This window comes from Streptomyces cellostaticus, from assembly GCF_001513965.1.
Lineage (GTDB): Bacteria > Actinomycetota > Actinomycetes > Streptomycetales > Streptomycetaceae > Streptomyces > Streptomyces cellostaticus.
The window spans coordinates 196,444-364,997 of record NZ_KQ948015.1; the positions used below are offsets into that span (position 1 = coordinate 196,444).

General features: G+C 71.8%; 149 protein-coding genes, 3 tRNA genes, 5 pseudogenes and 2 riboswitches (1 of these 159 running past the window's edge). Of the genes and pseudogenes, 55 read left to right on the forward strand and 102 right to left on the reverse strand.

Annotation, left to right across the window (positions count from 1 at the left end; genetic code table 11):
- The 4 genes in view from AQI88_RS00865 to AQI88_RS00880 are tightly spaced (at most 39 nt apart) and all read right to left on the reverse strand, a layout consistent with a single transcriptional unit that may run on beyond the window.
- Positions 1-928, reverse strand: partial view of an L-fuconate dehydratase gene (locus AQI88_RS00865; RefSeq protein WP_066990111.1) — the 5' portion only. It extends 413 nt beyond the left edge of the window; the window shows 928 of its 1,341 coding nt (coding positions 1-928); the start codon lies at positions 926-928; its stop codon lies off the left edge, out of view.
- A 39-nt stretch (positions 929-967) separates the two neighbouring features.
- Positions 968-1,993, reverse strand: coding sequence for an ABC transporter permease (locus AQI88_RS00870; RefSeq protein ID WP_066990114.1), 1,026 nt, complete (start codon positions 1,991-1,993; stop codon positions 968-970).
- 11 nt (positions 1,994-2,004) lie between these two features.
- Positions 2,005-3,498, reverse strand: a complete 1,494-nt coding sequence (locus tag AQI88_RS00875; protein ID WP_066990117.1) for a sugar ABC transporter ATP-binding protein — start codon at positions 3,496-3,498, stop codon at positions 2,005-2,007.
- Positions 3,495-4,568: a sugar ABC transporter substrate-binding protein gene (locus AQI88_RS00880; RefSeq protein WP_066990120.1), complete on the reverse strand. Its 1,074-nt coding sequence runs from the start codon at positions 4,566-4,568 to the stop codon at positions 3,495-3,497. Before AQI88_RS00880 ends, AQI88_RS00875 begins: the two co-directional genes overlap by 4 nt.
- Before the next feature lie 165 nt (positions 4,569-4,733).
- Here AQI88_RS00880 and AQI88_RS00885 point away from each other — a divergent pair, with 165 nt between their 5' ends.
- Positions 4,734-5,435 (forward strand): FadR/GntR family transcriptional regulator, encoded by a 702-nt coding sequence (locus tag AQI88_RS00885; RefSeq protein ID WP_066990122.1) that lies wholly within the window; start codon positions 4,734-4,736, stop codon positions 5,433-5,435.
- Between the two features lie 15 nt (positions 5,436-5,450).
- Here the strand turns inward: AQI88_RS00885 and AQI88_RS00890 are convergent, their stop codons facing one another.
- The 7 genes from AQI88_RS00890 to AQI88_RS00920 all read right to left on the reverse strand — a co-directional run bounded on the left by AQI88_RS00890 (position 5,451) and on the right by AQI88_RS00920 (position 15,477).
- Positions 5,451-5,918 carry a DUF4231 domain-containing protein gene (locus tag AQI88_RS00890; protein WP_066990125.1) on the reverse strand — a complete coding sequence of 156 codons (468 nt, stop codon included), beginning with the start codon at positions 5,916-5,918 and terminating at the stop codon, positions 5,451-5,453.
- 89 nt (positions 5,919-6,007) lie between these two features.
- Positions 6,008-9,028 carry an alpha-mannosidase gene (locus AQI88_RS00895; RefSeq protein ID WP_066990128.1) on the reverse strand — a complete coding sequence of 1,007 codons (3,021 nt, stop codon included), beginning with the start codon at positions 9,026-9,028 and terminating at the stop codon, positions 6,008-6,010.
- A 30-nt stretch (positions 9,029-9,058) separates the two neighbouring features.
- Complete coding sequence (locus tag AQI88_RS00900; RefSeq protein ID WP_066990131.1) at positions 9,059-11,098, reverse strand: endo-beta-N-acetylglucosaminidase; 2,040 nt, start codon at positions 11,096-11,098, stop codon at positions 9,059-9,061.
- Positions 11,095-12,351, reverse strand: a complete 1,257-nt coding sequence (locus tag AQI88_RS00905) for a glycoside hydrolase 5 family protein (protein ID WP_107118422.1) — start codon at positions 12,349-12,351, stop codon at positions 11,095-11,097. The genes AQI88_RS00900 and AQI88_RS00905 overlap by 4 nt, the downstream gene beginning before the upstream one ends.
- Positions 12,352-12,383: 32 nt before the next feature.
- Complete coding sequence (locus AQI88_RS00910) at positions 12,384-13,286, reverse strand: carbohydrate ABC transporter permease (protein WP_066990134.1); 903 nt, start codon at positions 13,284-13,286, stop codon at positions 12,384-12,386.
- Positions 13,283-14,179: a carbohydrate ABC transporter permease gene (locus tag AQI88_RS00915; protein WP_066990137.1), complete on the reverse strand. Its 897-nt coding sequence runs from the start codon at positions 14,177-14,179 to the stop codon at positions 13,283-13,285. The genes AQI88_RS00910 and AQI88_RS00915 overlap by 4 nt, the downstream gene beginning before the upstream one ends.
- An 8-nt stretch (positions 14,180-14,187) precedes the next feature.
- Positions 14,188-15,477 carry an ABC transporter substrate-binding protein gene (locus tag AQI88_RS00920; RefSeq protein WP_066990139.1) on the reverse strand — a complete coding sequence of 430 codons (1,290 nt, stop codon included), beginning with the start codon at positions 15,475-15,477 and terminating at the stop codon, positions 14,188-14,190.
- A 236-nt stretch (positions 15,478-15,713) separates the two neighbouring features.
- Here AQI88_RS00920 and AQI88_RS00925 point away from each other — a divergent pair, with 236 nt between their 5' ends.
- Positions 15,714-16,760 (forward strand): LacI family DNA-binding transcriptional regulator, encoded by a 1,047-nt coding sequence (locus AQI88_RS00925; protein WP_066990142.1) that lies wholly within the window; start codon positions 15,714-15,716, stop codon positions 16,758-16,760.
- A gap of 40 nt (positions 16,761-16,800) precedes the next feature.
- Here AQI88_RS00925 and AQI88_RS42525 read toward each other — a convergent pair whose 3' ends face one another.
- Entirely contained in the window at positions 16,801-16,980 is a 180-nt protein-coding gene (locus AQI88_RS42525) for an alpha-L-fucosidase C-terminal domain-containing protein (protein ID WP_079057331.1), read from the reverse strand.
- Between the two features lie 198 nt (positions 16,981-17,178).
- Between AQI88_RS42525 and AQI88_RS00930 the strand changes: the two genes are divergently transcribed.
- Entirely contained in the window at positions 17,179-18,531 is a 1,353-nt protein-coding gene (locus AQI88_RS00930) for an amidase (RefSeq protein WP_066990145.1), read from the forward strand.
- 22 nt (positions 18,532-18,553) lie between these two features.
- Here AQI88_RS00930 and AQI88_RS00935 read toward each other — a convergent pair whose 3' ends face one another.
- Both AQI88_RS00935 and AQI88_RS44695 read right to left on the reverse strand, forming a co-directional pair.
- Complete coding sequence (locus tag AQI88_RS00935; RefSeq protein WP_066990148.1) at positions 18,554-19,039, reverse strand: GNAT family N-acetyltransferase; 486 nt, start codon at positions 19,037-19,039, stop codon at positions 18,554-18,556.
- Between the two features lie 57 nt (positions 19,040-19,096).
- Positions 19,097-19,270: a hypothetical protein gene (locus tag AQI88_RS44695; protein ID WP_107118423.1), complete on the reverse strand. Its 174-nt coding sequence runs from the start codon at positions 19,268-19,270 to the stop codon at positions 19,097-19,099.
- Between the two features lie 408 nt (positions 19,271-19,678).
- Between AQI88_RS44695 and AQI88_RS00940 the strand changes: the two genes are divergently transcribed.
- Both AQI88_RS00940 and AQI88_RS00945 read left to right on the forward strand, forming a co-directional pair.
- The gene (locus tag AQI88_RS00940; RefSeq protein ID WP_066990151.1) at positions 19,679-20,074 is read left to right on the forward strand and encodes a hypothetical protein; all 396 of its coding nucleotides are present in this window, start codon (positions 19,679-19,681) and stop codon (positions 20,072-20,074) included.
- Positions 20,075-20,125: 51 nt separating this feature from the next.
- Positions 20,126-20,926 (forward strand): SDR family oxidoreductase, encoded by an 801-nt coding sequence (locus AQI88_RS00945; RefSeq protein WP_066990154.1) that lies wholly within the window; start codon positions 20,126-20,128, stop codon positions 20,924-20,926.
- Positions 20,927-21,089: 163 nt separating this feature from the next.
- Here the strand turns inward: AQI88_RS00945 and AQI88_RS00950 are convergent, their stop codons facing one another.
- The 6 genes from AQI88_RS00950 to AQI88_RS00975 form a co-directional block, all read right to left on the reverse strand.
- The gene (locus AQI88_RS00950; RefSeq protein ID WP_066990157.1) at positions 21,090-22,583 is read right to left on the reverse strand and encodes an SDR family NAD(P)-dependent oxidoreductase; all 1,494 of its coding nucleotides are present in this window, start codon (positions 22,581-22,583) and stop codon (positions 21,090-21,092) included.
- 103 nt (positions 22,584-22,686) lie between these two features.
- Positions 22,687-24,018: a wax ester/triacylglycerol synthase family O-acyltransferase gene (locus AQI88_RS00955; protein WP_066990160.1), complete on the reverse strand. Its 1,332-nt coding sequence runs from the start codon at positions 24,016-24,018 to the stop codon at positions 22,687-22,689.
- Between the two features lie 144 nt (positions 24,019-24,162).
- On the reverse strand, positions 24,163-26,484 hold the full coding sequence (locus AQI88_RS00960) for a GH92 family glycosyl hydrolase (protein WP_066990163.1): 2,322 nt from the start codon (positions 26,482-26,484) through the stop codon (positions 24,163-24,165).
- 134 nt (positions 26,485-26,618) lie between these two features.
- Entirely contained in the window at positions 26,619-27,839 is a 1,221-nt protein-coding gene (glgC, locus tag AQI88_RS00965; protein WP_066990166.1) for a glucose-1-phosphate adenylyltransferase, read from the reverse strand.
- A 50-nt stretch (positions 27,840-27,889) separates the two neighbouring features.
- The gene (gene glgA / locus AQI88_RS00970) at positions 27,890-29,041 is read right to left on the reverse strand and encodes a glycogen synthase (RefSeq protein WP_066990169.1); all 1,152 of its coding nucleotides are present in this window, start codon (positions 29,039-29,041) and stop codon (positions 27,890-27,892) included.
- A gap of 40 nt (positions 29,042-29,081) precedes the next feature.
- Positions 29,082-29,831 carry a (2Fe-2S)-binding protein gene (locus AQI88_RS00975; RefSeq protein ID WP_066991533.1) on the reverse strand — a complete coding sequence of 250 codons (750 nt, stop codon included), beginning with the start codon at positions 29,829-29,831 and terminating at the stop codon, positions 29,082-29,084.
- Positions 29,832-30,058: 227 nt separating this feature from the next.
- Between AQI88_RS00975 and AQI88_RS00980 the strand changes: the two genes are divergently transcribed.
- Positions 30,059-31,330: a DMT family transporter gene (locus AQI88_RS00980; protein ID WP_079057332.1), complete on the forward strand. Its 1,272-nt coding sequence runs from the start codon at positions 30,059-30,061 to the stop codon at positions 31,328-31,330.
- Here the strand turns inward: AQI88_RS00980 and AQI88_RS00985 are convergent.
- Positions 31,320-32,504, reverse strand: a complete 1,185-nt coding sequence (locus AQI88_RS00985) for a transglycosylase family protein (RefSeq protein WP_066990172.1) — start codon at positions 32,502-32,504, stop codon at positions 31,320-31,322. The genes AQI88_RS00980 and AQI88_RS00985 overlap by 11 nt on opposite strands.
- A 283-nt stretch (positions 32,505-32,787) precedes the next feature.
- Between AQI88_RS00985 and gndA the strand changes: the two genes are divergently transcribed.
- The gene (gndA, locus tag AQI88_RS00990; protein ID WP_066990175.1) at positions 32,788-34,227 is read left to right on the forward strand and encodes an NADP-dependent phosphogluconate dehydrogenase; all 1,440 of its coding nucleotides are present in this window, start codon (positions 32,788-32,790) and stop codon (positions 34,225-34,227) included.
- A gap of 870 nt (positions 34,228-35,097) precedes the next feature.
- Here the strand turns inward: gndA and AQI88_RS00995 are convergent.
- From AQI88_RS00995 to AQI88_RS01055, 13 genes are all read right to left on the reverse strand, one after another.
- Positions 35,098-35,442: a GNAT family N-acetyltransferase gene (locus tag AQI88_RS00995; RefSeq protein WP_066990178.1), complete on the reverse strand. Its 345-nt coding sequence runs from the start codon at positions 35,440-35,442 to the stop codon at positions 35,098-35,100.
- 32 nt (positions 35,443-35,474) lie between these two features.
- Positions 35,475-35,894 (reverse strand): aspartate 1-decarboxylase, encoded by a 420-nt coding sequence (gene panD, locus AQI88_RS01000; protein WP_066990181.1) that lies wholly within the window; start codon positions 35,892-35,894, stop codon positions 35,475-35,477.
- A 355-nt stretch (positions 35,895-36,249) separates the two neighbouring features.
- Positions 36,250-37,461 carry a sensor histidine kinase gene (locus AQI88_RS01005; protein ID WP_066990184.1) on the reverse strand — a complete coding sequence of 404 codons (1,212 nt, stop codon included), beginning with the start codon at positions 37,459-37,461 and terminating at the stop codon, positions 36,250-36,252.
- A 45-nt stretch (positions 37,462-37,506) separates the two neighbouring features.
- On the reverse strand, positions 37,507-39,240 hold the full coding sequence (locus tag AQI88_RS01010; RefSeq protein WP_066990186.1) for a sodium/solute symporter: 1,734 nt from the start codon (positions 39,238-39,240) through the stop codon (positions 37,507-37,509).
- Complete coding sequence (locus AQI88_RS01015) at positions 39,237-39,608, reverse strand: hypothetical protein (protein WP_066990191.1); 372 nt, start codon at positions 39,606-39,608, stop codon at positions 39,237-39,239. Before AQI88_RS01015 ends, AQI88_RS01010 begins: the two co-directional genes overlap by 4 nt.
- A 135-nt stretch (positions 39,609-39,743) precedes the next feature.
- Positions 39,744-40,502 carry a LytR/AlgR family response regulator transcription factor gene (locus AQI88_RS01020; protein ID WP_066991536.1) on the reverse strand — a complete coding sequence of 253 codons (759 nt, stop codon included), beginning with the start codon at positions 40,500-40,502 and terminating at the stop codon, positions 39,744-39,746.
- 92 nt (positions 40,503-40,594) lie between these two features.
- A complete protein-coding gene (locus AQI88_RS01025) occupies positions 40,595-42,967 on the reverse strand; it encodes a glycoside hydrolase family 65 protein (RefSeq protein ID WP_066990194.1) in 2,373 nt (790 codons plus the stop codon).
- Between the two features lie 45 nt (positions 42,968-43,012).
- Positions 43,013-45,418, reverse strand: a complete 2,406-nt coding sequence (locus AQI88_RS01030) for a xanthine dehydrogenase family protein molybdopterin-binding subunit (RefSeq protein ID WP_244184003.1) — start codon at positions 45,416-45,418, stop codon at positions 43,013-43,015.
- 334 nt (positions 45,419-45,752) lie between these two features.
- Positions 45,753-46,748 (reverse strand): FAD binding domain-containing protein, encoded by a 996-nt coding sequence (locus AQI88_RS01035; protein ID WP_066990197.1) that lies wholly within the window; start codon positions 46,746-46,748, stop codon positions 45,753-45,755.
- A complete protein-coding gene (locus AQI88_RS01040; protein WP_066990201.1) occupies positions 46,745-47,284 on the reverse strand; it encodes a 2Fe-2S iron-sulfur cluster-binding protein in 540 nt (179 codons plus the stop codon). Before AQI88_RS01040 ends, AQI88_RS01035 begins: the two co-directional genes overlap by 4 nt.
- Positions 47,285-47,397: 113 nt before the next feature.
- Positions 47,398-49,530, reverse strand: a complete 2,133-nt coding sequence (locus AQI88_RS01045) for an RICIN domain-containing protein (RefSeq protein ID WP_066991541.1) — start codon at positions 49,528-49,530, stop codon at positions 47,398-47,400.
- Positions 49,531-49,603: 73 nt separating this feature from the next.
- Entirely contained in the window at positions 49,604-49,819 is a 216-nt protein-coding gene (locus AQI88_RS46480; protein WP_066990203.1) for a hypothetical protein, read from the reverse strand.
- Between the two features lie 178 nt (positions 49,820-49,997).
- Entirely contained in the window at positions 49,998-51,875 is a 1,878-nt protein-coding gene (locus AQI88_RS01055; protein ID WP_066990207.1) for an ABC transporter ATP-binding protein, read from the reverse strand.
- 195 nt (positions 51,876-52,070) lie between these two features.
- Here AQI88_RS01055 and AQI88_RS01060 point away from each other — a divergent pair, with 195 nt between their 5' ends.
- The gene (locus AQI88_RS01060) at positions 52,071-53,054 is read left to right on the forward strand and encodes a lysylphosphatidylglycerol synthase transmembrane domain-containing protein (protein WP_244184004.1); all 984 of its coding nucleotides are present in this window, start codon (positions 52,071-52,073) and stop codon (positions 53,052-53,054) included.
- A 45-nt stretch (positions 53,055-53,099) separates the two neighbouring features.
- Positions 53,100-53,864, forward strand: coding sequence for a crotonase/enoyl-CoA hydratase family protein (locus AQI88_RS01065; protein ID WP_066990211.1), 765 nt, complete (start codon positions 53,100-53,102; stop codon positions 53,862-53,864).
- A gap of 43 nt (positions 53,865-53,907) precedes the next feature.
- Here the strand turns inward: AQI88_RS01065 and AQI88_RS01070 are convergent.
- The 4 genes and pseudogenes from AQI88_RS01070 to AQI88_RS01085 all read right to left on the reverse strand — a co-directional run.
- Positions 53,908-54,840: pseudogene (locus AQI88_RS01070) on the reverse strand (FAD-dependent oxidoreductase); the annotation flags it as partial.
- Positions 54,837-56,240, reverse strand: coding sequence for an FAD-dependent oxidoreductase (locus AQI88_RS01075; protein WP_066990217.1), 1,404 nt, complete (start codon positions 56,238-56,240; stop codon positions 54,837-54,839). The gene AQI88_RS01075 and the pseudogene AQI88_RS01070, both read right to left, overlap by 4 nt.
- The gene (locus tag AQI88_RS01080) at positions 56,237-56,464 is read right to left on the reverse strand and encodes an FAD-dependent oxidoreductase (RefSeq protein WP_066990220.1); all 228 of its coding nucleotides are present in this window, start codon (positions 56,462-56,464) and stop codon (positions 56,237-56,239) included. Before AQI88_RS01080 ends, AQI88_RS01075 begins: the two co-directional genes overlap by 4 nt.
- Positions 56,461-57,891, reverse strand: coding sequence for an FGGY family carbohydrate kinase (locus AQI88_RS01085; RefSeq protein WP_066990223.1), 1,431 nt, complete (start codon positions 57,889-57,891; stop codon positions 56,461-56,463). Before AQI88_RS01085 ends, AQI88_RS01080 begins: the two co-directional genes overlap by 4 nt.
- Positions 57,892-58,145: 254 nt before the next feature.
- On the opposite strand from AQI88_RS01085, the gene AQI88_RS01090 reads away from it, so the two are divergent.
- From AQI88_RS01090 to AQI88_RS01100, 3 genes are all read left to right on the forward strand, one after another.
- Positions 58,146-59,138, forward strand: a complete 993-nt coding sequence (locus tag AQI88_RS01090) for a hypothetical protein (protein WP_066990226.1) — start codon at positions 58,146-58,148, stop codon at positions 59,136-59,138.
- 28 nt (positions 59,139-59,166) lie between these two features.
- Positions 59,167-60,693: an amino acid permease gene (locus AQI88_RS01095; RefSeq protein WP_066990229.1), complete on the forward strand. Its 1,527-nt coding sequence runs from the start codon at positions 59,167-59,169 to the stop codon at positions 60,691-60,693.
- Between the two features lie 186 nt (positions 60,694-60,879).
- The gene (locus AQI88_RS01100; protein WP_066990232.1) at positions 60,880-61,971 is read left to right on the forward strand and encodes a mechanosensitive ion channel family protein; all 1,092 of its coding nucleotides are present in this window, start codon (positions 60,880-60,882) and stop codon (positions 61,969-61,971) included.
- Between the two features lie 18 nt (positions 61,972-61,989).
- On the opposite strand, the gene AQI88_RS01105 is transcribed toward AQI88_RS01100, so the two are convergent.
- Together AQI88_RS01105 and AQI88_RS01110 are read right to left on the reverse strand one after the other, a co-directional pair.
- Positions 61,990-65,139 (reverse strand): amidohydrolase family protein, encoded by a 3,150-nt coding sequence (locus tag AQI88_RS01105; RefSeq protein ID WP_066990235.1) that lies wholly within the window; start codon positions 65,137-65,139, stop codon positions 61,990-61,992.
- 215 nt (positions 65,140-65,354) lie between these two features.
- Positions 65,355-66,929: a M1 family metallopeptidase gene (locus tag AQI88_RS01110; RefSeq protein WP_066990238.1), complete on the reverse strand. Its 1,575-nt coding sequence runs from the start codon at positions 66,927-66,929 to the stop codon at positions 65,355-65,357.
- A 217-nt stretch (positions 66,930-67,146) separates the two neighbouring features.
- On the opposite strand from AQI88_RS01110, the gene AQI88_RS01115 reads away from it, so the two are divergent.
- The 4 genes and pseudogenes from AQI88_RS01115 to AQI88_RS49275 all read left to right on the forward strand — a co-directional run.
- Positions 67,147-69,366, forward strand: coding sequence for an NADP-dependent isocitrate dehydrogenase (locus AQI88_RS01115; protein WP_066990241.1), 2,220 nt, complete (start codon positions 67,147-67,149; stop codon positions 69,364-69,366).
- A gap of 285 nt (positions 69,367-69,651) precedes the next feature.
- Positions 69,652-70,443 (forward strand): N-formylglutamate amidohydrolase, encoded by a 792-nt coding sequence (locus AQI88_RS01120; RefSeq protein ID WP_066990244.1) that lies wholly within the window; start codon positions 69,652-69,654, stop codon positions 70,441-70,443.
- 77 nt (positions 70,444-70,520) lie between these two features.
- A pseudogene (locus AQI88_RS48960) lies at positions 70,521-70,652 on the forward strand (cytochrome P450); the annotation flags it as partial.
- 24 nt (positions 70,653-70,676) lie between these two features.
- Positions 70,677-70,817 (forward strand): annotated as a pseudogene (locus tag AQI88_RS49275) (cytochrome P450); the annotation flags it as partial.
- A 42-nt stretch (positions 70,818-70,859) separates the two neighbouring features.
- Here AQI88_RS49275 and AQI88_RS01130 read toward each other — a convergent pair.
- From AQI88_RS01130 to AQI88_RS01140, 3 genes are read right to left on the reverse strand one after another with little or no spacing between them, the layout of a single operon-like run.
- The gene (locus AQI88_RS01130; RefSeq protein ID WP_066990250.1) at positions 70,860-71,336 is read right to left on the reverse strand and encodes a hypothetical protein; all 477 of its coding nucleotides are present in this window, start codon (positions 71,334-71,336) and stop codon (positions 70,860-70,862) included.
- 5 nt (positions 71,337-71,341) lie between these two features.
- Complete coding sequence (locus AQI88_RS01135) at positions 71,342-71,980, reverse strand: RNA polymerase sigma factor (protein ID WP_208615689.1); 639 nt, start codon at positions 71,978-71,980, stop codon at positions 71,342-71,344.
- Positions 71,977-73,401, reverse strand: a complete 1,425-nt coding sequence (locus AQI88_RS01140) for a S8/S53 family peptidase (protein ID WP_066990256.1) — start codon at positions 73,399-73,401, stop codon at positions 71,977-71,979. Before AQI88_RS01140 ends, AQI88_RS01135 begins: the two co-directional genes overlap by 4 nt.
- Before the next feature lie 136 nt (positions 73,402-73,537).
- On the opposite strand from AQI88_RS01140, the gene AQI88_RS01145 reads away from it, so the two are divergent.
- On the forward strand, positions 73,538-76,150 hold the full coding sequence (locus AQI88_RS01145) for a CHAT domain-containing protein (RefSeq protein WP_107118424.1): 2,613 nt from the start codon (positions 73,538-73,540) through the stop codon (positions 76,148-76,150).
- A 133-nt stretch (positions 76,151-76,283) separates the two neighbouring features.
- Here AQI88_RS01145 and AQI88_RS01150 read toward each other — a convergent pair whose 3' ends face one another.
- The 13 genes from AQI88_RS01150 to AQI88_RS01200 form a co-directional block, all read right to left on the reverse strand.
- A complete protein-coding gene (locus tag AQI88_RS01150; RefSeq protein ID WP_066990262.1) occupies positions 76,284-78,068 on the reverse strand; it encodes a LuxR family transcriptional regulator AbsR2 in 1,785 nt (594 codons plus the stop codon).
- Between the two features lie 180 nt (positions 78,069-78,248).
- Entirely contained in the window at positions 78,249-79,625 is a 1,377-nt protein-coding gene (locus AQI88_RS01155) for an NtaA/DmoA family FMN-dependent monooxygenase (RefSeq protein ID WP_066990265.1), read from the reverse strand.
- Between the two features lie 19 nt (positions 79,626-79,644).
- A complete protein-coding gene (locus AQI88_RS01160; protein ID WP_066990267.1) occupies positions 79,645-80,853 on the reverse strand; it encodes an LLM class flavin-dependent oxidoreductase in 1,209 nt (402 codons plus the stop codon).
- Positions 80,854-80,979: 126 nt separating this feature from the next.
- Entirely contained in the window at positions 80,980-81,162 is a 183-nt protein-coding gene (locus tag AQI88_RS48965) for a putative leader peptide (RefSeq protein ID WP_107118425.1), read from the reverse strand.
- Positions 81,159-81,929 (reverse strand): GNAT family N-acetyltransferase, encoded by a 771-nt coding sequence (locus tag AQI88_RS01165; protein WP_066991546.1) that lies wholly within the window; start codon positions 81,927-81,929, stop codon positions 81,159-81,161. The genes AQI88_RS48965 and AQI88_RS01165 overlap by 4 nt, the downstream gene beginning before the upstream one ends.
- Before the next feature lie 52 nt (positions 81,930-81,981).
- Entirely contained in the window at positions 81,982-83,001 is a 1,020-nt protein-coding gene (locus AQI88_RS01170; RefSeq protein WP_066990270.1) for a transporter substrate-binding domain-containing protein, read from the reverse strand.
- 62 nt (positions 83,002-83,063) lie between these two features.
- On the reverse strand, positions 83,064-83,855 hold the full coding sequence (locus AQI88_RS01175) for an amino acid ABC transporter ATP-binding protein (protein ID WP_066990274.1): 792 nt from the start codon (positions 83,853-83,855) through the stop codon (positions 83,064-83,066).
- A complete protein-coding gene (locus AQI88_RS01180) occupies positions 83,852-84,832 on the reverse strand; it encodes an amino acid ABC transporter permease (protein ID WP_066990277.1) in 981 nt (326 codons plus the stop codon). Before AQI88_RS01180 ends, AQI88_RS01175 begins: the two co-directional genes overlap by 4 nt.
- 352 nt (positions 84,833-85,184) lie before the next feature.
- Positions 85,185-85,308: riboswitch (SAM riboswitch) on the reverse strand.
- Positions 85,309-85,387: 79 nt separating this feature from the next.
- A complete protein-coding gene (locus AQI88_RS01185) occupies positions 85,388-86,275 on the reverse strand; it encodes a glutathione S-transferase C-terminal domain-containing protein (protein WP_066990281.1) in 888 nt (295 codons plus the stop codon).
- 126 nt (positions 86,276-86,401) lie between these two features.
- Positions 86,402-86,524, reverse strand: a complete 123-nt coding sequence (locus AQI88_RS48415) for a putative leader peptide (RefSeq protein WP_279616517.1) — start codon at positions 86,522-86,524, stop codon at positions 86,402-86,404.
- Between the two features lie 561 nt (positions 86,525-87,085).
- Positions 87,086-87,337: a hypothetical protein gene (locus AQI88_RS46970; protein ID WP_066990284.1), complete on the reverse strand. Its 252-nt coding sequence runs from the start codon at positions 87,335-87,337 to the stop codon at positions 87,086-87,088.
- Positions 87,338-87,529: 192 nt separating this feature from the next.
- Positions 87,530-87,603, reverse strand: a tRNA-Pro gene (locus AQI88_RS01195).
- 45 nt (positions 87,604-87,648) lie between these two features.
- On the reverse strand, positions 87,649-89,076 hold the full coding sequence (locus tag AQI88_RS01200) for an MFS transporter (RefSeq protein ID WP_066990287.1): 1,428 nt from the start codon (positions 89,074-89,076) through the stop codon (positions 87,649-87,651).
- A 221-nt stretch (positions 89,077-89,297) separates the two neighbouring features.
- Here AQI88_RS01200 and AQI88_RS01205 point away from each other — a divergent pair, with 221 nt between their 5' ends.
- The gene (locus tag AQI88_RS01205) at positions 89,298-89,876 is read left to right on the forward strand and encodes a TetR/AcrR family transcriptional regulator (protein WP_066990291.1); all 579 of its coding nucleotides are present in this window, start codon (positions 89,298-89,300) and stop codon (positions 89,874-89,876) included.
- 31 nt (positions 89,877-89,907) lie between these two features.
- Here AQI88_RS01205 and AQI88_RS01210 read toward each other — a convergent pair whose 3' ends face one another.
- Both AQI88_RS01210 and AQI88_RS01215 read right to left on the reverse strand, forming a co-directional pair.
- Complete coding sequence (locus AQI88_RS01210; RefSeq protein WP_066990294.1) at positions 89,908-90,801, reverse strand: dioxygenase family protein; 894 nt, start codon at positions 90,799-90,801, stop codon at positions 89,908-89,910.
- A gap of 31 nt (positions 90,802-90,832) precedes the next feature.
- Positions 90,833-91,351: a hypothetical protein gene (locus AQI88_RS01215; RefSeq protein WP_066991549.1), complete on the reverse strand. Its 519-nt coding sequence runs from the start codon at positions 91,349-91,351 to the stop codon at positions 90,833-90,835.
- A gap of 143 nt (positions 91,352-91,494) precedes the next feature.
- Between AQI88_RS01215 and AQI88_RS01220 the strand changes: the two genes are divergently transcribed.
- Positions 91,495-91,839 carry a cupin domain-containing protein gene (locus AQI88_RS01220; RefSeq protein ID WP_066990297.1) on the forward strand — a complete coding sequence of 115 codons (345 nt, stop codon included), beginning with the start codon at positions 91,495-91,497 and terminating at the stop codon, positions 91,837-91,839.
- Here the strand turns inward: AQI88_RS01220 and AQI88_RS01225 are convergent.
- Positions 91,829-92,833 carry a LacI family DNA-binding transcriptional regulator gene (locus AQI88_RS01225; protein ID WP_066990300.1) on the reverse strand — a complete coding sequence of 335 codons (1,005 nt, stop codon included), beginning with the start codon at positions 92,831-92,833 and terminating at the stop codon, positions 91,829-91,831. The two genes, AQI88_RS01220 and AQI88_RS01225, sit on opposite strands and share 11 nt — an antisense overlap.
- 111 nt (positions 92,834-92,944) lie before the next feature.
- Between AQI88_RS01225 and AQI88_RS01230 the strand changes: the two genes are divergently transcribed.
- Entirely contained in the window at positions 92,945-94,105 is a 1,161-nt protein-coding gene (locus tag AQI88_RS01230) for a Gfo/Idh/MocA family protein (protein ID WP_066990303.1), read from the forward strand.
- Here AQI88_RS01230 and AQI88_RS01235 read toward each other — a convergent pair.
- Positions 94,086-95,117 (reverse strand): LacI family DNA-binding transcriptional regulator, encoded by a 1,032-nt coding sequence (locus tag AQI88_RS01235; protein ID WP_066990306.1) that lies wholly within the window; start codon positions 95,115-95,117, stop codon positions 94,086-94,088. The genes AQI88_RS01230 and AQI88_RS01235 overlap by 20 nt on opposite strands.
- A gap of 110 nt (positions 95,118-95,227) precedes the next feature.
- Between AQI88_RS01235 and AQI88_RS01240 the strand changes: the two genes are divergently transcribed.
- The 5 genes from AQI88_RS01240 to AQI88_RS01260 all read left to right on the forward strand — a co-directional run bounded on the left by AQI88_RS01240 (position 95,228) and on the right by AQI88_RS01260 (position 101,450).
- Positions 95,228-96,391, forward strand: a complete 1,164-nt coding sequence (locus tag AQI88_RS01240; protein WP_066990309.1) for a phytanoyl-CoA dioxygenase family protein — start codon at positions 95,228-95,230, stop codon at positions 96,389-96,391.
- 15 nt (positions 96,392-96,406) lie between these two features.
- Positions 96,407-97,183, forward strand: a complete 777-nt coding sequence (locus AQI88_RS01245) for an SDR family oxidoreductase (RefSeq protein WP_066990312.1) — start codon at positions 96,407-96,409, stop codon at positions 97,181-97,183.
- A gap of 68 nt (positions 97,184-97,251) precedes the next feature.
- Positions 97,252-98,256 (forward strand): Gfo/Idh/MocA family protein, encoded by a 1,005-nt coding sequence (locus tag AQI88_RS01250; protein ID WP_066990315.1) that lies wholly within the window; start codon positions 97,252-97,254, stop codon positions 98,254-98,256.
- 160 nt (positions 98,257-98,416) lie between these two features.
- Complete coding sequence (sigJ, locus tag AQI88_RS01255; protein WP_244184006.1) at positions 98,417-99,322, forward strand: RNA polymerase sigma factor SigJ; 906 nt, start codon at positions 98,417-98,419, stop codon at positions 99,320-99,322.
- A gap of 28 nt (positions 99,323-99,350) precedes the next feature.
- Complete coding sequence (locus AQI88_RS01260; RefSeq protein ID WP_066991552.1) at positions 99,351-101,450, forward strand: MMPL family transporter; 2,100 nt, start codon at positions 99,351-99,353, stop codon at positions 101,448-101,450.
- 80 nt (positions 101,451-101,530) lie between these two features.
- Here the strand turns inward: AQI88_RS01260 and AQI88_RS01265 are convergent, their stop codons facing one another.
- The 5 genes from AQI88_RS01265 to AQI88_RS01285 form a co-directional block, all read right to left on the reverse strand.
- Positions 101,531-101,728 (reverse strand): hypothetical protein, encoded by a 198-nt coding sequence (locus AQI88_RS01265; RefSeq protein ID WP_066990321.1) that lies wholly within the window; start codon positions 101,726-101,728, stop codon positions 101,531-101,533.
- A gap of 91 nt (positions 101,729-101,819) precedes the next feature.
- Positions 101,820-102,728: a sugar phosphate isomerase/epimerase family protein gene (locus AQI88_RS01270; protein ID WP_066990324.1), complete on the reverse strand. Its 909-nt coding sequence runs from the start codon at positions 102,726-102,728 to the stop codon at positions 101,820-101,822.
- Between the two features lies 1 nt (position 102,729).
- A complete protein-coding gene (locus AQI88_RS01275) occupies positions 102,730-103,641 on the reverse strand; it encodes an ATP-binding cassette domain-containing protein (protein WP_066990327.1) in 912 nt (303 codons plus the stop codon).
- 6 nt (positions 103,642-103,647) lie between these two features.
- Entirely contained in the window at positions 103,648-104,724 is a 1,077-nt protein-coding gene (locus AQI88_RS01280; protein ID WP_066990330.1) for an ABC transporter permease, read from the reverse strand.
- The gene (locus AQI88_RS01285; protein WP_066990332.1) at positions 104,724-105,743 is read right to left on the reverse strand and encodes a sugar ABC transporter substrate-binding protein; all 1,020 of its coding nucleotides are present in this window, start codon (positions 105,741-105,743) and stop codon (positions 104,724-104,726) included. Before AQI88_RS01285 ends, AQI88_RS01280 begins: the two co-directional genes overlap by 1 nt.
- A 174-nt stretch (positions 105,744-105,917) precedes the next feature.
- Between AQI88_RS01285 and iolD the strand changes: the two genes are divergently transcribed.
- The 6 genes from iolD to AQI88_RS01315 all read left to right on the forward strand — a co-directional run bounded on the left by iolD (position 105,918) and on the right by AQI88_RS01315 (position 114,197).
- On the forward strand, positions 105,918-107,810 hold the full coding sequence (iolD, locus tag AQI88_RS01290; protein WP_066990336.1) for a 3D-(3,5/4)-trihydroxycyclohexane-1,2-dione acylhydrolase (decyclizing): 1,893 nt from the start codon (positions 105,918-105,920) through the stop codon (positions 107,808-107,810).
- 39 nt (positions 107,811-107,849) lie between these two features.
- Positions 107,850-108,635 carry a GntR family transcriptional regulator gene (locus AQI88_RS01295; protein ID WP_066990339.1) on the forward strand — a complete coding sequence of 262 codons (786 nt, stop codon included), beginning with the start codon at positions 107,850-107,852 and terminating at the stop codon, positions 108,633-108,635.
- A 290-nt stretch (positions 108,636-108,925) separates the two neighbouring features.
- On the forward strand, positions 108,926-110,239 hold the full coding sequence (locus AQI88_RS01300) for an ABC transporter substrate-binding protein (RefSeq protein WP_066990343.1): 1,314 nt from the start codon (positions 108,926-108,928) through the stop codon (positions 110,237-110,239).
- Positions 110,240-110,247: 8 nt separating this feature from the next.
- The gene (locus tag AQI88_RS01305) at positions 110,248-111,228 is read left to right on the forward strand and encodes a carbohydrate ABC transporter permease (protein WP_066990346.1); all 981 of its coding nucleotides are present in this window, start codon (positions 110,248-110,250) and stop codon (positions 111,226-111,228) included.
- Entirely contained in the window at positions 111,225-112,118 is an 894-nt protein-coding gene (locus AQI88_RS01310) for a carbohydrate ABC transporter permease (protein ID WP_066990349.1), read from the forward strand. Before AQI88_RS01305 ends, AQI88_RS01310 begins: the two co-directional genes overlap by 4 nt.
- Before the next feature lie 51 nt (positions 112,119-112,169).
- A complete protein-coding gene (locus AQI88_RS01315; RefSeq protein WP_066991555.1) occupies positions 112,170-114,197 on the forward strand; it encodes a beta-galactosidase in 2,028 nt (675 codons plus the stop codon).
- A gap of 21 nt (positions 114,198-114,218) precedes the next feature.
- Here the strand turns inward: AQI88_RS01315 and AQI88_RS01320 are convergent, their stop codons facing one another.
- Complete coding sequence (locus tag AQI88_RS01320) at positions 114,219-114,401, reverse strand: CU044_2847 family protein (protein WP_066990352.1); 183 nt, start codon at positions 114,399-114,401, stop codon at positions 114,219-114,221.
- A 157-nt stretch (positions 114,402-114,558) separates the two neighbouring features.
- Between AQI88_RS01320 and AQI88_RS01325 the strand changes: the two genes are divergently transcribed.
- Complete coding sequence (locus tag AQI88_RS01325; protein WP_066990355.1) at positions 114,559-115,128, forward strand: WD40 repeat domain-containing protein; 570 nt, start codon at positions 114,559-114,561, stop codon at positions 115,126-115,128.
- A 61-nt stretch (positions 115,129-115,189) separates the two neighbouring features.
- On the opposite strand, the gene cynR is transcribed toward AQI88_RS01325, so the two are convergent.
- The gene (gene cynR, locus AQI88_RS01330; protein ID WP_066990357.1) at positions 115,190-116,095 is read right to left on the reverse strand and encodes a transcriptional regulator CynR; all 906 of its coding nucleotides are present in this window, start codon (positions 116,093-116,095) and stop codon (positions 115,190-115,192) included.
- A 125-nt stretch (positions 116,096-116,220) separates the two neighbouring features.
- Between cynR and AQI88_RS01335 the strand changes: the two genes are divergently transcribed.
- The 3 genes from AQI88_RS01335 (at position 116,221) to AQI88_RS42530 (ending at position 117,885) form a co-directional block, all read left to right on the forward strand.
- Positions 116,221-116,802, forward strand: a complete 582-nt coding sequence (locus AQI88_RS01335) for a carbonic anhydrase (RefSeq protein ID WP_066990360.1) — start codon at positions 116,221-116,223, stop codon at positions 116,800-116,802.
- A 124-nt stretch (positions 116,803-116,926) separates the two neighbouring features.
- Positions 116,927-117,397 carry a cyanase gene (cynS, locus tag AQI88_RS01340; RefSeq protein ID WP_066990363.1) on the forward strand — a complete coding sequence of 157 codons (471 nt, stop codon included), beginning with the start codon at positions 116,927-116,929 and terminating at the stop codon, positions 117,395-117,397.
- Between the two features lie 71 nt (positions 117,398-117,468).
- On the forward strand, positions 117,469-117,885 hold the full coding sequence (locus AQI88_RS42530; protein WP_279616520.1) for an alpha/beta fold hydrolase: 417 nt from the start codon (positions 117,469-117,471) through the stop codon (positions 117,883-117,885).
- A gap of 208 nt (positions 117,886-118,093) precedes the next feature.
- Here AQI88_RS42530 and AQI88_RS45715 read toward each other — a convergent pair whose 3' ends face one another.
- Positions 118,094-118,561, reverse strand: a complete 468-nt coding sequence (locus tag AQI88_RS45715) for a hypothetical protein (protein ID WP_159050279.1) — start codon at positions 118,559-118,561, stop codon at positions 118,094-118,096.
- On the opposite strand from AQI88_RS45715, the gene AQI88_RS48970 reads away from it, so the two are divergent.
- A complete protein-coding gene (locus AQI88_RS48970; protein WP_425264545.1) occupies positions 118,529-119,047 on the forward strand; it encodes a DUF6197 family protein in 519 nt (172 codons plus the stop codon). The genes AQI88_RS45715 and AQI88_RS48970 overlap by 33 nt on opposite strands.
- A 110-nt stretch (positions 119,048-119,157) precedes the next feature.
- On the opposite strand, the gene AQI88_RS01345 is transcribed toward AQI88_RS48970, so the two are convergent.
- Positions 119,158-119,700, reverse strand: coding sequence for a HEAT repeat domain-containing protein (locus AQI88_RS01345; RefSeq protein WP_066990366.1), 543 nt, complete (start codon positions 119,698-119,700; stop codon positions 119,158-119,160).
- A 123-nt stretch (positions 119,701-119,823) separates the two neighbouring features.
- Between AQI88_RS01345 and AQI88_RS01350 the strand changes: the two are divergent.
- Positions 119,824-120,592 (forward strand): annotated as a pseudogene (locus AQI88_RS01350) (transposase).
- Between the two features lie 310 nt (positions 120,593-120,902).
- On the forward strand, positions 120,903-121,034 hold the full coding sequence (locus AQI88_RS48420) for a hypothetical protein (RefSeq protein ID WP_279616518.1): 132 nt from the start codon (positions 120,903-120,905) through the stop codon (positions 121,032-121,034).
- Positions 121,035-121,157: 123 nt separating this feature from the next.
- On the opposite strand, the gene AQI88_RS01360 is transcribed toward AQI88_RS48420, so the two are convergent.
- A tRNA-Pro gene (locus tag AQI88_RS01360) sits at positions 121,158-121,231 on the reverse strand.
- 105 nt (positions 121,232-121,336) lie between these two features.
- On the opposite strand from AQI88_RS01360, the gene AQI88_RS01365 reads away from it, so the two are divergent.
- The gene (locus AQI88_RS01365) at positions 121,337-121,846 is read left to right on the forward strand and encodes a DUF309 domain-containing protein (protein WP_066990372.1); all 510 of its coding nucleotides are present in this window, start codon (positions 121,337-121,339) and stop codon (positions 121,844-121,846) included.
- A 67-nt stretch (positions 121,847-121,913) separates the two neighbouring features.
- Positions 121,914-122,678: a precorrin-6A synthase (deacetylating) gene (gene cobF, locus AQI88_RS01370; RefSeq protein WP_208615691.1), complete on the forward strand. Its 765-nt coding sequence runs from the start codon at positions 121,914-121,916 to the stop codon at positions 122,676-122,678.
- Between the two features lie 12 nt (positions 122,679-122,690).
- Here the strand turns inward: cobF and AQI88_RS01375 are convergent, their stop codons facing one another.
- Entirely contained in the window at positions 122,691-123,437 is a 747-nt protein-coding gene (locus AQI88_RS01375) for a cobalt-precorrin-6A reductase (protein WP_066990378.1), read from the reverse strand.
- A gap of 79 nt (positions 123,438-123,516) precedes the next feature.
- Here AQI88_RS01375 and AQI88_RS01380 point away from each other — a divergent pair, with 79 nt between their 5' ends.
- Positions 123,517-124,299: a TIGR01458 family HAD-type hydrolase gene (locus AQI88_RS01380; RefSeq protein WP_208615703.1), complete on the forward strand. Its 783-nt coding sequence runs from the start codon at positions 123,517-123,519 to the stop codon at positions 124,297-124,299.
- Here AQI88_RS01380 and AQI88_RS01385 read toward each other — a convergent pair.
- The 3 genes from AQI88_RS01385 to AQI88_RS01395 all read right to left on the reverse strand — a co-directional run bounded on the left by AQI88_RS01385 (position 124,288) and on the right by AQI88_RS01395 (position 127,921).
- A complete protein-coding gene (locus tag AQI88_RS01385) occupies positions 124,288-125,061 on the reverse strand; it encodes a sulfite exporter TauE/SafE family protein (protein WP_066990380.1) in 774 nt (257 codons plus the stop codon). The two genes, AQI88_RS01380 and AQI88_RS01385, sit on opposite strands and share 12 nt — an antisense overlap.
- An 86-nt stretch (positions 125,062-125,147) precedes the next feature.
- On the reverse strand, positions 125,148-126,659 hold the full coding sequence (locus AQI88_RS01390) for a long-chain-fatty-acid--CoA ligase (RefSeq protein WP_066990383.1): 1,512 nt from the start codon (positions 126,657-126,659) through the stop codon (positions 125,148-125,150).
- A gap of 74 nt (positions 126,660-126,733) precedes the next feature.
- Entirely contained in the window at positions 126,734-127,921 is a 1,188-nt protein-coding gene (locus AQI88_RS01395; protein WP_066990386.1) for a thiolase family protein, read from the reverse strand.
- Positions 127,922-128,077: 156 nt separating this feature from the next.
- Between AQI88_RS01395 and AQI88_RS01400 the strand changes: the two genes are divergently transcribed.
- Together AQI88_RS01400 and AQI88_RS01405 are read left to right on the forward strand one after the other, a co-directional pair.
- Complete coding sequence (locus AQI88_RS01400) at positions 128,078-128,881, forward strand: alpha/beta hydrolase (protein ID WP_066990389.1); 804 nt, start codon at positions 128,078-128,080, stop codon at positions 128,879-128,881.
- A 105-nt stretch (positions 128,882-128,986) separates the two neighbouring features.
- A complete protein-coding gene (locus AQI88_RS01405; protein WP_066990392.1) occupies positions 128,987-129,784 on the forward strand; it encodes an SAM-dependent methyltransferase in 798 nt (265 codons plus the stop codon).
- Here AQI88_RS01405 and AQI88_RS42540 read toward each other — a convergent pair.
- Positions 129,777-130,448 (reverse strand): annotated as a pseudogene (locus AQI88_RS42540) (HAD hydrolase family protein). The gene AQI88_RS01405 and the pseudogene AQI88_RS42540 overlap by 8 nt on opposite strands.
- A gap of 15 nt (positions 130,449-130,463) precedes the next feature.
- Between AQI88_RS42540 and AQI88_RS01420 the strand changes: the two are divergent.
- The 7 genes from AQI88_RS01420 to AQI88_RS01450 all read left to right on the forward strand — a co-directional run bounded on the left by AQI88_RS01420 (position 130,464) and on the right by AQI88_RS01450 (position 138,080).
- Positions 130,464-131,270 carry an SAM-dependent methyltransferase gene (locus AQI88_RS01420; RefSeq protein WP_066990400.1) on the forward strand — a complete coding sequence of 269 codons (807 nt, stop codon included), beginning with the start codon at positions 130,464-130,466 and terminating at the stop codon, positions 131,268-131,270.
- Positions 131,271-131,301: 31 nt separating this feature from the next.
- Positions 131,302-132,705, forward strand: a complete 1,404-nt coding sequence (locus tag AQI88_RS01425; RefSeq protein ID WP_066990404.1) for a type I glutamate--ammonia ligase — start codon at positions 131,302-131,304, stop codon at positions 132,703-132,705.
- A gap of 2 nt (positions 132,706-132,707) precedes the next feature.
- Positions 132,708-133,856 (forward strand): amidohydrolase family protein, encoded by a 1,149-nt coding sequence (locus AQI88_RS01430; RefSeq protein ID WP_066990406.1) that lies wholly within the window; start codon positions 132,708-132,710, stop codon positions 133,854-133,856.
- Positions 133,857-133,898: 42 nt separating this feature from the next.
- Positions 133,899-134,426 carry an NUDIX hydrolase family protein gene (locus AQI88_RS01435; protein WP_066990409.1) on the forward strand — a complete coding sequence of 176 codons (528 nt, stop codon included), beginning with the start codon at positions 133,899-133,901 and terminating at the stop codon, positions 134,424-134,426.
- Between the two features lie 183 nt (positions 134,427-134,609).
- Complete coding sequence (locus tag AQI88_RS01440; protein WP_066990412.1) at positions 134,610-135,398, forward strand: COG4705 family protein; 789 nt, start codon at positions 134,610-134,612, stop codon at positions 135,396-135,398.
- A 131-nt stretch (positions 135,399-135,529) separates the two neighbouring features.
- Complete coding sequence (locus tag AQI88_RS01445) at positions 135,530-136,864, forward strand: PP2C family protein-serine/threonine phosphatase (protein WP_066990415.1); 1,335 nt, start codon at positions 135,530-135,532, stop codon at positions 136,862-136,864.
- A gap of 115 nt (positions 136,865-136,979) precedes the next feature.
- Positions 136,980-138,080 carry an MASE1 domain-containing protein gene (locus AQI88_RS01450; RefSeq protein WP_079057340.1) on the forward strand — a complete coding sequence of 367 codons (1,101 nt, stop codon included), beginning with the start codon at positions 136,980-136,982 and terminating at the stop codon, positions 138,078-138,080.
- A 28-nt stretch (positions 138,081-138,108) separates the two neighbouring features.
- Here AQI88_RS01450 and AQI88_RS01455 read toward each other — a convergent pair.
- Positions 138,109-138,185: transfer RNA gene (locus AQI88_RS01455), tRNA-Pro, on the reverse strand.
- A 125-nt stretch (positions 138,186-138,310) separates the two neighbouring features.
- Here AQI88_RS01455 and AQI88_RS01460 point away from each other — a divergent pair.
- Both AQI88_RS01460 and AQI88_RS01465 read left to right on the forward strand, forming a co-directional pair.
- Positions 138,311-139,018: a thiamine pyrophosphate-dependent enzyme gene (locus AQI88_RS01460; RefSeq protein ID WP_066990418.1), complete on the forward strand. Its 708-nt coding sequence runs from the start codon at positions 138,311-138,313 to the stop codon at positions 139,016-139,018.
- Positions 139,019-139,065: 47 nt separating this feature from the next.
- Positions 139,066-139,986, forward strand: a complete 921-nt coding sequence (locus AQI88_RS01465) for a transketolase family protein (protein ID WP_066990421.1) — start codon at positions 139,066-139,068, stop codon at positions 139,984-139,986.
- 464 nt (positions 139,987-140,450) lie between these two features.
- Here AQI88_RS01465 and AQI88_RS01470 read toward each other — a convergent pair whose 3' ends face one another.
- The 16 genes from AQI88_RS01470 to AQI88_RS01545 form a co-directional block, all read right to left on the reverse strand.
- Positions 140,451-141,740, reverse strand: coding sequence for an MFS transporter (locus AQI88_RS01470; protein WP_066990423.1), 1,290 nt, complete (start codon positions 141,738-141,740; stop codon positions 140,451-140,453).
- Positions 141,741-141,826: 86 nt separating this feature from the next.
- Positions 141,827-142,186, reverse strand: a complete 360-nt coding sequence (locus AQI88_RS01475; protein WP_066990427.1) for an MmcQ/YjbR family DNA-binding protein — start codon at positions 142,184-142,186, stop codon at positions 141,827-141,829.
- Positions 142,187-142,216: 30 nt separating this feature from the next.
- Positions 142,217-142,747: a GNAT family N-acetyltransferase gene (locus AQI88_RS01480; RefSeq protein ID WP_107118427.1), complete on the reverse strand. Its 531-nt coding sequence runs from the start codon at positions 142,745-142,747 to the stop codon at positions 142,217-142,219.
- A complete protein-coding gene (locus AQI88_RS01485; protein WP_066990433.1) occupies positions 142,744-143,316 on the reverse strand; it encodes a helix-turn-helix domain-containing protein in 573 nt (190 codons plus the stop codon). Before AQI88_RS01485 ends, AQI88_RS01480 begins: the two co-directional genes overlap by 4 nt.
- A 46-nt stretch (positions 143,317-143,362) precedes the next feature.
- On the reverse strand, positions 143,363-144,265 hold the full coding sequence (locus tag AQI88_RS01490) for a LysR family transcriptional regulator (protein WP_066990436.1): 903 nt from the start codon (positions 144,263-144,265) through the stop codon (positions 143,363-143,365).
- A gap of 31 nt (positions 144,266-144,296) precedes the next feature.
- On the reverse strand, positions 144,297-145,490 hold the full coding sequence (locus AQI88_RS01495; RefSeq protein WP_066990439.1) for a glycine C-acetyltransferase: 1,194 nt from the start codon (positions 145,488-145,490) through the stop codon (positions 144,297-144,299).
- A 66-nt stretch (positions 145,491-145,556) separates the two neighbouring features.
- Positions 145,557-146,585 carry an L-threonine 3-dehydrogenase gene (gene tdh, locus AQI88_RS01500; RefSeq protein ID WP_066990441.1) on the reverse strand — a complete coding sequence of 343 codons (1,029 nt, stop codon included), beginning with the start codon at positions 146,583-146,585 and terminating at the stop codon, positions 145,557-145,559.
- Between the two features lie 182 nt (positions 146,586-146,767).
- Positions 146,768-147,343, reverse strand: coding sequence for a GAF domain-containing protein (locus AQI88_RS01505; RefSeq protein WP_066990445.1), 576 nt, complete (start codon positions 147,341-147,343; stop codon positions 146,768-146,770).
- Positions 147,344-147,404: 61 nt separating this feature from the next.
- A complete protein-coding gene (locus tag AQI88_RS01510; RefSeq protein ID WP_066990448.1) occupies positions 147,405-148,004 on the reverse strand; it encodes a GTP-binding protein in 600 nt (199 codons plus the stop codon).
- Positions 147,982-148,353: a DUF742 domain-containing protein gene (locus AQI88_RS01515; protein ID WP_066990450.1), complete on the reverse strand. Its 372-nt coding sequence runs from the start codon at positions 148,351-148,353 to the stop codon at positions 147,982-147,984. The genes AQI88_RS01510 and AQI88_RS01515 overlap by 23 nt, the downstream gene beginning before the upstream one ends.
- A gap of 2 nt (positions 148,354-148,355) precedes the next feature.
- Positions 148,356-148,790 (reverse strand): roadblock/LC7 domain-containing protein, encoded by a 435-nt coding sequence (locus AQI88_RS01520; RefSeq protein WP_066990453.1) that lies wholly within the window; start codon positions 148,788-148,790, stop codon positions 148,356-148,358.
- A 74-nt stretch (positions 148,791-148,864) separates the two neighbouring features.
- Complete coding sequence (locus AQI88_RS01525) at positions 148,865-150,928, reverse strand: sensor histidine kinase (protein ID WP_107118428.1); 2,064 nt, start codon at positions 150,926-150,928, stop codon at positions 148,865-148,867.
- Between the two features lie 369 nt (positions 150,929-151,297).
- Positions 151,298-152,371: a M14 family metallopeptidase gene (locus tag AQI88_RS01530; RefSeq protein WP_066990459.1), complete on the reverse strand. Its 1,074-nt coding sequence runs from the start codon at positions 152,369-152,371 to the stop codon at positions 151,298-151,300.
- A gap of 19 nt (positions 152,372-152,390) precedes the next feature.
- Positions 152,391-152,699, reverse strand: a complete 309-nt coding sequence (locus AQI88_RS01535) for a hypothetical protein (protein ID WP_066990462.1) — start codon at positions 152,697-152,699, stop codon at positions 152,391-152,393.
- 161 nt (positions 152,700-152,860) lie between these two features.
- Positions 152,861-153,604: a TetR/AcrR family transcriptional regulator gene (locus tag AQI88_RS01540; RefSeq protein WP_066990465.1), complete on the reverse strand. Its 744-nt coding sequence runs from the start codon at positions 153,602-153,604 to the stop codon at positions 152,861-152,863.
- A gap of 106 nt (positions 153,605-153,710) precedes the next feature.
- A complete protein-coding gene (locus AQI88_RS01545; RefSeq protein ID WP_066990468.1) occupies positions 153,711-154,895 on the reverse strand; it encodes an MBL fold metallo-hydrolase in 1,185 nt (394 codons plus the stop codon).
- 222 nt (positions 154,896-155,117) lie between these two features.
- On the opposite strand from AQI88_RS01545, the gene AQI88_RS01550 reads away from it, so the two are divergent.
- Together AQI88_RS01550 and AQI88_RS01555 are read left to right on the forward strand one after the other, a co-directional pair.
- Entirely contained in the window at positions 155,118-156,296 is a 1,179-nt protein-coding gene (locus tag AQI88_RS01550; protein ID WP_066990471.1) for a glutamate dehydrogenase, read from the forward strand.
- Positions 156,297-156,391: 95 nt separating this feature from the next.
- Entirely contained in the window at positions 156,392-157,012 is a 621-nt protein-coding gene (locus AQI88_RS01555) for a TetR/AcrR family transcriptional regulator (RefSeq protein WP_107118429.1), read from the forward strand.
- 71 nt (positions 157,013-157,083) lie between these two features.
- On the opposite strand, the gene AQI88_RS01560 is transcribed toward AQI88_RS01555, so the two are convergent.
- The 4 genes from AQI88_RS01560 to AQI88_RS01575 form a co-directional block, all read right to left on the reverse strand.
- Positions 157,084-157,869, reverse strand: a complete 786-nt coding sequence (locus tag AQI88_RS01560) for an SGNH/GDSL hydrolase family protein (RefSeq protein WP_066990478.1) — start codon at positions 157,867-157,869, stop codon at positions 157,084-157,086.
- Between the two features lie 144 nt (positions 157,870-158,013).
- Positions 158,014-158,730 carry a DUF6250 domain-containing protein gene (locus tag AQI88_RS01565; RefSeq protein ID WP_066990481.1) on the reverse strand — a complete coding sequence of 239 codons (717 nt, stop codon included), beginning with the start codon at positions 158,728-158,730 and terminating at the stop codon, positions 158,014-158,016.
- Positions 158,731-158,955: 225 nt separating this feature from the next.
- Positions 158,956-159,843, reverse strand: a complete 888-nt coding sequence (locus tag AQI88_RS01570; RefSeq protein WP_066990484.1) for a M23 family metallopeptidase — start codon at positions 159,841-159,843, stop codon at positions 158,956-158,958.
- Positions 159,844-159,845: 2 nt separating this feature from the next.
- Positions 159,846-160,011: riboswitch (cyclic di-AMP (ydaO/yuaA leader) on the reverse strand.
- Between the two features lie 302 nt (positions 160,012-160,313).
- Positions 160,314-162,413, reverse strand: coding sequence for an alpha-galactosidase (locus tag AQI88_RS01575; RefSeq protein ID WP_066990486.1), 2,100 nt, complete (start codon positions 162,411-162,413; stop codon positions 160,314-160,316).
- Between the two features lie 171 nt (positions 162,414-162,584).
- Here AQI88_RS01575 and AQI88_RS01580 point away from each other — a divergent pair, with 171 nt between their 5' ends.
- A complete protein-coding gene (locus AQI88_RS01580) occupies positions 162,585-163,382 on the forward strand; it encodes a tyrosine-protein phosphatase (protein WP_066990488.1) in 798 nt (265 codons plus the stop codon).
- Between the two features lie 20 nt (positions 163,383-163,402).
- Here the strand turns inward: AQI88_RS01580 and AQI88_RS01585 are convergent, their stop codons facing one another.
- The 6 genes from AQI88_RS01585 to AQI88_RS01610 form a co-directional block, all read right to left on the reverse strand.
- Complete coding sequence (locus AQI88_RS01585) at positions 163,403-163,525, reverse strand: DUF6126 family protein (RefSeq protein ID WP_066990490.1); 123 nt, start codon at positions 163,523-163,525, stop codon at positions 163,403-163,405.
- Positions 163,522-164,133 (reverse strand): helix-turn-helix domain-containing protein, encoded by a 612-nt coding sequence (locus AQI88_RS01590; RefSeq protein ID WP_066990492.1) that lies wholly within the window; start codon positions 164,131-164,133, stop codon positions 163,522-163,524. The genes AQI88_RS01585 and AQI88_RS01590 overlap by 4 nt, the downstream gene beginning before the upstream one ends.
- 109 nt (positions 164,134-164,242) lie before the next feature.
- Positions 164,243-164,485, reverse strand: coding sequence for a hypothetical protein (locus AQI88_RS47380; protein WP_244184007.1), 243 nt, complete (start codon positions 164,483-164,485; stop codon positions 164,243-164,245).
- Between the two features lie 258 nt (positions 164,486-164,743).
- Positions 164,744-166,129 (reverse strand): aspartate aminotransferase family protein, encoded by a 1,386-nt coding sequence (locus AQI88_RS01600; protein WP_066990502.1) that lies wholly within the window; start codon positions 166,127-166,129, stop codon positions 164,744-164,746.
- Positions 166,126-168,048, reverse strand: a complete 1,923-nt coding sequence (gene dxs, locus AQI88_RS01605) for a 1-deoxy-D-xylulose-5-phosphate synthase (RefSeq protein WP_066990505.1) — start codon at positions 168,046-168,048, stop codon at positions 166,126-166,128. Before dxs ends, AQI88_RS01600 begins: the two co-directional genes overlap by 4 nt.
- A gap of 40 nt (positions 168,049-168,088) precedes the next feature.
- Positions 168,089-168,554 (reverse strand): flavodoxin-dependent (E)-4-hydroxy-3-methylbut-2-enyl-diphosphate synthase (locus AQI88_RS01610; RefSeq protein ID WP_159050280.1); only part of this gene is annotated, 466 nt, incomplete at its 5' end.

Here is a 168,554-nt window from a genome sequence, read left to right on the forward strand (position 1 = left end):
GGTTGTGCACGTGTTCGCCGGTGGCGACCTTGACCGGAGTCACCGCGCGGCGGATCGCGGCATGCCCGAGGACGTCGTCGGGGCTGGTGGGCTCCTCGATCCAGTACGGGTCGAATGCGGCGAGGGCCCTGGTCCAGGTGATCGCCTCGTCCACGTTCCAGCGCTGGTTGGCGTCGACGGCGAGGCGGACGTCCGGTCCGACGACGGCGCGGGCGACCCGGCAGCGCCGTACGTCGTCCTCCAGGTCGGCGCCCACCTTGAGCTTGATCTGCCGGAAGCCGTCGGCGACGGCCTGGGCGGCGAGCCGGGTGAGCTTGTCGTCGTCGTAGCCGAGCCAGCCCGGGGAGGTCGTGTAGGCGGGGAAGCCGCGCTCCAGCAGCCGGGCCCTGCGGTCCGCCGCGCCTTCCCTGCCGCGTCTGAGCAGGTCGAGGGCCTCATCGGGGGTGAGTGCGTCGGTGAGGTAGCGGAAGTCGATCTGGCGGACCAGCCACTCCGGTTCGGCGTCGGCGAGCAGCTGCCACAGCGGCTTGCCGGCCCGCCGGGCGGCGAGGTCCCAGACGGCGTTGACGACGGCCCCGATCGCCATGTGCATCACGCCCTTCTCGGGACCGAGCCAGCGCAGCTGGCTGTCCGCGATCAGGTCCCCGAAGAGCGAGCCGGGGTCGGCGCAGACCTTCTGCACATCGCGGCCGAGCACATGGCCCCGCAGCGCGTCGATCGCGGCGACCTGGACGTCGTTGCCCCGCCCGATGGTGAAGGTGAACCCGTGCCCCTCGTGCCCGTCGGCGGCGTCCGTGCGCAGGACGACGTAGGCCGCCGAGTAGTCGGGGTCCGGGTTCATCGCGTCGGAGCCGTCCAGCTCGCGCGAGGTGGGGAAACGGATGTCGTGGGTGTCGACCGCGGTGATGCGGGCGGGGGCCTCGGACACTGAAGTCCTTTCGGTCAGGGGACAGTTGGGGGCGAGGGTTCAGTCCTGGGCCCGGCCCGTCGTCACGCGGGCGATCATGAGGGCGACGAGGATGATCCCGCCGTAGATGGCCTGGATCCAGAACGACGGCACCTGCGCGAGGGTCAGCAGGTTCTGTACGACACCCAGCAGGAGGACACCGGTGAGGGCGCCGGCCATGGTGCCCTTGCCGCCGTCCAGGCTGATACCGCCGATCACGGCCGCCGCGAACACGGTGAAGATCATGTTGTTGCCCTGGTTGGCGCTGATCGCGCCGACGTACCCGGTCTGCAGGAGCCCGCCGACGGAGGCGAGGCAGCCCGCGACGACGAACACGCCCAGCATCACGCGGTCGACCCGGATGCCGGCCGCGCGGGCGGCGTCCGCGTTGCCGCCGATCGCGTACAGGGCGCGGCCGACGCGGTGGTAGCGCAGGACGAGCCCGGTGACGGTGAAGGCGAGCGCCGCCAGCCACACGGACATCGGGACGCGCAGGAAGGTCGTGGTGGCGAGGGTGAAGAACGCGTCGGGCATCCCGAACAGCGTCTTGCCCTTGGTGGCGCCGACCAGCAGTCCGCGCAGGATGATCAGCATCGCCAGGGTGACGATGAAGGCGTTGAGCTTGAACTTCACCACGAGGACGCCGTTGAGGGCACCGATCGCCGCGCCGACGACGAGGATCGCGACCAGGGCGAGCGCGGTGGGCCACTCGGTGCCCCAGCCGGACTGGGCTGCGGGCAGGACGAGCAGGGCGCCCACGGCGGGTGCGATGCCGACCACCGATTCGAGCGACAGGTCGAACTTGCCGGTGATCAGGACGAGTGACTCCGCGAGCACCACCATGGCGAGGGCGGCGGAGGCGCCGAGGATCGAGATGATGTTGCGCTCGGTGAGGAAGGAGTCGTTGACGAACGCGCCCAGCACCATCAGCAGCAACAGGGCCGGTACCAGGGCGAGTTCGCGGGCCCGGCGGAGCAGGACGGCCTTGGCCGGGCGGGTGCCCTGGACCGGGACGGGTGTGAGCGGCGGGGCCTTGGTGTCAGCCATGGTCCACTCCTTCAGCCATGGTCCACTCCTTCGATGGAGGCGATCAGCTCGTGGTCGTGCCAGCCCGCCGGGTGCTCGGCGACGATCCGGCCGTGGAAGAGGACGAGGACGCGGTCGCAGCGCCGCAGGTCGTCGAGTTCGTCGGAGACGACGAGCACGGCGGTGCCGTCCTCGCGGGCGTTGTCCACGCGGGCCAGCAGGGACTCCTTGGACTTCACGTCGACGCCCGCGGTGGGGTTGATCAGGACGAGGAGCCGCGGATCGGAGGCCAGGGCGCGGGCCATGACGACCTTCTGCGCGTTGCCGCCGGAGAGGTCGGAGACGGGCTGGTCGGGGCCCTCGGCGTGGATGTCGAGGCGTGCGATCAGGTCGGCGGCGACGCCGCGTGTGCGCCGGGTGCCGACGAACCCGTACCGGCCCAGGCGGTTCAGGACGCTCAGGGTGGCGTTGTCGCCGATGCTCATCCCGGTCACCAGGCCCTGTTCGTGCCGGTCCCGGGGTACGCAGCCGACACCGGCCCTGAGCGCTGCCCGGACGTCCCCGAACGGGAGGTGCCTGCCGTCCAGCCGGGCCGTGCCGCTCGTCGGGGTGTGCAGTCCGGCGAGGGTCTCGGCGAGCTCGACCTTCCCGCTGGCGCTGGAGCCGGCCAGTCCGACGACCTCGCCGTGGCGGACGGTGAGGTCGATGTCCTGGTACGACTGCGACGAGAGCCCGTGCGCTTCGAGGGCGACCGTCGCATCGTCGGCCACCGTCTCCCGCACGGCCGCCGCCCGCTCGGCGACGCTCTCCCCGGCCATCGCCTCCACCAGCGCCGCCCGGGGCAGTTCGGCGACGGGGGCGGTGGTGATCCAGCGGGCGTCGCGCAGCACGGTCACCGTCTGGCAGACCTCGTACACCTCCTGGAGGTGGTGCGAGATGAACAGGAAGGTGACCCCGGAGTCCTGCAGGGCGCGCATCCGGCTGAACAGCCGCTCGATCTCCCGGTTGTCGAGCTGGGCGGTCGGCTCGTCGAGGACGATGAACCGCGCTCCGAAGCTCAACGCCCGGGCGATCTCCACCATGTGGCGGTCCTCGACCTTGAGGTCGGCGGTGCGCGCCTCGGGGTCGACGTGCACGTCCCAGGTGGCGAGCAGCTCGGCGGCCTCGCGCCGCAGCCGGCGCCAGCTGATGAAGCCCCGGTGCAGCGGCTGCCGGTTGATGAACAGGTTCTCGGCGACCGTCAGCTCCGGTACGACCGTGGGCTTCTGGTACACACAGGCGACCTTGCGGCGCCAGGCGTCCCGGTCGGCGAGCGCGGGTGCGCTCTCGCCGTCGAAGCGTACGGTGCCCGCGTCCGGGGCCTGGAGTCCGGTGAGGACGGTGACGAGGGTGGACTTGCCCGCGCCGTTGCGGCCGACGAGTGCGTGGGACTCGCCGGGCCGCACGGTGAGGCGGCCGTCGGCGAGGGCGACCGTGGGGCCGTAGCGCTTGACGATGCCCTCGGCTTCAACAAGAGGTGCGCTCATTTGACCGTGTTGCCCCAGAGCTTCGCGTCGTCGACGTTCTCCTTGGTGACCAGGGGCGCGGGCAGCTGGTCCTCCAGGATGCCGCTGGGCAGCTTCACGATGGTCGAGCCGTGGTCGGTCGGACCGGGCCGGAACGTCCTCCCAGCCATCGCCGCCTTGATGTAGTACATGCCGTACTGGGCGTAGGCGTCCGCGGGCTGGGAGACGGTGGCGTCGATCTGGCCCTTGCGGATGGCGTCGAACTCCTGCGGGATGCCGTCGTTGGAGACGATGGCGATGTGGCCCTTCTGCCCCGCCGTCTTCAGCATGTTCTTCGACTTCAGGGTCTGCAGCGTCGGCGCAAGATACACACCGCCGGCCTGCAGGTAGATGCCCAAGATGTCGGGGTTGGCGCCCAGCAGCGTGTCCAGCTTGGCGGCGGCGGTGTCGGACTCCCACTTGGCGGGGATCTCCAGCACCTTGAGCTTCGGGTACTTCTTCTTCACGCAGGCCCGGAAGGCCTCGGAGCGGTCGCGGCCGTTGACCGAGGCGAGGTCGCCCATGATCTGCACGACCTTGCCGCTGCCGACGTGCTGCCCGAGGTAGTCGCAGGCCTTCTCGCCGTAAGCGACGTTGTCGGCGCGCACCACCATGGCGACCTTGCCCTTGTCGGGCGCGACGTCCACGGCGACGACCGGTACCCCCTTGCGTTCGGCCTGGTCGAGCCCGGCCTGGATGGCCGCGCTGTCCAGGGGCGCGACCACCAGTCCCTTCACACCCTGGTTGAGTTCGTTGTTGATGTCGGTGATCTGCTGCGAGGGATCGCTGTTGGAGTTGACCGTCTTCAGCGTCTCGACACCCTCGGACTTGGCCATCTTGGGCACGTAGTCGTTGTACGACTGCCAGAACGGCGAGGTCAGCAGGGGCAGGATCACCCCGACCTTGCCGGTACCGCCCCCGCCTCCGGCACTGGAGGCGCCCGTGTCCTTGGTGCTGCCGCACGCGGCGAGCAGCAGCGACGCACAGGCGGCCAGGGCCGCCGCGCCGGTGATCCGTGACCTGTTCTGCTTCCTCGCTGTTCTGGCGGGCATCTCGCGGCTCCTCGTCGAGCGTGTTCGAGCAGATGCCTGGATACTTATCAGACCACTCGGGCGCGGGAATACCCTCGTGCAGCAGATTTCCGCGCTGCCGACGCATAGTGGTCCGACCAATTCGGCGATTACACTGCGACGCACCCTGGTGACTGGAGGAGTGGCGTGGACGAGGCAGCCCCGCAGAAGGGCACGGTGACCCAGCGCGCCATCGAGCGGATCAAGGCGATGATCGCCGAGGGCCGGCTGGAGCCGGGCCAGCGCCTGCCGACCGAGCGGGATCTCGCGGCCCAGCTGGGCATCTCCCGCAGCTCGATGCGCGAGGCGATCCGCGCGCTGACGGTCCTGGGTGTCCTGGAGGCTCGGCACGGTTCCGGTATCTACGTCACCGCACTGGAGGCCGGCGACCTGCTGGAGACCTTCGGGGTGGTGGCCGACCTGTCGCGGGGGCCGCGGCTGGTGGAGCTGCTGGAGGTGCGCCGGATCCTGGAGTCCACGGCGACCGGGCTCGCCGCGGCCCGCATCACCGAGGACCAGCTCGCCGAGGTGGAGAAGCACTTGACGGCGATGAACGCCACCGACGATCCCGAGGAGATCCTCGCCCACGACCTGGCCTTCCACCGCGAAATCGCGGCCGCCGCCGGCAACGACACGATGGCCGCCATCCTGGAGGGCCTGTCCTCCCGCACCTTCCGGGCCCGCGTCTGGCGCGGCTACCAGGAGGAAGGCGCCTTCGCCCGCACCCGCCGCGAACACGCCGCCATCCACCGCGCCCTGTGCGCCCGCGACCCGGAGGCGGCCCGGGCGGCGGCGGCCGCACACGTGGGCGAGGTGGAGGAGTGGCTCAGGGCGCAGCTGGGGCCCTGACCAGCTCTCTCGCGGTCAGGCTCCGACCGAGGGCAGAGACGGTTCCGGGCGCCCTCCCTGCGCCTCGGACCAGGCGCGCAGCTCGTTCGCGCCGACCTCCTCGACCACCGCATGCAGCGCCTGCCGGGCCGCTGCGTCACGTGCGCTCTCGGGCAGGAGCAGGTAGCGGTCGAGTGCCCGGCGCAACGACTCCCGCGCCTGCGCGGCCAGCACCCAGCGCGAGCCGGCACCGTACAGCTGCCGCATGCCGGTGAAGAAGACGGCGCCGCCCGCGATCAGCGCGGTCAGCCAGGCGGGAGCATGCAGACCGGCGGCCACGACCGTCACCGACGTGGTGAGGAGAGCGCCGAGCTCGGTGACGTGGTGCAGCCGCCTGGCCCGGTCACAGGCCCTCGCGTAGAACGTCAACTCCCGTCGGGCGAGGGCCAGCAGGGGATCCGGCTCCGCAGCCCAGGAGTTGTCGGGGACCCTTCTTCGTCTCATCGGCACATCATCGTGGCTGTGCCCGCCCCGGGGAAAGCCCGGACGGTGGACAAGGGCGGCCGCGCCGGGCGCCCTTGCCCACCGTGGGTTCACGCCCTGCGCCACCTCATGGTCATCAGTTCGAACGGGCGCAGCCGTACGGTCACGCGGTCGCCGTCCCGCACCGGCGGCGCCCCCTCGTCCCACGGCCGCTCCAGCAGGTCCGTCACCGCGACGTCCGCGACGGCGAAGCCCGCCGTGAGGGTCGCCCGAGCCCGGCCTCCGTGCGCCTCGTGGAAGCGGACCACCACGTCACCGCTGCCGTCGTCGGCCAGCTTCACGGCCGTGACGACGACCGCGTCGTTGTCCACGGTGACCAGCGGGGCGACCTCACCGGCACCGGTCGTGAGCCGCTCGGGCAGGTTGATCCGCCAGCCCTCGCGGACCGCGTCGGCGATCCGGGCGCCGGGGATCAGCGCGTGCCGGAAGCGGTGGACGCCCTGGTCGGTCTCGGGGTCGGGGAAACGCGGGGCACGCAGGAGGGAGACCCGCACCGTGGTGGTCGTACCGCGGTCGCCGTCGGTGCGGACCGTGCGGGTCACGTCGTGGCCGTACGTCGAGTCGTTGACGACGGCGACGCCCCAGTCCGGTTCCGCCAGGTGCACGAAACGGTGGTTGCAGGCCTCGAACTTGGCCGCCTCCCAAGAGGTGTTGGTGTGCGTGGGGCGGTGGAAGTGCCCGAACTGGGTCTCCGACGCGTACCGTTCGGCATGCAGGTCGAGCGGGAAGGCCAGCTTCAGGAACTTCTCCGTCTCGTGCCAGTCGACCTCGGTGTCCAGCACCAGACGCCGCTCCCCCGGCGGCAGCGACAGCACCTGGGTGACGCGGGAGGCGCCGAAGGACCGTACGATCCGCACCGAGGCGCCGTCCTCACCGGCCGTCACCGAGTCGGCGTCCGTGAGGTCGGTGACCGTGTTCCGGTAGAACTCGTCCACGTCCCAGGCGTCCCACATGTTCGGGAAGTCGGGGTGGAGCTGGAGGAGGTTCGCGACGGTGCCGGGGGCGATCGTCTCGCGGTCGGCCTCGATGTCGTGGGCGGAGACGACCAGGCCCCGGGCGTCGATCCCGATCCGCAGCAGGCCGTTGTCCAGGACGTGTCCGCCGTCCGGGCGCGGCACGAGCGTCGTCGTGCCCTGCGTCCGCGGCGCTGCCGCCCCTCCTGCCGGAACGCCGGCGCGCGCGTGCGGGGCGGCGTTGAACACGAGGGGCGTCTCCCCCTCGCCCGCGAGGGCGTGCTGGGCGGCCTCGATGATCCGGTTCAGCTCGACGGCGGTCCGCTCGTACGTCGCCCGTGCCTCCCGGTGCACCCAGGCGATGGACGAGCCGGGCAGGATGTCGTGGAACTGGTGCAGCAGGACCGTCTTCCAGATACGGTCCAACTCCTCGTAGGGGTAGGGGAATCCGGTGCGTACGGCTGCGGTGGCCGCCCACAGCTCCGCCTCGCGCAGGAGGTGTTCGCTGCGGCGGTTGCCCTGCTTGGTCTTCGCCTGGCTGGTGAGGGTGGCGCGGTGCAGTTCGAGGTACAACTCACCTACCCAGACGGGCGGTTCGGGGTATTCGGCCTCGGCCTTCTCGAAGAACGCCCGGGGTGTCTCCCAGACGACGGCCGCCGAGCCTTCGAGGTCGCGCAGCCGGGCCGCCTTGGCGACCATCTCCCGGGTCGTGCCGCCGCCTCCGTCGCCCCAGCCGGTGGGTGCCAGGGAGTGCCGGGCCCTGCCCTTGTCCTTGAAGTTCCGGGCCGCGTGGGCGATCTCGCTGCCCTTCATCGAGCAGTTGTAGGTGTCGACGGGCGGGAAGTGCGTGAAGATCCGGGTGCCGTCGATGCCCTCCCACCGGAAGGTGTGGTGCGGGAACTTGTTCGTCTGCGACCAGGAGATCTTCTGCGTCAGCAGCCACTTGGAGCCGGCCGCCCTGATGATCTGCGGGAGCCCCGCGGCGAAGCCGAAGGTGTCGGGCAGCCAGGCCTCCTCGTTCTCGATGCCGAACTCGTCGAGGAAGAACCGCTTGCCGTGCACGAACTGGCGGGCCATCGCCTCCGAGCCGGGCATGTTGGTGTCCGACTCCACCCACATCCCGCCGGCCGGCACGAACCGCCCCTCCGCCACGGCCTTCTTCACCCGCGCCCACACCTCGGGCCGGTGCTCCTTCACCCACGCCCACTGCTGCGCCTGCGACATGGCGAAGACGAACTCCGGCTCGTCCTCGATGAGCGCGGTCATGTTGGAGGTCGTACGGGCCACCTTGCGCACCGTCTCGCGCAGCGGCCACAGCCAGGCGGAGTCGATGTGCGCGTGCCCGACGGCGCTGATCCGGTGCGCGGACGGCACGGCCGGCGCGGCCAGCACCTCGGTGAGCTGCGCACGGGCCCTGCCCGCCGTGCCGTTGATGTCCTGAAGGTCGACGGCGTCCAGGGCCCGGTCGACCGCGCGCAGGAGGTCCCAGCGGCGCGCGGAGTCCACGGGCAGCTCGGTCATCAGCTCGCCGAGCACCTCCAGGTCCAGCACCAGCCGCCACACGGTCTCGTCGAAGACGGCGAGGTCCATCCGGGTGAGCGTGTACTGCGGCTCGTGCCCGGCGGTGTCCTTGTCGCCGAGCCGGGTGGGCCGGAAGGGGTGGTAGTCCAGGATGACCGGGTTGGAGGCGGCCTCGATGTGCAGACGCACCTCCTCCCCGCCCGCGACGGGCGCGCCGATGCGCACCCACTGGTTGCGCGGGTTGAGGCCCTTCAGCGGGGTGCCGTCGGGCCGGTAGACCAGGCCCTCGCACTGGAAGCCGGGCATGTTCTCGTCGAAGCCCAGGTCGAGCAGGGCCTCCACGGTCCGGCCCGCCCAGGCCTCGGGCACGGTCCCGGTCACCCGGAACCAGCTGGTGCCCCACGGAGCACCCCACCGGGCGCCCACCTCGATCGGCGCGGCCTCGGCCGCCAGCCCCTGGGCGACCGGCACCGGTTCGCCCGGCGCGTGCCACACCGCGACCTGGAGCGGCACGGACTTGGGGTACACGGCGGGACGGATGCGTTCGTCGAGGACGCGCCTGAGGCGGGCTTCGACCAGATTGCGGTCGTCGTGCATGCGGGGTGCTCCCTGCTGGGTTCCGGGTGATTACCAGGTGTGGATGACGGTCACGGGAGTCGATGCGTGGTAGAGCTCCCCCACGGTGCGCAGTTCGAATCGTGCGGCCGTCTCCCCTTGTGCGGGCTCCAGACCGGCCGCGAAGCAGGCACGCTGGCAGGTACCGCCGAGGAAGCGGCGGGTGCCGTCGGGCAGGAGGCGGTGCAGCTCGTAGTGGCGTACGGGGCCGGGGGCGGCGTTCCAGGCGAAGCGCAGGTCGCCTCCGGAGGCGGCGGTGATCCGCAGGCCGGAGGGGGCGGCTGGGACCGGGGCGGTGTCGCGTACGGCGAGGCCGCCGAGGCGCCAGCGCACGGGGCCGCCGTCGGGCGCGGTGAGGCGGACGCCGAGGGCATGGACCGTGCCGGACAGCCCGGTGAGCCGTACGGTCGACGTCTGCCAGGTGTCGACCGAGTTCACAGCCGGGCCTGCCTCGGTGTTGACCGAGTTCACAGGCAGATAGGTGTACGGCGGTGTCGCACCGGCGCCGCTCGGCTCGGCTGTGGCGACGGCCACCTCGACGTTCACAGTCCCGGCGTCGGCCCGGTGTGTCAGCTCGACAACCGTGTCGACACCGATCGGCAGCCGGGTCGCGTACAGGTCCACCACCGCTGGTTGATCAAGTTCACCAGCGACCAGCACGCTGCTCCCGCCTCGCCACGCGTCCGCGAAGTCGAAGGAGACCTCCGGCCGCTGCCCCGCCGTCCGTACGGCCCACCGCCGCGACGGCAGCCGGTCCTGGAGCCCGAGGTGGTTCCAGGGCACGTCCGAGGTGACGGCCCCGTCCTCGTACCACCGCAGCCCGTGCCCGGTGTTGAACACGCTCGCGAACGGCACCGACGACACCGTCGACCGATCCGCCACCGACACCGCGGGCGCCCGCCACGGATCACTGCCGTCCGGCCGCGCCGGATCGAGCGACCGCCCGGTCCAGAAGCGGTCGTCGGCCGCGTGGAAGTCTTCCGGGGTCCGCTGTCCGTCGGGCAGGTGGTTGCGGGTCCACTCGGGCCGGTAGAAACCGATCGAGGTGACGTGCGCCTTCCCGGTCGGCACGATGGCGTCCCAGTCCACCGACGAGTCGGACCCGTTCGACTCGACGTCGACACCCGCCCACAACGCGTACCGGCTACGGCCCAGTTGCCCCGCCTTGGTTCCCGAGGACGCGAGCGTGGCCGCGCTCCACCGGAAGTCGACGAACATGTCGTCGGCGGCCTGGAAGAAGGCCTGGTTCTGGCTGTTCAGCGCGCCCTGCCAGCTGACCGTCCCGTTCACGGTCATCGCGTCGTACCAGGTCACCCGCTGCCCCTTGGCCGCCGCGAGCGATTTCAACTCCTTCACGAACCCGAGCATGGCGGTGCCGAGCGCGGTGTTCCCGCCGCCCGTCTCGGCGTTCACGAACCAGCCGTCGAAGCCGTAGGCCGCCGCGACCGCGACGAGTTGCGCGGCCAGCGGGTAGTGCCCGGAGGCGTCCTTCTGGACGAGGTCGCGGGTCCACTGGAGCCGGCCGCCGTAGGCGGTGGGCGGCAGGAAGATGTTGCCGAGGACGGGCACGCCGTGCCGGTGGGCCGCGTCCACGATCGGCGCGTTCGGCGCCAGGATCAGCCCCTCGCCCGCCGAGCCGCCCCAGAAGACGAGCTCGTCCAGGTAAGCCCAGTGGGTGAGGGCGTAGTAGTCGGCGGTGGCCGACCCCTGGGAGGGGTTGCCGGAGGTGGGCCCGAAGGAGACCAGGGACTGGATACGTGCCTGGCCCGAGCGGGCGGTGGTGTTGGCCGGGGTCGGGGTGAAGCGGGCGGCGAGCGGCACGGACGCGGCGTTGAAAGCGAGGTCGGGGTCGTCGGCCGCACGCCAGGTCTTCAGGCTGCGCCAGGTGATGCCGGCGCCGGGGCTGCCGGAGGGGAGCGAGTCCGGGTACCAGTACGAGGCGTACGGCGGGGTGGCTGCGGTGGCCTTCGGACCGGGGACCGCGAGGGCAGGCGTGGGCAGCAGGGCCGCAGCGGCGCCGGCGATCAGGACGGTGCGTCTGGTGGGGTTCACGAGCAAGTGCCTCCTTGTGGCGTGGGGAGTACCTGGTCGGGAGTGACGACTTCGGTGATGCCGCGCGCGGCGAGGTGTTCCTTGTCGTCCGCGCGCGTGTCCAGGACGGTGGTGGGGCGGGCGCCGTCGGCGACGAGCCGGAAGAAGGCGTCGAAGACGGGCCCGCCGGGACCGCAGCGGGAGCGGTGGGCCGGGTCGGCGGGCACGACGAGGGCGGTGCCGCGCACGGGGGGAGGCTCATGGTGCGCGCGGGCCGCTTCAGAAAGCACGCGTGCGATGTCCTTGGGGTGCCGTTCGTTGGTCAACAGGCCGAGCCCGTATTCGAGTTCGGGGAAGTCGGCCAGTTCGCGGGAGACGTCGTACGAGCACCACCAGGTGATGCCCCACAGGTCGGGGCAGTCCAGCACATGGCGGACGGTCGCCTCGGCGAAGGCGGCCGCGTGCTCGGCGGGTACGAGGGGCGCGGGCGCGCCGACCTCCTGGAGCCACACGGGCCGGTGCGGCTCCTCGGCCCAGGCCTTGCTCAGCTCGACCAGATAGGCGGCGTGGTGCTCGGCCGGTACGGAGGTGCGGCCGTGGCGCTGGGCGGTGCCGTTGAACACCCAGGAGTGCACGGCGGTGACGGCGCCGAGGCGGGCCGAGTGGCCGGGGGTGAACGGCTGGTCGTCCTGGTACCAGGCGGCGTCGTACGAGGCGTGCAGATGCAGCCGGTCCGGGGCGCCCTCGGCGCACGCGGCGAGCAGCCGGGCGAGCCACCGTTCGGCCTCCTCGGCGGTGACCCGGTCGGGATCCGGGTGCGGCCCGGCGGCGAACAGGTTGACCTCGTTGCCGATGGTCATGCCGATGAAGCCCGGCCGGTCGGCGAGGGCGGCGGCGAGGGTGCGCAGATAGGCGGCCTGGCCGTCGACCACGTCCGGGTCGGTGAAGAGGTTGCGCCGGTGCCAGGTGCGGGTCCAGGCGGGCAGGAAGTCGAAGCTGCTCAGGTGCCCTTGCAGGCCGTCCACGTTGACGTCCAGGCCGCGTTCGGCGGCCGCATCGACCAGTCGTACCAGGTCCTCCACGGCGCGCGGGCGGATCAGGGTGCGGTTCGGCTGGAAGTAGGGCCACAGCGGGAAGACGCGGATGTGGTCCAGGCCGAGCGCGGCGATCGCATCGAGGTCGGCGCGTACGGAGTCCAGGTCGAAGTCGAGCCAGTGGTGGAACCAGCCTTCGCTCGGGGTGTAGTTGACGCCGAAGCGCAGGGCAGGAGGCATGCGGAGGTGTCCTTACGGGTGGAGTGCGGGGCTCAGCCCTTGACGGCGCCCTCGCCGACCCCGCGGAAGAAGTACCGCTGGAGGCACGCGAAGAGGGCGATGAGGGGGGCCACGGCGATGACGGTGCCGGCGGCGACCAGGCGTTCGTCGTTGGCGAAGGTGCCGTGCAGATAGTTGAGGCCGATCGTCAGGGTGAACTTGTCGGGGTCGCTGAGCACGATGAGCGGCCACAGGAAGTCGTCCCAGGCGCCCATGAAGGCGAAGATCGCGACGACGGCGAGGGTGCCCTTCACCGAGGGCAGCGCGATGCGCCAGAACCGCTGCCAGACGTTGGCGCCGTCGACGTAGGCGGCCTCCTCGATCTCGTACGGCAGGTTGCGGAAGGCGTTACGCATCAGCAGTACGTTCATCGCGCCGATCGAGCCGGGCAGTACGACCCCGATGAGGGTGTTGTTCAGGCCGAGTTCCCGCATGGTCGTGAACTGGGCGATGATGATGCCCTCCACGGGCACGAGCATCGCCAGCACGAAGACCAGGGTGGCCACGCCGCGGCCGCGGTAGCGCAGCCGGGCGAGGGCGTATCCGGCGAGCGCCGAGCCCACGCAGTTGGTCACCACGCTCGCGCTCGCGACCTTCAGCGAGTTGAGGGCGTAGTCCCAGACGGGGATGGTGTCGGCGACCCGCTCGTAGTTGTGCAGGGTGGGGTGGCTGGGCAGGAACTCGGGCGGTGAGCCGAAGATGTCCTCGGTGGGGCCCTTGAGGGAGGTGGACAGCTGCCAGAGGAACGGGCCGACGGTGAGCGCCAGTACGGCGAGCAGCAGCGCATAGCGCAGGACCAGTTCCCACACCCGGACACGGCGGCCGTGCTCGTCGGTGACGCGGAGCTCGCGGACCACGGGCTCCTGCCGGGGCCGTACCTTCTCCAGGACGCTCATGACTCCTCCTTCCGGTCGGCGCGCAGGACGAGCAGCATCAGGGCGACGGTGACGACGAACACGACGACGGAGAGCGCGGAGGCGTAGCCGACGCGGCCGGTCAGGCCGGTGCCGGTGCGCTGGACCAGCATGACGAGGGTGGTGTCCTCGCCGGCCGGGCCGCCGCTCGGGCCCGCCATCAGGTACACCTCGGAGAACACCTTGAACGCGGCGACCGAGGAGAGCGCGGCGACCAGCACCATGGTGGGGCGCACGGCGGGCACGGTGACGTCAAGGAAGCGGCGGACCGGGCCCGCGCCGTCCACGGCGGCGGCCTCGTGCAGTTCGCGCGGTACGTTCGCCAGCGCGGCGAGATAGATGATCATGTAGTAGCCGAGGCCCTTCCACACCGTCACGGCCATGGCGCTCAGCAGGAGCAGCCACTGATCGCTGAGGAACCCGACCCGCCCGATCCCCACGGTCTCCAGCAGCGAGTTGACCAGGCCGCGTTCGTCCAGCAGCCACACCCAGATCAGCCCGACGACCACGATGGAGGCGACGACCGGGGTGTAGAAGGCGGACCGGAAGAAGGTGATGCCGGGGATGTTCTTCTGCACCAGCAGCGCGAGCAGCAGCGGCAGGATCACCAGGGCCGGTACGACCCCGACGATGTACAGCGTGCTGTTGCGCAGGCCGGTCCAGAACATGTCGTCGTGGAGCAGCTCGCGGAAGTTGGCGAGGCCGACGAAGTGGCCCGGGATCAGGGTGCGGCGGTCGGTGAAGGAGTTCACCACGGTCGACACGAACGGGTGGAGCACGAAGGCGCCGGTGATCAGCAGCCCGGGTGCGGCGAACAGCCAGGGGCTGGTGGGAAGTTGCCGCCGTACCCGGGACGGGGCGGTGGGAGTGGCCATGACGTCTCTCAGCCCTGCTGCTTCAGGAGCTGGTCACAGGCCTTGACAGCGTTGTCGAGCGCCGCCTTGGGGCTTTCCTTGCCCTGGAGGGCCTTGGCGACCTCGTTGCGCAGCGCGGTCTTCATCTGCTCGCTGAACAGCACCGGCGTGTAGTTGACCGCGTTCTTCAGGGACTTGGCGGCGGCGATGCGTACCCGCGTCTCGTCGGTGCCGTCCTCCTTGGTGAAGTACGGGTCGTCGAGGGAGCCGGCGGTGCTCGGGAAGATGGCGACCTTCTCGGCGAAGGACATCTGGTTCTGCGCGTCGGTGACGAAGTGCGCGAAGGCGACCGCGGCAGGGGTGTGCTTGGTGCGGGAGTTGACCATCACGCCCATCACGTACATGTTGACGTGCCCGGTGCTGGTGATCTGGTCGGTGATCCCGATGTTCTTGTACAGGCCCGGTGCCTGCTTCTTGAAGTTGCCGAGGTCCAGGGCGCTGCCGGGGTTCATGGCGACGGCCTCGGTGAGGAACTTCTTCCCGGAGGACTCCGGAGTGGCGGTCAGCGCCTGCGGATCGAGCGCCTTCGCGTCGTACAACTCCTTGTACTTGGTGAGGAGTCCGACTCCCTTGGCATCGTTGAAGGCGAACCCGGTCCCCTCCTTGTTCATCAGTTGCACGCCGTAACGACCGAAATCCTCGATGGTGGGCACGTTGGCGAGTGTGGCGACCTTGCCGTCGGTCTTCTTCGCCATCTGCAGGGCGTCGGTGAAGAGTTCGTCGTACGTCTTCGGCGGGGTGCTGGGATCGAGTCCGGCCTTGGTGAACAGGGACTTGTTGTAGAAGAGCGGCCCGGTGTTCAGGTACCACGGGAAGGCGTACGTGCCGCTCAATCCCGGTATACGGTGACTGGCCCAAGCCCCGTCCAGATACTCGGACCGGTACTTTCCGGCGGCCTTGTCGAGGTCGAGGGCCAGGCCCGCCTCGGCGAGCGGGGCGACCAGGTCCGGGGAGACGTTGACGACGTCGGGCAGGGTGCCGCCGGCCGCGTCGGCGCTGATCTTGTCGGCATAGCCCTCGGCAGGCTGGTCGATCCACTTCACCCGAGTGCCGGGGTACTTCTTCTCGAAGTCCGCGATCAGGCCCTCGAAGTACGGCTTGAAGTTGGCGCGCAGGTTCCAGGTCTGGAAGGTGATGTTGCCCTCGACCTTGCCCGAGGCGTCGGTCGAGCCGCCGTCGTCACCGCCCGAGCCGCAGGCACTCAGCGGCAGGACGAGGGCGACGGCAGCGGCGGCGAAGGTTCTGCGGGAGATGCGCACGGCGGCTGGACTCCTTTGCAGTGGGATGTGGCAGAAGGTGCCGGGCCAGACTGTGCACACCGTTTCCGGGACGCGTCAATGGATTCGACCCGGCTAAAGTCATTAGTGACTCAAGACCCCTGTTCACAGCGGTGCGTTGGACCTATTGCCGTGGATCACTAATGCGCTTTAGGGTGAAGCCACTCAAGCGCATTAGCAGTTGGCCTGGACTGGACCGTACGGATGGGGGCCCCGCGTTGCCGGAGAAGCGATCACCCGCGCGCCGACCGACGATGAAGGACATCGCGCGCCGCGCCGGAGTCTCCGAGAGCGCGGTCTCCTTCGCCCTCAACGGCCGCCCGGGCGTCTCCGAGACCACCCGTGCCCGGGTCCGCCGGGTCGCCGAGCAGCTGGGCTGGCGCCCCAGCACGGCGGCCCGTGCGCTCTCCGGCGAGGGCGCGGCCACGGTCGGCTTCGTCCTGGCCCGCGCCGCGGACACGCTGGGCGTCGACTCCTTCTTCCTCCAGCTCGTCTCCGGCATCCAGGAAGTGCTCGCCGAGCGTCATCTGGGGCTGCTGTTCCAGGTGGCCGAGGACGTGGCCGACGAGTGCGCGGTCTACCGGCGCTGGTGGGCCGAGCACCGGGTGGACGGCGTCCTGGTGGTCGACCCGCGGGCCGAGGACCCGCGCCCCGACCTGCTGGACGAACTCGGCCTGCCGGCCGTTGTCATCGGCGGCGCACCCGACGTGCGCCACCAGGGCCTGTCCACGGTCTGGGCGGACGACGCCGGTGCGATGGCCTCCGTGGTCGACGAGTTGACGAGGCTCGGCCACCGGCGGATCGTCCACATCGCCGGCCTCCCCGGCCTGGCGCACACCCAGCGCCGTATCGCCACCCTGCGCGCGGAGGCGGAGCGCCGCGGTCTGACCGAGGTCCGCTCGGTGACCACCGACTACTCCGACGCGGAGGGAGCCGCCGTGACCCGCCGGGTGCTCGGCGGCTCCCCTCCCCCGACCGCGCTGATCTACGACAACGACGTGATGACCGTCGCCGGCCTCGCCGCCGCGGCCGAACTCGGCTTCCGCGTCCCGCAGGACGTCTCACTGGTCTCCTGGGAGGACTCGGCCCTGTGCCGCATGGTCACACCACGGCTGTCCGCGCTCTCCCGTGACAGCGCCGAGTTCGGCCGGACGGCGGCGCGGGAGCTGCTGGCGCTGCTGGACGGGGACGCGGCACGGGCGGTGGGGGTGCCGGTGCCGCGGCTGACGGGGCGGGGCAGCACGGGGGCGGCGCGGCGGACGTGAGAAGGCGGTGTTTCGCCGTTCAACCACCCCGCCCGTGTGCTCAGCCGTGCCACTCCACCTTGAAGACCCACACGTACCGGCCCGCTCTCCGGGCCGCCCCGGGTACGTCGATCACCAGCGCGCCCTTGCTCACCGTCCAGGTCAGGGGCCGGTCGTGGCCGAGCAGGGTCACCCGGTCGCCGCCGCGCACGGGCACCGGGGGCTCATGAGCGGCTCCCATACACTCCGATTCATCGGACGTCTGATGATGGTGCGGGGATTGCGGGACTGTCAACGGGGCGGCAGAGGGCGGGTGTTGAGCCATAGATCGGATGACAGATCCCATGTCTGCGATCGGCCTCTCGACGTACCGCGCCCGACCGTGCACAGTTCTCCCTGCGCGCCTCGATTCATACCGACGAGTAGCCAAGGAGTGCCCGTGAGCAGCTGGGCCGGCCGGACCGCCGCCGAGATCGCCGCCGCCGTACGCGCGAAGGAGGTCACGCCGCGGGAGGTGCTGGCGGAGCACCTCGCGCGGATCGAGCGGCTCGACGGCCGGGTCGGGGCGTTCCGCACGGTCCGCGCCGAGGCGGCGCTCGCGGAGGCGGACGCGGTGGGGTCCCGTGCCGGTCTGGCCGAACTGCCGCTCGCCGGTGTGCCGGTGGCGGTGAAGGACAATCTGGCGGTGCACGGCGAGTCCCACCGCAACGGCTCCGCCGCGACCCCGGACACCCCGGCCGCCGAGGACCATGTGACGGTGGCCCGGCTGCGGGCGGCCGGTGCCGTGGTCGTGGGTCTGACGAACGTGCCGGAGCTGTGCGTCTTCGGCACCACCGAGGGCGTGCACGGCACCGCCCGCAATCCGTGGGACACCTCCCGCACGGCGGGCGGCTCCTCCGGCGGCAGCGCGGCCGCGGTGGCGGCGGGTCTGGTGCCGCTCGCCCTCGGCAACGACGGCATGGGCTCGCTGCGCATCCCGGCGGCCAACTGCGGGCTGGTCACGCTGAAGCCGGGGCACGGGGTGGTGCCGGCGGGGATCGGCAACGGCGACTGGTTCGGGATGTCAGAGAACGGTCCGCTGGCCACGACAGTCGAGGATCTGCGGCTGATGCTGTCGGTCCTCGCGGACACCGGCTTCGCCCGGCGCGAGGAGCGGACGCCGCTCAGGATCGCCGCGGCCGTGCGCAGCCCGCTCGCCGGGGTGAGCGTGAGCAAGCCGTATACGACCGCGGTCCGGGAGGCGGCCGGGGTCCTGACCAAGGCCGGGCACCGGGTCCGGCGGGCCGAGCCGCCCTACCCGCTCTCCCTGGGCGTGACCTCGCTCCAGCACTGGACGGCGGGTACGGCGGTGGACGCGCAGGGCCTCGACCCGGCGCGGCTGGCCCGGCGGACCCGGGTGCACGCGAGCGTGGGCCGCCGCTTCGTCCACGGCGTCCGCACCGGCGACCGGCGCGAGCGGCTGCGCGACCGGCTGACGCCGTTCTTCACCGAGCACGATGTCCTGCTCACCCCGGCCCTGGCCCGCCGCTCCCCCAAGGCCGCCCCGTGGCACGAGCGGGGCTGGCTGCGCAACCTCCTGGCCAACACCGCCTGTTCGCCCTTCACCCCACCGTGGAACCTGACGGGCTGGCCCGCGATGTCGGTCCCCTTCGGCGCCCTCCCCTCGGGTGCCCCCTGCGCCGTACAGCTGGTGGGCCGCCCGGGCACGGAGGAGGACCTGCTGGCCCTGGCGGAGGAACTGGAGCAGTTGCGCCCGTGGCGCCGGAGGGCCCCACTGGCGGATCAGGACTAGCGGTACCGGTGGGCGCGGCCGTTCAGCCGAGCGCCTTGTACATGATGTGCAGGCCGACCCGGCCGTGGCGGGGATGGTCGTACGCGTTCGGGACCGTGCCGAGGATGGTGAAGCCGAGGGACGTCCACAGGCCGACCGCGGGGTTCGTCTCCACCACGGCGTTGAAGACCATCGCGTGGTAGCCGTGGGCCTTCGCCTCGGTCAGGATGTGTTCGGCGAGGGCTCGGCCGATGCCCTGCCCGGTGCAGTCGGGGTCGACCATGAAGCCCGCGTTGGCCACGCCCGCGGCGGGGCCGCCGTAGTTCGGGGTGAGGTAGGCCGAGCCGAGCACGGTGCCCGTGGGGTCCTCGGCCACGTAGACACGCTTGGCGGGACTCATCCACAGAGCGCGGGCCGCTTCCTCCGGTGTGCCGGGGTCCCAGGCGTAGGTCTCGGCGGCGGCGACGATCCGGTGCCAGAAAGGCCAGATCCGCGGCCAGTCGTCGGCCACGGCTTCTCTGATCAGCATGGGCGTGAGTCTGTCACGCCCATGCGTGCGGCGATCGCGACTTCTCCGGCCCGCGGGTCAGTCCACGCTGGGCAGGATGTGGGGTTCGGCGAGGTCGTCCTCGTAGCCCGCGAGGCGGATCGGGGCGGACCGGGCCCACACGTCGAGGCTGCCGAGCTCTCCGGGCCGTCGACCCCGGCGCTCCGTGCGTTCCTTGGGGCGCTCGTCGCGATTCGTCTTCTCCGGTGTCACCGCGCACTCCTTATGTGTCGGGTCACCCGCGGGGCGTACCGGACAGCCTGCGCTCCGGCGCTCGAAGCCCGCTCGGGTCTGGATGAAAGGCCAGTTCGGACGCGGTGGCGCCGGTGCGGACGGTGGGTGTGGGTGGGACCCTGTACTGCTGTCCGTCCCCTCCAGATTAACCAAATGAGCGGACAGCCGCTCGATAGGGAGTGCAAACAAGATGTAACTATCGGATGTCATGTGACCCCCAATGCCCCTCAATATGCCGCTATTTGCCATAAAGCGCATCACCCGACTGTCGGAGCGAATCACCCACTCGGCCTACATGCGGCTCAGTTCAGATGCCGTTGGCCGGACCGCAAGGTCGCCATGATCTGGTGGCGGGCGGCAACGGCTGTCTCGCGGAAGGACTGACGCATGGAGCTGCGCAGCGTCGAGGAGCTGATGGATCTGCTGTACGCCGGACGGCACCAGCACGCGCTGCGGACCGCCGCGCTGCTGCGTCGCAGCCGCCCCGCCGACAAGGAGCTGCAGGTGGCGGGGCTGGTCTGCGGCATCGGGCCGGTGCTGTGCCCGGCCGACGAGGCGGGGCGGGCACGCAGCGCGGCCGAGGCGGTGCGCCCGCTGCTCGGGGAGCGGGTGTTCCGGCTGGTGCGAGGGGACGGCTCTCCTGCCGACGACGATCTGCTGCGGCTGCGCCAGGCCACCGAGGAGAGCCGGACCGCAGGCTTCGACGCCGGCGTACTGGAGGACTGGCGCACCGTACTGGAGCTGCTCGCGGCCCGGCACTCGCGGCTCGGAGCCGTCGACTGAGGACCGGTCGCCCCCCTGTTGCCTGACGGACCGTCATGAGACGGTACGGCGATGACCTCGTCGTACGGGCTCGAAGGCAGGGCTGCCGTCGTCACCGGTGGGACGCGCGGGATCGGGCGTGCCGTCGCCGGGGCGCTCGCGGCGGCAGGCGCACTGGTGTGCGTGACGGCGCGCGACGCGACGGAAGTGCGGCGCGCGGCCGCCGAGCTGGGCGGGATCGGGCTGGCCGGGAGCGTGGCCGACCCGGGGCATCCCGAGGAGCTGACGGATCTCGTGCTGCGCGAGTTCGGGCGGCTGGACGTCCTTGTCAACAACGCGGCGACCAACCGGCCGTACGGGCCGCTGATGGAGGCCGGCGCGGATGCCTGGCGCGAGGCGTTCGCGGTCAACGTGGAGGCACCGCTGCGGCTGGTGCAGTGCGCGTGGCGGGGGTGGATGCGGGAGCACGGCGGAGCCGTCGTCAACGTGTGCACGGAGGGTGCCGGGCATGTGGGGCCCCGCGTCGGCGCCTACGGCACCACGAAGGCGGCCCTCCTTCATCTCACCCGGCAGCTCGCGGGCGAACTCGCGCCCCGGGTGCGGGTCAACTCCGTCTCCCCCGGGCTCGTGCGCACCGAGATGGCGCGGTTCGTGTGGGAGCCGGGTGAGGAGGAGGTGGCCGCGGGGCTGCCGCTCGGGCGGATCGGGGAGCCGCAGGACGTGGCGCGGGCCGTGGTGTGGCTCGCCTCGGATGCGGCGGAGTGGGTGACGGGCGCCGATCTGCTGGTGGACGGCGGGACGCGGGTGAGAGCCGCCTCGACGGCTGGGACGTACGCCGTCCACGAACGCCTGCGCCGGGTGCCCGAGGTCTAGGCGGCGGCGCGGCCTGGCCCCGGAAGGGCCACAGTCCCATGGGGTCTGTAAGAGGAGTTCAACCACGAAGAACGCGTCGCCTGCGCACCGGGCACTCCGGCACGACCCTCGAAGGGTAGATCACCGGTGGCCCGGCGGACCACCGGCTTTCCGCCCCCTCGGTTCACCACTTGCCCGGCGCGTAGTCCTTCAGGAAGACGCCGTACAGGTCCTCGCCGGCCTCGCCGCGCACGACCGGGTCGTAGACGCGGGCCGCGCCGTCGACCAGGTCGAGCGGGGCGTGGAAGCCTTCCTCGGCGAGGCGCAGCTTGTCGAAGTGCGGGCGCTCGTCGGTGATCCAGCCGGTGTCGACCGAGGTCATGAGGATGCCGTCGGTCTGGAACATCTCCTGGGCGCTGGTCCGCGTCACCATGTTCATCGCGGCCTTGGCGGCGTTGGTGTTCGGGTGGCCCGCGCCCTTGTAGCCGCGGCCGAAGACGCCTTCCATCGCCGAGACGTTCACGACGTACGCGCGCCCGCTCGTCGCCCTCCTGGCGGCCTCGGCCATGGCCGGGCGGAGCTTGCTGATCAGGATGAACGGCGCCGTGTAGTTGCACAGCTGGGTCTCGAGGAGCTCCACCGGGGAGATCTGCTCGATGGTCTGCACCCAGGTGTTGGTGTCGACGACGTCGGGGACGAGGCCGCCCGCGTCGATGGCGGTGCCGTCGAGGTGCCGGGCGACGCTGGCGTTGCCCGCGACCAGGGCGAGATCGGCGACCTTCTGGGCGTCGAGGCCGCTGGTGCCGAGCGGCAGCGCGGCCAGGCCGTCGACGGCGCCCGAGTTGAAGGCGCCGATGACGTGGTGGGCGGGGAGCTCGCCGGCGGGCAGCGGGGCGCTCTCGCCGTCGACCAGGGCGGCGTAGGCGGAGGGCAGGCGGCGTACGGTCTGCGTCGCGTTGTTGATGAGGATGTCGAGCGGGCCGGCCTCGGCGACCTGGTCGGCGAGGGCCACGGCCTGCGCCGGGTCGCGCAGGTCGATGCCGACGACCTCGAGGCGGTGCATCCAGTCCGCCGAGTCGTCCATGGCCTTGAAGCGGCGGATGGCGTCCTTCGGGAAGCGCGTGGTGATCGTCGTGTGCGCGCCGTCACGCAGCAGCCGCAGCGCGATGTACATGCCGATCTTGGCGCGGCCGCCGGTGAGCAGGGCGCGCTTGCCGGTGAGGTCGGCGCGAATTTCGCGCTTGGCGCGGTTCAGGCCGGCGCAGTCGGGACAGAGCTGGTGGTAGAAGTAGTCGACTTCCACGTACCGGGTCTTGCAGGTGTAGCAGGAGCGGGGGCGCTGGAGTATCCCCGCGATCTGCCCCTGCTCCGTGACCGACGACGGCAGGATGCCCTCGGTCTCGTCGTCGATGCGCTGGGCGGAGCCGGTCGCGGTGGCCTCGGTGACCGCCTTGTCGTGGGCGGTCTTGGCAGCCCGGCGCTCCTGGCGGCGGCGCTGCTTCACCGTGCGGTAGATGCCCGCCGTGGCCCGGCGCACCGCGATGGCGTCGGGGTGGTCGACCTCCAGCTTGTCGAGCTCCTCGAGCACGCTGAGGCAGACGGCCAGGCGCTCGGGGTCGATGCCGGGGCCGTACACGACCTCTTCCATGGCCGTCGGGCCGTCCTCTGTCACCGTCATCGCGCTGCCGTTCCCTGATCACCCGCGCAGCGCTCCGACTCGCGCCCGCTTTCGAACGGGGAATTTTACGGAGCGCCGGGCCCTACGGCCAAACCCGTTCCGCTCAGACCCGGCAGGCCGTGATCAGCGTCTCCACCTCGTCCGTCACCGCGCGCGCGAACACGTCGAGGTCAGGGACGGCCTGCGCGTCGGCCACGAGTCCGTAATGGACCCGGCCGCGGTACGTGGAGATCGCGACCGCCAGGGACTGGCCGGGGGCGAGCGGGGCGAAGGGGTAGACCTCGGTGAGCTGGTTCCCGCCGAGCCGCAGCCCGAGTCCGGGCAGCGGCACGCTGGTGACCAGGATGTCGAACCAGAGCCGGGCGGCCTGGCCGACCAGCGGGCCGCCGAGCCGGTGGCCGAGGGCGGGCACATGGTCGGCGAGCAGCGCGACGGCGCCGGCGCCCCGGTTGGGTCCCGCGTCCTTGTTGCGGATCATCGCGGTGCGGACCGTGTCGAGGCGGCGCAGCGGGTCGGGGTCGTCCACCGGGAGCCGTATCAGGTATCCGGAGAGCCGGTTGCCCTGTGGGTGGGCGGTGCGCGGGCGGCGCCGGGAGACGGGGATGAGGGCGCGGGGCGCCACACCCGCGCTGCCGTCGCCGCGTTCGTCCAGCCAGCGGCGCAGGGCACCGGCGACGACGGCGATGAGGACGTCGTTGACGGTGCCGCCGACGCTCTTGCGGACCCGGTGCACGTCGTCGATGTCCAGGACGACCCCGGCCGTGCGGCGGGTGCCGCTGGGCGCGGAGGTCAGCGCGGACGAGGGGCGCATGCCGAAGGTGGACCGGGCCAGGGAGGTGCCGATGTCCAGGGCCCGGCCCACGTCGGACAGCGCGCCCTTGACCAGGTCGGGGAGGAGCCCGGGCAGGCGGCGCACGTCGGTCAGCAGGCTGCGCGGGGGCTCGATGGCGCGGGGGCCGCGCTCGGGCAGGTCGACCGGGTCGAGGACGCCGGCGGCGAGCTTGAGCGCACGCAGCCCGTCGGCGAGGGCGTGGTGGAACTTGAACAGCACGGCGAAGGAGACGCCGTCCTCGCCGGGCAGCACATGCGCTTCCCACGGCGGCCGGCCGCGCTCCAGCGGGCGTTCCGTCAACCGGCCCGCGGCCGCGTGGAAGTCGGCGGTCGGGGCGTGCAGCCGTACGTGGTTGAGCGGGTCGAAGTCCGGGTCGGTCTCGCGGGCGGCACCGCCGAAGGCGAGCGGCTGCCAGACGTCCCGGATGCGCATGCGCAGGCCGGGCACGGCGGCGGCACGGGCGGCGAGCAGATCGGCGGCGTGGGCGCCCGCGGTGGGCGAGTGCGCGGTGAAGACGCCGAGCGCGCCGAGGTGCATCGGGTGCCGGTCGGACTCCATGTTCCAGAAGGCCAGGTCGAGGGGAGCGAGCAGGTCGGAAGTCAAGGGCTTGCCTCGCGTCGACGACGGGTGGATGAGCAGTCAATCCCCGAGAGACGATTACGGTCAAGTACGATCAGGCTACGCTCAGTTAACAGCAGATTAAGTCCCGCCCCTCCGAAAGGGGCGGGACTCATGAGACTCCTGAGGTCACTTCAGCACCGGGGGTGCCGCCTGGGGTGACGTACCCCACTCGGACGGGCGCGAGCCGACCGTGAAGGCGAGCGTGCGCAGCGAGCGCAGGGCCCCCGTCGTCAGATAGGTCCGGGCATGCGGTGTCCCGTCGGTGCGGACGGACTGGACGTAGCGCTCGGCGGCCGAGGTGCCGGGCGCGGTGACCGTCAGCCGGCCGCCGGGCCAGAAGCGGCGGTCCAGGGTGAGGTCGACGCGGTCGAAGACCGGGGTGGACAGACCCCAGGTGTCGTAGCCGGGCTGGATCGGGAAGAGCCCGATCGACGACATCACGTTCCAGGCGGACATGGTGCCGAGATCGTCGTTGCCGGTCATGCCGGTGGGTCCGTCGGTGAAGAGGGTCAGGGCCGCGTGGACCACGTCCGTGGTCTTCCAGGGCTGGCCGGTGGACAGGTAGGTGTACGGCGCGATGAGGTCCGGCTCGTTCATCGGGTTGTACTTGTCGGCGTTGTAGTAGTTGTACGCGTCCCCGTGCACCCACACCTCGCGGGCGGTCTTCTCGGGGGCGGCGAGCAGCCGGTCGTAGGCGAAGAAGGTGTCCAGGCGGGCGTTGGCCGCGTGCTCGCCGCCGATCAGGCCGACCATGCCGGGCAGGTCCTGCGGGACCAGCCACTGGTACTGCCAGGCGCTGCCCTCGTGGAAGCCGCTGCCGCGGGCCGGGTCGGCCGAGCCGGTGAAGGCGCCGGCGGCGTCCCGGGCGCGGAAGAAGCCGGTGGAGGGGTCGAAGATGTTCCGGTAGTTCTGCGCCCGGGCGGCATAACGGCGGGCGTCGCTCTCATGGCCGAGGCCGCGCGCCATCTGGGCGAGCATGGCGTCGGCGAGGGCGTACTCCAGGGTGACGGAGGCGCCGTGGCGGTAGTCGGAGTCGCCCATCTTGGCGTACGGGCGGTCCTTGTCGTAGGGCGCGAAACCGTGCGCGATGTACTCGGCGTTGGACTCCCGGCCGATGCCCGGGTAGTCGGCGGGCGGCACCCCGTCGGCGTTCTTCCTGAGCGCCCGGTAGGTCCGCTCCTCGAAACCCCTGAGCAGGCCCATCTGGTAGGCGGTGGTCAGGAACGGGGTGACCGGGTCGCCGCTCATGACGTTCGTCTCGACCGGGCCGTAGCCCCACTTGGGCAGCCAGCCGCCGTCCTCGGCGACCTTCACCACCGACAGCGCCATGTCCCGTGCCTCGCGGGGCGCGAGCAGGGCGAGCAGCTGGGCCTGGGTGCGGTAGGTGTCCCACAGCGACCAGTTCTGGTAGTACGTGAACCGTTCCGCGCGGTGGATACGGCGGTCCCAGCCGGTGTAGCGGCCGTCGGCGTCGCTGCCGATGTTGGGCGCGAGGAACGAACGGTACAGCGACGAGTAGAAGGTGCGGCGCAGGGCCGGGTCGCCGCCCTGGACCCGGACCGAGGCGAGCCGCCGCTCCCACTCCTCGCGCGCCCGTCGCCGTGCGGCGTCGAAGGACCGGCCGCCCTCGGCGCGCAGGTTGACGGCGGCGCCGCGTGCGTCGACGTACGACAGGGCGGTGGTCGCCTCGACGGTACGGTCCTTCGTCGCATCGAAGCGGACGTAGGCGCCGCCGGGGCCGGTGCGGGCGCCGGGGGTGACCGTGGAGCCGTTCCAGGTGCCGTACGCGGTGAAGGGGCGGCTGAAGCGGGTGATCGTGTAGACGGTGTAGGGGGCGGTGTCCCGGCAGAAGCCGTGGCCGGTGATCTCGGTGCGCACGGTGTGGTCGTCGAGGATCTCGACCCCGCTGGCGCCCGCCTGGTGCAGCGACTGGGCCGCGTTCAGCAGGACGTTGGCCTTGTCGGTGGCCGGGAAGGTATAGCGCTGCACTCCGGTGCGCTCGGTCGCGGTCAGCTCGGCGCGGATGCCGGAGTCGAGGCCGACGCGGTAGTAGCCGGGGCTCGCCTCCTCGTTCCCGTGCGAGAACCCCGCGGCGTACTTGGCGTAGTCCGTCTGCGTGACCTCGCCCGTGGTGGGCAGCACGGGCAGGTCACCGCCGAGCCGGCAGCCGACGCCCGAGAGATGGACCAGCGAGAAGCCGCGGATGCGGCTTTGCGTGTAGTCGTAGCCGGTGCTGTGCCCGGTGTCCGGCGAGAGTTGCACCATGCCGAAGGGCACGGTCGCGCCGGGAAAGGTGTTGCCCTCGTTCTGGCTCCCGATGAACGGGTTGACCAGGTCGGTGAGGTGGCCGTCGGTCCGCTCGGCGGCCCGTGCGGCGGGGGTGGCGATCAGCGTGGACGCTGCCATCACCCCGGCCAGGCAGAGCCGCGTGCGCCGGGTCCCTCTCATGTCGGATGACCTCCGAAGGTTCGACATCGTTGCCTGCATCGTGAAGGCCGAACGATCCGAACCCCGGCATTCCGGGAGGGTGATGACAAACGCGTCGCGTCGACACGTGGTCTGACGGTGCGTCCGCCAGGAGGTCAGGAGACCCGCTGCCCCTTCCCCAGGGCGATCACCCCGCCCCTGGAGACGGTGTACAGCTCGGCGTCCCGCTCCGGGTTGACGCCGATGGTCGCGCCGGGCGGAACCTCGACGTTCTTGTCCAGGACGGCCCCTCGGACCACCGCGCCCCGGCCGATGCGCACGTTGTCGTGCAGCACCGAGCCCTGCACGACCGCGCCCGGGTCGACCCGTACGCCCGGGGACAGCACGGACCGGCTGACCTGACCGCGGATCAGGCAGCCCGCGCTGATGATGGACTCGCTCGCGATGCCGCCCGCGTTGAAACGGGCCGGGGAGAGCTGGTTGGAGTGGGTGTAGATGGGCCACTGGCGGTTGTAGAGGTTGAAGGCGGGCCGCTCGGCGATCAGGTCCATGTGGGCCTCGTGGTAGGCGTCCAGGGTGCCGACGTCCCGCCAGTAGCCCTGGTCGCGGGTGGTCTCGCCGGGCACGTGGTTGTCGCTGAAGTCGTACAGCTGCGCCTCGCCGCGGCCGGTCAGCTGGGGCAGGATCGAGCCGCCCATGTCGTGCACGGACTGCCCGTCCTCGGCATCGCGTTGCAGCGCCTCGATGAGGGCCTTGGTGGTGAAGACGTAGTTGCCCATCGAGGCGAACACGCACTCGGGGTCGTCCTCGAGACCGGGCGGGTCGGCGGGCTTCTCCAGGAAGCGCTCGACGGTGAGGCCGTCCGAGCCGGGCGTGATCACCCCGAACGAGGAGGACTCCGCGCGCGGTACGCGGATGCCGGCCACCGTCACGCCCGCGCCGCCCTCGATGTGCTGCCGGAGCATCTGACGGGGGTCCATGCGGTAGACGTGGTCGGCGCCGAACACCGCCACGTACTCGGGCTGTTCGTCGTACACGAGGTTCAGGGACTGCAGGATGGCGTCGGCGCTGCCCAGGTACCAGCGCGGGCCGAGGCGCTGCTGGGCCGGGACCGGGGTGACGTAGTTGCCGAGCAGGCTGGACATCCGCCAGGTGGTGGTGATGTGCCGGTCCAGCGAGTGGGACTTGTACTGGGTCAGCACGCAGATGCGCAGGACGTCGGCGTTGACGAGGTTGGACAGGACGAAGTCGACGAGCCGGTACGTGCCGCCGAAGGTGACCGCCGGTTTGGCGCGGTCCGCGGTCAGGGGCATCAGGCGTTTGCCCTCTCCGCCCGCCAGAACGATTCCGAGCACCGAAGGCCCACCACGACGCATGGCCGCTCCCCTCACCCTGGTTGAACCATGGCTGCCCCGAGCAGACCGGACTAAGCCTGCTTGAGGATCTCCTCGTACAGCCCGGCGGTGCGCCGGGCCACGGCGTCCCAGTCGAACTCGCCGACCGCGCGCTCCCGTCCGGCCGCCCCCATCCGCCGGGCCGTCTCCCGGTCGCCGAGGACGGCGTCCAGCGCCCGCGCGAGGCCCTCCTCGAAGTCGTCGTCCACGTCGACGAGGAGGCCCGTCCTGCCGTCCTCGACGACCTCGGGGATACCGCCGACCCGGGAGGCCACCACGGGCGTGCCGCACGCCATCGCCTCCAGGTTGACGATGCCCAGGGGCTCGTACACCGACGGGCAGACGAACACGGCCGCGTGGGTGAGGAGTTGGATCACGTCCGCGCGCGGCAGCATCTGCGGGATCCAGAACACGCCCTCGCGGACCCGGCTCAGCTCCTCGTAGAGCACCCGGAACTCTCGGTCGATCTCCGGGGTGTCGGGCGCTCCCGCGCACAGCACGACCTGCGCGCGCGGGTCGATGTCCCGTACCGCGCGCAGCAGATGGGGCACACCCTTCTGGCGGGTGATCCGGCCGACGAACAGAACGTAGGGGCGGGCGGGGTCGAGGCCCGTCCGGGTGAGGGCGTCGGTGCCGCGGCCCGGCCGGTACAGGGTCGTGTCGATGCCGTTGTGCACGACGTGGACCTTCGCCGGGTCCAGCGCCGGATAGCAGGCGAGGATGTCCTCCCGCATCGCCCCCGATACGGCGATCACCGCGTCCGCGGCCTCGATCGCGGTGCGCTCGGCGAGGCTCGACAGCGCGTATCCGCCGCCCAGTTGCTCGGCCTTCCAGGGGCGCAGGGGCTCCAGCGAGTGGGCGGTCACCACGTGCGGGATTCCGTACAGGAGCTTGGCGAAGTGGCCGGCGAGATGGGCGTACCACGTGTGGGAGTGGACGAGGTCGCGGCCTTCGAGAGCGGCCGCGATGGACAGGTCCACGGAGAAGGTGCGCAGCGCGTCGTTGGAGCCGTCGAGGACGGACCAGGGGCGGTGGCGTACGACGCCGACGCCTCGGCCCTCGCCCCAGCAGTGCACCTCCAGGTCCACCAGGGAGGTCAGCTCCCGGGCGAGGAACTCCACATGGACGCCCGCGCCGCCGTACACGTCCGGGGGGTACTCCCGGGTCAGCAGTCCCACACGCACCCGACAACCCCCTTGTACCGGCGGCAGGTTCCCTTCATGGTCACCCAGATGCGGCGTGCGGGGAAGAGCGCGGCGGCCGGGTGAAGCAGCAGTCGCCGCAGACTCCGCCGCCGGGGACGCGGTAGTACAGGCAGCAGCTGCGGCGGCGGAAGGCCGTGCCGGTGCGGGTGCCGGTGGTGCGCAGGAGGGGGTGGGCGAAGAGTTCGTCCGTGAGGGTGCGGGCCCGGTCCGCCACTTCGGTACGGCCCGTCGCGCGCGCCCAGCGGTCGAGTTCGCGGGCCGCGCCGGCCAGCGCCGAGCCCGCGTTGCCCCACAGCAGGCCGGCCGCGATGCCGTAGCGGGCCCTCAGGGCTTCCCCTAGGGGTTCGAGGTTGCCGTGCAGCACGGTGTCCGCGAGCGTGGCCGCGTCCCCGGGCAGTGGGCGCACCTCGGTCAGCCACAGGTCCTCCGGCGCGGTGGCGGCGGCGTCCCAGCGCAGCAGCCGGGGGTCCAGGTCGGGCACCCGGCCGTAGACGGCCGCGCAGGCCAGGGCCGCCGACCACAGGCGGGCGGCGAGGCCCTGATGGCTGATGGAGGCGGAAACCCGCAGCTCAGGAGTGCGCAGGCGGTCCGCGACGGTGGCGACGCGGTAAGTCAGCGCATTCCGGGAAACATCCGATGCCGCCGTTTCGCAGGTCTCCGCGAGGGTCGGCAGGGCTGCCGGAGCCGGGCCTGCCGCGGCTGCGGTCGTCCGCAGGACGAAGAAGCCGCCGAGCGGGCGGAGCGCGGCGAGATCGGGATCGAGGTGCACGACAAGCACTAGTACCAGGCTCCGTCGTGGCCCGGGAACCGGGGTCTCCACCCGCGGACACCCCTCTTGGGGATGATCGGGCGGGTGGTGTACTCCATCGGCAGTAGGACCCATTGCGTGCTCAGGTACGACGACGGGAAGGGTCCGGGCGGGCAGAGTGTTCGCATGACCGCCGACCGTACGCCGCACCGGGCCCACGGGTCCCGCCGCACGCAGAGGAGTTGCCGATGAGCGCCCTCGCGTTGTCCGTGCTGCTGTCGTTCGTCTCCGCCGTCGCGTACGCGGGCGGGGCCATCGTGCAGGAGCAGGTCGCGGTGTCCTGCCCCGACGAGTCGTACCTGCCGCTGCGCCGGTTCGGCTGGTGGGCGGGGCTGGCGCTGAACGGCCTCGGCGGCATGCTGCACGTCGTGGCCCTCGCCTACGGCCCGCTCAGCCTGGTGCAGCCGCTGGGCGCGCTGACCATCGTCTTCGCCCTGCCCATGGCGGCGCTGTTCGTCGGCCGCAAGGCCGGGGCCACCGCCTGGCGAGGCGCGATCATGGCCACGGTGGGCCTCGCCGGCCTGCTCTCCCTGGTCGGCTCGTCCGACGCGCACTCCCTCGACGCGGCCCAGCGGGTGGGCGTCGCTCTCGTCACCGGCGGGGCGGTCGTGGCGCTGATGATCGCGGGCCGGGCCGCGCACCGGCACCCGGCCGTGCGCAGCGTGCTGCTCGCCACCGGCTCCGGCATAGCCTTCGGCATGTCGTCGGTGTTCACCAAGACCGTCGCGGTCGACTGGGACAGCGGGATCAGCCTCGGCGAGCTGCCCTCCCTCGCGGTCATCGGCGTGTTCGCGGCCGCCGGCGTCCTGCTCTCCCAGGCCTCCTACCGGGGCGGTGGCCTCGCCGCACCGCTGGCCACCCTGACGGTGGTCAACCCGGTGCTGGCCGCCGCGGTCGGCATCCTGATGTTCGGCGAGACGTTCCGCTACGGCACCACGGGGACCGTGCTCGCGCTGGGCTGCGGCGTGGTGGCCGGGGGCGGCCTGATCCTGCTGACGACGGAGCGGCTGGAGCACACTCCGGCTCCGCTGCCGGTGCCGGAGACCGCGTCCGGCGGTGCCGCAGAGGTGGCCGTGGCCCTGCCCCGGCAGCGTGCCGAGCTGGAGCTGGACGAGGGGGTCGAGGAGGCCCTGGACGAGCCCGCGCCGGACGACGTGGTCGTGCCGGACGGACTCGGCCCGCAGGACGCGGTCGTACCGGAAGGGATCGCGCTGGAGGACGCGGTCGTGCCGGACGGCCTTGCTCTGGAGGACCGACGCGGCACGGACGGCTTCGGCCTGGACAACTGCCTTGGGGACGTGTTCGCATCGGCCCCCGACGGCAGCAGCCGCGGGGCGGAGGAAGACGGCGGCTCACCGGCCGCCGTCCACATCCTCCCGATGCCCTACCTTCCGCTGTCCACGAGCTTCCATGTGGTGCTGCCGGTCCCGGACCGGCAGCATGCGCGGGTCAGATCCTGACGCCGCCGGCCCGGAGAAAGGCGACCGGGTCGATGTCCGTACCGAAGCCGGGCCCCGTCCGCACCTCGAAGTGCAGATGCGGGCCCGTGACGTTTCCGGTGGCCCCGGACCGGCCGATGCGCTGGCCCGTGGACACGTTCTGCCCCACGCGCGCGGAGATGGCCGACAGGTGCCCGTACTGGGTGTAGCGCCCGTCGGCGTGCCGGATCACCACCTGATAGCCGTAGGAACCGCCCCAGCCCGCGGCCACCACCTGCCCGGCCGCCGCCGCCTTGACGGAGGTGCCGGTCGGCACGAGGAAGTCGACCCCGGTGTGGTAGCCCTTCGACCAGTGCGACCCCGCCACGTGGTAGCCGGTGCCGATGGCAGCGGTCACCGGGGCGACGAGCGAGTGGACGCCGGTGGACGGGTGGTGCGTGGAGGTCTTCTTCTCCGAAGGGGCCTTCTTTTCCGAAGGAGTCTTCTTCTTCGGCGGCTTGGCCTTGGTGCCGGTGTGCCCGGTGTGCGTGTCGGACGGCGGCGAGGCCGTGGTACGCAGGCTGAGCCGCTGGCCCGGCAGTATGAGGTCGGGATCGGCGCCGATCGTGGTGCGGTTGCCCTCGTACAGCCGCCGCCAGCCGCCCTGGACGTGGCGTTCGCCGGCGATGCCGGAGAGCGTGTCACCGTGCACGACCGTGTACATCTCGGCCCTGCCCGCGCGGGACTGCGGGGTGGTCTGGGGCTGCACGTCCCGCACGGAAGTCGCCTTGACCGGGCGGGTCGCGGCGCTGTCGGTGTGCACTTCGGGCGCGCCGCCGCCCCGGGACAGCCCGGCCCGTACCGAGCACACCGGCCAGGCGCCGGGCCCCTGCCCGTCGAGGACCTTCTCGGCGACGGCCATCTGCTGGTCCCTGGAGGCGAGGTCGGCGCGCGGCGCGTACCGGGTACCGCCGTAGGCCTCCCAGGTGGACTGGGTGAACTGCAGCCCGCCGTAGTAGCCGTTGCCGGTGTTGATGCTCCAGTTGCCGCTGGATTCGCAGGCGGCCACCTTGTTCCAGGTGGAGGCGTCGGCCGCGTCGGCGCTGCCCGCGGCGACCAGCGGGATCGCGAGGCCGGCGCCGCTCGCCGTGACGGTGAGTGAGGCGCGGTTGATCCTGTTCGGCTGGTACCGGCGATGCCGGCCGCGTACGGCCATGTCCGAAATCCCCTCGACATGCGTCAGGAGCGGCAAAAGTAAGCGCCGCGAACAGGCCATGACAAGACGGCAAATCAGCCTCCCGTGCCTCCCAAGTGGCCGGTAACGGGCCTTCCTTGGCGGGATCGGCGGTGCGTGCCGGGTCGCGCTGAGGCGAGCGGCGCCTTCCGTGCGTACTCAGACGTGGCGGGTCGGATGTGCGCTCGCCGTAGCGGCACGTCAGGATGGGCGAGGGCCCGTACTGACGGAGCCGTAGTCACGAGGCAGCTAGGGAGCAGGCGGTATGAGCACTTCAGCGCAGATCGGCGTCACGGGGCTCGCGGTCATGGGCCGCAACCTCGCCCGGAACTTCGCGCGCAACGGCTACACGGTCGCCGTGCACAACCGTACGGTGTCACGGACGCAGGCGCTGGTGGAGGAGTTCGGGCACGAGGGGGACTTCATCGGGGCCGAGACCGCCAAGGAGTTCGTGGCGGCCCTGGAGCGCCCGCGCCGGCTGGTCATCATGGTCAAGGCCGGTGGGCCGACGGACGCGGTGATCCAGGAGTTCGCACCGCTGCTGGAGCCCGGCGACATGATCATCGACGGTGGCAACGCGCACTTCGCGGACACCCGGCGCCGGGAGCGGGAACTGCGCGAGCAGGGCATCCACTTCGTCGGCACGGGCATCTCGGGCGGCGAGGAGGGCGCACTGCACGGGCCGAGCATCATGCCGGGCGGTTCGACGGAGTCGTACCAGTCCCTGGGCCCGATGCTGGAGAAGATCTCCGCGAAGGCGGCCGACGGCGCGCCGTGCGTGACGCACGTGGGCCCCGACGGCGCCGGTCACTTCGTGAAGATGGTGCACAACGGCATCGAGTACGCCGACATGCAGCTGATCGGCGAGGCGTACCAGCTGCTGCGGGACGTCGCCGGGTACTCCCCCGCGCAGATCGCGGACATCTTCCGCACGTGGAACACCGGGCGGCTTGATTCCTACCTGATCGAGATCACGGCCGAGGTGCTGTCCCATGTGGACGCGGCGACCGGCAAGCCGTTCGTGGACGTGGTGGTCGACCAGGCCGAGCAGAAGGGCACCGGCCGCTGGACGGTGCAGATCGCGCTGGACCTGGGTGTGCCGGTGTCGGGCATCGCCGAGGCCGTCTTCGCCCGGTCACTGTCCGGGCACGCGGCGCTGCGGGCCGCTTCAGGGGGCCTGGCCGGGCCGAAGCCGTCCGCTCTGAGCGGGGCGGAGGCGGCCGCGTTCGCCGACCGGGTGGAGCAGGCGCTGTACGCCTCGAAGATCGTGTCGTACACGCAGGGCTTCCACGAGATCGCCGCGGGCAGTGAGGAGTACGGCTGGGACATCGACCTCGGTGCCGTCTCCGCGATCTGGCGCGGCGGCTGCATCATCCGGGCCGCCTTCCTCGACCGCATCCGCGCCGCGTACGACGCCCGCGCCGATCTGCCGAGCCTGCTGTCGGACGAGACGTTCGCGCAGGAGATCGCCGCTGCGCAGGACGACTGGCGCGAGGTGCTGGTCGCGGCGACCCGGCAAGGGGTGCCGACGCCGGGCTTCGCGGCGGCGCTCGCGTACTACGACGCGTTGCGTGCGGAGCGCCTGCCGGCGGCTTTGACGCAGGGGCAGCGGGACTTCTTCGGGGCGCACACGTATCGGCGGGTGGACCGGGAAGGGGCGTTCCACACGTTGTGGGGTGGGGATCGGGCGGAGGTCTCTGCCTAGGGGTGCGGTCTGTGCGCCTGATGGGGCGGGAGGAGCGGTTGTGTCGCGCGTGCGGGTCTCGTGTGGCTGATCGCGCAGTTCCCCGCGCCCCTTCGGGGGCGCTGGTCCCCGCTCGGTGTTTTCAGGTGAGGGGTGGGCCAGGTTCCGGGTTCGGTACGGGCTCCGGGCCCGGGGGGATCGGGGAGGGTGAGGGTTCCGGTGGGGGTGGACCGGGGGGTGCCGGGGGCGGGATGGGTTCCGGGGGCGGGATGGGTTCCGGGCCCGGGCCCGGTTCGGGGGGTGGGACCGGGGTGGGGTAGGGGTCCGGTGGGGTCGGGCCCGGGGGCGGTCCCGGTGAGACGGGGTCGGGGTACGGGCTGGTCATGGGTGTCCTCCGGGCAGTCGCTGGACGTCGCCTCTGGACTACTCCCCCACCTACCCGGCACCCGCTCGGCCACTCACCCGAGGACGGCCCGGAGCGGGCCCGGGTGGCTGAGCCGGGCGGCTGGAAGGCGCCCGTGTCCGGCGTACGTAACCCTCCGTGTCGCCTGCCGTGAAGTGCTCCCAGGCGCCGTCGGTCAGCAGGGCGCGAGCGGGAACGGGGCGGGCGTCCCGGCGGGCCTCCTCCTCGATCAGGTCGGCGGTGGGGCCGAGGGGTGCCCTCCAGGGCGGCGAGCACGGTGAGACGCGGCCACGTGGGCGGGCCGCACATCGGCCTCGGCGGGCATGGCCCCCGCGACGGCGCCGGCGGTCGAGCAGGTGCAGAGCACGGCCCGCGCCCCGGCGTCCGCGGCGCGCGCGAGCGCGTGCCTTACGTCGTCGGGGTCCGCGTGGGGACCGTGCAGCAGAGCGAGCACGGCCGGGCCGAGGTCCGTCCGTCGTGGGGCGGGTTCAGAACTTTCCGGGATGCGCCCGCAGCCAGTCCTTGGCGGCCGCGAGCAGCTCCGGGTCGGCCGGCGGGGCCGCCTCGGGGTGGCGTTCGGCCCACTTGACGACGTACGGGCACAGCGGGGCGACGGGGATGCCCTCGCGCTCGGCGACGGCGTACAGCTCGCGGGCCAGGGAGCCGGCGATGCCCTTGCCCTCGTGGGCGGGCTCCACGACGGTGTGGACCGGGACCAGGGCGCGCGCGGGCGATTCGAGGACGAAGTACTCGATGTGGCCGACGACTTCGCCGTCGCCGAGCGCCTCCAGACGGCCCGCCGCCCGGTCGTCACGGATCTCGATGTCGCTCATGGCCACGCACGCTCCTGGTCGTCGTCCGCCGGTCAGGCCGTTGCGGCCTGCGGGCTGCGCTCCTGGTCCGAGCCGGGCACCGGCTCGGACGGGTCGGCACCGAGGGCCACGATCCGGTTGGCAGCGTCGACGTGCACGACCCGCGGCCTGAGCGCCCGCGCCTCGGCGTCGGTGACCTGAGCGTAGCTGATGATGATCACCAGGTCTCCGGGATGCACGAGGTGGGCGGCCGCCCCGTTGATCCCGACGACCCCGGACCCGCGTTCGCCTTCGATGACGTACGTCTCCAGGCGGGCGCCGTTGGTGATGTCCACGATGTGCACGAGCTCGCCGGGAAGCAGGTCGGCGGCATCCAGCAGGTCGGCGTCGATGGTCACGGATCCCACGTAGTGCAGGTCGGCCTGGGTGACGGTGGCGCGGTGGATCTTGGACTTGAACATGGTACGGAACACGGAGAGACTCCCGATTCGTCTGCTCCCTGCCTGCTCTTGCAGGTCAAGGGCGGTCTCGGCAGATTACAGCGATTCGCCTGTCCGGTCAGCTCCCGACGGGTGTCCAAGGACTCACACTGCGATGGGTCAGGACCGCGATGTCCGAGCCGAAACCGACCACCAGCCGCCCGTCCGGCGCTACCGCCAGTCCCCTGATACCGGCAGGAAAGGCGTACGCGCCGATCTGCTGCCCTGTGGTTGCGTCCCACACCCGCGGCCGACGAGGTGCGCGCGGCCGGGGGGGCACGGCGCTTGCGCCGGTGGCGGACGTGGCCGACCCCGGCGCGGTGGGGGCGCTGGGGCCTGCCTCGTCTTCTCACCCCGCCGGCAAAGGCGCCGGGCGGATGCCGGGGCGGAACTTCGGGACGCGTACCGTGATCTTCGTGCCGGCGCCCACTCCGGTCTCGATGACCAGGCCGTGGTCGTCGCCGTAGACCTGGCGCAGTCGCATGTCCACGTTGCTCAGGCCGATGCCGGCCGAGGGGCCGCCCCTGCCGCGCAGGATGTCGCGCAGACGTTGCGGGTCCATGCCGACGCCGTCGTCCTCGATGACGACCCGGGCCTCGGTGCCCTCGTCCTCGGCGATAATCGTGATGCGCCCGCGGTCCGCCGACTCCTCGAGGCCGTGTTTGAGGGCGTTCTCCACGAGGGGTTGCAGGCAGAGGAACGGGAGGGTGACGGGCAGCACCTCGGGGGCGATCCGCAAGGTCACTTCGAGGCGTCTGCCGAAGCGGGCGCGGGCGAGTTCGAGGTACTGCTCGATGGAGCGCAGTTCCTCGGCCAGGGTGGTGAAGTCGCCGCCCCGGCGGAACGAGTAGCGGGTGAAGTCGGCGAATTCCAGGAGGAGTTCACGGGCCCGCTCGGGGTCGGTGCGGACGAACGAGGCGATGCTGGCGAGTGAGTTGTAGACGAAGTGCGGGGAGATCTGGGCGCGCAGGGCCCTGATCTCGGCCTCGATCACGCCGGAGCGGGCCCGGTCGAGGTCGACGAGTTCCAGCTGCACGGAGACCCAGCGGGCCACTTCCTCGGCGGCCCGGACCATGACCGCGGACTCCGCGTCGCCGAACGCGGCGAGCGTGCCGGGAACCCGGCCGTCGACGCCGAGCGGTGCCACGACCCCCCAGCGCACCGGACAGGTGTCGTTGCCGCAGGACAGCGCGAAGGTCTGGGTGCGGCCGGCGCGGACGGCCTGCGCGAGCTGTGCCTCGGCCTCCTCACGGTGGTGGTCGCCGACGCCGTCCCAGGCAAGCACGGACTCCTCGTCGGTGAGGGCGAGGGCGACCGTGCCGAGCAGCGGACGCAGCCGTTTGGCCGCCTTGCGGGCCGTGTCGGGGGTGAGGCCCGCGCGCAGGGGCGGTGCGGCGAGCGAGGCCGTGTGCAGGGTGTGGAACGTGGCCCGTTCGACGGGGGTGCCGGGGCCGGCCGGGTTCTCCTGCTGGCGGCGCGCGCCGGCATGGCCGAGGGCGGCGCCGAGGGCGAACAGTGCGAGACCGGCGAGGGCGAGGACGACGGTGCCGAGTGCGGTCATGCGGGCTGTTCCGGGTGGGTGTCGGGCACGGGGGGGGCTCCTCGGTCACGGTGTGGCCGGTCCGGGGTGGCCGGTCAGCGCCTCGGGCAGATGGAGCCGGGCCATGGTGGCGGCGGCGCTCGCGGGGACGCGGTCGCGGGTGGCCAGGGAGATCAGCACCATCGCGGCGAAACCCACGGGTACCGACCACAGGGCGGGCCAGGCCAGCAGGGTGTGCAGCCAGCCGGAGCCGGCCCCGCCGGCGATGGTCACCGTCACGGCGGTCAGCGCGGAGCCGCCGCCGAGGAGCAGTCCGGCGACCGCGCCGGGCGGGGTCAGGCCGCGCCACCAGATGCCGAGGACGAGCAGCGGGCAGAACGAGGAGGCGGACACGGCGAAGGCGAGGCCGACCGCGTCGGCCACAGGAAGGTCGCTGACCACGGCGTTGGCGGCGGTCGGCACGGCGATCGCCGGCAGCGTCGCCAGGCGGAAGTGCCGGATCCCGAGGGTAGGCAGCACGTCCTGGGCGAGCACGCCGGCCACGGACATGGTGAGCCCGGAGACGGTGGACAGGAACGCCGCACAGGCGCCGCCCGCGACGAGGGCACCGAGCAGGTCGCCGCCCACTCCGCCGATCAGCCGCTGCGGCAGGACGAGGACCGCCGCGTCGGTGTCGCCGGTCAGCAGCAGGTCGGGCGCGTAGAGCCGGCCGAGCACGCCGTAGAGGGGGATCAGCAGGTAGAAGGCGCCGAGCAGGCCGAGGACGACGAGGGTGGTGCGGCGGGCGGCGCGGCCGTCGGGGTTGGTGTAGAAGCGGACCACCACGTGCGGCAGGCCCATGGTGCCGAGGAAGGTGGCGAGGATCAGCCCGTAGGTGGTGTACAGGCCGTGCTGTTCGCGGCCGGCCGACAGCGGATTCGTCCCGCTCGACGGGGCCGTACCGGCGCCTCCTGTGCCGGGCAGGGGCACGCGGGCGCCGGACGGGAAGCGCAGGACGGTGCCGGCCCCGATCCGGTGGGTGCCCGCGTCGAGGGTGAGCGGTCCGCCGTGCCGGGCCCGTCCGTCGACGGTACCGGTCACGGTGATGCGTACCGGTTCCTCCACGGTGAGGGTCAGGGGTCCGTCGAGGCGCACCTGGGTGGAGCGCTGGAAGACGGGCCGTTCGTCCCAGACCGGGGCGGGGGTGTGGTCGGAGCGCCAGGCGAGCAGCAGGAACACGGCGGGCACCAGCAGGGCGGTGAGCTTCAGCCAGTACTGGAACGCCTGGACGAAGGTGATGCTGCGCATGCCTCCGGCGGCCACCGCCACGGTCACCACCGCCGCGACGACCAGGCCGCCGAGCCAGCCGGGCGCACCGGTGAGCAGCCGGATGGTCAGTCCGGCGCCACGCAGCTGGGGCAGCAGATACAGCCAGCCGACGCCGACGACGAGGATGCTCGCGATCCGCCTCACGGCCCGGGACTCCAGGCGTGCCTCGGCGAAGTCCGGCAGGGTGTAGGCGCCCGAGCGGCGCAGCGGGGCGGCGACGAAGGCCAGCAGGACCAGGAATCCCGCGGTGTAGCCGATCGGGAACCACAGCATGTCGGAGCCCTGGGCGAGGACGAGTCCGGCGACACCGAGGAAGGACGCGGCGGACAGGTACTCGCCGCTCACGGCGAACGCGTTGAGCCGTGGGGGGACGCTGCGCGAGGCGACGTAGAAGTCGGAGGTGGTCCGGGAGATGCGCAGGCCCAGCGCGCCGACGAGCACCGTGGCGAGGACCACGGCCGACACGCCGGCGATGGAGTACGTCTGGTTCAACGCGCGGTCACGTCACCCTCGTTGCGCTCGGCACGGCGGACGTACCAGGCGCCCGTGCACAGCAGGGCCGGATACGGTGCCACGCCCAGCACGAGCCAGACGGCGAGCGGGACGCTCGGCCCGGCCCCCGCGAGCGGCAGCAGCCGCAGGAGTACGGGGAGCAGGCCCAGCGAGGCCACGAGCAGGGCGGTCGCCGTGAGAGCGGCGCGCATCTGACGGCGCATCAGTGCGGTGACGGCAGTGTCGTCGGCCGGGGCGGCCGGGCCGGTGCCGGGCGGGTTCGCCGGGCGGGGCAGGGGAAGGCCGCCGCGCTCGGTGCGGGGCCGTGCGGTGACCACCTCCCTGCGCGGACCGGGTTCCGCACCCATGAGCACTCCCCGAGGCAGCGGTGATCACCTTGTTGCGGCGAGTGTACGCAGCACGTCGGCGGTGAGGTAGACGCCGGGCGAGGTTCCGCACAGCCTCGACACGGCCGGTGCGGTCGCCTTCGGGTGGCTGCCGTGTCACCGGGTTCTGCCGAGGGCGCTCTGGGCCAGCAGGTCCCGCAGCTCCCGGGCGTTGCGGCGGCTCACGGCGAGGATCCGGTCGCCGATCCGGACCGTCATGTTGCCGCCGTCCAGGCGCAGTTCCTCGATGCGGCCGAGGGCCACCAGACGGCTGCGGTGGATGCGCACGAACCCGCGGGAGCGCCACTGCTCCTCCAGCGTGGACAGCGGGATCCGCACCAGGTGGCTGCCGTGCGGGGTGTGCAGGCGCGCGTAGTCGCCCTGCGCCTCGACGTAGGTGATGTCGGCGATGGAGACGAACCGGGTCACCCCGCCCAGTTCCACGGGGACCTGGTCGCCCAGGGCGCCCGCCGGGCCCTGTCCGGCCCGGGTCAGCTCGGCGACGCGCCGTACGGCCTCCGCGAAGCGTTCTCTGCGCAGGGGCTTGAGCAGGTAGTCCACCGCCTTGAGGTCGAACGCCCGCAGCGCGAAGTCCTCGTGGGCGGTGACGAAGACGATCAGCGGCGGGGCCGCGAAGCCGCCGAGCAGCTCCGCGAGGGCCAGGCCGCCGAGGCCGGGCATGTTGATGTCGAGGAAGACCACGTCGACGGCCTCGGCCCCGTCCGGCCCGGCCGCCATGGCCCCCTCGAGCCTGCGCAGCGCCTCGGTGGCGTCCAGGGCAGGCACGACGGTGCCGACCCGCGGGTCCTCGCCCAGGAGGTACAGCAGCTCTGCGAGCGCGGGTTCCTCGTCGTCCACCGCCAGTGCGCGCAGCATCTCCCGCATCTCCTCGTCTCTGCTTCCGTACGGACACCGACACCCACGTGGCAGCATCCTCGGCCCAAGGACCGCGCCCGTCGAGACGTCGCTCAGTCCGGCAGCCGCATCCGTACCCGCTCCCCCGGCCCGATCCGTACCACCCGGTCCGGCAGCCGGATGTCGATGGGGCCGCGGCCGGAGGAGGCCGGCATGGCGGCCTCCAGCTGGCCGGAGCGCAGGCGCAGGTGTACGCCCCAGTGGCCCTGGTAGCGCAGGGAGAAGCCGTAGGAGGAGAGTTCCGGGAGCGGGACCGGGTCGAGCCACAGCAGCCCGTCGCGGGTCTCCAGGCCGGTGAGGCAGCGCTGGACGAGGTCGAGGGTGCCGGCCATGGCGCCGAGGTGGATGCCCTCGCCGGTGGTGCCGCCCTGCACATCGGCGATGTCGCCGCGCAGGGCCTCCTGGACGAAGGCCCAGGCGTCGGTGCGGCGGGCGCGGGCCAGGATCCAGCCGTGGACCAGGCCGCTGAGGGTGGAGCCGTGCGTGGTGCGGTGCAGGTAGTAGTCGACCGTCGCCGCCCACGTCTCGTCGTCGAGCCGGTGGCCCAACTGTGCGAAGAGCTCCCGGAGTTCGGCCGGCGAGAACAGGTAGCCGAGCATCAGGACGTCGGCCTGCTTGGACGCCTGGTAGCGGTTGACCGTGTCGCCCTCCGCCTCCAGGATCCGGTCCAGGCGCCGGATGTCCTCGTACCGCCCCCGGTAGCCGTCCCAGTCCAGCTCGGCGAGGTCGCCGTAGCCCTCGAACTGGCTGATCACGCCCTCGTGGAAGGGCACGTGCAGGGTGCGGGAGACCTCCTCCCAGCGGGCGAGTTCGTCCTGCTCCAGGCCCGTGCGTTCGGTGACCTCACGGCGGCGCGGCTCGGGCAGCGCGGTCAGCAGCTCCAGGGCGCGGGTGAGCACCCAGGCGGCGGTGACGTTTGTGTACGCGTTGTCGTCCAGGCCGGGTTCGAGCGCGTCGGGGTAGGCGTCGTGGTATTCGTCGGGGCCGACCACGCCCCGGATGCGGTGCCGGCCGAGGTGGTCGTCGTAGACGGCCGAGTCGGCCCAGAAGCGGGCGATCTCGAGGAACATCTCGGCGCCCTCCGTCTGCAGGAAGTCGGTGTCCCCGCTGGCCTCGCAGTACCGCCACACGTTGTACGCCACCGCCGAGCCGACGTGCCGCTGCAGCCGGGAGTGGTCCGCCAGCCAGCGTCCCGAGCGCGGGTTGAGGTGCAGTTCCTGGGTCTCCTCGCGTCCGTCGCTGCCGCTCTGCCACGGGTAGAGCGCACCGCGCCGGCCGGTTTCGCGGGCCGCGTGGCAGGCCGTGTCCAGGCGCCGGTGGCGGTAGTGCAGCAGGGCGCGGGAGACCTCGGGCAGATGGAGGTTGAGGTAGGGCAGGACGAACAGCTCGTCCCAGAAGACGTGCCCGCGGTACGCCTCGCCGTGCAGTCCGCGCGCGGGGACGCCGACGTCGAGGTCGGCCGTGTGCGGGGAGAGGGTCTGCAGCACATGGAAGAGGTGCAGGCGCAGGATGCGGCCCGGTTCGCCGGGGACGTCGAGTTCGGCCCGCCGCCACAGCTGCTCCCAGGCCGTGGTGTGCGAGGCGAGCAGTTCGTCGAACCCGGGCGCGGCGGCGACCCGGTCGAGGGCGGCGCACAGCGGGTCGCTGATGGCCGGGTCGTGGGAGGTGTGCAGGGCGACGGTCTTGTCGACGGTGACCGTGCGCCCGGGTGCCAGCGCGAGCCGCAGCCGCTGTACGGCCCGCCACTCCTGCGCCGTGTCCGACACCGGCGGGGCGGCGGCCAGCCGGGAGGCGAGCCCGACGACGATGTCCGAGGTGCGGGTACGGCAGCGCAGCCACACCGTGCCGGGTACGGCGCCGCCCGCCTCGACGTCGGTGAGGTGGCGGCCGTCCAGGTCCCGGTAGCGGGCCACGCCCGCGTTGGTGACGCTCCCGTCGAGCGCGGCCTCGACCTCCAGCTCGCCGGTGAAGTCCTCGGCGGTGAAGTCGGTGCGCAGGGCGGCGAGATGGGGATCGGCCATGTGGACGAGACAGAGCTGGCGGACGAGGAGCGTGCCGCGCGCGCCGAGGCGGAAGCGGGTCCGGCGCTCCAGCACGCCCGGATCGAGGTGGAGGACCTGGCGGTGCTCGGTGACCGGGGCGGTGTCGGGGGTGAGCCGGCCTTGGCCCGGGAGGCCGAAGCGCAGCGGCAGCCAGTTGGGGAGGTTGACCATGTCCTCGTTCTCGACCCGGCGCCCGTCGACCTGTGAGGTGAGCCGGTCGTAGCAGCCGGCCACATAGGTGCCCGGGTAGTGCACGTCGTCGGCCGCGCACTCGGGCAGTGCCCCTCGGGTGGCCAGGTAGCCGTTGCCGAGGGTGCACAGGGACTCCCTGAGGCGTTGCTGTGCGGGCTGGTAGCCCTCGTACTCCCAGGTCAGGCCCGTCACGTCGGCGATCCCCTTCCGCGCGGTTCCATGGGATCGGTGCGGCCCTCACCTCTCGGACAGCAGACCGCCGAGGATCCGGTCCGGGGTGAGCGGCAGCTCGCGGAAGCGGATCCCGGTGGCGTGGTGGACGGCGTTGCCGATCGCGGCGGCGGTGCCGACGATGCCGATCTCGCCGATGCCCTTGCTGCCCATGGGGTTGAGATGGGGGTCGTCCTCCTGGATCCAGTCTGCCTCGATGTCGGGCACGTCGGCGTGGGCGGGCACGTGGTAGGAGGCGAGATCGGTCTCGGTGAAGTCGCCGAACGGGAGGTCCATCGTGCTGCCCTCGGTGAGGGCCATGCCCAGGCCCATGGTCATGCCGCCGACGAACTGGGAGCGTGCGGTACGGGCGTTGAGGATCCGTCCGGCGGCGTAGACGCCGAGCAGCCGGCGGACCCGGGTCTCGCCGGTGACGGTGTCGACGGCGACCTCGGCGAAGTGGGCGCCGAAGGCGTACCGGGCGTAGGGGCTGTCGGTGTCGGCCTCACCGGTGGTGTCGGCGCGGACGGTGAGGCCCTCGGCGGGCAGCGGGCCGGTGTGCGCGGCGAGGCGGGCGGCCAGGCCGGTGCACGCCTCGTGCACGGCCCAGCCCCAGGAGGCGGTGCCCGAGGAGCCGCCCGCCAGCGGCGCCGGGGGCAGGTCGCTGCGGCCCACCTCGGTGCGCACCCGGTCGAGGGGCACGGCGAGCGCGTCGGCGGCGATCTGGGCGAGGACGGTACGGGCGCCGGTGCCGATGTCGGCCGCGTTGACCCGGACGACGAAGGTGCCGTCCGGCAGGGCCTGCGCGGTGGCGGTGGACGGGGAGACCTGGACGGGGTAGGTCGCGGCGGCCACGCCGGTGCCCAGGAGGAGCGGGCCCTCTGCGCGGGAGCAGGGGAGCGGGTCGCGTCGGTCCCAGTCGAAGCGGCGGGCACCCTCGCGCAGGCACGCGACGAGGTTCCTGCTGCTGAACGGCTTGCCGCTGTCCGGTTCGCGGTCCGGTTCGTTGCGGATCCGCAGCTCCACCGGGTCCATGGCGAGGGCGTGGGCGAGTTCGTCCACGGCGGACTCCAGGGCGTACATGCCGGGCGCCTCCCCGGGCGCGCGCATCCAGGACGGGCCGGGGACGTCGAGCGGCACCACCCGGTGGGTGCTGCGCAGGTGCTCGGTGGCGTACATGACGCGGGCGGGCACCCCGGCCAGTTCCACGAAGTCCCTGACGCGGGAGGTGTACGTGGTCACCTCGTGCAGCAGTGCGGTGAGACGGCCGTCCGCCCTCGCGCCGAGGCGCAGCCGGTGCCGGGTGGGGGCGCGGTGGCCGACGGTGGTGGGCAGCTGGCGGCGGGGGTGGGCGAGGGTGACGGGCCGGCCGGTGCGGCGGGCCGCCATGGCCGCGAGGACGAGGTCGGGGCGGGGGGTGCCCTTGGCGCCGAAGCCGCCGCCGACGTGCTCGGCGACGACCGTGATCCGGTCCTCGGGCAGCTCGAACAGCTCCGCGAGCACGGTGCGGACGGTCGTACCGCCTTGGCTGGAGGTGTACACCGTGAGCCGGTCGCCGTCCCAGTCCGCGGTGGTCGCGTGCGGCTCCATGGGGTGGTTGTGCAGGGGCGGGACCCGGTAGTCGACGTCCACCCGGACGTCGGCGGCGGCGAAGGCGGCCTCCGGGTCGCCGTGCTCGACCTGGCCCGGCACGCCGAAGTCGGTCTCCTCCGGCTCGTAGGCGTCCGGATGGTCCGGGCGCAGTTCCACGTCGTGGGCCTCGGTGTCGTAGGTGACCCGGACCGCCCGGGCGGCGGCGCGGGCGGCCTCCGGGGTGTCGGCGACGGCCAGGGCGACGCACCAGCCGCGGTGCGGCACGTCCGGGCTCTGCAGGACGGCGAGGGTGGCGTCGTCGGGTGCGGCGAGGCGGGGCGCGTCGTCGGGGGTGAGGACGGCGAGGACGCCGGGCAGGGCGAGGGCGGCCGCGGTGTCCACGGCCCGGACCCGGCCACGGGCCACCGCGGCGGGCACGGGCCAGGCATGGGCACGGCCGGGCAGCGGGTACTCGGCGGCGTAGCGGGCGGCCCCGGTGACCTTCTGCAGCCCCTCACGACGCCCGACGGGAGCGCCGAGGGCAGCGCCGGTACGGGGCACGGGGTCGTCCTGCTGCGGGTTGGCGGCGCGGGCCGGGGTGCCTTCCCGCGGGGGGCCGGAGCGCGTGGTGGCGGCCTCCGTCGGCAAGCCGCCACCGGCCGTCGAGTCGCCCCGCGGCAGACCGCTGCCGACCGTCGAGTCGCCCCGTGGCAGACCGCTGCCGTCCGTCGAGTCGCCCCGCCACAGGCCACCACGGGATACCAGCTCCTCCTGTGACAGGCCGATACGGGTCACCGAGTCCTCCTGCGGCAGGCCACCACCGGCCACCGTCTCCCCCTGCCACAGGCCACTGCCATCCATCAGATCGCCCCGCGACAAACCACCACCAGCCACCGGATCCTCCCGTGGCAGGCCACCACCGGCCACCGTCTCCCCCTGCCACAGGCCACTGCCATCCATCAGATCGCCCCGCGACAAACCACCACCAGCCACCGGATCCTCCCGTGGCAAACCACCACAGGCCACGGGGTCCTCCCGTGGCAAGCCACCACCGGCCACCGTCTCCCCCAGCGGCAAGCCACTACCAGCCATCAGATCGCCCCGCGACAAGCCACCGCGGGCCACCGGGTCCCCCTGTGACGGGCCGCTGCGGGTCATCGGGGCCTCCTGAGGCGGGTGGGCCGGTTTGGGATGGTCATAGCGTTGCGGGGGTCGGGGTGAGGCGGTTCAGGACGTCCAGGGCGAGATTGCGAGCGAGGGGCACCTTGTAGGTGTTGTCGCGCAAGGGCTCGGCGCGTTCGAGTTCGAGTGCCACGGCGCCTTCGAAGGCGGCGGGGGTCGCGGCGGCGCCCAGCAGGGCCGTCTCCGTGTGATGGGCCCGCCAGGGGCGGTGGGCGAGGCCGCCGAAGGCGAGCGCGATCCGGTCGACGACGCCGTCCGCGACGTGGAGCACGACGGCCACGGAAGCCAGTGCGAAGGCGTACGACGCCCGGTCGCGGGCCTTGCGATAGGCGGACGGAACGCCGGCCGCGGCGGCCGGGAGCAGCACGCCGGTGATCAGCTCGCCGGGGCGGATCTCGGTGTCCCGCTCCGGGTGCTCTCCGGGCAGCCGGTGGAAGTCGGCCGCCGGGATGCAGCGGGTGCCCTCGGTGCCGTACAGCTCGACCCGCGCGTCGAGGGCGGCCAGGGCCACGGCCAGGTCGGAGGGGTTGGTGGCGATGCAGTGCACGGAGTGGCCGAAGACCGCGTGGTCGCGGTGGACTCCCTGCAGGGCCCCGCAGCCGCTGCCCGGCTCGCGCTTGTTGCAGGGTTTGTCAAGGTCCTGGAAGTAGGGGCAGCGGGTGCGCTGGAGCAGGTTGCCGCCGGTCGTGGCCGCGTTGCGCAGCTGGCCCGAGGCGCCTGCGAGGAGCGCCTGGGACAGCACCGGGTAGCGGTCGCGGACGAGCGGATGGGCGGCCAGGTCGCTGTTGCGGAGGGTCGCGCCGGCGCGCAGGGTGCCGTCCGGCAGCTCCTCGACCGTGTTCAGCGGCAGCCGGCCGATGTCGATCAGCACGGCGGGGCTCTCCACCCCGAGTTTCATCAGGTCGACCAGGTTGGTGCCGCCGGCGAGGTAGCGGGCGCCCGGGTGGGCGGCGAAGGCCTCGACGGCCTCCTGGACGCTGCCGGGTCTGAGGTATCCGAGGGCTTTCACCGGATCACGTCCTCGACGGCCTCCACGATGCGCGGATAGGCACCGCACCGGCACAGGTTTCCGCTGAGCCGCTCGCGGATCTCGGGCCGGTCCAGCGGGACGGGCCGGCCCGAGGGCGCCGCGGGGTCGGTGACGTGGGAGGGGTGACCGGCCGCGGCCTCGGCGATCATGCCGACGGCGGAGCAGATCTGCCCGGGGGTGCAGTAGCCGCACTGGAAGGCGTCACGGTCGAGGAAGGCCTGCTGGAGCGGGTGCGGCTCCTCGCCGTCGCCGATCAGGCCCTCGATGGTCGTGACCTCGCCGCCGTCGAGGGTGACGGCGAGCACCAGACAGCTGTTGAGGCGGCGCCCGCCGACGAGGACGGTGCAGGCGCCGCACTGACCGTGGTCGCAGCCCTTCTTGGACCCGGTGAGATCGAGGTCCTCGCGCAGCAGGTCCAGCAGGACGCGGCGGTGGTCGACGAGCAGGGTGTGGGGTTTCCCGTTCACCCGGAGGGTGATCTCCGAGTGCGGGTCGAGCTGGTTTTCGCTGGTCATGGCGGGGAGGGCCTTCCGGACGGGCCGTGCTGCCGTGCAGACCGCGTATCCAGTCCGCGTCGGCTCACACGTCCCGGCCGGGGCCGGTGCCCGTCGTGGTCAGGCCCTCCTGCTCACGGATAGCCGACGAGGTTCGCCACGTTTGTGGCCTGGTTCGAGGGTCCTCCCGTGTTGTTGACGACGTGACTGATGGTGCCGGTGCCGCCGAGGGAGACCGTCACCATGCTGGTGAAGCGGACGCCCGGGGTGTTCGGTGCCTCGATGGCGTGGGCCGCCGTCACGCTCGGATCGGCGTTGAAGTAGCAGTAGCTGCCCAGGCCGTAGGCCTGGTGGCCGGTGACGGAGTCGGCGACCTTGTAGGCGGCGTAGCCCTGGGTGGTGCCGTTCATCCAGGCGGACTGGCCGGGCGGGTCGTAGGGCATCTCGTTCTGGAAGAAGTAGGTGCGGCCGCCGTTGCCGTTCCAGAGCACCTGGTACTTCTGGAAGTGCTCCACGAACAGCCCGTACATCGTCACGTCGGCGCCATTGACGACGAGCCCGGTGTCGGCGGTGTTGCTGGTCCAGCCGACGCCGCTGCCGTGGTCGGCGCGCCAGATCCACAGGTGGTCGCCGATGACGTTGCTGCTGTTGACGACGATGCCGGTGCCTGCCTTGCCGACGTCCGCGCCGCCGATGCGGACGTAGACGTCGTGCAGGGAGGCCGGGTCGGTGGCGTGGGAGGCAAAGGAGCCGGCCGGCCCGACCTCGAGCAGCGTCTTCGAGCTGGTGGTGCCGGCGTCGAAGAGCAGGCCCGCGATCTTCACACCGTCGACGTCGGCGACGGTCATCGCGGTGATGCCGCCGTCCGGGACGAGGGTGGCGAGGCCGAGACCGAGCACGACGGTGTCGGGGCGGGTCACCTTCAGGGTCTGGTCCAGGTGGTAGACGCCCGGGGTGACCAGGAGGTTCTTGCCCGCGGCCAGCGCGGAGTTGATCTGGGACGCGGTCGCGCCGGGCTTGACCACGTAGAAGGTGTCCAAGGACAGCGAGCTGCCCGACGGGCTGCCGCCGGCCCAGCTGGTCGCCGTGGAGTCGGTCCGCACCGACGGCACGAACACCTGGTAGGCGCCGTTGCCGTCGACGTACAGGAACGGCTTCTCCCGGCTGACCGGGCTCCGTGCGACCGTGGTGTACGGGGGACGGGGGAAGCTGGTGTTCGGTACGCCCTGGCTGCCGACGAAGACCATGTTCCAGTTGGCGCCGGTCCAGCTGCCCAGCTGGGAGTTGCGGGTCAGCCACTGCTGCTGGCTGCCGGAGTTGACCTGCCCGTCGACCTTGCTGTCGGCCAGGTAGCCGCCGCTGGACCAGCCGCCGTCGTCCAGGGCGAGGTTGCCCCGCAGGTGCATCCGCCGGTACGGCGCCGCCTGCGAGACCGCCCAGCGGTCGCTGCCGCCCGCGGGGTTGACCGAGAGGTTCTCCGCGCCGCGCCAGAAGTTCTGCGTGGCGTTGCCCTGGAACCAGTCCGCCTCGGCGTGCACCGCGCCGCCCACGGAGACGGCGTCGGGGGTCAGGCCGAGGCCCGAAACCTGGGTGTAGAAGCCGACGTTGACATCGGCGCTGTAGGCGCCTGGCTTGAACAGCACGGCGTACCGCTGGGAGCCGAACTGGTTCGTCTCCTGCTGCTTGAAGACGGTGTCCAGCTTGCTCTGGATGGCCGAGGACGACATCGACGGGTCGAAGACGACGACGTTCGGGCCGAGGTCGGGAGTGCTCGTGGACTGGGTCACGGGGACCACCTGGAAGCGCTGGGCGGCGGTGCCGTTGCACGTGTACTGCACGAACTGCACGCTGTCCGCGAGCGAGGCGCCCGGATCGTCCAGGCACTTGCCGCTGCCCCGGTTCACGAAGTGGAAGGCGCCGCCGCCGTCGTCCACCGGCAGCCACTGCTGGTTGGCGCCGCCGCCGTAACTCCACAGGTGCACCGGTGCGTTGTCGGCGGTGGAGACGTCGGCGACGTCCACGACCTGCCCGGTGTCGCTGCCGTTGCCGATCCGGACATAGCCGTCACTGGTGGCGGCGAAGCTCCACTGCTGTGCCGTGGTGGTGTTGCAGGCGTACTGCTGCACGACGGTGCCGTTGGCGGTGCCGGCCGCCTTGGCGTCCAGGCATCTGCCGCTCGCGGCGTTCATGACGGTGGCGAAGCCGGTGGGCAGGGCAGAGGTCGTGGCATGCGCGGGAGCGGCGGTGAGCAGGGACGCGGCCGCCATGGCGACCAGTGCGACGGCCGTCGGTCTGCGACGGCGGGTGAGGGGAAGCACGGGTTCTCCTAGCGGACGGGGGTCAGCCGGTGTGGGCAGCGAAGACGCGGGGGTAGTCCGAGGCGGACTGCGGCTGTCGGCGGGGCCGCCGGTGCACGGGCGGTCGCGGTCGGCGGAACCTGCCCCCGGCGGCATCAAGGCACTTGCCGGTGGCGGCCTCGGCCGGGGCGGCGGTGAGCAGGCCGGTGGCGAGGGACAGGGTGGCGAGCGAGACGGCTGCGGACAGTGCTCTGGCCATGCGGGGCGGCCTTTCGCGTGGGGGGGGTGCCGGACGCAGGCCAACGTGGATGTGTCGATGGGGTGTTGAGTGCATCCGGAGTCTTTGATTAAGGCGTGAAGTTAAAGGTCCGGACCACTGGCGTCAAGGGGGTGGGCAGCAACCCGGCGGCGGCCTGGAGGCGGCCCACCCCTCCGTCTCAGGCCGTCGTCACCTCGTCGTCCCGCTGGGCGAACTGCGTGCGGTGCAGCTCCGCGTACCGTCCGCCCGCCGCGAGGAGTTCCTCGTGCGTGCCCCGTTCCACGATCCGGCCTGCCTCCACGACCAGGATCTGGTCGGCGGCCCGGACGGTGGACAGACGGTGGGCGATCACCACGGCGGTGCGGCCCTCCAGGGCCTCCGTGAGCGCCTCCTGGACGGCCGCCTCGGAGGTGTTGTCCAGGTGCGCGGTGGCCTCGTCGAGGATGACCACGCGCTGGCGGGCCAGCAGCAGCCGGGCGATGGTCATGCGCTGGCGTTCGCCGCCGGAGAGCCGGTAGCCGCGCTCGCCGACCACCGTGTCCAGGCCGTCGGGCAGGGACCGTACCACCTCGGCGAGGCGGGCGCGGCCGAGGGCGTCCCACAGCTCCTCGTCCGTGGCCGTGGGACGGGCCAGCAGCAGGTTGGCGCGGACCGTGTCGTGGAAGAGGTGGCCGTCCTGGGTGACCATGCCGAGGGTGGCCCGCAGGGCGGCCGCGGTCAGGTCGCGGACATCGGTCCCGCCCAGGCGGACGGCGCCGGCGTCGACGTCGTACAGGCGCGGCAGCAGCTGCGCGATGGTGGACTTGCCGGCGCCGGAGGAGCCGACGAGGGCGACGGTCTGGCCGGGTTCGGCGCGGAAGGAGATGCCGTGCAGCACCTCGGCGCCGCCGCGGGTGTCGAGGGCGGCGACCTCCTCCAGGGAGGCGAGGGAGACCTGGTCGGCGGACGGGTAGGCGAAGCGGACGTCGTCGAACTCGACCGCGACCGGGCCCTCGGGCACCTCTACGGCGTCCGGCTTCTCCTCGATGAGCGGCTTCAGGTCGAGCACCTCGAAGACCCGCTCGAAGCTGACCAGCGCGCTCATCACCTCCACGCGGGCGCCGGCGAGTGCGGTGAGCGGGGCGTAGAGCCGGGTCAGCAGCAGGGCGAGGGAGACGACCGCACCGGCCTCCAGGGTGCCGTGCAGGGCGAACCAGCCGCCGAGGCCGTAGACGAGGGCCAGGGCGAGGGCGGAGACCAGGGTGAGGGCGGTGATGAACACCGACTGCGCGGTCGCCGTGCGCACCCCGATGTCACGGACCCGGCGGGCGCGGGCCGCGAACTCCGCCGACTCCTCCTCCGGGCGGCCGAACAGCTTGACCAGGGTGGCGCCGGGCGCCGAGAAGCGCTCGGTCATCCGGGTGCCCATGGCCGCGTTCAGCGCCGCCGCCTCCCGCTGCATCCGGGCCATCCGGCTGCCCATGCGGCGGGCAGGCAGCACGAACACCGGCAGCAGCATCAGCGCGAGCAGGGTGATCTGCCAGGACAGGGTGAGCATGACCGCGAGGGTGAGCAGCAGGGTCACCAGGTTGGTCACCACACCCGAGAGCGTGTTGGCGAACGCCCGCTGGGCGCCGATCACGTCGTTGTTGAGACGGCTGACCAGCGCTCCCGTACGGGTACGTGTGAAGAACGCGACGGGCATGCGCTGCACATGATCGAACACAGCCGTGCGCAGGTCGAGAATGAGCCCCTCCCCGAGCGTCGCCGACAGGCGCCGCCCGAGGATGCCGAGCCCCGCCTCCGCAAGGGCGACGACCGCGATGAGCAGCGAGAGCCGCACGACCGTCCCGGAGTCGTGGCCCGCCACGATCGCGTCGACGACGCGGCCGGCGAGCACGGGCGTGGCCACGGCGAGCAGTGCGGTCACCACCCCGAGCAGCACGAAGCGGACGATGCCCGCGCGGTGCGGGCGGGCGAAGGCGGCGATACGGCGCAACGTGGCGCGGGCGAAGGGGCGGCGCTCCTGCTGCGCGGTCATCACGCTGTGCAGCTGCGTCCATGCGGTGGTCTCCATGCTCATGGGAGAGAACGTAAGACCTCAAGCTTCGTTGAGGTCAATGTCCGCGCCATTTCACCCCCACCGGCGTCCCCTCACCCAAAGGCCTCCATGACTCCTCCCGCTCCCCTCTCTCATCCGCTGCCCGTCCGTAAGGCGCCGTCCGTGCCCGCGCCACCCTGCGTTGGCGTGGCACGGAGAACCTCTCCCGGTGTGACAGCGGTACGACTCCCCGGCCTCCGTGCGGCACGCCTCCCCCGGCTCGCCCGGCGCATCCCCGTGCGGCAGCTGCTGTGCCTGCTTCCGCTCCTGCTCGTCGCGCTCGTCGCGGTGCAGCACAGGTCGGTGCTCGTCGAGGGCTTCGGCCAGCTGCGGACCGCCTCGTGGCCCTGGCTGCTGGCGGCGGCCGGCGCCACCTGTCTGACGTGGGTGGCCGCGGCCTTCACCCGGCAGGGCGCCGTCGTCCAGCCGCTGCCCCGGTGGCGGCTGCTGGCCACGCAGTTCGCGGCGGGCTCGGCCAACCACCTGCTGCCGACGGGGCTGGGCGCGGGCGCGGTCAACCTGCGGTTCATGACCGTGTGCGGGGTGCCGCTCGCCCGCTCCTCCGCCGCGCTCGCGCTGTACCTGCTCGCCGAGTCGGTCGGCCGGCTGAGCCTGCTGGCCGCGCTGCTGCTGGTCTTCCCCGACGCGCTGCGGCTCGGCACCCTGCTGCCCGCCGGGGACGTCGGACCGGTGCTGTCCGTCGCGGGCGCGGTGCTGGCCGTGGCGGTGGCCGCGCTGGCAGTCGTACGACGCCTGCGCGCGGCCGTGCTCGGCTTCGTGCGCACCGCCCTGGGCGAGGCCCGCTCGGTGCACACGCGTCCGGCCCGGGCGCTGGCCCTGTGGGGCGGGTCGCTCGCCTTCCCCGCGCTTCAGGCGGCCGGCCTGGTGGCGGTGGGACAGGCGCTGGGGCTGCCGGTACCGCCCGCGCACATGGCGCTCGCGTATCTGGCCGCGACGGTCGCGGTGGCGCTGGTGCCCACGCCGGGCGGACTCGGCTCCGTCGAGGCCGCGCTGATCGTGGCCCTGGTCGCGGCGGGCGGCCCGGTGGCGGTGGCCACGGCGGTGGTGCTCGCCTACCGCATCATCACCGTCTGGGTACCGCTGGTGCCGGGGGCGTTGACGCTGGGGGCGCTGGTGCGGCTGAAGGTCATCTGAGGCAGAGTGGCTCTCCGAGCCGCAGCCTGAGAAGGAGTACCCGCCGTGCCGGTCCGCGTGGAGCGCAAGGAGCACGTCACCACGATCGTCCTGTCCCGTCCCGAGGTCCGCAACGCGGTGGACGGCCCGACGGCTGCGGAACTCGCCGCCGCATTCCGGGAGTTCGAGGCCGACGAGAACGCGCGGGTGGCGGTGCTGTGGGGTGAGGGCGGCACGTTCTGCGCGGGCGCCGACCTGAAGGCGATGGGCGGTGAGCGCGGCAACCGGGTCGCCGAGGACGGCGACGGGCCGATGGGCCCGACGCGGATGCGGCTGTCCAAGCCGGTCGTCGCTGCCGTCGCGGGGCACGCCGTGGCGGGCGGCCTCGAACTGGCCCTGTGGTGCGATCTCCGGGTCGCCGAGGAGGACGCCGTGTTCGGGGTGTTCTGCCGCCGCTGGGGCGTGCCGCTGATCGACGGCGGCACGGTACGGCTGCCCCGGCTGATCGGCACCAGCCGGGCCATGGACATGATCCTGACCGGCCGTCCGGTGCCGGCCCGTGAGGCGTACGAGACAGGCCTCGCCAACCGCCTGGTCCCCACGGGCCACGCCCGCGCAGCGGCCGAGGAGCTGGCGGCCGTCATCGCCCGCTTCCCGCAGGCCTGCCTGCGGGGCGACCGGGCCTCGGTGCTGGACCAGGAGGGGCTGGACGAGGAAACGGCCCTGCGGGGCGAACTCCGTTACGGCACCGGTGTGCTGGCCGAGGGGCTGGACGGGGCGGCACGCTTCGCCGGGGGTGCCGGGCGGCACGGGTCCTCCACGGATCTGTGAGCACGCCGGGGCTGACCGCCCAGGACCTCGATCGGAGTCACTCCCCGTCCGCCAGCCACTCCAGCACCGCACCGGCCGCCTGCGCCCCGTCCCGGGTCGCCGCCCTGGCACGCTGCCCGGGGTGCAGCACACCGCCGGAGGCGAAGACGCCCGGACGCGAGGTGTGCGGGCCCGTCGCCAGCTTGATGCCGGCCCGGCGGGCGAGTTCGTTGTCGGGGACGAAGTCGCCGGTGAAGACGACCGTGTCGCAGGGCAGGGTCGCGGTACGGCCGTCGCGGTGGCGGACGCGGACGCCGGACAGGCGGCCGTGGCCGAGGAGTTCGGCGACCGTGGTGTCCGTGAGGAGCGGGACACCATGCCGGAGGCGGGCCCACTGGGCGCGGGCACGTGCCGTCCCGGCCCGCGGGTGTTCCGTGACCAGGGCGACGACGTCGGCCCCGGCGGCACGGACGGTGTCGGCCGCCGCGTACGACACGTCCTGCGCACCGACCACCACCGCCCGGGTGCCGATCGAATGCCCGAACAGGTGGACCGCCTGCTGGAGTTCGCCGGTGGTGTAGACACCGGCGGGCCGGGTGCCGGGCACCAGCCGGGCCGCGCGGGGGCGTTCGCGGGAGCCGGTGGCCAGGACGACGGCACCGGCGTCGATCGTCTCGGGGCCCTGCGGACTGACCGTGGCAAGCGTGCGCGTGCCCACCCAGTCGAGCACCGTCACCCCACTGCGCACCACGGCCCCGGCGCGCGTGGCGCCCCGCGTGAGCAGACGGGCGTACCCGGGGCCGGTCAGCGGGTGTACCCAGGTGCCGAAGCCGCCGTGGGCGCAGTGCCGTGGCACTCCCCCGGGCTGTGCCTCCCGGTCCAGCACCTCGACCCGGCCGGCACCGGCGGCGGCCAGGCGGGCCGCGGCCGCCAGTCCGGCGGGACCGGCGCCGACGACGAGGACGTCGACCCGGCGTACGGCGCGTCCCGCGGTCATGTGCGGGCCTCCTCGAACAGCTGCCGTACCGCCGCGCCGCAGTAGAAGCCCTGGCAGCGGCCCGCCCGGGCGCGGGTGCGGCGGCGCAGGCCGTCCAGGGTGCGCGGCGGGATCGTACTGGCGAGGGCGTCGCGGATCTCGCCGCGGGAGACGCGCTCGCAGTGGCAGACGAGGGTGCCGTACTCCGGGTCGGCGGCGATGAGTTCGAGCCGCCGGCAGGGGCGCGGGAACGCCTCCCCGAGGTTGGGCATGGACACGGGGTCCGGTTCCCGCGTCGGGCCGAGGTCGAGCCCGGTGTCGGCCAGCAGGGCCGCGACGTGGGCGGCGATGGCCATGGACGCGGTCAGGCCGGTGGAGCGGATGCCGCCCACGGTGACGTACGCCTGCTCGGGGTGGGCGGTGATGCGGTAGTCCTCGTGCTCGGTGGCCGCGCGCAGCCCGGCGTAGACGGCGGTGACCTCCTCGTCCAGCAGTGCGGGCAGGATACGGCCGCCCTTCTCCCGCAGCAGGGCGATGCCCTCGGCGGTGGAGCCGGTGGCCCGTTTGTCGTGCAGGTCCTCGGCGGTGGGTCCGAGCAGGACGTTGCCGTGGACGGTGGGGGCGATCAGGACGCCCTTGCCGAGGGCGGTCGGGACGGGGAGGAGGATGTGCCGGACCAGGGAGCGGGCGAGCTTGTCGTGGACGATCAACTGGCCGCGGCGCGGGGTGACGGTGAAGTCGTCGTGGCCGAGGGCCCGGTCGAGGGTGTCGGCGTGCAGGCCTGCCGCGTTGACCAGGTGGCGGGTGTGCAGGGTGCCCCTGGAGGTGGTCAGGCGGTGGCCGTCCGCGCTCCGGCTCACCCCGTGCACCCGGGTGTTCAGGTGCAGGTCGACGCCCGCGCGGACCGCCTGGGTGGCGTACGCCAGGGTCGTCGTCCAGGGGCAGATGATGCTCTCGCCGGGCACGTGGAGGGCGCCGAGCGCGCCGGGGCCGAGGTGCGGCTCGCGGGCGTACAGCTCGTCGGCGCCGAGGAGCCGGATGTCCGGGCAGTCGTTGCGCTCGGACTTCTCGGCCAGGCGCGGCAGGGCAGCCAGCTGGTCCTCGTCCCAGGCGACGAGCAGGGCGCCGACCCGTTCGACGGGGATGCCGGACTCGGCGGCGTAGGCGGCCAGCCGCCGGGAGCCCTCGCGGACCAGCCGGGCCTCCAGAGAATCCGGAGTCGCGTCGAAACCGGTGTGCAGGATCGCGGTGTTGGCCTTGGAGGTGCCCTGGCCGACGTCGTCCTGAGCCTCGACCACGGCGAGGCGCAACCCGGGACGGCGGGCGAGTTCACGAGCGACAGCGCAGCCGACCACACCGGCGCCGACGACCGTCACGTCGTACACCCGCTCAGGCAGCGCCCCCTCGGCGGTGACCGTCATGAGCCGAGCAGGGCGGCGACCGCGGTACGGAAGCCGGTGTGCAGGATCGCGGTGTCGGCCTTGGAGGTGCCCTGGCCGACGTCGTCCTGAGCCTCGACCACGGCGAGGCGCAACCCGGGACGGCGGGCGAGTTCACGAGCGACGGCACAGCCGACCACACCGGCGCCGACGACCGTCACGTCGTACACCCGCTCAGGCAGCGCCCCCTCGGCGGTGACCGTCATGACCCGAGCAGGGCGGCGACCGCGGTACGGAAGCCGGCGAGGCGTTCGGCGGCCTGGTCGGCCGGGATGCGGGGTTCGTACACGGCGGCGGGCTTCCAGTCGGGCAGGGCGTCTTCCACGCTCAGCGTAGGGTCCGCGCCGAGCCGGGCGAGGGCGGCGGCGCCGAGCGCGGTGGCGTCGGGCAGCGCGGACACCTCGACGGGGCGTTGCAGGAGGTCGGCCTGGGTCTGCATGAGCAGGGCGGAGCGGGTCAAGCCGCCGTCGACGCGCAGCGCGTCGAGCGGGGTGCCGAGGTCGGCCTCGGCCGCCTCGGCCAGCTCGACCACCTGGGCCGCCAGGCCCTCGCACAGGGCGCGCACCACGTGTCCGGGTCCGGTGTCGAGGCCGAGCCCGGTCAGGGAGCCGCGCACCTCGCCGCGCCACCAGGGGGCGGCGAGCCCGGCGAGGGCGGGGACGAAGGTGACACCGCCGCTGTCGGGGACGGCGCCGCCGACCGGGTCGAGGTCGGCGGCCGAGGAGATGACGCCGAGGTCGGTGAGCCAGCGCACGGCCGAGGCGGCCGTGTAGACCTGCCCGTCGAGGCAGTAGCCGGTGTCTCCGGCGAGCCGCCAGGCGACGCAGCTCACCAGGCCGGACGTACCACGCCGGGGGGTGCCGCCGGTGTGCGCGAGCAGGAAAGCGCCCGTGCCGTAGGTGCACTTGGCGCCGCCCGGGCCGGTGATGCGCTGGGCGAGCAGGGCGGCCTGCTGGTCGACCGCGAGTCCCGTGAGCGGGATCTCGGGGCCGAACGCCCTTGTGCTGCCGATGGGTTGGGCGTTGTCGACCACCTGCGGGAGCTGTTCGGCCGACAGTCCGTAGGTCTCCAGTGCGCGCGGCGACCACTGAGCGTGGTCGAGGTCGAGGAGCTGGGTGCGGCCGGCGGTGGCCGCGTCGGTGACGAAGGCTCCGGTGAGGCGGTGGACCAGCCAGGCGTCGGAGGTGGTGACGACGCCCTCGCGGGTGAGGTGGCGGCGGATCCAGGCCATCTTGGGTGCGGCGAAGTACGGGTCCAGGGGCAGTCCGGTCAGCTGCCGCAACTCATCGGCGTGCGCGGCGAGTTCGCTGCAGACGCTGTCGGCGCGCCGGTCCTGCCACACGAGCGCGTCGGTCAGCGGGCGGCCGCTTGCCGGGTCCCAGGCGAGGACGGTCTCGCCCTGGTTGGCCAGGCCCATGGCCACGACGTCCTCGCCGGCCTCGGCGAGAGCGCGCTCACCGGCGTCCAGGACCGAGCCGTACAGCTCGGCCGGGTCCACCTCGACAAGGCCGCCGGGCAGGTAGCGGGGCGTCACGGCGGCGAACCCGGCGCCGAGGACCCCGCGTTCGGGGCAGACGACCAGGGCCTTGGTGCCGGAGGTGCCCTGGTCGACGGCGAGCACCGGCCCCGTCATCGCATCCTCCCGCACACCCCGTTGAAGATCGGCGCGAACAGCCTGCCGCCGGTCCGCGTCCGGCGTCAAGGCCGATCGGTCTGCGATCAACTGCCGGTCCATTTGGTTGAGTTGACAACAATAGCGAGGCCCAACCTCCGCCCCTATAGTGACCGCCGACCCGCACAAGCCCCTCAGCCAACGCCCAGAGGAGGGCTGTTGCTACCGCACCGCGCCACCCCGCCCGTCCGCTCGCGGACCGGGACGGGCGGCTGATGGCCAGAGAAGGAGCACGCCCCTCCTACGACCCCGCCGGCCACGACGGGGCCCTGCGCACCGCCCTCCAGGATCTGCGCACCGGGCGCTGGATGGCGATGCGCACCCTGCTCGCGGACACCCCGAGCTGGTGGCAGTGGACCCAGCGCACCCAGGTCCTCGCGGCCGCGGCGGCCGGTACCGACGTGGTGCGGGCCTGGCTCGCCGAGGAGCCTCACAGCGTGCCGGCCACGGTGATGCACGCCCGGGTCGGCGTGGAGCGGGCCCTGCGGGCGCAGCGCGAACGGCACCGCCGTACGCACGAGTTGTGGATCGAGGCGTGGGACGCCGCCCAGTCCGCCACCGAGGCCGCCCCGCACGACCCCGTGCCCTGGGTGTGTCTGCTGGCGTTGGCCCAGCTCGATCCCGAGCAGCGCTGGGAGGAGCACCGGGCGCCGCCGCCGGAGCCCATGCTGCCGCCGGGCCCCTGGGGACTGCTGGCCGAGGCCGGCCGGCGCGACCCGCACAACCGCGAGGCCCACCACCGCATGCTCCAGTTCCTGTACGCGATCGGTTCCTCGGACCGGCTCGCCGAGGCTGCGGGCTACGCCCAGTGGGCCGCGGCCTCGGCGCCGCCCGCCTCCGCGCTGCATCTGCTGCCGCTGTACGTGCGGGTCGAGCGCTACCGGCGCGGCAGCGGGCACGACGCGGCGCTCGACCTGCACTGGGTCGCGGAGGACGCGACCCGGGAGGCGCAGCGGGCGCTGCACTCCTGGTTCGAGCGGGCACCCCGGGCCGAACGCTCCCTGCTGGACCTCAACCACCTGGCCCACGCCCTGTGGGGTGCCCTCCGGTTCCCGGACGCGGCCCGGGTGTTCGACGCGATCGGCCCGTACTTCACGCCCCCGCCCTGGATGTACCGCACACCGGACCGGGCCCGTGCCGTGGAGGTCTTCCTGCAGGCCAGGGACCGCTGCCGCGCGGCTGCCGAGGACTCCGGCACCCACCCCTGACACCCCCCACTTCCCCGGAGGTCTCCGCATGTCCCCCGAGCCATCGCCCTCCCCACGGCTGCCGCAGCACGACGAGGAGCAGCGGCTGCGCGAGCTGGGCTACCGCCCGGTGCTGGCCCGCCGCATGGGCGGCTTCGGCAACTTCGCGATCAGCTTCTCGGTGATCTCGATCCTGTCCGGCTGCATGACCCTCTACGGCTTCGGCCTGGGCGCCGGCGGGCCCGCCGTGATGCTGTGGGGCTGGGCGGGCGTCGGCCTGTTCGTGCTGTGCGTGGGCCTCGCGCTCGCCGAGGTCACCAGCGCCTACCCGACCTCCGGCGCCCTGTACTACATGGCCGACCGGCTCGGCGGCCGCCGCTGGGGCTGGTACACGGGCTGGCTGAATCTGCTCGGTCTGCTCGGTGCGATCGCCGGCATCGACTACGGCGCCGCCCTGTTCACCGGCGCCTTCGCCAGCATCCAGTGGGGCTTCGAGCCGACCCCCGGCAAGACGATGCTGATCTTCTGCGCCATCCTGCTGCTGCACGCCGTGCTGAACCTGTTCGGCGTCCGCCTGGTCAGCCTGCTCAACTCGGTCAGCGTGTGGTGGCACCTGGCCGGTGTCGCGCTGATCGTCGGGTCGCTCGCGATCGTCCCGGACCACCACCGCTCGCCCTCCTTCGTGTTCACCAAGTTCGTCAACGACACGGGCTGGTCGAGTCCGCTCTATGTGGCGGCGATCGGCCTGCTGCTCGCCCAGTACACGTTCTCCGGCTACGACGCCTCCGCCCACCTCTCCGAGGAGACCTCCAACGCCTCGGTGTCCGCGGCGCGCGGCATCGTACGGTCCATCTGGGTGTCGTGGATCGCGGGCTTCGTGCTGCTCGCCGGTCTGTCCTTCGCCATCCAGGACTACGACGCCACGCGCACCACCGGCACCGGGGTGCCGCCCGCGCAGATCCTGCTCGACGGCCTCGGCACCGGCGGCGCGAGCGCGCTGCTGCTCGTCGTGATCACCGCCCAGCTGTTCTGCGGGAACGCCGAGGTCGCCGCGGCCAGCCGCATGGTGTTCGCGTTCAGCCGGGACGGCGCCCTGCCCGGCTCGCACCTGTGGCGGCGGGTCAGCAGCCGCACCCAGACCCCGGTGGCCGCGGTGTGGCTGTCGGTGGTCGTGGCCGGCGTCCTCGCCCTGCCGTCGCTGTACTCGGCGACGGCGTACGGCGCGGTCACCGCCATCAACGTCATCGGCATCACCCCCGCCTACGCCATCCCCGTGCTGCTGCGGCTGCGCGCGGGCGACCGTTTCCAGCCGGGTCCCTGGAACCTGGGCCGGTGGAGCAGGCCGGTCGGCTGGATCGCGGTCATCTGGGTGGCCTGTGTGACGGTGCTGTTCTGCCTGCCGCAGTCCTCTCCGGTCACCGTCGACACGATGAACTACGCGGCCGTGGCGCTCGTCGTCGTCCTGCTCCTGGCCAGCATCTGGTGGTACGTCGCCCGCCGCGCCTACGGCACGCCCACCACCGCCGCCTACGGCAGCGACCGCGACCAGGCCGAACTCGCGGACGGCATCGTCTGAACGGCGCGTTCCGAGCGCGGTCGAGGTACGAACTGGTGTTCCGGATACGGCAGGATGAAGGATCGCGCCGACCGCCCGTGACCGGGTGGGCGGCGCGATCGCACATTCCGGACATCGAGCAGGTGGCAACGTGACGAGACTTCACAGCGGGCTCTCCGCAGCAGCATTGCGTCCCGGAGGTGAGCGGTGAACCGCGCGCTGACCCTGGACGACCTCGTCCTCGCCGGGATCGCCCTGGCCGCGGGCCTGCTGCTGGCCTTCCTGTCCCGCACGCTGCTGCGCTGGCTGGCCAAGCACGCCAAGCGGACCAAGTGGAGCGGTGACGACGTCATCGTGGACGCGCTGCGCTCCGTCGTCCCGTGGGCGGCGATCGCGGGCGGCGCGTCGGCGGCCGCCGCGGTGCTGCCGCTGACCCGAACCGTCCAGCACCACGTCAACCAGACCCTCCAGGTGTGGCTGATCTTCGTGGTGACCCTGTCCGCGGCCCGGGTGATCGCGGGCCTGGTCCAGACGGTCACCCAGAGCCGCTCGGGAGTCGCGGGTTCGGCCACCATCTTCGTCAACATCACCCGGGTGCTGGTCCTGGCGATCGGCTTCCTGGTGGTACTGCAGACGCTCGGCATCTCCATAGCGCCCCTGCTCACCGCCCTCGGCGTCGGCGGTCTGGCCGTCGCCCTCGCCCTCCAGGACACGCTCGCCAACCTCTTCGCGGGCATCCACATCCTCGCCTCCAAGACCGTCCAGCCGGGCGACTACATCCGGCTGACCAGCGGCGAGGAGGGCTACGTCGTGGACATCAACTGGCGTCAGACGACGGTCCGCCAGCTGTCCAACAACCTGGTGGTCATCCCCAACAACCAGCTCGCCAAGACCAACATGACCAACTTCACGCGTCCCGAGCAGCAGTTGACGATCCTGGTGCAGGTGGGCGTGAGCTACGACAGCGACCTGGACCACGTCGAGCGGGTCACGACCGAGGTCATCGCCGAGACCATGACCGAGATCACCGGCGCCGTCCCGGACCACGAGCCCGCCATCCGCTTCCACACCTTCGGGGACTCGCGCATCGGGTTCACGGTGATCCTCGGCGTCGGTGAGTTCAGCGACCAGTACCGGATCAAGCACGAGTTCATCAAGCGCCTGCACCGCCGCTACCGCATGGAGGGCATCCGTATCCCGGCCCCGACCAGGACGGTGGCGCTGCAGCAGGGCGCGGTGGTGATTCCGCAGCAGCGCAGCGGGGAGGACCTGCCGTCGGGTTCGGCCGTGACCGATTAGCGGCTCCGGGTCGTCCGTTCAGCCGTCGCCGGTGTGGCAGCACGAACCGCGCCGCAAGGTGTGGGCGACCTCGAGCCAGGTGGTGTCCCGGGGCGCGGGGTGATCGCGGTGCTCGTGCACGGCTGTCAGGTCGCTCTGCCGGTGGAGGATGCCGTCCCGCACCACCAGCGGGGTGTCGACGAGGGTGGCGAAGTCGGTGAACGGATCGCCGTTGACGACGGTCAGATCGGCGATCCTGCCCTCCTGGACGGTGCCGAGGTCGCCGTCGAGTCCGAAGAGACGGGCCGGGACGGTCGTGGCGCAGTGCAGGGCCTCGGCCACGGTGAAGCCGTGGGCGTGCAGGGCGCGCAGGGCCAGGTGCAGGGACAACCCGACGGGAACCAGCGGGGCGTCGGTGCCGAGGGCGAGCACGGCACCGTGGGCGGCCAGCCGCCGGTAGTCGGCCATCTCCACGGCCAGGGCGGCGAGTTGATGCGCCGTGGGGGCGGTCTGGGCGCGGGCGCGCACGGAGGCCACGTCCCACGGCGGCATGAGCCGGCTCACCCGCGGATCGTCGGCGAGCCCGGGATCGGCGCCGAGGAGGGCCTGCGCGGTGAACGGGGTGATGACGAGGCGGAAGGAGCCGTCGGCGTACTGCTCGACCAGGTCCTGGTGGAGGTGCCCGAGGGGGGTCGTGGCATGCCCGTAGGGCAGTCGCTGGGTGGCTTGCAGATGGGTCGTCAGATCCTGGCCGGCCGACCGGCCGGGCGAGCACAGGTGGCTGCCGCTGGGCACGCCCAGCTCGTGCGCCGCCTCGGCGGCCTGGGCCATGACCTGCCCCGAGGCGCGCACATAGGTCTTGACGAAGTCGACGTCCAGGGCGGTGGCCCGCTGCAGAGTGCGTGCGACGCCGGCGCGGGTGCGGTGGGCCCGGCCCATGCTGTAGGCGGTGCGGGAGCCGTCGATGAGTTCCGCACAGGCGAGCTGGCGCGGGCCCAGACCGTGCCCGGTGCCGGCCGACTCGCGCAGCCGGACCGCCTCGTACAGCGGTCCGCCCAGGCAGGCGGTGGTGGTGATGCCGTAGGCGAGCGCGGTCAGGCCCTGCCGGGCGCCGTAGGTGGCGTTGTAGGGGTGGGTGTGGCTGTCGAACAGGCCGGGGACGACGGTCTGGCCCAGGGCGTCGACGGTGCGGTGACCCGGGCGGCGCGTCCGGTGGGGTTCCACGGCGGTGATGCGGTCGCCGCTGATGAGGATGTCGATGTCCCGGCGGGGAGCGGCACCGGTGCCGTCCCACAACTGCCCGGCGTGGATGCGCAGGTTGTCCCGCCGCGCCGCCGTGCGGGGGCGGGCAAAGAGACCGGCGGACAGGGTGCGCACGCCGTCAGCCGAGGAGCCCAGGGACATCAGGCGCAGCCGTCCGCAGGACAGGTACAGCAGCGTGCGCGAGTCGCCGGCCCAGCTGGGATGGTCGGCGGGCTCGTCGGTGAGTTGCCGGGCCGGACCCGCGGGCGTGCCGTCGGCGGTGACCGGCAGCAGCCACAGGACCGACTCGGCGACCAGGGCCATCCAGCGGCCGTCGGGGGACCACACCGGTCCGCAGGCGACGCGGTCCGACAGCGACTGGTGCGCGTCGGGCAGGTGGCGTTTCTCGGTACCGGTGCGGGTGTCGATGACACGGATGAGGTTGTAGCCCTCGCGGAAGCGGTGGTTCAGCCGGTTGCGGTCGCAGAAGGCCACGTACCGGCCGTCCGGTGACCAGGTCGGGGCCCCGGGCGGCCCGTCGGTGGCCAGCGGCCGGGCCACCACCCGCTCCTGACCGCTCGCCGGATCCCGCAGCAGCAGGTTTCCCGCGACGTCGTGGCAGGCCAGCAGGGAGCCGTCCGGCGACAGGGCCGGGTGCAGCCGTCCGCCGCCGGCCAGCAGCCGGTCGTCGCCGTCCTCCAGGCCGAACCGGTGCACCGCGGCCAGACCGTCCCGGTCGGTGCAGTACAACAGGCTGCGCCCGTCGGGCGCCCAGGCGGGCATCTGCACGTAGTGGACGGGCTCGCCCTGCAGGAGCTTGCGCGGCGCGCCGTCGACCGGCAGCAGCCACAGCGCGTTCAGCGCGACGAACGCCACCTGCCTCCCGTCCGGCGACAGGGCCGGCAGATGGATGCCGCGCACCGGGTCCGGCGCCGGGGAGCCGAGGGCGCGGGTCCTGGGCCGCCCCACGGGCCGGGGCACCTTGATCCGGGCGGTGAACGGCACGTCCACCACGGAGGGTTCGGCCAGGGTACGGATGCGGATGCGGCCGTCGGCGACGTGCAGCAGCCGGTCCTCGTCCAGCCAGCACGGCGGGGCCGCCGCGAGGTCCTCGTCCGCCGTGACGACGTGCCCGTCGACCATCAGCACCGCGTGCGTGGGCGGCAGGGACGGCGAGTCGCCCGTGCCGGACAGGTGCACATAGGCGATCCGGCCGCCCGGGGAGACGGACGGGCACAGCAGCCTGCCCTCCGTCACCGTGCGCACCACCTCCGCCGTGCCGCCGGTGGCGGGCACGCGGACGAGGGCGAGGCCGCCGTCGTTTCCGCCGTCCGGCCGGTGCGCGGCCCGTACGCAGACCAGCGACCGCCCGTCCGGCCACCACACCGGATCGAAGTCCTCGAAGTCCCCGCCGGTGACCCGGTGCAGCCGGCCGCTGTCCGCCTCCAGGGTCCACAGACCGAAGGAAGTGCCGGTGACGGCGTCGCCGCCGCGCTCGGACGAGAAGGCGATCCGGGTCCCGTCCGGTGACCAGGCCGCCCCGCGGTCGTCCCACGGCCCGTCGGTCAGCTGCCGCAGCTCGCTGCCGTCCGGCCGCATCGACCACAGGTGGAAGGCGCCACCGCGGTAGCCGCAGACGGCGAGCCGCTCACCGTCCGGCGACAGCGCCGGGCGGGTGGCCTCCAGCGACCAGTCCGTCAGCTGCCGGGCCGTCCCGCCGGCGCGAGGGACCTGCCACAGGACTCCCTGCACCTCCGCGATCAGCGCCGAGCCGTCGCGGCAGGCGGTGACCGATCCGCCGGTCGTCTCGCGGTAGGTGAGGACCTGATCCCCGGCGCGGGCGGCTCGCCGGCCCGCTGCCAGGGCCGGCGCCGGTGACACGGCAGCGGCCACTCCGGCGGCGGAGGCACCCAGGAAACCCCGACGGCTGACGAAGCCGAAGCCCATGTCCTTGCCCTTCCCTCCCACAGGAACACCCGGTCCGACCGGTGCAACGAGCGGCCGGGTGGTACGTGGCGGGACCGGGATCATCCGGAGGATTCCACGGCGGCACGGGAAGTGGTGAGGCGAAAGCGCGCCGTTGCGGCGGGTCCCCCGGCCCTACCGGGACCGAGGGCGAGGTGGCGGGCGGAGCCGGGCCCGGCTCCGCCCGCCGCCGCTGATCAGAGCGTGGCCGAATTCTCGTGCCAGTGGCCGCCGCGCCTGCTGTGCGGGGCCGCGAAGGACGAGCTGACCGGGTTCACCGTCCAGTCGGGGTGGCCGGGCATGCGCGGGGTCTTCGTGCCGTAGAGCCAGTCGCGCAGGAAGCCGGACTGGTCCTGGCCGGAGACCTCCGAGGCGACGTCGATGTAGTCGGCCGTGGTCGCGGAGAAGTTGCGGAACCGCTCCAGGAACGTGCGCTCGATGGTGCTGAAGGTGCTCTCGCCGACCAGCTGCCGCAGCGCGTACAGCACCAGCACGCCGCCCAGGTAGCGCTGGCTGTCGAAGAGGTTGGTCGCGTTGGGCGCGGCCACCGGTCCCGAGTCGTGGCGCCACTGGTCGCCGCGGGCGTAGGTGTCCTTCATCCGGGCCTCCATCGTGGTCAGGCCCAGCGAGTCGGCCCAGCCCCGCTCGTAGCGGTACAGCAGCCCGTATAAGTCGGCGTGGCCCTCGTTCAGCCACAGGTCGGCCCAGGTGGCGGGGCTGACCAGGTTGCCGAAGTACTGGTGGACCAGCTCGTGCATCATGTGCGAGCCGATCTTCTTCTCCTCCTGGAGCAGGAAGTTCGGCTTGTAGAGGGTGAGGGTCTGCGTCTCCAGGCCCGTGAAGTCGAAGGCCTTCGGGTCGTCGGAGTTGCACGGCAGCAGGCCGTATGCCTCGAAGGGGAACGCGCCCAGCCGGCCCTCCACCCAGGTCACCTGGCCGGGGGTGAGCGACAGCGCGGGCTCCAGGGCGGCGGCCCGCGCCTGGGGGACGATGTCGCGCACCGGCAGTCCGTGCGGTCCCTGCCGGTCCTTGACCACGTAGGCGCCGACGGTGACCTGGACCAGCTCCGTGGCCATCGGCGAGGCCGAGACGTACGAGTACGCCGTCCGGTCGCCGCTCAGCGTCTCGGTGCCGGTGAGCGTGCCGTTCGCCACCCCGCGCAGCCCGCCCGGCACGGTGATGCGGAAGGAGAAGTCCGCCTTGTCGGAGGGGTGGTCGTTGCACGGGAAGACGGTGTGCGCGGAGTTCGGCTGCGGGCAGACGGCGAAGCCGTCAGGCGTGGGCACCCACGCGGTGTGCGCGAGGGTGCGGCGCGGGTCGGCGGTGTACTCGACGCGGACCGTGACCCCCTTGTCCTCCGCGAGCGCCGTGGCCGGCGTGATCCGCAGCTTCTCGCCCGCCTGTGCGAATGTGGCGGCGGCGTCGGCGACGGTCACGGAACGTATGTCCAGGCCGAGGGCGTCCAGCGAGAAACGGCTCAGTGGCCGGTCGGGGTGGATCTCCAGGGTGGCGATCGCGTCGACCGTCTTGGCCGTGGCGTCGTACGTGAAGTCCAGGTGATAGGACGAGACGCGGTATCCCTTGTTGCCGAGGGAGGGGAAGACGGGGTCGCCGAGGGTCTCGGGGCCGGCAACCGCCGCGGTCCTGCGGGCCGCCGTACGGCCGGCGCTCCCCGCCGCGGAGGGTGCCGCCTCGGCCGGCGTCCCCGCCGCCAGCGCCGCCGCCGTACCTATCAGGGCGGCCGGGGCCGTCACTCTGGTGCGATATCTCATGGTTCGCTTTCGCTTGGGCGGCCGGCTGGTCAGGTCCGGCCGCCGGTCAGTGGGCGATCGCTTGTCATGACCACAAGAACGGGGCTTCGGTTGCACAGGATCCGGGATTCGGTTGCACCCGTGTGGAACTTTTCGAGCCAGGACCCCTGTCGAGCCGATCCTGCTGACGAGATATCTTGATGTCGAGCAATGTTGCAGACGTGGAGCGGAGCACCCGGTGACTGACTCGACCATCATCTACACCTACACAGACGAGGCCCCGGCCCTGGCGACGCATTCGTTCCTGCCGGTGATCCAGGCGTACGCCTCGCAGGCCGGTGTGCCCGTGGCGACCCGCGACATCTCGCTGGCCGGGCGCATCATCGCCCACTTCCCGGAGTACCTGAACGAGGACCAGCGCATCCCGGACGCGCTGGCCGAGCTGGGCGAGCTGGCCAAGACGCCCGAGGCCAACATCGTCAAGCTGCCGAACATCTCGGCGTCCATCCCGCAGCTGAGGGCCGCGGTCGCCGAGCTGCAGGGCAAGGGCTACGCGCTGCCGGACTACCCGGACGACCCGAAGACCGACGAGGAGCGCGAGATCCGCGCCCGCTACGACAAGGTCAAGGGCTCCGCCGTGAACCCGGTCCTGCGTGAGGGCAACTCCGACCGCCGGGCCCCCGCCTCGGTGAAGAACTACGCCAAGACCCACCCGCACCGCATGGGCGCCTGGAGCTCCGACTCCAAGACCAACGTGGCGACCATGGGCGAGAACGACTTCCGCTCCACCGAGAAGTCCGTGGTGATCTCCGAGGCCGGCAAGCTCAGGATCGAGCTGGTCGGCGAGGACGGCACCACCACCGTCCTGAAGGAGTCCGTACCGGTCCTCGAGGGCGAGGTCATCGACGCCTCGGTGCTGCACGTCGCCGAGCTGAACAAGTTCCTCGCCGCGCAGGTCGCCCGCGCCAAGGAAGAGGGCGTCCTGTTCTCCGTGCACCTGAAGGCCACGATGATGAAGGTCTCCGACCCGATCATCTTCGGCCACGTGGTGCGCGTCTTCTTCCCGAAGACGTTCGCGAAGTACGGCGAGACGCTCGCCGCGGCCGGTCTGACCCCGAACGACGGTCTGGGCGGCATCCTCAAGGGCCTGGAGAACCTGCCCGAGGGCGCCGAGATCAAGGCCTCCTTCGACGCCGAGCTGACCGAGGGCCCGGCCCTCGCCATGGTCGACTCCGACAAGGGCATCACCAACCTGCACGTCCCCTCGGACGTCATCGTCGACGCCTCCATGCCGGCGATGATCCGCACCTCCGGCCACATGTGGGGCGCGGACGGCCAGGAGCACGACACCCTCGCCGTCATCCCGGACTCCTCCTACGCCGGTGTCTACCAGGCCGTCATCGAGGACTGCCGGGCCAACGGCGCCTACGACCCGTCCACCATGGGCTCGGTCCCGAACGTCGGTCTGATGGCGCAGAAGGCCGAGGAGTACGGCTCCCACGACAAGACCTTCGAGATCCCGGCCGCGGGCACGGTCCGCCTGGTCGACGGGGCCGGCAACGTCCTGATCGAGCAGCCGGTCGGCCAGGGCGACATCTTCCGCGCCTGCCAGACCAAGGACGCCCCGATCCGCGACTGGGTCAAGCTGGCCGTCACCCGCGCCCGCGCCACCGGCGACCCGGCCGTGTTCTGGCTGGACGAGGGCCGCGCCCACGACGCCAACCTGATCGCCAAGGTGCAGCAGTACCTGCCGGAGCACGACACCGAGGGCCTGGACATCAAGATCCTGTCCCCGGTCGAGGCCACCAAGCTGTCGGTGGAGCGCATCCGCCGCGGCGAGAACACGATCTCGGTGACGGGCAACGTCCTGCGTGACTACCTGACCGACCTGTTCCCGATCCTGGAGCTGGGCACCAGCGCCAAGATGCTGTCGGTCGTCCCGCTGATGGCGGGCGGCGGCCTGTTCGAGACGGGCGCCGGCGGCTCCGCGCCGAAGCACGTCCAGCAGCTGGTCAAGGAGAACTACCTGCGCTGGGACTCGCTCGGCGAGTTCTTCGCGCTCGTCCCCGCCTTCGAGCAGTACGCGACGGCCACCGGCAACGCCCGTGCCCAGGTCCTCGCCGACACCCTCGACCGCGCCACGGCGACCTTCCTCAACGAGGACAAGTCCCCGACCCGGCGCGTCGGCGGCATCGACAACCGCGGCAGCCACTTCTTCCTGTCCCTGTACTGGGCGCAGGAGCTGGCGCAGCAGACCGACGACGCCGACCTGGCCAAGGCCTTCGCCCCGTTCGCCGAGACCCTCGCGGCGAACGAGCAGACGATCGTCGACGAGCTGATCGCCGTCCAGGGCTCCCCGGCCGACATCGGCGGCTACTACCAGCCGGAGAAGGCCAAGGCGGACGCGGTCATGCGCCCGTCGACCACGTGGAACGAGACCCTCGCGTCCCTGAGCTGACGCCTGCGGCGCCTGAGCCGCAGCCGTGAGTGAGACTCCGCCCCGGTCGGTGCCCCCGGCCGGGGCGGAGTCATGCCCGGGAACCGTGAGCCGCGCCACCGGGTGGCCAAGTCGCCGCCTGTCTCCTCGCGGGCCACGGTCTCGTCGCTCCCGGCCGCCTCTCCAGAAAGGGGTGCCCGGCCACCCGGGAATCGCTGATCGGCATGCTCCCGCCCGCCCTCGTTCGGTGCTGGTGTGACACTTTGATCCTGCACCACGCCACTGACAACGCCCTTGGAGCAGCCCGTGACCGAGCCCGTCCCCTCGTACGAACTCCTCCCCGGCGCCGCCGAGTCGCCCGTACTGCTGCACGTGCCGCACAGCGCCCGGGCGATACCCGAAGACGTGCGCCAGGGGATCCTGCTCGACGACGCGGCGCTCGAACGGGAGCTGGACCACATCACCGACGCGCACACCGACCGGATCGCCGAGCGGGCCGCCGGGCTGGCCGGGATCACCCCCTGGCGGTTCGTCAACCGGCTGTCGCGGCTGGTCGTGGACCCGGAGCGGTTTCCGGACGAGCGGGAGGAGATGCTCGCCGTGGGGATGGGGGCCGTGTACACCCGGACCACGCACCGGGGCGAGCTGCGTCCCGCGGAGACGGATCCCGGGCCGCTGGTCGAGCGGTACTTCCGGCCGTACGCGCGGGCGATGACCGAGGCGGTGGCCGGGCGGCTCGCCGCGACCGGGCGGGCCGTGGTGATCGATGTGCACTCCTATCCGGCCGAGCCGCTGCCGTACGAGCTGCACGCGGCGGGAGAGCGCCCGGCCGTGTGCCTCGGCACGGACGCCTTCCACACGCCGCCGGACCTGCGGGAGGCGGCGCGGACGGCGCTGGCGGAATGCGGGGAGACGGGCTTGGACAGCCCGTTCAGCGGGACCTACGTGCCGCTGGAGTACTACGGGCGGGACCGGCGGGTGAGCGCCCTGATGGTGGAGATCCGCCGGGACACGTACATGGCCGAGCCCGGCGGACCGGCCGGACCGGGGCTGGAGCAGCTGGCCGCCGCCTTGGCCTCGCTCGTGGACGCCGTCTAGGCCCGCCGGAGCGGTTCGCGGTCGCCGCGGCCGCGCTCGGGGACGCTGTACGGGGCTCCGGCCGGAACACCATGCGTGGCGAAGGGTGGGCGTGGCTTGTCACCCGGTACGAGGACGTGAAGCTGGTCAGCAACGATCCACGGTTCAGCCGGGCCGAGGTGACCTGCCGTCAGGTGACCCGGCCAGCCCCGGACTTCGCGCCCCGGCCCTGCCACGGACCGGCGGTGACGCACGAGCTGCTGCGCCACATCCCGCACCGCAGCACGGTCCGGCTCGCCCGGATCGCACTGGAGGACGTGGAGCCTGCCGACCACCGGATCGCCGCGGGCGAGCCGGTGTACGTCACCTGCCTCGCCGCCCACCGCGACCCGAATGGCGATGATCCCCGGACCCTGCCCGTCACCCGGTGACCGGGGTCAGGCCCGCAGCCACTCCGTGACGATCACCTCGCCGCCGGCCCGCAGTCGCAGTGCGAACGGGCCGGCGGGCGGTGTGTCGCTGGTGAAGCGGCCCAGGGTGTCGACGGTGACCGGCCGGGCCGTCTGCGGGCCGCCCAGCACCTCGATGCGTGCCGACTGCGGCGGCAGCACCTGACCGATCAGCCCCTCCCCGGTGACCTCGACGTCGACGGTCACAGCGCCCGCGCGGAAGGTCAGCATCCGGGGGGCGTCCGGCACTCCCCTGACCGGCAGCGCGTCCACGAGCGAGTCGAAGGTCAGCTCGGCGATCCGGGCGTCCAGGTCGTGCAACGCATAGGCGTCGAGCGCGAGTTGGAGCAGCGCGGCGGGGACGGGATCCAGGACGGTGGCCGCCTGCCGCAGCTCCTCCTCCAGCAGATCACCGTCGAACCCGGATGCCTCGAAGTCCCCTTCGGGGATGCCGCTTTCGTCCATGCCGCTCACACCGCCCCCCGTGCGTCCATCCGGGCCCGCAGCCGGCGCAGGCAGCGCTGGCGCAGCGGTCCGATACTGCCGACCGCGATGCCGAGCGCGGCCGACACCTCCAGATAGCTGGGCGGTGGCGAGGACATCAGCACCCGCAGTAACTTCCTGCACCGGTCGCCGAGGGCCTCGAACTCCTGCCACAGCCGGCGGATGCGCTCGGCCTCGACCGCCTCCTCCTCGGAGTCGATCAGCGTCTGCTCCGGCGTCCGGTCCTCGCTGGCCCGGTCCAGCACCTGCGGGTCGTCGGTCAGCGTCAGCCGCGTCAGCCCTTTGAGCACCTTCAGGCACTCATGACGGGCCGTACTGGCCAGCCAGGAACCCGCCTTGTCGGGTTCCCGGAGGCGGCCCAGGTGCTGGGCGAAGCGGAACCACACGGTCTGGTAGACCTCGTGCGCGTCGGCGTCGGAGAGCCGGTGTGCGCGCACGACCGACCACACCAGCGGGCTCAGCCCTTCCACCAGCGCTTTCCAGGCCGCGGCGTCCCCGTCGACGGCGGACCTGGCCAGCGCGCCGACCTCTGTACGGTCCACGGCTCCACCCCTCGTGTACGGCACGTCATCGTACGCCGTGGAGCGAAGGATTCCGGCCCTCATGCGGGCGGACCCGGGATCAGGACCGGAACCGGGCGCCAGGTGGGCGGGCGCAGCGCCTGGACGTGCGCCCCGCGCACATCGGCCCGGTCCGTGGTGGAGGCGAGCAGTTGCGCGCGGGCGGCACGCGGGGCGCTCTCCTTGTGTGCCGTCATATGGGCGGCGACGAGCCCGGCGACCACGGGGGTGGCGAAGGAGGTGCCGCTCCACTGCGCCAGGCCGTCGAACATCACCTGGTCCGGCTTGGCCGAGGTGCTCTCCCCTGCCTCGCTCAGCATGCCCGTGTGGCGCGGGTACCGGCAGGTGCAGGCGTAGCTGAAGCCGTACCGGCAGGCGTCGTAGGTGGAGTGCTGGTAGACGTAGGGCACGGGGGTGTCGAAGCCGGTGAGGGCGCTGGTCAGGCGCTCGCCGGGGGCGTAGACGCGCACCCAGGGACCGTGGTTGCTGAAGCAGGCACCGGAAGCGCCGTCCCCGCGCAGCGCGCCGACCGACAGCACACTGTCCTCGTACTCGGGCAGGGTGGCGTAGGCGGCCGGCCAGAACGGGTCGTCGCTGGCGTTGTTGCCGGCGGCGGCCACCAGCAGGGTGCGCTGCTCGCGCAGTTCCCGCATGAACGCGTCCAGGCCGATGAGACCGTCGGCGGACCCGTTGGAGGTGCCCGCGGAGAGGCTGAGGATGTCCGGCCAGCCGCCCTCGTCGACGGCCTCGAAGAGCTTGGCGCCGAACTCGGACTCCAGGACGGCACCCGCGTCGTTGAGCGTGCCCCGCACCGTCACGTCGGTGTTGGGTGCGACGGCGGCGAGGATCCCGGCGATGAACGTGCCGTGGCCGACGTACTGCCTCAGCACTCCGTCGGCGCCGGTCTCGCTCACCTGGGCATCGCCCGTGGTGTGGGCGAGGAGCGGGTAGGACGCGTGGTCGCGCACGAGACCGGTGTCGATGACGAGGACGCCGACGGCGGTGTCCGGGTCGTACGGGTCCTCCGCCGCCGCGGGGTTGGGTGGCTCGCTGCGTGGCGCGGGCACCGGCTCGTCGCCGGGACAGGCGTTGACCGCGATGTGCACGACGTGGTTGCGGCTGACCAGCCGACGTCCGTGCCGTCCCTCGGCCTCGGCGAGGGCGCCCAGCGCGTGCGGGACGACGTCGTCGCCCTCGGCCGGGTCGCCGACCCGGATCCGGGTGACGCCGGTGCGGTTGGTGTCCGGGCCGACCCGGCGCACGTGGTCGGGGACGAGTCCCCGGGTGTCGGTGAAGTGGGTGCGCACGGTGTCCTCGACCAGGCGGGCCTCCTCGCCGTCGCGGGCGAGGACGACACCCTTCTCGTAGAGGAACCCCGCGGAGTCGTCCGGTCCCATCGCCAGCGGGACGTCGGGCATCGAGCGCTGGATGTGGCCGAATTGCTCATGGAATCGCTGAGGTGCCATGGTGTGTCCTCCCCCTGAGGCGGTGTACGACAGTCAGAGTCGCCCGACGACCGATTGATACAGCCCGCAAGTACGGCCGGTACAGCCCGAGGAGACCGCGGAGAACCCGTGTGACGGATTTACCCAGGCCACTACCATGCGAGGCGTGACAGCGGGAAGCGAGTCGGTCCTCGAACTGCTGCCGATGGTCTTCGCCGACCCGGGCGAGGCCCGGGCACGCGCGGAACACGTACTGCACAGCCGTCCGTCACCGCTGCACGCCAGCATCGCCCACCAGGTTCTCGGCATCTGGCAGCGGGACTTCGGCGACCTGAGGATCGCCCTGCGGCATCTGCGCCGGGCCCGGGACCTTGCCGCGCGCGCCGAGTCGGCCGACCGGGAGGCGGACGTGCTCGCGACGCTGGGGGTCGCACTGGTGCACGCGGGGCGCACGCGACAGGGGCTGGCGTCGTTCGAGCGGGGTGTCGCGCGGGGCAGCGGACACACCAGGGCGCGGGTGCTGTACCGGCGGGCCTATGTGTGGTGGGTGCTGGGACACCACCGGGAGGCGCTGGAGGACGTACGGCGGGCGCTTCCGGTGCTGCGGCAGACCGGCGACGACATCTGGACCGCACGGGCCCTGACGCTGCGGGCCACGGTGCATCTGGCGGTGGGCGCGGTGGACCGGGCCGACGCGGACTTCACGGCGGCGGAGCGCCTGTGGGAGACCACCGGCCAGGAGCACGACAAGGCGGACGCGGTGGAGAGCCGGGGCCTTGCCGCGTTCCGCTCGGGTGACATCCCGGCGGCACTGCGGCTGCTGGACGAGGCCGAGGAGCGGTACGGCAAGCTGGGCACGCCCACGTTCATGCTGTCCATCCGCCGCTGCGAGGTGCTGATGGCGGCGGGGCTCGCCCCGGAGGCGCTCACGGAGGCGGACGCGGCGATCGCGCTGCTGGACCGGATGGGCGGGCAGTCCACCCGCAAGGCCGAGCTGCTGCTCGCCGCCGCACGGGCCGCCCGCTCGGCCGGGGACCCGGACACCGCCATCGTCCGCGCCGCCCACGCCGTACGGCTGTTCACGGGGCAGCGGCGCAGCTGGTGGGAGACCCATGCCCGGCTGGTGCTCATAGAGGCCAGGGTGGCGGCGGGGCGCAGGTCGGGGCGGCTGGTCGCGGACGCGGCGGCGGTGGCCGGGCGGCTGGCCTCCTTCGGTTCGCCCGCCGCGCCGGAGGCCTCGCTGCTGGCCGGACGGATCGCGCTCGCCCTGGGCCGGACGGCGGAGGCGGAGCGGCACCTGGCGGTGGCCGCCCGCAGCCGGCACGGCGGTCCCCCGCCGGCCCGCATGACAGGCTGGGCCGCGCAGGCACTGCGGGCCCGGGCGGCCGGTTCCGGACGAGGCGTACTGAAGGCCTGCCGGCGTGGCCTGGACGTGCTCGACGACCACCGGATGACGCTCGGCGCCTCCGAGCTGCGGGCCCGCGTCACCGCGCAGGGCGCCGAACTGGCCGCGCTCGCACAGGAGGCGAGCCTGGCCCACGGCAGCCCGCGGCGGCTGCTGGAGTGGAGCGAACGCTGGCGGGCGACCGTGCTGTCCGCGCCGCCCACCCGGCCGCCCGCCGATCCGGCGCTGGTCGGCAGCCTCACCGCCTACCGGGAGATAGCGGCCCGCGCGGAGGAGGCGCGCAGGGAGGGCCGCCCGATTCCCGCCCTGGAGCGCGAACAGCGGCGGCTGGAGCGGGAGATCCGCTCCCGCACCCACCATCTGCGCGGCGACACCCCGGGCTACGGCGACCGCTTCGACGCCTGCCGTCTGCTGGACCGGCTGGACGAGGCGCGGCTGGCCGAACTCGCCGTCGTGGACGGTCAGGTGCACATCCTGCTGTGCGGGCAGGGCCGGGTACGGCGGTTCGCCGGCGGCATGCTCGCGGAGGCGGTGGCCGAGGCCGAGCATGTGCAGGCCGGGCTCAGGCGCCTCGCGCACCCGGGAGGCGAGGCGCGGCTGCCGCTGGTGGAGGCCGCGGGCCGGCGCCTGCAGGAGCTGCTGCTGGGCGATGCCGCAGCGCACCTCGGTTCCGGGCCGGTGGTGATCGTGCCGCCGGGCGCACTGCACCGGGTGCCGTGGGCGCTGCTGCCCGCGCTGCGGGAGCGGGTGCTCAGCGTGTCGCCGTCGGCGGGCAGCTGGCTGCGGGCCCGGGAGACCGAGCCGCCGCCCGGTGGCCGGCCCGTCCTGGTACGCGGCCCCGGCCTGGCCACGGGCGGCGCGGAGGTGCCCGAACTGGCCGACCGGTACGGCACTGCGACCGTCCTGGAGGGCGAGGCGGCGCAGGTCCCGCGCGTGCTGGAGGAGCTCGACGGCGCGGCCCTGGCGCACCTGGCCGCGCACGGCACGTTCCGCGCCGACAGCCCGCTGTTCTCGGCCCTCCGGATGGCCGACGGCCCGCTGATCGTGCACGACTTCGAGCGCCTGGCCCGCAGCCCGTACCGGATCATCCTCTCCAGCTGCGACACCGCCCGCCTCGCCTCGGTCGGCGCCGACGAACTCCTCGGCCTGGTCACCGCGTTGCTCCCGCTGGGCACGGCCGGGGTGGTCGCGAGCAGCGCACCCGTCAACGACGCCGCCGTGGTCCCCCTGATGCTCGCCCTGCACAAGGGCCTCGACGCAGGCCTCTCCCTGGCCGAGGCCCTGCGCGACGCCCGCACCGCCCAGCCCGACGACGCGGTCCACCAGGCAACGGGCTGGGCGTTCGCGGCGTTCGGCGCGGCGTAGCGTTGCACTGGCTCGGACAGCGCCTATGACCGCAGACCGTCCGTCAGCTGCGGGCGCGCTGTGGCTGGTCGCGCAGTTCCCCGCGCCCCTTTCCTGCCGTTGCCGTCGGCCACAATCACACCGCCCTCGGCTCTCAAGCCGGCTCAGCCTCCGGCAGGTCACTCAGCCACGGCAAGGCACCACGATCGCTGGCCCCGAGCCGCGTGTAGGCCCCGTACAGGTGATTGCCGACGGTCCGGACGGACAACGTCAGTCTCTCGGCGATCTCCCGGTTGCTCAGGCCGGCCGCCGCGAGGGTGACGATCTGCCGTTGTCGCGCGGTGAGGTCGCCGAGGACGAGCCCGGACAGCGCCGGGGTGCGGGCACCGTCGCAGCGTCGGGCCAGCGCGACGGCGCGGGTGCGGGAGAGGCGGGCGGCGCGCGGGTCGCGGTGCGCGCCGACGGCCTGGGCATGTGCCTCGGCCGCGAACAGCAGGAAGCCCCGCTGCGCCAGCACCTCGGCCACCCGGTCCAGCGCGGGCCCGTCGGAGCGGGCGAGCGCCTCGGCGTGCCGGGCGAACACGCCGTCTCCCGGCAGCCGCGCGGCCACCCGTTCGGGAGCGCCGAGGCGTACGGCGTCGTAGAGCGCGAACACCTCGTCCGCGGCGATCGCGGCCAGGGCGCCCTCGATGTCACCGCGGGCCGCGGCCGCCCATACGCCTCCCCCCGTGGCCTCGCCCAACTGTCCTGCGGCCAGCTCGTGTTCGCAGCGGCAGCGCCCGTCACCCGGCGCCACCCGCAGCCCTTCCCGCGCCCAGGCCGCCGCTTCCCGCAGCTCTCCGCGCAGCCGGGCGCACCGGGCGCGTACGGCGGCGTATCCGGCGGGGACCGGCAGGCCCTCGGCCAGCAGCCAGTCCCCCACCGGCGCCGGCGCCGCCCGCACATCCTGGTGCTCCAACCTGGCTTTCAGGGAGGCCTCTTCGGCCTCCAGGGCAGCGTCGCACCGCTCCGGTGTGCGGGCGAGCCGCCGCGCCCGCAGCCGGCCGGCACCGGCGCGCAGGGCCGGGCCGTGCAGGGGGTGGGCGAGGGCGACCGAGCCACTGTCGTCCACGTGGATCAGGCCGTAGCTCTCCAGGCGTTCGAGGACGTCCAGGTCGAGGTCGTTCAGCGCGAGCGGCAGGGGCTCGGCGAAGGCCAGCCGGTCGAGTGTCTCCCGCTCGTCGGCGTCGAGCCGGTCCAGGGCGGGGGCGAGACGGTCGCGGACGCTCGCGGTGAGTGGCACCGGGCCGCGCCACGCCCACTCACCGGTGTCCGGGACGCGGGCGAGCCCCCCGGACCGGCGCAGCGCCCCCAGCAGATCGCGCAGCAGCCGCAGATCGCCCCGGCACATCCGGTGCAGCCGACTCACGGTGAGCGGCTCCAGACCGGCCACGGCGAGCAGTTGGGCGGTGTCCTCGCGGGGCAGTGGCTCCAGCGCGAGGCGCGGCAGCAGTTCCCCCGTCCACAGCCGGGACACCGCGCCCGGCGTCGGCACACCGTCCGTGGCGGCCACGGCCAGACGGGTGCGGCCGTGCACGGCGAGCTGGTGGACGAGCGCGGCGGAGGCCTCGTCGAGCAGGTGTGCGTCGTCGACGACGAGGAGCCGTACGCCGGACAGAAGGTGCACCGCGCGATGCAGCGAGACGGCGTCGGGCAGCAGGTGCGCGAACGCCGCGAAGGGCAGCCCCCGGGTCTCTGGCGTCCCGGTCACCCGGGCACAGTCCGCGCCCCGTACCGCCTCCGTGAGCAGCCGGGTCTTGCCGGAGCCGGCCGGTCCGGTCACCACGATGCCGGGCCGGCCGGCCGCCAACGACCTGCGCGCCTGTTCCAGTTCGTCCTCCCGGCCGGTGAACGGCCAGGGCAGCTCCAGGGTCTTCGCATCCTGTTCGTAAGTCGTCACGCTAAGAGGAGCGCGCCTACTCAGGTTTGATACAGGGTGACTTGAGTAGCCCCCGACTCAGGCGTCCGGTCCCCGGGAGCGGCAGTCTGGCTGTCCTGGCCACAGTCCGGCGCCGGGGGAGCGGTCGAGTGGGACGTCGCCTTCGGGGGAGGGAGATGTCCCGCTCGACCGTCGGCCACTTCATGACGCGGCCCGCTCGGCCGTGGTGGCGGCGTCGGGGTGGGCGAGGCCCAGGTGGTCGCGCAGGGTGGCGCCCTCGTAGTCGGCGCGGAAGACGCCCTGTTCCTGGAGGAGCGGGACGACCTTGTCGGCGAAGCCGTCGAGCCCGCCGGGGGTGATGTGCGGGACGAGGATGAAGCCGTCGGACGCGTCCGCCTGCACGAAGTCGTTGATGGTCCGGGCGACGGTGGCCGGGGAACCGACGAAGGTCTGCCGGTTGCCGGTGTTGATGACCAGCTCCCGGATCGACCAGTTGTTGGCGGCGGCCAGCTCCCGCCACTCGCGGGCGATGGCGATCGGGTCGCGGTACATCCGCACCTGGGCCCGGCCCCGGGAGATGTGGTCCTCGCTCACCACCGGGTCGATGTCGGGCAACGGGCCCTCGGGGTCGTACGCCGACAGGTCACGGTTCCAGACGAACTCCAGGTGCTTGATGGCGGTGGCGCCGCTGACCTGCTGCCGGCGCACCTCGCGGGCCAGATCCGCGGCCTCCTCGTCGGTGTCACCGAGGACGACGGTCGCGGCGGGCAGGATGAGCAGCTGGTCGGGTCGGCGGCCGTACTTGGCGAGGCGTCCCTTGACGTCCGTGTAGAAGGCCTGGCCCTCCTTGAGGGTGGCGTACCGGCTGAAGATCGCGTCCGCGCTCGAGGCGGCGAACTCGCGGCCCTCCTCGGAGTCGCCGGCCTGGAAGATCACCGGGCGGCCCTGCGGGGAGCGCGGGGCGTTGAACCGGCCATGGATGTCGAACTGCTGCCCCTGGTGCACGAAGGCACCGGCCTTGGCGTCGCTGAGGAAGGTGCCGGTGGCCTGGTCGGCGAGGATCTCGTCGCCGCGCCAGGAGTCGAACAGCTCGTGCGCGGTGGCGAGGAACTCCTTGGCACGGGAGTAGCGCTCGTCCTGCGGCAGGAATCCGCCGCGGCGGAAGTTCTCGCCGGTGAAGGCGTCCCAGGAGGTGACCACGTTCCAGGCGGCGCGGCCGCCGGAGAGATGGTCGAGGCTGGCGAACTGGCGGGCCACCTCGTAGGGCTCGTTGAAGGTGGAGTTGATGGTGCCGGTCAGGCCGAGCCGGTCGGTGACGGCGGCCAGCGCGGCCAGCACGGTGAAGGTGTCGGGGCGGCCGACGACGTCCAGGTCGTATATCTTGCCTCCCTGTTCGCGCAGCCGGAGGCCCTCGGCGAGGAACAGGAAGTCGAACTTGGCCCGTTCGGCAGTGCGGGCGAAGTGCGCGAAGGAACTGAACTCGATGTGGCTGCCGGCGGCGGGGTCGCTCCAGACGGTGGTGTTGTTGACGCCGGGGAAGTGGGCGGCCAGGTGGATCTGCTTCAGCGGATTGGTCATGGTCGTGCGTTCCTCCGGCTCAGGCGACGGCTGCGGCGTAGCGGTTGGCGGGGCGGGCGAGTCCGAGGAGGCCGCGCAGGGTGTCGGCCTCGTAGGCCTGCCGGAACAGGCCCCGGCGCTGGAGTTCGGGCACAAGGTGCCGGGTGATCTGCGGCAGGTCGTGGCCGGCCACGGCCGGCCGCAGCCGGAAGCCGCTGAGGCCTCCCTCCCGCAACTCCTGCAAGAAATCAGCGAGTTGGGCGGGTGTACCGGTGAAGATCCGGGCGTCGCTGGTGTACGGCTCTCCGGCGAGGACGTCGAGGCGCTCGCGGCGGGCCGCGGCCTGGGCCGGGTCCTCGTCGAGGAAGACCACGAGGTCGCCGAAGACGTGCAGGGTCTGCCCGGCGCGGCCCGCCGCGGCCTGCTCGGCGCGGATCTCGGCGACGATCGCACGGGCCTGCTCGGTGTCGTGCGGGGTGACATAGCCGACGTCGGCCTGACGGGCGACGAGCCGGTAGGGAACGGTGTCGTGGGCCAGGGCGGTGACGACCGGCTGTCCCTGGGGCGGCCGGGGCGTGATGGAGGGGCCCTTGATGCTGAAGTGCCGTCCCTCGAAGCCGGTGTAGTGCAGCTTGTCGCGGTCGACGAAGCGGCCGGTGGCAGCGTCCCGGATCTCCGCGTCGTCCTCCCAGCTGTCCCACAGCCGGCGGACCACTTCGACGTACTCGGCGGCCTCGTCGAACAGCTCGGTGACCAGCTCCCGCGCGGACGGGCTGTCGTAGGCGTCGATCAGGGGGATCGTACGGCGGCCGAAGTGTGCGGCCTCGTTCGGCCGGGCGGTGATCTGGACGCGCAGTCCGGCGCGGCCGGTGCTGACGTAGTCGAGGGTGGCGATCGCCTTGGAGATGTGGAACGGCTCCGTGTGCGTGGACACCACGGTCGGCACCACGCCTATGTGCCGGGTCAGCGGCGCGATACGGGAGGCGATGAGCACGGCGTCCAGTCGGCCGCGAACCTGGTCGGTGCGGTCGTCCGGTTCGAGGAAGCGGGAGGACTGCGGGCCGAGGCCGTCCTCGATGGTCACGAAGTCGAGCAGGCCGCGCTCGGCCTCGGCGACCAGGTCGGCCCAGTAGCCGGCGGTGAACAGGTCCCGGGGCCGGGCCACCGGCTCGCGCCAGGAGGCCGGGTGCCAGCCGGTGCCGTCCAGGGCGACGGCAAGATGCAGGGAGGGTGCGGAAGTTGAGGACACGTGGGTGCCTTCCTGGATGTCCGTACGAGAACACCGGCTCGCGGGGCAGGCGTCGGCGGCGGGCGAGCGCGGCAGGATGAGACCCGGGCCCATGCCCGGGAAAGAGCGGGAAAGCCGGGGAAAGAGTCAGCGGCGACAGAGCGCGCCGGCCACACGCTGGAGGTCTATGTGCGGCCGGGAGTGGAGACGGACGGAGCGGTACGGGTGCGGGGCGCGCAGCGCAAGAGCAAGTGTCACGGCCGTCACCTCCGTCGGTCGGGCGCGGCGGGCCTGGTCGGCGTCCGCCTGGCTGTTCTCGTCATGAGTCACAACGCCCGGGCTGCGCCGGATGTTCCCGCGCTGCGGACCATGAATGTTCGCGGACTGCGCAGTTGCACGATGCGCGAGCGGCGGCGCAGAGTGAAGCCGATCGACTCGTACAGCCGGATCGCCGGTGCGTTGTCCGCGGCGGCGTGCAGGAACGGGGTCTCCCCGCGTTCCCTGATTCCCGCCGCGACGGCGCGTACCAGCCGCGTGGCCAGCCCCCGGCCACGGTGCTCCGGGTCGGTGCAGACGGCGCTGATCTCCGTCCATCCGGGCAGCCGCAGCCTCTCGCCGGCCAGCGCGATCAGCCGCCCCTCGTGCCGGATGCCGAGGTAGGTGCCCATCTCGACGGTCCGCTTCAGGAACGGGCCGGGCCTGGTGCGGGCGACCAGGTCGAGGATCTCGGGGACGTCGGCGGGACCCAGCCGTACCGCCTCCGGGTCGGGCTCGGCCCGCAGCCCCGTGTCGACGAGCTGGACGCCCTCCCCGCCGCCGACGACCTCCCATCCGTCGGGAGCCCGGTCAACGGGCTTGACCCGCACAGCCGTTCCCGGACCGACGAGCGTGTGCAGGTCGGCCCAGGCGGCCGGGTCCGCCGGGTCGGCGAGGGCTGCGCAGGCGTAGGTGCCGGCCTGGTAGCGGGCGGCGCGGCCGACCCGTTCGGCGAGGTGGGCGTGGGGGCCGTCGAGGGCGGCCCAGACGGCGTTGTCGAGGCCGGGGGCGGCCGACAGAGGCGGGTCTCCGCCTCCGCGGACGTCGGTCTGGTGGGCCACGGAGACGGAGTCCTTTCCCGACCCGATGTGCATGCGAGCCATGTGGCGGGGTTCAGGAGTTGTCCAGCGGCAGCCCGGGCGGGTTGACCTCGGCCTTGTCGACGGCCTCGTTGGAGAGGTTGTAGGCGGCCAGCCACTTGGCGTACTGCCCGTTCCTGATCAGGTAGTTGACGGCGTCGGCGATCGGTTTGGCGAACCCGCTGTCCTTCTTGGTGGTGGCCGCGATCAGGCCCTGCAGGGAGGCGCCGGCACCGGAGAAGGTGCCCGCGCTGCGGGTCGGGCTGGGCGAGGTGGCGGACTGCTTCTCATGGTAGGCGAGGCCGGGGTTGGCGCCGAAGTACGCGTCGATCCTGCCGCCGGTCAGAGCCAGGTAGGTGGCGTTCTTGCTGGCGAAGTTCTTGACGGTGAGGGTCTTGTCCTCCTTCTTCAGCTTCGCCTGCCACTCCAGCAGGATCTTCTCCTGGTTCGTGCCGTTGTCCACCGCGACCGTCCTGCCCGCGAGGTTCTCGTAACGGCCGTCGAAATTCCAGGTGCTCTTCTTCAGCACCTCGAAGCCGAGGTTGTCCTTGCGGTAGGACGCGAAGTCGTACTTCTTCTTGCGCTCCTCGGTGTCGGTGATGTTGGAGAAGCCGACGTCGGCCTTGCCGCTGTCGATGCCGACGAACATGTTCTCCCAGGTGAAGTTCTTCACCTCGGGCTTCAGACCCAGGACCGAGGCGACCAGGCGGCCGAAGTCGGGCTCGGCGCCGGTCAGGGTCTTCTGGTCGGAGCCGACGTAGGCCAGCGGCGGGAAGCCGTCGGGCAGCGCGCCGATGGCGATCTCCAGCTTGCCGCTCTTGCGGACGGACGCGGGCAGTTCGGCGCTGATCGACTTCACCTCGGAGACCTTGAGCCCGGTCTCGGTGGCCGCACCGTTGGACACCTGCCCCACGGTCACCGTGCCGGCGGCGTCGGTCGTGGTCGCGGCGTCGCTGTCACCACCGCAGGCGGCGAGCCCGGTGGCGAGGGTGGCGACGGCGGTCGCCGCGGTGATGCCGCGCTTCAGGCTGCGTCGGGAAAGGTGGCTGGGCATGGCTGTCCTTGTCGTCGGTTGAAGAAGGTGCTGAGGGTGATGAGGGTGCAACAGGGGAGAGATCAGAGAACCTTGCTCAGGAAATCCCGGGTCCGCTCGTGTCGGGGCTTGTCCAGCACCTGGGCGGGCGGCCCCTGTTCGACGATCCTTCCGCCGTCGATGAAGACGATCCGGTCGGCGACCTCGCGGGCGAAGCCGATCTCGTGGGTGACGATGACGAGGGTGGTGCCGCTGGTCGCCAGGTCCTTGATCACGGAGAGGACCTCGCCGACGAGTTCGGGATCGAGCGCCGAGGTCGGCTCGTCGAAGAGGATGATCCCGGGACGCAGGGCGAGGGCGCGGGCGATGGCGACGCGCTGCTGCTGGCCTCCGGACAACTGCCGCGGGTAGGCGCCGGTACGGTCGCCGAGGCCCACCCGGGTGAGCAGTTCGCGCGCCAGCTCCTGCGCCTCGGGCTTGGTCAGCCTGCCGGTGGCGACGGGCGCGGCGGCGACGTTGTCGAGGACGGTCAGGTGCGGGAAGAGGTTGAAGTTCTGGAAGACGAAGCCGATCCGGCTGCGCTGGGCCAGGATCGTGCGCTCGCTCAGTTCCCTCAGCCGGCCGCCGCTGCCACGCTTGACGCCGATCAGTTCGCCACCGACGCTGACGTGCCCGATCTCGGGCTTCTCCAGGTGGTTGACGACTCTCAGCAGGGTGGACTTACCGGAGCCGGAGGGTCCGATGACGACGGTGACCTCGCCGGGGCGCACGGTCAGGTCGATGCCGTCGAGGACGCGGTGGGCGCCGTACCACTTGTGGACGTCGTGGATCTCCAGCGCGGCCGGGATCGTCTCCGGGGGCCTGGTGGTGGTCATACGGCGGCCTCCCGGCGCAGCCGGGCCCTCAGGTCGGTGAGGGCGGCGCGCGCCTTCTGCAGCGGGGTCGGCGGCAGGCTGCGGGTGGCACCGCGGGCGAAGTACCGCTCGACGTAGAACTGGACGACGGACACGAGGCTGGTCAGGATCAGGTACCAGACGGTGGCGACGAGCAGCAGCGGAACGATGTCGCCGGGGTAGGTGCTGCCCATGCTCTGCACCGAGCCGAACAGGTCGAGCAGGGACACGTAGAACACCAGGGACGTGCTCTTGATCAGGCCGATGAGCTGGTTGACGTAGTTCGGGGTGATGGATCTGAGGGCCTGCGGGAAGACGATGCGGGTGAACTGGTAGCCCTTCGGCAGGCCGAGCGCGGCCGCCGCCTCGTGCTGGCCCTGGTCCACGGAGAGGATCCCGCCGCGCACGACTTCGGCCGCGTAGGCCGCCTCGTTGAGGCTGAGGCCGATGACGGCGACTGTCATGTCGGTGGCGAGCCGGGACTCGTCGAAGGTGACGAAGGCCGGTCCGAACGGGATGCCGAGGCTCAACGTCTTGTACAGAGCTGAGAAGTTGTAGAGGAAGATCAGGAGGACGATGAGCGGGACCGAGCGGAACAGCCAGGTGTAGGTCCAGCTCACCGCCCGCAGCACCGGGCTGCCGGAGAGCCGCCCGAGGGCCAGCAGGATGCCGCCGAGCAGGCCCAGCACGGCACTGAGCGCGGTGACTTCGAGGGTGACGCCGAGCCCGTCGAGGATGGCCGGGCGCAGGAACCAGTAGCGGAAGCGGTCCCACTGGTAGAAGGGGTTCGTGGCCAGGCCGTGCACGATCTGTGCGACGACCACGAGGACGACGGCGGTCGTGATCCATCGGCCGGGTCGCGGCAGCGGCTGAACGCGCTGCGATGCGAAGGACTTTGACGGTGTGTCGACTGGCGGCGCCTCGGCCAGGGAGACGGCGGCGCCTGGGGGTTCACTCATGGCGGGCTCCGGCGGAGTCGGACACCCCGGGATCACGGCGCGCGGGTGCGGGCTACGACGGCACTACGGCACGGGGCGGCACGCGAGGACGCACGGGAACCGGGGGCTGGGCGGACAACGGCACACCGCACGGACGGTGTGCGTCGGGAACGCGGGGCTGGGAGTGACGTCAGCCCTGCTGGCGGGCACAGCCCGAGACGGTACACAGTGCACTGTTGACACGGAGCAGATCTACGGCACGGTCGGCGACGAGGAGCCCGGTGTACGGCGGTACGCAGCTCTGGGCGCGGCTCGCGGCCGTCCGGAGAGCTGCGTACATGGCGTCACCTGTCACTGTTCCGGCCCCGCGGGGCCCTCGCGCTTACCGAAAACGTCATCCGGAAACGTCGTCCGGTCCGGTCGTCACCTGGGGCACCCCACCGCGATGGGAGGGTTGCCGGTCAGCGAGCCAGGGCTTGGCGCTGACGCTCATGACCGTTCTGAGCGGTAAGTAAAGGCAGTTGGCCGTTCGGCTGTCAACGACTGTCCGAGGGATGGACCATGCCCGTCCCGCTCTCACCTGCGGGAAGTACCCGGGCTGTCCGTGGTGTGGCGCTTCCAGTCCAGGATCTGGACGGCGGCTCCGGCGGCCTCGAGGCCCTGGCAGTGGCCGTGGTGGCGGCGGGCGATGCCGTCGAGGTCGAGGTGGGAGCCGAAGGCGGGGTGGGCGGCCAGGCGCCGGGCGTGGGCCCACAGCGCCGGGTGGCCGGCGATGCGGTGCACCGCGGAGGCGTCGAGGTGGCAGCGGTGCACGGTGTCCAGTTGCACCAGGGTCACCCACAACTCGATGTCGGCGGCGGTCAGTCGGTCGTCGACGAGGTACTCCTCCCCCGCCAGGTACCGCTCGATCCTGCCCAGCGTGTCCAGCAGCAGATCGAGTGCGGCGGCGCGCTCGGCGGGGTCGGCGTCGGCGCGTCCGGCACGTTGCGCGGCCTCCTGGATGCCCTCGGCGCAGAGCCGTTCGACGGCCTCGATCTCGCTCTGCGTGCCGCACGGATACAGGGAGGGACGGCCGTCCCGGGAGAAGCGGTCCAGGTCGCGCAGGATGTCCGGGGCGTGGGTGCTGACGATGCGCCCGGACCAGTCGTCGCTGAGCACCGGCGCGAGGGCCGGTCCGGTGTAGTGGTGCGCGCTCGCCTCGTACAGCGGGCGCAGAGCGGCGTGGCCGCCGCCGGGACAGTCCGGGACGGCGGGCAGGAAGGTGACCGGACAGCTGCCGTCGAGGCCGAGCAGGCGGTGGCCGATGGCGAGGCGCAGTCCGTCCGGACAGGCGGTGGACAGATGGAGCCGGTAGCGGTGCGGCACGGCGTAGTGGCCGCTGCGCGCGTCCCGGCCGATCCGGCCCCGGAAGGCGGGGGCGGTGCGGTGGGCGGTGCGGTGCGTGGCGAGCGGAGTGATGGACATGCGTCTCCCCGGATGCGGGCGCGCGGGCGTACGCGCGGCGGAAGCGTCGTCGGACGGTGGGTGCGAGGAGCGGGCCCGGCTCGGTGTGCGGGAGGGGCCCGGCTCAGCCTGCGGAGCGTGCCCGGCTCAGCGGCGAGGGCTGATCGCGCTGCAGACGCGCAGCAGGTCGATGTGCAGGCGGGAGGTGAGAAGGGGTGCGTGCAACGGCGTACGGCCCGCTCGGCCGACGACCGTCCTCAGGCGCACCATATTTCCCTACCTGTTCACTAGGATTCCCTACCTGGAGTGTCGATCCGGCGCATCACGGAGTCAAGGGGGCGTCCACGCCTAGGACTCCGGGCGGGCGACGAAGCCGGTGCAGAGGGCTCGTACCGACCGGCTCGCTCGGCGAGGCGCGCTCCTCGGGCGCGAGCAGGCGGGCGAGGTTCTGCGATGAGCGGGGCGATCCTGTAGCCGCCGAGCCGCCCCACCATCCGCCCGGACACCCACCGGCGGACCCGTCTGTCCGCGGCTGCCCTCACGTCCACCGGTACACCCTCGGGGCCACAGCCCGCCACTCATCGAGTTCGTGAACGAGTCCCGGGTTCGTCCTCCGAAGCGGTTGCACAAGGCCGCGTTCGGGCAGGCTCCCCACGCGCTGCCGGGCCGCAGTCCCCGCGGCGGGCGTTGCGGTGGGTGGCTGTGACGTACATGGCCGCAGCACCGCTCGGTCCTGCGAACCGACGGTGCTACGAATCTGCGAGCACAACTGCACCCCGACCAACCCGGCGTCGGGGACAGAGGTCGGGGAGCAGGTGCACGGTGCCCCGGTCAGACGGCGCCGGTGAGTCCGCCCAGAAGGCCGCCGACCACGTGGAGCAGGCCACCGAGGAGGCCACCGAGGCCACCCCCGCCGTTGTTGTCGCCGGTGCCAGTGGTGTCGTCGGCCGGGACGACCGAGACTGCGACGCTGGAGGGGGGGACATCGTCCTGTGCCTGGGCGGGAGAGGCCAGCGCGAGGGCACCGAAGGTGAGCAGGGTACTTGCGGCGGTGCAGGCCGCGAAGCGGCGTATACGGTTCACATCGGACTCCTGACGGGGAGCGAGTGGGGACACATACGACGTTAGGGGCGCATCGCACGCGGTGCCCTTCTGGAATGGTCCGTTCGGGTGAGCGGGGCCGCAGCGGCACGAGAACGCCCGGGAATGCCGAAGAGCCCTGCCTCGCTGATGCGAAACAGGGCTCCGACATGCGACTGCGAAGCAGTCTCCGTGTCGGGACGACAGGATTTGAACCTGCGACCCCTTGACCCCCAGTCAAGTGCGCTACCAAGCTGCGCCACGTCCCGTTGCGAGCTCACGCGGGGTGTTCCGCGTGATCACGCAGGTCAACCCTACCGCACGCGCGCGGGTGCCCGTGTCGCCCCCGCCGCAGCGGAGTCCACCGTGCGGCCGGTGCGGCGGGCCGGGACGAGGAGGGCGGCACCGGTCGCAGCCAGGCAGAGCAGGGCGAGCAGGGTCCAGCCGTGGGTGTAACCGGAGGCGTAGGGGAGGCCGGAGGGCTGGAGGCGGCCGGTGACCAGGACGCTGGTGAGCGCGGCACCGATGGAGCCGCCGATGGTGCGGATGTTGGCGTTCATGCCGGTGGCCGCGCCCGTCTGCTCGGGCGGGACACTGCCCACGATCAGGTTGGCCATCGACGCGTAGGCCAGTCCGATGCCGAGGCCGAACAGGCCTGCGACGACCCCGATCTGCCACTGCGCGTCATGCCAGAGGGTCAGGAAGCCGCAGGCCAGTGCGCCGAGTGCGGCACCCGTGGTGAGCAACGCCTTGGCGCCGACGCGGGGTTCGAGCCGTCCGGACAGAACACCCGACAGGAACATCGCGACGAGCATCGGCAGCATGAGCAGGCCGGACTCGGTCACGCTCGCGCCGAAGCCGTATCCGGCCGCGGACGGCGTCTGCACGAAGCCCGGCAGGAAGGACCAGATCGCGTACATGCCCGCGCCGAACAGGAGGGCGGCCAGGTTGGTCGTCCACACCGCGGGCAGGCGCATCACGCGCAGGTCGATGAGGGGGGTGCGGGAGCGGGCCTCGGTGGTCAGCCACAGCGCGAAGAGCGCTGCGGCGGCGGCGAACAGGCTGAGCACCTTGCCCGAGCCCCAGCCCCACTGTCCGGCCTGGCTCAGCGGGAGCAGGAGGGCCACCAGCCAGGCCGACAGCAGCCCGGCTCCAAGCCAACTGACCTTCCCCTGGGCGCGGTTGGGCGATTCGGGGATACAGCGCAGGGCGATCAGGACGGTCACGGCGACGACGGCCACCGGGATCCAGAACAGCCAGCGGTAGTCGAGGGCCGAGACGATGGGGCCGGCGGCCACCATGCCGACACCGCCGCCCGCGGCGATCACGGCGGACAGGTTGCTGATGCTGCCGCCCACCTCGGACGGGGCGAACTCGTCCCGGATGATGCCGAAGGAGAGCGGGAACAGGGCGCCGCCCGTGCCCTGCACGACCCGGGCGACGATCAGCACGCCGATGCCCGGGGCGAGCGCGGCGACGAGGCAGCCGGCGAGGACGGCGACCAGGACCGCGACGAGGGTGCGCTTCTTGCCGACGAGGTCGCCGACGCGGCCGAGGATGGGGGTGAAGACCGAGGCGGACAGAAGGTATGCCGTCATCACCCAGGTCGCGGTGGACTGTGAGGTGTGCAGGGCGTGCTGGACGGTCGGCAGGGCCGGCGCGATCAGCGACTGGAGCATGGCGAACACACCGGCACCGGTCGCGAGGACCGTGAAGGTGAGACGGCTGGACTTGCGGGGCATGGAGGAGCCTCTCCGGAATCCGAGCGCGGAGGGTTGGATGTCTTGGGGAGCGGGCGGTGCGCGGGTGCGCAGGGCCCGTACTCACAGGGATGTGGGGGGAGGCCGGCGCCTGACGCGTCCGTCCACGGCGAAGCCACCCCCGCACTGCTAAAGTGGAGGTACCCCTCCACTCTAACGGAGGCACCCCTCCGGTTCAACCGATTCCCCTCCGGGAGGCAGCAGTGACGGCCACGCCGTTCCCCGTCAGCGAGATCGTCGCGTCCCGCCGGCCGCACCGTAAGGACGCCGCACGCAACTACGACGCCCTGCTCACAGCCGCCCGCGAGGCGTTCGCGGAGCACGGCGCGGAGGCCTCCCTGGAGGACATCGCCCGCCGCGCGGGCGTCGGCATCGGCACCCTGTACCGGAACTTCCCCACCCGCCGCGACCTCTTCGAGACCGTCTACGCGGACGAGGTGAACGCCCTGTGCCGGGCGGCCGTGGAGGTCGCCGACCGGGAGCCGTGGCAGGCCCTGACGTCCTGGCTGAACCGGTTCACCGGCTACATGGTCACCAAGCGCGCGGTCCGCGAGGCCCTGGACGACGAGTCGGACATCTTCATGGCCTGCCGCGAGTCCATGTACGCGGCCGGCGGCCCGCTGCTGGAGCGCGCCCAGAAGGCGGGCGTGGCCCGCGCCGACATGGACTTCGGCGACCTGCTGCGGATGGTCGCCGGCATCACGGCGACGGCCTTCGAGGACGACGCCCAGCGCGACCGGGTGCTCGCGATCGCACTGGACGGGGTGCGCACCGGCCGCTGAGACCTGCCGCTCGGCCCGTCGGCCCGGGGCTTCACTCGCGTTCCGGTACGCGTTCCAGTACGAGGTCGAAGCAGGCGTGCCGGAACGGGTTCGCTACGCCGAACTCACGGGCCAGGGACGGGTCGTCGGTCGGGGTGAAGTCCTGGACCAGGCTGTCCTTCACGGCGAACACCGCGTCCGAGTCCAGGTGGGCGTCGCCCGCCACGAAGATGTGGGTGGTGACCGGGGCGTGGCCGTCGGCCGTCGCGATGAAGTGGATGTGGGCGGGGCGGTAGGGGTGGCGGCCGGCGGCCCGGAGCAGGGTGCCCACGGGGCCGTCGGTGGGGATCGGGTAGGAACTGGGCACGCAGGTGCGGAACCGGAAGCCGCCCTCGGCGTCGGCGGTGAACACGCCCCGCCCGTTGCCGGGCGGTTGGACGTCCGGGCGCTGGACGTCGTAGAAGCCGTGCGTGTCGGCCTGCCACACGTCCAGGACCGCGCCGGGCAGCAAGGTGCCGTCGGCGGAGCGGACCCGGCCGCTGACCACGCAGGGTTCGCCGTCGCCCACCAGGTCGATGCTGTCGCCGAGTTCCCGCACCGGGGACTTCGTCAGGTGGAAGGGGCCGAGGACCGTCGACTCGGTGGTGCCGGGTGCGCTGTGCCCGTGCAGCGTCTCGACGAGCATGGACAGGCCGAGGACGTCCGAGAGGAGGATGAACTCCTGCCGGGTGTCCGTACAGGCCTGACCGGTGGCCGTGAGGAAGTCGATCGCCTGTTCCCACTCCGCCTGTGTCAGCCGGGTCTCGACGGCGAAGGCGTGCAGGTGCCGGACGAGGGCGGTGAGCAGGTCGCGCAGGCGGGGGTCGGCGGTGGCGCGCAGGCTGTCGACGGCCTGGCGGGTCACGGCGTCGGCGGCTGCTTCGGTTACGGCGTCTTCGGTGGTCATACCGACTCCATGCCCGGCGGCACGCCGGTCCCTACTTGATGAGCGCGTTGGCCACCACCACGATCACCCCGAGCAGCGCGTCCACCGCACCGATGAGCATGGCGGCCGGCCAACTGCGCGCCGACCAGCGGGCGGTGACGAGGCCCAGGGCGAAGAGGATCACGGTGTTCAGGCCGAACGCCGCGTACTCCACGCCGTTCTTCGTGGGCCACCAGCCCCACCCCGCGCCCGCGAGCAGGAAGACCGTCGGCAGGACGACCACGATCAGCGGCCACTCGTCGCGCAGGGCGAGCAGGACGTCCCAGCGGCGATGCGGGGTGCGCTCGGCGATGTAGTGGGCATAGCCATGGGCGAGGGCGGAGGCGAGCGCGGTGAAGAGCAGCCAGGCGGCGTCGTAGCGGCGGCTGGCGGCCGAGCTGTGACCGTACTGGGTGAGCGCGGCGACCATCGAGCTGGCGAGGACGGCGCCGTAGACACCGCCGAACAGGACGGCCTCACGCGTGTCGTGCTGCCGGTGCGGCTCGACGGCGGCCGCAGTGGAGTCAGCCATGCTCTCCACGATCACCCGTGCCCCGCACCGCCGCCAGTCCGCGGCTGGGGTCCGCACGGCCCGACGAAGTGTCCTCCCACCAGCCCCGATGCCGCACACACTGTCGACGGCCGCTCGGGGCGGACCCTGGCTAGGGTCGCCTCATGACGCACAGCTTCGCGCTCCACATCCCCGACGCCGACCTCGAACCCGAGCCCCTCGACCCGGAGCAGATCGTCTCCGGGAACCCCGAGGTGACCGGAAAGGTGGTCTGGGAGTCGGCGGACGGCCGGCAGATCCGCGGGATCTGGCAGATCACGCCGGGCGTGGTCACCGACACCGAGGCGGACGAGCTGTTCGTGGTGATCAGCGGGTCGGCGACGATCGAGGTCGAGGGCGGGCCGACGCTGAGGGTGAGGCCCGGCGACATGGCCGTGCTGCGCGCGGGCGACCGTACGACGTGGACCGTGCACGAGACGCTGCGCAAGGCGTACGCGATCAATCTGTGAGATCCCGGGGCGCCGCCGTGGTGCCCCTGATCTCCAGCGTCGGCGCGGCGAGGTGCACCCGTCCTTCTCCCCCGGGCCGCTCGAAGCGGTCGAGGAGGCAGCGGGCGGCGCGGCGGCCGACCTCGTAGGGGGCCGTGTCGACGGTGGTCAGCCAGACGTGGCGCAGCCGGGCGATGCTCGTGTTGTCGTACCCCGTGACCGACAGGTCCCGCGGCACCCGCAGCCCCAGCTCCTCGGCCGCCGACAAGGCGCCGACGGAGGCGATGTCGTTGACGGCGAAGACGGCGGTGGGCCGGTCCGGGCGGCTGAGCAGCCGAACGGTGGTGCGGTAGCCGCCCTCCTCGGTCATGTCGCTGAGCTCGACCAGCGCCTGCGCCCCGTGGTTCCGCATGGTCGCCTCGAAGCTGCGCCGGCGCAGCTCGCCCACGGCGCCGTAGCCCGCGATGTGCGCGACACGGCGGTGGCCGAGCCCGAGGAGGTGCTCGGTGACCAGCCGCGCCCCGGCCTCGTCGTCGTTCGCCACGACGTCCACGCCGGTCAGCACCGGCTCCCGGGCCCCGGCGACCACGACCGGTATGCGCTCGGCGACCGCGCCCAGGAAGTCCGGGCCGGGCAGTGTGCCGACCACCACCAGGCCGTCGACGCCGAGGTCCAGGAAGGGGCCGGTGAGGTCGTCGCCGGTCCGGCGGTTGAGGCGGGCGTCGGCGAGCAGCATGTGCAGGCCGTTGTCGCGCAGAAGTGAGTTCAGGCCGTCGAGGAGGTCGACGAACCAGGGGTTGCGCAGGTCGTTGAGGAGGACGCCGACGGTGCGGGTGCGCTGCTCGCTCAGGCTGCGCGCCGCCGCGTTCGGCCGGTAGCCGAGCTCCCGCACCGCCCGCAGCACCGCCTCGCGCTTCTCGGGGCGCACCTGCTCGGAGCCGCGCAGCACCAGCGAGACCAGCGACTTGGAGACTCCGGCCCGTTCGGCCACGTCGCGGATCGTCGGCTGTCTCATGACCTGGACCGTTCCATGAGGTGGGCACGGTTGTCAAAGGGATTGACACATGGGGAATCAGCTCCCACTGTGGCCTGGACAGGATATGGACCGGTCCAAAGAGGGGCTGTCATGGTGGATGCGCTCGGTGTCGCCGTCGTCGGGTTCGGCTGGATGGGGCGGGTGCACACGCAGGCGTACGCCCGCGTCCGGCACCACTATCCGCAGTTGCCCCTGCGTCCCGAGCTGGTGACGGTGGCCGAGGAGGTGCCGGGCCGGGCCGAGGAGGCCGCCGACCGGTTCGGGTTCGCCCGCGCCACCCGCGACTGGCGCGAGGTGGCCGCCGACCCGCGCGTGCAGGCCGTCAGCATCACCGCGCCCAACTTCCTGCACCGGGAGATCGGCGTGGCGATGGCCGAGGCGGGCAAGCACCTGTGGATCGAGAAGCCGGTGGGCCTGACCGGCGAGGACGCCCGCGCCGTGGCCGACGCGGTCGCCAAGGCCGGCGTCCAGGGCACGGTCGGCTTCAACTACCGCAACGCGCCCGCCGTGGAGGCCGCTCGCGAGCTGATCGCCTCCGGCGGGATCGGCACGGTCACGCATGTGCGCATCCGCCTGTTCAGCGACTACGCGGCGCACCCGGACTCCGCCCTGACCTGGCGGTACGAGCGTGAGCGCGGCGGCAGCGGGGTGCTCGGGGACCTGGCCTCGCACGGCGCGGACCTGGCCCGCTTCCTGCTCGGCGAGATCGCCTCGCTGACCGCCGACACGGCGATCTTCGTCCCGGAGCGGGCCCGCCCGACGGGCGCCACCGCGGGTCACGCGCTCGCCTCAGGCGGCGCGCCGGGCCCGGTCGAGAACGAGGACTACGTCAGCTGCCTGCTGCGGTTCGCCTCCGGTGCGCGCGGGGTCCTGGAGGCCTGCCGGGTCTCGGTCGGCGAGCAGAACAACTACGGCTTCGAGGTCCACGGCACCAAGGGCGCGGTGTCCTGGGACTTCCGCCGGCTGAACGAGCTGGCGGTCAGCCGTGGCACGGCGTACCAGGACCAGCCCGTGAGCACGGTCTACGTCGGCCCGGGCGACGGCGAGTTCGCCGCGTTCCAGCCGGGCGCGGCCAACGCGATGGGCTACGACGACCTGAAGGTCATCGAGGCGTACCGCTTCCTGCGCTCGGTCGCCGAGGGCAGGCCGTACGGCACCACCCTGGCCGACGCGGTGCACAGTGCCGCCGTGCTGGACGCCATGGCGCTGTCGGCCGAGAGCGGGGCGTGGGTCAGCCTGCCGGCGTCGTAGGCATGTTGTAGGGGGTGACCACCTGGATCGCGGACGGCAGGACCGGCCCGGCGGGCGGCAGGGCGCCGTGGTGGCGCATCACCTCGCGGCAGGCCTCGCGCAGGTCGTGCCGCAGGTCGTGGTGGAGGACGGCGGACAGACGGTGCTCGCGCAGCAGGCGGGTGTTGTCGTGGTCGAGGTCGTGGGCGACGAACACCGCGCAGTCGCGGCCGAGGTCGGCGAAGGCCCGCAGGGTGGCGTTGTTGCCGCCGCCGATGGAGTACACGGCACGGATCTCCGGGTCACGCTCCAGAGCGGCGCGGACGAGGTCGTACTGGGTGGCGTCCAGGCCCTGCCCCTCGGCGATCTCCACCAGGGTGCGCTCCGGGTGCCGGGCCCGCATGACGCTGCGGAAGCCCATCTCGCGCTCCTCCTCGTTGCGGAAGAAGCCGCTGCTCAGGCTGGTGAGGACGTTGCCGGGCCGGTCGCCGAGCCACTGGCCCATGAGGTAGGCGGCGGTGGCGCCCGCGGCCCGGTTGTCGCTGCCGACGTAGGCGAGGCGGCCGCTGGCGGGCAGGTCGGTGACCAGGGTGACGACCGGGATGCCGGCCGCGGTGAGCCGGCCGACGGCGGCGGTGACCTCGGGGACGTCCGGCGCCTTGAGGATCACCCCCTGCGAGCCCCGGCGGGCGATCCGGTCCAGCGTGCTGACCTGCTCGGCCGCCGGTCCGGTCTCGCGGAAGTGGAAGCGGGAGCGGACCACGGCCGGGTGCAGCGACGGCAGCTCGGCCTCCAGCGCGGCCCGCACGGCCGTGGTGAACCGCTCCGGTGCCTGCACCACGATGTCGACCATGAAGGTACGGCCGACCAGCCGGACCTGGGTGCGCTGCCGGTCCAGGTCGGCTATCGCCCGGTGCACCTCCTGGGCGGTGCTCTCCCGCACCCCTCCCCTGCCGTTCAGCACGCGGTCCACCGTGGCCTCGCTCAGGCCTGCCTGACGTGCGATTTCCCGGAGGGGGAACGGGTGACCCATGGGCCGGCTCCTTGAGGGGTTTTTGATGGCTGCGTGCTGGTTGTTGGAGGGGTTTGTACTGACAAGAATGACAGCACCGCGTCGGCCCCGTGAACGAAAGAAGGACGACGATGTCCCCCGCCACCGCACAAGGCCGTGCCTGGCTGTCGGAGCAGGACTGCGACCTGGGCACCTTCCGCGCCCTGGTCACGCGGACCACCGATCTCGCCGACTACCCGTACGCCTCGTCGGTGGAGAGCGGCGTTCTCGTCTACGACAGCGAGCGGCTCCTCGCCGGTGCCCGCCGGGACGTGCAGGCCGAGCTGGTCCGGGCGCTCACGGACGGGCCCGGCATCGTGGTCTTCAAGGGCGCCTTCCCCGACCCGGCGGTCGTCGACCGGACGACGGCCGTGTTCGACGCCCTGATCGCCGAGCAGCGCGCCTTTGGCGCGGGCGCCGGGGACCACTTCGCCGAGCCGGGCGCCAACGACCGGGTGTGGAACGCCTTCGAGAAGGCGGCACTGTACGACCCGGAGGCGTTCGCCGACTACTACGCAGGCGACATCCTGGCCCTGGTCTCGGAGGCCTGGCTCGGCCCCGGCTACCAGGTCACCTCGCAGATCAACGTGGTCAACCCGGGCGGCGCGGCCCAGACCGCGCACCGGGACTACCACCTCGGCTTCCTGACCGACGAGGCCGCCGCAGCCTTCCCCGCGCACGTCCACCGCCTCTCCCCCGTGCTCACCCTCCAGGGCGCGGTCGCGCACTGCGACATGCCGGTCGCGTCCGGGCCGACGCTGTACCTGCCGTACTCGCAGCAGTACGAGCCCGGGTACCTGGCCTGGCGGCTCCCGGAGTTCCAGGCCTACTTCGAGGCACACCACGTCCAGCTCCCCCTCGCCAAGGGCGATGCGGCCTTCTTCAACCCGGCGCTCTTCCACGCCGCCGGCACCAACCGCTCCGCGGACATCCGGCGCATGGCCAACCTCCTCCAGGTGTCCTCGGCCTTCGGGCGCGCGATGGAGACGGTGGACCGGGAGGCGGTGGCGAACGCGGTCTTCCCGGTGCTGCTGAAGCGCAAGGCCGAAGGCGCGGGCGAGGAGTGGCTGGAGCGGGTGATCGCCGCGAGCGCCGAGGGCTACTCGTTCCCGACCAACCTCGACAACAACCCTCCGGTCGACGGCCTGGCCCCGCCCTCGCAGGCGGACGTCGTACGGCGGGCGGTACGCGAGGAGTGGACCCCGCGGGCTCTGCGGGACGAGCTGCGGGCCGGCGCCGAGCGGCGCGAGAGCTGAAAGGGCAAGGAACCGATGGGACTTCTCGACGACAAGGTCGTCCTCGTCAACGGCGGTAGTCAGGGTGTCGGCGCCGCGATCGCGCGGGCCGCCGTGCGCGAGGGCGCCACAGTGGCCGTGACCGGGCGCCGCCCCGAACCGGGCGAGGCCCTGGTGGCCGAGCTGTCCGCGGCCGGCGGCAAGGCGCTGTACGTCCAGGCCGACCTGTCGGACGCCGAGCAGGCCAAGAACTCGGTGGCCGAGGTGGTCGACGCGTACGGCCGGATCGACTGCCTGGTGAACTCGGCCGGGCTGACCTCCCGGGGCACGCTGCTGGACACCACGCCCGAGCTGTTCGACGCGCACATCGCGATCAACCTCAAGGGGCCGTTCTTCGCGATGCAGGCGGCGGTCTGCGACATGGTGGCCCGCAAGGCGCCGGGCACGATCGTCAACATCATCACCTCGTCGGCGCACGGCGGGCAGCCGTTCCTCGCGCCGTACGTCGCCGCGAAGGCGGGGCTGGTGGGCCTGACCCGGAATGCGGCGCACGCCCACCGGTGGGACCGGATCCGGATCAACGGCCTGAACATCGGCTGGACCGCGACCGAGGGCGAGGACGCCACCCAGCGCGCCTTCCACGACGCGGGCGACGACTGGCGGGAGCAGGCGGCCGCACGGCTGCCGATGGGCAAGCTCGGCCAGCCGGACGAGATCGCGGACTTCGTGGTCCTCCTGCTGTCCGACCGCTCGGGCGTGGTCACCGGATCGGTGATCGACTGGGACCAGAACGTACTCGGCGGCCTCGACTAGGGCCTGTCCGGCGGATCAGACCCCAGCTCTCCCCTTCAGCACGATCGCACCTTAGGAGCTGCACCCCCATGCGCATTGGAATCCTCGGCCTCGGCCGCATCGGCGCCTTCCACGCCGAGACCCTCTCCGGGCTCGACGCCGTCGAGTCCCTCGTCGTCGCCGACCCGTTCGCGGACGCGGCCAAGGCCGCGGCCGAGCGGTTCGGGGCCGAGGTCGCCGACTCGCCCGAGGCGCTGCTGGCGGCCGGGGTGGACGGCCTGGTCGTCGCGGCGGCCACCGATGCCCACCCGGCACTGATCCTGGCCGGCGTCGAGGCAGGCGTCCCCGTCTTCTGCGAGAAGCCCGTCGCCCGCACCATGGCGGAGGGCGTCGAGGTCCTCAAGGCCGTGCAGGGCAGCGAGGTGCCGATCCAGATCGGCTACAACCGCCGTTTCGACGCGGGCTTCGTCGCCGCACGGGCTGCGGTCCAGGCCGGTGAGCTGGGCAAGCTGCACACGGTCCGCTCGACGACCCTGGACCCGGCGCCCCCGCCGGCCGCGTACGTCGCCGCTTCCGGCGGCATCTTCCGCGACTGCTCCGTGCACGACTTCGACATCATCCGCTGGGTGACCGGCCGCGAGGTGACCGAGGTGTACGCGGTCGGCGGCAACCGGGGTGCCGACTACATCAAGGAGGCGGGCGACGCCGACACCACCGGCGCGATCCTCACCCTGGACGACGGCACGATCGCGGTGGTCTCCAACTCCCGCCACAACGCCCGTGGTTACGACGTCCGTATGGAGCTGCACGGCTTCCAGGACTCGATCGCGGTCGGTCTGGACGACAAGCTGCCGCTGCGCTCGGTGGAGCCGGGCGTGAGTTTCCCGGCGGGCACCCCGCACGACTTCTTCATGGACCGCTTCACCGACGCCTACCGCGCCGAACTCACCGCGTTCACCGAGGTCGTGGCCGGCACCCGCCCCTCCCCATGCACCGTCGAGGACGCCCTGGAGGCGGGCTGGATCGCCGAGGCCTGCACGCTGTCCCTGCACGAGCACCGGCCGGTGACGATCGCCGAGGTGCGCGGGGCCTGAAGACGGATCTCCGTCGGCCGCAGCACCGGACCGGTCCGGGCCCGAGGTCTGCTCGGGCACGGACCGGTGAGATGCAGGTCACACATCTGGAGTGGATGTCACACTCCGGATGCCCGGGGCGCTCTCAGTTCGGAATGGATCCGCGACGAGAGGCCCTGCGATGTCCGACACTGCGACACAGGTGTTCCACGAACACCGTGAGCTGCTGTTCTCCATCGTCTACAACATGCTCGGCAGCGTCGCCGACACCGAGGACGTGGTGCAGGAGACATGGCTGTCGTGGACCGCCAGGAACGAGGCACCGGGCGCGGAGCCGATCGACAACCCGCGCGCCTACCTGGTGCGGATCGCGGTGAACCGGGCGCTCGCCCACCGGGCCACCCTCAGCCGCCGCCGCGAGACGTACATCGGGCCGTGGCTGCCCGAACCGCTCGTCGGCCCTCTCGCCGGCACTCCCGTCCCCGACGATGCCGCTGATGCGGCGGTGCGCGCCGAGTCGGTGTCGATGGCGCTGCTGGTGGTCCTGGAAACCCTCACCCCACTGGAACGCGGGGTGTTCGTCCTGCACGAGGTGTTCGGCTACGCCCACACCGAGATCGCAGAAATCCTCGGCCGCAGTCCCTCGGCGATACGCCAGCTCGCCCATCGCGCCCGCGAGCACGTCCACGCCCGACGCCCCCGCTACGAGCCCGAACCGCGTGTCCGGCAGCAGGTGACCGAACGGTTCCTGGCCGCCGCGCTCGGCGGTGACCTGGACGCCCTCCTGCAGATCCTGGCGCCGGAGGTGACCCTGTGGGGCGACGCCGGAGGCAAGGGCCGGGCGCCGGCGGGCCACAGGCCGCTCCACGGCCGGGACAAGGTCGCCCGCCTGCTCGCCGCTGCCGCCCCCCGCTCCGGCAAGGGCCTCGACATCGCCTACCGCAGCGTCAACGGCGCCCCGTCGGTGCTGCTGTCCGCCGGCGAAACCGCCTGCGCCGTCCTCGTCCTCGACCTCACTGCGGACGGCAACCAGGTGTGCGGGATCTACGTCGTCGCCAATCCCGACAAGCTCTCTCACGTCAACTGAGGACCGGGGAATCCACGTGCTGCGAAAGATGGCGTCCCTGCCCAGTGGCAAGGTGACGAAATGGGTCGTCCTGGCCCTCTGGACGGTTCTGCTGGTCCCGGCCCTCATGCTGGCCGGCAAGCTCGGCGACGTCGAGGAGAACGACAACTCGGCCTGGCTGCCCGGTAACGCGGAGTCGACCAGGATGGTCGAAAGAGCCGAGAAATTCCAGCTCGCCGACACCCTGCCCGCGATCGTGATCTACGACCGGCCCGAGGGCATCACCCCGGCCGACATGACCAAGGCCCGAGCCGACGCCGAAGCCTTCAAGGGCATCAAGAACGTCGTGGGTCAGCCACAGGGCCCGGTGAAGGCCCAGGACGGCAAGGCCGTCCAGACCGTGGTCCAGGTGCGCAAGGACAAGACGGGCTGGGAAGGAATCGGCAAGGTCGTCGACGCGATGAACAGGGTCGGCGAAGAGAACGCGGGTGGGCTCGGGTTCCACGTCACCGGGCCGGCCGGTTACGCCTCCGACTCGATCAAGGCCTTCAGCGGAGGAGGCGGCCTGACAACGATCACAGCGGTGGTGGTGGTCGTGATCCTGCTGCTCACCTACCGCAGCCCCGTGCTGCCCTTGCTGCCCCTGCTGACCGTGGGCGGCGCCCTGGTCATGTCGGAAGCGGTGATCTACCTGCTGGCGAAGCACGCCGGACTCACCGTCAACAAGCAGACGAGCTTCATCCTGACCGTGCTGCTGTTCGGCGCCGCCACCGACTACGCACTCCTGCTCGTCTCGCGGTACCGAGAGGAGTTGCGGCGGCACGAGGACCGGCACGAGGCGATGGCCGAGGCCCTGCACCGCTCCGGTCCCGCGATCACCGCCAGCGCCGCGACCGTCGCGGTCAGCCTGATGCTGCTGATGCTGGCCACCCTCAACTCCACCCAGGGGCTCGGGCCGGCCTGCGCTGTCGGCGTCCTCGTCGGGCTGCTCGCCATGGTCACCCTGATGCCGGCCCTGCTGGTCATCTGCGGCCGCTGGGTCTTCTGGCCGGTACAGCCGTCGTACGGATCGGCCGGGGCGACCAGGGAGGGCATCTGGACCCGGGTCGGCGCGGCCGTCTCGGGCCGACCGCGGATCGTGTGGACCGGCACCGCGCTCGTCCTCGGCGTCATGGCGATCGGGGTGTTCGGGCTCAAGGCCGACGGGCTCTCCGACACGGACCAGTTCACCGACAAGCCGCAGATGGCCGTCGGCGAGGAGATCCAGTCCAGGCACTTCCCGGCCGGGTCGGGCGACCCCGTCTACGTCGTGGCCGAGGCCGCCTCGGCGCAGCAGGTGAGGACCGCACTGTCCGGCGTCCCAGGAGTCGCCGACGTTTCGACGCCGATGGTCAAGGACGGTGAGGCCATCATGCTCGGGGAACTCGGGGACGACCCCAGCAGCACGGCCGCGATGCGCACCGTCGAGCGGGCCAGGACCGCACTCCACCGGATCGGGGGTGCGGATGCCCAGGTCGGCGGCAACACGGCGGTCGTTCTCGACACGCGGGAAGCGGCCGCCCGCGACTCCGAGGTGATCATCCCCATCGTGCTGGTCATGGTGTTCCTCATCCTCGCGCTGCTGCTGCGGGCGGTCGTCGCACCACTGCTGCTCATGGCGACGGTGGTGCTGTCGTTCGCAGCGGCCCTCGGCGTGAGCAGTCTGATGTTCGACCACGTGTTCCACTTCGCCGGGGCAGATGCCTCCTTCCCGCTCCTGACGTTCGTCTTCCTGGTCGCGCTGGGCATCGACTACAACATCTTCCTGGTCACCCGGGTGCGCGAAGAGGCACTGCTGCACGGCACCCGGCGCGGCGCGCTGACGGGCCTGTCCGCCACCGGGGGTGTGATCACCTCAGCGGGTCTGGTGCTGACCGGTACCTTCGCGGCGATGGCCTCGCTGCCGCTGGTGTTCGCGGCCGAGCTCGGGTTCGCGGTGGCGTTCGGTGTGCTGCTGGACACCCTGATCGTCCGCTCGGTGCTGGTCACCGCGCTGACCCTGGACGTGGGTCGATGGATGTGGTGGCCCGGGAAACTGTTCAGGCATCACGACGACCCCCGGCCACCGTCGGGCAGGTCCGACTTCGAACCCGCTCTCGCGGGTACGTGACCACACTCCGCCACGGGCCTTCCGGCGGCGGCCGGAAGGCCCGGTTCACCTGACGCACCGCGCCTGAGCGGCGCTCTCCGTCAACCGCAGTACCGGATCAGCCACTCGTCCGCGTTGTACGCGTCCCGCGCCGGGTCCGGCAGGGTCGCCGGCTTCGTCTCCACCGTGTCCTGTGGGCGTATCCGCTCGGGCAGGCGGCTGAAGCGGTGGGGGGTCGGGGTGCCGTCCCCCTCGGCGGACTGCCGGGGCGTCTGGTGGAGTTGCGTGCGGTGTGCCATGTCGTCCTCCCGTCCTCGCGGGCGTCCCCCGTCGTCAGTCAGAACGCCCGCACGCCTGCGTTGGTTCCCGCCCGTCGCCGGACCGAACCCTTCAGGCCCCGCACGACCTCAGGAACCTGCGCGTCCGCACCGCGATCGGCAGCGGCTTGTCCGGCTCGCACGGGTACATGTCCTGCTCGACGATCGCGAACAGGTCCACCCCGAGCCTCTGCGCCGCCTCCAGGACGGGCCCCAACTCGGGTACGCCGGACGGCGGTTCGCACATCACGCCCCGCTGTACGGCGGGCCCGAACGGCACCTCGTTCGCGACGACCTCGGCGAGGATGTCCGGGTCGACCTGCTTGAGGTGCAGGTAGCCGATGCGCTCGCCGTAGGTCTCGATCAGCTTGACGCTGTCCCCGCCGCAGTACGCGTAGTGCCCGGTGTCCAGGCAGAGGTTGACCAGCTCGGAGTCGGTGGAGTCGAGGAACCGCTCGACGTGGTCCTCGGTGTCGATGTGGGTGTCGGCGTGCGGGTGGACGACGAGCTCGAGGCCGTACGTCTGCTTGACCTCGTGGCCGAGCCGTTCCATGCCCTTGGTCAGGTGCGCCCACTGCTCGGCCGTCAGCTCCGGCGGCTCCAGGATCTCGGCGGTCTTGTCGTCCCGCCAGAAGGAGGGGATGACGACGAGGTGCCGCGCGCCCATGGCCTGGGTGAGGGCGGCGACCTGGCTGACATGGGCCCAGGTCTCCTCCCAGACGGACGGGCCGCGGTGCATGCCGGTGAAGACCGTGCCGGCCGACACCTTCAGCTCCCGCCGGACCAACTCGTCCGTCAGACGGGCCGGGTCGGTGGGGAGATAGCCGTACGGGCCCAGTTCGATCCAGTCGTAGCCGGCCTCGGAGACCTCGTCGAGGAAGCGTTCCCAGGGAACCTGCCGGGGGTCGTCGGGGAACCAGACACCCCACGAGTCGGGGGCCGAGCCGACCCGGATGCGGTCCAGGGCAGGGGGGTTGGCCATGTCAGGGGGTCCCTTCGGGGGAGGTCGCCACGGGAGCGGTGAGGTCTTCCTCTTCCGGGAGTTCCTCGACGTCGACGCCGCGGACCTGGGCCAGCTCGTGCTTGAGGGCTGCGAGTTCGGCGCCGCCGGCCATGTGGTTGGTCAGCTCTTCCAGGCTGACCTCGCTGCGGTCGGCGGAGAGTTCGAGGGTGCCGAGGCGCAGCACGCTGAAGTGGTCGCCGACCATGTAGGCGTGGTGCGGGTTGTGGGTGATGAAGATGACGCCGAGGCCGCGGTCGCGGGCGGCGGCGATGTACTTCAGCACGACGCCGGACTGCTTGACGCCGAGGGCGGCGGTGGGCTCGTCCAGGATCAGCACCCGGGCGCCGAAGTAGACGGCGCGGGCGATGGCCACGCACTGGCGCTGGCCTCCGGAGAGGGTGCCGATGGGCTGTTCCAGGTCGTCCAGGACGATGCCCATGTTGCGCAGTTCCTGGTCGGCGGTCTTCTTCATGCCGGCGATGTCGAGACGGCGGACGGGCCAGGGGCCTTTGGTCATCTCGGAGCCGAGGAAGAAGTTCCGCCACACGGGCATGAGGGGGACGGTGGCGAGGTCCTGGTAGACGGTGGCGATGCCCTTGTCGAGGGCCTCGCGTGGGGTGGAGAAGCGCACCGGGGTGCCGTCCACGAGGAAGTCGCCCTCGGTGTGCTGGTGCAGCCCCGAGATGATCTTGATGAGGGTGGACTTGCCGGCGCCGTTGTCACCGAGGACGCAGGTGACCTTGCCGGGGTGCACGGCCAGGCTCACACCGTGCAGGGCGCGGATGTTGCCGTAGGACTTGCCCGCACCGCGCAGTTCCACGATCGGGCCGTCATCGGCGGGGACGGCGTCCTGGAGGATGGCGCCGTGGGTTCCGGTTCCGTTGCTTGTCATCGGGTCCTACCTCCGGGTCGCCGTGCGCTGGACCCACAGATTGATCAGGACGGCGCCGAGCAGCATCACGCCGAGGAACGCCTTGAACCAGTCGGGGTTCCAGCCGGCGAAGACGATGCCCTGGTTCACCATGCCGAACATGAACGCGCCGAACACCGGGCCGATCGCGGAGCCGGAGCCGCCGGTGAGCAGGCAGCCGCCGATGACGGCCGCGGCGATGTAGATCAGCTCCTGGCCGACGCCCTCGCCGGACTGCACGGTGTTGAACGAGAACAGGTTGTGCATGCCGATGAACCAGGCACCGAAACCGACCAGCATGAACAGAGTGATCTTGGTGAAGTTCACCGGGACACCGACGGCGCGGGCGCTCTCCTTGTTGCCGCCGACGGCGAAGATCCAGTTGCCGTACTTGGTACGCAGCAGCACCCAGGTGGCGATGGCCGCGAAGGCCAGCCAGTAGAAGACCGTGATCTTCACCTCGACGCCGCCGATGTCGACGGAGGACGCGAAGATCTTCTTCGCCTGGTCGAAGCCGTCCATGTTGCTGATGTCGTCGGTGGCGACGTTGCCGGTGACCAGCTTGGTCACGGCGAGGTTGGCACCCTGCAGGATCAGGAAGGTGCCGAGGGTGACCAGGAAGCTGGGCAGTCCGGTCTTGACCACCATCCAGCCGTTGAAGGCGCCGACGGCGAGCGAGACGATCAGGGCGACGATCACGCCCATCCACACGTTCAGCGTCAGCTGGTAGCTGAGCATGCTCGCGGTGAGCGCGGAGCTGATCACCGCGACACCGGAGGACAGGTCGAACTCGCCGCCGATCATCAGCAGGGCCACCGGAAGGGCCATGATGCCGATGGTCGAGGACTGGTAGAGGACGGTGGCCATCGAGCTGCCCTGACGCAGCGAGGGCGCGGCGATCAGGAAGAAGATCAGGACGGCCACGGCGCCGAGGAAGACACCCACTTCGGGCCGGGCCAGCAGCCGCAGCACCAGGGGGCGCCGGGTGGTGCGGCCGTCGGTCGCCCTGGGGCCGGACGCCGGCGGTCTGCCGACCGCCGGCTCAGCCTGCTGGGTCATGCTCATCACCGGGTGCCCTTCGCGGCGAACTGGGCGACCTGGTCGACGTTGGACTTGTCGACGAAGGCCGGGCCGGTGAGCACGGGCTGCTCGCCGCCGCCGCTGTAGTTGCCGTTGTTCTTGTACAGCCACAGGGAGTCGATCGCCAGGTAGCCCTGCAGATACGGCTGCTGGTCCACCGCGAACTGGATGTCGCCCTTCTTGATGGCGCTGGTCAGCTGGTTGTTCAGGTCGAACGTGGCGACCTTGGCCTTGCTGCCGGCGTCTCCCGCCGACTGCACGGCGGTCAGCGCGTAGGGGGCGCCGAGGGTGACCACGTAGTCGATGGCGCTGTCCTGCTTGAGCTTGGCCGTGATCGTCGACTTCACGGACGGCATGTCGGTGCCGTTCACGTACAGCGTCTCAGTCGTGCCGGAAAACGTCTTCTTCACCCCGTCGCAGCGCTGGGTGAGGCCGATGTTGCCCTGCTCCTGGATCACACAGACGGCCTTCTTGGCGCCGACCTCGTTCAGCTTCTTGCCGAACGCCTCGCCCGCCACGCCCTCGTCCTGGCCGAAGAACTCCAGCAGGCCGAGCTTCTTCCAGTCGCTGACGCCGGAGTTCAGTCCGACCACAGGTATCTTCGCCGCGCCCGCCTTGCTGACCACGTCCTTCATCGCGTCCGGCTTGGCCAGCGTGATCGCGATCCCGTCGACCTTCTGGTCGACCGCGTTCTGCACCAGGTTGGCCTGGTTACCGGCGTTCGGGTCGGAGGAGTAGATCAGCTTGATGTTGTCCTTTGCGGCAGCGGCCTCGGCCCCCTTGCGGACGATGTCCCAGAAGGTGTCGCCCGGCGACTGGTGGGTGACCAGCGCGACCGTCATCCGGGGGGTGTTCGCCTTGCCCGCCGAGGCGTCCGACCCTCCCTCTTCGGCCTTCTTCCCCCCGGAGCTGCTGGAGCAGCCGGCGAGGGTGAGGGCTGCCGCGGCGGCCACAGCCACAACGGGGGCCAGTCTGCGGGAGCGGGAGTGGGAAGAGCGGTCCATCGTTCCTGCACCTCACTGTGCTACGGGGGAAGGGACGCTGTTGCGTTGGGACGGGATACAAGTCCCTACGGAGCCCGCTGTCAATACTTTGTTAAGACATCATTTCACGAACAGGTCCGAATGTAAGTACAAACCATTGACAGCACCGCCTGTCCGCACCTACACCTGAGAGGCATGAGCCACTCGACGAGTGAAGCGACGAGCCGTCTGACCGTCGCCCAGGCGCTGGTGCGGTTCCTGTCCGCCCAGTACACCGCACGCGACGGCGAACGGCACCGGCTGATCACCGGCACCTGGGGCATCTTCGGCCACGGCAACGTGGCCGGCATCGGCCAGGCGCTGCTCGAGTACAGCGACGTCATGCCATACCATCAGGGCCGCAACGAGCAGGCGATGGTGCACGCGGCCGTCGGACACGCCCGCCAGCTCGACCGCCTCTCGGCGCAGGCCGTGACGACGTCCATCGGCCCTGGCGCGACCAACCTGGTCACCGGCGCCGCCCTGGCCACCGTCAACCGGCTGCCCGTACTGCTCCTGCCCGGCGACTACTTCGCCACCCGCCCGGCCGACCCGCTGCTGCAACAGCTGGAGCACCCCGGCCAGTTCGACATGTCGGTCAACGACACCCTGCGCCCGGTCTCCCGCTACTTCGACCGGATCACCCGCCCCGAGCAGCTCATCCCGTCTGCGCTCCAGGCCATGCGCATCCTCGCCGACCCGGCCGAGACCGGCGCCGTCACCCTCGCCCTGCCGCAGGACGTACAGGCGGAGGCGTACGACTGGCCCGAGGAGTTCTTCGCCGAGCGCGTCTGGACCGTACGCCGTCCCGCGCCGGACCCGGCCGAGCTGGCAGAGGCAGTCCGGGCGATCCGGGCCGCGCACCGGCCGCTCGTCATCGCGGGCGGCGGAGTCCATCACAGCCGCGCCGAGGACGCGCTGAAGGCCCTCGCGGACGCGACCGGCATCCCGGTCGCCGCCACCCAGGCCGGCAAGGGCTCCCTGCGCCACGACCACCCGGCCGACCTCGGCGGCATCGGCCACACCGGCACCGCGGTCGCCGACGACCTCGCCCGCACCGCCGACCTGGTCATCGGCGTCGGCACCCGCTACACGGACTTCACCACCGCCTCCGGCACCCTCTTCCAGAACCCGGAGGTCCGCTTCCTCAACCTCAACATCACCGCCTTCGACGCCCACAAGCTGGCCGCCCGGACCGTGGTGGCCGACGCGCGGGCCGCCCTGGAGGCGCTCACCGCGCAGCTGGCCGGCTTCCGTGTCGACCCGGCGTACGAGGCCGGGTACCGGGCCGGCAAGGAGCGCTGGGAGCAGGTCGTCGAGGCGGCCTACCGGGCCGGTGACGAGGACGCCGTACCGACCCAGACGCAGGTGCTCGGCGCGCTGGACGCGGTCGTCGGGGACGAGGACGTGGTCATCAACGCGGCGGGCTCGCTCCCCGGCGACCTGCACAAGCTGTGGCGGACCCGCTCCCGGCGCCAGTACCACCTGGAGTACGGCTTCTCGTGCATGGGCTACGAGATCCCGGCCGCGATCGGCGTCCAGCAGGCGGCCCCGGACACGGCGGTGTGGGCACTGGTCGGCGACGGCACGTATCTGATGATGCCGACCGAGATCGTCACCGCCGTCCAGGAGGGGCTGCCCGTCAAGCTGGTCCTGATCCAGAACCACGGGTACGCCTCCATCGGCGGCCTGTCGGAGTCGGTCGGCGGCGAGCGCTTCGGCACCGCCTACCGCTACCGCGCGGCCGACGGCACCTTCAGCGGCGCACCGCTGCCCGTGGACCTGGCCGCCAACGCCGCGAGCCTCGGCATGGACGTCCTGCGCGCCAAGACGGTGCGGGAGCTGCGCGAGGCGCTCGCCACCGCACGGGCTGCCGATGCCCCCACCTGCGTCTACGTCGAGACGGACACCTCAAGCCCAGCACCCACCGCTCCCGGGGCCGAGGCCTGGTGGGACGTACCGGTCGCCGAGGCCGCCACCCGCGAGGCGGCCCTGCGCGCCCGCGAGGACTACGACCGCCAGGTCGCCGGCCGCCGCCGGCACCTGTGAACCACCCCGCCCTGTCCGCACTCTGGAAGGAGGTGCCCCGTGGCGAGGACCGGTGACTCCGCTCGTCCCGTGACCGTCTCCGCGCTCGAATCCGTGACCTTCGACCTGGACCGCACGAGTCCGGTGCCGCTCTACTACCAGCTCGCCCAGCAGCTGGAGGCGGCGATCGAACACGGGATCCTCGCCCCGGGGAACCTCCTGGGCAACGAGGTCGACCTGTCCGTGCGCCTCGGCCTGTCCCGGCCCACCGTCCGCCAGGCGATCCAGTCCCTGGTCGACAAGGGGCTGCTGGTGCGGCGCCGCGGTGTCGGGACCCAGGTGGTGCACAGCCAGGTCAAACGGCCCCTCGAGCTGAGCAGCCTCTACGACGACCTGGAGTCGGCCGGGCAGGGCCCGACCACCCGGGTGCTGCGCAACGAACGCGTCCCGGCGAGCGCCGACGTGGCCGCGGCCCTCGGCATCGCGGAGGGCGCCGAGGTCGTCGTGCTGGAGCGGCTGCGCTGCACCCACGGCCAGCCGGTGGCGTTCCTGTGCAACTACCTGCCCGCGGCCCTGCTCGAACTCGACACCGAGCGGCTGGAGTCGACGGGCCTGTACCGGATGATGCGCTCGGCCGGCATCACGCTGCACAGCGCCCGCCAGTCCGTCGGCGCCCGCAGCGCCACCGACGAGGAGGCCGCCCTGCTGGACGAGAAGGAGGGCGCGGCCCTGCTCACCATGCAGCGCACCGCCTACGACGACACCGGCCGGCCGGTGGAGTACGGCAGCCATGTCTACCGCGCATCGAGGTACGCCTTCGACTTCCAGCTGCTGGTCAGACCCTGACCGCCGCTGGTCAGACCCGGAAACGGAATCACTCGTGTTCACACAGCCCCCGCGGCCGCACCTGCCGCGGGGGCTCAGGTGCCTTCTGTTCAACGAAGTTGCAGGTAACGATGACGATTACGTTTCGGGCAAGAGACACCCGAGTGCGACCGGAGCTATTGACGCATGAGCGGACATGGGGCTGTTATTACGCCACGATGTTCGGTCGAGTTGGTTTCTGATCGGTTTCGAGGACCTTTCGGTGATCGACTCATCCCCTTGGCCGAACCCTGTATGCCTCAGGAGCCGCCATGCGCCTCTCCCCCTCCGGTCTTTCGGTCCCGGGTCCCAGCCGTCGCTCGTTGCTGCGTGGAGCGGGCGGTGCCGCCCTCCTCGCGGGTGCCGGCATACCCCTGCTGTCCGCCTGCGGCGGCAGCGGTTCGTCCTCCGACCCGAAGACCGTCACCCTCGGCTCCAACGCCTCCGACGCCGTGCCGAAGAAGGCCTTCGCGGAGATCTACGCGGCCTTCAAGAAGCAGTCGGGCATCACGGTCGATGTCAACACGAAGGACCACAACACCTTCCAGGAGCAGATCAACTCCTACCTGCAGGGCACCCCGGACGACGTGTTCAACTGGTTCGCCGGCTACCGCATGCAGTTCTTCGCGGCGAAGAAGCTGGCCACGCCGATCGACGACGTGTGGGCCAAGATCGGGGACAACTTCCCCGACGCGATGAAGAAGCTCGCCAAGGGCGAGGACGGCAAGTACTACTTCGTCCCGCTGTACACGTACCCGTGGGCGCTCTTCTACCGCAAGAGCGTCTTCCAGCAGCACGGTTACAAGGTCCCCGCCACCTGGGACGAGCTGGTCGCCCTCTGCAAGCAGATGAAGAAGGACGGCCTGGTCCCGATCGCCTTCGGCGACAAGGACGCCTGGCCGGCGATGGGCACCTTCGACCAGATCAACTTCCGCCTCAACGGCTACGACTTCCACGTCGAACTGATGGGCGGCAAGGCCTCCTGGACCGACGCCAAGGTGAAGGCCGTCTTCGACCACTGGAGCGAGATCCTCCCCTACCACCAGGACGGCTTCATGGGCCGCACCTGGCAGGACGCCGCACAGACCCTGGTGTCCAAGAAGGCCGGCATGTACCTGCTGGGCTCCTTCGTGGCGCAGCAGTTCACCAGCAAGGCCGACCTGGACGACCTCGACTTCTTCGCCTTCCCGGAGATCAACTCCGCCTACGGCCAGGACACCGTCGAGGCACCGACCGACGGGTTCATGGTCAGCAAGGCCCCGAAGAACAAGGCGGGTGTCACCAAGCTCCTCGAGTACCTGGGCACGCCCGAGGCCGAGGCGATCTACCTGAAGGCCGACTCCAGCGTGGTGGCCGCCTCCAGCAAGGCCGACACCTCCTCGTACACGCCGCTGCAGAAGAAGGCGTACGAAATGATCAGCGGCGCCAAGAACCTCACCCAGTTCATGGACCGCGACAGCCGCCCGGACTTCACCTCCACGGTGATGCAGCCCGCACTGCAGAAGTTCCTCCAGAATCCCAAGGGCGTGGACAGCTTGCTGTCGTCGATCGAACGCCAGAAGAAGACGATCTTCGCGTCCTCGTGAGCAGCGGCATGACGACCGATACGACGACGAAGACCCCGGAGGCGGCCGCCGTGCCGCCTCCGGGCGCCGCTTCCCGCACTGCGCGGGCCAGGCAGGGCCACCGGCGCCTGCTGACCCGCCGTGACCGGTTCACGCTCGCCCTGATGGCGGGCGTGCCCACGGTCCTGCACGTGGCCCTGGTCTGGGTCACCGCCCTCGCCTCCATCGCGCTCGCCTTCACCAGCTGGGACGGCATCGGGTTCAGCTCGATCAAGTGGGTGGGCCTCGACAACTTCCAACAACTCTTCAACGACAACCCGCAGTTCTGGCCGGCCGTCCAGCACAACATCATCTGGTTCGTGGTGCTGATCCTGATCCCCACGCCGCTCGGCCTGTTCCTGGCCGTGCAGCTGGACAAGAAGATCCGCTTCAGCCGCGTCTACCAGACCGCCTTCTTCCTGCCGGTCGTGATGTCGCTGGCGGTCACCGGATTCGTCTGGCAACTCATCTACAACCCCGACACCGGCCTGATCAACAGCCTCATCGGGGCCAACAAGCCCGGCCACTACATCGACTGGATCGGCGACCCGCACCTCAACCTGTGGGCCGTCCTGGTCGCCGCGTCCTGGCGGCACACCGGCTACATGATGATCCTGTACCTGGCCGGTCTGAAGGGCGTGGACCCGTCCCTGCGCGAGGCCTCGTCCCTGGACGGTGCCAACGAGTGGCAGACCTTCAAGAACGTCATCTTCCCGACGCTGCGTCCCACGAACACCGTCGTCCTGGTCGTCACCATCATCGAGGCCCTGCGCGCCTTCGACCTGGTCTTCGTCTTCAACAAGGGCGCCCAGGGCACCGAGCTGCTGTCGATCCTGATCACCAACAACATCATCGGCGAGTCCAGCCGGATCGGATACGGATCGGCGATCGCCGTCGTCCTGCTGGTGATCTCGCTCGCCGTGATCATCCCGTACCTGGTGGCGACCTTCCGGAAGGAGCGGCGCGCATGAGCACCCCCACCGTCGCGCTCGACCTGAAGCAGCGCACCCCCCTGCGCCCGGCCAGGGTCCTGCTGCACGTGTTCCTCGTCGTCACCTCGCTGGCCTGGCTCGGCCCGCTGCTGTGGGCGGTGTTCGCGGCCCTGCGGCCGTACTCCGAGACCAGCACCAAGGGCTATGTCTCCTGGCCGGACAAGCTGAGCTTCGACAACTTCACGAACGCGTTCAAGCAGTCCGACATGATGCACTACTTCGGCAACACGCTGCTGATCGCGGTACCGGCGGTCCTGCTGACGCTGCTGCTGTCGTCGATGGTCGCGTTCTACGTCAGCCGCTTCGACTTCCGGCTCAACGTCTTCCTGCTGCTGGTCTTCACGGCCGGCAACCTGCTGCCGCAGCAGGTCATCATCACCCCGCTGTACCGGATGTACCTGCTGATCAACCTGCCGGGCATCACGGTCAGCGGCAAGCTGTACGACTCCGCGCTGGGCCTGGTGCTCATCCACGTGGCGTTCCAGTCCGGGTTCTGCGCGTTCGTGCTGAGCAACTACATGCGCATGCTGCCGCACGAGCTGACCGAGGCCGCGCTGGTCGACGGCGCGTCGGCGTGGCGGATGTACTGGCAGATCGTGCTGCCGCTGTGCAAGCCCGCGATGGCGGCCCTGGCGACGTTGCTGTCCATCTGGATCTACAACGACTTCTTCTGGGCCATCGTGCTGATCTCCACCGGCGAGAACATGCCGATCACCTCGGCCCTGAACAACCTCTCCGGGCAGTACTTCACCGACCCCAACCTGGTCGCCGCCGGCGCCCTGCTCACCGCGATCCCCACCCTGATCGTGTACTTCGTGCTGCAGCGCCAGTTCGTCAGCGGCCTCACCCTGGGCGCCAACAAGGGCTGAGGCGTGCACGTGAAAGAGAACGCAGAGAACGAAGAGAACGAAGAGAACGCTGTGAAACGCACCCTGTCCGTCCCCGGCCTCGCCTACGGCGGCGACTACAACCCCGAACAGTGGCCCGAGGAGGTGTGGGCCGAGGACATGCGCCTGATGCGCGAGGCCGGGGTGAGCATGGTCAGCGTCGGCATCTTCTCCTGGGCCCTGCTGGAGCCCTCCGAGGGCGTCTACGACTTCTCGCGCATGGACCGGATCCTGGACCTGCTGCACGAGAACGGCATCGCCGCCGACCTGGCCACGCCCACGGCGGCGCCGCCGGCGTGGTTCTTCCGCGCCCACCCCGAGGCACTGCCGGTCGACCGTGACGGCCGCACCCTGTCCTACGGCAGCCGCCAGACGTTCTGCCCGTCCAGCCCCGCCTACCGCGAGGCGGCCCTGCGCATCGCGGGCGCGCTGGCCGAGCGGTACGCCGGGCATCCGGCCGTGGCCATGTGGCACGTGCACAACGAGTACGGCTGCCACAACGCGGCCTGCTACTGCGACACCAGCGCGGCGGCCTTCCGCCGCTGGCTGCGGGCCCGCTACGGCGATGACCTGGCAGCCCTCAACAACGCCTGGGGCACCACCTTCTGGAGCCAGTGGTACTACGCCTGGGAGGAGATCCTGCCGCCCCGCGCCACCGGCGCCGTACCCAACCCGACGCACCAGCTGGACTGGCGCCGCTTCTGCTCGGACGAGCTGCTGTCGCTGTACACGGCGGAACGGGACGTGCTGCGGGCGGCGGCCCCTTCGGTCCCGGCCACCACCAACTTCATGGTGATGGCCACCTTCGACGCCCTCGACTACTGGCGCTGGGCACCGGAGCTGGACGTCGTCGCCAACGACCACTACCTGATGTCCACCGACCCCGAGTCGCAGATCGACATAGCGCTGAGCGGCGATCTGATGCGCTCGCTCGCCGGCGGCCCGTGGCTGCTGATGGAGCACTCCACGGGCGCGGTCAACTGGCAGCCCGTCAACCGGGCGAAGAATCCGGGTGAGTTGCGCCGCAACGCCCTCGCCCATGTGGCGCGCGGGGCGGACGGGATCGCCTACTTCCAGTGGCGGGCGGCGAAGGCGGGTGCCGAGCAGTGGCACTCGGCGATGCTGCCGCACGCGGGCACCGACAGCCGGATCTGGCAGGACGTGGTCCGGCTCGGCGCCGATCTGAAGGCCCTGGCGGAGGTGCGCGGCAGCACGGTCCCCGCCGAGGTGGCGATCGTCTGGGACTGGAACGCGCGCTGGGCCCTGGAGCTGCCCTCCCAGCCGAGCGGCGAGCTGCGCTACCTGGACCTGGTCCGGTCCTGGTACGAGCCGCTGTGGCGGTCGGGCATCGCCGTGGACTTCGTCCGCCCGGACGCGGATCTCTCCGGCTACCGGCTGGTCCTGGCCCCGAACCTGTACCTGGTCGACGACACGGGCGCGGCGAACCTCACGGCGTACGCCGAGCGCGGCGGCACGCTCGCCGTCGGCTTCCACAGCGGCGCCGTGGACGAGAACTGCCATGTGCGGCTGGGCGGTTACCCGGGGGCGTTCCGTGCGGTGCTGGGCGTGCGCTCCGACGAGCCGTTCCCGCTGCTGCCCGGAGAACCGGTCGCCCTGAGCGGTGCCGTGCCAGGCGGTGCGACGGGCACGCTGTGGTCGGAGCGGCTGCGGCTGGAGGGCGCCGAGGCGGTCGCGGCGTACGCGGACGGCCCTCTGGCCGGCACGCCCGCGGTGACCCGGCGCGCACACGGCACCGGTGCCGCCTGGTATCTGGCCACGCTGCCCGACCCGGCCACGCTGGCCGCGCTCCTGGACCGCATCCGCACCGAGGCGGGCGTGGAACCGGTCTGCACCTCGCCGCCCGGTGTGGAGGTGGTCCGGCGGCGCGGCACGGACGCGGACTACCTCTTCCTCGTCGACCACACAGGCCACGGCGCCTCGGTCCCGGTCCGCCCCGGGGCGACGGAGCTGCTCACCGGCAAGGTGGTGCACGACTCGGTCACGGTCCCGCCGGGCGAGATCGCCGTCGTGCGGGAACCACGGGTGGGGCAAGGGAAGTGACGGTTGCCCAGCGACCGTCGGTCACGACTTGTTGTTCCAGGTCAGGCTGACGGTCAGCTGGGCCGAGGCACCGGCCGCGGTGATGACGGCCCCTGCCTGGGCGGTCAACTCGATCCCGAACTCCACGACGAGGGCGTCCGGCCGCTGCGCGAAGTCCTCGACCTGCGCAGCGACGCCGCGGGTCACCGCCCGCACGGCGTGCATGACGCAATGATGGTCATGAAGTATGGATTAACATGAATTTCCGGGTATTGCCGGGTAGTTGATGGTTCTTCCAATTCCCGAACGTGTGCGCCGGAGGCGAGGGCAGGGTCGGTGGGCTTCGGCCGGCAGCACGGACAACGTCGCGCGCATCTGGGACATGGCAACCGGATCCCTGGCCACCGGGAGCGCGGATGCGACGGCCTGCGTGGGGGACCTCGGCACCGGGAGCCGCGTCCTGTCCCTGCGCCACGCCCGCGCGGTCATGGCCGCACGGTTCAGCCCGGACGGGCGCCGGCCGCTCACCGCGTCCGAGGACAAGAACGCGTACGTCTGGGACATCGACACCGGCCGGCAGGTGGCGCAGATTTCGCACCGGGACTTCGTCCTCGGCGTCGCCTTCTCTCCGGACGGGCGGAAGATCGCCACCTGCAGCCAGGACCACACCGCTCAGGCGCGGGAGACGGAGACCTGGACTCCGCTCTTCCGTGTGGAGCACACCGGCGGTCTGCGGGCGGTGGCGTTCAGTCCCGACAGCACCATGCTCGCCACCGGCAGCGAGGACGGCACCGTATGCGTGTGGCGGGCCGACACGGGCCAGTCCCTGCTCGCCCACAAGCACGACCGCTCGGTGAACGCCGTGGCGTTCCACCCGGACGGCCGGTTCCTCGCCGGCGCGGGCGAGGACAAGGTCATACGCAGTGTCCGGCTTCCCGAGGCCGACCGGTGACCGACCGACGCGGCCTGCCGGAGGAGCGAGGCGCTTTCCGGCAGGCGCATGGGGTGGTGCGTCAGACGGGGGTGTAGGCGCGGGCCTGGACGAGGTCGCGGGTCAAGCGGGTGAAGGCGTGGGCGGCGGCGCTGCGGTAGGCGTCGGCGCGGTGCAGGAGGGTGACCGTGCGGGCGGGGAGGGGTGGGTCGAGGAGCGTGGGGGTGAGATGGGGGTGGTCGTGGGTGAGGGCGTCGGGGAGGACGGTGGCGAGCGGGGTGCGCTGGACGATTTCGATGAGGGCCTGGATGGAGTTGGCCTCCACGGCGATGTGGGGGCTGACGCGGTGCTGGGTGAAGTAGGCGTCTATGTAGGCGCGGGTGGCGAAGTCGCCGCTGAGCAGGGCGAGGTGGCGCTGGGCCGCGTCGCGGACGGGCAGCGGTCGGCCGTCGGTGGTGCCGGGGTGGTGGGCGCTGGTGACGAGGCTGAGGGTTTCGGTGAACAGGGCGGCGGCCCGGATGCCGGGCAAGTGGGTGCCGGCGAAGGCGATCCCGAGGTCGAGGTCGTCGGCGAGCAGGGCTGACTCGATGCTGTCCTGCGTCATCTCCCGGAGGTTCAGGACGACGCCGGGATGGCGGGCCTGGAACTGGGCGATCAGCGGACCGACGAGGTAGGCGGTGAACGTCGGGGTGACCGCGAGCCTGAGATGGCCGTGGGAGAGGTCCTTCACGTCGTGGAGGGCCCGTTCGCCGGCGGCCAGGTCGCGTAGCGCACGACGGGCGTGGTGGGCGTAGGTCTCGCCGGCGTCGGTGAGGCGTACGGCGCGGCCTGTGCGGTCGAGCAGCTGCACGCCCAGGGTGCGTTCCAGCTGTTTGATCTGCTGCGACAGGGTGGGCTGGGAGACATGCAGGTCTTCGGCGGCGCGGGTGAAGTTGCCGTGGTCGGCGACGGCGAGCAGGTAGCGCAGATGACGCAGTTCCAGGGCCATGGGACGAACTATAGATGCCAGCAATAGCAATCATGGTCACTGCGTCTTGGACGCTATAGGGGCAGGTCATGCAGGGTGGATTTCACCGACCCACAGGGGTGGCAGCCACCGAAAGGGAGTGACCCATGCCAGACATCGCCGCGGGCGTCACGCGTTTCCAGCGGGACGTCTTCCCGGTCAAGGCCGATCTCTTCGCCCGCCTGGCGAGCGACCACGCGCCGCACACGCTGTTCATCAGCTGCTCCGACGCCCGCGTCGTCCCGGAACTGATCACCGGGTCCGAGCCGGGGGAACTCTTCGTCATCCGCACCGCCGGCAACCTCGTCCCCGCCTGCTCCCCCGGCGCGGACGGTGTGGCGGCGAGCATCGAGTACGCGGTCGCCGTCCTGGGGGTGAGGGACGTGGTCGTGTGCGGGCACTCGTCCTGCGGGGCGATGACCGCTCTGGCCCAGGGCCACGACCTCACCTCTGCGCCGGCCGTCGCGAACTGGCTGCGGCACGCGGACGCCTCCCGGACCCACGGGGACGTTCCCGCACTCGTACGCGAGAACGTGCGCGCGCAACTCGCGAACCTGACAACCCATCCGTCGGTCGCCCGGGCCCTGGCGGAGAAGAAGGTGACCCTGTACGGCTGGGTCTTCGACATCGCCACCGGTGACATCGACACCCTCGACGCCACCGGCGCCACCGGCGCTCTCGCCGCCTGACCCAGGCCCCTCTCGCCTCTGATCCCGCCCCAGCGCCGTCACGGCCGGATCACCCCGCCCACCCCCCAAGCCCGCCGACCCGCCCCACCATCGCGGATCGGCACACAGGAAAGGAAAGCGCCTCATGGTGCACGCCCAGTTCGACCCCGCCGCCCGTCAGACCCTGACCAACGCCGCGGTCGAGGCGAAGACCCGTAGGAACCTCACCTGGCAGCAGATCGCGGACGCCTCCGGCCTGTCGGTCGCCTTCACCACCGCCGCCGTCCTCGGCCAGCACGCCCTGCCCGAGCAGTCCGCCAAGGCCGTCGCACAGCTGCTCGACCTGGACGACGACGCGGTGATGCTGTTGCAGACGATCCCCACCCGCGGCTCGATCCCCGGCGGCATCCCCACCGACCCGACGATCTACCGCTTCCACGAAATGCTCCAGGTATACGGCACCACCCTCAAGGCCCTGGTCCACGAGCAGTTCGGCGACGGCATCATCTCCGCGATCAACTTCAAGCTGGACGTGAAGAAGGTCGCCGACCCCGAAGGCGGTGAGCGCGCGGTGATCACCCTGGACGGCAAGTACCTGCCGACCAAGCCCTTCTGACACACCGCCCGGCCCGGGCGGGCCGCACCCCTTCACCGGCCCGCCCCACGGCCCGGACGACTGCTGTCGTTCTGGTCCATGGGCTGTGGGCAGACGGCTCTTGCTGGACGGAGACCACCACCGAACTGCGCGCCCTCGGCCATGAACCGGTCGCGGCCCAGCCGCCGCTGGAGTCCCTGGAGGACGACGTGGCAGCGGTGCGCCGGGGCATCTCCACCGTCGAGGGGCCGGTGCTGCTGGTCGGATGGTCCTACGGAGGTTTCGTGATCACCAACGCGGCCCGCGGCCAGGACCGGGTCCGCGCCCTCGCCTACGTCGCCGCGTTCGTCCCCGACGCAGGGGAGACGGTCGCAGACATCGCGCACCGCCACCCCGGCAGAAGTTGCCTATCACTTGGCTGCAGGAGATGTCCTTCTCCGATCAAAGACACGTCTTCTCAATCGCGTCATGAAAGCGATGGCTCGCTTGGGAATCGAGTCTCCACCTGACCTCTGAACAATACTTTCCTTTCCTCCCTTAATTGACGTTCTCGTGCGGTCTTCCCTCTCGGGTCAAGGGTCGACGGAGGTACGGAGGCGGATTGCGAAGCCCTTGACGCGCAGGGAGACCGCGGCAGCATGACGGCAAAGGAAGGCCACAGTGTCAGCAGCGAGCACGTCTCGGTCGGCTGATCGCCATCTACCCTACCGAGCCGCCTTATAGTTTCTTGCCTTGCGGGAAGGTGAAGCTGCTCGTGTCAAGCGATAGGCCACCTAGCCCTGCGATAGCCCCTGCGAGCACGCCGGCCGCGGCTTCACTGTCAAAGACATACATCCAGATGAGTGCCATCACAGCAAGGATAATTGGCATGCCATAGGCGAGAAATCTGATTACGAAGAGTCCACGCTTGTCCTTTTTTCTCTCAGCTTTGGGATTGACAGACAACCCCAGAAACCCGGTCGCGAGCGCGCTGGCTCCGCTGCCTAGATCCGGAAGGTTTTTGGGTGGATGAAAGAGGATGGCGTACAAGAGTCCGATGACCAACAAGAAAAGAATGGCTCTGAACCATACGAGTCCATGTTCTTTGGTGTCCTCGCCCTCTTCGGGATCGTCCACTGTCGTCTCGCCCTTCGTTTCTTCTTCCGAGACCCGATGGGACTCTTGATTGTGGCGTTGAGTGGGCATGGCTTCAGGTGTACATCCCTTGTTGTAACTGTGCAGCTGGGCTTGCGCTGTTGGGATGATTTCGGCAGAGGACTCGTCCTATCTGGATGTGTCACTCTTTCGATCCTCTTCTCGCTGTCATTTACCTTACTGAACCGACTTATAGACCGGTGGCATAAGCAAACCCATGACGAAGCATCCAGCCGAGCGAAGGATGTGACATGGGAGGAACTTATCGAAGATGCGGTTACGTGTTCTCCAGTCTCCATCGAGGGAGCGATAGAGCGTGCCATCTGGGGCAAGGTTCAGCGGTTCGAGTCGTATCGCACCGACCTGGATCAATGGTCGACCTACGTTGACACTACGGACTATTTTCTCGGCTGGCTTTCCTGGAATCGCGGGATCAGTAGCATCACTATCTGGAACGATGATCCGGATACGACCACTGACTCAATAACACTCCTGCTGCGGAAGGCAGCAGATGATTGGGAAGAGCCGCCTTTTTGACTGGCCCCTGAGGAGGATTCGACTGGAGAGCGCCGTGCGGTGCTCATGATGAACCAGACGGTTCTCTTTCCTCTTTGGGCACCCATGCATGTGATCTAAGGGCTGTCCCGTTACCTGGGCGCGCGTGGGACGGTCCGTTGGTAGATGGTCCCTCCGGGGATGAACCAGCCCGCCTTCTTCCGGACGGCCGGGCTCGGGTCTTGCGCCTGGGACGCCCGCAAGGCGGCGACGGCTCGGGCATCGGTATGGGCGAACTTGCCGACGAGTTCGGCGGCCCTTACCCGCACCTGCGGGTCGGGGTCGGAGGCCAGGTGTTGCAGTGCGGGTTCGAGGACTCGGTCCGCGCCCGGCGCACACGTTTCGCCCTTGCACCGGTCGCAAGCCAGGGCATGGAACGCGGCGATCCTGACCTGGGCGTCGGGATCGTCGGCCATGGTAATGAGCTGGCCCATCGACTCGATGTCGACCAGGTGGTCCAGAAGCCGGCAGCAGCCCGCTCGGACAGCCGCGCTCTCGTGGGACAGGCCGGCGCGGATGGCGCCCAGCGCGTCCTCCTTGCGACGCAGCAACTCCCAGTAGGCCGCCACGGCGCGTTGCGGGTCGCCCAAGCACGAGACGAGGGCTTCGTTGTCGGTCCTGACGAATCCGAGCATGACCTCAGTGTCGAACCGCGCAGGACAGCCAGGCAAAGGGATTTCGCCTCAGAAGAGGGAAGCGCGCCGTGCCACCGCCCAAGGCTGCCGTGCAGGTTGATCGTGCGGTGCGATGATCTCGGCGTGGCTGGTGTGATCACGGCGTCGGAGCCGTCCTGGATAGCCCCGTTCATCGGGCTGAGCCCGCGCACCTTCGGCCGGCTGGTAACAACTCTGCGGCGCGAAGGCGCCGACACCGTGCGGCCTGGCCGGCCGTGGAGCCTGTCGTTGGAGGACCGGGTTCTGCTGGCGGCGGCCTACTGGCGCACGAACCTGACGCTGCGACTGCTCGCCCCCCTTGTTCGGAATTTCCAAGTCGACCGCCGGCCGGGTCATCGATCACATCGGCCCGCTGCTGGCACTCAAGCCGCGGCACCGTTTCCGCAAGGGCACCGTACTGATCGTCGACGGCACCCTGGTCCCTACCCGTGACCACACCATCGCCGAGCAGTCCAAGAACTACCGGGACTCCACCAACCACCAGGTCGTCATCGACGCCCACATCCGTCTGGTTGTGCTGGTCGGCAGGCCCCTGCCGGGCAACCGGAACGACTGCAAGGCATGGGCCGAGTCCGGGGCCAAAGCCGCCGTCGGCAGGACGACCACGATCGCCGACGGCGGCTATCCGGGCACCGGTTTGGTCATCCCCCACCGCCGACCGCGCGGCGGCGAGCTGACCGGGTGGCAAGCCGAGCACAACCGCGAGCACAAGCAGATCCGCGCCCGCGTAGAGCACGTCTTCGCCCGGATGAAGACCTGGAAGATCCTCCGTGACTGCCGCCTCAAGGGCGACGGAGTCCACCACGCCATGCTCGGCATCGCCCGCCTCCACAACCTTCTCCAGGCCGCGTAGACCAACCCGCCGACGGCTTGGCCATGTCCCGATCCGTCTGGAGATCGATTACGGGACAGCCCTTAGCGTGTCGCTATAGCCCAGTGCGGGGAGCCTTGGTGCAGTTTCGAGCGCTCCAGGCGAAGGAACGTCTGGCCGCAGGCGACGCCTACGAGCCAAGTGGCTATGTCGTGGTCGACGAGCTTGGCCATCCGTTTAAGACCGATCAGCTTCGTCGTCGAGCGCATCGACTCATGGAGCAGGCAGGCGTTCGCCGCGTCCGTCTTTACGACGCTCGGCACGCGTGCCTGTCCTGGATGGCGAACAATGGGTGCCCGACACAGTCGTCTCAGCCTGGGCCGGCCACAGCGATCTGTCCTTCACCAAGCGCGTGTATGTCCATCCCGACCCGCAGAGTCTCAAGGTGGGTTCGGACAAGCTCGGACAGCTGCTCGCGTCCTGAGCGCGGGTGATCGTCAGGCGCTTGTGACCAAATGTGACACGAGAGCCCAGAACATGATCAAGGGCCCCACCTCACGATGTGAGGCAGGGCCCTTTGACCTGCGACTATGGAGCGTTGCTCCCGTCGGGACGACAGGATTTGAACCTGCGACCCCTTGACCCCCAGTCAAGTGCGCTACCAAGCTGCGCCACGTCCCGGTGCGCTCACTCACGGTGGCCCGCGTGATCGCGCGAACAGAACTTTACCCCACCCGCGGGGGTGCGCCGAAAGAGGGCCGCGGGCGGGGCGGGACAATCGGCCGTATGGGAAACGCAGGCGCAGCAGCGGGCAGCCGGGACCGGGACGTGGACGGCAGGGCGCGCAACGCCCGGCCGCGGGACGGTCTGGGGCGGCCGTTGCCGTACGGATCGGAGGGTGTGGCCCGGCAGCCGGAGGGAGTCGTACGGACTCCGCGGGAGACGGTCGCCGAGGCGCAGGCGCTGCTGGACGCGGGCAGGCCCTTCCACGCGCACGAGGTGTTCGAGGACGCCTGGAAGTCGGGGCCCGAGGCCGAGCGCACACTGTGGCGGGGGCTGGCCCAGCTGGCGGTGGGGCTCACGCACGCGGCCCGCGGCAACGCCACCGGTGGGGCGCGGCTGCTGCGACGCGGCGCGGGCGCGGTCGAGGAGTGGGCCGCCGAGCGGGGCGAGGACCGGCCGTACGGGATGGATGTCACCGGGGTCGCCCGGTGGGCGCGGGAGCTGGCCGCGCGGGTGGACGAGGGATCCGGGCCCGTCGACGCGGTGGCCGAGGCGCCCCGGCTCGGCCTCTGAGCGGCGTCGTCGCGGGCCGTGTGGAGGCGGTGGACGCACTGTCAGTGGCATGGGGCAGACTCGGGGCGTGCGAAAGATTCATGTCATCGGTATCGGCGCGGGCGACCCTGACCAGCTGACCCTGCAGGCCGTCAAGGCGCTGCGCGGCACGGACGTGTTCTTCCTGCTCGACAAGGGCGAGGTGAAGAGCGATCTGACCCAGCTGCGCCGGGACATACTCGACGCACATCTGCCCGAGGGGTCGTACCGGGTGGTGGAGGCCCGCGACCCGGAGCGGGACCGAGGGGCGGGCGGGGCCTCGTACTCGCCGGCCGTCGAGGACTGGCGCACCGCCCGCGCCGGGATCTACGAGCGGCTGATCGCCGAGGAGCTGGGCGAGGACGGCACGGGCGCCTTCCTGGTGTGGGGGGATCCGTCGCTGTACGACAGCACGCTGGGGATCCTGGAGGAGGTGCTGGCCCGGGGCGCGGTGGAGTTCGCGTACGACGTGGTGCCCGGCATCAGCAGCGTCTCCACGCTGGTCGCCCGGCATCGCACGGGGCTGAACCGGGTCGCCCGGCCGGTGCAGATCACCACCGGACGGCGGCTGGCCGAGGGCTTTCCGGACGGGGTGGACGACGTGGTCGTGATGCTGGACGCGCACCAGGCCTTCCGGCAGTACGCCGACCAGGACATCGACATCTACTGGGGCGCGTACCTGGGCACCCCGGACGAGATCCTCGCGTCCGGTCCGATCGGTGAGGCCGGCCCGCGCATCGAGCGGCTGCGGGCGGAGGCGCGCGAGCGCAAGGGGTGGATCATGGACACGTATCTGCTGCGCCGGCGCCCCTGAAGAAGGGGGACGCTACGGGCCGCCGAACCCCAGCCGGTCGAGTACGCCCGCCACGTCCGGCACCGCCGTCACGCCGTCCGGGAGCGGGGGCCGTCGTACGACGACCACGGGCAGCCCGAGTTCCCGTGCGGCGGTCAGCTTCGCGGCCGTGGCCTCGCCGCCGCTGTCCTTCGTCACCAGCACCTCGATCCGGTGGGCGCGCAGCAGCTCCGTCTCGTCGGCGAGGCCGAACGGGCCGCGCGCGACGATCACCTCGGTGTCCGGCGGCAGGGGCGGCTCGGGCGGCTCCACCGACCGTACGACGAAGTGCAGGTCCCTCAGGTGGGCGAAGGCCGCGAGGCCGAGGCGGCCGGTGGTGAGGAACACCCGGCGGCCCAGGCGGGGCAGGACCGTGGCGGCCGCGGCCAGGGACTCGACGTCATGCCAGCTGTCACCGGGGCCCGGGCGCCAGCCGGGGCGGCGCAGGACGACCGCGGGAACCGCTGCGGCCGTTGCCGCGCGGGCCGCGTTCACGGTGATCGCCTCGGCGAAGGGGTGCGTGGCGTCGACGAGGGCGTCCACGTGGTGCGTGCGAAGCCAGTCGGTGAGGCCCTCCGCGCCGCCGAAGCCGCCGATCCGTACCTCGCCGTCCAGTTGCCCCGGCCGGGCCACGCGGCCCGCCAGGGAGGTGGTGACCCGGACGCCGGGGCGGGCGGCGAGGTCGGCGGCGAGGCGGCGGGCCTCGGTGGTGCCGCCGAGGATCAGGACGTGCGGGGACATGAGGGTGAGCGTAGGGGATGTCCTGAGGTGCCGGGCCCCCCGAAGTGCTCCTGCCCGCTAGGGTCCGGGCATGGCTTCCGTGGCGTCCGTGCGTGCCGTGCTCATCGACATCGACGGGGTGCTCACCGTGTCCTGGCGGCCGTTGCCGGGCGCGGTGGAGGCCCTGCGGGCGATCCGGGCGGCCGGACTCGGGATCGCGCTGGTGACCAACACGACGTCCCGGACCCGGGCGTCGATCGCCCGGACGCTGGCGGACGCGGGCTTCGCGGTGCGCGCCGAGGACATCCTGACGGCGCCCGCGGCCACCGCCGCCCATCTGGCCGGAGCCCGCTGCGCCCTGCTGAACAGCGGAGACGTCCGGGTGGATCTGGAGGGCATCACCCTGGTCGACGAGGAGGCCGACGGCGCCGTACCGGATGTGGTCCTTGTCGGCGGCGCCGGGCCCGAGTTCGGGTACGCCGCGCTGAACCGGGCCTTCGGGCAGCTGCAGCGGGGTGCGCGGCTGGTCGCCATGCACCGGAACCTGTACTGGCGCACGGATGCGGGGCTCCAGCTGGACGCGGGGGCGTTCGTCGCCGGGCTGGAGGCGGCCGCCGGCACCGAGGCCGAGGTGACCGGGAAGCCGTCGCGGGCCTTCTTCGAGGCGGCGCTCGGACGGCTGGGCGCGGGGCCCGACGAGGCGCTCATGATCGGGGACGACATCGAGTCGGACGTGCTCGCGGCGCAGCGGCTCGGTATCACCGGCGTACTGGTGCGGACCGGCAAGTTCCTGCCCGAGGCGGTGGAGCGGGCGGACGGCAGCCCGGACCACGTACTGGACTCCTTCGCGGATCTGCCCGGGCTGCTGGGGCTAGCGCAGTAGGAGTTGTGCGCCGCCCACGATCGTCGCGGCGATCACCAGCTGTTCGAACAACCGCTGGTTGATCCTGTTCACAGCCCATTTGCCGAACAACGCACCCGGCACGACGAACACGGCGAGCGCCGCGTCAAGCAGCAGTGAACGGCGGTCGATCAGACCCAGTCCGGCGCTGAAGGGCAGCTTGGACACGTTCACGATGAGGAAGAAGAACGCCGAGGTGCCGAGGAAGCCGAGCTTCCGGAAGCCCGCCGAAAGGAGATACATCGACATCACCGGCCCGCCCGCGTTGGCGACCATCGTCGTGAACCCGCCGAGGACGCCGTACGAACGGGCCTTCATCCGGCCCGCCCGGGTGGTGACCGCGTCCGGCTCGTCCCCTGCCTCGGTCCGGCGCCGCCGCCACAGCGTGACGCCGGCCATCAGCAGCAGGATCGCGCCGATCGAGGTGCGTACGACCCCGTCGTCGGCCCACATCAGGAACAGCGTGCCGACCACCACGCCGGCCGCCACCGCCGGGAACAGCCGCCAGAGCGTGGGCCAGTGTGCGTGCCGCCGGTAGGTGAGGACGGCGAGCACGTCGCCCGCGATCAGGACCGGCAGCAGCACCCCGGTGGAGGCGCGGGCGGGCAGGACCGCCGCGAAGATCGCGAGGCTGACCGTGTTGGCCCCGCTGACGGCGGTCTTGGAGAAGCCCACGAGCAGGGCCGCGAAGGCGAGGGTGGCGAACTCCCAGCCGGATATGTGCCAGAGCGTCATCGTGTTCATGCGGAGGCCGATGTTATGCGCACGCATCCGGCGGCGTCAGGGCCGTCTCGCGAGGCGGTCCTCACGGCCGGTTCACCCGGCCCGCCTCAGCGGCCGGTGTACTGGGCCCGCAGTTCCCGTTTGAGCACCTTCATGCTCGGCCCGAGCGGCAGTGCGTCCGCGAACTCCACGCGCCGCGGGTACTTGTGCCGGCCCAGGTGCTCCTTGGACCACGCGGTGACCCCGGCGGCGTCGGGCGCGGTGCCCGGCGCCGGTACGACGACGGCGCACACCTCCTCGCCGTGCAGTTCGTCGGGCAGGCCGATCACGGCGACCTGGGCGATGCCCGGGTGGCGCATCAGGACCTCCTCGACCTCGCGCGGGTACACGTTGTAGCCGCCGCGGATGATGACGTCCTTCTTGCGGTCGACGATCCGCAGGAAGCCCTCCTCGTCCTTGGTGCCCAGGTCCCCGGTGCGGAACCAGCCGTCGACCAGGGCTTCGGCGGTGGCCTCGGGACGGCCGAGGTAGCCGGAGAAGACGTTGTGACCGCGGATGACGACCTCGCCCAGCTCGCCGGGGGGCAGCAGTTCGATCCGGCCCTCCACCTCGGCGCGGGCGATCTCCACGTCGATCCCCCACAGCGGGTGCCCGATGGTGCCGGCCCGGGTGCCGAAGTCGGGCTGGTTGACGGTGGCCGTCGGCGAGGTCTCCGACAGCCCGTACCCCTCGTAGATCCTGGCGTCGAACGTGGCCTCGAACCGCTCCAGTACGGCCACCGGCAGCGAGGCCCCGCCGGAGATGCACACGCGCAGCCCGGGCAGCGCGTCGGCGTCCGCGGCGGCCGCGGCCAGGGCCACGAACATGGTCGGCACTCCGTGGAAGGTGTTCACGCCCTCCTCGACCATCAGCTCGATGGCGCGGGCCGCGTCGAAGCGGGGCAGCAGGACGAGCGTGGCGCCCGCCCGCCAGGTGGAGTTGAGCGACACGGTCTGGCCGAAGGCGTGGAACAGCGGCAGCGCGCCGAGGGCGATGTCGTCGGCGCGGATGTCGTTGGCGTCGAACGCGTTGACGGTTGCGTTCATCACCAGGTTGAAGTGGCTGAGCACGGCGCCCTTGGGGACGCCGGTCGTGCCGCTGGTGTAGAAGATCACCGCCGGGTCGTCGGCGGCGCGGGTGAGGTACGCGGGCAGCGCGTCGGCGTCGGCCGCGAGCCGGTCGAACTCCTCGCCCAGGGTGACCACCTGGACGCCGAGGGCCTCGGCGGCGGCCCGTCCGGTCGCCGCCTGCGCCGGGTGGACGAGCAGCAGCGTGGCGCCGCTGTCCTTCAGGACGTGCTCGGCCTCCGGCGCCGAGAGCAGCAGGTGTACGGGGACGACGACTGCGCCCGCCGCGGCGATCGCGTAGTAGGCGATCGGGAACTCGGCGGTGTTGGGGGCCATCAGGGCGACCCGGTCCCCCGGCCGTACGCCGAGTGCGGCGAGTGCCCCGGCCTGGGCGAGGGAGCGCCGCCACACCTCCTGGAAGGTCAGCCGCAGATCGCCTTCGACAAGTGCCGTCTTCTCGGGGCGGCGCCAGGCGTTCTCGGCGAGGATGGCTGCGACGGACAGGGTTGCCATGGAGTGATGCTCCGTTTCCTTGCTGCGGCTCGTGCTACCGAATCCCCTTGCGGGGAGCCCCCGTTGAAGAGCTGTCAGTGCCGTTCGACCAGCACCGCACTCCCCTGGCCCACCCCCACGCACATGGTCGCCAGCCCCCGCTCGGCCCCGGTGCGCCGCATGCGGTGCAGCAGGGTGGTGAGGATCCGGGCGCCGGAGCAGCCGAGCGGGTGGCCCAGGGCGATCGCGCCGCCGGAGGGGTTGACCAGGTCCGGATCGATGCCGAGCTGGTCGACGCAGGCCAGGGCCTGGGCGGCGAACGCCTCGTTGAACTCGGCCTCCTGGAGGTCGCCGACCGCCCAGCCGGCCCGGACCAGTGCCTTGCGGGTGGCGGGGACCGGGCCGATGCCCATCACGTCGGGGTGGACACCCGCCGAGGCACCGGCGACGTAGCGGCCGAGGGACTCCAGGCCCAGGTCGTTCAGGGCCTCCTCGCTGACCAGCAGGAGGCCGGCCGCGCCGTCGTTCATCGGGGAGGCGTTGCCCGCCGTGACCGTGCCGCCCGCGCGGAAGACCGGCTTGAGGCGGGACAGCTTCTCCAGCGAGGTGTCCTCGCGGACACACTCGTCCTGCTCGACCAGGATGCCGTCGGGGCCTTCCACGGGCAGGAGTTCGTCGTCGAAGTGGCCGTTCTTGCGTGCTGCGGCGGCCAGTTGGTGGCTGCGCAGGGCGAACTCGTCCTGCCGGGCGCGGGAGATGCCGTACCGCTCGGCGACCTCCTCCGCCGTCTCGCCCATGGCCAGCAGGCCGTGCAGGTCCTTCATGGCCGGGTTGACCAGGCGCCAGCCGAGCCGGGTGTCGTAGGTCTCGATGCGGTGCGGCAGGGCCTCGTCGGGGCGGGGCAGCACGAAGGGGGCGCGGCTCATCGACTCGGAGCCGCCCGCGAGCACGATCTCGGCCTCGCCGGCGGCGATGGTGCGCGCGGCGGTGGTGACCGCTTCGAGGCCGGAGGCGCACAGCCGGTTGACGGTGGCGCCGGGCACGGACTCGGGCAGGCCGGCCAGCAGCGCGGCCATGCGGGCGACGTTGCGGTTGTCCTCGCCGGCCTGGTTGGCGGCGCCCCAGTAGACGTCGTCGATGCGGGCCGGGTCCAGGGCGGGCACGTCGGCCACCAGATGGCGGATCACGGTCGCCGCGAGGTCGTCGGGCCGTACGGCGGACAGGGCTCCGCGCAGCTTGCCGATGGGGGTGCGGCGGGCGGCCGCGAAGTGGACGGGACGCACGGCTTGGACTCCTGACCGACGACGCTGTGGATCAGCACGAATCTACGTTTGTTCAGCAGAGGCACTTAATTAGCACTGCTAGTTTTGGACTATAGACCGCCGACCGGGTCCCTGGGAAGATCCCCCCGAACCTTCACCGAGGCAGCCGGAGGAGACATGCCCCACGTCCGCGAGCACATCCTGGACGGCATCGTCGTACGCGAGTGGCCGCACCCCGAGCCGCGCTACCTGGCCCTGGTCGTGCACGGCTACGGCGAGCACGCGGGCCGGTACGACGAACTGGCGGGCGTGCTCACCGGGCACGGGGCGGCCGTGTACGGGCCCGATCACGTCGGGCACGGGAAGTCCGCCGGTGAGCGGGTGGTGATCGAGGACTTCGAGGACGTCGTCACCGACGTGCACGCCGTCGCGGACCTCGCCCGCGCCGCCCACCCCGGCCTGCCGCTCGTCATGGTCGGCCACTCCATGGGCGGACTGATCGCGGCCCGCTACGCCCAGCGCCACGGCGGCGAGCTGAGCGCGCTGATCCTGTCCGGGCCGGTGATCGGGGCCTGGGAACTGCCCGGGCGGCTGCTCGCCCTGGCCGAGATCCCGGACACCCCGATCAGCCCGGCCGCGCTCTCCCGCGACCCCGCCGTCGGTGCCGCGTACGCCGCCGACCCGCTGGTCTGGCATGGCCCGATGAAGCGGCCGACGCTCCAGGCGTTCGTACGGACGCTGGCGGCGGTCGCCGAGGGCGGGGACGTCGGCCCGCTGCCACTGCTGTGGCTGCACGGGGACGACGACCGGCTGGTGCCGCTGCCCGGGAGCCGCATCGGGGTGGAGCGGCTCAGCGGCGGCCGGCAAGCCGAGCGGATCTTCGCCGGGGCGCGGCACGAGGTGTTCCACGAGACGAACAAGGCGGACGTCTTCGCGGAGGTGATCCACTTCCTCGACACGGCCCTCCCCGAACGGAGTTGAGAGCTCGGGGGAGGATCCGGACACTGTCTGCCTGTCCCATGATCGTGTCAGACTGCTCGCACGTCCCCGGAGCAGCACGGGGCCAGTCGAGCGGAGGAACAGCACGTGACGGGGACCGAGCCGGCGACGCACGAGATCGACACCACCCGGCCGCATCCGGCCCGGGTGTACGACTGGTTCCTCGGCGGCAAGGACAACTACCCCGTCGACGAGCAACTGGGCCGGCAGATCACGGCGATCGACCAAGGCGCCCTGCGGGCCGCGCGGGCCAACCGCGCGTTCATGCACCGGGCCACGCGCACGCTGGCCGAGGAGAGGGGCATCCGCCAGTTCCTGGACATCGGCACCGGCATACCGACCGAGCCCAACCTGCACCAGATCGCCCAGTCCGTCGCACCGGACGCGCGGGTCGTCTACGTCGACAACGACCCGATCGTGCTGGCGCACGCGGGCGCGCTGCTGCGCGGCACCCCTGAGGGGGTGACCGAGTACGTGCAGGCCGACGCCCGCGATCCGCACGCCATCCTCGAACAGGCGACGCGGATCCTGGACTTCGACCGCCCCCTCGCCCTGTCCCTGATCGCCCTGCTGCACTTCATCGCCGACGAGGACGGCGCCCGCGACCTGGTCGCCACGCTGGTCGACGCGCTGGCCCCGGGCAGTTGCCTGGTCCTGTCGACGATGACGGCCGACTTCGAACCGGAGAACGTCCGCAGGGGCATCGACGCGTACGCCGCCGGCGGGGTGACCCTGGTGGCCCGCTCGCACGCCGAAGTGGGCACGTTCTTCGGGGGACTTCGGCTGCTGGAGCCGGGGGTCGTGTCGGTCGCCCAGTGGCGGCCCGAGGACGCACCCGACGGGGACGGGCCGATCTCGCTGTACGGCGGCGTGGGACTCAAGTAGGCGGGCCGGCTTGCAGCGGTATCCCGATCACCCGGGGGATCGTGCGCAGCACCCCGTTGTCGTGGTCGGACGGGGCGAGATGGCGGGCGCGCCGGAGCACCTCCGGGTGGGCGCCCCCCATGGCGAAGGACCACTCGGCGGCGTCGAACATCTCCAGGTCGTCGAGGCAGTCGCCGAACACCATGGTCTGCGCGGGCGTGATGCCCAGCTCGCGCTGTCGAGGGCGCTGCGTTTGCGCTGCGCTCGGCTTGCGCACCTCCGCGAGGAACGCCTCGTCGCTCCGCCCGACGTACGCCGATCACTTGCCGCAGACGACCGTGCCCGCATCGACGCCGTCCGTGCCCGGCCGCCGTACCGTCCGGGCGAGGTCCGCGGCGAGCAGGTGGGAGCTCAGCTCCACGCCGTCGCGCACGACGTAGGTGCCGTTCTCCGCGATGAACACCATGTCCTCGGCGACCTGGGCGAACTGCCGGGCCGGCGTGGCGTACCGGCCGCCGCCGGCCGGGCTGAACAGCACTCCGCGGCGGCGCAGTCCGGCGGGAACCTCGGGTCCGGTGTTCCTCGGACATCCCGGCGCCTCGGCGGTTCCCTGGCCCGCACGCTGCGCGGTTCCCGGGACAGCGCGATCAGGCGGCGGCACAATGTCCTGCGGACAACCCCACAGGAGAAGGGCGGCGACGTGAGCGAGGGCCAACCCCCGACGGCCGGGCCGAGGCTGAACACCTCCGTGGCTCACAACGCGCGGGTCTGGAACTACTGGATCGGCGGCAAGGACAACTACGAGGTGGACCAGCGGGTCGGCGAGCACGTCGCCGGGATGTTCCCGCTGATCCGGGACGTGGCCCGCGCGGACCGGGACTTCCTGGGCCGGGCGGTGGGCTTCCTGACCGCCGAGCGCGGGATTCGGCAGTTCCTCGACATCGGCACCGGACTGCCGACGGTGGACAACACCCACGAGATCGCCCAGCGGATCGCGCCGAAGTCGCGGATCGTGTACGTGGACAACGACCCGATCGTGCTCGTGCACGCCCGCTCGCTGCTCACCAGTTCCCCGGAGGGCGTCACCGACTACATCGACGCCGACGTGCACGACCCGGACGCCATCGTCCGGCGCGCCGCCGAGACCCTCGACCTGGACCGGCCGGTCGCAGTGATGATGCTGGGCATCCTCAACTTCGTCCTGGACACCGAGGAGGCCCGGGACATCGTGCGCCGGATCATGGCGGCGGTGCCCTCCGGCAGCTACCTGGCGCTCACCCACCCGACCCACGACGCCGAGGTGGGCGGCGAGGGCCAGATCCCCGCGATGGAGTTCTGGAACGCCAACGCCACCCCGCCGATCACCGCCCGCACCGGCGCCGAGATCGCCTCCTTCCTCGAGGGTCTGGAGCCGGTCGAGCCGGGTCTGGTGCCGTGCTCGCAGTGGCGCGCCGAGTCCGACGCGGCCGCGGTACCGCAGTACGGCGCGGTGGCCGTGAAACCCTGACCCCGAGGACGCGGCCCGTCGAGGAGGACGTATGACCACCCTTGCCGACCCCGTGCCGGGCGGGCGCCCGGACGACCTGATGCGGGTCGCCGGGATCACCGCGGACCTGGCCGCTCAGGGCGTGCACGGGATCGTCCTGGCCTACGTCGACACGGCGGGCATCGCCCGGGTCAAGACGATCCCCACGGCCCGGCTGGAGTCGGCCGTGGCCTGGGGGGTCGGCATGTCGCCGGTGTTCGACACGTTCCTGGCCGACGACTCGATCGTCACCACCGACGTCCTCGGCTCCCCCGACGGCGACCTCAGGCTCTACCCCGACCTGGACCAGCTGGTGGCGCTGGCCGGGCAGCCCGGCTGGGCGTGGGCGCCCGTGGACCGGATCACGCAGGAGGGCGAGCGGCATCCCGGCTGTGCCAGAACCTTTCTGCGCAGGATCGTCGCGGACGCCGCCGAACGGCACGGCCTCACCTTCAGGGCGGCCGTCGAGGTCGAGTGGGCTTTCGGGCTCGAATCGGCGCCCCGCGACGGGTTCGTCCCGGCGGTGTCCGGTCCCGCGTACGGCGCGGTCCGGCAGGTCGAGCTGAGCGACTGCACCGCCGAGCTGCTGGCGGCGTTCGCGGCGCAGGGCGTGGACGTGGATCAGATCCACCCGGAGTACGCGGCCGGGCAGTTCGAGATCTCGGTGGGCGCGCTGGACCCGGTGGCGGCGGCCGACCGGAGCGTGCTGGTGCGGCAGACGATCCGGGCGGTGGCCCAGCGGCACGGCCTGCGGGTGTCGTTCGCGCCCGCGGTGTCCGCCGAGGGCGTCGGCAACGGCGGCCATCTGCACCTGTCCTGCTGGCGCGACCGGGTGAACCTGCACGCGGGCGGGGAGGGCCGGTACGGCATGACGGCCGGGGCGGAGTCGTTCGTGGCCGGGGTGCTCGCCCGCCTGCCCGCGCTGACGGCGGTGACCGCCCCGAGCCCGGCCAGCTATCTGCGGCTGAAGCCCTCGCAGTGGGCGGGGGTGTTCACCGCCTGGGGCCGGGAGACCCGCGAGGCGGCGCTGCGGATCGTCACCGGCACGGCCGGCCGCCGGGACCAGGACGCGAACCTGGAGGTCAAACCGGTCGACCTGGCCGCCAACCCGTACCTCGCGCTCGGCTGCGTGATCGCCGCGGGGCTGGACGGAATGACGGCTTCCCGGCCGCTGCCGCAGGAGATCACCGGCGACCCGGCCCGGTACGGCCCCGACGAGGCCGCTGCCCTGGGCGTGCAGCGTCTGCCGGTCTCACTGCCCCAGGCCGTCGAGGAGTTCCGCTCCGACCAGGTGCTGCGGGCCGCGCTCGGCCCGGTCCTGGCGGACGCGGTGACCGCCGTACGGCTCGGGGAGGCGGCGGCCGTCGACGGGCTGGACGACGCGCAGGTGGCGGCCGCCTACCGCTGGAAGTACTGACGATGCCCGCCTCCGGCCCGGTCCACGAGGCCCTCGCCGCGCTGCCGCTGGTCGACCACCACTGCCACGGCGCCGTGACGGCCGACCTCGCACCCGGGCAGTTCGAGTCGCTGATCACCGAGGGCGAGGCCTGGCCCGGTGTCTCGCCCTTCGACAGCCCGGTCGGGGTGGCCGTCCGCCGCCACTGCGCACCCCTGCTGGACCTGCCCCGGCACACTCCCGCGGCCGACTACCTCGCCCGCCGCCGGGCCCTCGGCTGGCGCGAGGTCAACCGGCGCTTCCTGACCGCCGCGGGAGCCGAGGCCTTCTGCGTCGACACCGGCTACGCCCCGCACCCCGTCACCTCCCCCGCCGAGCTGGCCGAGGCCTCCGGCGGCGCCGCCCACAAGGTCGTACGGCTGGAGCGGATCGCCGAGACCGTGGCCGCGGGGGGCGGGGCGGCGGGCGCGTACGCGGACGCGTTCCGGGCGGCCGCCGAGGAGGCCGTACGACGTCCGGGCGTGGTCGCGGTGAAGTCGGTGGCCGCCTACCGCACCGGCTTCGCCCTCGCACCGGAGCGCCCCACGGACGCCGAGGTGACGCAGGCGGCCGGGCACTGGCTCGCGCGCGGCGGACGCCTGGCCGACCCGGTCCTCATCCGGCATCTGCTGTGGACGGCCGTCGACCTGGGTCTGCCCCTCCAGCTGCACACCGGGTTCGGCGACGCCGACGTACGGCTGCACCGCGCCGATCCCGCCCTGCTCACCGACTGGCTGCACCTGACGGCCGGGACGATCCCGGTCCTGCTGCTGCACTGCTGGCCGTACCACCGCCAGGCGGCCTACCTGGCCACGGTATTCGAACAGGTGTATCTGGACGTCGGCCTGGCCCTGCACTACACCGGTCCGGCCCGCTCCCGGGCCGTGCTGGAGGAGGCGCTGGAGATCACCCCGTTCCGCAAACTCCTGTACAGCTCCGATGCCTACGGTGTGGCCGAATTCCACCACCTGGGTGCGCTGTCCTTCCGGCAGGGGCTGGCCGCGCTGCTCCAAGCCCGGGTGGACGCCGACGAGTTGAGCCTGCCCGACGCCCTGCGCATCGCGGCCTGGACGGGCCGCGACAACGCTCGCCGGCTGTACGGACTGCCCGCAAACGATCCGGCCCGTAACTGAGCGGACGCCCGACCCGGAAAGTATGATCAAGCAATGTCTGACATGACCGAAACCACGCCCGGCTGGCTGACCACGGACGAGCTGGAAATGGCCAGGGCCCGGATGCCGATCCTGTACGTCGAGGCCGTGCCTGTGCGCGTGGACGACAGCGGCGAAGTCACAAGCATCGGACTGCTGCTGCGCATCGGCCCGGACGGAACGGTCAGCCGGACCCTGGTCTCCGGCCGCGTCCTGCACCACGAGCGGGTCCGTGACGCCCTGCTGCGCCATCTGGAGAAGGACCTCGGCCCGGTCGCGCTGCCCCGGGTGCCGGCCTCCCTGCAGCCGTTCACGGTCGCGGAGTACTTCCCGACGGTCGGCATCACGCCGTACCACGACTCGCGCCAGCACGCGGTGTCCCTCGCCTACGTCGTCCCGGTGGCCGGTGACTGCCGGCCCCGGCAGGACGCGCTGGACCTGGTGTGGTTCAGCCCGCAGGAGGCCGCCTCGGCGGCCGTGCAAGGCGAGATGCCGGGCGGGCACGGGGTGCTGCTGAAGCAGGCGCTCGCGCACGTGGGTCTCGTGTCCTGACGGCGGCTCCCGGGTGACTGGCCTGTTTATCAGGCCAGTCAGGTCGCTGACCAGCGACTTCACGGATGCGTTCAGGTTGCTTTCAGCCCCGCGGCGGCCCGTGGCAACACCTGCACCAGAAGCCCCAAAACAATGGCAAAGAGGTCTGGGGAAGAGGCAGTTGGCCATGCGAGGGTGCGGGCCATGAGCACAGAGCACGTCCTCGACCAGCGGCCCCACGTCCGCGCCCGTATCCGCGAGAGCGCGAACAAGGTGCCCGAGGTCACCGTCTACTTCTGGATCATCAAGGTCCTCACCACCGGCATGGGCGAGACCGCGTCCGACTTCCTGGCGCACCTGCTCGGCCCCGTCCCGGCGGTCGGCCTCGGCGCTCTCACCTTCGTGGCCTCGCTCGTGCTCCAGTTCGCCGTCCGCCGGTACGTGGCCTGGGTGTACTGGACGGCGATCGTCATGGTCAGCGTGTTCGGCACGATGGCGGCCGACATCCTGCACGTGGGCCTCGGCGTCCCCTACACCCTCTCGACGCCCCTGTTCATGGCCGCTCTGGCCGCCGTCTTCGCCCTCTGGTACGCGAGCGAGCGGACCCTGTCGATCCACAGCATCCGCACCCGTCGCCGCGAGGCGTTCTACTGGGCGGCCGTCCTCGCCACGTTCGCCCTCGGCACCGCCGCGGGCGACCTCACGGCGACCATCGGCCTCGGCTACCTCGGCTCGGTCGTCCTGTTCGCCGTCGCGATCTGTGTCCCGGCCCTCGCCCACCGGGCGGGCGCCCTCGGTGCGGTGACCGCGTTCTGGACGGCGTACGTCATCACTCGCCCACTGGGCGCGTCGATCGCCGACTGGATGGCCCTGCCGCCGCACCGGGGCGGCCTGGGCCTCGGCCTCGGCCCGGTGACGCTGTCCTGGACGGTGGCCATTCTCGGGCTGGTCGGCTACCTCGCGGTGTCACGGCGGGACGTCGGGACCGCCTGACGCCGCATCCCGCACCCCACTCGGCTGTCCGGGTGGGGCGTGCCGCTGGTGGAGTAATAACCTTTTGCCCAGATTGACCGTGCCACGCTGTGGTCTCGAACCGCTCGGGATCGCGTCAGGAGGCCGGAACGATGGCGGGAGAGAAGGCAGGCAGAGCGCCGCGGCAGCCGGCGCTCCCCGACCTGCACGTGCGCCTGCGTTCCGAGCTGGGCCGGATCGACGAGCAGTTGCGCTCCCTGCTGTCCGCCATGGACCGCCTGCAAGGCCTGCTGGATGCGGTGGTGGCCATCAGCCGTGAGGTGGAGCTGCCCGCGGTGCTGCACCGCATCGTGACCACCGCCATGAACCTGGTCGGCGCCCGCTACGGGGCACTGGGCGTGCTCAACGAGTCCGGTGAGTGCCTGGAGCAGTTCATCTCGGCCGGTCTGTCCGAGCAGGAACGCCATGATCTGGCCGAGGCCGGCCTGCCGCGCGGTCTGGGTGTCCTCGGCCACCTGATCCGCTATCCCGAGCCCCTGCGGGTCGACGACATCCAGACGCATCCGTCCTCCGCCGGGTTCCCGCCCGGCCACCCGCTCCTGCACACCCTGCTCGGCGTCGCCATCAGCGTGCGCGGCGAGATCTACGGCGACCTCTACCTCTCCGAGCGGCGCGACGGACAGCCCTTCGACGTGCACGACGAGAACGTCGTCGTCGCCCTGGCCAGCGCCGCCGGCATCGCGATCGAAAACGTCCGCCTGTTCGAACGCATTCGCGTCGGAGCCGAGCAGTTCCAGCGGCTTCTGCTGCCCACACTGCCCGATCTGCAGCCCTTCACCGCCGCCGCCATCTACCGGCCCGCCGCCGAGCCCAGCCAACTCGGCGGGGACTGGTACGACGCCATCCCGCTGCCCGACCATGCGGTGGCGGTCGTCATCGGCGACGTGGTCGGCCACGATCTGCACGCTGCGGCCGCCATGGCCTCCACCCGTAACATGCTGCGCGCCCTGCTGTTCGACCAGAGCAATCCGCCCGGCGCGGTCCTCACCCAGCTCGACCGGACCCTGCAGGCCCTCACGGACAATCCCGTCACGACCACCACCCTGGCCCGCATCGAACCGGAGGCACCGGGCTGGCGCCTCCACTGGAGCACCGCGGGCCATGTCCCGCCCCTACTGATCACCGCTGAGCACCGGGTGCAGTACCTGCTCGCCGAGCCCGGACTGCCACTCGGCGTCGACACGGAGCAGCCACGCCCCGACCACTCCCGCTTCCTGCCCCCCGCCGCCACCGTGGTCTTCTTCACCGACGGGCTGATCGAACACCCCGGCCACCCCATCGACGAGAGTCTGAGCAAGCTCGCCGAGCTCGCCGCGGTATATGCCGCCCTGCCCCTGCCGGAGTTCGTCCAGGCACTGGCCGATCACCACCCCAGCGACGGCCACGACGACATGGCCATCCTCGCCCTGCGCACCCCGCACGCCTGACCCCGCGAGTCTCCCGCTGCGGGGCGTTCACCTCGCAGCTCGACGGTGCCGTGGAGGATCCGCGGGATCCGACGGATGATGGGCTTCGGGGCGATGTCGACACGGAGGTCGCCCGATGGCTGACGCGCGGCATGAACGGCTCCGGCGCAGCGGCCTGGCCGCCGTGGAGATCTGTGCCATCGCCGCGCTGTACTTCGGCTCGGCCAAGGTGGGACTGCTCCAGCAGCTGGTGCGCGGCCAGGTCACCCCGCTGTGGCCGCCGAGCGGCATCGCGGTGGCGAGCCTGCTCCTGCGCGGCCGACGGGTCTGGCCCGGCATCGCCCTCGGCGCGTTCCTGGTCAACATCTCGCTGGGGCCGTCGCTCCTCGCCGTGCTCGCGATCGTGGCGGGGAACACCCTCGCCCCCGTCTGCTCGTACGTGCTGCTCCGCCGTACCGGGTTCCGCAACGAACTGGACCGTTTCCGGGACGCGCTCGCGCTGATCTTTCTCGGTGCGTTCACCGGGATGCTGGTCAGCGCGACGACGGGCACCGGGACCCTGCTCCTCGCCGGTGTGCTGAGCACCGGCGACTTCTGGCCGACCTGGTCGGTCTGGTGGACCGGCGACGCGATGGGCGTCCTGGTGGTCACGCCGGTCCTGCTCGTCCTGCGCTCGGCACGCTGGCCGAAGGACGCGCCGCCCCTCCGGTGGGTGGAGGGGCTGCTGCTTCTGGCAGCCATGGCCGGCATCGGTTTCGTCGAGACCGGTCGCACGCCGCTGCTGTTCCTCGGCTTCCCGCTGCTGATCTGGGCGGCCTTCCGCTTCCAGCTGGCCGCGGCCGCGCCCTGCGCCCTGGCCGTGTCGACCTTTGCGATCATCGCCGCTGCCCGGAGAACAGGCCCGTTCTTCGGGCAGGACCTGCTCACCAACATGATCACCCTGCAGGCATTCAACGCTTCTGCCGCGCTGACCGCGCTGGTGCTCGGGGCCGTCGTCAGCGAGCGGAACCAGACCCAGCGGGAAATCGCGCGAGCCTGCGGGCAGCTCGCCGGGATGGCGGCCAGGATCGCCACCGGCGACCACCGCCCCAAACTGCCCTATAGGGAGGGCGAGCAGGCCTACGGGGAGGACGAGAAGGCCTACGAGGAGGGCGAGAAGCCTTTTGGGGAGGGCGAGAAGGAAGAGCCGCGAGCGGACGGCCCGCCGACACGACAAAGGCCGTCTCCTCATCCCTGAGAAGACGGCCTCCGACCGGCATAAAAGCTGGTCGGGACGACAGGATTTGAACCTGCGACCCCTTGACCCCCAGTCAAGTGCGCTACCAAGCTGCGCCACGTCCCGATGTCGTTTGACCTGGGGTTTCCCTGGTCGAAACGCGCAGGGAAACTCTACCGCACTCGGGTCGGTGGTCGCGCACCCGTTTCCGGGTTGACCTCGAGCTTGGTTGAGGTTGCACGATCTTCGGCATGACGATCACAGCGGACGACAGCCGCACCCAGGGATACGAGGACCTGCCCCGGCTGATGGGGCTCATGACGGGCGACGAGAAGCACGGACCGGCGGCCACCTCCACGCTCGACGCCCTGTGGGTGCTGTACGACCGGGTGCTCCGGGTCACGCCGGAGCGGAGGGAGGATCCCGCCCGGGACCGGTTCCTGCTGAGCAAGGGGCACGGGCCGATGGCGTACTACGCGGTGCTGGCCGCGAAGGGTTTCGTGCCGGTCGAGTGGCTGCCGGGGTTCGGGGCGTACGACTCCCCGCTCGGGCACCATCCCGACCGGGTGCTGGTGCCAGGGGCCGAGATCGGCAGCGGGTCGCTCGGGCACGGGCTGCCGATCGCCGTGGGCACCGCGCTGGGGCTGCGTGCGCGGGGGCTCGACACGCCGGGCGTCTGGGTGCTGATCGGGGACGCCGAGCTGGACGAGGGCAGCAACCACGAGGCGATCGCCTTCGCCGGGCCCGCCGGGCTCGACCGGCTGCACACCGTCGTGATCGACAACTCCTCCGCCAGCCACGCCCGGCCCGGCGGGATCGCCGCCCGGTTCGAGGCCGCGGGCTGGTCCGCGGCGACCGTCGACGGGCGTGACCACGAGGCGCTGTACGCCGCGTTCACCGCCCCGCATCCGGGACGCCCGCATGTGGTCGTCGCCCGCGTCGAGCCGAAGAACGCCTGATCTCTCCCGTCCGTCCCGTGCACACTTCAGTGGAAAGGTTCCAGCTCATGGACACCATGCGTGACCGTTTCGCCCCCGTCGTCTCCCGGCTGCTGGACGAGGATCCCCGGGTCGCGGTGGTCCTCGCCGAGATCGGCAAGGACGGCTTCGCCGAGGCCATACGCCGGCATCCGGAACGGGTGATCAACGTCGGCATCCGCGAGCAGCTCCTGGTGGGGGCCGCGGCCGGTCTTGCGCTCACCGGACTCAGGCCGGTCGTGCACACCTTCGCCAGCTTCCTCGTGGAGCGGCCCTTCGAACAGGTCAAGCTGGACCTGGGGCACCAGGACACCGGGGCGGTGCTGGTGAGCGCCGCCGCCTCGTTCGACTGGCCGGCCGGCGGCTTCACGCACATGGCGCCCGGCGACGTGGCGCTGCTCGACACCCTGGACGGCTGGACCGTGCACGTGCCCGGGCACCCCGACGAGGCCGAGACGCTGCTGCGGCGAGCGGTCGCCGCGGGGAACGACAAGGTGTACGTCCGGCTTTCCGTGCAGGCCAACCGGCAGGGGCGGGCGGTCGGCGGGGAGCACTTCCTGACGGTTCGTGAGGGGCGCTCCGGTGTGGTCGTCGCGGTCGGTCCTGTGCTGGACGCCGTGCTCGCCGCCACGGAGGGGCTGGACGTGACCGTGCTGTACGCGACGACCGTACGGCCCTTCGACACGGCCGGGCTGCGCCGGGCCACTCGGGCGGCGGGCACCGACGTCGTGTTGGTCGAGCCGTACCTCGCGGGGACGTCGACGGCAGCCGTGAGCGAGGCGCTCGCCGACGTGCCGCATCGAGTGCTGGGGCTCGGCGTCGGACGCCGTGAGCTGCGGCGGTACGGGACGATCGAGGAGCACGTCGCCGCACACGGGCTGGATGCGCGGAGTCTGCGGGAGCGGATCGGCGGGTTCGTGGGGGCGGGGCGGGCGCCCGGGTGGGCGTGACCGTGGCACCGACTCAGCGCGCGGGCGTCCACGCGTCGGCCCGCACCAGGCCCCCTATCGCCGGGACAGACCGACGGGACCATGCGGCGAGGCAAGCAGCCACGCAAACGTGACCCTCGCACCGACTCAACGCACGGGCCTCCGCACGTCGCCCCGCACCGGCCCCTACGCCGGAACAGACCGACGGGACCATGCGGCGAGGCAAGCAGCCACGCAAGCGCGACCCTCGCACCAACTCACCGCACAGGCCCCCGCACGACGCCCCACACCAGACCCCCTACCGCCGGAACAGACCAGCGGGGCCACGGGAGCGAGACAAGCAGCCACGCAAGCGCGACCCTCGCACCAACTCACCGCACAGGCCCCCGCACGACGCCCCACACCAGACCCCCTACCGCCGGAACAGACCAGCGGGGCCACGGGAGCGAGACAAGCAGCCACGCAAGCGCGACCCTCGCACCAGCTCAGCGCGCGGGCGGCCGCGCGTCGGCCCGCAGCAGGCCCCGTATCGCCGGGACGGAGAGCAGCGCCGCGGCCACGGCCAGGCTCGTCGTGCCGGAGACCAGCAGGACGTGGTCGGCGCCGAGGGCTCCGGCCACGGGGCCGGCCAGGGCCTGGCCCACGGGCATCATCGCGAGGGAGCCGGCCACGTCGTAGGCGTGGATGCGGTTGAGGACGTCGGACGGCACCTGGGTCTGCACGGTGGTCGCCCACATCACGGACCAGAACGACATCCCGGCCCCGGCCACCGCCGCCCCGGCCGCCATGGCCGGCACGCCGAGGCCGGCGCCGACGGTCGCCGGGAAGCCGAAGAAGGCGAACAGGGCGAGCGCGCCGGCCCGCAGCATGCGGCGGGGGCGCAGCCTGAGGGCGAGCAGGCCGCCGACGACGGTGCCTGCGCCGAGGGCCGAGTTGACCAGGCCGTAGGCGCGCGGGCCGTGGTGCCGGACGACCTCGGCGGCCACCAGCGGGACCGTCGGCCCCCAGACGGCGATCATGTAGACGCACCACACGGCGATCACGGCCCACAGCCAGGTCCGCGACCGGAACTCCCGCCAGCCCTGGACCAGATCGGCCCGGAAGGCACGCAGGCCGGGGCCGGTGGCATGGGCGCTCTCGGGGAGCGGGGGCAGCCGGAGCAGCAGGAGGCACAGGGCGCTGATCGCGTAGGTGGCGGCGTCCACGGCGATCACGGCGCCGGGTGAGGCGAAGGCGACCAGGAGGCCGGCGACGGCCGGGCCGACCAGCTGCGCGGCGGACTCGGCGATGCGGATCGCGCCGTTCGCGCCCTGGATGTCGCGGGCGAGGCGGGGCACGGTGCTGGCCACGCCCGGCTGGAAGACGGCTCCCGCCACACCGTTGACGACACCGATGGCGCACATCTGCCACAGGACCACGTGCCCGGTGAGAAAGAGGCCCGCGGAGAACGACTGGGTGACGAGTCGGACCAGGTCGACGCCGATCATGAGCCGCCGGGTACTGAACCGGTCGGCGATGACGCCGCCGAAGACGACGAGCCCGGCGAAGGCGGCGGCCTTGGCGGCCATGGCCAGGCCGACCGCGCCCGCACCGTACCCGTACTCCAGCAGGCCGGCGGCGAGCGCCACGGGCGACATGGTGTCGCCTAGGCGGGCGACGGCCCGGGACACGAAGAACAGTGCGAAGTCCCGCGACCAGACGGCCGGGGTCACGGTGGACCCGGCTTTCCGCTCGCCCCCGGCGACGAGGTCCTGCCGTGGCTCCGTGCCGGTCATCCCGCGCGCTCCCCTCCCTGCCGGTCCGGGGACATCCCCGGCGCGCGGGATCATGCCACGCCGTTCCGGCGCTCGCCGAGGGATTTTCAGCGGCCGTCGGCCAGACCCAACTCCGGGTAGGCGTCCAGGAGTCGGGGCGGGGCGGCCTGGCGCCAGGAGTCGGCGAGGATGTCCCGCAGCTCGTCCTCGTCCTCCAGGGCGGCCAGTCTCGCTCTCACCCAGGCGAACTGGGCCTCGTGGTCGGCGATCCAGAACTTCTCCGGCTCGGCCGCGACCAGTTCGTCACGCTCCTCCTTGGGGCAGCGCACGGCGATGGACGTCTCGTCCTCCGGGAGCGTGGCGAACATCTTCCCGGCCACCCGGAACGTGGGCATGCTCCAGGCGATCTTCTCGGTGGTGTCCGGCAGGGACAGGGCGATACGGCGTACGTCTTCGGCATCCGGCATGCCACGCACGCTAGCTGCTGCCACTGACAGTCACCCGGCCGGCGGGCCCGTCCGCTTGTAGTACAGGGTCGTCGGGCGCAGGGCGCCGGACGGGTTCGCCGCGTAGTCGGGGATGGTGCCGGCGAGGGTCCAGCCGGCCGAGCGGTAGAGGTGCTCGGCGGGGCTGCCGGTCTCGGTGTCCAGGTGGAGGAGGGTGATGCCGGTGGCGGCGGCCGCCTGCTCGGCGGTGGTGAGCAGTCTGCGGCCGAGGCCCTGCCCGCGCGCGGACCGGTGCACCATCAGCTTCACGAGTTCGGCGCGATGGCGGCTGTTCTGCTTGTCGGGCAGGGCCAGGCTCACCGTGCCCGCCACCCGGTCCGTGCCGTCCACGGCCACCCACACCGCCAGCCGGCTGCTCGCCACCGCGTCGGCCCGCTCCCGCCACCAGGCGGCCGCCGCCGCCCGCCCGAGCGGCGCGAGGAAGCCGACCGAGGCTCCCCCGGCGACGGTGTCGGCCAGCAGCCCGGCCAACTCCTCGCTGCCGTCACGTACTTGGGCGTGGTTCCAGCGCAGCACCCTCATGGCCGCACCACCGCCAGCACATAGCGCGCCTCGCCGGGGCCGGGGCAGCAAAACCTCGTCGGTCCGTAGACGCGCATCCGCAGGCAGTCACCAGCGGCGAGGGGGTGGCTCGTGTCGCCGGCGGTCACCTCCAGCGTGCCTTCGAGGAGCCACAGGTGCTGTTCCAGGCCGGGCACGGGCGGGCGGTCGTAGGCGATGTCGGCGCCGGGACCGAGCCGGCCCTCGACCAGTTCGCCGCGCAGCCCTGCGTGCGCCGGGGAGACGGACCGGCGTACGAAGCCGGAGGCGCGGTCCTGCCACACCTGCTGCTCGGCCGCCCGGACCAGCGGGGCCGGCTCCGCCTCGACCTCGCTGAGCAGCTGGGACATGGTGCGTCCGTAGACGTGGCAGAGGCGGTTGAGGAGGGTTGCGGTGGCGCTGATCTCGGCGCGCTCGGCCCGGGACAGGGTCGACCGGCTGACCCCGCTGCGCTCGGCCAGCTCACCCAGGGACCAGCCGTGCCGGGCGCGGAGTTCGGCCAGCCGGGCGCCGATCCGGGCGTCGACGGGGTCGGGAAGCTCGGTTCTCATATCCGGGACGCTATCCCTGATATGAGACAGGCGGGTTACGGGAGGCTCACGCCTGCGCCGCCTCCCCCAGTGCCTTCAGCACCGGGCGGATCAGGGGGTGTCCTTCGGCTCCTCGCCGTATGGCCGCGAAGACCCGGCGGGTCGGGGCCACGCCGTCGACGGGCCGGACGACCACGCCCGTGAGGTCCATGCCGCGCAGCGCCGAGCGCGGTACGAGGGCCACGCCCGCGTCGGCCGAGGCCAGGGCGACCACGGCACGGAAGTCGTCGGAGGAGTGTTCGAAGCGGGGCTGGAATCCGGCGCTCTCGCAGGCCAGGACGACCACGTCGTGACAGGGGTTGCCGGGGTACGGGCCGATCCACTGGTCCTTGGCCAGTTCGGCGAGGGGGACCTCGGGGGCGTCGGCGAGGCGGTGGCCGACCGGGACGACCGCGTCGAAGGGCTCGGCGTACAGGGGTACGTAGGTGAGCCGGGGGTCGTCGGCGGGCGGGGCGCCGCGGTACTCGACGGCGACCGCGACGTCCACCTGCCGGTCCAGGACCATGGGCAGGCTCGCGTCGCCCTCGGCGTCCTGGACGCGCAGGCGGATGCCGGGCGCCGAGGAGGCGAGCCTGGCCACCGCGGGCGCCACCACCTGGGCGATGCCCGTCGCGAAGGCGGCCACGGTGACCGTGCCGGCCTCCCCCGAGCTGTAGGCGGCCAGCTCCGCCTCGGCCCGCTCCAGCTGGGCGAGGACCGCGTTGGTGTGGCCGAGCAGGATCTCGCCCGCCGGGGTGAGCCGTACGCCCTTGGCGCTGCGCTCGACCAGGCGGTGACCGGTCTCCTGCTCCAGGGCCGTCAGCTGCTGGGAGACGGCGGAGGGGGTGAGATAGAGCGCGGCGGCTGCCGCGGTGACCGTGCGGTGGTCGGCCACCGCACGGAGGATGTGGAGCCGCCGTGCCTCGATCATGCCGTCAATTATCCCAAGGTGTCCGTGAGGGTCAGGCCGCCAGCTCCGCACGGGCCGCGACGAAGGCGTCGACCGCGCGGTGGACGTCCTCGGTGGAGTGCGCTGCGGACAGCTGGACCCGGATCCGGGCCTGGCCCTGCGGGACGACCGGGTAGGAGAAGCCGATCACGTACACGCCCCGCTCCAGCAGCAGCTCCGCCATGCGGGCCGCCTCGGCTGCGTCGCCGATCATGACGGGCGCGATGGCGTGGTCGCCGGGCAGGACGTCGAAGCCCTCCTCGGTCATCCGGCGGCGGAAGACAGCCGTGTTCTCGGTGAGGCGCACGCGCAGGTCGTCGGCGGACTCCAACAGGTCGAGGACCTTCAGGGAGGCGGCGGCGATCACCGGGGCAAGCGTGTTCGAGAACAGGTACGGGCGGGAGCGCTGGCGCAGCAGGGCGACGATCTCGGCGCGGGCGGCGACATAGCCGCCGGAGGCGCCGCCGAGGGCCTTGCCGAGGGTGCCGGTGATGATGTCGACGCGGTCCATGACACCGTGCAGCTCGGGGGTGCCGCGGCCGGTCGGGCCGACGAAGCCGACGGCGTGCGAGTCGTCGACCATGACCATCGCGTCGTAGCGGTCGGCGAGGTCGCAGATCTCGCTCAACGGGGCCACATAGCCGTCCATGGAGAAGACGCCGTCGGTGACGATCAGGCGGCGGCGCGCGTCGGAGGCCTCCTTGAGCTTGGCCTCCAGGTCCGCGAGGTCGCGGTTGGCGTAGCGGAAGCGGCGGGCCTTGGACAGGCGGATGCCGTCGATGATGGAGGCGTGGTTGAGGGCGTCGGAGATGACCGCGTCCTCCTCGCCGAGCAGGGTCTCGAAGACACCGCCGTTGGCGTCGAAGCAGGAGGAGTACAGGATCGTGTCCTCCTGGCCGAGGAACGCGGAAAGCCGCGCCTCCAGCTCCTTGTGCACCTCCTGGGTGCCGCAGATGAAGCGCACGGAGGCCATGCCGTAGCCCCAGCGGTCCAGGGCCTGGTGGGCGGCGGCGATCACCTCGGGGTGGTCGGCGAGGCCGAGGTAGTTGTTGGCGCAGAAGTTGAGGACCTCGCCGGGGCGGCCGCCGGCGGTGACACCGACGGTCGCCGACTGCGGGGTGCCGATGACGCGCTCGGGCTTGTGCAGGCCGGCGTCGCGGATCTCGTCCAGAGTGGCGCGCAGGTCGTCGCGCACGGAGTCGAACATCGAAGAAGCTCCTAAAATGCTTACGCGGTAAGGGAGTTGTGCGTTCTACGACTTGCGTTCTACGACTTACGCAGTCCAGTCCAGGATGACCTTGCCGCCGGTGCCGCCGGCCGCGTCGGCGAAGGCCGCCTCGAAGTCGCGGTAGCCGTAGCGGCCGGTGATCACGGGGGCGAGGTCCAGGCCGCCCTCCAGCAGCACCGACATCGCGTACCAGGTCTCGAACATCTCGCGGCCGTAGATGCCCTTGATGGTGATCATCGAGGTGACGATCCGGGACCAGTCGACCGGGAACTCCTGGGCGGGCAGACCGAGCATGGCGATCCGGCCGCCGTGCGTCATGTTGGCGATCATGTCCTGCATCGCCTCGGGGCGGCCGGACATCTCCAGGCCGATGTCGAAGCCTTCGCGCAGCCCCAGCTCCCGCTGTCCGTCGGCGATCGTGGACCGGGAGACGTTCAGGGCGAGGCTGACGCCGATCTTGCGGGCCAGCTCCAGGCGCTCCTCGCTGACGTCGGTGATGACGACGTTGCGGGCGCCGGCGTGCCGGGCCACGGCGGCGGCCATCAGGCCGATCGGCCCCGCACCGGTGATCAGGACGTCCTCGCCGACCAGCGGGAAGGACAGCGCGGTGTGCACGGCGTTGCCGAACGGGTCGAAGATCGCGGCGACGTCGAGGTCGACGGGGACGCGGTGCACCCAGACGTTGGACGCGGGCAGTGCGACGTACTCGGCGAACGCGCCGTCCCGGCCGACACCGAGGCCGACGGTGGCGCGGCACAGGTGGCGGCGGCCGGCCAGGCAGTTGCGGCACTTGCCGCACACCAGGTGGCCCTCGCCGCTGACCCGGTCGCCGACCCGGATGTCGGTGACGTCGCGGCCGGTCTCTACGACCTGCCCGACGAACTCGTGCCCGACCACGAGCGGAGTACGGATGGACTGCTGCGCCCAGCCGTCCCAGGCCCGGATGTGCAGGTCGGTACCGCAGATACCGGTCCGCATGACCTTGATCAGTACGTCACCGGGACCGATGACGGGCTCCGGGACGTCCGCGAGCCAGAGGCCGGGCTCCGCCTTCTCCTTGACCAGCGCCTTCAACGCTACGGCTCCTGTGGGTGAGGTCCCGGCCGCGGGCATGCCGAAGGAGCCCGCACCGGGTCAGAGGGGTGGAATCACCCTGCAATCTGCCGTATGCGCGGGCCGGGGTCCATCGAGCTTTTCTTAACCGCCGCCTCAGCTTTCCTTCACACCCCTTGGCCGTCGCCGGGCGCAGCCGTCGCTCAGAGCGGCAGTCCGTCGTCCGCGGACCGCTCCAGATGTAAGGCGAGTTCGGCGGCCAGCGCCTTGATGGTCTCCAGACCGGACCTGCCCCAGGCCCGGGGTGCGATGTCGGAGGCGCACACGGTGCCGAGCGCCATGCCGGAGCTGTCGATGAGCGGGGCGCCGAGGTAGGAGCGGATGCCGTACTCGTCCACGACCGGATTCCCGGCGAAGCGGGGGTAGTCGCGGACGTCCTCCAGCACGAGGGCCTTGCGGCGGACCACCACATGGGGGCAGAACCCATGGTCGCGCGGCAGGACACGGCCGACCTCGGGCCTGCTGCCGTCCTCCCGGACCACCGGCGCGGTCACCGGGGTGCGCAGGCCCGCGAAGAACTGGTGGTCCTCGCCGATGAAGTTGACCATGGCGTACGGCGCTCCGGTGAGCCGGGCGAGATGGTCCGCGAAGGCGTCGAGGGCCGGTTCGGGCCGCTCCCCCAGGCCGAGTCGGCGCAGCCGGGAGATGCGGGCGGGGGCCTCCTTGTCCTCGGGGGTGAGCAGCAGACCACGGACCGGCCGGGGCGGCTCGTAGCTCATGGCCGGGCTCCGTCGCTGTGGGCGTACCTCATATGGCGGCTCCGTGGGCGGTGTGGCTGGGTCACATGTGGGCGCCGTGGCTCGGCGCGGGCGCCGGGGCGTGGGCGATCAGGTGGCGTACGAGGGTGAGCAGGGTCTGCACGCCCGAGCTGGAGATGCGGGCGTCGCAGCAGACGACCGGGATCCCGGGGTCGAGGTCGAGGGCCGCGCGCACCTCCTCCGGGTCGTAGCGGTGGCCACCGTCGAACTCGTTGATCGCGACGATGAAGGCGAGGCCGCGCTCCTCGAAGAAGTCGACGGCCGCGAAGCACTCCTCCAGGCGGCGGGTGTCGGCGAGGATCACCGCGCCGAGCGCCCCTTCCGACAGCTCGTCCCACATGAACCAGAACCGCTCCTGCCCGGGCGTGCCGAACAGGTACAGGACGTGCTCCTGATCGAGGGTGATCCGGCCGAAGTCCATGGCGACCGTCGTCTCGACCTTGTTCTCGATGCCGTCGAGGTTGTCCGTGGCGGCGCTGACCGTGGTGAGCAGCTCCTCTGTGCTCAGCGGGGCGATCTCGCTGACCGCACCCACGAAGGTCGTCTTGCCGACCCCGAACCCGCCCGCCACCAGGATCTTCAGCGCGGTGGGGAACGGGTCAGAGCTGTCGTCGTAGTCCATCGAGCACTGCCTCCAGCAGAGACCGGTCAGTGGGGTTGTGGTGGAACGCGGGGGGCTTGGTGGTCAGCGCCCCGCAGTCGACGAGGTCCGAGAGCAGCACCTTGGTGACCACTGCGGGCAGTTTCAGATGCGCGGCCACCTCGGCCACCGAGACCGGCGCACGGCACAGATCGAGCGCCTGGGCGTGCTCGGGGCCGAGGTAGCCGAGCGGGGTGACACCGGTGGCCATCACCTGCGACATCAGGTCGAGGGCGATGCTGGGCTTGGTGCGGCCGTTGCTGACCGTGAACGGGCGCACCAGCCGCCCGGCCGCGTCGTCGAGCCAGGGCCCGTCGCCGGCTGCGGCCACGTTCAAGGCCTCATCGCCGTGGATTCGACGGCGTGCTGCCGGGGTGCGGTCACCAGATAGGGGCGGACGCTCTTGACGAGCATCGCCATCTCGTAGCCGAGCACGGCGGCGTCGGCTTCGCGGGCGGCGAGCACCGCCAGGCAGGTGCCGGAACCCGCGGTGGTGACGAACAGCAGCGTCGAGTCGAGTTCGACGACGACCTGGCGGACGTCCCCGCCGTCACCGAACCGGACCCCCGCGCTGCGGCCGAGGGAGTACAGGCCTGAGGCGAGGGCCGCCATGTGGTCGGCGCCGTCGGGATCGAGGCCGTGCACGGACTTCACCAGTCCGTCGCAGGACAGGAGCACCGCGCTGGTGGTGTGCGGTACGCGCTGCACGAGGCCGCTCAGCAGCCAGTCGAGGTCGGATGCCTGGGCGGTCGGCGCATCGCTCGCCATGGTGGATCGACTCCTTGGGGTACGAAGGTCTGGGGGAACGCTGGGGGTGGGGAAGCGATCGGAAACGCGGGTGGTCATCGGGCCGGTGCGCTCCCGTCGGTCCGGCCGGTGCCGTGGATGCCGTCGGATGCGGGCGCGTGGGCGTGCGCCTGACGTATGGCGGCCGCTTCCCTGGGCGGCGCGTCCCTACGGGTGGTGTCCAGGGAGCCGGTGTCCCTGTGTGCCGGGCTCACATGGTCGGGCTCCCCATGTCCGGAACCCACGTGCCCCGAAGCCGTACGCACCGACTCCCTGGGCTGTGACTGCATGTGGGCCGTGTCCATGGGGGGTGGGTCCATGTAGGCGGACTCCATGTGGGCGGACTCCATGTGCTGTCGTGCCTCGGCGAGGCCGATGCCTCGTTGGAAGGCCGCCATCAGGCCGGGGTCGTGGCCCGCGACCGTGTCGCCGTCCTGGCGGGGGGCGGGACCGCCGCGCAGCTGGGGCACGATGTGCTCCTGGGCGCGGCGGCGGGGCAGTTGGGGCTTGCCCATGGTGCCGCGCACCGTGCCGGCGCGCGGGGTGGGCATGGTGCCCGCGTTCGCCTCGACCACCGCCCGGTCCTCGGCGCGGATGCCGGGCACGGCCTCGGCGGGGTTGGGCCGCTGAACGTGGGCGCCGCGCACGGGGAGCGGGGCCGGCGCGCCGACGCTCTGCACACTGCCGTTCTGGGCAGCGCCGCGCTGTGCGTGCCGCCGTCGGCCGGTGCCCGGGGCCTGTCCGGCTCCGCCCGCGTGGCGCTCCGCCGCTGCGGGCCATCCCTCCGCCGACCCGGCCTCGCCGGTGGCACCCCGCACTCCGCCGGAGGTATGCAGGGGTGGGGGCGGCGGCACCGGCACCTGGCCGGTCGTCGCCTGGTCCTGCGGCTGCGGCACTGCCCCGGGTACGCCCGGCGCCGTACCCAACAGGGCCTGCGGGACGACGAGTACGGCCTGCACACCGCCGTAGATGTTGGTCTGCAGGCGGACGCTGATGCCGTGCCGGCGGGCGAGCTGGGAGACGACGTAGAGGCCGATGCGGCCGTCGGCCAGCAGGCTGGCCACGTTGACCTGGTCCGGGTCGGCGAGCAGGGCGTTCATCTTGGTCTGCTCGCCGACCGGCATGCCGAGCCCGCGGTCCTCGACCTCCACGGCGAGCCCGGAGGTGACGAGGTTGGCCCGGAGCAGCACCTGGGTGTGCGGGGCGGAGAACACCGTGGCGTTCTCGACGAGTTCGGCGAGCAGGTGGATGACGTCGGCGACGGCGTGGCCGCGCAGTTCGCCGTCGACGGGCGGCACCAGTTTGACCCTGGAGTACTGCTCGACCTCGGCGATGGCGGAGCGCAGTACCTCGGTCATGTTCACCGGGTTGCTCCACTGCCGGCGGGAGACGGCACCGCCGAGCACGGCGAGGTTCTCCGCGTGCCGCCGGATGCGGGTGGCGAGGTGGTCCACGTGGAACAGGCCCTTGAGCAGGTCGGGGTCCTCGATCTCGTTCTCCAGCTCGTCGAGGATCGAGATCTCCCGGTGCACCAGGGACTGAAGCCGCCGCGCGAGGTTGACGAACACCTCCAGCTTCTGCTCGCTGCCGGCCTGGCTGGAGAGCTGGGCGGCCTGCACGACGGCGGTGACGGCGCCGTCGTAGGCGCAGGCCAGGTCCGCGGCGAGCAGTTCGAAGTCGTCGGCGTCCTCCGGCGGGCGGCGGCGCGGACCCCGCTGCGGCGGTGTCTCCCCGCGGCGCAGGGCCTCGACAAGGGCGCGCAAGTCGGCCTCGCCGCGGGTGGCGCTGTGGCGCAGGGCATCGATGCGCTCGCCGACCGAGCGGGCGGCGCGGTTCGCAGCGACGGCGGCGATCAGGATGCCCGCGACGGTCACCGCGACCGCTCCGGCGAGCACGGCCCAGAGGGTGAGACCGGGGCGTGCACCCGTCGAGCGGATGCTGAACAGAACGGCCGCGCTGGCGCTGAGCGCGACCGCGACGGGCGGGAGCACGGCGAGCCGCATGAGCTGAGGCCGTAAGTGCGTCTCGGGCAGTGCGGGAGCGGGTCGGGCGACCGGTCTCCCGTGCCGGCCGCCCTCACGGCGGTCGGCATGGGCGGCCGGTGCACGGAGGTGAGACATCTGCGTCCTCGTACTGGTCCGTCGGGCTGCCATCCGGACACTCACAGTAGTCGCCTGCGCCTCATGTGCGGTGGGCAGTTGACAAAGTCACCCGGGGAGGGTCCCGCTCTGGTATGAGGCTTCGTACGACAGACCGATAACCTTGCCGCCGCCGAGGGGTCGACTCGAAAGAGATCGATACGACCTGCTCAAAAGCGGTCGCGGGGGCGAGGGAGCAATCCGCCCGCCCCCGACCCTCCCCCTTCGCCGCACACCCGGTTTCCGGCACCGGATCCGCCTGCCGCGCCCACCGGAGCAACCGCGCAGATGTCTCCCCGTTCCCTGAAATTGTCACGGAGAGTATCAGCTATGGCCTCCACCTTCAGCTGGTCAGACGAGGGTCGAAACGCAGAACTGGACCAGCCCGGCGTCCACGTCCAGGACGTCCCGCTCCATCTGCGGCCACGGCGGGTGGAAGCCGCCGCGCTGGTCGCCCCACTCGACGGTGAAGCCGAGGATCTTGCCCTTGTGCTCGTCGGCGCGGTGCCGGGAGTAGGCGTAGTCGTCACTGGTTCCGCAGGTCGGATACAGCTGGAAGCCGGACATCGGGGTGTAGGCACGCCCGCGTACGCCCTGAACTCCCGTGCAGAACTGTTCGGCGAGCACCTTGGAGTCGTCGGCGTCGGACTTCGGGAGGTACTCCGCATAGGCGTCGCCGGGCACTCCGCGCCGGTGGTCGAAGACGTGGTTGAGGAAGTTCTGCGCCGAGTCGAGCGACTGGTTCTCGTCGTCTCCCCAGACGGTCAGCATGTCCTCGGAGTAGCTGTGCACGTCGATGAACCAGCGGGTGCGCGGATAGGCGTCGAGCAGCCAGCGGACGTTGCGGGTCTCGGGTTCCGAGAAGGGGCGCGGGCCCTGGTACACAAGGTCGCTCGGGTCGTCGGAGACACGCGGCGCCGCAGCCGGGTCGAAGGCGGTCCGGAAGTCGAAGAGGAAGTCGTAGTTGCGGTTGATGTCGACGCCGATGCGGTCGGGGTCGCCGCCCGACTGCGCCGGGTCGCGGTTCTTGCGCCACATCGGGTCGACGGTCTGGCTGTAGAGCCGGCCGTCCGGGTTCACCAGCGGGAAGACGACGAGTTCCAGCTCGTCCAGGATCTTGCGCACCTGGTCGCCGGTGAAGCTCGTACCGCCGTACACCAGGCCGGTACCGGCCTCGTACGCCTCCAGCAGGTCGGCGGCGAAGTGGACCAGGATCTCGCAGCTGCCCCATTCCCGGGCGTGCACGCCACCGATCAGGACGGCACAGTCGTGGGTGCCGGCGGGGGTGGCGCCGATCCGCAGGGCGTGACCGGCACGGCCCTCGACCGAGGGCTCGGGCAGGTCGATCAGCTCGCTCGTGGCCGGGTAGGCGGTGGCCAGGCTGGTCACGGCCGAGTCGACCTCGGTGATGTTCAGGTACGTCATGGCGTTCCTCCCGGGCGTGCTAGGCCTTCACGGCCAGCCCGTGCGGCACCGCGTCGGCGGGGGCGAACCGGTCTCCCTTGCCGACCTCGGCCTGGCGGGCCCGTCCGGTGGCCGTGGCGTTCTCGATCGTGGTGACCGACACACCCTCGCGTTCGAGGGCGGTGGCCTGTTCGGCGGTCGCATAGGCCTCGATGCTGCAACTGCCGTCGTCGGCGCGGCGGGGGCGTCCACCGACGTCGGGACGGGCGTCGCGCAGGAGGGCGCGCAGGGTTTCGGCGTCCTGGGCGGTGACGCGCACACGCAGGACGGGCTGAGAAGTGCTGGACATGACGGCTTCTTCCGGCGCCGTCGGGCGCGCGCCTGGGCCACCCGGCGGCGCGAGTGCTGCGCGTGAAGATCACGCGGATTTCGAAGGTTCAATGGGGTTTACGACGTCTACTGCGTATGCGAACGTCTGAGACGTTTACGCCAGATATGTACGTCGTATCCTCAGGGTGCTCCGCCGCCGTAGAAGGCGTCAAGAGGAGCCTCGGGCAGGCGGCTCAGCAGGCTGTCGAGGCCGGCCATCAGTTCGCGCTCGTCGTCGTACTCGGAGAAGCGCGGGACGAGGGCGCGCAGCCGTGGATAGTCGGCGGCGGGCAGCCGGTGCAGGCCGAGCCGGAGCATGAGGTCCGGCTCCTCGCTGTCGTCCACCACCTGGCGCTTGTCCACGAGAAGGCAGCCAAGAGTCCAGGCCGCGAAGGTGCGGTAGATCGTGAGCACGGTGGGGTCGTCGAAGCCGGCCCGGCCCAGCACGGAGAGCATGTGCTCGGTGAGCTGGAGCCAGGGCTGCGGGCGACGCGCGACGGGCACGGCGAGCGGGCGGGTGGCGACCACCGGAAGGATCTCGGGATGGGCGTGCACGACGCAGGCGAACGCCCTGGCGATCCTGCGCAGTTCGGCCCGCCAGGGCGGCTCGACGGGTGCGGCGCCCGAGTCGGCGCGGGCCTGCTCCGCCGAGGTCCGCAGCCGCTCGTTGACCTCGGCGAAGAAGGCCTCCACGAGGCCGTCGAGGAGGGCTTCCTTACTGGCGGTGTACCGGTAGAGGGCCATCGGCTCCACGCCGAGGTCCGCGGCCAGCCGACGCATGGTCAGGGCCGCGAGCCCCTCGCGGTCGACGAGGGCGACGGCCGCGGCGAGCACGCGGGGGCGGCTGAGGCGCCCCCGCCTTGCCGGGTTGTCCCGCTGTGCCATGGCCGCACTCCGGATCCGGATACGACGTACACTTCATCAATAATTGTACGTTTTATCCGGAGAAGCGTGCGGGTGCCGTCGCCGCGACGGGGTGCGGCCGCCGGGGTCAGTCCGCGTGGCCGCCTCCGGTGCGTACGCCGGGTTCGGCGGCCAGGGCCCCGACCGCGCGCCAGGCGGGGCGGACGGCCTCGGACACGTCTCGCCACCACGGCTCCGCGGGGAGCTTGCCCGCGGGCTCGAAGGGCTCGCCGGGCCGGGGCAGCGCCACCGCCTGGCCGGCCTCCTCGGCGGCGTCCTTGGTCCACTCGCCGGGCTCGGCCCAGGGATGCGGGGCGAGGGTGAAGGTGCCCCAGTGGATCGGCAGCAGTACGCCGTGCGGCACCCCGCTCTGCAGGTCGAGGTGGGCGCGCAGCCCCTCCTCGGGCGTCATGTGGATGTCGGGCCAGAACTCGCTGTACGCGCCGATCTGGATCATCGTGGCGTCGAACGGACCGTGTGCGGCGCCGATGTCCTTGAAGCCGTCGAAGTAGCCGGTGTCACCGCTGTGGTAGATCCGGTGTTCCTCTCCGGCGACCGCCCAGGACGCCCACAGTGTGTGCTGCGTGTTGCGCAGGCCGCGGCCGCAGAAGTGGCGGGCCGGGGTCGCGGTGAGGGTGAGCCCGCCGACCCGGGTGGACTCGTGCCAGTCGAGCTCGCGCAGCCGGTCCGGGGACACGCCCCAGTGTTCGAGGTGGGCACCGACGCCGAGCGGCACGGCGAACACCGTGTCGGTGCCGGCCAGCGCCTTTATCGAGGGCAGGTCCAGGTGGTCGTAGTGGTCGTGCGAGATGACCACCACGTCGACCGGACCGAGCGCGGCCAGCGGCAGCGGCACCGGGTGCAGCCGCTTGGGCCCGGCGAACGGGAGCGGGGAGCAGCGCTCTCCCCAGACGGGGTCGAACAGGACCCGGTGGCCGTCGATCTCCGCGAGCACGCTGGAGTGGCCCATCCAGGTCACCCGCAGTCCGGTGGCCGGCGGCTTGGCCAGGTCGGCGAGGGTGGTGGCGTGCACCGGGACGGTGCCGCGGGGAGCGCGCCGGGGCCGCGCCTCCTTGTCGAAGAACACCTTGGCGAAGTCCAGCATGGAGCCGGAGGGCCGGGTGCGGGCGACGCCGCCGGGGTTCTGGAAGACGCCGTCCTTGAAGTGGGGTGAACGGCGGATGCGCGCGAGGCGCTCACCGCTCGGTTCCGCGCCGAAGGCCTCGGGCTGAAGTGAGCGGAGCCCGGAGCTCAGGGAACGCAGACCGGTCACGTTACCTCCAGGTGGAGTCGCTGAGGCCCTCCATTATGGTCGGCCCCTCCGACAGGCCGGTCACGGGGTTCCCCCCGGGCCGGTGGGTGCCCACCGCACTCGCACGGGCGTTCCCGCCGCGCGTTGACAGTGCCCCGACCCACTCCGGATACTGACTCACGATTCAGTAATTGGCGCCCTGCTCCCCTCCGGTCAGCACGCGCGTGGCCCTTGGAGGCACCCATGACCGCCCCCCTGATGTCGCTCGTCTGGACCGACCACGTCACCGGACGGCAGGGCTTCCTGGTCGTCGACCGGCTGGTGCGGGGTGTGGCCAGCGGCGGACTGCGGATGCGGGCCGGCTGCACCCTCCAGGAGGTCGCGGCACTCGCCCGCGGCATGACGATGAAGGAGGCCCTGCACTACGACCCGGAGGGCCGCTACATCCCGCTCGGCGGCGCCAAGGGCGGCATCGACTGCGATCCGCGGGACCCGGAGGCGTACGGGCTGCTGGTGCGCTACCTGCGCGCCATGCGGCCGTACATCGAGAGCTTCTGGACCACCGGGGAGGACCTGGGTCTCACCCAGGACCTGGTGGACCGGGCGGCCGCCGAGGCGGGACTGGCCTCCTGCGTCCAGGCCGTCTATCCGTTGCTGGACGACGAGAGGGCGGCCCGCAAGCGGCTCGCGGACGCCTTCGCGGTCGAGGTGGACGGCATCGGCCTGGACGAGCTGGCGGGCGGCTGCGGGGTCGCCGAGTCGGTGCTCGCGGCCCTGGACCGGGCGTCGGTGCCGTATCCGGGCACCCGGGTCGCCGTACAGGGCCTGGGCACGATGGGCGGGGCAACGGCGCGCTTCCTCGCGCGCGCGGGCCTCAGCGTGGTGGCCGTCGCCGACGTCAAGGGCACCGTCGCCAACCCGGCCGGACTCGACGTCGAGGCCCTGCTGGCCGCGCGGGACGCGTACGGCACCGTCGACCGCTCGGCGCTGCGCCCCGGCGACCGTGAACTGCCCGGCGACGCCTGGCTGTCCGCCGGTGCGGAGGTGCTCGTGCCCGCGGCGGTGTCGTACGCGATCGACACCGCCAACCAGGAGCGGATCACCGCCCGCTGGATCGTCGAGGCCGCCAACCTGCCCGTCCGGCCCGAGGCGGAGGAGCTGCTCGCCGCGCGCGGGGTCACCGTGCTGCCGGACGTGGTGGTCAACTCCGGGACGAACGCATGGTGGTGGTGGACCCTGTTCGGAGACATCGGCCCGGACGCGGCCGAGGCGTTCGCGCACATCCGCCGCTCGATGCGGGCGCTGATCGATCTGATGCTCGCCCGCGTGGAGGCCGACGGGACGACCCCGCGCACCGCCGCCCACGCCCTGGTGACGGACCGCCTGCCGGTGATCGCCGACCGCTTCGGGTGGTACCGGTGACGGTGGCCGCCCGCCGGATCGGGCCGGGGCACGTGAACCGGCCATGGGCGGCGGATCCGTTCGGGACCGCCCTCACGAGCGATTAGGGTGACCGCGTGGCGAGAGTGCGGTTGAGTGTGGCCGAGCGGCGGGAGGAGCTGCTGCGGGCGGCCATCGAGCAGATCGAGGTGCGGGGGGTGTCGGCGGTCAGGATCGCCGACGTGGCCTCCGCGCTCGGCGTGAGCAACGCGCTGGTGCTGTATCACTTCTCGACGAAGGAGAAGCTGGTCGCCGAGGCCTTCGCCTACGCGGCCGAGGACGACCTCGCACATCTGCGCGGGCTGCTGGGCCGGCGGACGTCCGCACTGCGCCGGCTGCGGGCGGCGGTGCGCTGGTACGCGCCGACGGGCCACGCCAAGGGCTGGCGGCTGTGGATCGAGGGCTGGGCGGTGGCGCTGCGCGACCCCTCCCTCCGAGAGGTCACCCGCGACCTGGACAAGCAGTGGAAGGCGGCCATCACCGAGGTCATCGCGGAGGGCGTGGCAGCGGGCGAGTTCGTGTGCGCCGACCCGGCGGGGGCAGCCCTGCGGCTGACCGCGCTCCTGGACGGGCTGGCCGTGCAGCTGACGTCGTATCCGGGTGCGGTGCCGCGCTCCCGGGCGCAGACGTGGGCGGACGACGCCCTGGCGCGGGAACTCGGGCTGGAGCGGGAGGCGTTGACCGCACCGGGGCGGTGAGACGCCGGTGCGGGGCACACACGCGTACCCCGCACCGCTGAGCCTGCGGTACGGGGCACGGGTGCGGGCCGTCAGGCCACCGACGCGATCCGCATCTTGATGTCGTCCGGCGACAGGGTGCCCTTCGCCGTCACATGGTCCCCGGAGGACTCGCCGCGCAGTCGGCGGCCGATCCACGGCACGAGGTACTCGCGGGCCCAGTGGACGTCGTCACGGCGGATCTCCAGGGAGCCCCGGGGCGGGAGCGGCGGCCAGGGCTGCTCCGGGTCGGCCGGGACCTGGAGGCCGAGGGCCTGGCCGGCGCGCAGCGCCACGCGCGTGTGCCCCTCGGGCGAGAGGTGCAGCCGGTCGTCGTCCCATGCCCTGCGGTCCTGGACGGACTTGAGGGACCACAGGTCGAGCACGGGACAGTCGTACCGGTCGGCGATGGCGCGCACGTGCCCGTTGTAGGTGGCGATCTTGCCGCGCATGTGCTTGAGCAAGGGGACGCCACGGGTGTCGAAGCCGGTCGTCACCAGCACGGTGCCGACGGCCTCGGTGAGAAGGGCCACGGCCCGCTCGAAGCGCTCGGCCACCTCGTCCGGGTCGGTGCCGGGCCGGATGATGTCGTTGCCGCCCGCACAGAAGGAGACCAGGTCCGGGGCCAGTTCGACGGCCTTCGGGAGCTGGTCGGCCACGATCTGGTCGAGCAGCTTTCCGCGCACGGCCAGGTTCGAGTACGTGAAGTCGCCCTCGGGCCGCCGGTCGGCGAGCAGTACCGCGAACCGGTCGGCCCAGCCCACGAACGCCCCGTCGGGGCCGGGGTCGCCGACGCCCTCGGTGAAGCTGTCCCCCACCGACACGTACGACCCGATCACTGATCTGCTGTCATTCTTCGAATCGTCTGCCACGTCGGACCATGATTCACCTTCGGATGTGACTTACGCGACCGTAATATGGGGTTGACGAACGGTGAGATAAGACACCTTCAAATAGTTGGCCGCCCAGGAATAAGGGCCTGGTCACGGGCGTTGACGGGTCGATCGCCACACCCGGAAGCCGCTGATCCGGAAGTGGCTCCACGTGGTCCGGAAGGCGAAGTGCCCGCCGGTGTAGGGCTCGGGGTCGGTGTAGTCGAAGACGAGCCGCCCGTTGTTCCACCACCGCACGGTCGAGCCGTCGGAGACGATCCGGACGTGGTGGGGCTCGTTCGCGACGAGCAGGGGTTCGGTGTAGTCGAGGACGAGGGGACGCACCCCCGCCTGGCCCACGTACCGGCGCAGCCGGGTGGTGGTGTTCGTGTTGGCGCCGAAGCCGACGTAATAGGTCTTCAGGTAGTCGTACTCGGCGAGTGCGCCCGCCCGCGGGATGGCGAAGATGTCGTCCGGGGAGCGGACGTCGGTGGCGTTCCAGAAGTTGTTGAGGTCCGAGACACGGTCGTTGGCGCCGCCCTCGGACACCGGGGTGGCGGTGTACTCGAGGACATAGGGTCCTTCGAGCTTCTGCCTGAACCAGACCGTGGCGCCGGCCGGAACGTCGACGTCCAGGACGCCGTGGGCGGCGGTGACGGTGCCGCCCTTCTCCAGCTCGACGGCCCACCGGCCCAGGCCGTGCCGGAAGTCGTCGTGGGCGAGGAAGCGGCGGTGGCGGGGCGCGGCGTTCGCGGTCGGCACGGGGGTGAGTGCCGCGAGGGCGGCCGAGGCGGCCAGGGCTCCGCATGCCCTGCGCGTGGTCGTCACGTCGACGAGCTCCTTCCGGGAGGGGCGGGCGCTGGGAAAGCGCTTGCCCTCCCGTGGGCCACTGTGGCCTCACCGCCCTCCTCCTGTCGACAGCCGGGGCACAGGCGCCACAGGACCGCAACGAGACGAGCCGCCCGTATGCAACTCCGAAGGCCGGACCCGGGGATCGGGGTCCGGCCTTCGGGCGGCGTGTCAGGCAGGTGGTTCCGAGGGAGGTGTGGCGGCTCAGCCGACGGGGACGCCGTGCGCGCGGAGGTAGCCGACCGGGTCCACGTCCGAGCCGTAGTCCGGCGTGGTGCGGATCTCGAAGTGCAGATGCGGGCCGGTCACGTTGCCGGTTGCACCGGACAGGCCGATCTGCTGGCCCTCGGTCACGGTCTGGCCGGCCGAGACGGAGAGCTGGGAGAGGTGGCCGTACTGGGCGTAGTAGCCGTCGTTCAGCTTGATGACGACCTGGTTGCCGTACGCGCCGCCCCACCCGGCGGAGACGACGGTGCCGGCGGCGACGGCCTTGACGGAGGTGCCGGTCGGGACGACGAAGTCGACGCCGGTGTGGTAGCCGCTGGACCACATGCTGCCGGCCACGTGGTAGCCGGTGCCGACGGTGGCGCCGGTGACCGGGAGGGTGTAACCGGTGGAGGGGGTGGTGGTGGACCCGGAGGCCTTCGAGCCGGAGTCCGACGACTGCGCGGGCTGCGCGGGCGCGGCGGACCCGGTGTGCGTCCGGGCCGGCTTCTCGCCGAGCGACAGCTTCAGACCCGAGTGGATCAGCGAGGGGTTCTCGCCGACCGCCTGCCGGTTGTCGTCGTAGAGCCGGTGCCAGCCGCCGCTCACGTTCTGCTGGTCGGCGATCTTCGCGAGCCAGTCGCCGGACTTCACCGTGTAGGTGCGCACGCCCGAATTCCGCTGCGCGGGAGCCTTCTTCTCGGCCGTCTTTGCCACGGCCGGAAGGGACTGCACGGCCTTTCCGGAAACGGACTGCGTGGCGACGGCGTGCGCTCCGGTGGCCCCGAAGAGCGGCAGGGCCAGCGCGGCACCGCCGGTGCCGGCGACAGCGATCGAGCGGGTGAAACGCGGGGGCTTGGGGCGGCGGTGCTTACCCTTCGCGGGCATGACGCATTCCTCTCCGGCGCCTGCGAGGTGAGCTGTCGGGTTCGGGCTGGAGCTGCCCGGCCGTGCAAGGGCACGGCTGCACCCCGAGCCTGTCTCGGAGACCAAGACAGGCAGTCGTACCTGGCGGGTCCCCCGCTCCTGCCAACACGGGTGAAGTGTGTGGGGACTCCGGGCGGCGGCAGGATTCGGCGTTCCGTCCGGATTGGTGGCGAACGTAAGCGAGCAAGACGCAGCGGACAAGCAGCCGGTTCCCGGCATCCCTGTTCCAGCTGATCGAATCCGGAAATTCACGGTCACCCTCCGTGAATTACCGGATCCCCTCCTTTTTCAAATTCCCTTGCCGATACGGGAATTACGTGGACATGACGCGCGACGCACGGTCACGAATATGACGCTCCTCACGCACCGCCTCCCCACGCCCCCCCATTCCAGAGCGAGTTGGAATGAAGGCCCCAATTCAGACAGAAGGCTCAGATACGGCGCAGCCGGAGAACCGTCGCATCCAGGTCGCCCGCCAGTCCGGTGCGCAGCCCGCGATGCAGCAGGACGGCACCACGGTGAACTTCGCCCGTTTCACGGCATTCGTACGACACTGTCGGGTCGAGGCCGCGCAGCCGCAGCGCCGGCACCGGCTCGCCGTAGTGCTGCGCCTGGAGGCAGGCGAGGACCACGGTCTCCTCCCCGAGGACGTACTGGACGGCGCTCAGGCCGCCCGCCGGGGGTCGCAGCCGGTAGAGGTCGCCGTGCTGGACGACGGGACGGATCTCCTTGTAGAGGGCCACCCAGTCCCGGGCCTCGGCCAGCTCCTCCTCGGTCCACTCGGTGAGGTCGCCGCCGACGCCGAGCACCCCGGCCATCGAGCTGACGAAGCGGAACCGCAGCGAGCTGACCCGCCCGTTGAGCTGCGTGTTCGGACTGTCGGTGACCCAGGCGGCCATGACTCGCGCGGGGTGGATCTGGCTGAAGCCGTGCTGAATGGCGAGCCGGTCGAGCGGGTCGGTGTTGTCGGAGGTCCACACCTGGTCGGTGCGGCTCAGCACACCGAGGTCGATCCGGCCGCCGCCGCCCGAGCAGGACTCGAAGGCCACGTGCGGGTGAGCGGCGCGCAGCCGGTCCAGCAGGGCGTACAGGGCGCGGACGTGGTCGACCCACAGGCGCTGCGGGTACGGCTCCCCGGGCCAGCCGGCGTCGGTGAAGCAGCGGTTGAAGTCCCACTTCACATAGTCGATCGGGGCACTGGACAGAAGGGTGTCCAGCTGTTGCCAGAGGCACTCCTGGACGTCCTCGCGGGCGAGGTTGAGGACGAGCTGGTTGCGGAGTTCCGTCCGCTTGTGTCCCGGTTGGTACTGCACCCAGTCGGGGTGGGCGCGATAGAGGTCGCTGTCCGGGTTGACCATCTCGGGCTCGACCCAGATGCCGAACTGCATGTCCAGGGCGTGCACGTAGTCGGCGAGCGGCTTGAGGCCCTTCGGGAAGCGGTCGGGGTTGGGCGTCCAGTCGCCGAGCCCGGCCCGGTCGCTGGTGCGGGCGCCGAACCAGCCGTCGTCCACGACGAACAGCTCGACGCCGATCGCGGCGGCCCGCCGGGCGAGGGCGGCCTGCTGGTCCTCGGAGATGTCGAAGGTGGTGGCCTCCCAGGAATTGAACAGCACCGGCCGGTCCTGCTCCGCGTCCGGGATGACGTGGGCCCGCTGGTAGGCGTGCCAGGTGCGGCTGGCCCCGCCGAAGCCGCCGTCGCTCCACAGGCCCGCGAAGACGGGGGTGGTGTACGACTCCCCCGGCTGGAGCAGCAGCAGGCCCGAGTCGTCGTAGCCGGCGCCGCCGGTGATCTGCACGCGCGCGTCCGGGAGTTGGGCGACGGCGATCCGCCAGGAGCCGGACCAGCCGAGCGCGCAGCCGTAGACCTCGCCGTGCTCCTCGGTGGCGTCGGTGTCGAGCGCGACCCAGGGCAGGTGCTGGTGGCCGGTGTGGCCGCGGCGGCTGCCGATGACCTTCTCACCGTAGGTGAGGGGGGCGGTGGTGAGCAGCGACTCGGCGGCCCAGCGGCCGTGCAGCTGGGACAGCCGCCAGCCCTCGCGGTCGGGCAGGGTCCAGGTGGCGGCGTCGGCGCGCAGCAGCTCCACGCGCGCGTGCCCGCCGTTCTCCACGGTCGCCCAGCGCTCCACGACGTCCCCGCGCATCCGGTAGTGCAGGGTGACGGCGAACCCGTCGTCGTCGAAGCGCAGCCGCAGCTCCTCGCCGGCGGCGTCTGCACCGTCTGCACCGCCTTCGACGGAGGACGCCACGAAGCGCCACTCGGTGCCGCGCCGCTCCTCGGTGCGCACGGACAGGGCGGGGCGGACGAAGCGGGGGCCGCCCTCGACGGGGTACTCCTCGCGGCCGTCGAGCGGGGACTCGAAGGGCCAGTAGGCCGGCAGCGGGCTCACCGCCAGGGCTTCTGCGTCGGCGAGCGTGATCCGTGGCCCCCAGTGGAGGTGCAGCAGTTCGTCCGCGTCGGCGAGATGCAGCGCATAACTGCTGGTGGGCCCCGACAGGAGCCACGTACGACCGTTTTCGGCGATGTCCACCATCAAGAACCTCACAGGTGCCAACAGATACGCTCAAGTGCGAACATCATTAGCCCTGCTGCCCCTGGTGGCAACGCCTGTGGACAACTCATTGCCCGAGGAAATCGATGTCGTATGGTCGACTGGGCGCCCGTTGACGAGCCGTATCGGCGGGGCCGACCGAAAGGAGCCCCCGTGACGCAGCAGGTCCCGTCGACCGAGCCCGAGCTGGCCGGAGTGCGCAATTTCCGTGACGTGGGCGGACTGCCGGCCGGGGACGGACGGCGGGTGCGCCACGGAGTGCTGTTCCGCAGCGGTCACCTCGCGCACGCGACCGAACAGGACGCGGCCTTCCTCGCGTCCCTGGGCCTGCACACGATCTTCGACTTCCGCAACGCGGCCGACCAGAAGCTGGAGGGCCCGGACGTCGAGCTGCCCGGCGTGCGGAACGTGAACCTGCCGCTGAGCGACCCGGCGGACGGCGCCGAGTTCTGGAAGCTGGTCCGCGACGGCGACCTCGACCAGCTGCGCGGCCTCCTCGCGGACGGCCAGGCGGCGGCCCGGATGGTCACCTCGTACCGCACGATCGTCAAGGAGCGCACCGCCGAGCACTCCCGGGTGCTGCACGCGCTCGCCGGGGACAGCGTGCCGGCGCTGATGCACTGCGCGGCGGGCAAGGACCGCGCGGGCATCTCCATAGCCGTCACCCTCCTCGCCGTGGGCGTGGACCGCGAGGCGATCGTCGCCGACTACCTGGAGTCGAACGCCAAGCACCGGCGCTACAAGGTCCGCCGCAACGGCAACGCGGACACCGCGTACACGCCCGAGGTGATGGAGCTGCTCAGCCCCCTCTTCGACGCGCGCGCCGAGTACCTCCAGGCGGCGTTCGAGAGCATCGAGGAGACCTGGGGCGGCGCCGACGCCTACTTCGAGCAGGGGCTGGGGCTCACCACCGGGACCCGCGAGCGGCTGCGGGCGCGCCTGCTCGACTGAGGCCGCTCCGTGTCCGGTGGTCAGCCCTTGGCTCCGACCGCGAACAGCAGGTAGAGGAACGCCGCCAGGACGTGGCCGAGGGCGATGTAGATGATGAGGCGGATCCACAGGGCGCGGGGGAACTTCTCCTCGAGGTTGCTCATGGCAGCTCTCCGGTCAGGGGGCCCAGGCACAGCGTGGCCGTGGGGCTCTGCAGCAGGGTGTGGACGAACAGCAGCTCCACGCCGTCGTGGTCCTCGGCGGCGAGGCGGTGCGGGGTGAGCGAGTCGAAGTGCGCGCTGTCGCCGGGCGCGAGCAGGTGCGCGGTGTCGCCGAGGCGCAGGCCGAGCCGTCCCTTGAGGACGTAGAGCCACTCCTCGCCGGGGTGGACGCGCACGATGTCGCCCTGGGTGCCGTACGGCACCCGGACGCGCAGCGCCTGCATGCCCCGCCCGGGAGCTCCGGCCTGGAAGTACGTCCAGCCGCCCGCGCGGGTCGGCTCCATGTCGGCGGCGCGCACGATCGCGTCCCGGTCGGCGACCGTCTCGCCGAGCAGCTCCGAGACGGTCGTACCGTAGATGCGGGCGAGCGCGAGCAGCATCGGCAGCGAGGGCTGGCGCTGCCCGGTCTCCAGCCGGGAGAGGTGAGCGGGCGAGAGCCCGGCGGACCGGGCCGCGGCCTCCAGCGTGAGGCCGGCGCGCCGGCGCAGGGCGCGCAGCTGCGGGGCGACGGCGGGCAGATCGTCGCCGGGCCCGGGCTCGGGAGCGTTCATGTCTCCATTGAGCCGGAGGCTTGCCTGTGCGGCAAATTTATTGCCTCACAGACAAAAGCCGGACGGTCATTCCGTGGCCGTCATGCTCCGGTAGGCCTGGTGCCTGACATCAGGGTGCGGATGCCCGCGCAGCAGGCGAGTTTTCTCCGGCCGTCGACGGCGTGCGCCGGCCGGGGCAGCTCCCGCGCGGCGAACGCCGGGCGGCCTCGGCGTCGCCCCACTCCGCGCTCAGCCGTGCCACCGGCCGCTCGGCGAGCGCGGTACGGCCGCCGGAGGCGAGCAGGCGGGCCGGCCGGTGGCGCCGTTCGGCCGGTGCGTCGTCGTACGCCGCCTCCACCGCCTCGTCCGGCACGGGCAGAACACGGGCGGCGCGCAGGGCGTACCCGGCGACGACCGCGTCGAGGTCGGCCAGCCGTTCGGCGAGGAAGCCGGCGTCCCGTCCGGCGAAGGCGGCCGCGCCGTGAGCCGCCGCTCGTAGGGTCCGCGCGCGTCGAGGTCGGTGAGGAGCGGCGTCCCGCTACGGCCGACCGGTGAGCGGTCCGCACGGAGAGGGCGGGACGGGCCGTCTCCTGACCGGGGCCCGCAGCGGGGCCCCGGCCGACGAGCCGGGCTAGCGGTTGGCCACCGCCTGCTTGATCAGTGTCTTGCCGAAGTCCCACATCAGGCCGCCGCCGCTGTGTGCGTCGTCCATGACGGCCGTGAAGGCGTCGACGAACCGGTCCACGTCGGCCTCGCCGGCGACCAGCGGCGGGATGAGTTTGATCACCTCCAGGTGGTCGCCGGAGACCTGGGTGAGGATCCGGTGGCGTTGCAGCAGCGGTACGACCACCATCTGGGCGAACAGGCCCTTGCGCGCGGCCTGGAGCATGGCCCAGCGGCTGCGCAGCTTCAGCGACGCGGGCCTGCCGAACTCGATGCCGATCATCAGGCCCCGGCCACGGACGTCGGCGAGCAGCTCGTACGTGCCGGTCAGTGCGGTGAGCCGGGACTTCAGCAGGTCGCCCGTCGTGCGCACCCCGGCGACGATCTGCTCGTTCTCCATGACCGAGAGCACGGCGAGGCCGGCTGCCATGGCCTGGGCGTTGGATCCGAAGCTCGCCGAGTGGACCAGGACACGGTCCATGGACGAGTAGACCTTCTTGAAGATCCAGTCCTTGCCGAGGGTGGCGCCGACCGGGACATAGCCGCCGGAGAGCGCCTTGGCCACGCACACCAGGTCGGGTTCGACACCGTCCTCGTGCTGGTAGGCGTAGAAGTCTCCGGTGCGGCCGAGGCCGGTCTGCACCTCGTCCGCGATGAGCAGCGCCTTGTGCCGGTGCAGCAGTTCCTGCGCGGCGCGCAGATAGCCGGGCGGGGCCTCGTGCACGCCCTTGCCCTGGATCGGCTCCACGATCAGGGCGGCGACATCGCCCTTCTTCAGCTCGCGGGCAAGGGCGTCGAGATCGCCGAGGGGTACGGCGGTGTCGGGCAGCAGCGGGGCGAAGCCGTCGCGGAAGCCGTCCTCGCCGTTGACGGACAGGGAGCCGGTGGTCAGGCCGTGGAAGGCGTGGTCGCAGTAGAGGATCCGCGGCCTGCCGGTGGCGTACCGGGCGAACTTCAGGGCGGTCTCGACCGCTTCGGTGCCGCTGTTGCCGAAGAACACCCGGTCCAGGTGCGGGCTGTGGGCGAGCAGCCGCTCCGCGAGCAGGCCGGGCAGCGGCTGGCAGTCGAAGCGGGTGAGGTCGGCGAGGTTCAGGTCCAGGACGTCGTGCAGCGCCTTGCGGACGACCGGGTGGTGGCGGCCCAGGCCCATCACCCCGAACCCGGCGAGCATGTCCAGGTAGTCGTTGCCGTCCGCGTCGTAGAAGTGGGCGCCCTCGGCCCGCTCGTAGACCTTGTCGAAGCCGATGGTGTGCAGCATGCGCGGGAGCTGCGCGTTGAGGTACTTCGTGTGCAGCTCGTAGCGCTCGGCTCCGCGTTCGGCGAGGAGCGCGCCGAGGTCGAACTCCGTGGTCATTCGGCTCTCTCCTTGACTGTGCCCCCCGTGTTCCTGACGGCGGAACGCGCGTCCTCGGCGGCCAGGCTCGCGCTGATCCGTCCCGCGACCTCGACGGGCGTGAGACCGATGTCGGCCAGCACCTCGCCGCGCTTGGCGTGTGCGAGGAACTGCTCCGGAATGCCGAACCGCCGCACCGGCACGTCCACGTCCGCGTCACCGAGGGCGAGTGCCACGGCCGAACCGACCCCGGCGGCCCGGCTGTTGTCCTCGACGACGGCCACCAGGCGGTGCCCGGCGGCCAGGCCCGGCAGCGCCGGGTCGACGGGCTTGACCCAACGGGGGTCCACCACCGTGCAGTTGACGCCCCGCGCCGCCAGCAGCTCGGCAGCCTGGAGACACACCGGCGCCATCACGCCGACGGCCACCAGCAGCACCTCGGGGCGCTCGCCGCGGTGCAGGACGTCCATACCGCCGACGTGGTCGATCGCCGGGATCCCGGGACCCACCGACTCCTTCGGGAAGCGGACCAGGGTGGGCGCGTCGTCCACGGCCACGGCCTCCCGCAGCTGGGCGCACAGCTGGTCGGCGTCGCGCGGGGCGGCGATCCGGAGGCCGGGTACGACCTGGAGGACGGACATGTCCCACATGCCGTTGTGGGAGGCCCCGTCGACGCCGGTGACGCCGGCCCGGTCCAGCACGAAGGTCACCCCGCAGCGATGCAGGGCCACGTCCATCAGCAGCTGGTCGAAGGCGCGGTTGAGGAAGGTGGCGTAGACGGCGACGACCGGGTGCAGGCCGCCGGTGGCGAGACCGGCCGCGGAGACGGCCGCGTGCTGCTCGGCGATGCCCACGTCCCAGACCCGGTCGGGGAAGCGCTCGGCGAACCTGCCGAGGCCCACCGGGTGCAGCATGGCCGCCGTGATCGCCACGACGTCCTCCCGCTCCTCGCCGATCCTGACGATCTCGTCGCCGAACACCGAGGTCCAGGACGGTCCGCCGGCGGGCGCGAGCGGTGCGCAGGTCAGCGGGTCCATCACGCCGACGGTGTGGAAGTGGTCCTCCTCGTGGGCGAGGGCGGGCTCGTAGCCGCGGCCCTTCTCGGTGAGGCAGTGGACCAGGACCGGCCCGTGGAAGCGTTTCGCGCGGCGCAGCGCCGATTCGACGGCCTTGATGTCGTGTCCGTCGATCGGGCCGAGGTACTTCAGGCCCAGGTCCTCGAACATCCCCTGCGGGGCGAAGGCGTCCTTGAAGCCCTTCTTCGCGCCGTGCAGGGACTCGTAGAGGGTGTGGCCGACCACCGGAGTCCTCAGCAGGACGTCCTTCCCCCAGGCCAGGACCTTCTCGTAGCCGTCGGTGGTGCGCAGGGTGGCGAGGTGGTTGGCGAGGCCGCCGATGGTCGGGGCGTACGACCTCTCGTTGTCGTTGACGACGATGATCAGCGGCCGGTCCTTGGCGGCCGCGATGTTGTTCAGCGCCTCCCAGGCCATGCCGCCGGTCAGCGCGCCGTCGCCGATGACCGCGACGACATGGCCCTTCTCCCCCTGCACCTGGTTGGCTTTGGCCAGGCCGTCGGCCCAGCCGAGCGCGGTGGAGGCGTGGCTGTTCTCGATGACGTCGTGCTCGGACTCCTCGCGCGAGGGGTAGCCGGACAGGCCGCCCTTGCCGCGCAGCTTGGAGAAGTCCTGGCGTCCCGTCAGCAGCTTGTGGACATAGCTCTGGTGGCCGGTGTCCCACAGGATGCGGTCGACCGGTGACTCGAAGACCCGGTGGAGCGCGATGGAGAGTTCCACCACCCCCAGATTGGGCCCGAGGTGCCCGCCGGTTCTCGCCACCGCGTGCACCAGGAACTCACGGATCTCCTCGGACAGTTCGCCGAGTTCCGCCTCGGACAGCGCCTTCAGGTCGCGTGGTCCCCGGATGCTCTCCAGAATCGTCACGCTGGGCCCCCTCTCGGTCCGTGCCGTGCCTTGCCTCACTTCACCTGGTCTGCTCGGCCAGCTTCATGGCCTCCTCGATGAGGGTCTCCACGATCTTCGACTCGGGCACGGTCTTGATGACCTCGCCCTTGACGAAGATCTGCCCCTTGCCGTTGCCCGAGGCAACCCCGAGGTCGGCCTCGCGCGCCTCACCCGGACCATTGACCACACAGCCCATCACCGCGACCCTGAGCGGCACTTCCATGCCGTCCAGTCCTGCCGTGACCTCTTCGGCGAGCTTGTAGACGTCCACCTGGGCCCGCCCGCAGGACGGGCACGAGACGATCTCCAGGCGCCGCTGCCGCAGCCCCAGCGACTCCAGGATCTGGATGCCGACCTTGACCTCCTCGGCGGGTGGGGCCGACAGGGAGACGCGGATGGTGTCGCCGATGCCCCGCGACAGCAGGGCGCCGAAGGCGACGGCCGACTTGATGGTGCCCTGGAAGGCCGGGCCCGCCTCGGTGACA

Excerpts from the sequence above, each read along its gene's own strand:
- AQI88_RS01520 (WP_066990453.1), bottom strand. The coding sequence starts at position 148,790 with ATGGCGAGCGATGCGCCGACCGCCCAGGCATCCGACCTCGACTGGCTG.
- AQI88_RS01225 (WP_066990300.1), bottom strand. The coding sequence starts at position 92,833 with ATGAGACAGCCGACGATCCGCGACGTGGCCGAACGGGCCGGAGTCTCC.
- AQI88_RS00945 (WP_066990154.1), top strand. The coding sequence starts at position 20,126 with ATGACCTCGTCGTACGGGCTCGAAGGCAGGGCTGCCGTCGTCACCGGT.
- AQI88_RS01365 (WP_066990372.1), top strand. The coding sequence starts at position 121,337 with ATGGGAAACGCAGGCGCAGCAGCGGGCAGCCGGGACCGGGACGTGGAC.
- AQI88_RS01080 (WP_066990220.1), bottom strand. The coding sequence starts at position 56,464 with ATGACGGTCACCGCCGAGGGGGCGCTGCCTGAGCGGGTGTACGACGTG.
- AQI88_RS45715 (WP_159050279.1), bottom strand. The coding sequence starts at position 118,561 with ATGCCCACTCAACGCCACAATCAAGAGTCCCATCGGGTCTCGGAAGAA.
- AQI88_RS01400 (WP_066990389.1), top strand. The coding sequence starts at position 128,078 with ATGCCCCACGTCCGCGAGCACATCCTGGACGGCATCGTCGTACGCGAG.
- AQI88_RS00870 (WP_066990114.1), bottom strand. The coding sequence starts at position 1,993 with ATGGCTGACACCAAGGCCCCGCCGCTCACACCCGTCCCGGTCCAGGGC.
- AQI88_RS01460 (WP_066990418.1), top strand. The coding sequence starts at position 138,311 with ATGACGATCACAGCGGACGACAGCCGCACCCAGGGATACGAGGACCTG.
- AQI88_RS01180 (WP_066990277.1), bottom strand. The coding sequence starts at position 84,832 with ATGAGTGAACCCCCAGGCGCCGCCGTCTCCCTGGCCGAGGCGCCGCCA.
- AQI88_RS01265 (WP_066990321.1), bottom strand. The coding sequence starts at position 101,728 with ATGGCACACCGCACGCAACTCCACCAGACGCCCCGGCAGTCCGCCGAG.
- AQI88_RS01375 (WP_066990378.1), bottom strand. The coding sequence starts at position 123,437 with ATGTCCCCGCACGTCCTGATCCTCGGCGGCACCACCGAGGCCCGCCGC.
- AQI88_RS01300 (WP_066990343.1), top strand. The coding sequence starts at position 108,926 with ATGCGCCTCTCCCCCTCCGGTCTTTCGGTCCCGGGTCCCAGCCGTCGC.
- AQI88_RS00935 (WP_066990148.1), bottom strand. The coding sequence starts at position 19,039 with ATGCTGATCAGAGAAGCCGTGGCCGACGACTGGCCGCGGATCTGGCCT.
- AQI88_RS01090 (WP_066990226.1), top strand. The coding sequence starts at position 58,146 with ATGGCCAGAGAAGGAGCACGCCCCTCCTACGACCCCGCCGGCCACGAC.
- AQI88_RS01495 (WP_066990439.1), bottom strand. The coding sequence starts at position 145,490 with ATGTTCGACTCCGTGCGCGACGACCTGCGCGCCACTCTGGACGAGATC.
- AQI88_RS01175 (WP_066990274.1), bottom strand. The coding sequence starts at position 83,855 with ATGACCACCACCAGGCCCCCGGAGACGATCCCGGCCGCGCTGGAGATC.
- AQI88_RS01030 (WP_244184003.1), bottom strand. The coding sequence starts at position 45,418 with ATGGATGGCAGTGGCCTGTGGCAGGGGGAGACGGTGGCCGGTGGTGGC.
- glgC (WP_066990166.1), bottom strand. The coding sequence starts at position 27,839 with ATGCGTCGTGGTGGGCCTTCGGTGCTCGGAATCGTTCTGGCGGGCGGA.
- AQI88_RS01310 (WP_066990349.1), top strand. The coding sequence starts at position 111,225 with ATGAGCACCCCCACCGTCGCGCTCGACCTGAAGCAGCGCACCCCCCTG.
- AQI88_RS01490 (WP_066990436.1), bottom strand. The coding sequence starts at position 144,265 with ATGATCGAGGCACGGCGGCTCCACATCCTCCGTGCGGTGGCCGACCAC.
- AQI88_RS01020 (WP_066991536.1), bottom strand. The coding sequence starts at position 40,502 with ATGCTGCGCGCACTGGCGGTGGACGACGAGGAACCCGCGCTCGCAGAG.
- AQI88_RS01235 (WP_066990306.1), bottom strand. The coding sequence starts at position 95,117 with ATGGGTCACCCGTTCCCCCTCCGGGAAATCGCACGTCAGGCAGGCCTG.
- AQI88_RS00995 (WP_066990178.1), bottom strand. The coding sequence starts at position 35,442 with ATGAGCGACATCGAGATCCGTGACGACCGGGCGGCGGGCCGTCTGGAG.
- AQI88_RS48415 (WP_279616517.1), bottom strand. The coding sequence starts at position 86,524 with ATGGTGCGCCTGAGGACGGTCGTCGGCCGAGCGGGCCGTACGCCGTTG.
- AQI88_RS01270 (WP_066990324.1), bottom strand. The coding sequence starts at position 102,728 with ATGGCCAACCCCCCTGCCCTGGACCGCATCCGGGTCGGCTCGGCCCCC.
- AQI88_RS01240 (WP_066990309.1), top strand. The coding sequence starts at position 95,228 with ATGTCCCCCGCCACCGCACAAGGCCGTGCCTGGCTGTCGGAGCAGGAC.
- AQI88_RS01525 (WP_107118428.1), bottom strand. The coding sequence starts at position 150,928 with ATGTCTCACCTCCGTGCACCGGCCGCCCATGCCGACCGCCGTGAGGGC.
- AQI88_RS01075 (WP_066990217.1), bottom strand. The coding sequence starts at position 56,240 with ATGACGGTCACCGCCGAGGGGGCGCTGCCTGAGCGGGTGTACGACGTG.
- AQI88_RS01055 (WP_066990207.1), bottom strand. The coding sequence starts at position 51,875 with ATGGAGACCACCGCATGGACGCAGCTGCACAGCGTGATGACCGCGCAG.
- AQI88_RS00940 (WP_066990151.1), top strand. The coding sequence starts at position 19,679 with ATGGAGCTGCGCAGCGTCGAGGAGCTGATGGATCTGCTGTACGCCGGA.
- AQI88_RS01540 (WP_066990465.1), bottom strand. The coding sequence starts at position 153,604 with ATGGCACAGCGGGACAACCCGGCAAGGCGGGGGCGCCTCAGCCGCCCC.
- AQI88_RS01260 (WP_066991552.1), top strand. The coding sequence starts at position 99,351 with ATGGCGTCCCTGCCCAGTGGCAAGGTGACGAAATGGGTCGTCCTGGCC.
- AQI88_RS00875 (WP_066990117.1), bottom strand. The coding sequence starts at position 3,498 with ATGAGCGCACCTCTTGTTGAAGCCGAGGGCATCGTCAAGCGCTACGGC.
- AQI88_RS01230 (WP_066990303.1), top strand. The coding sequence starts at position 92,945 with ATGGTGGATGCGCTCGGTGTCGCCGTCGTCGGGTTCGGCTGGATGGGG.
- AQI88_RS01275 (WP_066990327.1), bottom strand. The coding sequence starts at position 103,641 with ATGACAAGCAACGGAACCGGAACCCACGGCGCCATCCTCCAGGACGCC.
- AQI88_RS01170 (WP_066990270.1), bottom strand. The coding sequence starts at position 83,001 with ATGCCCAGCCACCTTTCCCGACGCAGCCTGAAGCGCGGCATCACCGCG.
- AQI88_RS01145 (WP_107118424.1), top strand. The coding sequence starts at position 73,538 with ATGCGAGGCGTGACAGCGGGAAGCGAGTCGGTCCTCGAACTGCTGCCG.
- AQI88_RS46480 (WP_066990203.1), bottom strand. The coding sequence starts at position 49,819 with ATGGCCAGAGCACTGTCCGCAGCCGTCTCGCTCGCCACCCTGTCCCTC.
- AQI88_RS00905 (WP_107118422.1), bottom strand. The coding sequence starts at position 12,351 with ATGCCTCCTGCCCTGCGCTTCGGCGTCAACTACACCCCGAGCGAAGGC.
- AQI88_RS01570 (WP_066990484.1), bottom strand. The coding sequence starts at position 159,843 with ATGCCCGCGAAGGGTAAGCACCGCCGCCCCAAGCCCCCGCGTTTCACC.
- AQI88_RS01385 (WP_066990380.1), bottom strand. The coding sequence starts at position 125,061 with ATGAACACGATGACGCTCTGGCACATATCCGGCTGGGAGTTCGCCACC.
- AQI88_RS01155 (WP_066990265.1), bottom strand. The coding sequence starts at position 79,625 with ATGACCAATCCGCTGAAGCAGATCCACCTGGCCGCCCACTTCCCCGGC.
- AQI88_RS01105 (WP_066990235.1), bottom strand. The coding sequence starts at position 65,139 with ATGGGCTTCGGCTTCGTCAGCCGTCGGGGTTTCCTGGGTGCCTCCGCC.
- AQI88_RS01335 (WP_066990360.1), top strand. The coding sequence starts at position 116,221 with ATGCCAGACATCGCCGCGGGCGTCACGCGTTTCCAGCGGGACGTCTTC.
- AQI88_RS01585 (WP_066990490.1), bottom strand. The coding sequence starts at position 163,525 with ATGAGCAACCTCGAGGAGAAGTTCCCCCGCGCCCTGTGGATCCGCCTC.
- AQI88_RS48970 (WP_425264545.1), top strand. The coding sequence starts at position 118,529 with ATGGGACTCTTGATTGTGGCGTTGAGTGGGCATGGCTTCAGGTGTACA.
- AQI88_RS01135 (WP_208615689.1), bottom strand. The coding sequence starts at position 71,980 with ATGAGGGCCGGAATCCTTCGCTCCACGGCGTACGATGACGTGCCGTAC.
- cynS (WP_066990363.1), top strand. The coding sequence starts at position 116,927 with ATGGTGCACGCCCAGTTCGACCCCGCCGCCCGTCAGACCCTGACCAAC.
- AQI88_RS00915 (WP_066990137.1), bottom strand. The coding sequence starts at position 14,179 with ATGGCCACTCCCACCGCCCCGTCCCGGGTACGGCGGCAACTTCCCACC.
- AQI88_RS00895 (WP_066990128.1), bottom strand. The coding sequence starts at position 9,028 with ATGCACGACGACCGCAATCTGGTCGAAGCCCGCCTCAGGCGCGTCCTC.
- AQI88_RS01040 (WP_066990201.1), bottom strand. The coding sequence starts at position 47,284 with ATGACCAGCGAAAACCAGCTCGACCCGCACTCGGAGATCACCCTCCGG.
- AQI88_RS01475 (WP_066990427.1), bottom strand. The coding sequence starts at position 142,186 with ATGCCGGATGCCGAAGACGTACGCCGTATCGCCCTGTCCCTGCCGGAC.
- AQI88_RS01345 (WP_066990366.1), bottom strand. The coding sequence starts at position 119,700 with ATGCTCGGATTCGTCAGGACCGACAACGAAGCCCTCGTCTCGTGCTTG.
- AQI88_RS01505 (WP_066990445.1), bottom strand. The coding sequence starts at position 147,343 with ATGAGCTACGAGCCGCCCCGGCCGGTCCGTGGTCTGCTGCTCACCCCC.
- AQI88_RS00910 (WP_066990134.1), bottom strand. The coding sequence starts at position 13,286 with ATGAGCGTCCTGGAGAAGGTACGGCCCCGGCAGGAGCCCGTGGTCCGC.
- AQI88_RS01200 (WP_066990287.1), bottom strand. The coding sequence starts at position 89,076 with ATGCCCCGCAAGTCCAGCCGTCTCACCTTCACGGTCCTCGCGACCGGT.
- gndA (WP_066990175.1), top strand. The coding sequence starts at position 32,788 with ATGAGCACTTCAGCGCAGATCGGCGTCACGGGGCTCGCGGTCATGGGC.
- AQI88_RS01285 (WP_066990332.1), bottom strand. The coding sequence starts at position 105,743 with ATGGACCGCTCTTCCCACTCCCGCTCCCGCAGACTGGCCCCCGTTGTG.
- AQI88_RS00985 (WP_066990172.1), bottom strand. The coding sequence starts at position 32,504 with ATGGCCGTACGCGGCCGGCATCGCCGGTACCAGCCGAACAGGATCAAC.
- AQI88_RS01450 (WP_079057340.1), top strand. The coding sequence starts at position 136,980 with ATGGCTGACGCGCGGCATGAACGGCTCCGGCGCAGCGGCCTGGCCGCC.
- cynR (WP_066990357.1), bottom strand. The coding sequence starts at position 116,095 with ATGGCCCTGGAACTGCGTCATCTGCGCTACCTGCTCGCCGTCGCCGAC.
- AQI88_RS01085 (WP_066990223.1), bottom strand. The coding sequence starts at position 57,891 with ATGACGGGGCCGGTGCTCGCCGTCGACCAGGGCACCTCCGGCACCAAG.
- AQI88_RS01140 (WP_066990256.1), bottom strand. The coding sequence starts at position 73,401 with ATGGCACCTCAGCGATTCCATGAGCAATTCGGCCACATCCAGCGCTCG.
- AQI88_RS01110 (WP_066990238.1), bottom strand. The coding sequence starts at position 66,929 with ATGAGATATCGCACCAGAGTGACGGCCCCGGCCGCCCTGATAGGTACG.
- AQI88_RS01430 (WP_066990406.1), top strand. The coding sequence starts at position 132,708 with ATGCCCGCCTCCGGCCCGGTCCACGAGGCCCTCGCCGCGCTGCCGCTG.
- AQI88_RS01005 (WP_066990184.1), bottom strand. The coding sequence starts at position 37,461 with ATGACCGCACTCGGCACCGTCGTCCTCGCCCTCGCCGGTCTCGCACTG.
- AQI88_RS01015 (WP_066990191.1), bottom strand. The coding sequence starts at position 39,608 with ATGGGTGCGGAACCCGGTCCGCGCAGGGAGGTGGTCACCGCACGGCCC.
- AQI88_RS01550 (WP_066990471.1), top strand. The coding sequence starts at position 155,118 with ATGACCGCCCCCCTGATGTCGCTCGTCTGGACCGACCACGTCACCGGA.
- AQI88_RS01600 (WP_066990502.1), bottom strand. The coding sequence starts at position 166,129 with ATGACCACGGAGTTCGACCTCGGCGCGCTCCTCGCCGAACGCGGAGCC.
- AQI88_RS01220 (WP_066990297.1), top strand. The coding sequence starts at position 91,495 with ATGACGCACAGCTTCGCGCTCCACATCCCCGACGCCGACCTCGAACCC.
- AQI88_RS01320 (WP_066990352.1), bottom strand. The coding sequence starts at position 114,401 with ATGCACGCCGTGCGGGCGGTGACCCGCGGCGTCGCTGCGCAGGTCGAG.
- AQI88_RS01470 (WP_066990423.1), bottom strand. The coding sequence starts at position 141,740 with ATGACCGGCACGGAGCCACGGCAGGACCTCGTCGCCGGGGGCGAGCGG.
- AQI88_RS01325 (WP_066990355.1), top strand. The coding sequence starts at position 114,559 with ATGGCAACCGGATCCCTGGCCACCGGGAGCGCGGATGCGACGGCCTGC.
- AQI88_RS01530 (WP_066990459.1), bottom strand. The coding sequence starts at position 152,371 with ATGACGTACCTGAACATCACCGAGGTCGACTCGGCCGTGACCAGCCTG.
- AQI88_RS00980 (WP_079057332.1), top strand. The coding sequence starts at position 30,059 with ATGAGCGCCCTCGCGTTGTCCGTGCTGCTGTCGTTCGTCTCCGCCGTC.
- AQI88_RS01510 (WP_066990448.1), bottom strand. The coding sequence starts at position 148,004 with ATGGACTACGACGACAGCTCTGACCCGTTCCCCACCGCGCTGAAGATC.
- AQI88_RS01210 (WP_066990294.1), bottom strand. The coding sequence starts at position 90,801 with ATGACCACCGAAGACGCCGTAACCGAAGCAGCCGCCGACGCCGTGACC.
- AQI88_RS01215 (WP_066991549.1), bottom strand. The coding sequence starts at position 91,351 with ATGGCTGACTCCACTGCGGCCGCCGTCGAGCCGCACCGGCAGCACGAC.
- AQI88_RS00880 (WP_066990120.1), bottom strand. The coding sequence starts at position 4,568 with ATGCCCGCCAGAACAGCGAGGAAGCAGAACAGGTCACGGATCACCGGC.
- AQI88_RS01480 (WP_107118427.1), bottom strand. The coding sequence starts at position 142,747 with ATGAGGGTGCTGCGCTGGAACCACGCCCAAGTACGTGACGGCAGCGAG.
- AQI88_RS00890 (WP_066990125.1), bottom strand. The coding sequence starts at position 5,918 with ATGAGACGAAGAAGGGTCCCCGACAACTCCTGGGCTGCGGAGCCGGAT.
- sigJ (WP_244184006.1), top strand. The coding sequence starts at position 98,417 with ATGTCCGACACTGCGACACAGGTGTTCCACGAACACCGTGAGCTGCTG.
- AQI88_RS01575 (WP_066990486.1), bottom strand. The coding sequence starts at position 162,413 with ATGGTGGACATCGCCGAAAACGGTCGTACGTGGCTCCTGTCGGGGCCC.
- AQI88_RS01305 (WP_066990346.1), top strand. The coding sequence starts at position 110,248 with ATGACGACCGATACGACGACGAAGACCCCGGAGGCGGCCGCCGTGCCG.
- AQI88_RS00950 (WP_066990157.1), bottom strand. The coding sequence starts at position 22,583 with ATGACGGTGACAGAGGACGGCCCGACGGCCATGGAAGAGGTCGTGTAC.
- AQI88_RS01445 (WP_066990415.1), top strand. The coding sequence starts at position 135,530 with ATGGCGGGAGAGAAGGCAGGCAGAGCGCCGCGGCAGCCGGCGCTCCCC.
- AQI88_RS01280 (WP_066990330.1), bottom strand. The coding sequence starts at position 104,724 with ATGAGCATGACCCAGCAGGCTGAGCCGGCGGTCGGCAGACCGCCGGCG.
- AQI88_RS01465 (WP_066990421.1), top strand. The coding sequence starts at position 139,066 with ATGGACACCATGCGTGACCGTTTCGCCCCCGTCGTCTCCCGGCTGCTG.
- AQI88_RS01245 (WP_066990312.1), top strand. The coding sequence starts at position 96,407 with ATGGGACTTCTCGACGACAAGGTCGTCCTCGTCAACGGCGGTAGTCAG.
- AQI88_RS01185 (WP_066990281.1), bottom strand. The coding sequence starts at position 86,275 with ATGTCCATCACTCCGCTCGCCACGCACCGCACCGCCCACCGCACCGCC.
- AQI88_RS01440 (WP_066990412.1), top strand. The coding sequence starts at position 134,610 with ATGAGCACAGAGCACGTCCTCGACCAGCGGCCCCACGTCCGCGCCCGT.
- AQI88_RS01130 (WP_066990250.1), bottom strand. The coding sequence starts at position 71,336 with ATGGACGAAAGCGGCATCCCCGAAGGGGACTTCGAGGCATCCGGGTTC.
- AQI88_RS01425 (WP_066990404.1), top strand. The coding sequence starts at position 131,302 with ATGACCACCCTTGCCGACCCCGTGCCGGGCGGGCGCCCGGACGACCTG.
- AQI88_RS01095 (WP_066990229.1), top strand. The coding sequence starts at position 59,167 with ATGTCCCCCGAGCCATCGCCCTCCCCACGGCTGCCGCAGCACGACGAG.
- AQI88_RS01045 (WP_066991541.1), bottom strand. The coding sequence starts at position 49,530 with ATGGCGGCCGCGTCCCTGCTCACCGCCGCTCCCGCGCATGCCACGACC.
- iolD (WP_066990336.1), top strand. The coding sequence starts at position 105,918 with ATGAGCCACTCGACGAGTGAAGCGACGAGCCGTCTGACCGTCGCCCAG.
- AQI88_RS01390 (WP_066990383.1), bottom strand. The coding sequence starts at position 126,659 with ATGGCAACCCTGTCCGTCGCAGCCATCCTCGCCGAGAACGCCTGGCGC.
- AQI88_RS42525 (WP_079057331.1), bottom strand. The coding sequence starts at position 16,980 with ATGGGAGCCGCTCATGAGCCCCCGGTGCCCGTGCGCGGCGGCGACCGG.
- AQI88_RS01435 (WP_066990409.1), top strand. The coding sequence starts at position 133,899 with ATGACCGAAACCACGCCCGGCTGGCTGACCACGGACGAGCTGGAAATG.
- AQI88_RS01250 (WP_066990315.1), top strand. The coding sequence starts at position 97,252 with ATGCGCATTGGAATCCTCGGCCTCGGCCGCATCGGCGCCTTCCACGCC.
- AQI88_RS01485 (WP_066990433.1), bottom strand. The coding sequence starts at position 143,316 with ATGAGAACCGAGCTTCCCGACCCCGTCGACGCCCGGATCGGCGCCCGG.
- AQI88_RS00960 (WP_066990163.1), bottom strand. The coding sequence starts at position 26,484 with ATGAGAGGGACCCGGCGCACGCGGCTCTGCCTGGCCGGGGTGATGGCA.
- AQI88_RS01590 (WP_066990492.1), bottom strand. The coding sequence starts at position 164,133 with ATGAACGCTCCCGAGCCCGGGCCCGGCGACGATCTGCCCGCCGTCGCC.
- AQI88_RS01535 (WP_066990462.1), bottom strand. The coding sequence starts at position 152,699 with ATGTCCAGCACTTCTCAGCCCGTCCTGCGTGTGCGCGTCACCGCCCAG.